Source organism: Sphaerisporangium sp. NPDC005288, assembly GCF_040607475.1.
Lineage (GTDB): Bacteria > Actinomycetota > Actinomycetes > Streptosporangiales > Streptosporangiaceae > Sphaerisporangium > Sphaerisporangium rhizosphaerae.
The window spans coordinates 1-193,693 of sequence record NZ_JBEXGT010000012.1; the positions used below are offsets into that span (position 1 = coordinate 1).

Consider the following 193,693-nt stretch of genomic DNA (forward strand, 5'->3'; position numbering starts at 1 on the left):
CCTGGAGACCCACCTCGGATGGATCGCCGCCCGCGGCTGGGACATCACGGGAGTGCAGGAGGCCTGGGCCGAGCGGCTGCGCGACAAGGGCTTCGAGAGGGTCGAGCCGCGCACCAACATGGCCACCCCCGTCTTCGACGGCGCCCACGAAGAGGAGATCGTCGGGCTGCTCGACAGCACCGTCCCCAACCGTGACGGGGACCGGCTGGTACAGCGCGGAGGGAAGGCCCGGCTGTTCGACGGCCGCAGCGGCGAACCGTTCCCCTATCCCATCGCGGTCGGCTACATCTACATCCTCAAGCTGCTCCACCTGGTCGACGACAAGATCCACGCCCGCTCGACCGGTCCGTACTCCATGATCACCCAGCAGCCGCTGGGCGGTAAGGCCCAGTTCGGCGGCCAGCGCTTCGGCGAGATGGAGGTCTGGGCCCTTGAGGCCTACGGAGCCGGCTACGCGCTGCAGGAGCTGCTGACCATCAAGTCCGACGACGTCCTGGGCCGCGTGAAGGTCTACGAGGCCATCGTCAAGGGCGAGAACATCCCCGAGCCGGGCATCCCTGAGTCCTTCAAGGTCCTCATCAAGGAGATGCAGTCGCTGTGCCTCAACGTCGAGGTGCTCTCCAGCGACGGCATGTCCATCGAGATGCGCGACACCGACGAGGACGTCTTCCGCGCGGCGGAGGAGCTCGGCATCGACCTGTCCCGGCGCGAGCCGAGCAGCGTGGAAGAGGTCTGAGCTTCTCGCCTGCCGCTTCCGCACCACGTCGCCGTCCGGGGCGGCGCCGCCCGGGGCGGCGTCCCCGGGTGGCGTCCCGAGTCGCCGTCCCGAGGTGGCGCCTCCCGGGGCGCCGCCTCCCGCTCCCGCCGTCCCGCCGGTTCGCCACCGGCCGGGACGGCCCGGCGACCCCGCCCGAACTTTCACGGTGATTTTTTCCGTCCCGATGTCAAGAAGCTCTCGCCTGCTCCGACCACCCGGTGAAACGTCGAGAGAACAGAGAGCTTGGACATGCGAACAACCCGGGCGTGGCTGGGAGCGGCCCTCCTCATGCTGCCGACATTGATCGTCGCGATGGACACGACGGCACTGCTCCTCGCGCTCCCACGGCTGAGCGCCGACCTGGGCGCCGGCAGTGTGCAGCAGTTGTGGATCAGCGACGGCTACGGATTCATGGTGGCCGGCATGGTCATCACGATGGGCACGCTCGGCGACCGCATCGGCCGCCGGCGGCTGCTGATCACGGGCGCCGCGGCGTTCGCGGTGCTGTCGGTCGTGGCCGCCTTCGCGGCCGACCCGCTGATGCTGATCGTCGTGCGCGCGCTGCTGGGCATCGCCGGCGCGACCCTGGCGCCGTCCACCCTTGCCCTGCTCACCACCATGTTCCCCGATGCGCGGCGGCGCGGTAAGGCCATCGCGGTCTGGGCGACCTGCCAGTTCACCGGCGGCGCGCTCGGGCCCGTGCTCGCCGGGTCGCTGCTCCAGCACTTCTGGTGGGGATCGGTGTTCCTGGCCGCCGTGCCGGCCATGGTGCTGCTGGTGCTCGCCGGGCCGGTCCTGCTGCCGGAGTTCCGCGCCGACCACGCCGGCCGGTTGGACCCGGCCAGTGTCGGACTGTCGCTCGCGGCGGTGCTGCTGATCGTCTACGGCATCAAGCGACTGACCGTCGAGGGCCTGTCGGTCGTGCCGGCGGTGGTCCCGATCGTCGGCGCGGCCCTCGGGTGGCTGTTCGTCCGCCGCCAACTGCGGCTGGACACGCCGCTGCTGGACCTGCGGCTGTTCCGCAACCGTCCGTTCACGGCAGTGATCATCGCCCTGGTCCTCGCCGGGATCGCCATGGCCGGCACGGGCCTGCAGGTGACGCAGTACCTGCAGAGCGTGCTGGGCTTCTCCCCGTTCGCCTCGGCGGTGCTGTTCGCCCCCATGGGCCTGGGCGTCGCGGTGGGCACCATGGCCGCGCCGGCGCTGGCCCGGCGGATGAAGCAGACGACCGCGATCGCCGGCGGACTGGTGGTGTCGGCGCTGGGCGGCCTGCTGCTCGTCGGCGTCGACGGTGCGAGCACGCTGCCCCTGGCGATGATCGGCATCGCCGTCCTGGCGCTGGGGACCGGCCCGCTGTTCGCGCTGGGCACCGGGCTGGTCGTCGGGTCCGTACCGCCGGAGCGCGCCGGCTCGGCGGCGTCGATGTCGGAGACCGGCAGCTACTTGGGCGGCTCGCTCGGCTTCGCGCTGCTCGGTGTGGCCGCCGCGGTGGTCTACCGCGACCGGATGGGCGGAACCTCGGACTCGCTGGCCGGCGCGATCGCCGCCGGCCGGCACCTTCCCGCAGGTCAGGCCACGGAGCTGCTGCACAGCGCGCGAGAGGCGTTCCTCGCCGGCCTGCACGTCACCGGCGTCGTCGCCGCGGTCATCTTCGCCGGAACGGCCGTACTGATCCACACCATGCGCTCGGCGACCCGCACCACCCCGGCCGCGCTCCCCGACTACGAGGCGGCGCGCTCATGACATGGTCCCCGGTCTCATCGGCCGGGGGCGCCGGAGGCGTGCGGGGGCTCGTCCGTCCGGCGTTCCTTGAGGCGGAGTGCCTCTTTGCGGGCCTCGGCGTAGACGGTGCGCTCGCGCTCCAGCCACTCCGGGTTCTCCGCTTTGAGCGCGTCGATCTCAGCGGTGGTGAGCGGTCCGGTGATCCCGCTTCTGGCCAGGCCGGAGGTGGAGACCCTGAGCTTCGCGGCGATGACCTGCTTGGGGTGCGGGCCGTTGCGGCGCAGCTCGACGAGCCAGGCGGGGGGCGTCGACTGCAACTCGTTCAGCTCGTCCCTGGAGACGACACCCTCCTGGAACTCGGCGGGCGTGGCCGAGAGGAGGACACCCAGCTTCTTGGCCGCGGTCGCGGGCTTCATCGTCTGGGTGGTCTTCGATTTGGGCATGGCGCCAAGAGTAGTCAGTGGGAACGGGTTCCCCTGACATCGCTACGCTGAGGAAGTGACCGAGGAAGAGACCCGCGAGGTGTTCCGGCTGGCGTACGTACCCGGAGTGACCCCCGCGAAATGGGTCAACGTCTGGACCGAGAGGCTGCCCGACGTGCCGATCACCCTGGTCGCGGTCACCGCCGCCGAGGCGGTGAACCTGCTGCGCAGCGGCGGCGCCGACGCCGCGTTCGTCAGACTGCCGGTCGACCGGGACGGGCTCAGCGTGATCCCTCTCTACGTGGAGACCACGGTGGTCGTGGTGCCCAAGGACCACGCGGTGGCCGCCGCCGACGAGGTGGCCACCGCCGAACTCGCCGACGATGAGGTGCTCCATCCTGTGGACGACACCATCGAGTGGACGGTCCGGCCCGGGCAGCCCGCGTTCACCCGACCGGCCACGACGGCGGAGGCGGTGGAACTGGTGGCGGCCGGCGCCGGGATCCTCCTGGTCCCGCAGTCGCTGGCCCGCCTCCACCACCGCAGAGATCTCACCTATCGGCCGGTGCCGGACGCGCCGCAGTCTCAGGTCGCGCTGACCTGGCCCACGGACGCGACCACCGACCTGGTGGAGGACTTCATCGGCATCGTCCGAGGGCGGACGGCGAACAGCTCACGGGGCCGTGCCCCGGCCCCGTCCGCGCAGAAACCGGCGCAGGGAAAGACCCGGAAGCCCGCACAGGGCTCCGGTCGCCGCGCCGTGCCGACCGGCCACAAAGAGACCGGCCGTAAAGAAGCGGGCCGTAAAGAAACGGGCCGTAAAGAGGCCGGCCGCAAAGAGACGGGCCGTAAGGGGAAGGGCAAGCGGCCTCGGTGATCCGCGGCTCCGCCGAGCCGTGACCCCACCCGCTTGGATCCTGGGCGTTCGCCCCTCTTCTTCGTCGCCGCAGACCGCCTTCGGCGGGCGAATGCCGGCGCGGTCCCCGGTCCGCTCGGGCCTATGATCGGCGGCATGGCGCTGCGACTCGTTCAGGTGAACTTCAAGGCTCGAGACGACTCTGCCCTCGGCCGGTTCTGGGCGGAGGCGCTCGGCTGGGGTCTTTCCAGCGAGGGCCCCGGCGTGACCAACCTCGAGCCCGAGGGCGTTGTATGGCCGGACCCCGCCGGCTTCTACATCGACTTCGTCATCGTGCCGGACCCCGAAACGGTGAAGTACCGCGTGCACCTCGAACTCGCCACCACCTCCGCGGCCCATCACACGCAGTTCGTCGCGCGCCTGAAGGAACTCGGCGCGACGCCCGCCGACGCGGGCCAGGGCGAGGTCCCGTGGACGGCTCTGGCCGACCCGGAGGGCAACGTGTTCCGCGTCCTGGAGCCTCGGGAGACCTACCGGGACACCGGGCCGATCGCCGCGGTGGTGGTCGCCTGCGCCGACCCGCGGGCCATGGCCCGGTTCTGGGACCAGGCGCTGGAATGGACGCTGCACGAGGTGACCGACGATCACGCGGTGATGCGTTCGGCCAACGGTGTCGGGCCGTACCTGGAGTTCCGCCGGGCGTCCGGCGGCACGACCGTGTGGAGCCACGTCCATCTCGACCTGCTGCCGTACCCCTTCGACGGCAAGGAGGCGGAGGTGGCCCGGCTGCGCGCCCTCGGCGCCACCGACGTCGATCTCGGCCAGGGCCAGGTGCCATGGACGGTCCTGGCCGACCCGGAGGGCAACGAGTTCTGCGTCCTCGGCCGGGCCGACGGCGCGTGATCAGGTCGCCTGGCCGGTGGGCATGATCGTGACCTGCTGAAGGTTGACGCGTGCCGGCTGGGAGGCGAGGAAGCCGATGGTGTGGGCGATGTCCTCCGCCGTCAGCCACTCCATCGCCTCCTTCGACCCGGCCAGCCACTCCAGCGCCCCGGGGTCGGTGACGTGGTCCTGCAGCTCCGTACCGACGATGCCCGGCTCGATCGCGGAGACTCGTACCTTCTTCGGCCCCAGCTCCGTCCGCAGGTGCCGGGACAGGTGCGTGACGTAGGCCTTGGTCGCCGAGTACACCGCGAAGTTCGGGAAGATGTTCTGCGCGGCGATCGACGACATGTTGATCAGGTCGCCCACGCCACGCTCGGCGGCGGCCTGGACCATCTGCGGAACGAACGCGCCGATGACGTTCATCAGGCCGGTGACGTTCAGGTCGATCTGGCGCTGCCACTGGTCGACGGCCAGCTCCTCGATCGGGGCCGGCAGCATCACGCCCGCGTTGTTGAACAGCAGGTCCGCGCCGCCGAGGTCGTTCTCGACCCGGTCGGCGGCAGCGCGCACGGCCGGCACGTCGGTCACGTCCGCGGCGATCGCCAGTGCGGTGCCGCCGTTCTTCTGGATACGCGAGACCAGCTCGGCGAGCCGGTCCTCGCGCCGGGCCAGCACGGCGACCTTCGCTCCCAGCGCTGCCAGGTGTTCGGCGGTCGCTTCGCCGATACCGCTGGAGGCGCCGGTGACGACGGCGACCCGCCCGGCCAGTGGGGTGGTAGAAGACTGCGAGGTCATTGGAAGGTACCTTCCCTGGGTTTCCTGAGGGCGGTCCGCGCATCGGGCCGCTGATCCATGGCCAGGCCGCCCGTGAAGGACGCCTGCCGCACCCTGCCAGGACTGGTACCGCAAGGGTTCCCCAAACCGGACAAATCACACACAGGCGACAAATCTGCCCGCAGGCATGGCTACCGAACCGCCTTCGCCCCATGGAGCAATCCAGCAACTGGGGTTCCCTTACGGAACCCAGAGTGCTATCTTCTCAGCGTCTCTTGAAGAAACTTGGAAAGGTATCCGATGACATTCATAAGGCGCTTTGACCACGTCGGTATCACCGTCGCCGATCTCGATGCCGTGACGGCGTTCTTCGTCAGCCTCGGACTGGAGGCCGATCCGAAGATGGCCGTCGAAGGCGAGTTCCTGGACACGGTGATCGGCATGACCGGCGCCCGCACCGAGATCGTCATGCTGCGAGCGCCCGGCGGAGGTACGACGCTGGAGCTGTCGAGCTTCACGCGGCCGGACCACCTCCCGGGTTCGCCCGCCGCGCCGGCCAACGAACTGGGCCTGCGCAACGTCGCCTTCGAGGTGCACGACCTCCAAGCCGCGGTCGACCACGCCGCAGCCGACGGGCACGCCCTGGTGGGAGGCATCGGCGAATACGAAGGCATGTGGCGGATGGCCTACGTCCGCGGGCCCGAAGGAATCATCGTCTCGCTGGCCGAGCGCGTCGACAATTAGGGAGACATCATGAGCACGACCGTCACCGACGAACAGATTCGCGCTCTGGCCGCGACCGCGAAGCCCTACAGCCTGGCGCTCCTTCAGTGGGGGCCGGAACGGACCATGGACGGCGCGGACGCGATCGAACTCGAACACCAGCGACGCATGGTATCGCTGCGCGCCGAGGGGGTGATCGCGATCCTGTGCCCGGTCGTCTCCGACACCGTGGCCGGCGTCGCGATCATGACCGTGCCCGCCGAAGAAGCCGCGGAGATCATGGCCGGAGACCCCTGCGTTCGAGCCGGCATGATCCGCTGCGAGGTCCACCCCTGCCACGGCTTCCCCGGAGACACCCTCCCCGCATAAGCGACCCCGGCCAGGGCGATCAACGCCTATCCGATCTCAGCGTACATGTCGCGGCAGTCGACCCTTCGAGTACCAGGACGCCAAGGTGCCGGTCTCTGTACGGAGGCCCGGCGAGCGTCGGCGTCCCTCACTCTGCCGGGAGTGCCCGTCGCAGCGGCTCGTCCGGCAGCGCCGTGCGGTCGGTACCGGTGATGGCGCCGAGGGCCTGAACGTCCGGCCCGGTCGAGCCCCCGTACGTGGCGATCTTGTATTCGACCGCCGTGAGGGAAAGGGTCAGCTCACGGATCCGGCGGCGGATGGTGTCGCGATGTTCGACCAGCACATCGAGCCGCTCCGGCACCGTGCGCCCTCCGGCATCGACGAGCGAGATGTAGTGCTGCAGGTCACGCATCGGCATGCCGGACAGCCGCATCCGGGTGAGGAACACCAGGCGCCGAACCGCTCCGGCGTCGTAGACGCGATGACCATTACCGTCGCGGGCCACCTCGACCAGCCCGGCCCGCTCGTAATAGCGCAGCGTGTGAGGCGAGATGTCCAGGAGGTCGGCAACCTCGGCGATCGTCATCGTCTCGGGCAGGTCGGCCAGGTCGGCGAGGCGGTGGATCGCCTCGACCGACAGCGGACCGTCGTCCCCAAGCGCTTCCAGCGCCCTGGTCATCAGATCGTCGGTGGCCATGACCACGAGCCTAGATGGGCCGTACCGATGCGGAGACACCCTCGAAATCGGCGCTGCGGGCGGTCTCGGCCCACCGCTCGACCTCGTCCAGGCCGCGCCGGTAGGCACGCGAGATACGCTCGACCGCCTCGCGCCCGAGCGGCAGCCGCAGCGGCACCTCGTCGCCGTGCGCGAGGGACACGATGATCTCGGCCGCCCGCTCCGGGTCACCTTCCTGGCGGCCGTCGGTCCCGGCCATGTCCGCACGGACGTTAGCGAGCAAGTCACGGTAGGTCGCGGACGGCTCGGCGAACTCGAGCACATCGCCCCCGTTGAAGCCAGTCCTGAACCGGCTGGGCTCGACGAGCATCACGCGGATCCCGAACGGCGCGACCTCCCCGGCCAGAGCCTCGGACCAGCCTTCGAGGGCGAACTTCGACGCGGAGTACGCCGACACGCCAGGGAACGACGTCCGCCCGCCCTGGCTGCTCATCTGCACGATCGTCCCGGTGCCCCGCTCACGCATCGTGGGCAGCGCCGCCCGGACGAGCGCGGCGGGGCCGAACAGGTGCAGATCCATCAACTCGCGCAACTGCGCGTCGCTGACCTCCTCGACCGCTCCGACCACGGCCCGGCCCGCGTTGTTCACCAGCACATCGAGCTGACCGAAGCGGTCGAGGGTGTCGCGCACGAGGTCCGCGGCCGCGGCGATGTCCCGGGCATCGAACTTCGCGATCAGGCAGTTGTCCGGGTACTTGGCCTCCAGATCGGCCACACTCTCGGGCCGGCGCACCGCCGCCACCACGTGGTCGCCCGCCGCGAGCGCCGACTCCGCCAGTGCGCGCCCGAACCCGCGGGACGCGCCAGTGATGATCCAGGTCTGTGTCGTCATGGCGGGGACGCTATGCCTTCGAGCGCGCTCGAACGCAAGACCGACGTGACGCAGGCCATGCACCAGATCTCCAGGGGACGGCCGGAGGCTTGGTCACTCAGTCGGTCACCCAGAAGATCAAAAGGCCGTTTCCGATCTACGGAAACGGCCTTTGACCTGGGTGAAGCTGAGGGGATTCGAACCCCTGACTCCTTCGATGCGAACCCTGGTGAGGGCTGATCGATCGGAGTAGCAAGTACCAATCAGTGCTGCCACGTTTCTAAGGCGTATCACCCAGGGATCTCCGCGAGCGCTGAGGGTCAACGGTTCTGCTGACTTTTTGCTGACTCGGCTACACCGACTACCCCACCCTCGACGCGGCACAGAAGTGACATGGCACCGGCGCGCGACCCGTCGCGCGCCGGTAGAGGCGCCACCTGAGGGTGAAGGGACAGGGTAAGTCGATCAAAGTGGTTGGGGTGGGAGCGCCAGGTCGGTCTCGCAGAGGTGTGCATCTCCTGGTGAGTGGCGTGGTCTGCCGGCCCGCGACGAGTAGGCTGATCGTTCGTCATCGAACCGGGGAGGTCGGCGTGGACTATGGCGACAAGCTCTTCTGGCTCTCGGTTGTGATTCAACGCAAGTACGCGCAGATCTGCGCCAAGTTCGACCTGACCCCCTCGCAAGCCACGCTGCTCTGCGCAGTCAGGAACGAGCCGCGGCAGATGGCTGACCTCGCCGCGTCGTTGGGTATGACCAAGAACGCATTGAGCCAACTGGTCGATCGCACCGCGCGGCGCGAGTTGGTCGGCCGGGCAAGCTCGGCGCAGGACCGACGGGTCGTCATGCTCAGTGCGACGCCCACGGGGAAGGTGCTCGCCGAGGCCGTTTACGCCGAGGTCGCCAAGCGCCTGCCCGAGATCGCGAGGAACCTCGACGCCGACGACCAGCGCGACTTCGAGCGCGTGGCCACCGCCATCGTGGACACCTCGGACCTCTCTTCGCCCACCTCGAACGAACCCATCACACCGTGAGGTCCCGCTACACCCGCATCTTGACGATGTTCATGCCGTGAACTAGTTTCGTTCATGCCGTGAACTAGTGAAGGGTGGCAGCGATGAGCACACAGACGACCGGCACGATCGCAGTCTTCGGCGCGACGGGGCAACAGGGCGGGGCGGTGGTCGACGCGCTGCTGGACCACAAGGCGCGGGTGCGGGCTTTGGTCCGCAACCCGCAGTCCGACCGGGCTCAAGCGCTGGCCGCCCGCGGCGTCGAGCTGGCGGCCATCCGGGCCGACGACCCGGCGTCGCTGGCCGCCGCACTGGCGACGGTCGAGGGGTTCTACTTCATGACCCCGGAGGCGAACAGCCTCGAAGAGGTCGAGGCGGAGATCCGCATCGGTACCGCGCTCGTCGACGCGGCGGTCGAGGCGGGCGTCCCGCACGTCGTGTTCAACTCGGTCTTCGGAGCGGACCGGGAGTCGGGTGTGCCGCACCACGACTCGAAGCACTGGATCGAGGAGCACCTGAGGAAGTCCGGCCTGAGGGCCGCGATGGTTCGCGCGACCGCCTTCATGGAGAACTTCGCGAGCGTGATGGCACCGAGCCTGGAGCATGGGGAGATCGTGCTGAGGCTGCCGCTGCCGGAGGACGTCGCCCTGAAGATGATCTCGGTCAGGGACATCGGCCGGGTCGCCGCTGCGCTCCTGCTCGACACCGCGGAGGCGCCCGGCGGAGCCGTCGAGCTCGTCGGCGACGAGCTGACGGGCCCCCAGATCGCCGCGGCGTTCGGCGCGCGCGCCGGGCTCCCGGCACGGTACGAGGCCCTCCCGTTGAGCGTGCTTCCCAACGACCTCGACAAGGCGATGTTCCGCCAGTTCGCGGAGGCGGCGGAATACCCTTCGGACCTCGCGGCGGTGCGCTCGATCGAGCCGGCCACCCTGGACCTGGTCGAGTGGATCCGAGCTACCGGCTGGACCGCGCCCACAAACGTGGCTGGTTCCTGAGCCTCCGGCCGCGATGAACGCCCCGCGATCGTGCCCACGGTCTCGGCGCTCTGGGCACGGCAACGCATCCGCCAACGGTTGAAGTGGTCACGAAGCTCCCGGGGCGTGCCCGAGGCCGACACCGGCACACTGGTTGTCGAGAGGCCGCCGGTCGACGGCGAGGTGAAGATCCACGTCCAGGAGGCCCCGGGCCGCCGACCAAAAGACCTCACCGACTACGCCCGCGAGGCCGCCGCGCCGGCGTCTGGACCCGTATAGCGGGGCTTGACCGTGCCGGCCATCCGCAACGGTGCTCGGCGCGTCTCTGACCGCCGCTGAGGCCTTGTTTCCGTCTGACCAGAGGCGGATCAACTCCATTGACATATGGTCGGCTACCTCATGTCTCGAGCGGGCGCGGCCCCCGGACTCCAGCAATGGTGTTCCGGGCAGGTCTTTGGACATGCAGGCCGTGAATGGCATCAAGGGCTGCGCTGTGCCCCACCCTCCTCGACTCCTCCGGGTGTCTCAGGGGCCGACACCTCACCGCCGGCTCGCGCACCCCCGGATCGCGATGCAGATCCTCCGGCACAGCCAGATCGCGGTCACGATGAACATCTACAGCGAAGTGTCCTCTGAAGCCACCAGAACGGCACTCCGGAAGCTGGGCAAGCAACTGGAATAGCCGTTGCTGTACGACGCTGCTTTAGAGAGATCAAAAAGGCCACTTCCGATGATGGAAGTGGCCTTTGACCTGGGTGGAGCTGAGGGGATTCGAACCCCTGACCCCTTCGATGCGAACGAAGTGCGCTACCGGACTGCGCTACAGCCCCAAGGACTGGACCAGATTAGCAAACTTTGGGGACCGCCCGCGCCACCCGGGTGCGCGCGCGAGCCGGAACTCAGTCACCGACGGCGCGGCGGGAGCGGTCGGCGTACTGGTCGAAGGGCTCGGCGGGCTTGCGGAACTCGATGACCTCGGCCTCGGCTTCGGCCTGCTCGGCCGCCAGTTCGAGCGCGCGGCGCCGCTCTTGTGCCCTGCGCCGTTGCTCGGCGTGAGCCTTCGCCTCGGCGGCCCGGCGCTCGGCGTCCACGGCGACGGCCACCCGCAGGACGGCCAGGTAGGCGAGCAGCACGACCGCGGAGGGCGCGACGCTCCACCACGGGGCCACGCCGACGCCCGCCGTCACCGCCGAGGCGATGTGGAGCAGCACGCTGAACAGCAGCCATCGGCGGCGACGGGCCACGACACCGGCCCGGCGACGGCGTTCGGCGAGGATGTCGTCACGCCCGGGGGCGTACTCGCCCGCCGTGTCCTCGTCGGAGGTCTCGTCCGGGCCGGCGGAGGGGGCGGGGGTGGCCGGAGAGTCGGCCGCGCGGGTGACCGGGGCGCCGACCGGGGTCCTGGTGTCCGGGACGGCGGATCCGAAGGCGTGCCCGGCTCCGGAGAGCGTGGAGGAGCCCGTGCCGGAGACTGCCCTGGTGGCCGGGAACGAGGGCGCTTCGGAGGCGTCGTCGCGGCGAGAGGCGTCGCCGTCGCGGGAGGCGTCGTCGCGGCGGGAGGTGTCGTCGCGGCGGGAGGTGTCGTCGCGGCGGGAGGCACGGGGGTCGCCGGGCGCGTTGTCGTGGCGGGAGGCGCCGGGGTGGTGCGAGGCGCCGGGGTGGTGGGACGGGTTGTCGCGGCGGGGGCCGGAGGGGTCAAGTTCCATGGTGATCTCGTCGTCGGCCGGGTCGGCGGCGTGGGCCCTGACGCCGGAGACCCGCGAGACCCGGGAGACGCCGGAGGTGTCCGAGATCCTGGAGACGCGGGACACCGGGTGGTCGGCGAGGGTGTCGCCCTCCGGCTCCTCGCACTCCTCGGAGTCGTCGGACTCCTCGCACTCCGCGGACTCGCGGGAGTCGTCGTCCTCGCCGTCGGCGTACAACTCGGCGATGTCCACGGTGTGGCGGTCGCGGCGCAGCCACATCGGGACCAGGACGCACAGCCACATGACCACGATGCCGAGGTAGAGGAAGGCACTGCTCACGCGCCCACCCCCAGCGCGATGTATGGAAGGGCCACCGCGCGGGCAGCGTGAACACAGCACGGGGTGTGGGCCGTCGCAAATGTGTTCACGTCACGCACCGTAGGACCGCGTGTCACTGATTGACGAGCATTCGGTGCGGTGTGTCGCGAGATCGTCAACCTGTTTATCCCCAGGCCTACGTCAAGGATTTTTGCCGTCGCTCACGACGAACCGTCATGGGCGGTTTTCTGCCTCGTCTGGCGCCACTGCGCGAGAAGCCCGCGCGGGACGTCCTCCAGGGTGAGGGCGTAGCAGATGTGGTCGCGCCAGGCGCCGTCGATGTGGAGCTGCCTGCGGCGCACGCCTTCCTCGCGGAAGCCGAGTTTCTCGACGACGCGGCGGCTGGCGTGGTTCTCGGGCCGGATGTTGGCCTCCAGGCGGTGCAGGCCCACGGTGAAGAAGCAGTGGTCGACGGCCATCGCGAGCGCCGTGGGGATGATGCCGCGTCCGGCGAGGGTGCCGCTGACCCAGTACCCGACCTGCGCCGACCGGGCCGAGCCCCACACGATGGCGCCGACGGTGAGCTGCCCGGCGAACGCCCCCCGGTAGGTCACCACCCAGGGAAGCGCCAGCCCCTGCCGCGCCTCGCGCCGCAGGGTGCCGACCATGGAGATGTAGGGACCGAGGCCGGTGCGGAACAGAGGGGTCTCGGGGTTGCTGGGCTCCCATGGGCGCAGCCAGTCGGCGTTGCGCAACCGCGTCTCACGCCAGGCGTTGACATCACGCAGCCGCAGCGGCCGGAGTCCCACCGGTCCCTCTGTCAGGGTCACCGGCCAGCCGCGAAGTCGATCCACGGCACAATCATCCCCTGTCCGACCCTGAATCCGCCATGGCGGCCGCCCGCCCCTCTCTTGACACCGCATGTCGATCAGGCAATTCGCGCATCCACCGTCCCGGGCTGCGGGCGCAACCGGCCGCCGTCCCGAGTCGCGGGCGAGACCGGCCGCCGCCCCGTGCCTGTTCGCACATGCGCGGTCCCGGGGTTACGACGGGCGGGGGTGGTCGCCGCCTCTGATCTGGTCGACGGCGTGCCGGAGGATGGGGGCGAGGATCGCCATGCCGTCGCGTACGCCGCCGGACGACCCCGGGAGGTTGACGATCAGGGTGTTGCCCGCCTGTCCGGCCAGCCCGCGCGACAGGATCGAGGTGGGCACCTTCTCCCGGTTGACCTGGCGCACCGCCTCGGCGATGCCGGGTACCTCCCGTTCGATGACCCGCCGCGTCATCTCGGGGGTGAGGTCCTGCGGGGTGAGGCCGGTCCCCCCGGTGGTGACGATCACGTCGTACCGTGCGCGGACCCCCTCGCGCAGCGCCGCCTCGACGGGCTCGCCGTCGGGGACGACCCGCGGGCCGTCCACCTGATCGCACCCGGCCTCGGCGAGCAGCTCCGCCAGCAGCCGTCCCGACTTGTCGGGATACACGCCCGCGGCGGCCCGGTTGGAGGCCGTCACGACGAGCGCTCTCACGGCCGGGTCCAGACACCGGTCTTGCCGCCGGTCTTCTCCTCCACCCGCACATCGGTGATCACCGCCGCGGGGTCCACCGCCTTGATCATGTCGATCATCGCCAGGCCGGCCACCGAGACGGCGGTGAGCGCCTCCATCTCGACTCCGGTGCGGTCGGCGGTCTTCACCCTCGCGGTGATCTCGACGCCGGAGTCGACCACCACGATCTCCACCTTGACGCCGTGCAGGGCGATCGGATGGCACAACGGGATCAGGTCCGGGGTGCGCTTGGCGCCCTGGATGCCCGCGATGCGCGCCACGCCGATGGCGTCTCCCTTGGGCACCTCTCCCGATCGCAGGATGCGCACGGCCTCCGGCGACAGCAGCACCCGGCCGGTGGCGCACGCCGTCCGGACACCGACCTCCTTCGCGGACACGTCCACCATGCGCGCCGCGCCCGACTCGTCGATGTGCGTCAGTTCACTCATAGCGCGATCACCTCACTCGCGGCGGTCAGGTCGTTCACAGCGAGATCACCTCGCCCGCGGCGGTCGGCTCGTTCACAGCGAGATCACCTCGCCCGCGGCGGTCAGGTCGTTCACAGCGGGATCACCTCCACATCGGCTCCCTCCGGCAGTTCGGTGACGTTCTCGGGGACGACGATCAGTGCGTTCGCCCCGGCGAGCGCGGCGAGCTGGTGGGAACCCTGACCGTGGACCGGCGTCACCGACGCGGCGCCGTCCCGCCTGGTCAGGACGCCGCGCAGGAACGAGCGCCGGCCGGCCGGTGAGCGCAGCGCCGCGGCGGTCGTCGCGGTGACGGTGACCGGAGGGCCGGCGGGCAGGCCGCGCATCCGGGCCAGCGCCGGCTTCACGAACAGCATGAACGACACGTAGGACGACACCGGATTGCCGGGCAGCGTGAAGATCGGCACCTGCCGGTCCCCCAGCAGCCCGAAGCCCTGCGGCATCCCCGGCTGCATGGCGACCTTCTCGAACCGGACGGTGCCCAGCGGCGACAGCGCCTCCTTGACCGGCTCGTAGGCGCCCATGGAGATGCCGCCGCTGGTGATCACGGCGTCGGCCTCGCCGAGCAGGGCGTCGAGGGTCGCCGAGAACGCCGCGGGATCGTCGCCGACCGCGCCGCGCCGGGACGCCTCGCCGCCCGCCTGCCGGACGGCCGCGACGAGGGTGAAGCTGTTGGACTCCCAGATCTGCCCGTGCCCGAGCGGCGTCCCCGGCTCGACCAGCTCGGCACCGGTGGACAGTACCACCACGCGGGGACGCGGATGGGCGAGCACCGCACGCCGTCCCACTCCGGCGAGGATGCCGAGCTGGGCCGGCCCGATGACCGTGCCCGCGGGCAGCACGACGTCGCCCGCCCGCACGTCCTCCCCGGACCTGCGGATCGCGTTGCCCGGCGGCGGCGTGCGGCGGATCGCGACCTTCACCGTGCCACCGTCGGTCCACTCGACCGGCACCACCGCGTCGGCGCCCTCGGGCACCGGCGCGCCGGTCATGATGCGCGTGACGAACCCGCGCTCGACCGCGCGCCGCGCGGTGTCCCCCGCGGCCACGTCCAGCGTCACGGGCAGCACCACGGGCGCCTCCTCGCCGGCCCCCGCGACGTCCTCGGCCCGGACGGCGTACCCGTCCATGGCCGAGTTGTCGAACGGCGGCAGCGCGACGGGCGAGGCGACGTCCTCGGCCAGGGTGGCGCCGAGCGCCGAGTCCAGATCGACCTGAACGGGGTCGAGCGGGCGCACGGCGCCGAGGATCTCGGCCAGATGGGCGTCAACCGTCTTCATCGCATCCACCCGGAGTGAAGCCTCACTCGGAGGCGTCGGTCAGGGACTCGGGGGCGTCGTTGAGGAACTCGCGCAGCCAGGACATGAACTCGGGCGCGAGGTCGGGGCGATCGGCGGCGAACTGCACGACGGTGCGCAGGTAGTCGAGCTTGTTGCCCGTGTCGTAGCGGCGCCCGCGGAACAGCACGCCGTGGACGGGGCCGCCCTCCTCGGTGGAACGGCCGGCGAGCTCCAGCAGCGCGTCGGTGAGTTGGATCTCCCCGCCGCGTCCCGGCGCGGTGTTCTCCAGCACCTCGAAGACGGCGGGGTCGATCACGTAGCGTCCGATGACGGCCCAGTTGGACGGCGCCTCGTCCGCCGGCGGCTTCTCCACCAGCCCGGTGACGCGGACGACGTCGTCCTCCGAGGTGGGGGCGATCTCGGCGCAGCCGTACAGGGAGACCTGCTCGCGGGGCACCTCCATCAGTGCCACCACGCTGCCGCCGTAGGTGTTGCGCACCTCGATCATGCGCTTGAGCAGGTGGTCACGGTGGTCGATCAGGTCGTCGCCGAGGAGACAGGCGAACGGGTGGCCCCCGACGTGCTGCTTGGCGCACAGCACCGCGTGGCCGAGCCCCTTCGGCTCGCCCTGGCGCACGTAGTGGAACGTCGCGATCTCGACGGGCTCGAGGACCTGGTTCAGGCGCTCGGAGTCGCCCTTGGCGGCGAGCACCTCCTCGAGCTCGTACGCTCGGTCGAAGTGGTCCTCGATGGAGCGCTTGTTCCGGCCTGTCACCATGAGGAGGTCGAGGAGCCCGGCGGACACCGCCTCTTCGACGACATACTGGATGGCCGGCTTGTCGACGATCGGCAGCATCTCTTTCGGGGTCGCCTTGGTCGCCGGGAGGAATCGCGTGCCCAGACCGGCGGCGGGGATGACAACTTTCGTCACTGGATCGAAGTCAGCCATGAATGCACCTTAATGGAGGGCCGTGTGGACAAAGCGGAGCTGCGCCGGAGGATCGTCGCCGCACGTGCAGGGCTGTCCGATCCGCGCGGCCCGGCCACCGCGATCAGGGAAACGCTACTCGACCGACCCTGGGTTCAGATGGCCGGGCTGGTCGCCTGTTATTGGTCCGCGGGCACGGAACCGGCCACGCACGGCCTCATCTTCGCCCTCTGGAAACACGGTACGACGGTCATCCTGCCCGTCCTCCTGCCCGACGATGACCTCGACTGGGCGGTCTATGACGGCCCCGACTCGCTGGCGCCCGGGCCGCGCGGCCTGATGGAACCGGTGGACACCCGGCGCGGCGTGGACGCCATCCGCACGGCCGGTCTGGTGATCGTGCCCGCACTGGCGGTCGACGCCACCACCGGCGTCCGGCTCGGGCGCGGCGGCGGTTCCTACGACCGCGCGCTGGCGCGGGTCGGCCCGAACGTGCCGACGGTCGCGCTGCTGCACGAGGGGGAGCTGATCGACGGCGTGCCGGCCGAGCCGCACGACCTTCCCGTCTCGATGGCCGCCCTCCCGTCCGGCATCGTCACCTTCTGAGCCCTCTGAGCCCTCTGGCCCCTCTGTCTTGGGGGCTCAGGGAAGGATCTGCAGGTCGTTGAGGCCGCCGTTCTCGCCGAAGTACTCCTCTAGGTCGTCGTTCCTGACCGCGTCGAAGAACCGCCGTCCCGCCTTCCTGTCCAGGCGGACGATGCTCGCGCCCTTGACCATGGCGGTGCCGAGCGTCGGCACGGTGGCGGAGTCGACGGTGTCCGGCCGGATGTCCCGCAGTTCCAGCGCCAGGTCGCGCAGCGTGCTGAGCGTCACGGCCGAGTCGACGCTGACCGCGCGCGTGAGCGCCTCCAGGAAGTCGTTCAGCTTGAGCGGGTCGGTCAGCATGTCCCGGCTTATGATCTTGTGTCCGAGGGCTCCGACGAACGCCTGCTGGCGCTTGATCCGGTCGAAGTCGCCGCCCGGCAGGTTGTACCGCTGACGGACGAACAGCAGCGCCTTCTCGCCCTCCAGGTGCACCAGGCCCTGCGGCCAGGTGACCTTGTTCGCCGGGTCGTACACCTTGCGCGCGACGTAGACGTCGACACCGCCGATGACCTGCGTCATCGCGACGAACCCCTTGAAGTCCAGGGCCGCGAAATGGTCGATGCGGACCTTGGTCAGGTCCTCGACGGTCTTGATCAGCAGCTTCGGGCCCCCGAAGGCGTACGCGGCGTTGATCTTGTTGTTTCCCCGGCCGGGGATACGGACATAAGAGTCGCGGGGGATACCGATGAGAGTGAGCCGCTTCCGGTCCGCGGGCACGTGAACGATCATGATCGTGTCGGCCCGCTGGCTGCCCGACTCGCCCGGCCGCTTGTCCGACCCGATGAGCAACCAGTTCTGCGCGTCCCCCACGGCCTTGGCCGGCCGGCCCGCGTCCTCGGGGAACGCTCCAGGGATACGCTGGATGTTGCCGTTGAGCGTGATCTGACGTTCCATCACCAACGCGAACGCCGCCGCGACCACCATGGCCAGAACCAGCCCGGTCGCGATCGTCAGCCGGCGTAACAACCGCCGCTTCCTGCGCGGCTTGACGGTCCCGGGTGGCTGCGGCGGCTCGGACGTTCGGGACGCATCGGATATATCGAGTTCCTTCACGGGGACGAGCTCGTCGCCGTCGACGAAATGGTCCTTCCTCGCGCTCTCCAGGACCGGGGAAGTGTCGTCGGCCAATTTCGTCCCCTGCAAACCCGTTGTTCCTCTTCGTCTGTGTCGCGAGTGACGGTAGCCCATAGCTGTTGCTCGTGGTAGTGGCCTATACGAATACGACACAATGGACGCAAACGCGGGAGGGGGGCCGGTGAATCTTGATCTCTGGCTGCTCCTCGCGTCCATCGTCGTGATCGCCGCCATCGCCTCCGTGCGCGTCGCCCACCGCACCGGGCTGCCCAGCCTTCTGATCTACCTCGCCATCGGACTCCTCCTCGGCGAAGCCGGCCTGGGCCTGCAGTTCGAGAACGCGAAGGTCGCCCAGCAGATCGGCCTGGCGGCGCTGGCGGTGATCCTCGCCGAAGGCGGCCTGACCACAAGCTGGGAGCACGTACGCCGGGCCGTCCCTCCCGCGGTGGTACTCGCCACGGTCGGCGTCGCGGTGAGCATCGTCGCGCTGGCCGCGGCGGTGCACTGGCTGCTCGGGATGGACTGGCGCACCGCCCTGCTCCTTGGAGCGGTCCTCGCCTCGACCGACGCGGCCGCCGTGTTCTCCGTCCTGCGCCGCCTGCCCCTTCCCGAACGCCTCTCGGGCATCCTGGAGGCCGAGTCGGGTTTCAACGACGCGCCGACCGTCATCGTCGTCGTCATGCTCAGCCAGATCAGCACACCGATGCCGAGCGTGGGGCACGTCGTGCTGGACGCGGTGTTCGAGCTGGCCATCGGAAGCGCCGTCGGCCTCGCGGTCGGCCCGCTCGGCGGCTACGCCCTGCGGCGGGTCGCCCTGCCCGCCTCCGGCCTGTACCCCATCGCCGTGCTCGCCCTCGCCTTCGTCGCCTACAGCGGCGCGACGCTGCTGCACGGCAGCGGTTTCCTCGCCGTCTACCTGGCCACACTGGTACTGGGCAACATGCGCCTGCCCCACCGTGTGCCGACCCGGGGCTTCGCCGAAGGAGCCGCGTGGCTCGCCCAGATCGGCCTTTTCGTCATGCTCGGCGTCCTCGCCAGCCCGTTCGAACTCCCCCAGATGGTCGTGCCCGGACTGATCATCGGGCTGGTGCTGCTGCTGTTCGCGCGCCCGCTGTCGGTGGTCGTCTCCGCCCTGGCCGTACGCGTGACCCGCACCGACCGGCTGTCCTGGCGGGAGCAGGCGTTCCTGTCATGGGCCGGACTGCGCGGCGCGGTGCCCATCGTGCTCGCCACCATCCCCTGGGCCGCCGGCATCACCGGGGCCAAGGGAGTGTTCAACGAGGTCTTCGTCATCGTCATCGTGTTCACCATGGTGCAGGGACCGACACTGCCGTTCCTCGCCCGCGTCCTGCAGGTCAGCGCCCCGGCCGAGGCACGCGACCTCGGGGTCGAGGCGGCGCCGCTGGAGGAGCTCAACGCCGACCTGCTGCAGGTCAGCATCCCTCAGGGGTCCGGGCTGCACGGCGTCGAGATCTTCGAGCTCCGCCTGCCGTCGGACGCCGCCGTCACCATGGTCGTACGCGAGGGCCGCTCGTTCGTCCCTGAGGGCACCACGCGGCTGCGAGCCGAGGACCAGTTGCTCGTCGTCACCACGGCCGCCTGCCGCAAGGTCGTCGAACGCCGGCTGCGCGCCGTCAGCCGCCGCGGCAAACTCGCCGGCTGGTACGGCGAACGCGGCGAATGACCCCTTCACCCCCGCGCCAACCCGCGCGACAACCCCGCACTACAGCCCCGAACGACAGCGCCCACGTGTGGGGCGGCCGACTTCGGAGACCGGCCCTCAAGAGAACCCCGCTTCCCCACCCTCGACGCGGTCCGCGACTCATCCGGGTCGGGGGGCTCATCGGTCCTCAGAACGACCGGGGACCCTCGCGACGTCCACCCCACCCGACCCCCGCGGTGAGCCTCACGACAGGGATTAGAACCCGTCCGGGTGGCGTTTAGCCTAATCGGCTGCGTACCATTAGCAGTCGCAGCGGTAGAGTGCCAATCTGCGTTGAGCCACACTGAGCCATATGAGGAGGAGCGCGTGCCCACCTACCAGTACGCCTGTACCGCTTGCGGTGAAGGGCTCGAGGTCGTCCAGCGTTTCACCGATGACCCGCTGACCACCTGCCCGAACTGCCAGGGTCAGCTGCGCAAGGTGTTCTCGGCCGTCGGCATCGTGTTCAAGGGTTCGGGCTTCTACCGGACGGACAACCGCTCCTCCGGTTCCTCGACCACCTCCACGACGTCCGCCGGCTCCAGCTCCGGCGGCTCCTCGAGCTCGGGCGGCTCGTCGGACTCCGGTGGCTCGTCGGACTCCGGCTCCAGCACACCGGCGAAGAAGGAGCCCGCCTCCGCCAGCGCCACCCCGAGCAGCTCCGCCGCCTGACGCCTCCCCGGGTTGTACGGCCGTCCCGCCGTACAACCCGATTCGCATCCTTCCGCTCCGGCGTCGGCCGGGTGTGATGACCAGCGCCGACCTCGTGTGCGTTGACGGTCGTCCACAGGCTGAGCGGCGGCACCGACGGTTGTCCACAGCCTTGCCCTCCGCCCTCACCGCCCCACGTCCGTGCCGCTAATCTCGAGCCCATGGTCATGACAGCTGACATCGGGGTCATCGGCGGTTCCGGGTTCTACTCCCTCCTCGACGACGCCGAGGAGATCGAGATCACCACGCCTTACGGGGCTCCCAGCGACATCATCACGGTCGGCCGCATCGGCGGGCGCACGGTGGCGTTCGTGCCCCGTCACGGCCGAGATCACCGGTTCCCGCCCCACCGCATCCCCTACCAGGCGAACCTCTGGGCGCTGCGTTCTCTCGGCGTGCGCCAGGTCGTCGCCCCGAGCGCGGTCGGCTCCCTGCGCGCCGAGTACGGGCCGGGCACGCTGGTGATCCCCGACCAGCTGGTCGACCGCACCTCCGGCCGGGCGCAGACCTACTATGACGCCGGTGGCGCGGTGCACGTTCCGTTCGCCGATCCTTACTGCCCGGTCGGCAGGGCCCTCGCCTACTCCCGGGCCGAGGCCGAGGGGTGGAACGCCGTGGACGGCGGCACCCTGGTCATCATCGAGGGTCCCCGCTTCTCCACCCGAGCCGAGTCACGCTGGTTCACCTCCAACGGCTGGTCGATCGTCGGCATGACCGGCCACCCCGAGGCTGTCCTCGCCCGCGAGCTGGCCCTCTGCTACACCTCGCTGTCGCTCGTCACCGACCACGACGCCGGCGTGGACACCGGCGAGGGCGTGACGCAGGAGGAGGTCTTCGCCTTCTTCGCCGCCAACAGCGAGCGCATGCGCACCCTCGTCGGCTCGGTCGTCGCCGAACTCCCCCTGGACCGCGCCTGCCCCTGCGGCGACGCCCTGAACGGCATCAAGCTCCCCTTCGAACTCCCCTGACCACCGTCCTCCAGCACTCTCTGCCCTACCGCGCCTCGGCACCGCATAGCCGCCCACCGTGCAGTCGGTCACTGCGCTGCGGGCCAGGCATAAGGCCACCCCAACCCGCGATACTCCCCCACGGGCCGACAGCTTGCGGCCGGGCACTCCCACCCCCTCGACAGGAGCCAGGCATCATGCAGGCCGCCACACCCATGCGCGTCATCCGGATGCTCAGCCGGCGTCGGCGGCTCGTGGCCGTCGCACTGGCCGCGCTGGGCACCGCGTGCGTCGGCCTGGCCGTCCGTCCGGCTCCCTCCGTCGCGATCCTGGCCGCCGCGCACGACCTTGGAGCCGGAGCGCTGTCCGTGTCCGATCTGACCGTCGTTCACCTGCCCGAGGAGACCGTCCCCGACGGCGCCCTCCGCCCGGGAGCCTGGGTGGCCGGACGCGTTCTCACCGCCCCCGCCCGGCGCGGCGAGCCGATCACCGACCTGCGCCTGCTCGGTCCGGCCCTCATCGACGCCTACGGCCCTGGCCTACTCGCCACCCCGGTGCGGGTCACGGACGCCGCCTCTGCCCGGCTGCTCCGGCCCGGTGACGTCATCGACGTCATCGCCTCATCATCCGCATGGGACGACCTCGCCCCGCCTCCGGCGGCCGACCCGGCCACAAGCGCACCGCCGGACCACGGCGACGCGCCGAGTGCCACACCCGTCCGCACCTCTACGGCGGCGCAGGCCGTCACCGTCATCGCCGTACCCAGCGGGCCTCGCTGGAGCGGCGCTTCCGCCGGCGACACGGCCGAGACCGGCGCCCTGGTAGTCCTGGCCACCACGCCGGGCCAGGCCGCGCGCCTGGCCCAGGCCGGCACGGGCTCCCGCCTCTCGATCACCATCCACGGCCACACCCCCTGACGGCCCAGCGCACCCACACCCTCCACGTCCACCGGTCAGTGAGCGCGCCACGCTGAGCCCACGAATCCGGCATCGCGAAACCCCGAGCTGAGCCACAAGCGGTTGACCGAACGCGCACGACTTCGACGAGAGACGACAGAGGGTCCGCACTGCCTCTGAAGGTGGACGTCGAGGCACCCACGGGCGTCGTCCGCCGCCCGTCCAGGGGAAGCCGAGCCACAGTTCAGGCCAGGACGTCCGTCAGACGGAGCCGGTCCTACAACAACGACCCCAGCTTCGGGTCGTACTCCCAGTGCCAAGGCTCGAACGGACTGTGATAGGCCCAGTCGGGATGGATCCAGCCGAACCGCTTGCCGTTCGACTCGAGCCAGTTGAACTGCACCGAACGGAAGGTCTGGACGCCGCCGCACAGGTCCACCGCCAGGCCGAGCCCGTGGTTGCTGCGCCCCGGCACCGCGGCGAACCCCGGCCGCCGATAGAAGATCGACTGCTGTTGCGCCAGGTTGCGGTAGCTGTCGGTCACGCAGATCGGCGTACCGAACTGCTTGCGGTACGCCTCGCTGAGCGCGACGAACGCGATCGCCGCGTCGGCCCGCAACTCACGCCCCCGCTGCTGGAGCGGGCAGAGCACGTCCGCCGGCAACAGCCCGTTCGGATACTGCGCCGCCGAACTCACCCGGGTCGGGTCACAGGCCGCGCCCGAGCGGCCGCCCTGGTTAACGCGCACGCCGAGCTTCACCAGCGTCTGCGACAGCGACTTCACAACGGTCGCGGACCGCTTCCTCAAAGTGTCGATCTCCACGCTGAGCTGGGCCTCCACCAGCAGCTTGGTCGCCCGCAGATCCTGCGCCTCGCCGGCCAGTCTCTGCTGTTGCTGGTACAGCCGCCCGGCGTCCGCGAGTATCTCGTCCCGCCCGGACACCAGGTAGGTCATGTCGCTCAGCGCCCGCAGGCTCGCGTCGTCGCTGCCGTTGAGGAACGGGGCCATGTCACCGCCCGAAGGCTCCTGGTACAGCGACTGCACCAGGTCCGACAACGGCTGTCGCATCTTGCCGAGCTGGAGATTCGCCGTGCGCAACTGCTCCAGCTTGCCCTTGAGCTCTTTGTCGGCCTTCGCCAGCGTCGTCTGGCGCTGCTCCAGCGCCTTAGTGGCGTCCGCGAGCGCTTGGGACGACTTCTCGGCCTCACGCCGCAGCTCTGTCAGGTTGGTCGGATCGGGTTTCCGGTCAGCCGTCTCGTGCGTGGCCGATCGCGCGTGCGCCGTACCGGGCGACGTCATACTGATGATGGAAATCATCGCCATAAGGACCGCGACCAGGCCCGCCGATCGAGGAGATGGCACGTTAAGACCCCTCCATTTGCGAACTTGTGACCTGCGCCCGCACGCACGTTACTACAGCGGACTGAGTGTCCGGGCCGGAGTCGCAAGAGCCGTTATGTACGGATCACGCCTTTTATGCCATCACCGCCTCACCACCCCACACACTGACACCGTCACTTAAGCCCTCCCCTCACCCCCTGCAGCCTCCCGTCACCACATCACCCGTAGTCCCCCGCCCTCGAGGCGTCGACCCGGCCCCTGTCCACGGCGACGTCACCTCCATCACCGACCAGCCAGCACCACTCCCCGACCGCCCCTCACCAGCGAATCCACCGACCTCGCGGATCTCGTCACCCACGTCCTCCCGTCACCTCACCTCCTCCCATCACCCTCGAATCGTCGGGCCCAAGGTCCTCCGATCACCACCAGCGCCCCTGCGGCCTCCGGCCACGCCCGCCCCATCACCACACAGGCTGCGCCATCCCGGCCTCGCCGCCTCACCGCACAGGTCACCACGGCCTCCGGCCCCGCCGTCCTTCCATCACCGCACGGCAGCGCCTGTCAGACCCCGGCCTCCGCCTCCCACTGATCCCCGACCTCATCCGTCCTCCCGAAGACGGTCCTCCCAGAGATCGTCCTCCCGGGGACCATCCGCCGTGGCGCTTCGCAGGGTTCTTCACCCTTCGCATCCGCCTTGACGGCGTCGCCCTCTCCGCTCCCAGCCGCCGAGTGGCGCTCGCCCCTCCATACCTCCGGCGCCCGTGCACTCCTCCCTGCCTGCGCGCCCCTCCCTGCCTCCGGCCCGCGCCCTACCATCCGCGCATCCACGCCCCTTCCACCGCTCCCGCCGCTTTCGCCCCTCCGCACGTCCGAGGCGCGCCCTCCCGTGCGCCCCTCCGAGCGCCGCCAGTCCATCTGGGCATCCGAGGCGCGCCTTCGCCCGCGCCCCGCCGTGCCGCACCCTGTGACCACCCCGTCCGAGGAGCGCACCCCCGCGGGTTGCCTCGGCACCTGCGGGCCATCCAACGCCTGACGCGCCCGCCCTTCTGACAGATGCCGCAGCCGTCCGCCCTCCCACACCCGCGAAGAGCGCCCACCGTCCCCAGGCTGCCGACCACCGGTCGCAGCCCTCACATTCATCTCCGGCCGCGTCCCCAGCAGGACCGCCCGGCCATCCCTCTCTCCTGTACGCCGCGGCTCGCCCCCTCCTGGTTGACGGCCCCCGCGCCCAGCGCTTCCACACCAACCCGCGCGCCCATTCACCACCTGCCACACCACAGGACGCTGCCGGCCACCCCTCGTACACGCAGATTCTCGGCCTTCACTCTTCCCGCGCATGACCGGCGGCGGTACGGCACCCTCGTATACGAACTCGGCGTGCGGTGGCGCCGGCACCGGCGTGACGAAGTACGTGCCGGGAGCCTCCCGCAACCGCTCTACAGCCCTGACCTTCACCGAATGCCGGGTCCCGCCCCGCGCCTGCTGCTCGTACCCCGTCAACTCCGCCACGAGAAGTCCCACCGCGAGCATCGCCGGCGCCAACATGGCGAACACGAGCACCCCAGGCCGGACCCCGTGGCCCCTCTTCAGACTCTTACGTCGTCGCCCAGTCACGTTCCGTGACGGTAGTCACAGACAGCTACGTCCCGTTGGCGGCATGTCAGCCCTTTACCCCCGCACATCGCATACATGAGAGACCACCCGCAAAGCCGAGCCCCGCCACGGCCCACACGGTGCTCGCCTTTCGGTACGCTTACACCAGATCCCGCCTCCGTAGCTCAGGGGATAGAGCACCGCTCTCCTAAAGCGGGTGCCGCAGGTTCGAATCCTGCCGGGGGCACTCATTGACCAGCCGCTTGGCCTCTCACCTGCGGCTCAGTGCATCCTCTCTTAACGATCACATGCAGCCGGATGCCGCCGCGGGCAGCCGTATGTCAGCGGTCACGGGACATACGCGGGACGATCTTGACCGCATATCCACAGTTCGCAGCTATCCCCGAGCAGCAGCGCGACCAGAGACATCGGTGACATGCCGTCGCGAGTGGTAGGAAGGTGCCGATGTTGGCGGCGCCCAGGGGAAGAGACCTAACGTGAGCGAGGAACTTCGCCTGCGGTGGACCAGTCAAGTCCACTACCTGCCCGCGAATCGGTTCCGGTGCCCTCCGAGAGAGGTTCCCACGCGCACCTCGGAGGCGCGGCTCCGCTCTCTGATGCAGATCGAGAAGTGGACTCCGGAGGAGTGCGCGGCAACGCTCGTCCACCTGGCCGCGCACTCGCCGAAAGATGGTGAGCAGGAGCTTGGTCGGGCGCTGATAATCGAAGCGATGCAAACGGGCCAGGCGGAGTGGGGCAATCAGTACGTTGAGGCCGTCGCCTATCTCCTCGCCAGCCTGGTTTACGACATGGCGACACGTGCCGAAGACACCGAAGCTTGGGAAGCGGCCGCTGAACACTTCGCGATGGCTGCTGCCCAGTTCGCCCTGTGCGAACAAGACAAACTAGCCCTCAATTGCCTTCGCTCTGGGTTGAAGCATGTGCAGAAGTACGAAGGCCCAACTGCGAGCCGAGCGGCCTCAGCCTTGATCCAGGGTTCGATAGCTCTGAGGGCAAGCACAGACGAAGCGATCGGCTCGGAGCTTCACAACTTGTATCAGCGGCTTGGGTACACCATGTGCGGTTCAACAGTGGACCTCAACGCGATGATTTTCCTGCACCAGGCAGCCAAGGGCATGGACTTTACTCTCGCCGTGGAGTCTGCCGGCCCACTCGTACCTTCTTCACGGATCCGCCAACGACTGGACGGGACCGAGACTCGTGCGTCCCTCCCTCCTGATCCAGAGTTTCCCTTCGGTGTCGAAAGCGCGATGCTCTACTACGTGGGTTCCGGTGAAGCCGAACCGGAGAGCGATCCCGAGGCACGGCAACGTAATCTACAGCGCGTAACTGATCGCTGGATCAGCAGCAACCTCCATATGACCCGGAATCTACTGCGGAACCGCCTGATTGGGCTTGACGAAGTGCAGGCAGTGTTGCCCGAGGACACCGTCCTGATCTCCTTGTTCCTCGCTGAGATGCGTGACGGTACCGCCGGCACGCCACGGGCAAGCATCCAGGGCCTAGCCGTGACACGCGAGGGATTTGATCATCGCACTATGGCTATGCAAGACGTCCATGGCGGGTTGGTGAAGTTCACTCGCGCAGGGCATACGCTCTTCGCTCACCCCTCGGTCGGCCCCATCACGGCGCTGCGGCAAGCCGTGGTCACCGACCCACTACACCGCCCGGTGAGCCGTGATGCCCAGCAGCAGCTTTCCGAGGCAAGCCACCACTGCCTCGCCGGTCTCGCAGCTTGCCTCCCCCGTTGGCGCGCACAGGGCAAACGCCACCTTTGTATCTGGCCAAACGGACCACTGCACTATGTGCCCTTCCACCTCCTGTCGGTGGCAGGCAAGCCCGTGGCCGATGACTGGACCGTCACGCAAATACCGAGCCTGTCCTTCTTGCGCCCCACCCTGCACTCCTCATCCTCTGAGAAACGAGGCTTCGTGGCGTTCGCGTCGGCTGACGGTGGCGCCAGGCACGGCTTGGATTCCCAGGAAGCCCTGGAACGGCAGGCGTCAATGGTGGCGAACGCTATGGGTGGCACTGCGGTGCTGGGAAGCGCCGCTACGCCCCGCCGCTTCCTTGCGGACCTCGCCAATGCTCGCTATGTACATGTAGCGGCCCACGGAGCCCACAACGAGTGGGCTTCGTGGTACCAGTGCTTGTTCCTGTCACCTGCTACGGATACCGACGGTCGCGTCTTTGCCCACGACATCCTTAGGGCTGATCTGCGCGGCGTCGAACTGGTCACCATGAGTTCGTGCGAGTCGGCGCTAGGCCGGTTCGACCTCAACGACAACCTTCGCGGCCTGCCCGCGGCCTTCATGGCAGCCGGCGCTTCGGCCGTCATCGGATGCCTCTGGCCAGTACACCCGCAGGTAGCTACGGTTTTCTTCACCGCGCTGTACGAGCAACTCGCCAAGAACCCCGACCGAAGGTCCGCTTTCCGAGCCGCGCAGACCCACACGCGCAACCTTTATACGGCCTACCGTGACTGGGGCGCTTTCTGTTTTATCGGTGACTGGCGCGCCACGGAATTGACCTAAGGAGCACTTTGATTCACCATCTGGCCCTAGACATGACTGCGCCTGTTCTCCATGATCTTGAGCTGGTGGCCGAGCCACGACTGAACGCGCCCACGTCACCGCCTCGCCTGAAGGAGAGGGTGTCTCTTGGCGCGGTCGTGCGGGCACTGACGGCCGAGGAGGCCGCAGCGAGCGAAGAGGAATGGAGTAATTTTCTCAAATCGGAGTCATCCCACAGCGATTACTTTATACTGAGCGTGGTATGCGCATTCCGGCCTACCGGGAATGGCGACCCCTTCATCGACGCGGCCGTCGGCATACAACTGGAGTCTCCCGGCAAGGCGGACGATCAGCAACCGATCGCATGGTCGATCTCACCAAAGAAACGTTTGGTGCCGGCAAGACGAGCGACAAAAATTGCGCTGACCGCCAAGCTCGCCATTTTCGAGTCCAGTGTGGAGTTCTCCCCGGAAGGTGAACACGAAGAGCTCTTCGTAGTGGGGATGGGTGAGCGGGACAGCGATCCTGAGTGGAGATTTCGCAAGACCAGTGGTACGCCATTGATCGGTGACGAGACGCTCACCGTCATCGTCAAGACTCCCGCCGAGGCACCCACGCAGGCTCGGATTTCTGTGGCGGCCACCGTCAGGCACCGGCGCCTAGGCATTATCCCCTACCGGGCTGAATTGCCTCCCACACTTCGAATAATCGATCTCCGGTCACAGTGATAGACAACTATCTCAGCCAGAGAAACGCGCCCCGGCGCTCTTTGACGACATGGAACTGTGATGGCATCCTACGGACCAGGTTCACCGTACTGAGGCCCGGGAGCAGTCAGCCTCGGCATGACACCGGGGCTGAGAAAGAAACAATCATTATCCATCAAGCGCGTTGTTAATCTTTCCGTTGATATGGTCCTGCTGGCCATCCATGCATTTGGCATAGACCCTGAGCAGAACGTCCACACTGTGACCGGCGCGCTTGGCCACCTCAGTAGCCGGCACGCCCGCGTTCAGCCAGAGCGACACGGCCGCATGACGCAGGTCGTACGGCCGGGCGGCCAGCGACGACTCCACCAGAGCAGGAGTAAAAGCAAGCTTTCGCGCCTCCTGCCAGACGTAGGAGTACGCCGAACTGGAGTAGGACCCCTCGTTGGCCGTGCGGAACAGCCTCCCATCCTTCGCCATGCCGTAGGTCTCGATGTGCTCGCGAAGGATCGCCACGAGAACCGGTGGAATCGGTATCTCTCGCGTCTCCTTGTGCGCTCGGTGCTTGAGGCTGCGCGACTCGTGGGTCTCTCCCGAATTGGTCCACCGCTTCGTCGCCTGAGGTCGGGCGCGCTCCAGGACGATGTGGCCCCATCCTGAAGCGGGCAAGGTGCAGTCTTTCAATTGCAGATCCGCTGCCTCCTCCGGGCGCAGCGCCGCGTAATAGACGCAGGCAAACAGTGCCTGTAGTCGAGGACCGCGCTTGCGGCCGACCTTGGGCACTGCATCGAGGAGCTTCCTGGCCTGGGCGGGATTGACCACCGTACGGGGATCAACGACCGTCACGGCCTTGGGCGGAGTCCACTTGATCTCATCCATCGGGTTGCTCGTGAACACCTTCTGCTCCACCGCCTGCTCCAGGAGGTGATGAAGAATCGCTCGCTTCCGACGCACCGTGTTGGCCCCAGCTTCCTTACCCTCGGCAGTGACCAAGATGGCGTCGAGGGCCATCCGCAGCACACGTGCCTCTCCCAGAGAGGACAGGGGAAGGGACGACTTCTCCAACCAGCGCAGAGCCGCAGCTTGCGTGCTGTCCAGGTCGCCCCGCCGGCCCGCGGGTAGAAGGGCATGAATACGAAGCACTTCTCGCAAGAACCCGGCATCAGGACGGTTCGACACTTCAACCACCAGTGCAGGGATGAGCGACAACAGCGCATAGGCGTCCGTCTCACGAGTCCTGGCCGCCGAACTGCGCCAGCGACCGAGGACGTAGGACTGCGCGAACTCCAAAAAGGAAGGGCCTAAAGGTTCCGGCGCGAGCATCGACACGGGCAGCCCGGTAACGATGTCGAACGCTTCCCCCTGCCTGGCCCCCTGCCGCAAATCGGCCAGGAAGCTGGAGGCCAGCCCCTTGGTTCGGAAACTCTTGGACTTGGACTTGCGGGCCACCGTCCAGCGCACGATGAAAGCCGCCGTCTTGTCCGGCCGATGCTGGATCTCACTGAACTTCACGTCATAGCTGGTGTTCACGACGCCCTCCGCAGCGAGTCGAGCCAGGCCATGAGGTCGCTCCGCCACACGCGGAGTTCGTCGTTCGGGAGCCGGAGGCAGACCGGGGCGCGGCCCAGCTCACGCCAGCGGTAGAAGGTCCGGCGGGAAACTCCGCCGAGTTCGTCGAGCACCTCGGGCAGCGTCAGCAGCTTGTCTGGGCGCGTCATCGGCCACCGTCCGAGCCGCCGATCTGGGGACTACCGGCCAGCGCGACAGCGAGGAGTTGTTCGCCGGAGGTCAGGCCACGGCCGGCGTAGGCCCAGCGGGCAATGGTGACGGGCTGGTCTTCCGGGAATAGCGGGAGTCGTCCCGTGGTGATCTCGTGCTTTCGCGCGTGATCGGCCCGCACCGCTCGGAGTTTGCCGATGGTGGTGGAGTAGCGGCGGCTTCGGGTGGAAAAGTGGCCGCGGTAGCCGAGCATGTGGGCCCAGTGGGTAAGGCGGAGTTCGGCCAGGTGTTTCAGGGCGCCGAGGCGAAAGCATTCGGCGATCAGTCGCCGGGGGTGGTCGCGCAGGCTGAGGGCGTCGAGGTCTTCCAGTGGACGGATTGGCCGGTCGAGAGTGCCCACGCATTCGGCGGCTTTGGTGGCGTACTTGGCGACGTAGGCGGCGACGCTCTGCTCGGACAGGCCACCATCAGCAGCGATCGGCCGGATGTCGAGCTGTCGGCCCCAGCGCAACACCCGTACCGGCTCATCTGTCGTGGTGGAGATGCGCACGGAGACGGCCGGGGCGGCGCTCTGGACGGCGGCCGTCAGCGCGTCAGTGGTGGCCCAGGCGGGGGGCGGAGAGGTAGGCCCGTCGGGTCCGTCGAGGCGGATGACGGCGTGCAGGTGGACGGCGCCGCGGCGTTGGTATTCGGCGACCTTGGCGAAGGACAGGACCAGGTTCTCTCGTAGTTCGCGCAGGCTGAGCCCGCCGGCCGTGGCGAGTCTGCGGCGCAGAGCGTCGGCGAAGCGTGCCCACAGCAGGGAGGCCACGGCGTTGAACAGCACTGAGCCGGTGTAGTCGTAGCATTCCGGGCACAGCGGTTCGCCGAGGACCTCATCGTCGGCGTGATGCCGTGCCGTGCAGGAGACCGCTCGCCCGTGTGGGCAGGGGGTGGCGTCGCGCCGGGGGTGGCAGGGCAGGACCTTGCCGTTGTTGTCTCGCCGGGTGTGTACCGGTCCGAACGAGGGGGCGGTGAGGGTGACGAACAGGCACGGGTGCCCGCTGACCGAGGCCGGGACGCCCTTGCCGCCGGTCAGGCCCGCGCGGATGAGTTGGTAGGTGTCGCCGCGGTAGGTCTTGGCGCAGGCGGGGCAACGGGTTGCGCGGCGGGTCTTGCAGGGCAGGCGGAGCACGCCGCCGGGTTGGTTGTGGGTGGTGTAGGTGTGCAGGCGCCGGCCGGTGGCGGGGTCGACGTGGATGACGGTGCCGCGCATGTTGATGGGTTGTCGGCATCCGCCGGTCCGGCGGATCTGTGCGGCCCACCGGTCGTAGTCGGGACTGTCGAGGCGGGCGACCATGCCGGCGATCGCGTGCGGATCGATGGTCGATGCGGGCAAGATGGAGTCCTCCTTTCACTCGTTCGGGTGGAGGGATGGCCCCCGACCTGGCAGGCGTCTTGGTGGATGTACGGCCAGGCCGGGGGCAGCCTGGGGCTATGCCCCGAGGTTGTCGATGCCGGTGCCGAAGCAGTCGGCGCAGGTGGCGCCGAGGCTGTCGAGCCCGGTGCCGTTGCAGGTGCAGCAGCGGTAGCGGTAGCGGTAGCGGATGACGATCACCTCGTCTGTCGTGTCGGTCTCACTCATGGGTGTTGTCGGGGATGACGCACCCGGCGTAGCTGATGTCTGCGGAGTAGCGGGCGCGTCCCTTGGTCAGGACGGCCACGGCGCAGTACTCGACGGGGCCGAACCGGATCGAGGTCCGGTAGTGACCCTCCGGCAGCCCGTGCGGGTCGATCTCGCTGCCGAGGTAGGCGGCGATCTTGTCGACCTCCTCGCGCATCTGGTCGTCGGATGCGTGCTTGGGCAGATAGCAGGCGGTGACGTCCTGGTGAGGGGTGGGGATGTCGGGGTTGGTGTCGAGGAAGTCGGCCAGGTCGCAGGCCGCAGATGTAGGCGGTCCGGTCGTTGGTCATTTGAGTTCTCCTCTCGTCGTGTCGTCAGGTGGGTTCGGGCGCGGTTCGCAGGTGGCGGAGTAGATCGGATGCAAGCTGGTTGGACACGCCGAGGCGGGCACGCAGCGCGTCGCGGCTGATCGGTTTGTCGTGCTGGGCGTGGTAGTCGGTGGCGACCTTGCGGGCGTAGTCGAGCAGTTCTGAGGACAGTCCCGAGGTCTCGTCCTGGCCGTCCTTGTCGTCCTTGCGGCCGGGGACGAGCGCCGAGGCCGTCGAGGACGACGGGACGGGAGGGGACGAGGTGACCGTCACCGAGGATGGGTCCGGGGACGGTGCGGGACGAAGAGCGGACGATCGGCGTTCGAGCATCGATACTGCGGTCAGGAAGGCACCCGCCGGAGTAGCGGCGACGATCCAGCCCCAGGCGGTGGGTTGGGCTTGGTGGAGGTTGGCGGCCAGGGACAGCACAACTCCGCCGGCCAGGACGAGGGTCGGCCAGGACGCCCACCCGGTGCGGGCGCGTCCGGTCTTCTTGTCGCGCTGGCGTTCACGGGCGGCCATGACGCAGGTCAGGTCGACACAGACAGCGACGGCCCAGGCCATCCAGCCGTGTTGTCCGTGAGCGATGGCGGTGTCGCGGATGTGGGTGAACGATCCGGCGCCGGCGATGGCCGCCAGGATGATGACCGGTCCGGAGTCGGCCAGCCAAGCGGCGAAGCGTCGCATCGTGTCCCCCTTTCTGATCAGCGGCAGCGGTCACATGTCAGGCGTCCAGCAGGACGGGGATGTCGGTTTCGGTCACCTCCCCGCGGTGCTGGCCGGCGGTGAGGTCGTCCCAGGACGGCGTCAGGTGCGCGTAGACACGAGCGGCGTGTTCGGCGATGTGCTCGGCCACGTAGAAGGACCGCGCCCGGTACCACTGGCCGTCTTGCGAGGCGACGATGGCGACGCCGGGCGTCTCGGCTGGGATGGCGCGGGCGGAGACCAGCGCGGCGAGGTCGAGGTCGCCCAGGGTCATGGTCGCGGTTTCAGGGTCGTTGACCCGATGGCAGATCCGCCCCGAGCACTGGGCCCGGAGAGCGGTGACGCCGGGGCCGAGGTCGGAGCCGATCCGCTGTCCGCACAGGAACAGGTAGATGCCGAACGCTCGTCCGAGTTGGGCGATGCGCAGTAGCGCCGTTGAGGTCTTGGCGATCTCGTCTTTCTCGGACTTGTCGGCCATGAGGTACAGCTCGGCCAGCTCGTCGGCCAGGACCACGACCGGCACCGGCCGAAGCGCCGCCGGGAGCTGCCAGATGTTACGGGCGCCGCCAGCGCGGCACAGGCCCATCCGATCCAGCATCAGGGCGACCAGGTCACCGAGAAGCGCGACCGACTCCGGACGATTGGTGGCCAGCGCCGACAGGCGAGGAGCGTACGGGGCGAACTCGACGCCGCCCTTGAGGTCGAAGCCGACCAGGGCGACCGGTTGCGGAGCCAGGCCGACGATCAGCGCATTAGCGAGGTTCGACTTGCCGGATTGGGTGGCGCCGGCGTTGAGCCAGTGCGGGACGGTGCGGAAGTCGAGCGTCCATGGCCCGCCGGTCTCCAGCTTGCCGACGGTGACCTTCAGCAGCTCACCGGAGGCCGGCAGGGTGTCGAGCCGGACCAATGGGTCACGGATCGTCACGGCCAGCACGACCCGCCCCGGTCGCGGAGAGGAGACCCGGACGGCGTGTGCCCCCCAGGAGTGCGCGAGCCGTTCGGCAGCGTCGCTGTAGTCGCCCGGGGTCTGCCCTTCCAGGAGGCGGACGTTGACGCGCCAGCCGTGCCGCGTGGGTAAGGGCAGCCACATCCACGGCTTGACGTCGACGGCCACTCGCTGGAAGCGCCGGCGTACCTTGACGATGCCGGTCGAGGCGACTGCGCGTGGGACGACGGTGAACCACCAGCGTTGTTGCTTCTTGGTCAGCCCGCAGCCGAGGGCGACCTTGCGCCAGGTGGTGCGCACGTGGATCGCGGTGAGGGTGTAGCCGACCAGCAGCCAGTACGACCGGTAGTGCCAGCGCCGCCAGGTCCACAGGGCGGTGAGCAGGGCAACCAGGTAGGCGAGCGCCCCGAGCAGTACGTGCAGCAGGTCAGGCACGGGCACCCACCCCGGCGGGGGTGAAGGAGGTGGCGCGGTAGGAGATGCCCCACCGCTGGCCCATCTCCCAGACGTAGCCGACCAGGCCGACCGGGATCACCTCGTCTCCCGGGGAGACCAAGGAGTCGCCGGACAGGCCGACCTTCACCAGCTCGATGCGGCCGGTCTCGTCCTCCACCAGCAGGACGACCTCGTGAACGATCTGGCCGTCCTTGTCCTTCTTGATTTCGCCGGTGTCCTGGTTGACTAGTCGGGGCCGGGGCGCCTTCACGCAGGTGAAGCTCAGCCGGTTGGTGTCGACGGGGATCGGGATGTTGCGCATGGGATGGACCTCCTTCTCTCGGTTATCTAGGCCAACATAGTTGACCTAGTCGGCTCGGTTGTCAATGACTTCGTGGTTGGCTTGGTCGCCGCTGGTGTGCTGAACTTGGGGAATGGTCAAGAAGACCGGCCGTCCCGGTTACCTGCAGATCGCCGATGAGCTGCGCGAGCAGATCCGCCGCGGGACGCTGGCGCCGGGCGACCCGCTGCCCTCGACGGCCCGGCTTTCTGAGGACTACGACGCGTCGCTGTCGGTGGTGAAGATGGCGGTCGGCATCCTGCGCAACGAAGGGCTGGTCATCGGCCAGCAGGGCAAAGGCGTGTACGTCCGCGAGATCGACACCGCCCCCGGCGATACCCCTACCGCCACCGCCGACGAGCTGACGGAGATCCGCGCGAGCATCAAAGAGCTGACCGAGCGGCTCGAACGGGTGGAATCGGCGCTGTCGCAGCAGACCGGCAAGCCCCGCCGCTCTTCGCGAAGCTGACCTTCGCCCTGTCCGCGTCGTCGCCGCCGCGTTCCGGCCGGTTGTCGCGGACGTGGACGCCCATGACCCGCCGGGCGAACGTCGAGGAGTGTGACTGCGGCTTGACCGGCAGGTGCATCCGCCGCTCCTCCTGGCGGACGCCGACCAGCACGACCAGGAAGGCGACCACTCCGGCGACGCCCAGCCCGATCACAGCCAGCGGGAACAGCGTGTTCATGACCAGATCACCCCAGCGCTGTGCGAGGCCACGGCCAGGCCGATGAAGGTCACCATCAGCGCGACGGCCGCCGCGGCACCGGGGCCGGTGGTGCCGGGACGGTGGGGGCGACCGGCCGGGCGGGTGCTGCCGCCGCGGCCCTTGCGCCGCTTGGCCTGACGGCGCTGCCACCGGAGAACGGCCGTGCACTTACGGCAGGCGCCAGCCCCCTCAGACATCCGGGCGCCACACGCGCACGGCGGGGTCTCGTCCAGGGGAGGGATTTCGTCGGTCATCTGCGTTTTCTCCTCTCGTCTCACGGGCGGTTTCGTGGTGCGAGATGAGGATGCGACGCAACGTAGGGACGAGATCACTACACGACTGGACGTGTGCAAGACGTCCCGACTAGGGTTTTGGCGTCCCTGGACGTCCCTACGGGCAGGTGAGATGGCCAACGAGCGGTTGCGCGCGGCGCTTTTAGAACGCGGCGTCACGATCGGCGACCTGGCCACGGTGACCGAGGTCGACCCCAAAACCGTCGAACGGTGGGTCACCCAGGCACGTCGTCCCTACCGCAAACACCGCTACGCCATCGCCACGTTTCTCCAGGTAGACGAGTCCTACCTATGGCCCGACGCGCTCACCCCCGAGCAGGTCACCGCAGCCGGCGAGAGCGAGATCGTCCACGTCTACCCGCACCGCTGGGCGGTCCCCCGAGACATCTGGGGACGTCTGTTCACCGAGGCCAAACGAGAGATCGGCATCCTGGTCTACAGCGGCATGTTCCTGGCCGACGACGCAGGCATGATCAAGCTTCTCGGCGACAAGGCCGCCGGTGGCGTACAGGTGCGCATCCTGTTGGGCGATCCCGACTCCCCCGAGGTCGCGAGGCGTGGCGCTGACGAGGGCATCGACGACGCCATGGCGGCCAAGGTGCGCAACGCCCTGGTGCTCTACCGGCCGATCCGCGACATCGAAGGCGTGGAGATCCGACTGCACGGCACGACCCTCTACAACTCGATCTACCGCATTGACGACCAGTTCCTCGTCAACCCGCACGTGTACGGGCAGCCCGCTGCCAACGCCCCTGTTCTTCATCTCAAGAAGGTGATCGGCGGGGATATGGTGACCACCTACGCCGCCAGCTTCGAACGGGTGTGGGAGCAGGCCCGCCCGGTAGAGTCCTGATCATGGCCCGCCGCATCGACTACTACGACGACCCGCAGGCGCCCAAGGCCAACAGCCTGGTCCCCTCGGTCAACGTCGTGGTCACCAACGAGGCCGGCGACATTCTGATGATCCGCCGCTCCGACAACGACAACTGGGCCGTCCCCGGCGGAGCCATCGACCTCGGCGAGTCCATCCCGCAGGCCGCGGTACGCGAGACCCGCGAGGAAACCGGCCTCGAGTGCGAGATCACCGGCATCGTCGGCACCTACAGCGACCCCAAGCACGTGATCCTCTACACCAGCAACGGCGAAGCCCGCCAAGAGTTCTCCATCGTCCTCACCGCCCGCGCCGTCAGCGGCGAGCCGACGCCGAGTGATGAGTCACGCGAGGTGCGCTGGGTAAGCCGGGATCAGATAGAACGGCTTGGCATGGATCGCTCGATGCGGTTGCGCATCGGCCACTATCTCAGCGGTGCCGGCGGACCGTACATCGGCTGACGCCATCCGGGTCTCGATCGCGTGCACGGCCGACATGATGCACGGGGTCGCCTTGGCGATGGTAGCGGTGACCAGGTCTTCCGGACCGTAGCGCTCACGGATCTCGGCCAGCCGGTCAACGGCCTTGACCGGCACGCCGTCCGGGCTGGTGGTCATATCGCAGTAGGTGATCGCCTCGACCAGGTCGGGCCGCTGTTTTGGGAACTCCCCCTGCAGGATGTCCAGCAGGCCACGGTCACCGGCCTCGATCTCCGCACACGTATGGTGCGCGACCAGCTTGCACAGCAGCTCATCGGCGCCGTGAACGTCCCGCAAGTAGCGCGCCCCATCGATGGGATGAAAGCCGACATCCACCAGCTCCGGCGCGTAACCGATGTCATGCAGGTAGGCCGCCATCGCCAGCAGTTCGGCGTCCTTGCCCAGGATCGGGGCGAGCTGTTCAGCCCGCCGGCCGACCCCGAGCGAGTGCTCCCACCGACGCGGGAGCGCGTCTTGCAGCGTCTTTCGTGCCAGCTCACGGGCCCAGGCGATGTTGATGTCCCTCATGTGGCTTACGATCGCAGCCCCTTTCCGCCCCGAGCTAGGGATCTGACTTAGACGTCTTGAGACGTCCTTCCCAGTCGGGACGGACGAAACGGCCTTTGCCGTGAACCGCGACGATCAGGCCGTCGCTCTCCAGTACCCCGAGCGCCTGACGGACCGTGGTACGCGAGGCCGCGTAGTGCCGGCGCAGGTCTCGCTCACTGGGCACCTTGCCCGCCAACGGCAACCGACCAGACTCGATCTGCGCGCGCAGCTCTGCCGCGATCGCCTGATACAGGTACTCCCGATCCAGGTGACGGATCTCCTCGCGCAGCACCAGGTAGCCCTTGGAGCGGATGGCGACCAGGAGGTTCTCCTCCACGAGGACGCCCAGCGCACGCCGGACCGTGTTGCGGGCAACCCTGTACTCCTTGCTCAGTGCCGTTTCCGACGGCAGGTAGGTGCCGACCGGATACGCGCTGGAGGTGATCCGTTCGCGTAGCCGATCGGCGAGCTGCGAGTACACCCGCCATCCGGTCAGCCACCTACCGACCACACCGCCGCCCACCGGTTCGCCGGCCTCTAAGTCGGTCACGACTTGTAGGCGTCGAGGATCTTGTGCAGGTCCGCCTGCTCTCCCTCATGCCACCCGGCCTGCGCGGCAGCCGCGATAACCTCGGCCGCGCCGTCCAGGTCGTGGCAGGACGTCCGCTCGTCGTTGCGTGACCCCCAGAAGAACCAAAGGAAGGCCAGGTGCGCATACACCCGGCGCGGACGAAGGTGGATGTCGAACACCTCCAGACACGGCCGGTCGTCCTGATCGGACAGGTGATGGACCTCCACACCACGCCATACGAGCCGGTCCCGGAGTCCCAGCAGGTGGCGGTCCATGACCGGCCGTTCTTGCTCGTTGAACTTGCCCATCGGCATCCCTTTCCGCTCTCGCGTGCCGCCTTACCGGTCACGCTGCGCGCCAATGAGCCTGCTCTCGACCAGGGAACTTCTACACCGCTCTTAGGGACGTCTAGGGACGTCTTGTGTTAGCTTCGCGGTGCCGGTGCATCCGCCAAGGAGGAGACCCGCATGAACGACAACCTCCGCCACGCCCTCGCACAAGCCCGCATGCGTGCCGTCGACGTGGCCGCGAGCCTCGCCGTGGACCCCAAGACCGTCGACCGATGGCTGAAGGGACGCATCCCCCACCCCCGCCACCGCTGGGCTGTCGCCGATCTGTTCAACATGGACGAGTCCGACCTGTGGCCCGAGGCCGCCAACCCGCACCGCCCCATCGGCCGCGATGTCAAAGCGGTCTACCCCCACCGCTGGGCCGTCCCCCAAGCCCTCTGGCACCAGCTCTTCGCCGACGCCCGCCAGCAGATCGACATCCTCGTCTACAGCGGCCTGTTCCTCGCCGAAAACGCCGGCATCCTCCACCTCATCGCCGAACGAGCCCAAGCCGGCGCCCGCGTCCGCATCATGCTCGGAGACCCCCACAGCCCGCACGTCGCCGTCCGCGGTACAGACGAAGGCATCGGTCCAGACGTCATGACCGCCCGCATCAAGAACGCCGCCAAGCTCTACGGACCGCTACAAGACATCGACCGAGTGGAGATCCGCCTACATCGCACGGTGCTCTACAACTCCATCTACCGTGCAGACGACGACCTACTCGTCAACCTCCACGCCTACGGCACCCCCGCCGCCCAGGCCCCCGTGATGCACATCCGCGCCCAGGACGACACCAGCACGGCAACCGCGTACCTGACCAGCATCGAACGCACGTGGAACGAGGCCACCGCACCCGCCAACCTGCTCACAGCAGTCGGCACTACCAAGATCGTAAAGTAACTTATCTGTACGTCTATTAAAGGCGGCCCGCTGCGCGGCCCGCCGGGCGCGCCGGTCGGCAAGCGTGCCCGGCTGCGGCTCTTCGGCCGGTCCGGGCACGCACCGCCCGCGCACCCCGAAGGCAGCAGACGCCGCCAATAGGACGGTGCTCGTCGCTCCCATCCGTCCTACTTATGCCGCTCGGAGGGCGACCTCTTGCTATCCATCCCAACGAACACCGTCACGGGACTCGTCTGACTACGCCAGGTCCAGAACATCTCCCACTCGGGTGGCTTCTCACTACTTTCCCATCCTCACGACTGAGCTGGGGCGGACGATCACACCAATTCAGCTTCGACCATACTATGGCTGGTCACCGCTATTTCGTGCCAGGATCTTCAAGCCGTTCCTGCGCACTGATGGTCCGATAGCGATATACCAGCATATCGCTACCCGGAATTACCACTCGTTCCATACGGCGGATTTCATCAGGGCGAGGTGGCCAGTCGCGATAAGGCAAGTAAGCGATCCGCCACAGGAGCCGGCACGTCTTGCGATTGCCCAATATCAGGAGGTCCCGTCTTCGATACGCCCCCTTGGGGGCGCAGACGACCAGGAAGAGCGACGGGACGACACACGCAATCAGGACCACCACCGTCATTGGGGTCTTGATCCCTTGGCCAGCACCCGAGACTATGCCCACGATCACCACTAGCGACGGAAGCACGAAGAAGGTAAGCAGTAGCAATCGTGCTCGCTTGCGCCGAACTTCCGGGGTGTAAGGCAAAGGCTCGCCCGGTGCCAGCGCCCTGCTCGGCAGAGAGGAGAGATCGATCACTTGTTGCCCTCCTCACTACGACGGGCACTCAAAATGCGTACCAGGGGGAGATCTGCACGAACTGTGACTTGCTCACGACTTGCCAGTTGAAGTCGCGATCCGTGTAGCTTCCGCCCCACGGGAACAAGTAAAGTCGGTACGTTCGGTACAGCATTGATCTGACGACCACCTTCTTGGTGCGGCTTTCATAATGTTTCGCCTTCACCCGAGGGCTTAGGCACGCCCACCAGTAGGGCTGTCTCACGCCGCCGCACGTGTAATACGTTCTGGTCTGACGGAAAAGCCGCGTCCAAGTGACCAGCTTGCGTTCGTGGTAGACCTCCATGATGACGAAGAAGGCGATAGCGCCGCCCACCATCACTCCTAGCGCCCAATGCGCTCTCGAGACCGCGTAGCCAGTGATAACCGCAATCTCGAACGCGGTCAATCGCTGTTCGATATCGGATGCCTTAATTGTCGGTAGTGCCTTCTCGTTCCATGTTTCGCTGTACTGTTGCCACTCGCTGCTCTCGCCCTGCAAATCGGTTCTATTGATCGGATCCCCGGTGCAATATTCGTACGCGTTCGCACTGCCACCCGGCACGGGGTCAATCTGCAGGAATCGCCCGGTCTGCGGATTGTAGAGGCGGGCTCCCATGAGAATCAGGCCACCCAGCGAGTCACCGGGTCGCTGGGCACCACCTAACCAGCCGTAACGGGACGGACTGGTGACGTTCAGCGTGCGCGGTACACCGTATTCGGTCTGTTCGTTGTATCCATCGATTCCCGTGGCTGAAGGACTGTTCTCAGAGGTTGCGACGATGTCGCCATGGAGATTGGTCAACTGCAAAGAGGAAGTATTATCACTGCGCTGTATCGCAGCCAGGCTGGCGAAGCCAGCTATATTACGCGTCCACGTGCCATCGGTCTCCGATACCCAGATGGGACTGTCATCAGAACCGGCATAGTGGTTGGTAACCGTTCCCTGACCCGTCCCGCCACTCGTGCTGACGCTCATGATGCGTCCGATGGGGTCTAGGGAAAAGGTACTCGTCCGGCTGCCCTGCGATAGAGAGGCGACCATGTCGTCGACGAAATAGCCAGCGGTTAATGCGGCACCTCCGGTTACGTCGCCGCTGGGAATCTGAGTGGTGCGACCGAAGCCGTCATACGTGTATCCGGAGGTCGTCAGACGATCGGCTTGGTCATAGCTCTGGTTCACTACCTGTGGTGTAGTGCTGGTGGTGCACCCACCGGCGTTGTTTCCCGGATAAGTGGACTTGCTGGTCCGATTGGTGTTGAGACTGAAGGTGTACATACGGGTGGTGCACTCTCCCGCGTACGTATCACTTACCGACGTCAACCGTCCGGCTGCGTCATAGCCGTATCTTTGAGTCGAGTTACCAGGCCCTGACTGGCCGACCAACCGATCATTGATGTTGTGATCCGCCTGGAAGCTCAGCCATGCCACGCCACTCCGCGTGTAGCTCAGGCTGGTCGTATGTCCCACGTTGTCGTATCTATTGGCCGCCGTCAGTCCGTTTGGGTAAACCTGCGCGCTGAGCCGCCCGGATGCGTCATACGCCCCCGTGAGGACGCCTACCCCTGATGCGTCGATTCTGGTCCGCACCCCGCGATGCTCGGCTCTCCCGAGGGCGTCGACGCCTCCATAGGTGAAGGAGGTAGTGCCACGACCGTCATTGATCGTCGCGATCTGGCTGTCCAGCGTATAGCTAAACGTCGCGACATTGCCACTGGCGTCGGTGGTCGACACCGTGCGGCCGAAATCATCGTAAGTCGTCTTGATCGTGCGGCCACCGGACGCTGTCTGGGTCGCCAGTCCGGTGGTGGGATCGTAGCTGTACACAGCGTCAGGTATGGCCGTCCCCGCGGAACCCGCTGGCGCGACGTCGATCCTGGACGAGATCAGACGCCCACTCTGGTCATAATTCGTGACCTTGGTACGCGTCGCCGTGCCAGTAGAGTCTGTTTGCGACACCGGCATACCGAAATAGTCGTATGTATAGGTCTTGAGCGGCAAGGGAAGCCCGGACGGCTGGCCCGCCGGATTTTTCTGACACAGGAATCCAGACCATTGGGGCTTGTTCCCACAAGCCGCGACGGCCGGATGGGCTCCGGCGGTGAAGTAGTGAATTCTGGTCGTTCCCGCATCCGAACCGTTTGACGCCGGCAGCCGTGTCTCTATCTCACGCCCCCGCGCGTCGTAACGGGTGCGAGTAGTGATAGGTGTCTCTCCGGCATCCATGACAAGCGTAGAACTCGTCGCCATGAGCAGATCCCAGCCCGAGACGTCCCCGGTCTGCACCGGGTCATATCCGGTTCTCGTTGTGCCGGTGTCAGCGGAGGACGGGATGGCGGTGCCGTCCAGGACCAGTGGACCGGCGGTGGTCGTGGTGACCAGATGGTAGTTCACGTGTGACTGTGGTTTTCCCTCGTCGTAAGCGTGAACCGTCCGTTGCCTAGCCGACACCTTAGTCCCTGCGGCCAGAGTGACCAGATGCGCGGGCGCCTCCGTGACCAGCAGATCCCCGTCGGAGCTGAACGCTCTCGTCGTCGCAAGTAGGTCAGCCCGTTCCGCAGAAGTGGATCGCCCTACGGTGTAAGGATCCGTATCGGGTCCGGGGTCAAGCACCTGTGCACGGTTGCCCGGCGACAGCTCCCAGATTGTATTACCATCGGCGTCCCAACGACTTGCGCTGATTTGCCAATCCCCAGCTCCGAATGAAGCCGAATTCACTGGACGTCCGTTGACGTCCATATAGGTGATGACGCCATATTTCCAATCGTTCACGTCGGGTTGATATGTGCCATCGCCCCCCTGCGCCGGAACCCTGGAAGGGGGAAATACTGCGGATCCAGTGAGCGGAAGATCCACATACTGGCCCCACCTGGCCGTTTCTGTCGGTGACAGATCAACCGGCGCCGCCGGACCGGTCGTCGGAACGTCGTAAACCACGGCCCGGGTGGTCTGTACATTGCTCCCCACATGCTGGACCGCTGCTATGCGCCCCCTGGTGTCGTAGAACATCTTCCAGGGTGCCAGCCCAGGAGGATTTACTTGATTCACCCGTCCTTCGCTGTTGTAGTAATACCGCGTCGCAAGTCCGCTGAGTGGATTGGCGAACTCCCGGAGATGTCCCGTGGAATCGTAGAGATAAGTAGCGATAGTGGTGGTCTTCATCGCCGACGTGACCGGATCGTAGGCGGTGAAGCTCAACCGCTTCACTTGGCTGGCGTAATCACCCCAGTTTGTCGCCACTCCGGTGGCGGTGGTCGCGGTTGCGTATGTCACATCTAGGACCCGACAACCAGGCTGTAGTGTTCCGGCGCAGGAAACGCCGGGCTCGATTTCCGCGACCACCCTGGTGACTCTGCCCGCCGCATCCCTCGTGTAAGTTCCGATGGATTCTTGACTTCCAGGCCTCTGAATCCTCGTGACGTTCCACTGACCGTTGGTGAGGGTGAACACGGTCTTTACGCCGTCCAGACCGATGTGGGTGTACTGGGTCTGCGAATCCCATACCAGACTCATGCCGACGGCGTCACCCGCGCCCTTGTAGGTGCTTCCCTCGTCCGCGACGAACGTGAGAGTCTCCCCAGCGGGGCTTCTCAGCACGATGCTGCCCCCACTCTCTTCCAGTTGATATCCGGCCACCGTGGAGTCCCCGCCGGGGAAGGACGTGGTCCAGCCCGGGCCGAACACCTTCTTTTCGGCACTGCGTTTGTCATCGGGGTCGGGCTGTGTGGTAGGAGGCTGGAGCGTCGTGTGGGTGCGTTCTACATTGATACCGAAAATGCTGGCATCGGTATTGGACAGCGCGTAATCACCGGTGAGCAATGCGACGCGACCGGGACCGAAGTCGGCGGTCGCGTACGACGATCCGAACGCCCCGGGCTCGAAGGTCACAGTGATCAGCTGTGTGCACTCCTCCGCTGAGGATCCGCCGGAGAAGCACGCACGAATTTGTATCGGTCCGGCTCCTCTCCCGGCCTGCCGCAGACTTTTGGCAAGATTCCACGTCAGGGCGGAGAAGTCATGACTCGTGTCACTGCGAACCTGTGGCCACGTCCCGATCGAGGTGTTGTCCGGTCTGGCTACGTCGGAAACCGGAATCGTCTGCCACGCCTGGACGTACTCACCCAGGACGTTCTTGGTCAAGTCCGAGCGATATTCATAACGCACACCGGCCCGGGCGGGTGGGGCCGAGGCCGTTAGCGTGACGGCTCGTTGGGTCCGATCCTTGTCCTTTGGAGACACGATCGCCCCGAGACCGATGCCGAAGCTATAAGTGGCAACCGGAGACGTGTTCCCAGAAATGTCCTTGGCGCGAACATAAAGGGTGTGCCAGCCATCCGCCGGATCTGTCTTAATTTGAATTCCCTTGTAGCTGGGATCCGGCCGCAGGGGGACATCGTCGGAGTTCGGTGTCGAGGGATCATCCAAACCCCACTTGTATCCCGTCACATCCGATGCCATGGACCTGATATTGCAGGGGGTGGGATCGCCCAGGTTCCGGTTTCGTGCGGACCACTGGTCTGCGGCATGCTCGAGACAGTCGATCGTGGGGGAGTCCGGGGCGCCGACATCGATCGTAAGGAACTGCCAAGCGGACCAGGCCGAGTATTCGGTGCCATCGAAGGCACGAGCACGCCATCGAATCTTGTCGCCATCTGTCAGCGTCGCAGGCGAGATTATGATCTTGGCGTCGGAGCCGGCCTGGATATCGTTCACGGCACCCGTCCAGAGCACACCGGTGCCCTGGTCCGCCGCAGGGTCTCGTTCGACCTCGAATTCTGCGCGCAGTAGTCCACCATCCGGATCCTTGACGCCTGCATAGAGCGTCGGTGTGGTGGTCGAGCTGTACACCGTTCCATTCGCGGCGCTTATCGGGGCGACTCGAAGGCCGTTCGTGCTCGGCGTGGAACCATAGGTGATTATCAGCTGCGGTGGATGAGCACCGACCCCTATCATCTCCGAGGAGTGAAAGGATCGAGTATAATTCTTTTCCTGTCGGACGGGCCATTCCTCGCTGAGGCGTAGCATCACGCCATGCTGCGGCGCTCCGGATGCCCAAGCTCGTGCGATTTCCGTTATCGGCCAGATTGAGAAACCTGTTGGGGCCTGTCCCCCTGCGCACGGGCCCGGCTCCTGGGCCTGCTCTTCACCTGTTGCCGTCGTTGCGGTGCCACCCCAGTTCAGGCTCCATGCGCTAGTGATGCGCTGCGCCTTGATTGCCACTCCTGTGACGCATCCAGAGCCGATATCACTCCATAATTGCAGCTTGGCGTCGGTAATCGTTTTACCGGTCAAGGCTCCGATGTCGAAGTCCAGCATCGCGCGCGCGAAGACCCGGCCGGTCGTGGTGCCGCTGGTCTGGTCGTATTGGCCGACCGTCAGATATGGACCATCGGAGTTGAAGCCGCCGCCCGTCGAGGACGGCCCTGGCGAGAAGAGCGTCATGTCTTCCAGGGTCGGCAGCGTGGTGGTCGGGTCGATCGTCACCGGATATTTCGTCGCCGGATTTTGAAGAAAGGAGAAATCCGGTTTTATCCTCAGTTTTCGTTGGCCGTTTTCGGTGATGATCCGTGCTGGTATCTCCCTATCTGCGTGCGGGACCATCTCGGATCGCCGTGATACGTGGGACGGGGCATCATACATGTAGGGCGGCGGCGCCGAGGCCACCGTCTTCCCCTTGGCGTCCGACAGTTTCAGGCCGCCGCCGGAAATCTCGGAAAGTTCGAGGCCTTCGGTTTCTATGGGGAAATCGATTTCAATTTCCTCTGCCGGGCGTTGGCGGAGAACCACGTCGAAGCGGAAACCTCCAGGTAGAGCGGTCACCACGAGATCGGCACCCGGCCCGGCGGCGTCGACATAGGTGGCGTTGTTCCCCGCCACATGCGGCGCGGGTAAAGATATCGGCCAGCGGATGGCGAACGATTGCCCTTTACGGATAAACTTCGCCAAAGCGGCGGTTCTGCCGCCGGCTGAAAGCTCCACATCCGCTTTGGCGGCTTTGGGTCTATAAACTCCGCTCTCTTGAACGAGAGTAGTGTCGATGGCCGTCCATCGATCGCCTTTCAGGACGCGCACTGGACCGCTTGTGCTCTCCAGAGTGAAGGTCGAATCGGGGTTCGCATAGGTCATGCTCGACTCGGTGGTCTCGTCCCCGACGATCACGCGCTTGCCTTGCAGGCGTGCCGTAAGTGAGGCAGAAACTCGATCAGGGCGTTCGGTGACGGAGGCGGTCTGCGCTGCCGGTCTCGCTGCAGGTAGATCCGCGGGAACCCGCCCCGCCGCAGTTTCCGCTGCCGAGGTGGAAGTCAGCAACAATGTGCTAAGGGCACTAATAGCGATGGCGCGGACCCATAGTTGACTCCAGCGGATTCCAGCAAAGTCGGCGAGAGTTGACCGGCGTGAAGTCAATGATTACCTCGTCTCGGTCGCCCTCAGCATGGCCGTTTAGAGCCAGCCGAGATATTTAGCTTTATGGGCACACGGGGTCCACTACACTGGCAGATTCACTGTAAGCGTGCCTCTGCATCCTGTAAACTACGATGTTAGTTAAGTGGTTCGTACGCTCCGTAACGGTGTAGCAGAGGTGGCGTAGATGTCGTCTTTTCAGCCAGCCAGCAGTAGCAAATGAGGGCGACAACGATGGCAGCGAAGAAGCCGAAGTGGTATGCCCGGCGTTCGTAGCGCCGGCGTAAGCGGCCGTAGGCGGCTAGCCAGGAGAAGGTCGGCACCCTCTCGACGACCCAGCGGTGGCGTCCCAGCCGCTGGCTGTACTCGATGCCCCGGTGGACGATGTGGGGATGACGCCTCGCCCGCGGGGAAAGGCACGCAGGTGCAGGTAGCATTTCCCCTGTCACCGTGGAGCTTGCCGCGCCTGCGCCGGCGCGGACTACGGCGGGAGCGGATTGGCGGCATTCCGCGCAACGGTGGCTCCAGCGCTTCGCTGTTGTGGGTGTTCGCCACGCTGATCGCGACAGACGCAGACCGGTCCCCTCCGTGGTGATATGGATCTTCGATCCTTTTCTCGCCGCGGTCGACAGGATTCGGACTCGTCAGGTCCTCTGTGACGGCGCGTACGCAGACCGAGTCGATCGCGCACGTTCAGTCCACCTCTCCGCGCGAGCCCAGCTCGTCCGGCAGGATGCAGTACAGCTTGGCCCATACCGGACAGGCGCCCTGCTCGGCGAAGCGGCGGTGCATCGGCCCCAAACCCCGGCGTGTGGCAGCTGCCGCCAGGTGTGGCCGATGGTGGCGACGAACACGATCACCGTCAAGATCATGTGGTCATCGGACCCGACGTCAGTACCGCTGCGGCCGCGTCGGCAACCGCCGCACCACCGCTAAATCAGTTCCCACGGCTCGTCCAGGGACCAGCCGATCTGTGAACCCTCCAGGCCGACTAGCCATCGAGCGACGTGGGTTCCGCCCCACTAGTCACGGGACAGCCCCGGGATAACCTTGCATGCAGAGCATGGCTTGTAACCCATTCCCGCTGCTCACAGTCCACAAGCCAGTCATATCACCCCCGCTCTCCTAAAGCGGGTGCCGCAGGTTCGAATCCTGCCGGGGGCACTCTTTGACCAGCCTGAACAACCATCCACTTGCGGATTTCGCCCACAGCCTCAATGATCTTGCAGCCGTAGGCAGTCGCATGTCAGCGCTCGCGCAATATACGTTCGATGATCTTGAGGCTGTTTCGCCAGGTCAGCCCAGTCCCCGGAGTGGTACCCGACCACACCCCCTGGGCGAGTATCGGACGTAGGTTGCGGCGTCGGCGCGTTGATCGGACGCGAAGTCCCGAGGCCACGCTCAGGCCAAGTCCGTTCGGGGGTCGGCCAAGATATGACGAAAACCGGCAACCAGTGATCTTGAGTTGAAACTTGCCACAGGTGAGGTGCTGGGGCGGATCGGCGTCGGCTGCCCGACCAGGGACAGCGATGCGCGAACGCAGCCGGAGGCCCGATCTTGAGTCACCGGTCGCAGTGGACTTCTTCGCGTACCGCTCAGATCGGTCAACGGCGCACCCGATAGCGCAGGTGAAGCACCCGGTTGCCCTGAATCGCCACGTCAGGATCCTCCAGCAGGTGCTGCGCGTGGACCGACCCGAAGTAGCGCTTGCCGGACCCGAACACGACGGGTACGACGTCCATGCGCACCTCGTCGATCAGGCCCGCGGCAAGCACCTGGCCACCGACGTCGCCGGCGGCGACCTCGACCATGCGGTCACCCGCAAGCTCCTGCGCCTTGGCCACGGCCGCCTCGACGCCGTCGGCGAAGTGAAACGGCGCCTCGGGGTCCCAGCCCTCGGGCATCGGCCGGTGCGACACGACGACCACGTGGTCGATGCCGCTCGGCGGCTTGCCGCCCCAGCCGTCCGTCAGGTCGAAGACGTGGCGGCCGACGATCGTGACTCCGATCTGGTCCCAGTACGCCCGGGTGTAGTCGTAGGACGTCTGCGACACTTTCAGCTCGCCGCTCTCGTCCAATGGGACGTCACCGCTGGACAACCAGTCGAACAGCGGTCCGGGCTGGTCATTCTCGTCCGCGACGAAGCCGTCCACCGACACCGAGCTGTACATGACCACCTTGCCCACGGGGCTCTCCTCTGCTTCGGGGTGCCCCAAATTAGCGTGTCGTGAGCTGTCGCTCTTGTAAGAAATCAATCGGCCGGCAGCGGCCAGCCGTCCAACGCGTGGCCGGGATGTTCGCGCAGGAACCGCCGCCGGACTTCGACGTACCGGGTCGGCGTGAGCCCGGTGAACGCCCGGAACTCGTGGCCGAAGTGGGCCTGGTCGAAGTAGCCTGCGCCACCGGCGAGGTCGCCCCAATCGATCGGTCCGGCGGGGTTGATCGCGAACACGGTGGCGGTGAAGCGGTAGGTGCGAGCCAGCCGTTTCGGCGTGACGCCGATGAGCTCCTTGAATCGCTGCGCCAGATGAGTGCTGCTGACACCGGCTGCCACGCTCAGGTCACCGATCGCCACGGCCCCGCTGGTCGCCGCGATGACGCTGCTCGTATGGCGGACCAGCCCCAGGCCGGTGGTCTCGCACAGCCGTCGCATCAGCTCCTCCTCGAGCAGCGTCAGCATCTCGTGCGGTCCGCCCGCCGTGGCCAGCCGGTCTCGCAGCTCAGCGATGGCGGGCCGGCCCCAAATCTGCTCTACCGTCACCGGCCGGTCACACAGCTCGGCCGCGGGCATCGGCAGGAACGGCGCCAACCCCCACGGCTTGAAGTGCACGCCGACTGACCGGGTCCGGAGTGGGTAGCCGAACTCGAACGCGCGGGTGGGCATGGTGACCACGCAGCCGTCGGCGTACTCGGCCGTCTCGATGTCCATGCCGGCGCGGATGCGGAACGGCGCCCCGAGGTTGACGATGAGCAACGCCGCCGGCATCGGCGGCAGCGTCAGCCGCGCGTACGGCGGCGCACCCTCCAGGTAGTAAAGGTCGTCGATCAGCCCGTCCAGCGGCGGACGCGGCACTCTGGACACGTACTCCACGCCCACACTATCGCCGACGCCCCGCCGGCATCGAGCGCCGGGATGGCCGCAGCCGGGGTCCGGCTGGAGATGCGGGAGGTCTGGGTCTGTTCGGCCTGCCGTAGCGCCGTCCGATGATTCGCCGGATCCGGATTCGGTCCCGGGCCGGTGGCTTGATGCGCTCTTCCCGCAGATGCGCCACCGCTCGGCGCGAACCCGGTCGACCTGCCGCTCCTTCTCACACACCTCCGCGGCAAGCCACGCCGCGGCCTTGTCGGAATCTGGCCGCGCGTGACGCGCGTGAGGAGTGCCCGAGGAACCTGATGCGGTTCCTGGAAGACGCGCACCGGGTGGGGCTGCTCCGCGTGGTCGGCCCGGCCTACGAGTTCCGCCACGCCGACCTGCAGGACCACCTCGCCGGTCGGTCCAAGGGCTGAAGCTTTCAGGAGGGCAGGCGGGTGACGGAGCCGGTACTGGGTCCTTTGCCGAGCTAGGAGGGCTGATCGCGGCCGGGTGACTGGTCGTGGGGGCTTCGCGGCCGGGTGCGCGGTGTACAGGCGTGCGTGATGGGCGAATCGTGGTGGTCACCCCCCTTCTCTGCCTTGGGGGTTTTCCGTGGCCCGGTTCTGAGGAGGCACAACGTGGTGGTGCGGTGGAGGACGCGGTACCGAGGGACCTTGGCGATGGTCGCGGGAATGGTGGCGTGCGCCGTAGTGGCGGCGGCCATGCCGGCGTTGGCGGCGATGCCGCCGGCCACGTGCCGGGTGACGTATGCGAAGACCTGGGACAGCAGCGGGCGGTTCGGGGCGAGCGTCACCATCGAGAACATGGCTTCGCGGATCACCTCGTGGCGGCTGACGTTCACCTGGCCGGGGGACCAGCGGGTGGACAACGGGTGGTACGCGACGTGGAGCCAGTCGGGCAGGAACGTGACGGCGGTGAATCTGCCGTACAACGGGGCGCTGGACCAGGGGCAGCGGATCACGCTGGGCTTCAACGGGTCGTACACCGGCACGAACCCGCCGCCCGCGCTGTTCCTGCTGAACGGCGTCGGCTGCCTCGGTCCCAACCCGCCGGTGACCCCGACGCCCACCCCGACCCCAACGCCCACACCGAGTCCCACCCCCACCCCGACGCCCACGCCTAGTCCCACCCCCACACCGGATCCCGCGCGGGTCGACAACCCGTACGCCGGGGCCGACGGGTACGTCGACCCCACGTGGTCGGCCGCGGCGGCGGGTGAGCCCGGCGGGGCGGCGGTGGCGCGGACCTCGACCGGTGTGTGGCTGGACCGGGTGTCCCGCATCACGGGCACCTCCTCGGCGCCGGGGCTGCGGGCGCACCTCGACGAGGCGGTGCGGCAGGACGCCGCGAACGGCGCCACGCCGCTCACCATCCAGGTCGTGCTGAACGACCTGCCGGACCGCAACTGCCTGCGGTACGCCAGCACCGGCGACTTCACCATCGCGTCGGACGGCCTCAACGTGTACCGCACCAGGTACGTCGACCCGATCGCCTCGATACTCGCCGACCCGGCCTACCGGCGGTTGCGCATCGTCGCGGTGGTCGAGCCGGACTTCCTGCCGGGCCTGGTGATGCCGACCGGCACCATGTACACCATCTACTGCGAACCGGTCCGCGCCAGCGGCGTCTACCCGCTGGCCGTGCGGTACGCCTTGAACCGCCTGTACGGCATCCCCAACGTGTACACCTACCTCGACGCGTCCAACCACGGGAGGCTCGGCTGGGCGGACAACTTCGGCCCGGCCGCCGAACTGCTGGCGAGCATCGGCAATGCCACCGGCGACGGCCTGCCACTCGTGCACGGCTTCACGGTGAACACCGCCGAGTGGGCCGCGCTCACCGAGCCGTTCTTCACCGCCTCCACGATGATCTACGGGATGCCGGTGAAGTGGACCCGCTGGGTGGACTGGAACGACTACGTGGACGAACTGTCGTTCGCCCAGGCGTTCCGAACCCGGCTGATCGCCGCCGGATTCCCGCCCACCATCGGCATGGTGATCGACACCTCCCGCAACGGCTGGGGCGGCCCGGCCCGCCCGACGGCGCCGAGCACCTCCACCGATGTGAACACGTTCGTCGATCAGTCCCGGATGGACCGTCGCGTCAGCGTCGCCAACTGGTGCAACCAGACCGGCACCGGGCTCGGCGAGCGGCCGCGGGCCGATCCCGCGCCCGGCATCGACGCCTATGCCTGGATCAAGGCGCCCGGTGTCTCCGACGGGGCCAGCGCGGCGGACGTCGTACCCAACCCGGAGAACATCCCGTTCGACCAGCGGTGCAACCCGCTGTTCTCGGAGCCGCGCGGCGCGTACGTGCCGGGCCAGGCGCTGCCGAACGCCCCGGTGGAGGGGCAGTGGTTCCCCGCGCTGTTCCGGCAACTCCTGGCCAACGCCTACCCGCCGCTGTAGCCGTCAGGCCTGCGATCCTCATCGCCCTCTGGTGGGAGAGCAGCCACCAGAGGGCGAGCTGCACCACGGTGAGCGTCTCGTCCGGCGTGGGATACGTGGGGATGCGTGGTCGGGTAGTCAGTCGGCGAGGAAGGCGTCGACCGTCTGGGTGAAGGTGTTCGGGGCGGTTACCCAGGGGTAGTGGGCGCCGGGGAGGACGGTGCTGGTTCCTTGGGGGAAGATCGCGGCTAGTTCGGCCGCGTGTGTGGGGGTTGGTCCTGGGTCGTGCTCGCCGGCGATCACCAGGACCGGCGTGGTGAGCTTCGCCAGGTTCGCTCGGGTCTGCTCGGCGGAGGGCATGTCGGTGTGGAAGCGCTTCGCCGCCTCGGCCGAGCGGTCGGCGAACCGTGTGGCGTGCGCTTCGGCGGCCTCGTTCCAGGGACTGTAGAAGAACGGCTGCGCCCTCAGGCGCCGGCTCTCGTCGCCGGCGTCCCACGCCTTGAGGTCGGGCAGTCTGCTCTCGTACCAGCTCTCGTCGGCTCGGGCCTCGATCTGGGCGGACCACTGCCCATCGGTGATCTCGATCCCCACCGGGTGCACGGTCGGCGTGACCAGCACCAGGTGTCCTATGCGTTCGGGATGCCGGGCCGCGTACAGCAGCGCCAGCCCTCCGGCCGCCGAATGCCCGAGCAGGTCCATCCGCTCGAGCCCCAGACGCACACGCAGCGCCTCGACGTCCGCGACCATGCGGCCCATCGCGTACGTCTCCGGGTCGCGTGGCGCCGCAGATTCGCCGGTTCCCCGGTTGTCCGGCAGGAACAGCCGACGCCGCGCCGACAGGCCGCCGAGGTCTCCCAGGTATCGCGAGGACCGCCCCGGCCCGCCCGGCAGGCAGACCAGCGCCGGTCCTTCTCCCCGTTCATGACAGACGAGCACGGTCCCGTCGTATGACGCGAATCTGATCATCCGGCCATCCTCGCATCGCAGCCTGTTCGTCGCGGTCGGCGAGAAGGTAGGCCGCCCCCGGAGGGCACGGGACGCCTGCCCCGTGCCTCTCGGACGGCCGCTGTCGGGTGATCCCGGGAACGCTGAAGGCCCCGGGCGTTGCCGGGGCCTTCAGGAGGGGACTTCAGGGGGGCCCTCAGAAGGGGGACTTCAGGTCAGCTGCGCAGGGTCCACTTCTGGTTGGTGCCGCTGTTGCAGGCCCACAGGATGAGCTTGGTGCCGTTGGCGGTGGCGCCGCCGTTGGCGTCGAGGCACAGGCCGGACTGGACGCCGGTGATGGTGCCGTTGGAGTTGACGTTCCACTGCTGGTTGGTCTGGTTGTTGCAGTCCCAGATGATCACCTGGGTGCCGTTCGTGGTGCCCTGGTTGTTGGCGTCCAGGCACTTGCTGCCGAACACCTGCAACTGCTTGCCCGAGGTGTAGGTCCACTTCTGGTTGGTGGCGCCGTTGCAGTCGTACAGCTGGGCCTGGGCGCCGTTGGTCGCCGAGGCGCCGGTGACGTCCACGCATCGGCCCGACTGGGTACCCACGATCGAGCCGCTCTGCTGGCCGGTCCCGCCGCCGTTTCCCTGCCTGACGAGCGACTTGGACTCGGCCGATCGGTTCCCCTGGGCGTCCACGACGTAGAGCCGGTACTCACCGTTCGTGGTCGGGACGGCGATGGAGGTCGCGGTCCCGCCCGCGCTGGTCATCGTGGCGCCCGCGGTGAAGGTCGTCGTGCCCGAGGGGGCCAGCCAGACCGTCTTGCTCGCGTCGCCGGCGCTGCGGATCGGGATCGAGGTCACGCCGGCGGCGACGAACGTGCTGGCGGGCAGGACGTAGTCCGACTGGGAGACGCTGCTCTGCGGGATGACGTTCTTGTACGCTTCCTCCGGCCCGGAGTTCACGGCGATGCCGTAGGCCTGCGACGGCCAGACGTAGTCGGAGGACACGAGGATGTCCTGGACGGTGCTGTTCGGCAGGTTCTTGTTGGAGACCTTGTTCACCGGGCCGTACGTCTGCGTGATGCTGAGGTCGTGCTTACGGCCGAAGTCGTCGGAGTTGATGAGCCAGGTGACGTTCTTGTCCACGCTGAGGACGTTGTCGCGGAAGGTGATGTACGCCGAGCCCTCGTCCGGGTGGAGTCCGTACTTGTGACCGGACGGGACGCCCTGCAGGTAGTTGTTGGTGATCGTGGTTCCCGGCTGGCCGCCCAGCGTGTAGATGGGGGCCGTGTCGCCGAGGCGCTGCACCGTGTCGATGATGTGGTTGTAGCTGATGTTGTTGTTCTTCGCCGTGGTGGTCGGCCGGTTCGGCGCGATGGAGCCTGACGAGCCGTCGAAGTTCCACCAGCCCCAGCCGAGCGTTATGCCGGACCACGAGGTCTTCTCGATGCGATTGTGCTGGATGGTCAGGCCGTCGGCGAAGTACGCCGAGATGGGGCTGTGCCCGTTGAACAACACGGCGCTGTCGTAGATGTAGTTGTTCTTGATCGCGATGTTCTTGGGCGCGCCTTCGACCTGGGCGGAGTACTTCTCGTGGTTGGTCGAGGTGTAGTCCCCGATGTAGACATTCTGGGGATGGCCCACGGTGATGGCCGATCCGGCGATGTCGTTGGTGTAGTTGCCGATCAACTGCGTGTTCACCACGTCGTTGACCATGTTGATCCCGTCGACGCCGGTGTGCTGCACCCGGTTGTTCTGCAGGATGAGCCCGTCGGTGTTCTCGACCTGGATGGCGCCGGGCGCCACGTCGACGTTGCGGTAGTAGTAGGCGTGGAAGTTCTGCTTGGCGTACACCTGCGCGCCGAGGTTGCCCTGCTGGGCCTGCTTGAACACCGAGCCGGCCACGTTGAACAGGTTCCAGTCGGAGTGCTGCACCGTGAGGCCGGAGATGGTGATGTTACGGGCGCGACTGCTCGTGGAGGTGCCGGCGACCCTGAGCAGGGTGGACACGTTGTTCGGCGCCCAGACCGACGCGGTCGTCATGTCCTCCGAGCTCGCCTTGTAGTAGTACAAGGTCCGGCTGGTCTTGTCGAAGTAGAACTCGCCCGGCGTGTCCAGGAACTCGTAGGCGTTCATGACCTTGTGGGTGCCGCCGACCTGGGCGTTGCCGTTGAAGGCGCCCTGGGCGATGGCCGCTCCCGGCTGCTGGAACAGGGCTACACGGTTCGAGCCGTCGGTGGTGACCTGCCGGACTCCCACGATGGCCGTGGTCCAGGTCGTCGCGGTCTCTATTTCGATGTCGTCCTGGTTGGCGGCGATAGCGGGAAAGTCGCTCTGGCTGTACTTCGATCCGGCGCACTGCGAACCCGATTCCCACGCCCAGGACGCCTGGCCCGCCGTGATGTTGTAGGTTCCGTAGCACCCGGCCGAGTTGATCGTCTTGGAGGCCATGTACGCCCGCTTGTCGTTGACATAGAGCGCGCGCAGTTTGTTACCGCGGTTCAGCGGGGCTTTCCAGATGTTGCCGCTGTGCTGGCTCCATCCGGTCACCTGGACGCCTCCGGTGAGGACCGGCGTCTCGTTCTGGTACGCGGCGTAGATGACCCGGTAGCCGTTGGTGCCGGAGTCGGCCGGCGTGAAGTCGATCGTGCTGCTGACCGAGTAGGTGCCCCCGCGGACATATACGTAGATGTCGCCCGTCATGTTGGCGTTCACCGTGCGGACGACGTCCCTCGCGTGCTGCAGGGTCCTGAACGGTTGCGTGATCGTTCCAGGGTCGCCGTCGTTGCCGTCCGTGGCGACGTAGTAGGTCGCCTGGGTCGCCGCGGAGGCCGCGGTACTACCTGCGAAGGTCGGCAGCAACACGGCGGCGACGAACACCGCGAGCGCTGCTAACGCCTTCCCCGTGGTGGACAGGGCTGACTTCACGCTCTGTTCCTTTCGCTGGTTCCGAGCAGATGTGTTCGCCGCGCGAGCACCCCGCCGTAGCAGAATTCATCTGGAAGTGCGGTTCTCTCCGGTCGTGCGCACCGGGCGTTCGCCTCAGGCGGCTCATAGGCCCTCACGTACGCGAAGGACGGGCTCGCCGGTGCCGCGGGAGCCCTGGTCGTCCGCCCCGACGCTCCGCTGACGAGGGTCACCGCCGCCCGGGGGCGAAAGGTCTCCTCATAACACGCCCCAAGAATCTGCGACGGACGTGGATTACCATCGTGTGACCCCGTAACGTATAACGTATGCCGAGTGACGTCTGGGGGTAATGTCGCATTAACCCGGGTGTCTGGCAACAGGTGAGGGAGCGGACAAAGCGCACCTTCGTCCACCCGAATGCCACGACGCCGGGTGCTCTTCCGCGCCACGGTGGATTCCCTGTAAGTCGCGGTGGCACCCCGCCCGACACGCCTACGGCGCGACCTGACGGCTCGGGATCCTGATCTGCCAGGTCATGGCCGGTGTCTTCATCGCGGCGCCGGTCGCCGGCGGCCCGGCGCGAGCCTCCACGCGGTGCCCGCGCCGCACCGGATCCCTGCCGGACCGGCCCGCGTTCCGGGCGGGACGAGGGAGAAAATCGCTGACGTCAGCGGTGGTGAACCACGTACGCTGATGTAACTTTCAGCAACGCGAGTGATCACGTTCGACGGGGACATGCGGCAGGTGTGCGCCCGGTGTCATTCGCGGGCGGTCGCCGTGGAGGTCATGTCCGCGTACCGGGCGCCGGCGACCTTGGCCGCCAGGGGTTCGAGTGCGGTGAGCTCGCCGTCGGACAGGGTCAGGGTGGCGGCTTCGACGTTCTGGCGGAGGCGGCCGGGAGAGCGCGTGCCAGGGATGGGGATGACGGTCAGACCGTGGACGCGGGAGCGCTGGTGCACCCAGGCGAGGGCGACCTGTGCGGGGGTGACGTCGCGGCGCGCGGCGATGTCGCGGACGGGTTCGAGGAGCGCGGCGTTCGCGTCGGCGTGCTCGCCGGTGAACCGTGGCATCGTCAGCCGGACGTCGCCCGCGCTCAGCCGCTGAGCCCCGGCGCTCAGCCCTTGAGCACCAGCGCTCAGCCCTTGCGCGCCGGCGCTCAGCCCTTGAGCCCCGGCCCTCATCCCTTGGGCGCCGGTGAACGACCCGGTGAGGAAGCCCCGGCCGAGGGGTGAGTAGGCCACGAGTGCCACGCCGAGCTCCGCCGCCGCCGGAACCACGGAGGTTTCGATGTCGCGGGTGAACAGCGACCATTCGGACTGCAGCGCGGCGATCGGGTGCACGCCGTGTGCCGCGCGCAGTTCGGGCCCGGTCATCTCGGACAGGCCGAGGTACCGCACCTTGCCCTCCTGCACCAGCTCGGCCATGGCGCCGACCGTGTCCTCGATGGGGACGGACGTGTCGCGGCGATGTGCGTAGTAGAGGTCGATCTGGTCGATGCCGAGGCGCTTCAGGCTCGCCTCGGCGCTCTGGCGTACGTACGCGCGGTCGCCGCGGACCCGGCTCCAGGACTTCTCGCCCGCTCGCCGGACGATGCCGAACTTGGTGGCGAGGAAGACCCGGTCGCGGTGGGCGCGGACGAACGGGCCGAGGAAGGTCTCGTTGTCGCCGTCGCCGTAGAGGTCGGCGGTGTCGAACATGGTGACGCCCAGGTCAAGGGCGATCCGCAGGGTTCTCCGCGCCTCGTCGGGCGCCGTCGGTCCGTAGAACTCGCTGAAGCCCATGCAGCCGAGCCCCTGGGCCCCGACCAGCGGGCCGCCGGTGCCGAGAGGAACTGCCGGGAGGATCGAAGCAGACATTGCGGAGGTCTCCTTGAGTGGCTCCCGGCGGATGTCCTACTGCGGGGAGGCGGCGATGGAGGGGTAGAGCAGGCGGCTCATCTCCGCCCAGCGGCGGGGCAGGTCGGCGCGCCGGTTGAGGACGTCGCACAGGTGCTGCAGACCGAAGAACGCCGACACCAGGATGTAGGCGGCGGATTCGGGGTCCATGCCCTCGCGGAGCTGGCCGGCGCCGCTCGCCTTCGCCAGCAGCGTCGAGAGCGTGGAGATCCACTCGACGTAGGGCTCGGGCAGGGTCGTGTCGGACAGCGAGCGCTCGGCCTGGATCCTGGCTCCGGCCTTGACGATGTCGTCCTCGAAGAACTTGTCGGCGGCATTGGCCAGTAACGCCTGAACGGTCTCCATCGGGGGCAGTCCCATGGCATGCGCCTCGTCGATGCGTATGCGCCAACGGTTGTACAGCTCGCGCACGATCTCGGCGGCGATGTCCTGCTTGTCGCGGAAGTGGAAGTACACCGCGCCCTTGGTCATGCCGACCTGTCTGGCGATGTGGTCGATGGAGGTGTGCGGGTATCCACGGTCGGCGAACAACTCGGCCGCCGCGGCGAGGATCTGGGCCCTGGTCTGAGCGGCCCGCGCCTGCTGAGGCGCGTTGCGGGGCGGCGCCTGGTGGGCGATGGTGGCTCTGGTAGTGCCATTCCTACTCACGGGCGTGATCCGTTCTGTGCGACTCCCGTCCAGCATACCGCCTTCCCGGTATGTTCTGCCTCTACCCCTAGTGTACATCGCCAGTTCATGGGCATACTCGCCCAGGCATTACAAAATATACCTTCACGGATGTATATTTCACTTGTTGGCCTTCGACCACTCTCCACCCGCGACTGCGCAAGATCCTGATCAAAGGGGGTAGGAAATGAATGCTCAACTGACGGCGGAACAGGTCCGGCCGCCGACCTCCCAGCAGTCGTCGTCCCCGAACACCCGGGGCCGGGACGACATGCCTGAACCCGACCGCGACGTGCACTTACCCGGCCCGCAGTTACCCGGTCCCCACTTACCCGACGCGCACTTACCCGGCCAGCGCTTCGTCTCACGCGAACTGGTCCACAAGGCCGCGGCCGAGCACGTGCTGCTCACCGACGGCGTCCGGCACGCGCCGGACACTTTCCTCATCACGGCCACGCTACCGCGCGACCACTGCCTCTACGAGCAGGACGACTGCGGCCGGATCGATCCGATGCTGCCGACCGAGGCGTTCCGGCAGGCCGCCTACTACGTCCAGCACCGCTTCTACGAGGTGCCCGAGACGCACAAGTTCATCCTCGGCGGGGTCACCCTCGACATCGGCGAAGCGACGCTGCCCACCGGCACCTCGCGGCTCCCGCTCGGCCTGCGGGTCACCTGCACCCCCACCGCCAAGTCGACCCGCCGCCGGCTGTGCATGCGGCTGGACGTCGAGCTCAGCGTGGCCGGAGAGGTCTGCGGGCGCGGCAGCCTTCTCTCCCAGGCGGTGGATCCGCGCATGTACCAGGCGATCCGCGGCCGCAAGCCGGCGCCGGCGCCGGCGCCGACCACATCCCACCCCTTCATCGGGTACCCGCTCTCCCCCGGCGAGGTCGGCCGCCGCCGCAAGGAGGACGTGCTGCTGGCCGACGACGGCGACCCCGGCGGCCGGCTGCTGCAGCTCGACCAGAGCAACACCGAGATGGTCGACCACGCCGTGGACCACGTGCAGGGCATGGTGGTGCTGGAGGCGTTCCGGCAGGCCGCGCTCGCCGCGACCAGGCCGCTCACCGGTCGCCGGGCGTCGCTCACCGGCCTGCGCGCCGAGTTCGCACGGTTCTGCGAACTCGACGCCCCGGTCCGGATCGCCGCCACGCCGCAGCCCGGCCGTCCCGGTGCGGACCGGATGGCGGTCCGCGTCCTGGCCGAGCAGGACGGCGAGGAGGTCGCCGCCGGCACGATGGAGCTCCGGCTGGGCCCTGACACCACCAGTGGACAGGACCGCCGATGACGCTGACCCCGACTTCTCCGGACCACCGTCTGGACGTGACCGAACTCGTGGACCGCGCGGCCCGGCACGCGGCCGAGGTGGACGGTTCCCGCCGGCTTCGCCGCGAGTCGGTGACCGCGCTGGTGGAAGCGGGATTCCCCCGGCACTTCGTCCCCAGCCGGTGGGGCGGGACGGCCGGAGGCTTCGCGCCGCTGGTGGAGGCGGCGATCACGGTGGGCGAGAGCTGCCCGGCGACCGCGTGGTGCGCGACTCTGTTCGCCGCCCACGGACGAATCGCCGCCTATCTGCCGGAGCAGGCCCGGGAGGAGATATGGGGCCGGGGCCCGGACACCCTGATCGCCGCCTCCGTCATGCCGCCGTCGGGTCAGGCCACGCCCGTGCCGGGCGGCTGGCTGCTGCGGGGCGAGTGGGGGCGGGCCAGCGGGGTGGACTTCGCCGACTGGGTGCTGCTCGCCAGCACGGTGCGGGACGGCGGCGGGGAGACGGTGCGGATCTTCGCCGTCCCGGCCGGGGACTGCCTGGTCAAGGACACCTGGCGGGCCGACGGCCTGCGGGGGACGGGGACCAACACGGTGGTCCTGACCGGCACGTTCGTCCCCGGGCACCGCTCGGTCGCGTTGCCGGAACTGCTCGGTACCGGGCGCGCCGGGCAGGCGCCCTGCCACAACGTTCCCTACACGCTGGTCGCGTCGGTGATGTTCGCCGGCCCGCTGGTCGGAGCCGCCCTGGGTGCGGTGGCGGACTGCGTCTCCACCGCGGGCGCGCGCCTGCCGTCGGATCCGGACGCCCAGCAGGCGCTCGCGCGGTCCTCGCCGGAGGCGTCCGCCGCCCGCCTGCTGCTCCATGAGGCCGCCGGCCGCGCCGACCGGGGCATGGTCGACGCGCGGACCGTCGCGCAGAACCGGTGCGACGCGGCGGTCGCCGCGGAGCTCTGCGTCAGCGCCGTCGACCGGCTGTTCGCCGCGCGCGGCGGCCACGGGCTGTCCGAGGATGATCCGGTGCAGCGCCGGTGGCGGGACGTCCACACCGGCGCCGGTCACGGCGCGCTGCGCCTGGCCCCGGCGGCCGACGCGTACGCGAAGGCCGTCCTCGGCTGACTAGGCCGTATCCGGGCCGCCGCCCCGCGGCCCGGACGCCGCCTCCCACAGGTCGTCGAACCGGCGGGCGGCATCGGCGTCGTTGCGCGGAGCGGGATGAGGGATCTCGAAGAACACCGTCATCAGCAGCCGGGCGACGGCTTCGGGGGGGAACCTGCTCGTCACCCGGTTCTCCGCGTGCGCCCGGGCCACGGCGCGGGTCAGCGACAAGGAGATCCGTTCGACCAGCCCGAGGGCGCGCCGGTCCAGCTGCGGAGCCTCCACCGCGAGCCGCAGGGCGGACCTGGCCAGCGGGTCCCGGCGCAGGTGCCGGGTGAGATCGAGCATCGTCTCCCGCAGTGACAGCAGCGCCACCGTGCCCTCCAGGCGCCGTTCCGCACGCGCGATCAGCTCGTCCCCGGCCTCCTCGATGAGGGCGGCCGCCAGCTCTTCCTTGGAGGAGAAATGACCGTACAGTGCACCTTTGGTCATACTGGTGCGTTCGACCACGTTAAGCAGCGTTGTGCCGTTGTAGCCGTGTGCGGCGAACTCCTCCGCCGCCGCGGCGAGCACAAGCGCCCGGGTCCGGACTGCGCGCTTCTGAGTCACTGCGTCCTCTCTTGGGGCAGATGAGGAGAAAAAACCTTTGCGAAGGTATGTTTTGGGGAGCCAAAAATGAACCGGGTGCGGATTCCTCTTCGGGTGGCCTTCTTCGATGTGGACGAGACGCTGCTGACCGCCAAGAGCATGGTCGAGTTCCTGCGGTACTGGCTGGGCCGTGACGACGCGAGGTTCCGTGCCGTCGTGGCCGAGCTGGGAGCGGTGGCCGAGCGGGAGGGCAGGGCCGCCGCGAATCGCGCATACTACCGGCTTTTCGCCGGCGTATCGAGTGCGGCGTTGACGGAGGCGGGCCGTCGCTGGTACGCGCGGCACCGTCGCGAGCCGGACGCCTTCGTGGGCTCCACCGCGGCGGCGCTCGCCGGACACCGCGCGGCCGGAGACCGGGTGGTGCTGGTCTCCGGCTCGTGCCGGGCGGTGCTCGATCCTCTGCTGACGGACGTGGGCGGCGACGATGTGCTGTGCACGGAGCTCGTCGTCGGCGGCGACGGGCGGCTGACCGGCGAGGTGGCCAGGTCGATGATCGGCCCGGCCAAGTCCGATGCCGCCACGGAGCTGCTCCTGCGTCTTGGAGCGAGCCCCGCCGACTGCTTCGCGTACGGTGACCATGCCAGCGACCTGGACCTGTTGACGGCGGTCGGCAGCCCGAGGGTCGTCGGCGGCGACCCGGTGCTGGCCTCGTGGGCGGAGAAGCACGGCTGGCCCGTGCTGCCCGCCTAGAGCAGGCCCAGGTGCCGTAAGTCCGACACGTACTTCTCGATCAGCGTCCGGGACAGATGTGGAATGTCCCCCACGGCCTCCTGGAATCGTCCGGCGGGGAACGCCGAGCCGGCCCGGGGCGTCACGGGCTCCCGCCAGGCGCGCATCAGGGGGAGGAGTGAATGCCTCCGCTGGTTGTCCGGTAGGTCTCGCAGCGCGGCCTCGAACCGTTCGCACCACTCCTGGTAGTCATCGACGCGGCGGAGGACGACTCCGGAGCCGGCCAGCCAGTCGACGACGGTGTCCAGCGAGATGCCGTCATCGTGCGGATTGACCACGTTGAACGTGCGGTGTCCGGCCGGGCCGGCGCCAAGGGCAGCGACCGAGGCGGCGACGAAATCCCCGGGCAGGCCGTCGTAGTGGGCCCGCCCCGCCTCGCCGCGATAGAACGACCCGGGCGCGATTCCGGTGGCGATCAGGCTCAGCACCAGGCGGGTGAAGGTGTCGGGGACGTTGAGCTGCCCGGTGTAGCGGCGATCCGCCAGGATCATGCCCGAGCGGAACACGGTCACCGGCAGCCCGCACAGCTCGTGCGCCTCCTGGAGCAGCACCTCGCCCGCCCACTTGCTGGTGGCGTAGCCGCCGGCGTGGCCGTCGTCGATCGGGCGCACGGGAGCCGCCTCGCGGATGTCCCGGTCCTCGCGCAGGACGCCGGTCGCGTGCGACGCGACGGCCACCGACGACAGGAAGCTCACCGGCTTGCGCCGGGTGGTGAGGGCCAGCCGGATGACCTCGGCCGTGCCGGCGACGTTGGGGCCGAACAGCTGCCGGTACGGCAGGACGTGGTTCACCAGCGCGGCCGCGTGCACGATGAGGTCCACCGTTCCGGCCAGCCGCCGCCAGGTCCGCTCGGACAGGCCCAGGTTGGGCGCGCCGATGTCCCCGGCCAGCACCTGCAACGCGCCGTGGCCGGTCGACTCGGCGAACCGCCGCTTGAGCTCGACGTCCCCGCTGTCCAGCGACTCCTCCAGCCGCTCGCGAGCGGCCGCGTCGTCGGCTCCGCGCACCAGGCAGATCAGGGTGCCGCCGCTCGGTGCCAGCCGCCGCAGCCACTCCAGGCACAGCAGACGGCCGAGGTAGCCGTTGGCCCCGGTGAGCAGCACCGTGGCGGGGGCGCCGGCCGGCAGGGGAAGCGCCGGGGCCGCGGTCAGCGTCTCCTCGTCGATGAACGCGCCGAGCACGAGTTCGTCGGCACGCACCGCGGTGGCCTCATCGCCGTGCACGCCGGCGAAGGTGGCGCGCCGCGCGGACGGCTCACGCAGCCGCTCGATCTGGCCGGCGATCTGGTCAAGGCCGTTGGCCGGGCCGAGCAGCGTCCCGACCGGGACCTCGGCGTCGAAGATCTCCTTGAGCAGGTTGGACAGCGACAGCGCCGTCAGCGAGTCTCCGCCCATGTCGGTGAAGCGCGTCGCCGGGCCGGCCTCGCCGGCGGAGGCTCCGAGCAGCGCCCGCACGGCGCGGCGGACGGTCTCCACGACCGGGCGGCTCTCGTCGTGCCGCAGACCGCGCAGGCCGTCGATCTGCTCCTCGGCCAGCTCGGCGTACCGCCGCTCGAGCCGTTCGCCGTAGTGCTCCTTCAACCGCGGACGCAGTTGCTTGGTGGAGTCGGACAGCAGTCCGTTCTCCTGGCTGAACGGCACGGTCTCGATGAGCAGATCGCGCGGGATCTCGTACGGCTTGAGGTCGGCGCGCTTGGCGATGTGCTGCAGCGACTCGTGGATCGCCGCCTTCAGCGCCGCCTCGTCGGAGGCCTGCTCCAGCGCCTCGGGAGTGGGCACCACCACGGCGAGCAGGTACGGGCGGGAGCTGTTGCCGTACAGGAAGACCTGCCGCAGCAGCGGACTGGCCACATAGACGGCCTCCAGCTTCGACAGCGCCACGAACTCACCCTGGGAGAGCTTGAGCACGTTCTTGCGCCGGTCGACGTAGTACAGCCGGTCGGGCTCGACCTCGGCCATGATGTCGCCGGTGCGGTAGTAGCCGTCGTCGTCGAAGACCTCGGCGGTGACCTCTGGACGCCGGTAGTAGCCGGGGGTGATCAGCTTGGTCCTCACCAGCAGCTCACCCCGCGGATGCGGCGTGTCGGTGGTGAAGTACCCGAGTTCCGGCACGTCGACGAGCTTGTAGTCGAGCACGAACGCCCGCTGCACGCGGTGGTCCAGCATGACGAGTCCGGTCTCGGTGGTGCCGTAGCTGTCGAAGAACGGAACATCCAGGCAGGACTCCACGAAAGCGGCCAGCTCGGGCGCGAGCGGGGCCGAACCGCAGGGCGTGTGGATGACGCGGCCGCCGAGGACCACGTCACGGAAATGGCGCCGCAGCTCCTCGGCGTTCCCGGCGCCCGGCTGGTCGAGCCGGCTCAGGTAACTCTGGTAGAGCAGTTCGCAGACGCGCGGCACCATGGCGAACTCCGTCGGCCGGATCAGCGCGAGATCCTCCAGCAGCGTGGACAGATTGCTGTCGGCCACGAAGTACGCGGTGCCGCCCAGCGCCAGCGTCTTGACCACCAGCCGCCTGGCGACGAGGTGGCTCTGCGGCAGGAAGTTCGCGCTGATCATCGGGTGGGGCTGCTCGGGCGGCCGCCACATCAGGGACACGGTGGACTCGGGGAAGATGACGCCCTTCGGAGTGCCCGTGCTGCCAGAGGTGTAGATCAGTGCGGACAGCACCTCCCTGGTGTCGTCGACCGGCGGCGGTTGCGGCGCGGGCGGCGAGGCGCTCCCGCGCTCGATGACCTCAGACAGCGGCTCCAGCGAGATCGGCGAGCCGGTCTCGGCCAGCGACCGGCGCGCCTGCGCCACGCTCTCCGTGTGCTCGGCGAGCTCAGGGCAGTGGTCGAACACGATGAGCCGGACGACGGAGGTGTCCCCGGCCAGCGCTTCGAGCACCGTGCCCAGCCGCTCGGCGCTGGTGGCGAAGACGCGCGGAGCGGTCTCTTGGACCAGGTGGCGGATGTGGGCGACCGTGGCGGTGTTGTGCAGCGGCACGGCGACCGCGCCGACCTGGCCACAGGCCAGGTCCACGGTGGTGTAGTCGGTGCCGGCGAAGCCCAGGATCGCGACGAAGTCGCCGGCGCGCAGCGGGTGCTCGGCGTGGTGGTACCAGTCGGCGGCGACGGCGCTCAGCCGGGACCACAGCTCGCCGTAGGAGACGGTGTCGAACCGGGGCGGCCGCCGCAGCTCGGTGCGTCCGGCCACGGAGACGAACTCCTTGGCGCGCTCGGCGAGCGCGGGCCGGTCGGCGTACGCCGTCAAGGTCCGTTTCACGATCTCCGGCAGCCGCAGGCCGGGCTCGGCGGTGCTGTCGAAGACCTCTTTCAGCGGCATCCGGCCCGCGAGCTCCGGATCGGCCGCCAGCATCTCGACGCGCCGGGTGCGATTGGCGTCGAGCCGGGCGCGGGTGGTGTCGGCTCGCGAGTCGTTCCCCATGGTTACCCCCTCAGGCGACCGGGACCTTCTGGATGTGCGCGCGGCCGGCGTGGCAGCGGGCGTCGTGTGCAACCGGGGAGGCTCCTCGCTTGCACAGGCTGAAACATACCGTACCAAAGGTATGATCATGAGCATGTTTCGTCCATTGTCGCAGGTAGATAGCTTTCACGAAAAAATACCTTGTGTAAGGTATGGTTTTAGGTAAGAGTGCTCTCGAAGGGCACGACAGGCTTCGCCGATGACGAGGAGCGCCAACGTGGTGAGCGGGGATGTGATCACAAGCGAACGAGAGACGGGCGTCGGCCCCGAGGTCGGCTGGATCTCGATCACCGAGCTCGTCCTTTCCGACTCACCCCGATCCGCGGGTGAGGACGCCGAGCACGCGCGGGCTCTCGCCGAGGTGGACTCACAGGCGGAGCTGCCGCCGATCGTCGTCCAGCGCGGCACCAACCGGGTCGTCGACGGGATGCACCGGGTGCGCGCCGCGCAGATGCGCGGAGAGCGGGAGATCCAGGCCCGCTTCTTCGACGGCGACGACGCCGGCGCCTTCGTGCTGGCGGTGCGGCTGAACGTTCAGCACGGGCTGCCGCTCTCGCTCGCCGACCGCAAGTCGGCCGCCCGGCGCATCCTGCGCGAGCACCCGGGCTGGTCCAACCGGGCGGTGGCCTCGGTCGCGGGGCTCTCCCCCAAGACCGTCGGCGCGTTGCGCGAGCAGTGCGGAGCGCCGGTGGCCGAGGTCAGGATCGGCCGGGACGGCCGGGTGCGCCCGGTCAGCGCGGCCTCCGGGCGCGAGCGCGCCAGGCAGATCCTGCTGCGCGACCCCACCTCCTCGCTGCGCACGGTGAGCGCCGCCGCCGGAGTGTCCCCCGGCACCGTGCGGGCCGTCCGGATGCAGATGACCGGGCAGGCCACCGCGGTGCTCCCCGAGCAGCGGGCCGCGTCGCCCAGGCACAACCCCGATCCACGGCGCGTCAGGGGCGCGGCTCCGCAGGGCGCCGGGCTGGACCGGACGGGCGCGATGCTGCGCGCGCTCCGCTCCGACCCGTCGCTGCGGTTCACCGAGTCCGGCCGGCTGCTGCTGAGCGTTCTGGCGGTGGCCGCCATGGACGGGCACACGCGGGAACGTCTCGTCGACGACCTGCCGGACCACTGCGTGGAATTCGTCGCCGCGCTCGCCGAGGCGAGCGGCCAGGCCTGGCGGGAACTCGCCGAACGCCTGGCGGAGCGACGGTGCGCGGCCGCCGATTCCGAATAGTTCCCGATCTGGAAATGGGGTGTTGACAGATGGCAGAAGCGTACGGCTGGTCCGGGAAGAATCTGCGTACCCAGCGGATTCTGCACTCGGCGTCCGGGACGACGTTCCTGGTCCCGCTCGATCATTCGCTGGCGGACGGCCCGGTGTCGAGCGCCGCCGATTTCGCCGGGCTGGTGGCGGCGATGGCCGCGAACGACGTGGACGGGATCATCGTCCACAAGGGGCGGGTCCGTTTCCTTCCCACCCGGCGGCTCGGCCGGCTGGCGCTGGTCGTGCACCTCAGCGGCAGCACCAGGCACGCGCCGGACGCCGACGCCAAGACCCTGGTCGGCGCCGTGGCCGAGGCCGTGGCGCTCGGCGCGGACGGGGTCAGCGTGCACATCAACCTCGGGTCGAGCAACGAGGCAGAGCAACTGGCCGACTTCGGCGGGGTCTCCGACCAGTGCGCCCGCTGGGGCGTCCCGCTACTCGCGATGATCTACCCGCGCGGCCCGCGCATCGCCGACCCGGCCGACCCGGCGCTGCTGGCGCACGCGGCGAACATCGCCGCCGACCTCGGCGCCGACATCGTGAAACTCCCGTTCACCGGCTCGCCCGACACGATGCGCGACGTCGTGCGGGCCAGCCCGATCCCGGTGGTGACCGCCGGCGGCGGCGTCATCGGGGACACCGGCAAGTTCCTCGACCAGATCGACTCAACGATGGAGTCCGGCGTGCTCGGAGTCGCGGTCGGGCGCAACATCTTCCGCGCCGCCGACCCCGGCCGGCTGGCCCGGTCGGTCGCCCAGCGCGTCCACGCCCGGCTCGGCTCCCGCAACCCCCTGACCGCCCTGGACCTGGCCCTGGCCGGCACGACCGTTGCCTGACGAAACTCAACTCACGACCGAAGGTGCGAACATGAAATCCGCATGGATCGATCTGCGCGGCCTGACCGCCGAACTCGCCACCGCCGTCATCGAAGAGAGCACCCACCTCGGCATCGGCGCCGTCGTGCTGGACGACCCCGAGCTCGCCGCGAAGGTCCCGCCGACCCTGGAGAAGGCCGCCGTCGTCACCGGCGAGACCCCCACCACCCTGATCGACCAGCTCGTCGACGTGGTCGACATCCTGATCGCCGACCACGGCATCGCCGAGAAGTTCGAGGGCGTCCGGCCCGGCCTGCGCAACGGCGTCCTGGTCAAGGTGCTGGGTGAGGAGACGCTGCAGCTCGCCTGCAAGATAGCGAACGAGTCGGAGCTGACCCTGGTCGAGTTCCGCCAGGACCCGAGCAAGATCCCGCTGGAGATCCTGCTGGCCGCCGCCGACAAGGCCAAGGGCCAGATCGTCACCGTCGTCGAGGACGTCGAGGACGCGATGGTCACCATCGGCGTCCTGGAGCGCGGCTCCGACGCGGTGCTGCTCGCCCCGCGGCGGGTCGGCGACGCCTCCGAGCTGGTGCGCGTGTGCCAGGGCGAGGCCGAGACGCTGCAGCTCGAGCCGCTGGAGATCGTCAAGCTCACGCACCTGGGCCTCGGCGACCGGGTGTGCGTGGACACCTGCTCCCACATGCAGCCCAACGAGGGCATCCTGGTCGGCTCGTACTCGACCGGCCTGATGCTGGTCAGCAGCGAGACCCACCCGCTGCCGTACATGCCGACCCGCCCGTTCCGGGTGAACGCCGCCGCTCTCAGCTCCTACACCCTGACGCCCGGCAACCGCACCCGCTACCTGTCCGAGCTGCGCTGCGGCTCGGAGATCCTGGCCGTCAACACCGACGGCGGCGTGCGCCGGGTGATCGTGTGCCGGATCAAGATGGAGACCCGGCCGATGCTGCAGATCGAGGCACGCACCGCCGGCGGCGACGTGGTGAACATGGTCGGCCAGGACGACTGGCACGTGCGGGCGCTCGGCGCCGGCGGCAGCGTCCACAACTTCACCGAGCTGCGCCCCGGCGACCACATTCTCGGGCACACCATGACCGACCAGCGGCACGTCGGATACGCGATCCGTGAGTTCCTGCACGAGCAGTGAAGGCTCGAGCCGGCTCCGCTCTGAAGGAGAGTGCGCGAGATGGCGCTGATTGTGCAAAAGTACGGCGGAACCTCGGTCGCCACGCCCGAGAAGGTCATCGAGGCGGCGCGGCAGATCCTGGCGGCACGGGCGGACGGACACCAGGTCGTCGCCGTCGTGTCCGCCATGGGCGGAACCACCGACAGGCTGCTCCACCTGGCTTCCTCGGTGTCCGACCAGCCGGATCCCGCCCAGCTCGACGCCCTGCTCAGCACGGGCGAGGCCGTGTCCGCCGCGCTGCTGTCGATGGCGCTGAACCGCCACGGCGCCGCGAGCAGGTCGTTCAGCGGCGCCGAGGCGGGCATCCTCACCGATGACCGCCACGGCCGGGCGACGATCCAGCAGGTGGATCCGCGCCGGCTCATGGAGGACCTCCGCAGGGGGGCGATCCCGGTCGTCGCGGGCTTCCAGGGCGAGGCGGGCGTCGCGGGACCCTGCACGACTCTGGGGCGCGGCGGCTCCGACACCACCGGCGTCGCCCTGGCCGCGGCGCTCGGCGCCGACCACTGCGAGATCGTCACCGATGTCGCGGGGGTCTACACCGCCGACCCGAGGAAGGTCACCGGCGCCCGGCGCCACACCACCCTGCTGTACGAGGAGATGGCCGAGCTCGCGGTGAGCGGGGCCAAGGTGCTCGCCGCGGACTCCGTGGACTACGCGCGGACCCACGGCGTCGACCTGAAGGTGCGCTCCAACCTCACCGCCTGCGGCCCGGAGACCTGGGTCGGATACCGCCGCCGCTGCACGGCGATGGCGGCCTCCGGCGGCGGCTCCTGGAGGCCCGCCGGGCTCGGCGAGGTCCCCGCGATCGCCGGGGTGGCCACCAGGACCGGTCTCGTGCGCTGCGTGCTGCGCCGGATCGCCGCCGATCACGCGGTGCGGATCCTGCGCGGACTCGCCGAACGCGAGCTGGAGGTCGAACTGCGCCGCTACGGCAACCTCGGGACCGAGGACGCCGGCGACCTCGCGATCACGCTGCCCGCGGAGAGCGTGGAGGAGGCGCGCGCGCTGCTGGCCGAGGCCGACCGGGGAGCCCGCCTGGACGAGGTGCACTGGACCTCGAACCTGGCGCGGCTGTCGGTCGTCGGCCTCGGGATAGGCCAGCTTCCCGGCTCGCCGCTGCGACTGCTCGAAGCACTGCGGTCGGTCGGCGCCGCGCGCACCGATCTGCTCGTCACCTCCAACAAGCTCAGCGTGCTGACCGGAGAGAGCGGCCTGGCCGAGGCGACCCAGAGCGTGCACGACACCTTCGTCCACGAACCCGCGGCGCACCGGTTGCCCACCCCTGACCTGTGGGCCACCGATCACGAGGAGCTGGGCGCCAGCGTGCCCGCGCTGGCGGCGGCCGACTGAACCGCGACCCATCACCGTGCCGGCCGGCCCGAGGCCGGTCGGCGCGGTGCCCGCCGGATGAGAAGCCACAAGCGGAGCGACCCCGATGACCAAGCCGACGTTCGATCCCACATCTGACAGCCAACTAGCCGACCCGTACCCGACGTACACGCGCATGCGCGACCAGTGCCCCGTGTTCCACGACGAGAAGACCGGCCTCTTCGTCGTCACGCGGCACGAGGACGTCGTCCACGTGGCCCACGATCCGCGGACCTACTCCTCGGAGAGCGCGGTGAAGGCGACCACGGGACCGGAGGCCGACGAGGTCAAGCAGATCCTGGCCGAAGGCTGGTCGCTCACGCCCAACCTCACCGAGAGCGACGGCGAGGAGCACACCCGGCTGCGCACGGCGGTGAACCGGGTCTTCACGCCGCGGCGGGTGGCCGAGCTCGAACCCTTCATCACGGCGACCGGCGAAGAGCTGATCGACCGGTTCGCCGCCGCCGGTTCGACCGACATCATCGAGAACTACGCCTGGCCGCTGCCGCTGTCGGTCATGGCGCGCATCCTCGGCGTACCGGCCGGCGACGTGCCGCTGCTGCGGCAGTGGAGCCACAGCTGGCTGAAGCTGTCGGTCGGCGGCGGCGAGGTGGCGGAACGGGCCGAATGCGCCCGCGACGTCATCGCCATGCAGAACTACGTGATGGCGATGCTGCTGGACCCGGGGCCGGCCGGCGACGGGCTCATCGCGTCGCTCGCGGCCGACCACGACGAGAACGACCTGGACGACGTCGAGCTCATGCGCATCGTGATGAACCTGATCATCGCGGGGCACGTCACGGTCACCCGGTCCATCGGCAACGGCCTGGTGAGCCTGCTGGAGAATCCGGACCAGCTCGCGGCGCTGCGCGAGGGCGCGGTGCCGCCCGAGGCGATGGTCGAGGAGATCCTGCGGTTCGAGTCCCCGGTCCAGGGGCTGTTCCGCACCGTCACCGCCGAGACCGAGCTCGCCGGCACCCGGCTGCGGCCCGGCGACCGCGTGATGGTGCACTTCGGCGCCGCCAACCGGGACGAGCGCGCGCTCGCCGACCCCGCCGCCTTCGACATCAGGCCGAGGACCGGCCGCAAGATGCTGGCCTTCGGCCGCGGCATCCACACCTGCCTTGGAGCCGGGCTGGCCCGCCTCCAGTTGCGCATCGCCATTCCGCTGCTGTTCGACCGCCTGCCCGGACTGCGTCTGGGTCCCGCGGACGCGCGCGGCCGCGAGCGGCTGCTGATCGCGCGCGGGTTCGACGAGCTCCACCTGCAATGGGACGTTTCACGAGTACAGGAGGCAAGACAGTGACTACGCAGGAACAGCAAGTCGCGCCTGTGGCGGTCGAGAGGAACGCCGCTCTGGTCGGGACCCCGCTTCTGCTGGTGGGCGTCGCCCTGGCGGCGGCGAACCTGCGTCCCGCCATCACCAGCATCGGCCCGCTGCTGGAGGAGGTGCGCCGGTCGCTCGGCGCCTCCCTGCTCTGGGCGAGCGTGCTGACCGCCCTGCCCACCCTCTGCTTCGGCATCGCCGCCGCGGCGGCGCCGCTGGCGGCACGCAAGCTCGGCCTGGCCCGTGCGGTCGGCGCCGGCCTGGTCGTGCTCACCGCCGGGCTGCTGCTGCGGGTCGTGGGCGGCCCGTGGGTGATGCTGGCCGGCACGTTCGTGGCGGCGGCCGGCATCGCCCTCGGCAACGTGCTCATCCCGGTCGTCGTCAAGCAGGCCTTCCCGCAGCGGATTCCGCTGCTGACCACGGTCTACACCGTGGCCCTGATGGTCGGCGGCGGCGCGGGCGCCGCGGCGACCCCGTGGATGCAGGACCAGCTCGGCGGCTGGCGGGTCACCCTGGCCGCCTGGTCGCTGCTGTCCATCGGCGCGCTGCTGGTCTGGGTCGCCGGGACGCGCCGCACCGAGCAGGGCGGCGCGACCGCGGCCCTGCCGCAGGAGCGCAAGCTGCTGCTGCGCAGCCCGCTCGCCTGGCTGATCACCGGGTTCTTCGGACTGCAGGCGGCCGGCTCCTACGTTCTGATGGGGTGGGCCCCGGCCGTGTACACCGGCGCGGGCATCGGCAAGAACGAGTCGGGTCTGCTGCTGGCTCTGCTGGTCGTGGCGGCCCTGCCCGTCACGATGGTGGTCGTGCCCATGGCGATGCGCAGCCGCAGCCAGTCCTGGTGGATCGCCGGCCTCGTGGGCCTGGAGATCGCCGGCACGATCGGCATGCTCGTCGCGCCGACGACGATGCCGTGGCTGTGGTCGCTGCTGTGGGGAGCGGGCATGGGCGTGTTCCCGATCGCGCTCGGCCTGTTCGCGCTGCGCACCCGCACCGCGGCCGACACCGCCGGGATCTCCGCCATGGCGCAGGGCTTCGGCTACCTGATCGCCATCGGCGGCCCGTTCCTGTTCGGCATGCTGCACGGCAGCACGGGCGGCTGGGCCGTGCCGATGGTCATGCTCGCCGTGGTCTTCGCCGTGGACCTGGTGCTGGGGTTCATCGTCGGCCGGCCCCGGTACGTGTAGGACCGCGACGAGGGAGGAGCGATCATGACCTACGACGTCATCGTGATCGGCGGCGGTTCCGCCGGCTGCGTCCTGGCCAACCGGTTGAGCGCGAACCCGCGGCTGTCGGTCCTGCTCCTTGAGGCCGGGCCCGATTTCGCGACCACCGAGGAGCTGCCGGCGGACGTCGCCGACGCGACGTACGCACCGTACTCCTACGACTGGGGTTACCGATCGGTTCCGGACGAGTTCGGCAACCGGGTGCCGGTCCCCCGGGGCCGGATCATCGGCGGCTCCTCCTCCGTCAACGTCTGTGTGGCGATGCGCGCCCGGCCGTCCGACCATGACGCGTGGGCGTCCCTGGCCGGGCCCGCGTGGGGCTACCCGGACATGCTCCCCTTCTACAAGGAGATGGAGCACTACCCCTACGGCGAGGAGAAGTTCCACGGCCTCGACGGGCCGTACCGCATCACCCAGAGCACGGCGGCCGACCTCGGTCCGCACGTCGCGGCGATGAGCGAGGCGTGCGGACGGCTCGGGTACCCGATGGTCGACGACTTCAACGCGCCGGGCGCGCCGGGCTTCGCGCACACCCCGCTCAGCGCGGCCGACGGCGTGCGGCTGAGCACGGCCATCGGCTACCTCAACCCGGTCCGCCACCGGCCGAACCTCACGGTGCGCGGTGACGTGCTGGTCGACCGGGTGCTGTTCCGGGGCGACCGGGCCCGCGGGGTCCGGCTCGCCTCGGGCGAGGAGATCGGCGCCGGGCACGTCGTGCTCAGCGCCGGCGCCTACAACACCCCGGTCATCGCCATGCGTTCCGGCATCGGAGACCGCGCCGAGCTCGCCTCGCACGGGATCGACGTGGTGTCCGAGCTCCCGGGCGTGGGGCGCGGCCTCACCGAACACCCCGCCTTCTGGAACATCCACGTCGCCAGGCCGCCGAAGGAGGGGGCGCGGCAGATGTTCGGCAGCGTGCTCAGCGTCGCCACCGGACCGGGAGAGCCGGACTACGACGTGCAGATCCTGCCCTCCGCGGCGGTGCCGACCGAGAGCCTGCCCGCCATGATCGTTCCGCCGGTCGAGAACCACCCGACCGGCTGGGACATGGTCTTCTTCGTCTCCTGCGTCCAGCCCCGTTCGCGGGGCACCGTGCGGCTCGCCTCACGCGACCCGCAGGACGCGCCGGTCATCGACCTCGGGCTCTACACGGTCGCCGACGACGCCGAACGGGTCGCCGACGCGGTGCGCCTCGCCCGCACGATCGCCCGCACCCGGCCGCTCGCCGACCTGCTGGTGGAGGAGCGGGTGCCGGGACCGGGCGTGAGCGACCAGGAGCTCGCGGAGGCGATACGCCGCGCGCCGGCGCACTACAACCACGGCAGTTCCACGATGCGGATGGGCTCGCACCGTGCTCCCGGCTCCGTCGTCGACTCCAACGGCGCCGTGTACGGCGTCCAGGGACTCACCGTCGCGGACGCCTCGGTGTTCCCGGCGATGCCGCGCGTGGCCACCAACGTACCGACCATCGTGATCGCCGAGCGGATCGCCTCGGTGCTGAAAGAGATGATGACATGACCACGACGTTCGACACAGCTCAGTCCGACACCGCCCAGCTCCTGCGCACGCGCTGGTCCTCGCAGAACGAGGCCGACCGGTTCACCGTGCACGACCCGGCGACCGGCAGGCCGCTCGCTGTCGTCCAGGGCGCCGGCGCCGAGGAGGTGGACCAGGCGGTCCGCGCCGCGTACGAGGCGCACTTCGCGTGGAAGGCCCGCACGCCGCGCGAACGCGGCAAGTGGCTGTGGAAGGTCGCCCAGGCCATCCGCGAGAACGCCGACGAGATCGCGGCGCTGGAGTCCAGCGACAACGGCAAGCCCTTCACCCAGGCGCGCAACTTCGACCTCGAAGGCGCGCCCACCATCTTCGAGATGTTCGCCGGCCTCTGCGAGGCGATCCCGAGCCAGGCGCGCGACTCGGGCAGCATGCTCGACATCACACTGCGCGAGCCCTTCGGCGTCATCGGCGCGATCATCCCGTTCAACTGGCCCCCGCTGCACACCGCCGGCAAGCTCGCCCCCGCGCTGGCGGCCGGCAATGCCGTGGTCATCAAGCCGCCGGAGCAGGCTCCGCTGTCGGTGATGCGGGTCGCCGAGATCGCCCAGTCCATTCTCCCCGACGACGTCGTGCACATCGTGCCCGGCACCGGCGCGGTCGGCGCGCGGCTCGCCGGGCACAAGCTCGTGGGCAAGGTCTCCTTCACCGGCGCGCCCGCCACCGGGCAGGCGGTGATCCGGACGGCCGCGGAGAACCTGACGCCGACCCTGCTGGAGCTCGGCGGCAAGAACGCCCTGGTGATCTTCGAGGACGCCGACCTCGACTCGGCCGTGCCGTGGGCGGTGGAGGGCGGCTACTTTAACCAGGGCGAGGCCTGCACCGCCGCCTCGCGCGTGCTGGTCCACGTCGACCGCTACGAGGAGGTCGTCCGCCGGCTCGCGGCCGCCGTCAAGCGGCTGAAGGTCGGCAACGGCGCGGACGCGGACACCCACGTCGGGCCGCTGGTCACCCCCGAGCAGCGGCAGCGCGTGCAGGACTACCTCGAACTCGGCGTCCGCGAGGGCGCCACGATCGCGGCCCAGGCGGCGACGCCCACCGACCCCGAGCTGGCGGAGGGCTACTTCGTCCCGCCCACGCTGTTCACCGGCGTCACCCCGGACATGCGCATCGCCACGGAGGAGATCTTCGGGCCGGTCGTGTGCGTGATCCCCTTCCGTGACGAGGCCGAGGCGGTCCGCATCGCCAACGGCACCGAGTTCGGCCTGGTCGCCGGGGTGTTCACCCGCGACACCGAGCGCGCCATGCGCTTCAGCCGCGACCTGCGCGTCGGCATCGTCTTCGTCAACCACTACAACCGCTCGTTCACCGGCACCCCCTTTGGCGGCGTGGGCGCCAGCGGATACGGCCGCGAGCACGCCATCGAGACGCTGCAGGAATACAGCTACGCCCGCAGCCTGCGCCTGCCCTCCGGCCGCGGCGAGATCCCGCGCTGGGCGCCGTCGGTCGAGGTCGTCACCGGAGGCTGAACCGAGATGAGCACCACGATGCGCGCGGCGGTCTGTGTCCAGGCCGGCGGCCCGGAGGTACTCCAGATCCGCGAGCTGCCGATGCCTTCGGTCCGCGAGGGCTGGAGCCTGGTGCGGGTGGAGGGCGCGGGCTTGAACCGGTCGGAGCTGCGGACCCGCCAGGGGCATTCGCCGAACGTGAAGTTCCCTCGGGTGCTCGGGATCGAGTGCGTGGGAACGGTGGCGGCCTCGACCGACGCCGCCCTGCCGGTCGGCCAGGCCGTCGCGGCCGTGATGGGCGAGATGGGCCGCGAGTTCGACGGCGGATACGCGGAGTACGCGCTGCTGCCGAACTCGCTGCTCATGCCGGTCACCACCACGTTGCCCTGGGAGGTGCTGGCCGCGCTGCCCGAGACGTACCTGACCGCGCAGGGCTCGCTGGACGCGCTCGGCATCGCGCCGGGCGCGCCCGGGCGCCTGCTGATCCGCGGCGGGACCTCCTCGGTCGGCATGGCGGCGGCGTCGATCGCCTCCGCCCACGGCCTGGAGACCGCGGCCACGACCCGGCGCCCGGAGAAGATGGACGCCCTCACCGCGGCCGGCGTCGACCACGTGCTCCTGGACGACGCGGGCTCGACGGCGGACGCCGTGCGCGAGGTCTGGCCCGAGGGACCCGATCACGTCCTGGACCTGATCGGGACGGCCACGGTGCCGGACTCGCTCAAGCTGGTGCGCCGCGGCGGGACGGTGTGCGTGTCCGGCTCGCTCAGCGGCTGGCTGATCAGGGAGTTCGAGCCGATCGCGATGATCCCGCCCGGCACCAAGCTCACGGCCTTCCACAGCGACAGCCTCAAGGGAGCCGCCGGTGCGCCCGTGCTGCGGCGGGTCATCGGCGAGGTCGAGGCCGGGGTCCACCGGCCCAACATCGACCGGGTCTTCGACCTCGGCGACATCGTCGAGGCGCACCGGCACATGGAGAACGACCAGGCCACCGGGAAGGTCGTCGTGCTGCCCCGGACGAGGAAGGGATGAACGGATGGGAACGCGGTTCGTCGAGACGGTGGTCATAGGCGGCGGTCAGCAGGGATGCTCGGTCGCGGGCGCGCTCGCCCGGCTCGGCTACCGGGCGCTGGTGATCGAGCGCGGCGAGATCGGCCAGGCGTGGGCCAACGAGCGCTGGGACAGCCTGCGCGTCAACACCCCGAACAGGACGGTCGCCTTCCCGGACTGGGCCTACGACGGGGACGACCCGGAAGGGTACATGCCGGCCCGTGAGGTGGCCGAACGGCTGCGGTGCTACGTGGCCGCGATGGGCATCGCGGTCCGCGAGCACACCAGCGTCCAGATGGTCGAGTCCCCGATCCATGACGCGGTCCACGAGGGCGCGCGCTTCCGCGTCCACCTCGACGACGGCGAGGCCGTCGAGGCCCGCAATGTCGTCGCGGCGCTGGGCGGGTACTCCTCGCCGCGCATACCGGAGGTGGCCGCGGGCGTGGACCCTTCGGTCACCCAGATGCACACGCGCTACTACCGCAACCCGGAGTCGCTGCCGAGCGGAGCGGTCCTCATCGTGGGCGCGGGGAACAGCGGCCAGCAGATCGCCGACGACCTCCGCGACGCCGGCCGGGAGGTGTTCCTCGCGGTCGGCGGGCACAAGACCGCGCCCCGGCGCTACCGCGGCGCGCAGATCCTCGACTGGCTGCAGTTGCTGCTGCCGGAGGGCAACCTGGAGACCGCCTCGGGCGGGCGCGGCGACTCCCCCGTGCTGCCGGGCGTGTCGGTGCTCAGCGGGAAGGACGGCGGCCAGGACCTGAGCCTGCCGATCCTGGCCGCCAAGGGTGTCACGCTGGTCGGCTCGGTCCGCGGCGCGTCGGGCGGCGTGCTGAGGCTGGAGGACAACGTCCGCGCCGTGGCGCGGGCTGCCGCACACAAGGAGAGCGAGCTGCTGAAGGCGATCGACGCGGCGATCGAGCAGCGCGGGCTGGTCGTCCCCGAGGCCGACCCCGCCCCCGTGTACGACCCCTCGCTCATCGCGGACTACGGCGCCACGCTGGATCTGGTCGCCAACGACATCACGACGATCATCTGGGCCACGGGCTTCGTGCCCGAATACGGCATCCTGCCCGCCGGGGCGCTCGACCCGGACGGCATGCCGGTGCACCGCAGGGGAATGGGCGCGCTGCCGGGCCTGTACTACGCCGGCCTGCCCGAGGCCGGGTCGGTGATGCCGCTGCTCATCGCCGCCACGCGCAACCAGGCCGAGCGCGTCGCCCGGCACGTCCAGATGGACAACACCCTGCGCCACCGCTCCCCCATGGCGATCGGCGGCCTGTGGACGTGAGCGTACGGCGGTAGGAGAAGCACGCACGAGGCGGCGATCGACCAGATCGCCGCCTCGTTCGCGTTCCCGCCACAGGCTCCCGCCACCGGACGACCCATCTGCCCACCGGCAACTCCCACCACCAGACGACCCGCTGACCACAGCGAAGCCCCGGGCCCGGGAACTCACCGCTACCACGACCCGCCGACCCGGCGCCGGTCACCTCCAGCACATGGCCGGAGGTGAAGAGCCGCGCCCGGTGAACGTGCGTGGTCACCCCACTGCCGCCCCACCCTGACCGGGCCCGGAACTCACCGCACCAGTGAACGCGCACTCCGGCGCCGGAGCGGCCGGTCATGGGTACGGCGAAACCGGCGCCACCCCTACGACGGCCGACCGGCGGACGTTCGTGGACGCCGCACCCCGTGTGCTGTGACCGGAAACGATCACCGGCTTGGCGCCGACGCAGGCGCCGGCATCGCCGCACCACGACCCGCCGACCCGGCGCCGATCACCTCCAGCACATGGCCGGGGTGAAGAGCCGCGCCCGCTGCCGTGCCGGTCCCTTCCGCGTGTCTTCGGGGCGACCTGCGTTCCCCACGGACATGACGAGGCCGCCGGAGGCGCGGTGCGCCTCCGGCGGCCGGAGTTCGTTCCGGTCATGCCGGGTGGGGGATGACCTCCAGGCCCACGGGGCCGTTGATGAGGAAGGAGGTAAGGCGGGCGGGCTGATGTCCGGGGCGGGCGAGGGTGAGATCGGGCAGTTCCGCGAACAGCGTGGTCAGGGCGATCTCCGCCTCCAGGCGGGCGAGGTGCGCACCGAGGCAGAAGTGGGGACCGTGGCCGAAGGCGAGGTGTTCCTTGCTGGCCCGGGTGGGGTCGAAGCTCTCCGGGCACCGCGGGTGCACCTGCGGGTCGCGTCCGGCGGCGGCGAAACCGATGGTGATCGCGTCGCCCTTGCGGATGACGACGCCCTCACCGAGGTCGATGTCCTCCAGGGCGCACCGCATGGGCATGTGCATGACCGGGCCCTCGAAACGCAGCGTCTCCTCGATGACGTCCTGCCAGGCGATGGCGCCCTCGTTGATCCGGGTGAGGTGCTCGGGGTGGGTGAGCAGGGCCTGGACGGCGCTGGTGATGAGGTTGACGGTGGTCTCGTACCCCGCGCCGATCATGAGGAAGAGCGTGCCGAGCAGCTCGGCCTCCGACATCGGCTCGTCACCGGGCTCGGCCGGCAGCAGCAGGTCGCTGGTCAGGTCGGCGGCCGGGTTCTCCCTCTTGTACCGCAGCAGCTCGCCGAGCCGCTCGTACAGCGTGTTGCCGGCGGCCATCGCCTCCTCTGGGCCGAGCGAGGAGTCCAGGACCCGGTCGATCCCGGTCCCGACCTTCCTGCGCAGGTGTTCGGGGACGCCGAACAGGTCGCAGATGACGGTGATGGTCAGCGGCAGCGCCAGGTCCCGGCGCACGTCGGCGACGGCGCCGGGCGGCAGGGCGGCCAGCTCCTTGACCAGGCGGTCCGCGGTCGCCTTGACCTGCGGGCGCATCCGTTCGACCTGCTTCGGCGAGAACGAGGGGGCGACGCGGCGCCGGGACCTGCGGTGCTCCTCGCCGTAGAAGTTGAAGAAGCTGTTCTGCAGGGCGAGGGGAGCGAGCGGCCAGCCCTCGGGCATGTCGGCCAGGCCGGGCCAGTGCCGGCGCGAGTCGCGCGAGACGCGCGGGTCGTTGGTCAGCTTCTGGATGACGCTGTGCCGGGTGACCGCCCAGGCGCGGACGGGCCCGGGCAGCTCCACCAGCACCGCCGGTCCCTCGGCGCGTAACGCGGCGGCCTCGGCGTGGACCGAGGCGCCCGTGGGATCGAGAACGGGACACTTGGGAACGGACAAGGACGTCATGCGGTACTCCCTCACTGGAGATTGCACGGAGACTTCCACCGGTTCGCCTGAGGCTTCGCGCCGGCTAGCTTCCGGCGGTGGTGATGACGGGGGACGTGGCGGTCGCCGGCGGAGCGGCGGCGCGCGGTGCGGCCGTGCCGTCGACGTGCTGTAGGGGCATGCCGCCGGCGTGCTTCGCGGGCGTGCCGTCGTCGGAGCGTTCGCGCAGGAACGCCGAGGCGCCCAGAGCGATCACGCCGGCGGCGGCCATGTAGACGGCGATCGGCGTCCAGCTGTGGAACCTGTCGAGCAGCGACGTGGCGACGATCGGGCCGACGGCGCCGCCGAGCAGGCCGCCCACGTTGTAACTGATGGACATCCCGGAGTACCGCACGGCCGTGGGGAACAGCCGCGGGCAGAACGCCCCCTGCACGCCGTAGTTCGCGGCGAACCCGGCGAACAGCAGCAGGAAACCCAGAGCCATCAGAGGGAACGACCCGGTGCCCAGCAACGAGAACCAGGCGAACGGCGCCACCGTCATGGCGGCGATGCCGCCGACGAAGACCGCCTTGCGGCTGTACCGATCGCCCACCCAGCCGAAGAACGGCATGGCGACGATCAGGAAGACGCAGGATCCGACGAGCAGCAGCAGCATGACGGACCGGCCCACGCCGATGGTCGCACCGTATTTGAGGGAGAACACCGACCCGAGGTAGAACACCAGGAACGTGGGAAGCGCCGACAGCGACGCGCCCAGGGTCGTCAGGCCGTACCGCGACAGAACCTCCAGCGCCGGCCTCTTCCTGACCGCGCCCTCGGCCTTGGACCGCTGGAACTCGGGAGTCTCCCCCAGCCGCAGCAGGACGTGGAGGGCGATGCCCACCAGCACGGCGCTGAAGACGAACGGCAGCCGCCACCCCCACGCCAGAATCTGCCGCTCCGGCAGCGCGGTGACCAGGAGCAGGACGCCGTTGGCCAGCAGCAGTCCCCAGGCGTTGCCGGTGCCGACGACGGCGGTGAGGAAGCCCCGCCTGTTCGGCTTGGCGCTCTCCAGCGCCATCAGGAACCCGCCGCTCGACTCGCCGCCGAGCGAGCATCCCTGGATGAACCGCAGGATCGTCAGCAATATCGGGGCGGCGACGCCGATCGTGCCGTAGGTGGGAAGCAGGCCGATCGTCACCGTCGCGCCGCCCATCACGGCGAGAGTGGTGATCAGCGTCGCCTTGCGGCCGGCCCGGTCGCCGAAGTGCCCGAACAGGAAGGCGCCGAGCGGTCTTCCCGCGAAGGCGACCGCGAACGTCGACAGCGACAACAGGGTGCCGGTGGTGGGGTCGAACGAGGGGAAGAAGAGCTTGTTGAAGTACAGGGAGGAGAACGAACCGTAGATGAGGAACTCGTAGAACTCGATGCTGTTCCCGATGAGGCTGCTCACTACGGCTCGTCTGCGCTGACCCCTGCTCATGGTGACGGCAGTCATTTCGTCTCCGAGGAGTGGTAGGCCCGGGCGGGCGGGCCGCGCGGGGGGATGTCCGCCGGTCGCGCGACCCGCTCATGTCGCCAGGGGGCTAGTTCTGGAAGTCTTCCTCCCACCATTCCTGCGCCGACCGCGAGAGCCGCTGCTCCTCCCGCTTGCGCAGTTCGGTGCGCTGGGTCTTGCCGGAGATGGTCTTGGGCAGTTCGGCGAACTCGACGCGGCGGACGCGCTTGTAGGAGGCCAGGTGCTCGCGGGAGTGCGCGAGGATGAGCTGTGCGGTCTCGGCCTCCGGCAGGTAGCCGGAGGCGAGCGCCACGTAGGCCTTGGGCACGGCCAGCCGCAGCGGCTCGGGCGAGGGCACCACGGCGGCCTCGGCGACGGCCGGGTGTTGCAGCAGCACGCTCTCCAGCTCGAAGGGGGAGATCCGGTAGTCGGAGGCCTTGAAGACGTCGTCGCCCCGCCCCACGTAGCGGAACAGGCCGTCGGCGTCACGGGTGGCGATGTCGCCCGTCCGGTAGTGGCCGCCGCGCATGCAGCGCGCGGTGGCCTCGGAGTCGCCCACGTACCCGCCCATCAGGCCGAGCGGCCGGTCGGCCAGCGGCAGGCAGATCTCGCCCTCCGCGGAGACGTCCCGGACGGGGGCGCCGGTGTGCGGGTCCAGCAGCGCCACCTCGTAGCCGGGCAGCGCCCAGCCCAGTGCCCCCTCGACGCTCGGCATCCCCGGCGGGGTGCCGATCTGGGCGGTGGTCTCGGTCTGCCCGTACCCGTCGCGGACCCTGACCCCCCACGCCTCGCGGACCCGGCGCACCACCTCCGGGTTCAGCGGCTCCCCGGCGGCCAGCGCCTCGCGGAGCACCATCGGCCACCGCGTGAGGTCCTCCTGGATCAGGCTCCGCCAGGCGGTGGGCGGCGCGCAGAAGGTGGTCACCGCGTAGCGCGACATCATCTCCAGCAGCGGACGCGCGGCGAACCTCGGCTGGTTGACGGCCATGACCGTCGCCTGCGCGTTCCAGGGGGCGAACAGGCTGCTCCAGGCGTGCTTTCCCCAGCCGGGCGACGAGATGTTGAGGTGCACGTCGCCGGGGCGCAGGCCGATCCAGTACATGGTCGACAGGTGGCCGACGGGGTAGCTCACGCTCGTGTGCCCGACCATCTTGGGCCGGGAGGTCGTGCCCGAGGTGAAGTAGATCAGCGACAGCTCCTCGGGCCGTGTCCGCACCGCCTCGCGCAGCGGCTCGGCGGCATAGGCCCCCTGGTAGTCCCGCCAGCCGGGAACCGGGCCTCCGACGGCGATGCGCGTCCACCGGCCGCCGAGGCCGTCCAGCCTGGGGGTGAGGCCGGCTTCGGCGATGACGTGCGCCACCTCGCCGCGTTCCAGCCGGTCGGCCAGGTCGGCGGGGGCGAGCTGGACTGCCGCGGGGATCACCGCGCAGCCCAGCCGGAACGCGGCCAGCAGGCACTCCCACAGTTCGACCCGGTTGCCGAGCATCAGCAGGATGCGGTCCCCGCGCCGTACGCCCGCCGACCGCAGCCATCGGGCGACCCGCTGGGAGCGCTCGGCCAGTTCGGCGAAACTCACCGCGGTGTCGGCGAGCAGCGTCCCCTGGCGGTCCAGGTCGAGCACGCGCAGGGCGGTGGCGTGGTTGCCGTCGGCGATGACGTCGAACCAGTCCGCGACCCAGCTGAAACTCTCCCCGACCTCGGGCCTGGGAAAGGCCCGGGCACGCGGCAGGTCACCGTAGGAGGACAGCAGGTGGTCGCGGGCCCGCTGGAACTCGCCGGTCGCTGTGCGCATGGTGACTACCTCCCGCTGAATCGCGCGCGGCCGGGGCCGTCGGTGACGAACCCCCGCATGCCGGTCGAACGGTCCTGGGTGCCGAACAGCCCGGCGAACACCGACCGTTCGATCGCGAGCCCGGCGGCCAGGTCGGTCGCCAGGCCCCCGTCGATCGCGGTCTTCGCGGCGTGCAGGGCCAGCGCCGGGCCCGTCTCGAAGCGCTGCGCCCACTGCACCGCGCTGTCCAGCACCAGGTCGGTCGGCACGACGTAGTCCACCAGGCCCATCTCCAGCGCCTCGGCCGCGCCGACCTGGCGTCCGCTGAAGATCAGCTCCTTGGCCTTGGCCGGGCCGATCAGCCGGGGCAGCCGCTGGGTGCCGCCCGCGCCGGGGATGACGCCGAGCAGGACCTCGGGGAGCCCGAGCCGCGCCTCGGTGCCGCAGATGCGCGCGTCGGCGGTCAGCGCCAGCTCGCAGCCGCCGCCGAGAGCGGGACCGTTGATCGCGGCCACCACCGGCTTGGGGATGGCGGCGACCGCGTCGAAGGCGGCTTGGAGCACGGCCGCGTGCCCGACCATCTCGGCGTGCGACATCGCGGCCATCTCCTTGATGTCGCCCCCCGCCGAGAAGGCCGTGGGCCCGCCGTACACGACCACCGCACGAACCTGCTCGTCGGTCGCGGCCCGCTCGGCGGCCGCGCGCAACGCGCTCTGCGCGGCGCGGTCGAGCACGTTGAGCGGCGGCCGGTCGAGGCGGAGGATGCCCACCGCCCCGTCGATGTCCAGCCATACGGTGGGGTGCCCCACCTCGGGGGCGGTCGTCATGCCCATAACAGACCTCCGTTCACTTCCAGCACGTGGCCGTTGACGTAGCTGGCCTCGGGACCGGCCAGGAAGACCGCGGCGTCGGCGGCCTCGTCGGCGTGGCCGGGCCGGCCGAGCGACAGCCGGGTCTTGTAGCGCGACCAGATCCGGTCGTTGCCGGTGACCTGCTGCCCCATCCCCTCGTCGAGGATTCCGGGGGCCAGGGAGTTGACCAGGATGCCGCGGGGGGCGAGCTCGATCGCGCTGACCTTGGTGAACATCTCCACCGCCGCCTTGGTGGCGCAGTATCCGGCGGCGCCGATCGCGACCCGGGTCGCCATGCTGGAGGAGACGTTGACGATCCGGCCGGCGTCGCTGCGTTCCAGGTAGGGAACCGCGGCCCGGGTGCACAGGAAGACCCCGGTCAGGTTGGTGGTCACCATGTCCTGCCAGTCGGCGACCGGCAGCCGGTCCACCCGCCCGTCCCGGCTCACGCCGGCGTTGGCCACCAGGATGTCGATGCCCCCGAAGCGTCCGGCGGTCTCGGCCATCAGCTCATCGACCGAATCGTCGCTGGTGACGTCGACCGGGACGTAGGCGCAGCGGCCGGGCGCGAGGTCGATGACCTCCTTGATGTCGTACGGGTTGCGGGCGGCGCAGACGACCTGCGCCCCTTCCTGCAGGTAGCGTTCCGCGATCGCCCGGCCGAGGCCCCGGGAGCCTCCGGTGATGACGGCGGTCTTTCCGATGAGTCTCATCACGATCCTCCTCGCACGGGACCGGGGGTCGGGAGCATGGCGGTGCAGCCGGCCGTGCCGATCACGTCGAAGGTCGAGCCGCAGCCGCGGCAGTCGTAGGGGACCTTGCACACCGCCCCGCCGAAGCGGCCGGCGCGCGCGACGTCGTCGCAGCCGCAGTACGGACATCTGGGGGCGGCGCCCGCCACGCGGTATCCGCCCCTGCGCAGCGCGTCCCGGCCGGCGGCGGTGACCGCCGCCGGTTGCCAGGCGCCGCGATCCCACACGATCTCGACCTCGCGTCCCGGGGCCGCGCCGGCGAGCGCGGACCGCACCCGCCGGGCGATCTCCCCGACGGCGGGGCAGCTGAGCCGGGTGGGGGCCAGGCGGACCCGGACGCGGCCGCCGGTCAGCGACACCGAGCGCAGTACGCCGAGGTCGCGCAGGCCGACGTCGATCTCCGGATCGCGCACACCGGCGACCACGTCGGCGAGCCGGCCGGTGAGCTCGTCCGTGTGCCGGGTCGTGAACTCCTCCGTGGGCTGGGCCGTGAGCTCGTCCGTGGGCTGAGCTGTGAACTCGTCCGTGCGCTGGGCCGTGAACTCGTCCGTGGGCTGAGCTGTGAGCCGGCCTGGGGGCCGGTCCTGGAGTCGGTCGGCGTTCACCGGAACACCCCCGGGGCGTAGTCGTCCCTCACCATGCGGCCACGGGACAGGCAGTAGGCCAGTGCGCTCCCGCCCATCCCCGCGGTCCGCGTCAGCGGGCGGCCGGGCAGGCGCGACGCGGGGCCGCCGCTGTCTCCGACCAGCGCGGCGAGACGCTCGTGCAGGGTCGCGGCCGGTACCGGAGCGCTGGGCAGTACGCCCGCCGTGACTCCCTGCGGCCCGGCGCCGAACAGGTCGCCGGCGCGCTCGGTCACCTCGGCGTAGGCGCGCGCGAACTCCTCACTGGTCTCGGGCCATGCGGTCAGCGCCCGCGCCCACCGCCGCCAGTGGTCCAGATGGACCCGCTGCTCGTCGCGGATGGCGATGATCGCGGGCAGCCACGCCCCGCCGGACCCCGCCTCCGCGGCCTGCCCGGTGCGGCCGGGCCCGGTTTCCGCGGTCCGCTCGGCGAGCGCGACGACGGCAGCGGCGATCACCAGACCGCAGGCCACGGTGGACGGCCAGTCGGTGAGCCGTTCGATGGCGCGCGACACCCGCCACCGCGCCTGCGGCCGGTCGAAGAACCACGCGTCGGCGGCGGCCTCGTCGAAACCGCACAGCGACAGGATCGTCCCGGCGTGCGCCAGCGTCTCCTGTCCGATCGAGCCGACCGCCAGCGACTCCTCCAGGTCGATGTAGTCGACGATGCGTTCGCCCAGCCGGTTGCCCAGCACGAACAGGTCGTCGGCGAGCGCGAGCCACAGGTCGCGGAGCTCGGGGTCGGCGGCCCGGGACGCGTCGTCGCGAAGCTCGGAGAGGGCGCCGTCCCTCGGCTCGGCCGAAGAGTCGACGGCCGGCGAATCGGCGAGGGCCGGCGAGCCGGCAACCAGCGGCGAATCGGCGGCGGGCGAAGAGTCCGAGCGGTCGCGGCGGCGGGCGGTGGGGAAGCCGGGCTGGCGGTGCGGCATCCGGGTCTTGGCGGCGAGCAGGTCGCGGTCGTCCCCGGTGGAGACGATCATGTCGGCGCGGCGGACCACCCAGAGGGTGGCCAGGTCGTCGCGGCGCCCGTAGGTCTCCTTGGCCAGGTGCCAGGCGCCGTCCGGGCGCGGCGAGACGATGGAGCCGACATGGCTGAGCGTCTTGCCGACGCCATTCTGCGTGAAGACCTCATAGACGTCGGGGTCGTTCGGGACGTGCGGCATCACGACACCTCCCGCAGCGCGCGCCGGTACCGCGTGTTGCGGTCCAGGGCGTGGCGCACCCAGTCCAGCCGGCGCTGCGACGCCGGCCCGCCGCCCGCGATCACCTTCTTCACCTCGGCCCAGTCGGGCATCGCGAACTCCCACTCCCCCGAGGCCGCCTGACGGACCAGCGCGGGATCCACGTGCACACCGAGCTTCCGGAAGACCGGGATGATCTTGTTGAGCCATGCCTGGCGCAGCGCGTCGTTGCCGTCCGGCTTCAGGCCTATCTGCCACATGCGGTTGGCGTGCAGGGTGTCGGTGTCGGGCGGGCCGAGGTAGGCCAGCACGCGCGGCATCCACAGCTCGAACCCCTCCTGCACCCGCCGGCGCTGCTCGGCGTCACCGTGGGTCAGCACCTCGTGGGTGAGGTCCAGGGCGTGCTGGTAGTGGAAGGACTCCTCGCGCTCGATCTTGCGCAGCGCCCGGGCGTACGGCAGGTACACGCCCTTCATCAGGGACTGGAACTGGACGATCGCCGCCGAGTTCATCAGCAGCAGCCCCGGGCCCAGCTCCTCCCAGGTCCCGAAGGAGTAGTGGAAGATGTTGTGCACCTTCGCGCGGCCCTCGAGGTAGTCGAGCAGGATCCGCTCGCGCGGCATGCCCAGGTCTTCGGCGACGCGCGCGGCCACGTGCCCGTGACCGACCTCGTCCTGGATCTTGGCCATGAGCATCTGCCGCCTGGTGTGGCTGGGCGCGCGGTCCAGCCACTCGGCGAACGGCAGCACGCCCACCAGCTCGTTGAGCGCCTGTACGGTGGCGAACCGCCTGGCGCCCTCCCGTACCTCGTCGGGCATCGGATCCCACAGCTCGTAGCAACGGTGCCCCGCCGCGGTGGCCATCGGCATTTCTGTCTCCTTTTGCAGCGCTTGCCCGGTTTCCAGCGGTCGTCCGGCGTGGTCGGACGTGGTCCGGCGGTGGTCCGGCGTTGTCCGGCGTTGTCCGGCGGGCTCAGTACCAGCGGACGACGACGGCGCCCGCGGTCATGCCGCCGCCCACTCCGGCCAGCACCAGGCGCTCACCCCGCTGGAAGGGCCGGCGTTCGTGCTCCACGCGGAGGGTGAGCGGGATGGAGGCCGCGGCGGTGTTGCCGAAGTGCGGTGCGGTGAGCGGCACCCGGGCGGGGTCGACGCGCAGTTCGCGGACGCACTCCTCGACCATGCGGGTGTTGGCCTGGTGCAGGATGAGGCGGTCCACCTCCTCCAGCCGGAGCCCGGCCGAGGCGAGCGCCTCGTCGATCACCTTGGGGAGGGTGCGCATCGCGTACTCGCGCACGGGGCGGCCCTTCATCCGGAACAGGTGCTCTCCGGCCTCCCACGCCCGGGCGTCCAGCGGCCGGCGGGTGCCGCCGGCGGCCACCTCGACCAGGTCGCGGTATTCGCCGTTGGCCACCAGTCGCCAGCCCAGTACGCCGTACCCCTCGGGCACCGGACCGAGCAGCACCGCCCCGGCCCCGTCGCCGAACAGGCTGACGGTGCGCCGGTCGGTGGGGTCCATCAGCGAGGAGTACACGTCCGCGCCGATCACCAGGGCGTACTCGCCCCCCTGCCCGGACAGCCGCCCCGACATCATCGAGTCGGCGACCGCCAGTGCGTAGAGGAAGCCGGAGCACACGGCGTTGACGTCGAACGCCGGGACACCGGACAGCCCGAGCTTGTCCTGCAGAATGGCTCCGGTGGAGGGCTGCGGCTGGTCGGGCGTCGAGGTGCCCACGATGATCAGCCCGAGCCGGTCGGCCGCCTCGGGCCGCACGGCCAGCGCCTCACGGGCGGCGTGCAGCGCGAGGTCGGAGGTGGCGGTGCCGGGCTCGCGGTACCTGCGTTCCAGGATGCCGGTCCGCTCGACGATCCAGCTCTCCTCCACGCCGGCCCACTCGGCGATCCGCGCGTTGTCGATGACCACCGGCGGCACGTGGCCGCCCAGGCCGAGGAATCCCACGTTCATCAGTCGCTCCTCTCCGCCGCCTGCTCCCGCGGCACCTGGACGACGGCGCAGGTCCAGGTCCAGGCCGCCCCGCCGCCGATCACCAGGGCGACGTCGCCCGGCTCCAGCGGCGCGCGATCGCGCAGGTCGGCCAGGTTCGCCAGGAAGTCCCCGCACCCCAGGTGGCCGGTGTCCGCGCCGAATTGCAGCGCCTCGGCCTTCAGCACGTCGTTCATCACCGGCACGTAGTTGGCGTCCAGCAGGTACGCTCCGAGCCGCGGCAGCGCGATGTACTTGATCCGGGGATCGTCGAGCCGCAGCCCCGCGTCGCGCACGGCGTCCACGATCACCTTGCGGATCGACCGGCTGGCGATGGAGGTGAACTTGTCCTTGCCGTACGCCTCCACGTAGGACTTCTTGGGACGGCGCAGGTCGATGGAGCTGCTGTGCGACATGGGCGCCGCGCTGAAGTCGTTGCCGTGCCGCATCATCAGTTCGAGCTCGGCCTCGGTCTCGCTGGCCAGGGACAGCAGCGCCCAGTCGTCGGGCCCCGAGTCGCCGTGGTGCAGCAGCGCCGCGGTTCCCGCGTCGCCGAATCCCAGGCCGTAGTCGGAGGTCCAGCGGTCCATGCCGGGCGGGGCGAAGCGGTCGCCCGTGGTGACGAGCGCGGCGCCGAGCCCCGGTTCGGCGTCCAGATGCAGCGCCGCGAGCTGGAGGGCCAGCGCGGCCGCGTTGCAGCCCTGCTGCACGCCGTACACCAGGGCGTGGGGAGCGCCGACCTCGTTCGCCACGAAGTGCGGCGGCGACCACATGTCATGGCCCTGGTGGTAGATCCAGGTGTGCATGACCAGGCCCACATTGGAGGGGCTCCAGCCCGCCCGGCTGATCGCGTCACGACCGGCCGCCGCCGCCATCTCGGGAGCGGACCACCGCGTCGAGACCGGAAGACCGGTGAGGCCGAGCCGGTCCACGTCCTGGGCGTCCAGCTTGCCCGCCGCGACGGCGTCCTCGACGTTCTCGCGATCCGGCGGAAACCATGTGGTCACGGTCTTGATCCGCAGGTCGTTTCCGAATTTCATCGGGCTCCTCTCAGATTCCTTGGAAGCTCGGGATCCGTGGGGTGATCGGGAGTGCGATATTCCGGCAGGCGGACGTCGGGCCGGCGGTGCGTCTGGCCGGGGATATGGGGGCTCCGTACCTGGCGGAGCGCGGTGCGCGGTCGTCCACCACCTGGGAGCCGACGTTGGTACACGGCGTCCTCGGTGGCTTCGCCCACTATCGCATACCTTCATGAAGGTATGTAACTTTGTGTAAGGCACCCGGGGAGCGGCAGGCGGCCCCCGCCGATGCCGACCGGGCACCTCCGGCCTCCAGCACCACGACACGACCGCCGGTCGGCCTTCTTCGCGGCGCACGCGGACGATGCGCCTGCCAGGCATGACGCTCCGCTTCCGTTCACCTCACGGCGGCGGCACCGGATGTCCCCGCCAGGAAGTGACAGAGCGGCGCGGCCAGTGTGCGACCGGGTGAATCCTCACTTGCACAGCGGGAGGTCATGTCCTGTCGGAATAAAATACCTCTCCGATGGTATGTTTTTCTGTCGCCCGGGGTGGGAGGGACATCCTGTCCGCCGCAAGGACCTGGCCGTACTGATCGTCGTGGCGCTGTCGGCGGTCTGGCTCGCCGTCTCCTCCTTCACCGGGCCCTAGAAATGCCTCGCCCCCTGCCCGGACCACCGAAAAGGAGGTGGCCGGACAGGGGGCGGCGTTCATGGGCCGCGGGGATCGGCGTCCCGCGCGGCCTGATCAGTGGGCGAGCACGGGCACCGAGGGCGCGTCCTCGTGGCCGTCGTGGCCGGACGAGGCGCCGGGGCGCCGTCCCTGGTGGCCGCTGTCGACGAGGACGAGCACGATGGCCGCGGCCAGCACCAGGATGCCCACCGCCCACCAGATCGCGGTCGCGTAGCCGTGCACCGCCGCCTCGTTGGCGAAGGCGGCCTTGCCGAGGGTCCGCGCCTGGGCGGCGTGCGAGGTGACCCAGCCGGTGACGGCGCCGGCGGCGATGGTGTTGAGCAGGGCGGTGCCGATGGCGCCGCCGACCTGCTGGGAGGTGTTGACCATCGCGGAGGCCACACCCGCGTCGCGCGGCTGGACCCCGAAGGTGGCCAGGCTCATCGCCGGCATGAAGGCCGTGCCCATGCCGAGACCGAGCAGGATCTGCGCGGGCAGCACCAGGCCGGCGTAGGAGCTGTCGACCTTCATCTGGGTGAGGATGAGCATGCCGACCGCGGCGAGCAGGAAGCCGGGCACCATCAGCAGCCGCGGCGGGACGCGGGTCATCAGACGGGCGCCGATCTGCGTCGAGCCGGTGACCATGCCCGCGACCATCGGCAGGAAGGCGAAGCCGGTGCGCACCGGCGAGTAGCCCTTGACGACCTGCAGGTAGTAGGTCAGGAAGAGGAACAGGCCGAACATCGCGATGATCGCCAGTCCCAGTGACAGGTACACGCCGCCGCGGTTGCGGTCGGTGACCACGCGCAGCGGCAGCAACGGCGATCGGACCTTGCTCTCGACCAGCACGAAGGCGACGAGCAGCACGGCCGCCGCGACGAACAGGCCGATGGTCACGTTCGCCGACCAGCCGTCGGACTCGGCGCGGGTGAAGGCGTAGACCAGGGAGACCAGGCCGAGGGTGGCCAGCACGACGCCGGGAATGTCCAGGCCGCTGCCGTTGTGGGTCCCGGCGGGCTCACGGATGACCAGGAAGGCGCCGATGACGGCGAGAACGGCGAAGGGGATGTTGACGTAGAACGTCCAGCGCCAATCGAGGTACTCGGTGAGGAAGCCGCCGAGGATCAGGCCGACGGCGCTGCCGCCGCCCGCGATGGCGCCGTAGATGCCGAACGCCTTCGCCCGCTCGTGGGCCTCGGTGAACATCACCGCCAGCAGTGACAGGGCGGCGGGCGCCAGCAGCGCGCCGAACACGCCCTGGAGCGCGCGGGCTCCGAGGAGCATCGCCTCGTTGCCGGCGGCGCCACCGATCGCGGAGGCCAGGGCGAAGCCGATCAGGCCGGCGATGAAGGCGCGCCTGCGGCCCCACAGGTCGGCGATGCGGCCGCCGAACAGGAGCAGTCCCCCGAACGCCAGGGCGTACGCCGTGATGACCCACTGACGGTCGCCGTCGGAGATATGGAGGTCAACCTGCGCGGAAGGCAGGGCGATGTTCACGATCGTCGCGTCGAGCACGACCATCAACTGGGCGATGGCGATGAATCCGAGGGCTTTCCAGCGCCGGGGGTCCGGCTGGACCTGGGCTGTTTCAGGCATGCGTTAACTCACTTACGGTACAGAGATGCCGAATCGGCAGGTGAAAGGTAATAGCGATCCGTCGCCGGAGCGGGGAGCTCAGGCGGTCGGCGTCGTCGTGGTCGGTGGTCGCCGCTTGAGGTCGTCGAAGGTGGCTCCGGCTCCGGGCAGGGGGGATCGCGCCGGGGTGCGGAGCCCGTCCAGGAAGAGCTCCAGATGACGACCGACGAACCTGTCGAGGTTCAGGCGCCTGGAACCCGGCAGGGGCCGGGTGAGCTGGGAGAGTGCGATCAGGATGTCGGCGGGGGTCACATCCGGGCGCAGGAGGCCCGCGTCGCGCCCCCGCTCCACGATGGCCTCCACCGCCCGTTCGAGGCGGGCGCGCTCCACGGTGAGCGCCGAGGCGATCCTCTCACAATCGGCGGAGAGAATCGGACACAGGGCCCCAATTCGCTCCTCTGTCGCGCCGTGCACGAAGCGCCGCAGCGCCGCGAACGCGTCCGGCTCCTCGGCGAGCGCCGTCTCGGCCAGCTTCACGATTCGGTTCATGACCTCCAGGGTCACCTGGCGGATGAGTTCGGGACGGTCGGCGAAGTGCCGGTAGATCGTGGCGTTGCCCACGCCGGCCCGCCGCGCGATCTGGTCGAGAGTCACCTCGGCCCCGTACTCCACGAACGCCTCACGCGCGGCGGCCACGATGCGTTCCCGGTTGCGTGACGCGTCCGCCCGCAGCCGCTGAACGTGGCTCCGCCCGGCGGTCGTGCTCACGGTTCCCACAGCGGTGCTCCCTTCCGTCCTCCGGCACGCAACCGGGGACGGTCTCCCCGGTTGCGACCTCCGTGCAAACGGGGAGACCATCCCCGGATATTTCGGACATCCTTGTGAACTGCATCACATGGCCGAAAACACCGCACCGCCGCGAACATGCTGATGGCCCCGCTCCCGGCCGAAGCCGGGAGCAGGGCCGGTCCGCTCCCCCGCGCGAGGGGTCAGTCGATTCGCTGGCAGATCGTCACCGGCAGGCGGGGCGACCACCTCTTGGTGACCTCGTCGTACCCGCGGGCGTACCCGTTGGTCCCAGGGGCGCAGGGGGCGGCGATCGTCGTGTCCACGTAGACGGCGCCGCCGGGGGTGATGGGGTGCGTGCGGGCGGTCTGCCACCGGGAGAAGGCCACCCGGCCGTTGTTGAACTTGACGGCGACGTAGACCCGGCCTCCGACGGTGAAGTTGCCGCCGGCGACCTTGAGGTGGCCGTCGAAGGTGTAGGTGAACAGGAACGGCTGCGCCAGCTGGAGAGAGCGGGCGGAGCTCGTGGTGACCGTGCCGGCGGCGGCCGAGGCGTTCGCGGCGGCGCCGAGCGCGGGAACGCCCAGGGCGACGACGCCGGCGGCGACGGTGACGCCGAGCAGGGCGCGGATGGTGTAGGTCATTTCGATCTCCTCCGAGACGGTGCCGACCCTGTGGTCCGGGACGCTACGTCGGCCGGGCTGCTCCACCATTGACGGGCATGCCGCCTGCAACCCGCTGTCAACGGCCTGACGCCGGCTTGCATCCGCCGTCGGAGTTCAGATCGCACGCGATGGCGTCGTCGGAGGCGACGGGAGGCGGAGGCGAACGCGAGGCGGCCCGCCGAAAACCGTCGAAGGCCGAGATCGTGCGACACGCCGCCGCACAAGCCGCTACGGCCGACGCCTACTGCTTAACCTGGTGAAACGGAAGAACGCCCAGGTCAGACCGTAGGGCACCGGCGTGCGCGTCTCCCTGCGGCCCGGTACGCGGTTCGGCGAGCGGGACACATCCAGCCGTGAACCGCGCGGTCGCGGTGACGAAGGGAAAACCATGACCGGTACCTCGCCTCACATCACGTCCCTGGCGACCGCGCCGCCCGCGTTCGAGAGCGAACTCGGATCGGTCACGCTGGTCGACGCCACCGTCCTGCCGATACTCAACGGGCTCTCCATCAAGCACGTCGTCCTCGAACCCGGCGCGATCCGCGAGCCGCAGTGGAACGTCAACGCCAACCAACTCGGTTACTGCCTTTCCGGAACCGCCCTTGTGTCGATACTCGGAAACGCCGACGTCTTCTCCTCGTTCGTCGTCGGCGCCGGGCAGATGTACCACGTCGAATCCGGCTCGATCTACCACATCGAGAACATCGGCGACGGGCGTGCCGAATTCCTGCTCGCCCTGCGCAGCGAACGGCCTCAGCATTTCTCGATGCGCGACAGCTTCAGCGCCATGACCGACGCGGTGCTCGGCAACACCTACGACCTTCCCGGGTCGGCGTTCGCCGCCTTCGACCGGTCTCCGGCGCAGCAGATCGTCCGCCGCGCCGGCGCCGCCGATGTCCCCTCCACCGCCGGACTGCCCAACGCCCATCTGTTCGACGTCGAAGGACAGCACCCGCCACTGTCGTACGCCTACGGTGAGGCCCGCCTGGCCCGCAAGCAGTATTGGGCCGCGCTGGAGGACATCTCGATGTACTCGCTGCGCATCAAGGAGAGCGGGATGCGCGAACCGCACTGGCACCCGGTCACCGGCGAGATGGGATACGTCGAGAAGGGCCATGCCCGCATGCGCGTGCTGGACCCCGACAACACCCTGGACGAATATCTGCTCAGCCCCGGCGACGTGTACTTCGTGCCCCGGGCCTTCCCTCACCACATCGAGGTCCTCGGCGACGGGGACATGCACTTCCTCATCTTCTTCGACCAGCCCATGCCCGCCGACATCGGTTACCGGGCCACCGCGTCCGCGTTCTCCCGCGAGGTCCTGGCCGCGAGTTTCGGCATTCCCGAGCGGGAGCTTCCGCGGTTCCCCTACACGCCGGTCGACCCGCTCATCGTCGGCCGGCTCAACCCGCTCGACCCGGTCGGCTCCTGAGGCCGAGCCGGCGGGAGCGTCACCACAGCAGCAGGATCGGCAGGGAGCAGCCGAGGAGGGCGACCACCACCGCGGCGGCGCCGGCGATCCAGGTCGTGTACGGGGCGTTGACGAGCGGCCCCATCAGCGACTTGTCGCGGCAGAAGTGGACGAGCAGGAACAGCGCCACGGGCACTCCCAGCGAGATGACCACCTGACTGAGGACCAGCAGGCCGGTCAGGGACACCCCGGAGAACAACGCGAGGACGGCCGGCGTCATCGTCAGGACGCGGCGCACGTGCACGGGAACCCGTCGGCCCAGGAAACCCCGCATCACGACGTCGCCCGCGAGCGTGCCGATGCCGGATGAGGAGATGCCCGAGGCCATCAGCGCGACGGCGAAGGCGAGGGCGGCGGCTCCGCCGACGCGGGCCGCCAGTTCCGCGTGGGCGGCCGGCAGGTCGCCGGTCCAGGCGCCGCCGGTCGCCGCGCCGAGGCCGGCGCCGAGGGCGATCATCGACACGTTGATGACCGTGGCGACGCCCAGGGCGAGTGAACAGTCCACCCGCAGGATCCGGCGGACGAGATCGGGCTGCCGGCGAGCCGCCGCGGTCGTCATGCCGCGCCCCTGTACCAGGGCCGAGTGCAGGTAGACCGCGTGGGGCATGACCGTGGCGCCGACTATTCCCATGGCCAGCAGCGGCGCCCCCTCGGCTCCGAGGCCCGGGACCAGCCCGGCGGCGAGCGCGCTCGCGGACTGGTGTCCCGTGACGATGATGTCGTAGCCGATGCCCGCGCCGACGAGCAGCAGAGCGGCGGCGCTCATGAGCTCGAACGGGCGCGTGCGACCCTTGCGTCGCAGTTCCAGCAGCGCGAGCGACACCACCGCCGTCGCGACCGCCGAGGCCGCCACCGGCATCCGGAACAGCAGGTGCATGCCGATCGCCGCGCCCACGAACTCCGCGAGGTCGGTGGCGAGCACGACCACCTCGGCCTGCGACCACAGCATGAGGCTCGCGAGCCGGGTGAACCGCCCGCGGCACAGCCGGGGCAGGCTCTCACCGGTCGCCATGCCGAGTTTCGCCGCCTGGAACTGCACGAGGATCGCCACCAGACTGGCCGCCACGACGACCCAGACCAGTGTGCAGCCGAGGGTGGCGCCCGCGGTGAGGTTGGTGGCCACGTTCCCGGGATCGACGTAGGCGATCGCCGCCACGAAGGCCGGGCCGAGCATCCGGGCGACCCGGGCGCCCCTCTTCCGCGCGGGCGCGGGGCCCGTGGTGGCGTCGCGGAGGTCCAGGGCCCCATCGGGGCCGTGCCATGGCGAGGTGCGGTCATCCGGCCGCCCGCTCGAATCCGCCGATTTACCGCGAACGATCACCGAAATCCCTTAGTGGCCATGTAGTGACATTCTTCTGCGTAGCCGGAATGGGCGTACGGGAGCGGGAATACCCGCGCGAGAAGAGGCGCGAAACCTGGTCACCACACGAGAACAATGGGCTTCACTGGGACGTGATTCGCGATATCCACGCACGTGATTCGGAATATCCGGGCACGCCGCGCCGGCTGCGCCGCCGGCGGTCAGGAATGCGACGGGAGGCGGACGACGAAGCGCGCGCCCCGGTCGCTGTCCTGGATGGTCAGCGCGCCGCCGTGGCTCTCGGCGATCTGCCGGGCGATGGGGAGGCCGAGGCCGATCCCTCCGGCGTCCCTGCTGCGCGCGGTGTCCAGCCGGGTGAACCGCTGGAACACCGTCTCCCGCTGGTCGGCGGCGATTCCGGCGCCGTCGTCGAGGACCTCGAGTTCCACGACGCCCCCGGGGACTTCAGGGTCGCGCTCCACGCGTCGAAGGGTGACCGTGACGGTGGAGCAGGCGTATCGCTGAGCGTTCTGGACCAGATTGCAGATCAGCTGGCGCAGCCGTGACCTGTCGCCTCTCACCATCACCCCCGGCGCCAGACGGTGGACCACCATGCCGTTCAGGTGATGACTCTTCAGCTCCATGGTGATGAGTTCGGTGAGATCGACCGGCTTGCGCACGCCCGGTACGCCCGCGTCGAGCTGGGTGAGCGTCAGCAGGTCGGAGGTGATCGACTGCAGACGCTCCACGCTCGGGAGCACGTCGTCGCACAGCCGGTGCAGGCCCGCGTCTTCGGACGCCAGGAGGGCGTCCTCTATCTGGGCGCGGATGGCGGTGATCGGGGTGCGCAACTCGTGGGAGGCGTCCGAGCAGAACCGCCGCTGCTGTTCGAGCGTGTGCTCCAGCGCGTCCAGGGTGTCGTTGACGCTCCGCGCCAAGCGGTGGATCTCGTCCTTGGCCGCGGGGACCGGGACCCGGTGGCTCAGGTTGTTGCTGCGGATGTGGTCGAGCTGGGCCCGGATGGCGTCCACGGGCCTGAGCGACCTGGTGACGGTGTGCCGCGCCCCGTACGCGATCGCGGCGGTGAAGACGACGGTCCCCACGACCAGGATGGAGGCGACACCCGGATAGACGAAGAACGGCAGCGTCGGCGCGGCGCTGTAGATGGTCCAGTCGCCGTCGCGGTACACCTGCTGGGCGACCACGATGTGGCAGCCGCCGGTCGGGAAGACGGAGTCGCACACGACCGCGGTGGCCACCCGCCCGGGGCTCTTCGGCGTGAAACGCGCCATGGGGGGCCGCTTCTGCAGGTCTTTGGTCGCGGCGACGACCCGTCCGTCCGGGGCGACGACCTGGACGGGGCGGATGAGGTCCTGCGGAATGGGCGGGAGCGGATTGACCATTTCGCCGCGGTCGACGTAGTAGGCGGTCAGTTCGCCCACCGCGGTCACCTCTTTGGTGAGGTTCTGGGTCGCCACCTTGTTGATGGCGAACAGCAGGACGATGGAGAACACCATGCACAGCGCGCCCACCGCCGCGCTGGTGAACAGCGCCAGGCGGGCGCGGATCGAGTTCTCCGGCCTCATGACGACCTCCTTTCACCGGACCGGGCTCCGGGCAGGCGCAGGACGAAACGCGCGCCTTGGTAAGCGCTTTCCTCGACGCCGAGAGAACCCCGGTGCGCCTGGGCGATCTCGCGGGCGATGGCCAGGCCGAGTCCGGTGCCGTTGCCGTCGAGCCGGCGGGCGTCCTCCAGCCGGGTGAAACGGTGGAAGACCCGCTCCCGGTCGGCCTTCGCGATCCCCGGCCCGTCGTCGCCGACCGCGAGCTCGACCGCGGTCTCGGTGGCGTGCACCTCGACGGTCACCAGGTGCCTGGCGTGCCTCTGGGCGTTGTCCAGCAGGTTGGCCAGCAGCCGGCCGATCTGGGACGGCACGACGTCCACGATGGCCCCGCGCGCGAGCTGGAGCCGGACGGGGACGCGATCGGTCCGCTGGGCCATCTCCATCCGGACCAGGGCGGCGAGATCGAGGCGCTGCGGTTCGGCGGGCGGGCAGCCGCGCACGCGAGCGAGGCGCAGCACGTCATCGGTGATCATCTGGAGCCGTTCGACCTGGTCGAGGGTCGTGCCCAGCAGTTCGGGCAGCCGGGCCCGGCCGGGATCCTGTTGCGCCTCTTCCAGCCGCACCCGCAGTCCCGCGATGGGGGTGCGCAGTTCGTGGGAGACGTCCGAGGCGAACTGCCGTTGGCGGTAGGCGATCTCCTCGCGTTCCTCCTTGGCCCGGTTCAGGCGCCCCAGGAACCTGTTGATCGCCCGGGCCAGGCAGGTGATCTCCTGCGCTCTTCTCGGTTCCGAGACGCCGACGGTCAGGTCGTCGAAGTCGATCAGGGAGAGTTCGGCGCCGACCGTCTCCACCGGGCGCAGCAGCCGGCCGGTCACCTTCCAGGCCGCCCACGCGTTCAGGGCGATCAACTCCGCGGCCTCCAACGCCACGACCAACCGGACCGAGCCGAGCCAGGCGACGTCCGGGAGCGGGCCCTGAGACGCGGAGGCCCCCGTACGGCGGACCGGCGCCACGACCGTGACCTGCACGACGTGGACGGGCGGGCGCGACCGGCCGTGCGGCGGCCTCAGCCGGGTCCCGGCGCCCGTGAGGGAGGACCCGGGCAGATCACCTCGCCATCGGACGACCCCGGTCGCGGCCAGGAAGTACATCCCTGCTCCGGTGGTGAGAAGGGTGAGGACGGTCATCGTGACGGCGAGCAGGGTGACCTGCCCCCGGACCGAGCGCGGCCGGTACCGCTCTCGCATCGGTGGTCTCCCGACGGCCCTCCGCCACCGCCGGCCCGGACCCGGCACGGGATGCCGGTGGCCGTTCTCCCGCCCCCTGGAGCCCGCCGGCGACGCTTCGTACCGCGCCGGCGCGGCTCGGGCCTGGTCGTCGCGGCCGGCCGTCAGAGGAAGGCCGGGCAGCAGGCGCGCGAGGCCTTTGGCGACGACCATCCAGGTGAGCAGGGTGCACACAGGCCACAGGAGGATCGGCCATTCGCTGGACAGGTCCACATCGCCCTCCGTTTCGAATGAGTTCGAGGGATGTCAGGCTTCGAGTGGGCCGGGAGGCGCCGCAGACGGTGCACCGCTGACGTTTCTCAGTCGCGCTCGGCCAAAAGGAGTCCCAAGGGAGCCCTTTCGTGTCGCCTCACCCGCGGGGATGAGTCAACGGATACGAGCTTGGACCGCAAAGAAGGACCCCGTATCGCGCGTTTGTGTAACGTTGCGGCTCCGGGCTCGGCACGGGCGATCTGCGGGCCGACCTGGCAGGGTGGTGTTGCGGGGCCGATGCGCCTGCTGTCTCATGGACCTATGGGGGAGGTGTCCCACGATGTCCTGACGGCAGGTGGGCCCGGCTCCGATGCGTCGTCGTGGCCCGGCTGGCGTGGCCGGGGGCGAGAGTGGGAGCTCATCGCCAGGCTGCTCCGGGCGGCCCGGGCGAGCAGGGGCGGGGTCCTGCTCGTCGAGGGCCCACCGGGGGTCGGGAAGAGCCGCATGCTCGACGTGGCCGCCCGCACCGCGCTGCGGCGGGGGTTCCGGACGGCCCGCGGCTTCGCGGACGTGCTGACCCAGATGATGCCGCTGGCGCCGCTTCTGTCGGCGCTCGGAGAACCCGGCCGCTCGCCTCCCACGGGCATGGACACGGGTCTGCCCGGTGCGACCGATCAACGGTTGTCGTTGCTGGCGGACCTGCACGAGCCGCTGGAGACGATGGTGGCGCACGGGCCCGTGCTCGTGACCCTGGACGACCTGCACTGGGCCGACCCGATGACCCTGCTGGCCCTGCGGTCGCTGACGCGGGATTTCTCCTCCTCCCCGCTCGTCTGGATGCTGGCGCGTACGAGCGGCGGCGGCGACGTCGCCCGCGTCGACCGCCTGTTCCAGGTGCTCGAGGGTGACGGCGCGACGCGGGTCGTCCTGACGGCCCTGGACGAGCGAGCGGTGACCGAGGTGGTCACCGACGTCCTCGGGGCGGTGCCCGAGCCGGACGTGCTGGCCCTGGCCGAGATAACGGACGCCACCCCCTTCCCGCTCGTCGACCTCCTCACGAAGATCAAGAGCGAGGGCGGGTTCCGGATCTCCGATGGTCGCGCGCGGATGGTCTCGACGCTGCCGCCGGCTCAGGAGGTGACGCGAAGGCGCCTGGAGGAGCTGTCCGCCCCGACCAGGCGTCTGCTCCAGGTCGCCGCGGTCCTGGGCCGTTCGCTGCCGGTGAAGGACCTGGCCGAGATGCTCGGCGAGTCGACGGGCGAGCTGCTGCCCATGCTGGAGGAGGCGACGGCGGCGGGCATCATCGACTGCACGGGGCGCGAGCTGGCGTTCCGGCACGACCTGCTGTGGGAGGCCGTGACGGCGACTCTGCCGCCCGCCGTACGGCGCGCCCTGCACCAGGAGGCAGGGGAGATGCTGCTCGGACGAGGCGGGTCGGCCGTTCCCGCCGCCGCCCACCTCATTCGCAGTGCCGGTCGCGGTGACGCGCGCGCACTGCTCGGGCTGGACCGGGCGGCGCGGGAGGTGCTGCGGTCCTCGCCGCACACCGCCGCCGATCTCGCCAGGCGGGCGCTCGACCTGACCGAGCCCACCGACCCCGACTGGTTCGGTCGTGCGGCCACGGCGGTCGACGCCCTGACGACCACGGGGCGGCTGTCCGAGGCGGCCGGGCTCACCCGCTCCGCGCTGGCAAGGGCGCCCTCGGCACAGGAACCCCGGCTGCGCTGCGCCCTGGCGTACATCATGCTGCTCAGCGGGCGGCCGGCGGACGCGCTGGCGGAGGCCGAGAACGTGCTGGCGCAGGAGGACATACCCGACGACCTCGGCGGCATCGCCGAGTGGACGGTGTTCTGGGGGCTCATCTCGCTCAACGACCTGCGCAAGGGACGGCCGCGAGCGGAGGCCGTCCTCGCCGACCGCGACCGGCACTCCGATGCCGCCGTCGTCGGGGCTCTGCTGCTGCGCGCCCGGTGCGCCATGGTCGACGGCCGGGTCGCGGACTCCTTCGAGCACCTGCACGAGGCGCTGCGCATCGCGGGCGGCGGCGCCGTCGAAGCCATCCAGCGCCCGTACGCCCGCCTGTTGCTGAGCCTCAACCACAGGTGCGTGTACCAGTTCGAGGCGGCCGACATGGCCATCCAGACGGCCCAGGAGGAGATCGAGACCCTCGGGGTGACCGTGCTGGCCGCGCAACCCGCGTTGTTCCGCGCGCGGGTGCGGCTGGCCACCGGCCGCTTCGACGACGCCGAGGCCGAGGCCCAGGCCGCGATGGCGATCGCGGACGACATGGGCACCCAGGGGTTCATCCGCCTCGGGCTGTCGATACTGGCCTACGTCGCCGTGCGGCGTGGCGACATCGACGCCGCGACCCAGCACATCAGGAGATACCGGTGCCAACCCGGCACGTCGGGAATGCTGTTCGGATCGGCGTGGGAAGGGTGGGTCGAAGCCGTGGTCGCCGAGGCCCAGGGTGACCTGGGACGGGCGGTGGAGATCCTCGAACCCACCTACACCGACGCGGAAGGACAACGCTGGACGCTGCTCACCGTTCCCCTCTCGGCGGCCTGTATGACCAGGCTGGCGCTGGCCACGGGGAACCGCCCGTATGCGCAGAGCATCGTCGACACGGCGGACCACCTTGAACGGACCAACCCCTCCTACCCCGTCCTGGCCACCGTGGCCGCGCACGCCCGGGGGCTGCTCCACCGAGACCCCGCGGACCTGGCCTTCGCCGCCGTGAACCATCCCCAGACGTGGGCGCGCGCCTCGGCCGCCGAGGACCTCGGGGCCCTGCTGACCACCACGCCCGACGCCCCCCGCGCCCGTGAGAGGGCCATCGAAGGTCTCGACCAGGCGCTCGACGGCTACCTGCGCATCGGCGCGCTGCGGGACGCGGCGCGGGTGCGGGCGAGGCTGCGCGCGATGGGCGTGCGGCGCCGGCACTGGGCCCAGCCGCAGCGGCAGGCCTTCGGGTGGGACAGCCTCTCGGAGACCGAACGGGCGGTGGCGGAACTGATCGCCCAAGGACTGACCAACCGCCAGGCCGCCGCGCGGATGTTCCTGTCCCCGCACACCGTCTCCACCCACCTTCGCCGGATCTTCGCCAAGCTCGACATCGCATCGCGCGCCGAACTGGCCCGCATCTGCGCCGAGAAGAAGCAGTGGCGCCCCGGCGGAGACGCCGAAGGCCCCGGAACCTGAGGAACAGGTCCGAGGCCTTGGGTCGCCGGTTCTGCCGGCGGCGGTCAGATCTTGCCGGTGCCCGCGTTCGCGAGGACGGTCGTCTTCACGCCGCTGGGCGTGTCGACGGTGTAGGAGTAGGGGATGGAGTTGACGCTGCCGGCGGTCTGCGGGGCGCCCGAGTTCACCAGGTAGTTGTTGCGCGCGACGATCGAGCCGCCCGGCGAGGAGCCCTCACTGGTGTGGGTGGGCTCGGCGACGTTCTCGAAGTAGTTGCCCTCGACCAGGACGCCGGCGCCACAGGTGGAGGCGACGCCGTAGCTGTAGTCGGTGTAGGAGGAGCTCTTGTAGTAGTAGTTGTTGAACACGTGGACCGGGTTGCCGAAGCGGACGCGCGGGTTGCGCTGGGCGCAGGTCTGGAACGCGTTGTGGTGGTAGGTCACCCGCAGGTGCCCGGTGTCCTCCGACGCGTTGCTGTCACTGTGGCCCACCAGCGAGCACTTGACGTGGTCGTGCAGCTTGTTCCACGAGACGGTGACGTAGTCGGCGCCGTGGGTGATGTCCAGCAGCCCGTCGTAGTAGTCGGTGCCGTGGCTGGTGTCGCTGGACAGGTCGTTGTGGTCGAACCACAGCCGGGTGGAGTGGTCGACGTGGATCGCGTCGCCGTTGCCGTTGTCGGCCAGGACCTTTGAAATCTTCATGTTGCGGACGATGACGTTACTGACGTCCCTGATGTTGAGGCCGCAGCCGGTCAGTCCGGAGTTCGAGCCGACACCGAGGACGGTGGTGTTGGAGCCCACCCGCACGTCGGCGGAGCAGCTGAAGTTGCCGTTGACCTGGACGGTCTTGGCGCCGTTGCCCGAGACCGCGCTCGTGAGCGCGCTCAGGGAGGTGACGGTGGTCGTGGCGCCGCCGGCGCCGCCGGTGGTGCCCCCGCCCTGTGTCGCCCAGCCGACCAGTCCGGTGGGGGGCGGCGCCGTCGGGGTGGGCGTGGGGGTCGGCGTGGGGGTCGGCGAGGGCGGCGGGGTGGGAGTGGGGGTCGGCGTGGGGAAGCGCGTCGGGGTCGAGCTCGGCGTGGGGGTGCCGCCGACGCCTCCCGTGCAGGTGACGCCATTGAGGGTGAACGACCCGGGCACGGGGTTGGAGGAGGTCCAGGTGCCCTGGAAGCCGATCGCGACGGCGCCGCCGGTGGCCAGCGAGCCGTTGTAGGAGACGTTCGTCGCGGTGACCTGGCTCCCGCTCTGGGAGAAGGTGGCGCTCCAGCCGGTGGTGACCTGCTGGCCGGCGCCGAAGGACCAGCCCAGGGACCAGCTCGTCAGCGGATCGCCGAGGTTGGTCACCTCGACGTTGGCGGTGAATCCGCCGGGCCATTGCGAGGCGACGGCGTAGGTGACCTTGCAGCCGGTCGCGGCGTCGGCCTGGGAGGTCAAGGTCGCGAGTCCGGCCGCGGCGACGACCATCGCCGTGACCGCGTTGAAGATGGCGAGGCGACGCCGTCGCATGGGGGGCCGAGAGAGCAAGGACCGCTCCTTTGCGTGATGAGAGACGATGGGACCTGCGCACCGCCCGGCGCGTGGATGCCGGCGGCGGGACAGCCCGTGACCGGGCTACGTCCCGGGCCGCTGTTGTTAGCGCTCACATTCGAGCGCGCACCTCCGTGGCCGAGGCGGCGCGGGACCGGCCTCGATCCCGTTACGCGGGTGCCGTTCACACCTCTGTACGGCATTCACGAAAGAGAACATGGGCGTAGTTACGGCCGCCCGGAGTCGCCGGTCAACCTCCGCGCCGTCCGCTGCGGGAGCGGGCACTGATCCGTGCTGGTGAGAACCCGGGGACGGAGCCCCCGGCCGGTGAAACATTCAGGACGCGGCGGCCGCGTCCCTCGGGCGGTCGGCGGTCACCCCGGGCAGTGGGCGCCGGCGATGGACCTGCCGGCGTCCGCGTTGCCGAGAGAGGCCGCCGTCCTCCAGTCGGCGCAGGCGGCGCCGGTGTCGCCGAGGCCGGCTTCGGCGAGCCCCCGGAGGTGGTAGTCCTCCACCAGGCCGGGGTCGTAGCCGATGGCGGTGGACAGGTCCGTCCGCGCGCCCGCGTAATCCTTCAGCGCGAGTCTGGTCCTGCCGCGCTCGCTGTAGCCGGGGGCGAAGGTCGGCAGCCGTGACACCACGTAGTCGAGCTTGGACAGCGCCGCCGCGTAGTCGCCGTTCTGGTACCTGATCAGGCCCAGGTAGTAGTAGGCGAGCATGAAATCGCGGTCGAGGGCGATGGTGGCCTCGAAATCCGGTGCCGCGCCGGTGTAGTCGCCGGCGGTGTACCTGGCGATGCCCCGGCTGTTGTGCGCGAACGCCACTCCGGGCTCTTTGGCGATGGCGTCGCTCATGATGGTCTCGGTGTCCTTCCAGGCCATGTTCCTGGTGATCGTCAGCGTGGCGAACAGCACGGCGAACACCGCCATCGCCCCGGTCACCGCGATGCGCGGAACGCGGTCGCGGTGCTGGAACGCCTTCTCCGCGAAGTGAGCCGCGATGAGGAACAGGCCCAGGTAGGGCAGATAGGCGTACCTGTTGGCGTGGTAGTTGTCGATGAGCAGCACGGCCTGCGTGAGCGCGATGCCGACCGCGAAGAACGCCAGCCCGAACACCACGACCTTGCGCGACGACCTGGGCACGAGCAGGGCCGCCACCACCGCCGCCAGCACGAGCGGGGAGAGCAGGACGTACCACGGCAGGGGTTTTCCGGGGTATTCGTAGGCGAGCGACAGGTGGAAGGGGCCGACGAGCTGCACCAGGTAGTCGACCACCGCCGAACAGGCGAGGAAGAAACGGTCGACGACGGTGTAGTCGCGGGGCGGCACCACATCCTGCCGCGCGGTGAGCGCGACCAGCCCCATGGCGGCGGCGATGACCAGGAACGGGACCTTCTCCAGAAACGAACGCCGGCTCGGCCTGCGGCCCTTGAGGAAATCGACGAGGAACAGCACCAGGGGAAGCACGACGGCGGTCGACTTCGACAACGTGGCCAGCCCGAAAAGCGCCGCCGACCACGCCAGCGGTCCCCAGCGCCGCGAGTCGAGGTGACGCAGGTAGGCCAGCAGCGCGGCCAGGGAGAACAGCGTCGCCAGCAGATTGCTGCGGGCGGAGATCCAGGCGACGGTGTCCACGTTCACGGGATGGACCGCGAAGGCCGCCGCCACGAAAGCGGCCGGGAACACCCGCTCGGTCAGCCCGCGGACCAGCAGGAACACCAGCACCACGTTGGCAAGGTGCAGCAGCACGTTGGTGAAGTGGTAGACGCCCATCGCGCCCTGGCCGACCAGATGGTCGATCGCGTACGACGCGTACACCAGTGGTGTGTACATGGACTGCAGCGGGGTGGTGAACCAGTGGCCGATGGCGGCCCCGTCGACTTCGCGGATGGACACGTTGTCCACCACGCTCTCGGGATCGTCGAAATAGATGAAGCCGTTGCCAATGCCGTTGGCGTGCACGACGAAGGCGGCCACGACGATCGCGGACAGAATCCAGTGCCACGGGAGGCGATCGCGCCGCGCGACGGCGGACGCACGGCCGCCGGCGCCGCGAGCGTCACGACCACCGCGAGCGTTCGGGGCATCGCGACCATTGCGAGCGTTCCGAGTGTTGCGACCATTGCGGCGGACGGCCGGGCGAGCGGGCGTCATCACATCTCCTGTGAGCGTCGTCGCTGTCGCGCGTCACAGTACGGTATTCCGCGTCGCGCCGGAACACGCGCGGAGTCGATTCCGCCGAACCGCCATTCCGTCGATATCTGAGGAAGCAATTTCCTCGCCCCGGAATGGCGGGAGCGAAAGGCCCCGGACATCGCCGGGGCCTCGCGGCGGCGACGCCTTCGCGCCGTTCGGGTCAGCTCACCGCCGGGCCGTACTGCTCCAACAGGGCGCGCTTGTCCGGTTTTCCGCTGGCCGCGACCGGCACGGTGGACACCGTCGTGATCGTCCGCGGGACGCTGTCCGCGCCGAGGTCGGCCCGCACCAGCTCGGTCAGCGCGCCGGGGTCGGGGGTGCGGCCGGCGGCCGGCACGACGAACGCGTGGACTACCTCCCCGGTGCGCTCGTCCGGCGCGCCGGTCACGTACGCCTCGGCCACGTCGGGGTGGGCGGCCAGGACGCGTTCGATGGGCCCGGCGTACACCACCATCGCGTTGACCATGATGACGTCCCTGATCCGGCCGACCAGGTGCAGCAGGCCGTTCTCGTCCAGGTGGCCGAGGTCGCGGGTGCGCAGCAGGCCGTCCCGCAGCACCTCGGCGGTCTCCTCCGGACGTCCCCAGTAGCCCGCCATCAGGTACGGGGTGCGGACGTGGATCTCGCCGGTCCGCCCCGTGGGGACCGGACGGCCCTCCTCGTCGCGCACGCTGATCTCGACACCGGGGTGCGGCGGGCCCACCGAGGCCGGCGCGCGGTCCGGGAAGCGGGCGAGGTCGTCGGGGGTCAGGATGGAGATCAGGCCGGACTCGGTCATCCCGTACCCGTGGTAGACCACCGGGCCCAGCCGCTCCACCGCCTCGGTCAGCCGGTGGGCGCTGATCGACGACCCGCCGACCATCACCGCGCGCAGGCTGCCGACGTCGACCCGCTCATCGCGGAGCACGTCGAGCATGGCGCACAGCCGGGGCGCGGCCATGACCGAGCCGGTGATGCGATGACGCTCGATCGCGTACGGGAACAGCGGCCCGCCGTCCTCCTCGGGGATCACCGCGGTGCCGCCGCCGAGCAGGCACAGCATCACGTAGTCCAGGATGACCGTGGCGGACAGTGTGCCGAACAGCAGGAAGCGCTGGAAGGACCCGGCCAGCGCGGTCGCGATCGGCGACCAGTTCCGCGGGTGCCATGACCAGTGCGCGCCGAGCGCGCGGTAGGTCACCCCGCAGCCCTTGGGCTCGCCCGTGCTCCCGCTGGTGAAGATCAGCAGCGCCACGTCCTCCGGCCGGGCCGTGATCTGGAGCGGGCCGTCGTCGCCGGGGTGTTCGAGCAGGTCGGCCGCGCCCGCGACGGGTCCGAGCGAGAGCATCGTGGCCGGTCCGGCGGCCTGGAACAGCTCCGGCGTCGCCGTCGAGGCGTCGAGGATCACCGCGTCGATGTCCATGCCGAACACGTGGGCGAGCAGGCGGGGGGTGTAGCCGGGACGTACGCACAGGACGCGGCAGCCCAGCGCGTGCGCGGCCATGTGCGCGGCGAACGCCTCCGGCGAGACGCCCGCGCGGATGGCGACCCCCCGGCCGGGACCGAGGCCCGCGTCGCGCAGCGCGGCGGCCAGCCGCCCGATGAGATCCAGCAGCTCCCCCCGCGAGACGCGCCTGTCCCCCTGTTCGAAGGCCGTGCCGCCGGGCGAGGTCCGCAGCGCCTCCAGCAGCGGGTACGGGAACGGCGGCTCGGCCGACTCGGCGGAATCGTGCATGCCCGGCTCCTCTTGTCCCAGACCGTCGAAACGGCGGTAACGACCCGATCGGCGGAGGTATCGGTATATGACCGGCTTATCGTTCAGCAATGGTAGGCGTCAGAGATCGAAAAGGGGCCGGAACGCTCACGTCACCGCGACGGAGTCCGCGGGTGTTATATCGGTGTTAGGTCCCGCAGACCATCCTGGTGCTCTCGACGTGCCCGCGGACGAACCAGTGCGCACACCGCGACGCCGGGAGGCACGGGACCGGGCGACGAGATCGCGTGGCGTTGCCGGTCACCGGCGCGGGCGGATCGGCGCCGCGAGGGCCGGCGAGGATGCCATGCGGGGACGAGCGGGACCGGATGGTGAGGATGCTATGCCGCGAGAGGCGGGGCCGGTGGTGAGGTCGGAGCGCCGTGAGGAGCCGGGACGGCGCGAGAGGTCCGGACGATCAGAGGGGTCGCCGCACCATGAGGGGTCCCGGCGGCGCGAGCGATCGGGGAACTCCGAGAGATCGCCGCGGCGTGAGGGGCCGGGGCGGCGCGAGGGGCCGGGGCGGACGGTGCGGTTGCGCATCACGATCTTGTATGCCGGCCTGTTCCTGATGTCGGGGATCGGCCTGCTGCTCCTGACGTTCCTGCTGTCCAGCGGCAGCGCGACCTCCCACGCGCCCGACATGGACGCCCCGGGGTCCGGTCTCGCCGTCGCCCAGGAGAGGATCCACCGGCTGGAGTCGGAGCTGGCCGGCGTCCACGCGCTCCAATCGCGCCAGCTCCTGGTGGGCTCGCTGATCGCGCTGGTGGTGATGGCGGCGGTGTCGGTCGTGCTGGGCAACGCCGTCGCCGGCCGGGTGCTGCGCCCGGTGCGCACGATCACGGCGGCCACGCGGCGGATCTCCGCCGAGAACCTGCACGAGCGGCTGGCGGTGCCCGGCCCGGCCGATGAGGTCAAGGAGCTCGCCGACACCATCGACGGGCTGCTGGAACGCCTGGAGGCGTCCTTCGCCGCCCAGCGCCGCTTCGTCGCCAACGCCTCCCACGAGCTGCGGACGCCGCTGACGACGATGCGGGCCGCGCTGGACGTGGCCATGGCCAAGCCCCGTCCGGCGCCCCCGCAGACGGTCGCGCTCGCCGACCGGCTGCGCGCCGAACTCGACCTGGTGGACCGCCTTCTGGAGGGCTTCCTCGTCCTGGCCCGCGCGGAACACGGAGCGCTCCCCGACCGGGCGGTGGTGTCGCTCGGCGACCTGGTCTCCGGCGCACTGGCCGCCCACGCCGCCGGCATCGCCGAGAAGAACCTGACCGTGGACGACGACGGCCTGCGGGACACCCCGCCGATCCAGGGCAGCCCGACGCTGCTGACGCGCATGGCGGACAACCTGATCGACAACGCCGTCGTCCACAACCAGGACGGCGGCTGGATCCGGGTCGCCACCCGTACCGAGGACGGCTCGGCGCGGCTGGCCGTGGAGACCGGCGGCCCGGTTCTGGACCCGCGGCACATCGCCCGGCTCGGCGAGCCGTTCCGGCGGCTCACCGCCGACCGGACCGGTTCCCAGACCGGCTCGGGCCTCGGCCTGTCGATCGTCGCCGCCGTCGCCGCCGCGCACGGCGGCCGCCTCGAACTGCACGCCCGCCCCGAGGGCGGCCTGCGCGTCACCGTCTCGCTGCCACTGCCGGCCGCCGCGCCGCGGGGCGCCGCCGCGTGAGGCTGCTGGTGGTCGAAGACGCGCTGTCGCTGGCCGAGGTCCTGGCCGAGGGGCTGCGCGACCAGGGCATGGCCGTCGACCTCGCGCACGACGGCCTGTCCGCCGCCACCAAGCTCGATCTCAACGCCTACGACGTCGTCGTCCTGGACCGCGACCTGCCCGGGATCCACGGCGACACGCTCTGCCAGATGATCACCGACCACGACGACCGGCCGATGGTCCTGATGCTCACCGCCGCCGGCTCCCCCGCCGACCGGGTCAGCGGCCTCACACAGGGAGCCGACGACTACCTCGCCAAGCCCTTCCACTTCCCCGAACTGGTGCTGCGCGTCCGCGCCCTGGCCCGACGGCGCCCCGCAGCCCGGCCGCGGACGCTGCGCGCGGCCGGCATCGAACTCGATCCGCTGCGCCGCACGGCCACCCGCGACGGCCGGCGGCTCGACCTGTCGGTCAAGGAGTTCGCGGTCCTCGAGGCCCTCCTGCGGGCCGGCCCCGCGTTCCTGAGCGCGGAGGCCCTGTTGCAGCAGGTCTGGGACGAACACGCCGACCCGTTCACCAACACCGTCGCCGTCACCATCGGCCGGCTGCGCCGCAAACTCGGCGGCCCGCCGATCATCACCACGACCCCCGGCGTCGGCTACCGCGTCACCGATCCGGACGACGCGCCGTAGACGACTCGATGACGATCACCTGACTCATGTCCTCGGACCTCCTGTGCTCGGTTGCCGGCCACAGGACGAGCCGGAACGGCAGAAGGGGACAGGCGACCGATGTGATCCCGGTCACACCGGCCGCGAGTCGCCATAGGGGGCCAAGGCGCCGTTCAAGCCCGGGCGGGTGGTTCCCGGCCCGGGCTCGGGGTGCGGTGCGCGCGGGCCGCCGCAGGCGACGTCCGCGCGCGTCGAGGATCAGCAGAGGAAGGCGCCGCACACGGCCGGGAGCACCGCGGTGACCGAGAGGGTGCCGGAGCCGGGCACCCCCACCGACGTGACGAACTCGCGGTCACGGGCGGCGGCGCGCACGGACAGGTCGCAGAACGGGGTGGTGGAGTTGCAGCCGCCGACGACCTTGGTGCCCGAGGGCACGTGCCAGTCGTAGCCGCTCGCCGGACCACCCTGTACCGCGTTGTCGATCACGTAACTGGACGCGGCCCGGAACGTGCCGCAGACGTTCGTGCTCGACCCGCTGGTGGACGGGATGACCTGGCACGACAGCGAGGCGGAGGCGGCGGACGCGGGGGTCGCCAGGACCGCCGCCGCGAACAGGGCTACGAGTCCGAACAGCGACAGGGAGATGGTTCTTGGCACGGGAGGTCTCTCCTTAGAGGGGGAACTGGTCTCACCCTCGAGGCGTTCCATGCCGTTCCATCGCCCCCTGGCGGCGCGGCCGCTCGCAGCCCTTCCTCTTGCCATGCATCGATTTTCGGGTACTCTAACTTTAGTTAGAGGTTATAACTACGACCGAGGAGACGGGCCATGGAGACGACCGAGATCGTGCTCGCCGGGGTCGGGGAGCCGGAGGCGATGCTGGTGCGCAGCAGGGAGCTGCCCGCGCCGGGGGCCGGGCAGGCGGTGGTGCGGGTGGAGGCGAGCGGGGTGTCGTTCGCCGAGCAGCAGATGCGCCGGGGCAAGTACTACGACCAGCCGGCCTTCCCCTTCGTCCCCGGGTACGACCTGGTCGGCGTCGTGGAGGCCCTCGGCGGCCGGGCAGCCCCGGGCGCGGGCGGCTCGCCCGTGGAGGTGGGGCAGCGGGTCGCGGCGCTGACCAAGATCGGCGGGTGGGCCGATCGGGTCGTGCTCGACGTGGCCGACCTGGTCCCGGTGCCGGACGGGGTGAGCGCGGCCGAGGCCGAGACCGTCGTGGTCAACGGCGTCACCGCCTGGCGCATGCTGCACCGCACGGCCCGGGTGCGGGCCGGTCAGACGATCGTCGTGCTCGGCGCGAACGGCGGGGTGGGCTCGACGCTGGTCCAGCTCGCCCGGCACGCCGGCGTCCGGGTCATCGGCACGGCCTCGCCGCGCGGTCACGACCGGCTGCGGGAGCTCGGCGCGATCCCCGTCGACTACCACGACGACGTGCCCGCCCGCGTGCGCGAGCTGGCGCCCGAGGGCGTGGCGGCGGTGTTCGACCACGTCGGCGGCCCGGGCATCGCCGGCTCCTGGCGGATGCTGGCGCGCGGCGGCACGCTGGTGTCCTACGGCAGCGCGTCCACCCGCGACAAGCCGGGCAGCGGCACGCTGGCCGTGCTCAAGCTGGTGGCCCGGCTCGCGGCCTGGAACCACCTGCCGAACGGACGCGGCGCGCACTTCTTCAATCTGTGGGCCGGCAAGGCCCGCCACCTGGACCGCTACCGCGCCGAGCTGCGCGCCGACCTCGGCCGGCTGTTCGCCATGCTGGCCGCCGGGAGCATCACGGCGCAGGTGGCCCGCACCTTCCTGCTGACCGAGGCGGCGGCGGCGCTGCGCTTCGCCGAGGCCGGCGGGTTCACCGGCAAGGTCGTCCTGGTGCCGTCGGAGTGAGATCCGGCGAGGGGCGGCGGCGGCCCGGCCGAGGACGTAACGAGAAGTTCACAACCGGCGGGACGGGGTGCGGTGACCCGTGGGAGCCTGGACGCCTCGGAGTGCCGTATCCCCTGCCGGCCTGTGCTTCTCGCGGACCGTACCCGTGCGGGCGACCATCCGTTCTGGGGTACAAAGCGGGGAAAGTTGCTTTTCAGGGGATTCCGTAGATCTTGACCGGTTTAAGGGGGGTTTGTACGATCCGACCTGGATCGCACGTGGCGTCCACATGCTTCGCTCCCCCACGAACCGGCCCGGTTCCGGCCGGGAGCGTCCAGAGAGGAATCCGATGAGGTCTCGTGGTCTGCGGGGAGCCGCCGTCGTGGCGGGGCTGTCCGTCCTGGTCTGCGCCCCACCCGCCTTCGCCGCCCCCGGCGACCCCGGCGGGCCGCGGTACTCGGCGGGCGCGCCGAGCGTCGGTGACCCGTACTTCCCCTCCGAGGGCAACGGCGGCTACGACGTGCGGCACTACGACGTCGTCTTCTCCTACGACCCGGCCACCAAGCGCATGGACGCCACCACGACGATCACCGCGGTGGCGACCCAGGACCTCGACCGGTTCGACCTGGACTTCCGCGGCCCCGAGATCAGCTCCCTCACCGTCGGCAAGCACCCGGCGTCGTTCAGGCGGGAGGGACAGGAGCTCGTCGTCACCCCGCGGCCCAAGCTGAAGAACGGCGAGCAGTTCACCGTCCGGGTGAAGTACGCGGGCACGCCGCCGGTCATCACCGACCCCGACGACTCCATCGAGGGCTGGGTGCCCACCGACGACGGCGCGTTCGTCCCGGGCGAGCCGCAGGGGTCGCCGGCCTGGCTGCCCGGCAACGACCACCCGACGGACAAGGCGACGTTCACCTTCCACGCGACCGTGCCCGAGGGCCTAACCGTCGTCGGCAACGGGCAGTTGCTGTCGCAGACGACCACCGGCGGCAGGACGACCTTCGTGTGGGACTCCACCGAGCCGATGGCGACCTACCTGGCCACGGTGACGCTCGGCAGATTCCAGGTCGCCAGGTCGGTCACGCCGAGCGGCGTCCCGGTCTACACCGCCGTGGACCCGCAGCTCGCGAGCCAGTCGGCGGCCACCGTCGCCCGCATCCCCGACATCGTCGAGTACTTCTCCTCGGTGTTCGGCCCTTACCCCTTCGCCTCGACCGGCGCGATCATCGACAAGGCGCCGGACGTCGGCTACGCCCTGGAGAGCCAGACCAAGCCGATCTTCTCCAGCGCGCCGAGCCTCGGCACCATGGCCCACGAGCTCGCCCACCAGTGGTTCGGCGACAGCGTGTCGCTGAAGCGCTGGTCCGACATCTGGCTCAACGAGGGCTTCGCGACCTACGCCCAGTGGCTGTGGACCGAGCACAACGGCGGCGCCACCGCGCAGCAGACCTTCGACAGCGCGAGCAACTACGGGCGCGCGGCCACCTCGTCGTTCTGGCAGACCGTCCTGACCGACCCCGGGCCGGTCGACATGTTCGGCAACGTGCCCTACAACCGGGGCGCGATGACGCTGCACGCGCTGCGCGGCAAGATCGGCGACGCGGCGTTCTTCACGCTGCTCAAGGACTGGGCCACCACGCACAAGTACGGCAACGCCACCACCGCCGACTTCGTCGCCGCGGCGCAGAGCGCGTCCGGCAAGGACCTCAAGGGCTTCTTCGACGTGTGGCTGTACCAGAAGGGCAAGCCGGCCACCTGGTGACCGCCGGCCTCCCCGCGACGGCGTCCCGCACGAGCGGGGCGCCTTTCGCCTTCCACGGTCAGGCGCCGCCCACCCCTCGCGGGCGTGGGCGGCGCCGCGGCGTCCGGGACGGTCAGCAGGAGTTGAGCATGGAGGTGAGCGCGGACTTCTCGGCGCTCTGCAGGGTGAGGCTGTAGTACCACTTCACCTGGATCCAGGCGCGGGCGTAGGTGCACCAGAACGCGGTGCGCGAAGGCTTCCACGTGGTCGGGTCCTGGTCGCCCTTGGCCTGGTTGACGTTGTCGGTGACCGCCCACAGCTCGGGCCCGCCGAGGTCGTTGGCGTAGGTCTGCCGCTGGGCCGTGGTCCAGGCCCACGCCCCGGACCGCCACGCCTCGGCGAGGGGCACCATGTGGTCGATGTCGACGTCCGCGGCCGAGCTCCAGGTGGCCCCGTCGTAGGGGCTGTACCAGCTGCCCGAGACGGCGGCGCAGCTCGAGTCGGTGCCCACGTTCGTGCCGTCGCGCTTGAGCACGGTCTCCCGGGTGTTGCAGGCGCCCGAGATGGTGATCCAGTGCGGGAACAGGTCCCGGTTGTAGGTGGACTGGTGGGACTCGGCCGCGACGGTCAGCGCGGCCAGTCGCGAGGCGGCGGTGGCGGCGGAGGGGATGTTGGGCGGGGTGGCCCCGGCGGGGCCGGTGGTGAGGGTCAGGGTGAGGACGACGGTGGCGAGGGCGGCGAGGGCGCCGGTGAAGACCCGTCTCACGAGCCTCTCCTTCTGCCTGCTCTCCGGCCAGGTGGGGGGTCCTGGTCGTGAACGGAGAAGTCAGACAGCTCGGAGAGTCGCTAAATCTGACAGACGTTGAAATGTCAGCTTTTTATTGCGCAAGCACTCCACATTCATTACATATCGCCCTTAACCGTCAGACCACCACAACTGGCCTCGTCATTCGCATGATGCGGCCCCGCCGCGCGCCGCCGGGAGCGGCCAACGGCATGTGAAAGTTGGGTGAACCGGCGGTCACCGGCCGCCCCGAGCGCCGCCCGGCCCAGAATCAGCGCGAGCGCGCCGGGACGCGGGCCCACGCCGGCGCCGCCGGTACGCGGGCCCACGCGAGCACCGCCCGGACGCCGGGCGACGTCCGGCCGGCGTCCGGGCGGTGCGACGGGTGCGTGGCGCCTCGCGCCGGTCAGCCGTCGCCGCTCAGGTCGACCAGGCGGTCCTCCAGGATGAGGAAGTCCAGGCCGATCGCCCGGGCGGAGCGCACGGCGCCCTCGGCGTCGTCGACGATCGGCTCTTGCCGGGTGTTGAAGGAGGTGTTGATCGCCACGGCCGGTGCGCCGCTCGCGCGCAACCGGTCGAGCACGTCCCACACCACCCCGTCCTCACGGCCGATCATCTGCGGGCGCGCGGTGCCGTCGACGTGCACGCCGGCCGGGGCCTCCTTGGCGCCGAGGTCGGTCATCAGGCTGGCGCCCACCATGTAGCGGTGCAGCGGGCTGGCCTCCCAGTGCCGTCCCTCGCTCTCGGCCAGGCCCACCGGGCCGAGCGGCCGCCACAACTCGCGGCCCTTGGCGCGGTTGAGCCGGTCGCGCATCCGGTCGTCGGTGGCCGCCGCGATGATCGAACGGTGGCACAGCGCGCGGGGGCCGATCTCGGCCCGCCCGGTGACGACGCCGCCCATCCGGCCGGCCAGCAGCCAGCGGGCGACGGTCTCGGGCAGCACCTCCCGGGCCGCGAGCCCGTGCCGCGCGAGCGCCTCGTCGATCTCCCGGGGCCGCACCCGCCGGCCCAGGTACGGGCTGAGCGGGGCGCGGGGACGGGCGGGCGGCGCGACCGCCCAGGCCGAGCCGAGCGACACGCCCGCGTCGTGCGGCACCGGCGGCACGTACACCGGCGGCGGCAGCAGGCCGTTGGAGGAGCAGTTCAGCGCGACGCCGCCGGACAGGCACAGGACGTCGTGCCCGGTCACCTGCCTGGCCCGGCGCGCGAGCATCGCCATGACCTCCTGCAGGCTCGCCTGGGCGCTCCAGGCGAGCCGGACGGCGTCCTCGTCGCCGTCCAGCGTGGCCGGGTCGCCGTCGTGCCGCCGGAAGCCGATGCGGGCGAAGTGGTCCCACCAGGCGCGCATCACGTCGCGGTGCGGAGCGCCGGGCGGCAGGTCGAAGGGAGGCGTGAAGGCGCCGGCGCACACCTCGAAGATCGGCCAGCGGTCGGCGCCGCGGGCCTTGCCGTACGCGGCGAGCCCCATGGTCTTGCCGGCCTCGAGGAACGACAGCCCGATGGTCCTGGAGACCGCGTCGTACATCAGCCCCAGCGAGTGCGGGATGGGCCAGCGCTCGCGGCGCACCAGCATCCGGCCGTAGCGGGCGTCGTAGATCGAGACGCTCTCGTCGTCGCCGTTGCCGTCGACCACCAGGACGGCCGCCTCGGCGTGCCCGGAGGCGTAGAAGGACGCGCAGGCGTGGGCGAGGTGGTGCGGGACGAAGACGACCTCGGGGTGGCGGGCCGCGTCGACCCGCCATCCGAGCGCGGTGGCGAGCCAGTCGCGGCTGTCGCCGAACCGCCACGGCCGGCCGAGCACCGGCGGGTCGAGGCCGAGGTCGTCGCGCGCCGAGTGCCGGGGCATGTCCCAGCCGACGGTGACGACGTCCACGTCGGCCGCGGTGATGCCGGCCATGTCCAGGCACGCCTGGGCCGCGCGGGCGGGGTACTCGCGCAGGCCGTGCTTGACGCGACTGACCCGCTCTTGTTCCACCAGCGCGTGGACCACCCCGTCGCCGTCCACCAGGCAGGCGGCCACGTCGTGCCAGCCGACCGCGGGTGCGTTGAGCCCGAGGACCCACATGTCACTGGTGCGCGCGGACGTGGCCGCGGGAGGGGAGGTGGAGCGCCGCCGTGAAAGGCTCTCCGCTTTCCGGCGTCGCCAATTCGGGCCGGTCGATTTCATGCACGAGTCGAAGCACCCCTGTGTCGGGAGAATCGGAGGGCGGGCACGAAGAAAGCGCCGGCCGTCGCACTGTCAAGGCGGAGGCGGGCACCCTGTCGGAGGGCGATCATCCCGAGGCTACTCCGCATCGAGGGATCATAACGACGGCGTCACGCTCCGAGCAATATGGATATGACACTGGAAAAGCCATATGTGTTGCATTCATGGTCAAAGGGGTGATGGACGGCGCCGTCCGATGAAAACTACATGCGGCCGGACACCGTGCGGGTTCGCCGGGACACGGAAAGCGCGCCGCCCCCCGGACGGAGGCACGCGGCCGAGGAGGCGCCCAGGGCCGGTCCGGCGCCGGATGCCGGGGACCATCGTGAAGGTCACCCAGAACGCGCTCATCGGGGTCGTCGTCGTGGCGCTGACCGCCTGGTCCGCCTTCCGCGTCGTCTCCTCGCTCAAGGAGGCCGGCTGGCGCCCGGTGGGCGTGTTCGCCGCCGCCACGGTGGTCAATATCGTGGTGGCCCTGTGCCTGGCCCTGCTGCTGTTCCGCAACCACACCGTCGGCCAGGGCGACGGGGGACCGGACAGGGCCCGGTCCCCCTCCCAGGGTCAGTAGACGTAGGGCCAGCCGGCGGAGTCGTAGGCGAGAAGGTTGATGCCGAGCCGCGAGGCGCCGTTGTCGGCGTAGTAGTGGTAGACCAGCACGTCGGCGTCGACGTCGGTGAAGACGGCCTGGTGGCCGGGGCCGTGGATGCTCCCGTGCCCGGCGAGGATCTCGGTGCCGCCCCCGGAGGTCATCGCGACCCCGTTACGGTCGACGTAGGGTCCGGTGACGCTGGTCGAGCGGCCGACCATGACGCGGTAGGTGCTGGACGCGCCCCGGCAGCACAGGTCGAACGACACGTACAGGTAGTAGTACGAGCCGCGCCTGAAGATGTACGGCGCCTCGATCGCGCCGCCGTTGCGCCCGGCGATGGACCGGATGGTGGAGTCGGCCCGCTTGCCGGTGGCCGGGTCGATCCGGACGAGCTTGACGCCCGACCAGAACGAGCCGAACGACAGCCACCAGGCGCCCTGGCCGTCGACGACCAGGTTGGGGTCGATGGCGTTGAAGTTGTCGGAGGTCCGGGACTCGATGACCAGGCCCTGGTTGGTCCAGCTTCCCGAGGCGCCGGTCGTGCTGGTCGCCAGGAAGATCGCCGAGTGGTTGGAGCCGAAGGTGGAGGCCGAGTAGTACAGGTAGTACCGGCCGTTGCGGTAGGAGATGTCCGGCGCCCACAGGTTGCGGCTGCCGCCGGTGTAGGCCGTCGTCCAGGACGCGCCGCCCGGGAACACCGTGCCGGCGTCGCGGAAGGCCGTCCGGTCGGTGGAGGTCTTGATGGCGATGTTGTCGCCGGTGTGCACGAGGATGTAGCCGCCGGCGGGCGTCTTCACCATGGACGGGTCGTGCACCGAGATCGATCCGGTGACGTACCCGGGGTTGGGGTAGGCGGCGCGGGCCGCGAAGGGGGCGCCCCCGGCCGTGGTCCGCCGAGCGGCCTGTCCGAGGGTCGCACCGGCCGCCGACGCGGCGGTCGTACCTGCCGCACCCGTCGCGGACGCGGGCCGCGCAGCGGTCGCCTTCCCGGGCAGGGCAGCGGTCGCCTTCGCGGCCAGCGCGGCGGTCGCCTTCGCGGGCAGGGCAGCGGTCGCCTTCGCGGGCAGGGCGGGCGCGGACGTCGCGGCGTGCGCCGGGGCGGAGCCGCACAGGGCGGCGACCGCGACGGCCGCCGCCGCGAGCGTTCGGCGGAGGCGGCGGCGCGGGCCGGTTCTGGGCATGGAAGTCGCGGAGTTCATCGCTGGTCCTCATCCGTGGTTCGAGCGGCGCCGCCCGCGCCACGGCACAGGGCGAAGCGGGGCGGCAGGGACTCACCGGGGCAGGACGGCGGTCCGGCGCACAGGCGTGCCCGCGCGGGCACGCCGGGTCGGCGCCGGAGAAGGCGCGCCGCAGATGGCGGGGCGTCGTGCCGGTGCCCGGCTTCCCGCGCCAGGCCGTCGCCCGCGGCCGTCGGTGCGGCCGGAGGGGCGCCGTGAAGGGCCCGCCCCTGTCGGTGGAGGGGTGAGGCGGTGGCGACTGTACGTCCGCGATCACCGGCGCGCAACGGCCGGCGTGCCCCCGTCCCGCCATGCCCGCGTCGTCGCCCAGGCATGAGCCCAGATGCCGCCGGGGCGGCGCGCAGGCGGTGAGCGGCGGGTTCTCCGGCCGCCGGCGGCGCGTTCCACGTGCGCCCGCAGGCGGCGCCACGGCCGGGCACGGCCCGGCCGGCGGCTGTAAATTTCAGCCGCGGCGGACGGCGGTTGACAGGCGCGCCGAGCCCGGGTTACGAAAAGGGCCCGCGCCAGGAAAAAACGACGCACCTCGAGACCCTCGAATGTTAGCGCTAACAAAGCCGGTGTGACCCACCGGTCAGCGCCTACGCCCGCCGGGACCCGTCCATCACGGCGTCCCCGGCGGGCGTCCCCCGGCTCCCGGCCGAGACCGCCGCGACGGCGGCGCCGCTCGCCGTAGCCGCGTTCCCGACAGTGCCCCGTGAGGACACCCGCCTATGGCACCAGGTCCTGTGAGGAGAGCACGGGGCAGTTGAACAGGCCGGTGAGGGTCTCGACCTGGTGCGCCGTCAGCGGGTTGAGAAAGATGACCGCGTCGGCACGGGTCTTCTCCCGCACCAGCGCGATCTCCTCCACCTTGCCGGCGCTGACCAGCGTGCGGGACGAATAGGGCGCGTCCATCGTCCGCGCCCCGCCGTCCGAGACGCCCCGGCGCTGGACGAAGCGTCCCACCACCTGCGCGCCCAGGGCCGCCACCGCGCTCGCGAACTCGTCCATGATCACCAGGTAATGCCGCTCCTTGGCGGAGAAGTAGCCGACGAGCACGACGTCCATGCCCGTCAGCTCCCCCGGCGGCGGCACCTTCGCCGGCCGGGCGCCGCGCTCGGCGCGGCCACCGCGCCGCATGCGTCGATGTGGCTTCACGACCGACACGGTAGCGACCGGACGACCGGCCTCCTACCCTCCTCGCCCAGCTCCCTGCCGCCATCGTCGGCCCATCCTCGTCCGGGCGGACGCGCCACCCCCGTCCGGTCGACGCCGCGACCTCGTCTCGCCATCGCGTCTCGCCATCGCGTCTCGCCACCCGGCCGCCCCTGTCGCTGCCGTCGTCACCCGTCATCGCCCGTCATCGCCGTTCCCCGACCTGGGGCGCGACGCCCATGGCCGACCTCCCCCCCGCGGCGCGACGCCCCCCGGAAAAAGGCATTCGATAACCGCTATCGCCGCCCCCTACTTCGGCGGTGGTGAAACAGAAGCGGAGCGATAAGGCATGGATAGCGACCCCCCATACCTTCGTAAATGTCACCAGGGAAACGGTGAGGGAAACAAGCCGAAGGCCACAAAAAAGGGGTCAGCAAAATGATGAAGAACATGAAGTCCGCCGCCGCCCGCATCGCCATCATCGCCATCTTCGCCACCGCCGGAAGCGCCGCCGTCGCGGGCATGTCCATGGCCGACGCGACGACCCCGGGCGACACGCAGACCCAGAGCTCGACCCCGACCCCCACGCCCACCCCCACCAGTGACAACAGCACTCCCTGGATCTGACCGACCGCTCGTGGCAGACGGCTGAGGTGCGGCCGGAGACAACGTCTCCGGCCGCATCAGTCATTTTCCGGGAATTATTGGATGAACAGCCGCGCCATCCCGAGAAACAGCGCATCGCACTGTTATCGCCGACCACCCCTACCGCGCTATCGGGCCCCCTATTCGCCCGTCGCCCAGCGTTTTCCCACCTTCGGTTCCCGGCGCCCTGAGGTGAGGGTTCTCCATCCTCCCGGTGACAGCCCGGCACACCTATCTCGTGTAACGCCGCACCGCCAGGTAGAGGATGGCGGAGACGATCATCCAGGCCACGGTCGCCAGCGCCATCGCCGGCGCCGCCGGGACGCGGCCGGCCAGCGCCCAGACGCACACCGCGAAGACGATCATCCCGACCGCGCCCAGCACCGCGCCCCGGGCGTCCTGCGCGACCGGGACCCGGCTGTGCTCCTCGTCCTGGATCAGCGTGAGCGTGGCGGCCATGACGGCGGGAAAGGCCAGGAACACCCCGCCCGCGGTGACCCCCCAGCGCTGCCCCACCAGGCCGGCGATCACCGAGACCACCATGCCGAAGGCGAAGCGCAGCCCCATCCCGGGCAGCGAGATCTCGCGGATCTTCTCGGGGTGCACGCGGATCCTGCCGGGATCGTCGTTCACGTGATCAGCTCCCAGCCGAGGGTCGCGACGGCCGCCCAGATCACCATCGCCACCGCGCTGCCGGCGGTGGCGCCGAGCCGCCGCGTCAGCGGGACCGCCGAAGCGCAGTAGGCGACCAGCGCCACCGCCCCGACGACCATGCCGTGCCCCGCCTCGGCCACCTGGCGCTCCCCCAGCACCAGCAGCGTCACGGCCATCCCCGCGAGCGCGACCGCGGGGCCGGCGGCGAAGATGCCGGCGAACCGCTTCGGGCTCACGATCTCGCCGACGAGGGCGAAGGCCATGACCAGCAGCCCCCCGCACAGCCCGCGGACGACGATCGTCCACACCTCGCCCATCCGCCCACCTCCCCCGGCCGGGAGCCGCCCCTCCCGGCTCGATCCCGGGTACATTCCCCTCCCGGTGCCACGGATCCGCCCGGCGGAGCCCATCGATGCCCCGGAACCGATGGACGGGAGCACGGAACCGCTGGACGAGCGTCGGGGAACAGCCGGCGAAAGGCTCAGGGCCGCGGAACCGGTCGGACTCCTCGGGCGCCGCGGAACCGGTCGGACTCTCAGGCGCCGCGGATCCGGTCGGACTCGTCAGGCGCCGCGGATCCGGTCGGCGTAGTCGCGGGCGAAGTCGCCGAACGACCGGGCGGGCCGCCCCATGACGTCGGGGAAGTCCGATGTGGTGAAGTCTCCCCAGCCACGCGCGTAGGCGGTGCCGTACTCGGCGTTGACCGCGGCGATCCAGTCGGGCAGCCCGGCACCGAGCATGGCCTCGTAGGCCTCCCTCTCGCTCAGCGCGTGGTAGTCGACCGGCGTGCCATAGATGAGCTGGAGCCGCTCGGCGGCCTCCTTGAGCGAGATGCCGGCCGGCCCGGTCAGGGTGTAGACCTTCCCCTCGTGGGACTGCGGCTCGGTGAGGACGCGGGCGGCGAAGTCGCCGATGTCCCGCACGTCGATCATGCCGACCCGCCCGTCGCCGAGGCCCCCGTACAGGGTGCCGCCGTTCACCGAGCCGAACAGGTTCTGCATGAAGAAGTGCGGCCGGATGATGGTCCATCGCAGGCCGGAGGCCATCAGCTCGGCGTCGGACAACGCGTGCAGCCGGCCGTTGCGGGTGGGGGCGTCATGGCCGGCTCCGACGGCGGACATGCGCACGATGTGGCGCACCCCCGCCTGACGGGCGGCCCAGACGGCGTTCATGGAGGCGTGCGGGGCCTGCGGGCCCATCGCGGTGAGCAGCCACACGGTGTCGGCCCCGTCGAACGCCGGGCCGAGGGTGCGGGGCTGCTCCAGGTCGCCGACGACGACCTCGGCTCCGGGGAGGTCGGGCGCCTGGGCGGGGTCGCGCACGAGCAGGCGGACGCCGTCCGTGGTGGGCAGGGAGCGCAGGAGCGCGCCGGAGACGGCCCCGGTGGCGCCGGTGATCAGGGTGGTCATGGCTGGTCCTCGTCTTCAATGGCGGTGCCCGCCTCGGCGGACACCACGTGGTCGATGGCCTCGAAGAAGGCTCTGATGCCGGGCAGGTTCGCGCCCTTGGCCCGCGAATCGGCGAAGTCCTCGGGGGTCCGCCAGTGCACGATGTCCAGCCAGTCGTCGCCGGGCAGGCGCACCAGCCGGGCGCCGAGGAAGCCGGCGCGGTCGGCGCGAAAGTCGGCGAGCATCGCCGGACGGGCCGCGAGCAGGCGGCGCACCTCACCGGGCGCCACATGGAATCTGGTCAGTTCTACGGTTGTCATCGCTGTCTCCTGATGTGAGCAGGCGACTTCGACGATATAGTAAGAATCAGTGACTATCAAATTCAGTGACTAGTTGATGGACGGATGGCCCCCATGCGGCGCAGCGAACGCAAGAAGACCGACCCCGACCTCGGCATCATGGCCGGCCAGATGCTGTTCGCCGTCCAGCGGGAGATGTTCGAGACCCTCGCCCGGCACGGCCACCCCCACCTGCGGCCCCGGCACGGCGCCGTCCTGGCGTACCTCGACGAGGAGGGCAGCCGCGCCACCGACCTGTCACAGCAGTCCGGCCAGCACAAGCAGGTGATCGGCACACTGGTGGACGAACTGGTCGAGCTCGGCTACGTGCGCCGCGAGCCCGACCCGCAGGACCGGCGGGCCAAGCTCATCGTCCCCACCCCGCTGGGCCTGGACGAGATGCGACGGTCGGACGCCATCGTCGCCGACATCGAGCGCCGGCACGCCGAGGCCGTCGGCGAGGACGTCTACACCGTCTTCAAACAGGCCTTCCGCCAGATAGTCCACCTCCAGCGCACCCGCCCACCCGCCCCCGCCGACTAGCGCACGGTCTCCCAGAGTCAAGCCAAGCGAACCGACGTCGGCGGGCGACACACACCCATCGACATCCCCGCGAGCGGGCCCGCCAGGGGCCGATCTGAATCCGGTGCGGTGACCACACGTTCACCAGGCGCAGAGCTCCACCCCCATGTGTGCTGAAGGTGATCGCGCCGGGTCGGCGGGTCGAGGTACGGCGATGCCGGCGCCGACTACGGCGCCCGACACGATGCACGTTCACGGACAGCCCACTGGCGGCGCGGCGACCCGGCGAGGAGGGCGCGGCCGGGCATCGTCAGGTGACCGGGATGATGTCGGCGGTCAGGAGGCGGCCGTCTTCGATGTGGAGGACGCCGATGGTGCCGTGGGGCTGGCGGCGGCGGTCGGTGGGGGAACCGGGGTTGAAGATGCGCAGCCCTTCCTCGGCGTGGTCCAGCGGGATGTGCGAGTGGCCGAACACCACCAGATCGGCGGACGGGAAGCGCCTGCGCATGCGGGCCCAGCGCCCCTTGGCCGCGCCGCTGTCGTGGATCATGGCCACCCGCAGTCCGTCCAGGTCGAGTTCCAGCGTCTCGGGGGCGTCCACGTCCGGGCCGTCGTTGTTGCCCTTCACCGCGTGGACCGGCGCGTACGCGGCCAACTCATCCAGGACGCCGGCCGTGCACACGTCCCCGGCGTGCAGGATGACGTCGGCCCCCCGCAGGTGATCGGCCACCCGAGACGGACACGACTTCCAGAAGCGCGGAGCATGCGTGTCGGACAGAACGACGACCCTCATGAGATCCCCCTTGCCCCACGCACCCACCCCCCACTCCCGACCGCCCCGGCACGATGACCGTCATCAGCCCACTGAGCCCATTCCGTGCGATTATTCGTGACTTTCCGTAGCCGTTGAGTTTGATCGTCCAGCAGAGCCTTGATGTGGATACCGCTCACCCAGGACCGGGGCGTCGATGTCGCTCTGCGTCAGATATTGACTATGGGGCAGCCATAGTCAATTCTGTCGTCTGTGGAACCAGTACCACCAGGCGAGCAGGCACCGGCGCGTTCCTATCGTTCGAGCCGCCGGGAGGAGCAGGCACGCCGCACCGAGCGCCGGGTGATCGAGGCCGCGACCTCGGTGTTCGTGGCGAAGGGATATGCCGGCACCACGATGCGCGCCGTGGCGGCGGCGGCCGGTGTCTCAGTGCCGACCGTCGAGTTGCTGTTCGGCACCAAGGCTCGCCTGCTCAAGGCCGCCATCGACGTCGCGATCGCCGGTGATGATGAGGCGGTCCCGGTGCTGGAACGCGGCTGGACGGTGGCGGCGCTGAACGCCGCCGGCGCGGAGGAGTTTCTCGATGTCGTCGCCGGCGTGCTCGGCCCGGCCCAGGCGCGTTCCGCCGGCCTGGTTCTGGCGGTGTTCGAGGGATCCGCGGCCGACCCCGGGCTGGCCGACGTCGCCGAGCAGATGATCGCGCAGCGGGAGATCACCGCCGACTGGGTCGTCGACGGGCTGACCGCCAAGGCAGCCCTGCGCACCGGCCTGGGCAGGCAGGACGCCATCGACACCGTGTGGATCCTGATGGACCCCGCACTGTTCGACCGACTGGTCCGTCGCCGTGGCTGGACGGTCGAGCGCTATCAGGACTGGTTCGCCCGCTCCGCCGGCCGGCTGCTCATCGACGACACCCCCGGATCCGTCCACCACCGAAGGAGAACGACGTGACCCGACCCACCCCCGCCATGGGCCAGTACCCGCCCGAGGGCGGCATCGCCTACCTGCAACTGCCCGCCACCGACGTGGCCCGCTCCGCGGCCTTCTACCAGGCGGCCTTCGGCTGGTCTGCCGACAGCGAGCACGGCGGCTTCGAAGCACCCGGGATGATCGGCCAGTGGACCACCGATCTGACGCCGGCCCGCGATGCCGGGCCGGTCGTCTGGGTCTGGGTCGACCAGTTGTATCCCGCGCTGCAACGGGTGGAGTCCGCCGGTGGCCGGGTTCGTGGCCGCCCCCAGCCGGACGGCGGCGAACGCTGGCTGGCTGAGATCGACGACCCCGCGGGCAACCGGATCGGCGTCGTCGCGCCGGCCCGCACCGCCCAGGCCCAGACGATGCTCGCCGTCAGCGACGTCGAGGCATCCAGCCGCTGGTACCAGCAGCTCCTCGGCCTGCGCAGCGACCACGGCGGGCCGGAGTACGAACGCCTGCTCGCCGACGGCGTCCTCGTGCTCCAGCTCCACCAGCGGCGCGTCGAGCACCACCACGGCCTGTTCACCGACGTCGGCGGCGACGTCGGCAACGGCGTCCTGGTGTGGTTCGGGGAAGTCAGCGACTTCGACGGCGTACTCCAACGCGCAGCCGACCTCGGAGCCACGGTGGTCCGACCGCCGCACCGCAACCCCCCGCAGGGCCAAGGCAACGGGCCGGGCCACCGCGAAATCTGGCTCAAGGACCCCGACGGCTATACGGTCGTGGTCGCCAGCACCGATGGCGAGGCGTACGAGGTGTGATCACAGTCGTCGATCACGAAGCGCTGCACATCGTTGCGCGGAAAGGCTCACTGGGACGAGAGCCGGACTGCCAGAACGGCGGACGAGAGCCCTCGTCGTTGAGAGCTCTCGTCCTGGGGACGGACGCTCCGGAGGGATCAGCCGTCGAAACGGTCGGCCTTCACGCCGGCCAGGAAAGCGGACCACTCGCCGGGGGCGCAGGCGAGGACGCCACCGCCGGGATTCTTGCTGTCGCGCACCCCGACCAGACCGGGAACGTCCGAGGCCACCTCGACACATTCTCCCGAGTCACCGCTGAAGCTACTTTTACGCCACCGCGCGTTCCGAAGATCAAGCTCCAATTCGATCCACCGCTTCCTCTATCAGCCGGAGGGACTGCTTGAACGGTACGGCCTCCGCCCGGATCGCGTCATATCTCCGGATCAATTCGGATATAAGTCGACGGTCATCGAAGGTGCGACCGACTGGCTGAGCCTCCGCGTACGCGGCATAGGGATGTCCGTTGCGTTCGGCGATGATGAACCCGCCCATCGCGCCGCAATGCGGCCTGGCCGCATACGGGACGACCTGGAGCGTCACCTGGGGATGACGGGCTATCTCCAGCAGGTGCGTGAGCTGCTCGCGCATGATCTTAGTGTCGCCGATCACGTGGCTGATCACGTCCTCGTCGATGACGACGGTGAAATCCGGCGGCATCTCACCGTTGAACATCGTCTGGCGCTCCATGCGCCCCGCCAGGCGTTCCTCCAGTTCCTCGGCGCCGATGCCCGGCCAGGTCGCCAGGATCTCCCGGGCGTACGCCTTGGTCTGGAGCAGGCCGGGGACCAGGGTGGGCTGCCAGGTGCGCAGGCCGGTGGCGTCCTGTTCCTCCTCCAGCCAGGGCCGGAGGTAGTCAGGCGCGGTCCTCCAGGTGGTGGCGGCGTACAGCCTGGCCATGGTGCCGTCCAGCCCGAGGGCCCGGTCGCACAGCTCCGCGAACTGCCGCGATGGTGCCCGCTTGCACGACTCGACCATGGCGACCAGCGAGTCGGAGTAGCCGATGCGCTCGCCGAGTTGCCGCTGCGTCAGTTCCGCCGCCTGCCGGTGACGGCGCAGCTCGAAGGCGAACAGAGCGCGAGGGGACTCGTAAGGGTCCATTTCCCGATCGGAGGGCATACTTCACCTGCTTCACCGAATGATGAAACCTACGGCGATACACCCAGCCACGCTCACGACCATGGCACCACGCGCCGATTCCCGAAAATGGTAAACCCGGCACCATCATTTCGGCGAGCGGTTAGCCGACTGCACAATCAGCGCAAGTCGCATATAAGCCGACTATGTGTCAGACAAATTTCGACGGACAGCGGAGCGGGCCGCACATCGTGGTGGCGGCCCTGCTTCTTGGTGCTTCCGTAAGCGGTGTTCCGATTACGGCTTGGGCCAGATGGCGGGGAGCTCGGCTCAGGTGTGGGCGGTGACGAGTTGGTGTTCGGCGTCGGTGAGGTAGTCGCTGAGGGCGCGTTCGGCGCCCTCGGTGTCGCCGGTCTCGATGAGCTGGAGGATGTCGCGGTTGCGCCACAGATACGGCTCGTGGAAGGCGCGGGGGTTGGCCATCTCCAGAAAGCTCAGCCGTAGCTCGGCGAGCAGGCGGCGCATGGTCTCGTCCAGGCGGGGACTGCCGGTGAGGTGCACGATCGCCTGGTGGAAGCGGATGTTGGCGGTGCCGACGTCCTCCCAGCGCTGCTCGGACGCCGCGCGCCCGGCGGCGGCGACGGCCTCGCGCAGGTCGGCGAGCGCCTCGGCGGAGGGGCGGCCGGACTGGCGGATCGCCGAGCATTCGATCAGGCGCCGGACGCGGTAGAGGTCGACGACGTCCTCGGCGGTGAGCCGGCGGACGAACACGCCCCGGTTGAGTTCGTGGACGAGCAGCCGTTCATGGGACAGCAGACGGAATGCCTCGCGCAGCGTGTTGCGTGACACCCCGAGCGCCGCGCCGATCGACTCCTCCGACAGGCGGGTGCCGGGCGAGAACATGCCCTCGGTGATGCGTTCGCGGAGGATGGCGGCGACGCGCTCGGCCGTGCTGGTGCGCCCGAGCAGGGCGCGGTCCTCGGCGAGGCGCTCGGTGACCCCCGCGGCACCATCGGTCACGACGGTTCAGCCCCTTCAATCCCATCGGTGTGAGGTGAAATCCTAGCACGAGGCTATTGCCAGATCGTTGAACGATCCTTATGTTGAATCCATTGGCTCACAGAGCCATGAGGCGCTCGGGGACACCGCTCCGGCCCGCCGGAGCCGGTGGCGCCTCCCGTCTGGCAGAGTGGCAGCGAGGTGCGCCATGACGACGTCCAAGCCGGAACCAGCCGCATACCTCCCCCACGACGAGCAGCCCCACAAGGGCGCGTTCGCCTGGTACTCCACGCTCAGCGACAAGGGCCGCAAGGCGTTCGCCGGGGCCTTCCTCGGCTACAGCCTCGACTCCTACGACTTCTGGGTGCTCCCGCTCGGCCTGGTGGCCATCGCGGGCACTTTCGGCCTCGGTACGGCCCAGACCGGGCTGCTCGCCACGGCCACGCTGGTCTGCTCCGCGCTCGGCGGCGTCATCGCGGGCGTGCTCGCCGACCGGGTCGGCCGCGCCCGCACGCTCATGATCACCGTTTCGGTCTACGCGCTGTTCACCGCGCTGTGCGGCATCGCGCCCAACTACGAGACCCTGCTCGGGTTCCGCGCTCTGCAGGGCCTCGGCTTCGGCGGCGAGTGGGCGGCCGGGGCCATCCTGGTCGCCGAGTACGCCCAGGCGCGCCACCGGGGGCGGGCCGTCGCGGTCATCCAGAGCTCGTGGGCCATCGGCTGGGGCCTCGCCGTCCTGGTGTACACGCTGGTGTTCCAGTTCCTGGACGAAGACCTGGCCTGGCGGGTGCTGTTCTGGACCGGCGCGCTCCCGGCGCTGGCGGTGATCTACGTACGGCGCAACGTCACCGACGCGCCGATCTTCACCGAGCAGCGCGCCACCGGCGACCGGGTGTCACCGCTCGCCGTCTTCGGCGACGGCCTGCTGCGCACCACGGTCTTCGCGACGATGCTCGCCACCGGCGTGCAGGGCGGCTACTACACCCTGGCCACCTGGGTGCCCACCTACCTCAAGACCGAGCGCGGCCTGTCGGTCATCGGCACGGGCGGCTACCTGGTCTTCCTCATCACCGGCGCGTTCTGCGGCTACCTGACCGGCGGCTACTTCACCGACAAGATCGGACGCAAGCGGACCTTCGCCATCTTCTCGGTGCTCAGCGGCGCGCTCATCCTGCTCTACACACAGCTTCCGAGCTCGGCCGGCGAGTACGTGATGTTCCTCGGCTTCCCGCTCGGGTTCTGCTCCTCGGCCATCTTCTCCGGCTTCGGGGCCTACCTGGCCGAGCTGTACCCGAGCGCCATCCGCGGCACCGGGCAGGGCTTCACCTACAACGTCGGCCGCGGCCTCGGCGCCTTCTTCCCCACGATCATCGGATACCTCGCGACCGCCTACAGCGTCGGCGGCGCCATGGCGTTCGGCGCGCTGGCGTACGGGCTCGCGGTCGTGGCCCTGCTGGGACTGCCCGAGACCCGGGCCCGGCGCCTTTCCTGACCCACCCGCACGAGTCAATTGGGAGCCCATCGTGTCAGGCCCGATCGCGACGGCCGGCCGCCCAGGCCCGGTCACGACCGTCGACCTCAACTCCGACCTCGGTGAGGGGTTCGGCCGCTGGAGCCTCGGCGACGACGAAGCGCTGCTGTCGGTCGTCACCAGCGCCAACGTGGCCTGCGGCTTCCACGCGGGCGACCCGACGATCATGCGGCGCACGTGCGCGACCGCGTCCGCGCTCGGCGTCGCGATCGGCGCCCAGGTGAGCTACCGCGACCTGGCCGGCTTCGGGCGGCGCTTCATCGACGTGCCGCCCGAGACGCTGACCGACGAGATCGTGTACCAGATCGGGGCCCTGGACGCGTTCGCCCGGCTGGCCGGGACGCGGGTGAGCTACGTCAAGCCGCACGGCGCCCTGTACAACGCGATCGTCCACCATGAGGAGCAGGCGGCCGCGGTCGTCGCGGCCGTCCGCGCCTACGATCCCGGGCTGCCGGTGCTCGGCCTGCCCGGCTCGCAGTGGCTGCGCCTGGCCGTGGAGGCGGGCCTGACCGTCGTCCCCGAGTGCTTCGCCGACCGGGCCTACACCCCCCAGGGCACCCTGGTCCCGCGCGGCGAACCGGGCGCGGTGCTGCACGACCCCGGCGAGGTGGCCGAACGCTGTCTGCGCATGGCGCGCGGCGAGCCGATCACCGCGATCGACGGCACGCCGCTGACGGTCACGGCCGCGTCGATCTGCGTGCACGGCGACACCCCCGGCGCGGTCGCCATGGCCCGGCGGGTACGGGCCGCGCTGGCCGCGGGCGGCGTCGAGGTGGCGCCCTTCATCGGGAACCGGGCGCCATGAGCCCGCGCCTGCGCAGGTGCGGGGACAGCGCCGTCCTGGTCGAGCTGGACGGGGTCGAGGAGGTCCTGGCCCTGTACGAGGCACTCGCCGCCGACCCGCCGCCCGGGGTGACCGACCTGCTCCCGGCGGCCGGGACGCTGCTGGTCCGCTTCGACGGGCCCCGGCGCCGCGAACCGGTCGAGTCGGCGATCCTGCGTGCCCGTCCGGCCGCCGGCCGGCGCGCGACGAGCGGGGAGGTGACCGTCCCGGTCGTCTACGACGGCGCCGACCTCGCCGACGTGGCGGCCCTGACCGGGCTCTCGGAACGCGAGGTGGTCCAGGCGCACACCGGGACGCCGTGGACGGTGGCCTTCTCCGGCTTCACCCCCGGCTTCGGGTACCTGGTCGGCGGCGACCCGCGGCTGCGGGTGCCGCGCCGCACCGAGTCGCGGGTGCGGGTCCCCGCCGGGGCGGTGGCGCTGGCGGCCGGGTACAGCGCGGTCTACCCGCGCGAGTCGCCCGGCGGCTGGCGGCTCATCGGCCGCACGCCGCTCTCCGTGTGGGACCTCGCCGCCGACCCGCCCGCCCTCCTGCGCCCCGGCATGCGCGTGCGCTTCACCGAGACCACGCCCGGGACCGCGACCGGGACCATGCCCGGGACCGCGACCGGGACCATGCCCGAGACCGCGACCGGGACCATGCCCGAGACCGCGACCGAGATACAGACCGAGGTCGCCCCCGGCCGCGGGGAGGTCCGTCATGGGTGAGGCGGAGCGGCCGGGCTGGCTGGAGGTGCTGGCCACCGGGCCGCTCACGACCGTGCAGGATCTCGGGCGTCCGGGCCGCGGCGACCTCGGCGTGGGACGGTCCGGCGCGGCCGACCGGGCGGCGCTGCGCCTGGCGAACCGTCTGCTGGCCAACCCCGAGGGCGCCGCCGCGCTGGAGGTCACCCTGGGCGGGCTCCAGGTGCGCGCCCACGGCGACCTGACGATCGCGTTGAGCGGGGCGCCGTGCCCGGCGACCGTCACCGACGCCGCCGGCCGGGCGCGGGGAGCCGGCCACCAGGCCGTCGAACGGCTGCCCGACGGAGCCACGCTACGGCTCGGCGTGCCCCGGCGCGGCCTGCGCACGTACCTGGCGGTGCGGGGCGGGCTGGACGTGCCGGAGGTACTCGGGTCCCGGGCGACCGACATCATGGCCGGGGTCGGCCCCGACCGGCCGGCGCGCGGCTCGGCGCTGCCGGTGGGGCCCCCGCCGGAGAGGTTCCCGATCGTGGACCTCGCCCCGGTGACCCCCCTGTACGCCGGGGAGCCCGTCCTTTCCGTCCTGCCCGGACCCCGGGACGACTGGTTCGCCCCCGGAGCGCTCCAGGCGCTGTGCGCCGAGCCGTACGAGGTGACCGTCGACAGCAACCGGGTCGGCATGCGGCTGCGCGGACCGTGCCTGGAGCGGGTGCGGGAGGGCGAGCTTCCGCCCGAGGGCATGGTGCCGGGCGCGCTGCAGGTGCCGCCTTCGGGGCAGCCGACGCTGTTCCTGGCCGACCACCCCGTCACGGGCGGGTACCCGGTGATCGCGGTGGTCCGCACGTCCGACGTGGACCGCGCGGCGCAGGTCCGCCCCGGCCAGCGCGTCCGGTTCCGCCTGGCGCGCGCGTGACGCACGAGGCCCGCCCATGAGGCACGAGAGCCGCTCATGAAGCGCGAAGCACGCCCATGAAGCGCGAGAGCCGCCCATGAGGCACGAAGCCCACCCGTGACAAACGAGAGCCGTCCATGAAGCACGAGGCTCGCCCATGAGGCGCGAGGAAGGAGACGAAGGCATGCTGGATCCCGCTCTGTTGACGCCCCGCGAGGCCCGGTCGCTGTTCCGCGAAGGGCTGGTGACGCCCACGTCCGGCTGGTCGGCCGGCTGGACGCAGGCCAACCTGCTGGCGCTCCCCCGGGACCGCGCGTACGACTTTCTGCTGTTCGCCCAGCGCAACCCGCGCCCGTGCCCCGTGCTGGACGTCACCGAGCCGGGCGAGGTCGCCGCTTCCGTCTTCGACGGCGACCTGCGCACCGACCTGCCCGCCTACCGGGTGTACGAGAACGGCGAGCAGGTCGCCGAGGTGCCGGACGTGACCGCGTACTGGCGCGACGACCTGGTCTGCTTCCTCATCGGCTGCAGCTTCACCTTCGAGGCCGCGCTGCTGGAGGCGGGGGTGCCCGTGCGGCACCTGGAGAGCAGGACGAACGTGCCGATGTACCGCACGAACCGCGACTGCCGGCCCGCGGGCGGGCTGTCCGGGCCCATGGTCGTGTCCATGCGCCCGGTGCCCGCGCACCTGGTCGCGACGGCGGTGCGGGTCACGTCCCGCTACCCGGCCGTGCACGGTGCTCCCGTCCACGTCGGCGACCCCGGCGCGCTGGGCGTGCGCGACCTCGACCGGCCCGACTTCGGCGAGCCGGTCGAGGTGCGGGCGGGAGAGATCCCGGTGTTCTGGGCCTGCGGGGTGACCCCGCAGGCGGCGGTCATGCGCTCGCGCCCGCCGTTCGCCATCGGGCACGCGCCTGGCCACATGGCCATCACCGACGTCAGGGACACCGCCTACCTGGTCCCCTGACCCATGCCGAGCCCGGGCCCCCTGATCGGGTCCGAAGGATTCAACGGCGCGCTAATGCGCTGTCCACGTACCTTCACCGGCTCTGGCGCCGTAGCAGGCGCCGGCATCGCCGTACCACGACCCGCCGACCCGGCGCCGATCACTGCAGCACATGGCCGGGGTGGAGAGCCGCGCCGGTCAACGTCACCGCGCTAGCGGTCATCGAGGGAATCCGGGGAAGCCAGCCCGAAGGACACCGCACAGGAGACCTCCCCGAGCACCTTTGTGGTCACCGCGCTAACGGTCATCGAGAGAGTCCGGGGAGGCCAAGCCGAAGGACACCGCATAGGAGACCTCCCCGAGCACCTTTGTGGTCACCGCGCTAACGGTCATCGAGGGAATCCGGGGAGGCCAGGCCGAAGGAGGCCGCGTAGGTGACCTCGGCGAGCACCTTCTGGCCGTTGGTGTTGGGGTGGAAATAGTCCCACGTGCTGAGGTCCGCGAGCGCGAACGGGTACCCGAAGACGGCCCCACCGTCGTACCGGCAGGCGGGCCGCTCGGCGCACACCGTCGACAGCACCGTGTTGTAGTCGGCGACGCGCTGGCGCACCCGGTCGCGCCGGGCGGCGTCGGCCGCGTCGGTCGAGCGGGGACGGGCGAGCATCGACTGGCAGATGTCCAGTGCGGCCCACGCGGTGCGCGCGGCGAGGTTGCCCTTGCCGACCTCCCACAGCCGCTTAAGGTCCGGCACGCTCGCGACGAAGATCGACGCCTCGGGCAGCCCGGTGGAGAGGGTGTCGATGGTGGCGCGGAACCTCGTCTCGAAGTCGGCCACCGTGGCGCCGGACTTGGCGTCGTTGTGGGCGACCAGGGACGGGTTGGCGGCTCTGAGGCGCAGGTAGTGGCTGTTGACCGAGCTGCTGGACCCGGTGGACCACGACCGGGAGGTGCAGTCCAGGTAGAAGCCGCAGGCGTTGAAGCCGCGCGTGATGGAGTCGCCCATCGAGGCCATCGAACCGGGGACCGGCGGGGCCGCGGCGAGGGCCGGGGACGGGAGCGCCACGGCGAGGGCGGGGAGGAAGACGAACGCTACTGCGGACAGGAGGACGAGGGTGCGGCGGCGGATGTCCAAGCTGGCTCCTGGGGTGATCCCCCGATCGGCTGTTGCTCAGACTGTCGGCCCGTCCCGGCCGGTTGACAACCTCACACCACAAGTTACTGACTTGTTGGTAACATCCGGCCGGCCCGGCCACCGGCCCGCGCCGCTTACCGGACGGGTACGTTCGGACTGGGCCTGATGCGAGGATTGACCGGGTCAGGCGTACCGAAGCGGACCGGGGGTGAGGGGTGTGCGGGCGGATCCAGGTCTCGTCGCCGAGACCCTCGCCGAACTCTCGGCCATCGGTCCGTACTACGCCATCTCCCCCGGCCCTGACTCCGGCTGTGACCGCGACCCCGGCTCTAACCGCGAGCCCGGCTCTGACCGCGAGCCCGGCTCTAACCGCAACCCCGGCTCGGACCGCGGCTCGGGCTCGGGCTCCGGGTCAGGCGTCCGCTTCGACCTCGGCTCCGGCTCCGGCTCCGGCTTCGGGGAGGACGGGGGCTGGCGTCCGCTGAGTGAGCTCGTGACGGACACCGGAGCGCTGCGCGCGAAGATCGAGGATTACCAGCGGCGGCTCGGCGCCGAGGAGATCCGCGTCGCCGCCTCCATCCTGTTCCAGGGGCTCGCGGCACGGCTGTGGTCGCCGATCGTCGGCGCAGTCGCCGCACGCGGCCTGATCCCGGCCGAGGCTCCGTCGGACATCCACTGGCGCCCGGCTCCCACCGGCCCCCTGCCGCTACGCGCCGCCGTCACATCCCACTGGGTCGTCCTGCCGGACGAGGGGGGCTCCTTCAGGGAGGCCCTGCCGGTCGGCGGGGACTCGTCGACGCGAGATGTGCCGGCCGGCGGGACCTTCTCCTGCGGCACCCTCCCCGAAGGCGGGGCCGAGTCGCAGGGCGGCGTCGGGTCGCAGGGCGCTGGCGGACCGGAGGGCGCTGACGGACCGGAGGGCGCTGGCGGACCGGAGGGCGGGGGCAGGTCGCAGGGCGCAGGAGGGGCGGCCGAGGTGGCTTATCGGGTGGTCGTGACCGAGTTGCTGGAACCCCTGCTGGGCGCCGTCCGCGAGATCGCCGGGGTCTCCGTGCCGCTCCTGTGGGGGAACGCCGCCTCTTCGCTCGCCGGGACGTTGCGCACCCTCCCCGTCGCGCGACCGGACCTCGGCCCGCGCGCCGCGCGGTTCGTGCGCGAGGTGCTCGGGCTCGGCGTGCTGGCCGACACCGGGCGCCTCGCCGAGCCCGCGCCCGGCTGGTACTCCTTCGTGCGGGTGAGCTGCTGCCTGTACTACCGCGTCCCCGGCGGCGGGATGTGCGACGACTGCGCCCTGCTCGACCCGGCGGTCCGCGAGGCGCAGTGGGCGCACGCCGCGCGACGGGCGGGAGAAGGGGCCGGGACATGAGACTCCTCCACGACGATCTCGGCCTCGCCGTGCCGGTCCCGGGTCGGGTGCGCCGGGTGGTGTCCCTGGTCCCCTCGCTGACCGAATCGGTCGCGGCGACGGCTCCAGGGCTGCTCGCCGGCGCGACCGACTGGTGCTCGCACCCCGCCGATCTCCAGGTGACCCGGGTGCGCGGCACCAAGAACCCCGACGTGGACGCCATCGTGGCGCTGCGTCCGGACCTGGTCGTGGCGAACGAGGAGGAGAACCGCGTCCCCGACCTGGACGCGCTGCGCGCGGCGGGCGTGCCCGTCTGGGTCACGGTCGTCCGCACGCTCGACGACGCGTTCGCCTCTCTGCGCCGGCTGCTGGTCACCGCCCTTGGGCTGCCCGAGCCCGCCTGGCTCTCCGCCGCCGAACGAGCCTGGAACACCGGCACCGGCACCCGTCCCGGGCCGGATGGTGGCACGGGCGTCGCGGGCTCGACGGGCGCCGCCGGAGAGGTGCGGCGGGCGGTGATCCCGGTGTGGCGGAAACCGTGGATGGTGGTGGGGCGGGACACCTTCGCCGGGGACCTGCTGATGCGCCTGGGCGTGCGCAACATCTACGCCGGTCACGCCGAGCGCTACCCGCGCATCCCCCTTCCCGAGTTGCTGGACGCCCGTCCCGACCTGGTGGTCCTGCCGGACGAGCCGTACCGGTTCACCCCCGGCGACGGGCCGGGCTTCTTCCCCGGCGTCCCCGCCGCGCTGGTCAGCGGCCGGCACCTCACCTGGTACGGCCCGTCGCTGGCCGAGGCCCCCCGCGTGGTCGCCGACGCGCTCGCCGCCGCCCGCGCGGCTCCCCCTCCGGACGAACAACCGCGCTGACCTGCGCAGACGTGCGGCGTGCTCTCGTGGTGGGAGGGCGGGACTGTTCTAATCTGGTCGAATGGTGGCGGCATATCTCGGCGGCCTTCCCGGGCAGGGCTGGACACAGGTCGGGGAGCTCGCCCTGGCGTTCGTCCTGTCGGCGGCCATCGGGGTCGAGCGCGAGATCCGCCAGAAGAGCGCGGGCCTGCGCACGCACATCCTCGTCGGGTTCGCCGCCGCCCTGATCATGCTGGTGTCCAAGTACGGCTTCCAGGACGTCCTCGGGCACAACGTGAATCTGGACCCGTCCCGCGTGGCCGCGCAGATCGTGTCGGGCATCGGCTTCATCGGCGCGGGGCTGATCTTCATCAGGCGGGACGCCGTGCGCGGCCTCACCACGGCCGCGACGATCTGGCTGACCGCCGCCGTCGGCATGGCGTCCGGGGCGGGGCTGTGGCTGCTGGCGATCATCGTCACCATCGGCCATTTCATCGCGGTCTTCGTGCTGGCCCCGGTCTCGGACATGCTGCCCCGTTCCAAGTACGCGCCGTCGCGCGTCCACCTTTCGTACCTGCCGGGCCGCGGGGTGCTGCGGCGGGTGCTGGAGGTGTGCAGCGGTCAGGGGTTCACCATGAGCGAGGTGTCGGTCGACCAGCGCGCCGAGAAGGACCCTCCCGCGGTGACGCTGTGGCTCAGCGTGCACGGACCGGGGCCGGTCGCGGAGCTGACGGCCACGCTGACCGAGATCGACGGCGTCCTCGCCGTCTCCGGCCACGACGCCGACTCGGCCATCCCTTGACCGAGAACGACGGGGTGCTCACCCTCTCCGGCCGCGACGCCGGCTCGCGGCCGTTCCCCGGCCGCGCGGGCCGCCCGTTTTCGGGACCGGCCGTGAGGGCAGGTAGCGGCAATGATCCGTGACCTCGTCAAAGGCGCCGTCAGCGGCACGATCGCGACCGCCGCCCACACTGTCGTCATGATGACCGGGAGCCGGGCCGGGCGGTCGTGGAAGCCGCCGCCCAAGCACATCGTCCGAGCGGTGCTGCCCGGCTCGAAACACCGGCCCAAGCCGGGCGAGAACGTGCTGGCGACGGTCGCGCACGTCGGCTTCGGCGCCACCGCCGGCGGGCTGTTCGCGATCCCGTTCCGGCGGCGCCGTCCCCGCGTGGCGGAGGGCATGGCGTACGGGCTGGCGATCTGGCTGGTCAGCTACCAGGGGTGGGTGCCGGGCCTCGGCGCCATGCCGCCCGCCCACCGCGACCGGCCGGACCGGCAGGCCGTCCTGGCCGCCGCGCACGTGACGTACGGGGCGGCGCTGGTGCTCGCCCTCAACGCGCTCCGCCGTGACGAGGGGAGACCCGCCGAGACGGGCCCCGTCTCCCGCGAACGCCCGCTCACCCCCACCGGCCACTGACCCCTCGGCTCCCGAGGTACGGCCGCATCCGTTTCATGCGGATGTATGGGTTTTGGAGCTTTCTTATATGAGTCCTCCGGACGCTGTACGGCACGGCGCTTCGCACCAGGAGCGCCCGTGTTGAGGAGGACCCATGATGGCTTTCCGCGTCCGCCGCTCACATCGCCTGGCGGTGGCGCTGGCCGGTCTGCTCGCGGCTCCCGTCTGCCTGTTCGGCGCACCGGCGAACGCCGCCCCGGCCGCACCGGCCGACCCCTTGGGCGGCGCGTTCAGCGGCGCGGCGGCGAGGTACGAGGTGCCGCGCGATCTGCTCGTCGCGCTGGCCTACGCAGAGACCCACCTCGACGGGCACGACGGCGCGCCCAGCGCGAGCGGCGGGTACGGCGTGATGCACCTGGTCACCAATCCGACGCGCCACACTTTGGAGCAGGCCGCCGCGCTCACCGGCAGGCCGGTCGCGGCGGTGCGGTCCGACAGCGCGGCCAACATCGCCGGCGGCGCCGCGGTGCTGCGCGCCGAGGCGGACGGGCTGGGCCTGCGCGCCGCCGACCGCCGGGACATCGGCAGGTGGTACTCGGCCGTGGCCAGGTACGGCGGGGCCGCGAACCCCTCCTCCGCCCGGCTCTACGCCGACACCGTGTACGACCTGCTCGGCGCCGGCATCCACACCGTCACGCCCCGCGGCGAGACGGTGGACGTGCAGGCCAGGACCGTGGACCCCGACCGGGGCGCGTACGCCGACGCGCCCGACCTGAACGCTCCGCGTCTCGCGGCCGCCGCGGACTACCCGAGCGCCCACTGGGCGGCGGCCAGTACCAGTAACTACCGGGTCGGCAGCCGGGGCGCGAGCACGATCGACCGCATCGTCATCCACGTGATGCAGGGCTCGTACGCCGGGACGATCTCCTGGTTCCAGAACCCGAGCGCCAAGGTCTCGGCGCACTACCTGGTGCGGTCGTCGGACGGCGACATCACGCAGATGGTCCGCGAGAAGGACGTCGCCTACCACGCGACCGTCTACAACGACCGTTCCGTCGGGATCGAGCACGAGGGGTACGTCAACGACGCGAGCTGGTTCACCGACGCGATGTACCGCTCGTCGGCGGCGCTGACCCGCTACGTCGCCGACAAGTACGGCATCCCGAAGGACCGCACGCACATCATCGGCCACGCCCAGGTCCCCGGGACCGACCACACCGACCCGGGGCCCAACTGGAACTGGACCAAGTACATGCAGTACGTCACCGGGGGCTCAGGCGGCAATCCGTACACCCCGGAGCAGGTGTGCGGCACCGGCTACAGCGTGATCGACTCGGCGGCGCTCGGCACGTCGGGGACGGTGTACCTGCTGTACGACACCTCCAGCGGCCGCAACTGCGTGGCCACGATCAAGAGCACCTCGCTCGGCACGGCCACGGCCACCTCGGCGTACCTGGAGGTGCAGGGATCGACGAGGATCACCGACTCGGGCGACTTCGCCTACTACGCGGGCCCGGTGCGCGCTTCGGCGGCCGACAAGTGCGTGAAGTGGGGCGGCAAAGCCGGTTCGTCCACCTACGACAGCCCCTTCGAACACTGCGGCTGACCGCGCCTGGAACACCGCGGCCGACCGCGCCTGGAACACTGCGGCCGACCGCGCCCGGGCCACGGCCGTCCGAGGCCGCCTTCCTCCGGGAGGGCGGCCTCACCGCTCTCAGGGCTGCTCGCCCAGGCGGCGGCGCAGGTCCTCGCGGCGGGCCTCCAGCGTGTTCATGAGCTGTTCCTGCTCGTCGGCCATGGCGATCAGCATGGAGACCTCGGCCGCGTCGGTCGGGGCCTCGGCACTGCTTCCGACGGTCCCGCGCAGCTCGGCCACGGTCTCGCGGAGCTTCACCAGGTCTTCCTCGACCATGTCGAGCTCTTCCCGTAGCCGGGCCTGGTCACGCTCGGCGGCCATCAGCGCTCCCTTCTTCTCACCAACTCTCACCAACCCCACATACCCATCTGCGGCACGGCAATCCCGGACGGACGTCCGTGCCCGCCCTGGTACGGCGCGCGGACGCGGCACGGCGCCGCAGGTGACGTAAGTGAATGAAATCCCGAAATGGTGGCAGTTGGCGCACTAAGGTGCTGGACGACCTAACTCGCGAGGAGTGGCTATGAGCGATTACGCGGTGACCTTCGACCTGGTAGACGTCGACAAGGACGGGCTCATCTCGGCCGGGGAACTGCTGCGGCTGATGGACGTGCTCGGCCAGCCCGTGTCCCAGGAGGCCGCCGACGCGGCGGTCCAGAAGCTCGACCTGGACGGCGACGGGCGCATCTCGCTGGAGGAGTTCTCCCGCTACCTCGCCGCCACGACCGGCTGACCCGTCCGAACGGTCATCGAAAGCCCGTCAGGTCGCCGCTCTCACCGGAGGGCCTGGCGGGCGCGCAGGTAGATCTCCACGCTCACGCCCCGTAAGAGCCGAAGGGGTGTCGCCGTACGGAGAACGGCGAAAAAGTGGGACCTGAGGATGCTCGTGCCGCCAAGTAGAGGGTGGAAGCACCGAGAATCCGAAAGAGGACCGCACGTGATAGGTGCCCAGGCACTGCTCGAGGGCTCCACTGCCGACGACTCGACCGTGATCGCGCGTTCGCTGGAGCAGCCCGAGATGTTCGCGGTGGTGTTCGACCGGCACGCCGACGAGATGTTCCGGTACGCCGCACGGCGTCTCGGGGCCGAACTGGCGGAGGACGTCGTGGCCGAGACGTTCCTGGTCGCGTTCCGCCAGAGGGCACGATACGACCTCGCGCGTCCCGACGCCCGTCCGTGGCTGTACGGGATCACGACCAACGTGGCCTCGCAGCACCGGCGGGCCGAACGCCGGCGCACGCGCGCCGCCGCGCGGGTCGCCGCGGACCGTCCGGGCACCTTCGACGAGCGCAGCGACGAACGGGTGGCCGCACAGCAGCTCCAGCCGCGGCTGGCGCGGGCGCTGGGCGCGCTGTCGGCCCGCGAGCGCGACCTGCTTCTGCTCGTCGCCTGGGCGGACCTGAGCTACGAGGACGTCGCCGAGGCCCTCGGCATTCCCGCCGGGACCGTGCGCTCCCGGCTGCATCGCGTCCGCGTCAAACTCCGCCGGGCGCTCGGTGGCAGCGACCCCCTCACCTTGGAGCACCAGCATGGCTGACGAGATCCAGTCGTTCAGGGACGGCCGTCCGGACGCCCCGCCGTACCGGCCCGGCGCCCGGGAGGGCGCGCGGCGCCGCCTGCTCGCCCAGGCCGCGAACGGTTCGCGCGCCCGTCCCCGCCTCTTCCGGACGGGCGTTCCCCGGACCGGCTGGCAGGCCGCCGCGGCCTTCGGGGTGACCCTCGCCCTGGTGGGCGGCGTCGGGGTCGCCCTCTCCTCGCGTCCCGCACCCGTCCCGAGGCCGGCCGCCGTCGCCACCGCCGCCTCACCCGAGCCCGCGACCGACGCGGTGTCGCTCGCCCCGTCCGTGGACGGCACGGAGCTGCACCCCCGGCCGGGCCAGTTCGTCCTGGTGGAGTCGGAGACGATGTACACGATGTCCACAGTGTCCACGGTGTCCACGGCCTCCTCCGCCGGGCCGCAGGGCGGGACGCACTACCTGTACCGGACCAAGCGCAAGATCTGGCAGTCGGCCGACGGGACGGCGCGCGGTCTGCTCTCGATCGAGGGGCTGCCGTCCAAGCCGTGGCCCGGCGAGTCGCTCCCCGCGGACGCGAAGGGATGGCCCGGCGAGCAGTGGCACGACATCGCCGGGCACTGTCCGGGCACGCCCGACGACTCCCGCACCGACTACGCCTACGTGAGCACCCTGCCCGCGGACGAGGCCGGCATGCGCGAGCACCTCTACGCGCGTCCCGGAGGGAAGGTGGGCGCCGACGACGAGGCGTTCACGGCGGTGGGCGACCTGGTGCGCGAGAGCTACCTGCCGCGCGCCCAGCGGGAGGCGCTGGTGGCCGCGGCCAAGACGATCGGCGGCGTCGAGGTGGCCGAGGGCGTCGAGGACGCCGCCGGGCGCCGGGGCACCGCGGTCGGCAGGGCGCGCGACGGCGTCCTCACCCAGCTCATCTTCGACCCGGCGACGTCCATGTACCTCGGGGAGCGCGGCACGGTCGTCGACGCCAAGGCCGCGGGCGCGCCGGTGGGCAGCGTCCTGGCCCTGACCGCGCGGCTCAAGACGTCGGTGGTGGACGAGCTGCCGCAGGTCGGCGGCACGGAGCGGGACTCCAGCTGCGAGCAGGGCCCGGGCACCCCGAGCGGGGGCGCGACGCCGGTTCAGACGAGCCCGACCACGAACCCCTCGTCCCGCACGCCGAGGTAGAGGTTCGGCCGGTGGGCCCGCATCCCCCGGTCGATGGGGTCGATGTGCTTGGGCGCGGACCCCAGCGGGAGACGGTAGCCATTCTGCACCCGGTGGAACTCCCAGAGGGGCTCCATCTCGGGGTGCCTGACCCGGAAGCCCGGGTCGGCCGGGAACAGGTCGACCCGGACCATCACCTTGCGCGGCAGCAGGTAGTCGTCCAGCTTGAACCGGCGCTGGACGGTGCGCGAGACGGCGACCCCGGACAGCTCATGCCAGGGGACCGCCCATGACGTGCCGCGCGGGTCGTCCCACCGGATGCCGACCTGCTCGATGACCAGCTTGCGCGGCCGGGTGATCTTGCGCCAGGCGAGCAGCGGGAGCAGCCCGAGGGCGATGAACACCACGCCGAGGACTCCGGCGACGACGGTCGTGGCGGGTCCGCCGTCGACCTGCCCGGTCAGCGCGGACGCCACCGTGACCACGCCGAGCGTCCCGGCGACGACGGCGGCCGCGACGGCCTTGGCCTTGGAACCGGCCCCCACGTCGACCACCACCGGCTCGGCCGCCGCCTGCGGCCGAGCGCCTCCCTGCGGGGACCGCCCCAGCGGCGAGGCGGCCTGCACGAACTGGCCAGGGGGGATCCGCTCCCCCGGTCCCGGATATGCCACAGGGGGATGGTAGAGCGAAACATTAGCGAAATACCGGAATTCGCACTGACACGCCGCAGAAATCCGGAGTTATCGCGCTATGTCATAGTCGGACCCCGCCAGGGAACCGGCGGTCACTCGGTGACGTACACCTGGCTGAAGACCTCGGAGAGCTTCTTGAGGTCCTGAGTGATGCCGACCTCGGGGGCCGCCGGGCTGTACATGGTGGACAGGCGGCGCTGGAGCGGCTGGAGCTTGGTGAGCTGCTCCCAGGCGGGCGTGGAGGCCAGGCCGGATCCCATGACGCGGTAGGTCGCCCCCGAGGTGTCCTGCCAGCGGGTCCACAGGTTGACGGTGGCGGCGCCGTCCTTGAGCGGGGCGGCGATGCGGTCCTGTGCCACGGCGGCGGCCTGCTCGGTGGTCAGCGGCGAGGCGTTCTTGCCGGCGAGCCCGGCGTCCTCGGCGGCGATCTGCGCGAGCGTGTCCCAGGCCAGGGACTTGACCTTGCTCCACTGGTTGCGCTGCGCCTGCTGCGGCGTGATCTTCCAGGTGGCGTACGCCGACGACAGCAGGCCGGAGTCGAGCGCGAGCTGGTCCACCGAGCCGGAGGTCAGCAGCGGCTCGATGTGCTCGGGGGTGAGCAGCGGGTACTTCTTGGTCATCTCGGTGCCGCAGGAGTCGTCGGCGCCGCACCCGAACGCGGGGACCACGGTGTGCACGCCGAGCTTCTTGCCCGGGGCGATCTGGTGCAGGGCCTTGGCGGCGGCGGTGACGAACCCGCTCATCTCCTCGGGCGTCTTGACCGCGCCGTTGTAGCCGAGCTGGGAGGTGAAGCGGATGCCGACGACGCCCGGCTGCGCGGCGAGCGCGCCGACCTTGCGCACCGCCGCGGCGAAGGTCGCGGCGCCGGCCTTGTAGTCGTCCAGCAGCTCGGTGTCGACCCAGACCCGCATGTTGCTCGCCGCGGCGGCGGCGATGGCCTGCCCGGCGGGGGTCTGCGCGGCGGCGGCGATCTCCTGGGGGGTCACCGAGCAGTTCTCGCCGGCGGTCTGACAGGCCGGCGGGGTGCTGTCGTCCTGGTAGTCCTGGGGAGCCGGGTCGCCGTCACCGTGCGCCTGGCCGTCGCCCTCGCCCTCGGCGGAGCACTGCTCGACCGTGCAGTCGATCCAGCCGACCGGGTACTCGGTGGCCTCCTTCAGCTTCGCGCCGTCGTCCTTGGCCCAGAACCGGACGATGTCCAGCGCCTCGCCCGGGTCGGCCATCCAGAAGCACTGAGGGTCGGACTGCGAGCCGCCGTTGGTGACGTTCTTGCAGTCCTCGGCGCCGTCCTCGGAGAACGCCGTGGCGGCCGGGATGCCCACCGCGAGAACGGTGAGGGCGGCGCTGAGGGCGAGGGCTCTCCTGATTCGCATCAAGCGTCTCCTTGGGCGGGGGCGATACGGCCGAGCATCGTGCAAAACGATCGAAACGACTGTATCGGGCACATCTCTACACGACCAGAGGAACCATACGATTGCTCCAGCACCAAGAATCCCGCTGACGCGGCCCACCGTGCCCTCAGCTCGCATGATCCTCCCGCACGACACGCTGGTCCGAACCCGGATTTCACGCACCCGTCCGACCCGCGTCACTCCCCGTTCCGCCACCCCCGCCCGTCCGACACGTCTACGGAGGCGGAAGCCGCCTCACGGCCTCACGCGTTCGGAGAACCCGGTCCAGCGCAGCTCGGACGGAAGGTGGCTCATGTCGTTGAACATCACGATCGCGGGCGGCAGGCCGTCGCGGTAGTCGATGACCGTCAGTGCGGTGTTGGCGCTGTTCAGGCCGAGCCACCGGGACGGCGGCGCGTCCAGCGCGTGCCGCACCAGCCAGGCGATCTGGAAGGCGTGCGTCACCAGGACCTCGTGCATGTCGGCCCCGGCTCCCTCCGAGGCGGGGGCCCGCGCGAACCGGGCGACCAGCGCGTCGGCGAGCCTGCGGCCCGCGGCCACCTCGGCGTCGTCGTAGCCGTCGAAGAAACCGGCCCGGGACGGGGGCATCTCAGCCGCGTCGGGGACATAGGGCACGTGGTCGACGAGTTCGGCGGCCTCGGCCACGGGCACGTCCGGCAGATGCCGGGCGAGTTCGCGCGCGCTCGCCACCGCGCGCGGCAGCGGGGAGTGCCACACGGCGTCGACCGGCACGCCGGCGAGCCGCTCGCCCAGCAGGCCCGCCTGCCGGCGCCCGACGTCGGTCAGCTGCCCGGCCGCGTCGGCCGCGCCGTGGCGTACCAGATAGAGGTGTCGCGTCGTCATGAGCGGTGAGGATACGGGGCGCCCTGTACGGGCCCGTCTCCCTCTCCTTCCGATCGTGGGTGCGCGGCCGGCGATGGTACGGGCGCGGCGACGCGCCACCCTCGGCCCGCCGGCGGCGCACCGCCCGTCAGCCGGTGGCGGTGACGGTGCCGGCGGTGCCGTCGACGGTGAGGACGGTGTCGTCGCGCAGCCTGCTCATCGCGTCCGGGACGCCCAGGACGGCGGGAATGGCCTGCTCGCGAGCGACGATCGCGGCGTGGGAGAGCACGCCTCCGGTCTCGGTGACGACGCCCGCGACGACGCGCAGCAACGGCGTCCACGCGGGGTCGGTGAACGGGCAGACGAGGATGTCGCCCCGGCGCACGCGCCCGAAGTCGCCGGGACCGCGCACGACCCTCGCGGCGCCGGTCACGGTCCCACGGCTGCCCGGAGTTCCCCTGAGCACGGTGTCCCCGGTATCCCCAGCGACCCTCGTGTCCCCGGCGATCCCCGTGTCCCCGGTGTCCGCGGTGTCCGCGGTGTCCGCGGTGTCCGCGGTGCGCGCGCCGTCGTTGGCGTCCTCGGTGTTCCGGGTACCGTCCATGTCCTCGGCTTTCGCGGCGTTCGCGGTGTCCGGGGCGACGGGGGGCACGGCCGGTGGCGGGGCAGGCGGCGGGGGCGCGGCGGTGACCGGCCGTGCCTGCAGGACCCAGAGGCGGCCGTCGGCGATCGCCCACTCGATGTCCTGCGGCCCGCCGAGCACGGCGGCGATCCGCCGTCCCAGCCCGGCCAGCCGCTCGGCGGTCGCGTCGTCGATCGCCTGCTGCTCACGGGCACGGATGGGCACCTCGGAGACCACGAGCCGCGCGCCGTGCCGATCAAGGCGGGTCCGTTTGTCCCCGACGGTGCGCGTGACCGAACCATTGCCGGCGACGCGGTAGGCGTCCGGGGCGACCTGTCCCCCGACGACACTCGGGCCGAGGCCGAAGGACGCCTCGATCAGGGTCGGGTCGTCCGCGTCCGCGGGCGTGAACATGACCCCGGACACCTCGGCGTCCAGGTGGCGTTGGACGATGACCGCCATCGCGAGATCGCCGGCCGGCCGGCCGGAGGCGTCGCGGTAATCGATGGCACGCGGAGAGAACAGCGAGGCCCAGCAGGCACGTACGGCATGGGTGACGCCGGCGGTGCCGCGCACGGCGAGAAAGCTCTCGTGCTGCCCGGCCGCCGACGCCTGGCCGGTGTCCTCGCCCGCCGCCGATGACCTCACCGCCACGGGCCGATCGCCGAGCTCGCGGAGTCCTCGCCCCACCGCCTCGATGACGGCGGCGTGGACCGGACGGGCCTCGATCGCCCGCCGCGTCGCGTCGAGCTCGTCCGGCCGGCCGATGACCCGCACGGTGGCCAAATTGTCCGTCTCGGCCGTGAGCCGCGAGGTGGCGCGATCCGGGTCGCGGGCGGACCGCCCGATGTCCAGGTCGCGGACCGCGGCGCGATAGGCCGCGTACGGGAGGACGAAGCCGTCCGGCACCGGCAGGCCCGCGCGGAGCAGCGTGCCGAGCGCGCCGGCCTTGCCTCCGCAGGTGTCCGCGACGGCCTCCCCGAGGGGTACGATCACCCGTCCACCCTTCAACGTTCTGTTGACAACTTTTCGTTGATTCTGCATCCTGATCCGCATGTCACGCAAGCAGGACATCGCTCACACCGAGCGCGCCGACCACGCCCAGGCCCAGCGCGAGCGCGACGCGCGTGGGCGTCTCCTGACGCTGGGCGCCGATGCGCTCGAGGCCCGCCCGTGGCGCCCCTCACCCGTCCCGCCGTCCGCGGTGGACCTGGTGAACTTCGCCGTCTGGCGCTGGGCGGACCTGACCCCGGAGGACATCCTGGGCGCGCTCGCCCTCATGCCCGCCGCACGCGCCGAGGTCGAAGCGCTCGAAGCCGGCCTGCTGTTCACGGCCCGCGGCGCAGGGCTGACCTGGGCGCAGATGGCACAGGCGATGGGGTTCAACTCCCCGCAGGCATGCCAGCAGCGCTACACCCGGCTGACGACGCGGCGGGAGGCCGGCTCATGACGCGGGACTCCGCGCCCGACCTGCTGGTCCTGCACTCCGTGCGCGTCACCGGGTTCGCCGACACCCCGGTGATCGCTCGTCGGTACGGGCTCGACCCGGCCGAGACCGAAGAGACGCTGCGCGACGCCGAGGCGTACGGATGGGTCCAGCACACCGCATTCGGCGGCACCGCGGGGTGGTCGCTGACCGAGCGGGGCAAGGCCGAGAACGAGCGCCGGCTCGCGGCCGAGCTGGCACATGCCGGCGGCGCCGAGGAGGTCCGTGAGGTCTACCGCGCGTTCCTCCCGCTGAACGCCCTCCTGCTCCAGGCCTGCACCGACTGGCAGCTCCGGCCCACCGCCGGCGACCGGCTCGCCGCCAACGACCACTCCGACCACGCCTGGGACGCCCGGGTCCTGCGGGAGCTCGGCGACATCGGCCGCGCGCTCACGCCGCTGACGGACCGGCTCTCACGCGTCCTGGTCCGCTTCCAGGGCTACGACGAACGGTTCGCAACGGCTCTGGAGCGGGCGCGAGCCGGGGACGCCGCCTGGGTCGACCACACCGACGTCGACTCCTGCCACCGCGTCTGGTTCGAGCTCCACGAGGACCTCATCGCCACCCTCGGCCTCGACCGCCACACCGCCCCCTGAACCTTGCTCAGGTGACTCAGGTGAGGGCTTCGCTCAGCTCGACGGCCGCGGCGACGACGCGCGGGCCGAGGGTGGCGGTGTCCAGGGCGCCGAAGGTCACGATGCCCACCGACGCCTCCAGCCACGGCAACCTCGGCAACGGAGCGGCGACCCCCCGGGCGCCCTCCTGGAGCTGCCCTTCGGTCACCCTGTAGTCGGTACGGCCCTCGCGCAGAGCCACGATCGCCAGCCCGGCGGCGCCGCGCGACAGAGGATGGCGGGCGCCCTCGCGGTAGGCCACGTGCATGTCGGTCCACGTGGGCTCGACCACGGCGATGGCCAGCCCCTCGTCGCCCTCGGCCACGGTGAGGTGGGCGGTGGCCCCGGCGTCCTCGGCGAGCCGGCGCAGCGCCGGGAGGGCCGCCGCTCTGAGCAGGGGCTGGACGGCGCGGGCCAGCGCGAGGACGCCGAATCCGAGATGGGCGCGCCCTTCGGCGTCCCTGCGGGCGAAGCCCTCGTTCTGGAGCGTGGTGAGCAGCCGGTAGACGATCGGACGGCTCAGCCCGAGCTCCTGGGCGAGCTCGGTGGGAGTACGGGCGCGATGGCCGTCGGCGAGCAGCCGCAACAGCCGCAGCCCCCGCTCCAGCGTCTGCGCCGACTCCGGACTCCCCTTGTGATCCACCTTCCCGATTATCCGGTCCTCGCCCCCACCACCGCCCTCCCACCCCGCGCGCCTCGTACCCGCGGGACCCACCCGGTGACCGCTGCCGGCGGTGGAGGCGCCAGGAGACCTCGCGGATATCGCGAAGCCACAGCCGATGTGTCGATGACGGCCCGACCGAAATGAATTCGATGATGCTCTATTCACCAGGTTTCATTCACCAGAAATGCACGCATTGACAGACTCCTGACAGCGGTGCACCATCAAGCTGGAGTCCCAACCCTGAGTGATCACCTTATCCATTATGTGAAAGGACCACGCTCAGTGGATCGCAACGAATTCTCCGGCGCCGAGCCCCCCGCGAAGATGTCCCGTCGTGACATGGTGAATTCCCTAGGCGGTGGAGTTCTGGCCGCGTTCGGGGCCGCACCCTCCCACGTTTCCGCCAACGGCGTGTCGAGTGCCACCGCCGCGGCCGCGGGAGGTCCGGGTGGCCCATCCGAATGCCCCGGACCGCCGTTGCAGATTTCTCCGAGCGAGGTCAGTTCCCGGCTGAGGTCGCTGTACACCACCATGCTCGGGGACAGCCAGCTACAGGCGCGGTTCATTCAGAATCCGTCCAGCGTCCTGGTCCAATACGGCATGGCCTCGTCGCTGACCTACGAGGCGGCCAGCGCCGCGAACCGGCTGTTGTTCTCCATCCTGAGCAACCCCGCCTTCCGGGAGTGGCTGCGCTCCTATGCGGCGCAGCACATCGGCACGAGGGTGGATCCCCGGCAGGCCGCTCAAGATCTCACGGTGGCCATCCGGGACTTCGGAGATCCGAACCTGATCAGCGCGATGGTCGAGTCCGCGACCGTGGGACAGCCCATCCCGGGTGCCGGTTTCGGACCGCTCGCGAACCAGTTGTTCCACAACAATGCGGCCGGAACCACTTTCGTCACCCCGGTGTCGAGCCCGTCGGCCAGTGACCAGAGACTCAATAGCACCTCCAACTTCGACGGCACAGGAGAGAGCCTCGGCGCCCCATCGGTGATCGATCCCGTCCTTCTGCGGACGCTCGCCGAGCAGTTGACGACCCGGGCGCAGCAACTGTCGAGTGCCGGAGCCCTGTCCGATCTCCGCACCCGAATCTTCTGACAGGAGCGCCGGCACTCCCCGCGGCGCGGCTGAGCCGAACCCGATCTGAGTGATCATCCGCTTGCGTGTGGAAGAGGAAATCCAGTGGCTCGCGACGAATCCGACAGCACCCGACTCCCCGAACACGTCTCTCGCCGCAAGGCGATCGCCATGGGCGGTGGGGCCCTGGCCGCCATCGGCGGCGTTTCGGCCGCGTCCGCGCCGGCCGCGGCGGGTGCGGCGGCCGTGACCGACTGCCCCGGCTCGCCGTTGCAGATCTCCGCGAGCGAGGTGTACTCCAACCTCAGGTCGTTGTACTCGACCATGATGACGAACAACTCGATGCAAGCGCAGTTCATCCAGGATCCGTCCGGCGTTCTGGCCCAGTACGGCATGCGGTACACGATGCCGGCCGATGCGACCACGGCCGCGAACCGGCTGCTGTTCTCCATCCTGAGCAACTCCGGCTTCCGGGAGTGGCTGCGGTCCTATGCGGCGCAGCACATGGGCACGAGGGTGCCTCCGTATCAGGCCGCCAACGACATATCGGCGGCCATCCGGCGTTTCGCGGACCCGAACCTGATCACCGCGATGGTCGAGTCCGCGACCGTGGGTCAGCCCATCCCAGGTGGTGGTTTCGGACCGCTCGCCAACCAGTTGATAGTCAACAATGCGGCCGGAAGCGTATTCGTCACCCCGGTGTCGAGCGCCAATGAGGCCAAGAGCTCCCAGAACTTCAGCGGCACAGGGGAGAGCCTCGGCCCCCCGTCCGTGATCAGTTCGGCCCTCCTGCGGCAGCTCGCCGAGCGGTTGACGACGCGGGCACAACAACTGTCGCAGGCCGGAGTGCTGTCCGACCTCCGCCAAGAGATCTGGTGACCTCATGGAGCAGACAGCCGACACCGGCGACGTGACGAACTCCGACGATAACCCGCTCCAACCCGACGAGCAGTCGCTCGTCCGCGGAGTCAAGATCCTGTCGATCATGCCGACCTTCCGCTGCACGGCGGCCTGCACCAGTTGCGGCACCTACAGCAGCCCGGCGGAGCGCACGGTCCTCAACCCGCAGGCCATCCGCGCGGCCATAGCGGAGGCCCACCGGCTGGGCTTCGGGATCGTGGTCTTCACCGGCGGTGAGGCCACGCTCCAGCGACGCGACCTGCTCGACGCCATCGCCTACGCGACGAGCCTCGACCTGCCGACCCGGTTGGTCACCAACGCATACTGGGCACGGAGCCCGCAGAAGGCCGCGCGGGTCCTCGATGAGCTCATGAGCGCCGGCCTCACCGAGATCAACTACAGCACCGGCGACGAGCACATCCGCTTCGTACCGATCGACCGCGTCGCGATCGCGGTCGTCGAGGCGGTGAAGCGCCGGCTGCCCGTGCACGTCATGGTCGAACTGAGAGCAGAGCGTGCGGTGACGCGGGACACCGTCCTCGGCCGCCCCGAACTGCGCGCGCTGTCGGATGCGCAGCGGGACATGGTCAAGGTGGTGGAGAGTCCGTGGATGCCGCTCGATCCGCATCAGGTGGAGCGCTATCCCGATGGCCTCACGACCGATTCGGCCAACATAGCGGAGCGGCCCGGCTGTGACAGCCTGTTGCGCACCTACACCCTGCAGTCCGACGGCAGGGTCGCGGCGTGCTGCGGGCTTGGCATGCGCGCCATCAACGAGCTCAACGTCACCACCATCGACGAGCCCGACTTCCTCGCACGCGCCGTGCAGACCGCGGAGTCCGACGTGCTCAAGCTGTGGATCCACTCTCTCGGCCCCGACCGCGTCCTGCAGTGGGCCGCCGAGAAGGACCCCTCGATCCAGTGGCAGGGCATGTACGCGCATCATTGCCAGTCGTGTCATCGGCTCTACCAGGATCCGAAGGTCCGCGCCGTCATCCAGGAGCACGGCCACGAGATGATCGGGACGGTCGCGCAGACCCTCTGGCTGGACGAGTACCTGGCGCCGGCGGTCATCGACCAGGCGATGCCCCCGAAGGCCGGCCTCGACATGACCAGGTGACCTCACCCTGCCGTCCACCGGCGAACGAGACCGGATTCCGGGGCGCCAGAGGAGGAGCGCGGGCGTGCCCCGGCCTCTGAGCTCCGGTGGCGTGATGCCCTTGCGGTCGCGCCCAGGGGGCGTGCGCTCACCCTGCCGCGTCCGCGGCGATGTCCTCGGCGGCGCGGGCCGGGTCGGCCGCCGCGCACGCCCGCACAGGCAGGCCGTCGGGCCGTTTGACGAGGTACCAGGCTCCGCCGCCGGGTACGTCGACCACGGCGACGGTGGCCGCCAGCCGGCCGCACCCGTACACGTCCATCTCGGGCGGCAGCGGGAAGCCCTTGTCGAACCCCCAGCGCATGGGGAGATGGACGCGCTCGACGTGGCGGCAGCGCAGGCCATGGGACTCCAGGTACTTGGCCAGCTCACGCAGCGCCCGGCGATGCTCCTCGGCCCGCCCCTCCGGCATGCCGTACATCAGCGTGCCCGTCACCCCCGGCTCCCGGCGCGGGGACCGAGCATCCCGCAACGCGGCGTCCACAGCTCGGGCGTCCCCAGCTGCGGCGTCCGGGGGCGAGGGACGGGGCGCCTGCTCTCGGAGTCGCGCATGAGGGCGCAGAGCTCGCCGGGAGTGGCGGCCTCGACCAGCGGCTCCGCGACCTCGGCCGTGCGGGCGATGGCGTAGAAGCGCCGCGAGTAGACCCCGTACATCACCAGCCACCCGGGTTCCAGCAGCCCGAGTTGCCCGGCCCTGGCCTGCTGCTTCTCGTCCCACGCCTTCCGCCCGCCGTCCGGGGCAAGAGGTTCGGGCATGGTCGCGGGCCGCCGGAGGCGGTGCCGGCCGGTGGGGGGACGTCGCGAGAACGGGAGGCGGCCGCGGCCGGGACGGCGGCGCGCATCGAGGAGGGCCATGTCGTACTCCTGATCGACCTGTGGACAACTCGGCGAACTGGCGTTCTGTAATCGACTCGTCATTTAGAGTCATCAGTACGTTCGTACGCGTGCGGAGCCCGGACAAGAGCTGATCGACAGTGCTGATCCACTGACGATCGACCGGCCCTTTGGAAAGGAGAAACGGCATGCCCGCCCCCCGAAAGAGCAGTGACCGTTATCGGTCAATGGCCCACTATTTCGGCGCACTGATTCGCGATCTGCGCGATTCGCACGAGTCACGGGTCGGCGAGCCGCTCACCATGTCCCACCTGGCCGCCCGCACGGGCTACTCGGCGTCGATGATCGGCCAGATCGAACGCGGCGAGACCCTCCCCGAGTCGGGCACGCGCGTGCGCACGCTGGACAACGCGCTACGGGCGGAAGGGCAGCTGATATTGCTGTGGCCAGTGGTACAACGCCTCGGAAACCACCCCATCAACGACCTCGCCGCCGCGACAAATCGCATTACTCGGGGTTACCGTGAAAACGGACCTTGCGCCCTCACCGGAGGAGACGACATGGAACGCCGCTATTTGCTGCAATTGGCGGGCTTGGGAATGCTCGCCCAATCCCCGATCTTCAGCACCGGCGAGCACATCAGGCAGTTGCTCGAACGTTCCCTCGGCGGGCCCGACGGCGGCACCGAAGACCAGTGGGAGGCCATCTGCGCCGACCACATGCATGCCTTGGTCAATCGACCGCCCACCGAGGCGCTCGACGACCTGATGGTCGACCTGAGACTGCTCTACCAGCAGATGTCGGTCGCTCCCCCGGAGCAGAGCGCCCGCCTGCAACGCATCGCCGCCTGGATGGCCACCATGCACGCCAACCTGCTTACCCGGCTCGGTGTGTACGGCGAGGCCCGCCGCTGGTGGCGCACCGCCCGCCAAGCCGCCGACGCCTCTCAGGACGTGGACATGCAGGTTTGGGTTCGTGGCACTGAGGCGGTGTTCGGTCTCTACTCACCCCGCTCCCTCGAGACGGTGCTCACCCTTGCCCGTGACGCCCAGACTCTCGCGGCCGGGCGCGTCGCGGCGGGCGCGTTCCAAGCCGTTAGCGCGGAGGCCCAAGCCTTGGCCGTGATGGGCAGACACCAGGAGGCCCGCGAATCCGTCCAGCGGCTGCATGGCCTCGTCGAGCGTTCGACTCCCGATCGCCAATTCAACTGGACAAGCGATCAAGCCTTCTTCGTCTCCTCCTGGGTCCACTCGTTCGAGGGGGCCACCGAGGCGGCGCGGGAAGCGCGCGACAACACGCTCGCGCAGTCACCCTGCTACCAGAACGCCACGAACGTCCGACTGCATGAGGCGATCAGCGTCGCGAGCAGCGGCGGACACAACGAAGCACTTCAGCTCGTCACAAAGGTGCTCTCCGAACTGGACCCCGCCTACCGCACCCGCATGATGGCCCATACCGCCCGCAGAGTGCTCGACACCGTCCCTCCGGACAAGCGGGCAGCCCTCCCCGCCCTCCCCGACTACCGCGCCGCCCTCAACGCCCCCACCTCCACGTGAGCGTCAGACGGCAGGTCATCACCAATAAGGGGTGGCGTTGCCCGCACCTTCCGGGACCACCGCCAGATGCATCACGACCTGCGCCGATGTGATGTGGACGAACGTGGCAACAGCGGTCGGCGTGGCGCGCGGTCCGAAGCGCCGGTCGGCGGCTCATGTCTCATCGACCATGCACAGGCATGGGCATCGGCTCCAACCTGTCGACTGATTCCATTTGGTGGCTGTCCCGGGTGCGATGTATCTCCTCGGGAGATCCGGTCCGGTCCACCGCGATCATGCCGACGCCGTATGTGGCGATCGTCATCGCGATCCAACAAACTCGTGCTGTCGCCGAGGTGAAGTCCAGATCGCCGATCATCGGTAGGGCCGCCAGGAACATGATTCCCAGGAGCAGCCAGCCGGCCGCTTCGGCGTGGCGATCTCGCGCGAAGTGGAGAACCGCGACAGCCGTGGTGAGCCAGGTCAACCCGGCCAGGATGAGGGGAATCAGCCAGCCCTGCGTCAGGGTGAACACCCGGCGCCAGACGATGGAGTGCTGTGCGGACGTCTCATCGACGAGGCCGGCGATGACCAGCACGATCAACAACCAGGCATTGACGGCGAGCAGGACCAGCACCGTCTTGAAGGAAAAGGGGCCGACCAGATCGGCCGACCGCTGCAGCATCGTGGGAGGTGGTGTCAGGCGTGGCTGAGGTGAGGGCGGCAAGCACTGCCGCGCAGCCCAATGCCAGATCTCCCCTACTGGACACGTCGCAGGCTGAGGCGGACGCGGGATCGCGAAACTCGGTCGCGGAGTGACTGTGACCCACGGACTCGGTAACGGCGACATCACCGTGCCTCCCGCCTGGAGCGCTATGACACCAGGCTATGCAACCCGCTCCGGTTCTGTGCGGCCAACGATGGGCGAGCGGCCGTCGTTCAGTTGCTGTAGATGCGGGCCGGGGCGAGCAGGACGACGGTGCGGCGTTGTTCGGCCATGACGCGGTCGTACTCGTCCCAGTCCTCGTGGGTGCCGCCCGCGGCGGTGAACACCTCGCGCCGCAGCAGTCGCAGCCTCTCGTCGTCGACGCCCTCGACCAGGTCGTCCGGCCCGATGAGCTCGGCCGTGCCCTCGATGGTGGCCCAGGTCCAGCCTGACCGCGCCGTCACGGTCACCTGGGGGCGCGCCCGCAGGTTGGCCAGTTTGACCTTCCCGTAGGTGACGAACCCGAGCACCGGAGCGCCGGTGAGCGGGTGGGGCAGCGCGCCCGCGTTGACCAGCGACGCCTGAATCGTGTCGTCCGCCCGCAGCGTCGAGACGACGACCAGGCCCTGCTCCTTCGCCGCCAGCGCGGCGAACTCGTCCAAGGTTGTCATACCCACCATCCTGACCCCCGCCGGCCACAGTGCGGGGCCATGGCGGCGCCGACACCCCGACGGCCTCGCCCGGCCGAGCGCGCGTGATCTACCGGTGTCCGGGTCGCCACGGCAGGAGGCACAGCCAGACATTGGATGTCTGCGGCTTGGCATGCGGCGTATCGGTGGAGTTTTAGCGTTAATTAGTACAACTGTTGACCCATACATCGAATGTTTGTAGCTTGGTGATCACTCCCCAGAACAGTGCTTCGTGATGCCGCCGGTTCCGCTGAGCTCGCCTTCCTCACCGAGGTCGAGCTCGTCTCCGCATGCGTGCGGCGCCGGCCGCTCGCAAGGCCGCAGGCGCTTGGAGAAGCGAGATGGCAGATCTGACGCGTAGGCAACTGATGAAGTTCGGAGCGGCCGGAGCAGGAGCTCTGCTGTTGCCGATGCAATGGACGGCGGCGGCCCGGGCCGCCTCGGTGGCGCCACCCGAGGTGCGCGCCGCTGACGACCTGGCGCTGTGGTACGACGAGGCCGCCGGCACGGACTGGCTGCGCGCGCTTCCGATCGGCAACGGACGTCTCGGCGCCATGGTGTTCGGCAACGTGGACCAGGAGCGCCTGCAGCTCAACGAGGACACCGTGTGGGCCGGCGGGCCGTACGACCAGAGCAACCCGAAGGGCGCGGCGGCGCTGCCGGAGATCCGGCGGCTGGTCTTCGAGAACCAGTGGGCGCAGGCCCAGAACCTGATCAACCAGACCATGCTCGGCAGCCCCGCGGGCCAGCTGGCCTACCAGCCCGTCGGCAACCTCAGGCTGAGCTTCCCCGGCGGCACCGGCGGGGTCTCGGAGTACAACCGCCAGCTCAACCTCACCTCCGCCACCGCGTCCACGACCTACGTCCAGAACGGGGTGCGGTACCGGCGCGAAGTGCTCGCGAGCGCGCCCGACCAGGTCATCGCCATCCGGCTGACCGCCGACAAGCCCGGCTCCATCACCTTCTCCGCGACCTTCGACAGCCCGCAGCGGACGACGCGCTCGAGCCCGGACGGCACGACGGTCGGCCTTGACGGCATCTCGGGCGACTTCGAGGGCAAGAGCGGCTCGGTCCGGTTCCTGGCGCTGGCCAAGGCCGTCGCCGAGGGCGGCAGCGTGACCAGCTCCGGCGGCACGCTGCAGGTGTCCGCGGCCGACAGCGTGACGGTGCTGATCTCCATCGGCACCAGCTACGTCAACTACAAGGACGTCAGCGGGGACTACCAGGGCATCGCGCGCGAGCACCTCGACGCGGCCCAGGGCAAGGACTACGACGCGCTGCGCGCCCGGCACGTGGCCGACTACCGCAAGCTGTTCGGCCGGACGGAGCTCGACCTCGGCCGCACCGCCGCGGCCGACCAGCCGACCGACGTGCGCATCGCGCAGTACGCCTCCGCCGACGACCCGCAGTTCTCCGCGCTGCTGTTCCAGTTCGGCCGGTACCTGCTGATCAGCTCCTCGCGCCCGGGCACCCAGCCGGCCAACCTGCAGGGCATCTGGAACGACCAGATGGCCCCGCCGTGGGACTCGAAGTACACCATCAACGCCAACCTGCCGATGAACTACTGGCCCGCCGACACCACCAACCTGTCGGAGTGCTACGAGCCGGTGTTCGGCATGGTCAAGGACCTCGCGGTGACCGGCGCCCGCACCGCGCAGGCCCAGTACGGCGCCGGCGGCTGGGTCACCCACCACAACACCGACGGGTGGCGGGCCACGTCGGTCGTCGACGGCGCGTTCTGGGGCATGTGGCAGAGCGGCGGCGCGTGGCTGTCCAGCCTGATCTGGGACCACTACCTGTTCACCGGCGACCTCGGCTTCCTGCGGGAGAACTATCCCGCGATGAAGGGCGCCGCCCAGTTCTTCCTCGACACCCTGGTGGAGGAGCCGACCCTCGGGTGGCTGGTGACCAACCCGTCGAACTCCCCCGAGCTCGGCCACCACCCGGACGCCAGCGTGTGCGCCGGCCCCACCATGGACATGCAGATCCTGCGTGACCTGTTCGACGGCTGCGCCAAGGCGAGCGAGGTCCTCGGCGTCGACGCCGACTTCCGGGCCCAGCTCACGGCCACCCGCAAGCGGCTGGCCCCGATGCAGATCGGCTCGCGCGGCAACATCCAGGAGTGGCTGTACGACTGGGTGGAGACCGAGCGCAACCACCGGCACATCTCCCACCTGTACGGCCTGCACCCCAGCAACCAGATCACCAAGCGGGGCACGCCCGAGCTGTTCACGGCCGCGCGGCGGACGCTGGAGCTGCGCGGCGACGACGGCACCGGCTGGTCGCTCGCCTGGAAGATCAATTACTGGGCGCGGATGGAAGAGGGCACGCGGGCCCACGACCTGGTCCGCTTCCTGGTGACTCCGGCCCGGCTCGCGCCGAACATGTTCGACCTGCACCCTCCCTTCCAGATCGACGGCAACTTCGGCGCCACGTCGGGCATCGCCGAGATGCTGCTGCAGAGCCACACCGGCGAGCTGCACGTGCTGCCGGCGTTGCCGGAGGCCTGGCAGAGCGGGCGGGTCAAGGGGCTGCGCGGCCGCGGCGGCCACACCGTGGGCGCCGCGTGGAGCGACGGGCAGGCCGACGAGTTCACCATCACGCCCGATCGCGACGGCGTCGTCAAGCTGCGCGGCGAGATGTTCGCCGGCCGCTACAAGGTGAGCGACACCCCGCACGGCCCTGCCCACGTCAAGAAGACCGGGGCCGACCTGATCGAGCTCACCGGGAAGGCCGGGCACACCTACCGCGCGTACACCCTGCAGAAGATCAAGCTCGCCGCGCCCGCCGAGGTGAGCTCGGGCCAGGAGGCGAAGGTCGCCGTCACCGTCCGGGCGGTCGAGATGCCGATGGCGCCCAAGGCCACCGTGACCATGGAGGCGCCGGACGGATGGACCGTCACCCCCGCGCAGATCGTGCTTCGGCCGCTGAAGCCGAACTCGGAGACCACCGTCGAGTTCACCCTCACCCCTGCCGCGAACGAGCCGGCGGGCGCGGTGGTGCTGGTCGCCACGGTGAGCGGCCATGACTGGGCCGCGTCCGCGAAGGCCACCGTCCGGGTGTGGGACGGCCGGGAGGCGCCGCTGTCGGAAAGCTTCAGCAACGTCGCCGTCACCGACGACACCAACACCGACCCCGGGAACTTCGACGGCGGCGGCGCCAGCATCTCCGCCCAGGCGCTGGCCCAGGCCGGGGTCACCCCGGGCGGCACGGTCAGCAAGGGCGGGGTGACCTTCACCTGGCCCGACGTCCCGGTGGGCAGCCCGGACAACGCCATCGCCTCGGGGCAGTCCATCAAGGTCACCGGCACCGGCAAGACGCTCGGTTTCCTGCTGACCGGAACCTACGGCGCGGTGTCCGGGCCGGCCACCATCGTCTACAAGGACGGCACCAGGCAGACCTTCACCCTCAGCTCCCCTGACTGGTACGGCGCGCCGAGGCCGGAGGGCGTCGCCGCCGCCGTGGCCGCCTACCAGAACCGGCCGGGAAACCAGCGGGCCAACACCGCCGCGACCATCTACTTCGCGGGCGTGGCGCTGCAGGACAAGGAGGTCTCCCGCGTCGACCTGCCCAACATCAGCTCGCAGGCGGCCTCGGGCGTCGCGACCATGCACATCTTCGCCATGGCGATAGGCGGCTGACGCCGCCGCACCGCCCGGCGCCCTGACCCGGGGCCGCGACACGGCCACAAGCCCGCGTCGCGGTTCCCCGGCAGAGCGCTCAACCGCCGCAGCCCTCAGGGCTGCGGCGGTTCGTGCTTTGAGGCGGCGGTAGGGCGCCCAGCGGGCTCGGGTTCGGCAAGACGGCCCTCGTGAAGCATTTCGGCCTGGCGCGGTAAGTACGAGTGACCGCATACGCCAAGAAAGGCCGGTATGCATGACAATCCCCCGCGAAGCTGTCGAGGTCCATGATGCGACCATCATCGAGAGATCGCTCGATGATCCTGAGATCTTCTCCGTTCTTTTCGACCGGCACGCACCGCTCCTGTACAGGTACGCGGCCAGACGCCTGGGCCCCGGCGAGGCAGAGGACGTCGTGGCCGACACCTTTCTGGCCGCCTTCCAACGCCGGGCCGGCTATGACCGAAGCCGCTGCGACGCCCGGCCGTGGCTGTACGGGATCGCCTCCAATGTGATCGGCAAACGGCGGCGCACGGAGATGGGTCTCTACCGCGCCTACCTCCGCAGCGGCGTGCATCCGGCGGAGTTGTCGGGCCTTCAGGTGGAGGACGGCGTCAACACCCTGGCCGTGAACCAGCCGCTGGCCAGGGCGTTGCTGGGGCTCGCCCAGGCCGATCGCGACGTACTGCTGCTCGTCGCGTGGGCGGACCTGAGCTACCAGGAGGTCGCCGCCGCGCTCGCCATTCCGCCCGGAACCGTCGCCTCGCGCCTCAACCGGGCCCGTCTGCAGATCCGACGCACCTTGAACCCGCAAGGAGAATGACCATGGATGAGCTCAAGGCCATGTGGAGCACCATTCCGCCGGCCACCCCCAAGGACCTCGCCGGAGCGCGGCAGCGGCTGCTCGACGGGATGCGCCCGCGGCAGCGCCTCGTCACCGGTCCCCGGCTGCTGGTCGCGGCCGGTGTCGCGGCGGCGCTCCTCATCACGCCGCTGGTCGGCGGAACGGGGAACCCCGCCTACGCGGTGGCCGAGAACCCGGACGGCACGGTCGCCGTGACCGTCAACGAACTGCGCGACCCCGCCGGGCTGCAGGCCAAGCTGGGCGCGGCCGGCATCACGGCCGATGTGACGTTCCTGGCCGCGGGCACGCACTGCGCGGCTCCTCGTTTCGCCGGCGTGGATGGGACCTACGGCGGGCCGCCCGCCGCGGGAGCGGATGAGTTGCGTTCGATGGTGGAAGGGTCGCGTTCGTACTACGCCGTCCGGGTGACCTCTGTACGAACGATCCGGATCTCTCCCCGCTACATCAGGCCGGGCGAGACCCTCGTGGTGGAGTTCCGCGAGAACCACAGCGCACAAGTGCCCTGGCGGCTCGGCGCCTGGCTGGCTCAGGCGGGCTCCTCCGTCAAGCCGTGCACGCCGGTCGAAGACCCTCATTAGGGCGGCGGTCGCAGGGCCGGGGCGATCCCGGGATCGCCCCCGCCCACTGGTGTCTCCGGGGTCTGGGTGCCGCGGGTGGCCATGTTCTGCCGCCACTGGTCGATGACCTGGCGGAATGCCTCGCTCACGAGGGCGAGGAGTTCGGTGGAGGACTGGAAACGGGCGCCCGCGGGGGTCGCCGCTCCGAGGATCTCGGTCCCGCGGCGCGACGCGGTCGCCAGGGCGTCGTTCATCTCCAGAGACGCGATGAGGGACCGGAGCCAGATCTCGTCGTCGATGACATAGCGTTCGCGCCGCGCGCCGGGAGCCCGCTCCCTCCTGAGCATTCCCTGCTGCTCGAGGAAGGCTATGGCGTGCGAGATCGACGCCGGGCTGACGCGGAGCCGCTGGACCAGGTCGGCGGCGGTGAGAGCTCCGGCGTCGGTGATGTACAGGCAGGCCAGCACCCTGGCCTCCATGCGGGGCAGGCCCTGTTCGACGAGGAGAGCGGTGAAGGACTCCGCGAAGTCCCGCACCGCCTCAGGATCACGCCCATGGCCGCCGTCGGAGATCGGCGGGGCCGCGGGCCGCGCCTGCTTGTGCCGCCGCGCACGGTGCCGGGTGGCCTCGTGCGCCCGGTCCGCCCCGTAGTCGTCGGGTCCGCCGTTGCGGGTGACCTCTCGCATGATGGTCGACGCGGGCCGTCCCAGCCGCCGGCCGATCTCCGCGTATCCGAGCCCCTCGGCCAGGCCCGCGGCGATGTGCCGGCGGTCCTCGGGGGTGAGTCTGCCTCCGGGCATCGGTGCCGGTCTCCCATCTGTCGACGTGCGCGGGCGCTCCGCACGCACACCCGCCGCACAGTATGCGTTCACTCGCCGCCCATTGCAATGCCAGTGCCGGTCGGTCCATTGCGTTCAGCGTCATACTCATTGCAAAGAAGGCATCCACACCCCGGGTTTACAGGCAGAATAAGCCTTCGCCAATCGTTGACGAATATGTGAACGCAATGTAGTGTCGCAGACGTTCAGCGATTGCCGAACGATGGTGAACACCGGCGGATCGAACGCCGCACATGAGGAGATTCACGATGGGAAACGGCAACGGCGGCTTCTCCACCACGGGGCTGCGCAGGCTGCGCGAGGTGCTGGAGCGGCATGTCGACTCCGGGAAGATCCCCGGGCTCGTCGCTCTGGTCGGCCGGGGCGACGAGACGCACGTCGAAGCGATCGGGACGATGCGCCATGACGGCGGCGCGCCGATGCGCCGGGACACGATCTTCCGCATGGCCTCGACGTCCAAGCCGGTCACGGTCGCGGCGACGATGGTGCTGCTCGACGAGTGCAGGCTGCGGCTGGACGACGTGGTGGATCCGTGGCTGCCGGAGCTCGCCGACCGGCGGGTGCTGAAGCAATTGGACGGCCCGCTGGACGACACCGTGCCGGCGCGGCGGCCGATCACCGTCCGCGACCTGCTGACCTCCACGTTCGGCCTCGGCATGGACATGACGTCACTGGGCACTCCCATCATGGGCGCGATCTTCGAGAAAGGGCTCACGCCCGACCTGCCGACGCCGATGCCCGAGCCGGACGAGTGGATGCGCCGCCTCGGCGAGCTGCCGCTGATGCACCAGCCCGGGGAGCGCTGGCAGTACCACATCAGCAATGATCTGCTCGGCGTGCTCGTCGCCAGGGTCACGGGCCGGTCGTTCGAGACGTTCCTGCGCGAACGTGTCTTCGGCCCCCTGGGCATGAAGGACACTGGTTTCCGCGTACCCGACGACCAGATCGACCGGATGCCGACCCTCTACGCCCCCGACCCGCGGAGCGGAGAGTTCACCGTGTGGGACGAGGCCAAGGGAGGACGCTGGAGCCTGCCTCCGGCCTTCCAGGGCGGCGGCGGCGGACTGGTCTCCACCGCCGACGACTACCACGCTTACTTCCGGATGCTGCTCGATCACGGGATGCACGGCGGCGAGCGCATCTTGTCCCGGCCCGCGGTCGAGCTGATGACCACCAACCGCCTCACGCCCGAGCAGCAGGCCGTCCGAAGCGCCATGGCCACCGAGAACGTCCACCTGTCGTTCGGCCAGGGCCAGCACGGCGGCTGGGGCTTCGGGATGGCGGTGCGCACCTACCGCGGCGACTACGCGCCCATCGGCCAGTTCGGCTGGGACGGCGGAAGCGGCACCTCGACCTACGCCGACCCGCGGAACCGGCTCACCGGAATCCTGCTCACCCAGGTCGGAATGTCGGTCCCCGATTCCGCGCGGCTCATCCACGACTTCTGGACCACGGTGTACCAGGCGATCGACGCCTGACCCGGCCCCTGGCCGAACGCGCGATCGCCTGACGATCCCACCGCCGCCTGCGCCCCAGATCACGGCAATGTCCCAGGTGTGGCGGCGTGGGCAGGTTGACATCGTTCCGGGGATGGCGGATCGTCGTACGTATAGAGGACATCGCTGTCCGATATGCGTACGCCAGGAGGGGACGATGCCGTACTACCGCACCGTCGGCGAGGTGCCGCGCAAACGCCACATCCAGTTCCGCAAGCCCGACGGTGGCCTGTACGCCGAAGAGCTGATGGGCGAGGAGGGCTTCTCCTCCGACTCCTCGCTGCTCTACCACCGGCACCTGCCGACCGCGATCGTCAAGGTGGAGGCCGTGCCGGACATGGTGCGCACCGCGCTGTCCCCGAACCTCCCCCTGTCGCCGCGCCACTTCCGCACCCAGGCCCTGCCCACCGGCGGCGACCTGGTCACCTCGCGGCAGCCGCTGGCCGGCAACGCCGACGTCCGCATGTCGTACGCGGCCGCCGACCGGCCCAGCGAGCTGTTCCGCGACTCCAAGGGCGACGAGTGCGTCTACATCGCCGGCGGCCGGGTGCGGTTCGAGTCCACCTACGGGGCGATCGAGGCCGGCGAGGGAGACTACGTCGTGATCCCCACCGGCACCATCCACCGGTGGGTGCCCCTGGACGGCACGACGGTGCGGGCGCTGACCATCGAGGCGTCCGGGCACGTCCGGCCCCCCAAGCGCTACCTGTCGCAGTACGGCCAGTTCCTGGAGCACGCTCCCTACTGCGAGCGCGACCTGCGCGCGCCGTCCGAGCCGCTGACCGTCGAGGACGCCGAGACGCCCGTCCTGGTCAGGACCCGGGGCGGGCTGACCCGGCTGACCTACGCCCACCACCCGTTCGACGTGGTCGGCTGGGACGGTTGCCTGTACCCCTACGCCTTCAACATCGCCGACTTCGAGCCGGTCGTGAAGCGCACCCACGCGCCGCCGCCGGTGCACCAGACCTTCGAGGGCCCCGGTTTCGTCGTGTGCTCGTTCTGCCCGCGCCCGCTGGACTTCCACCCCGAGGCCGTGCCGATCCCCTACAACCACCACAACGTCGACTCCGACGAGTTCATGTTCTACGTCGGCGGCGACTACACCGCCCGCAAGGGGTCGGGCATCGACATCGGCTCCATCTCGCTGCACCCGGCCGGCTTCACCCACGGCCCGCAGCCGGGCGCCGTGGAGGCGGTCGTCGAGGCGGTGCGGCAGGGCCACACCATGACCAGCGAGCTGGCCGTCATGGTCGACACCTTCCGGCCTCTGGACCTCGGCGACGCCGCGCTCGCGTGCGAGGACCCCGGTTACGCCTGGACGTGGGCCCGATGACGGACACGGCGGCGGCGCTCTTCCGCCTCCTGGTCGACGACGCCGGCCTGTACCCGCCCACGTCGCTGCCCATGTCGCGGGCGCTGGCCCGGCACTACGCCGACCAGGACGCGGGCGACCCGATGCTCACCCACCGCCTGCTGTGCCCGGCGAGCCGGCTGGACGAACTGCGCGCGGAACTGACCCGTCCCATACGGCTCGGCATCATCGTGGACACGCCCGAGCCGCCGGACCTGGCCGCCCTGGCGACCGCGGCCCCCGCCCTCACCGTCGACTGGTTCGAGGCGCCGCTGCCCCCGGGCTCCACCCTCGCCGCCGTGGCCTGGCGCCTGCTCACGCAGGCCCCGGGCGGGCCGCGCGATGCGGCGACAGAAGTGGACCCGGCGGTGCGGCTGTTCGTCGAGGTGCCTCCCACCGACCTGCACCAGGCGCCCCCCGGGGTCGGCCTGAAGGTCCGCTGCGGAGGCGCCGCGCCCGAGAACTACCCTTCCACCCACGAGCTGGGGGCCTTCGTCCGCGCCTGCGTCGAGCAGGGCACCCCGTTCAAGGCCACCGCCGGGCTGCACCACGCCGTCCGGCACCCCGACCCGAGCCTCGGGGTTTACCGGCACGGGTTCCTGAACCTCGTGCTCGCCGTGTGCGCGGCCGTCCAGGGACGCGACCCGGTGCCCGTCCTGGAGATCATGGACAAGGCCGAGTTGGTCGAGCTCGTCCGCGCCACCCCCGTGGAGGTGGCGCGGCGCGCCAGGGAGCTGCTGGTCTCCTACGGGTCGTGCAACACCGCCACACCGGCCGAAGACCTGCGCGCGCTCGGGCTCGCCGTCGACCGCGGCCCGGCCGTGACCGCCAGAGAGGACAACGTGACCGCCACCTGGGTGCCCGGCGCCGACGCGACGCCCTACACCGTCGCCAACCTGCCCTACGGGGTGTTCTCCCGTCCCGGCGAGCCGGCCAGGGCCGGCGTGCGCATCGGCGACCACGTCCTCGACCTCGCGCCCGTGCTGCACGACGAGGTGTTCGCCACCGGGAGCCTGAACGCCTTCATGGCCAGGGGACGCACGGCGTGGCAGGACACCCGGCGGCTGCTGCAGCGGCTGCTGTCGGCGGACGCCAAGGAGGCCCCGGCCAACCGGGCGGCGCTCGAACCGCACCTGATCCCGCTGCGCCAGGTGCGGCTCCATCTGCCGGTGGAGATCGGCGACTACGTCGACTTCTACTGCTCGCTGGAGCACGCGACCAACGTCGGCCACATCTTCCGGCCCGGCGGCCAGGCGCTCATGCCCAACTGGCGGCACCTGCCGGTCGGCTACCACGGCCGGTCCGGCACCGTCGTGGTGTCGGGCACGCCGGTCACCCGCCCGCGCGGCCAGCGCGTCGCCACGCCGGACGGCGAGCCCGTCCTCGCGCCCACCGCCAAGCTGGACATCGAGGCCGAGCTGGGATTCGTCGTCGGGACGCCGACGCGGCCGGGCGAGAGCGCGGGCGACTTCGCCGACCACGTGTTCGGCGTGACGCTGCTCAACGACTGGAGCGCCCGCGACATCCAGGCGTGGGAGTACGTCCCGCTCGGGCCGTTCCTCGGCAAGTCGTTCGCCACGTCGGTCTCGGCCTGGGTGACCCCGCTGGAAGCGCTGGAGGCCGCCCGAATCCCCGGCCGCGCGCAGGACCCCGAGCCGCTTCCGTACCTGCGGCGGAGCGAGCCGTGGGGCCTGGACATCAGCATGGAGATCACGCTGAACGGCGAACCGGTGTCGAGCCCGCCGTACCGCGAGATGTACTGGACGCCCGACCAGATGCTCGCCCACCTGACCGTGAACGGCGCGTCCCTGCGCACCGGCGACCTGTACGCGAGCGGCACCGTCTCGGGGGACGAGCCGGCGCGGCGCGGGTCCCTGCTGGAGATCACCTGGAACGGCGCCGAGCCGATCAAGCTGTCCGACGGGCAGTCGCGGTCCTTCCTGGAGGACGGCGACACCGTGACGATCACCGCGACCGCTCCCGGCGCGGGCGGGACGCGCATCGCCCTCGGAGAGGTGACGGGCACGATCCTGCCCGGCCCCGCGTGAGATGACGAGCATGATCCTGTCCGGTCCCGCGTGAGATGACGGGCATGATTCCGCCCGGCCCGCCTGATGGGGAGCACCCGCCCCGGAGGAGGTCATCGCGAGCCCTGCCGTGATCCGGGCGCCGTGACTCATTCGTCATGCCGCGCCCGGAAAAACGGAGCTACTGTGGGTTTCAGGAACCACCGGAGCCCGGAACGCGTTCTCATTCATAGGAGGGCCGGGGCTATGGAGTCATGGATCTTCTGGTTGATACTCGCGGCGGCACTGGGGGCGGCCGAGCTGTTCACCCTCACCGCCGCACTCGGCCTGCTGGGCGCCGCGGCCCTGCTGACCGCCGCCGTCGCCGCGATCGGCCTGCCGACCGGCATCCAGCTAGCCGTGTTCATTCTCGGCTCCATATCGGGCCTGGTCGTCCTGCGTCCCATCGCCCAGCGCCACATAAAGCAGCCGCCGGTCCAGCGCTTCGGCGTGTCCGCCCTGGTGGGCAAGGCCGCCTACGTCACCCGCGAGGTCACCGGGATGAACGGGCGGGTGCGCATCGGCGGGGAGGAATGGTCGGCCCGCGCCTATGACGAGACGCTGGTGATCCCGGCGGGCGCGACGGTGGACGTGATCGAAATCGAGGGCGCTACCGCGCTCGTGTATCCCCGGGAGTGAGCATGGACGCCGCATTGATCGCCGGAATTCTGATCGTCCTTCTCGCGGTGTTCACCGTCCTGCGGTCGGTCCGCATCGTCCCGCAGGCCAGGGCGGGGAACGTCGAACGCCTCGGCCGCTACTCGCGCACCCTCGGGCCCGGCCTGAACTTCGTGATCCCCTACATCGACCGGGTCCGGCCGCTCATCGACCTGCGCGAGCAGGTGGTCTCCTTCAAGCCGCAGCCCGTCATCACCGAGGACAACCTCGTGGTCGACATCGACACGGTGCTGTACTTCCAGGTCACCGACCCGCGCGCCGCCGCGTACGAGATCGCCAACTTCATCCAGGGCGTCGAGCAGCTCACCGTCACCACGCTGCGTAACGTCGTCGGCGGCATGGACCTGGAGAAGACCCTCACCTCGCGCGACACCATCAACAGCCAGCTGCGCGGGGTGCTGGACGAGGCCACCGGCAAGTGGGGCATCCGGGTGAACCGGGTGGAGATCAAGGCCATCGACCCGCCCAAGACGATCAAGGAGGCGATGGAGAAGCAGATGCGCGCCGAGCGGGACAAGCGCGCCGCCATCCTGACCGCCGAGGGTCTTCGCCAGTCGCAGATCCTCACCGCCGAGGGCGAGAAGCAGAGCGCGATCCTGCGCGCCGAGGGCGACCGCACCGCGGCGATCCTCAAGGCCGAGGGCCAGTCGCAGGCCATCGACGAGGTGTTCCAGGCCGTCCACCGCAACGACCCCGACCCGCAGCTGCTCGCCTACCAGTACCTTCAGGTGCTCCCACAGCTCGCGCAGGGCCAGGGCAACACCTTCTGGGTGATCCCGAGCGAGGTCACCTCGGCGCTGCAGGGCGTGTCGAAGGCGTTCACCGAGTCGCTGCCGAGGTCCGCGGCGACCCGCGAGGTGACCGAGGGCAAGACCGCCGCCCAGGCCGAGGCCGCGCAGGCGCAGAGGGCCGCCGAGGAGGCCATCGCCGACGCCGAGGAGTCCGGCCCCCGCGGCATCACCGCCGGCGCCTCCTTCCCCGACCCCCTCGCCGCTCCCGCCCCCGCCCACCAGACCGTCCGCCCCAGCCCGAACAGCACTCCCGAATCCTGAGGTCACACCGGGTCAGCCCCTGGGCGGTCCATCTGCGGGGAGCCTGAGACGGCTCCCCTGACCGTCCAGCACCGAACGTCGGCCATCGCACTGACCAGAGACCTCCACCGGACGCGACTTCCCACTCCGGCCACATGCCGAAGATGATCGGCGCCAGGTCGGCCCCCGGGCGGTCCGTCTAAGGAGTGAGCCCGAGACGACTCCCCCGGCCGTCCAGCACCGAACGTCGGCCATTGCACTGACCAGAGACCTCCACCGGACGCGACTTCCCACTCCGGCCATGTGCCGGAGAGGATCGCCGCCGGGTCGGCCCCCGGGCGGTCCGTCTAAGGAGTGAGCCCGAGACGACTCCCCCGGCCGTCCAGCACCGGACGTCGGCCATTGCGGCGACCAGAGACCCCCACCAGGCACGACTTCCCACTCCGACCATGTGCCGAAGATGATCGGCGCCGAGTCGGCCCCTGGAGGGTCCGTCTGGTGGGGTGAGCCTGAGACGGCTCCTCCGACCGTCCAGCACCGAACGTCGGCTATCGCGCTGACCAGAGACCTTCACCGGGCGCGGCTTTCCACTCCGGCCATGTGCTGGAGATGATCGGCGCCGAGTCGGCCCCTGGAGGGTCCGTCTGGTGGGGTGAGCCTGAGACGGCTCCTCCGACCGTCCAGCACCGAACGTCGGCTATCGCGCTGACCAGAGACCTTCACCGGGCGCGGCTTTCCACTCCGGCCATGTGCCGAAGATGATCGGCGCCGGGTCGGCGGGTCGTGGTAGGGCGATATCGGCGCCTGCTACGGCGCCCGGCCCGGTGAACGTCCGCGGACAGCCCACTAGCCGCGGGCGGTGGTGAGGAGTTCGGCGAAGCGGCGGGCGCGGTGGAGTTCGTCCCGTACCGGGTCGAGCACCAGCTCGCGGCCGACCTGGTCGACGCCGCCCCACAGCGCCCGCCGGGCCTTGCGCGCCCGGCGGGCGCCGCCCACGGCCGCCGCCGCGCGCGACAGCAGGGCGATCAGCAACCCGGCGAGCACGCCGCCGACGAGCAGGACGGTCGGCCAGGGGACGGTGTCCAGCGTCGGGGTGGGTACCTCGGGGAACCGCAGGTAGTCCATGACGAACAGCGCGAACAGCCACAGGGCCCCGGCGAGCATGGCGGTGAACACCAGCCACTGCAGCACGCCCACGGCCCGCCACCACCGGGGCCGCCGTCCGGCGCCCATCGAAGTGGTCGCCACCGCGCGGTCCAGGGTCTCGGCCAGGTCGTCCGCCCGTGACCGGGCCGCTCCGCGGACGACCACCGCCCACGGCTCGGGCAGGTCCGCGGAGGCGGCCGAGCCCACGTCCCTGATCGCGGTCTCCATGCGGGACCGCTGCACGCCCGAGGCCGCCGGGATGGACGTGCGCCCGCCGGCGGCGGCCGAGGCCCCGCCCAGGTGCAGGCGGCGCAGGGGGTCGGGCCGCAGCCGGCGCAGCCAGCGGGTGACCGGCCAGCCGGTGGCCGCGACCGACCGGTGCCGGTGGGCCTTGCGGACGGCCTCCACGACGGTGGGAACGCCGGCGGCCTCCGCGAGCGCGGCGGTCAGCGGCCGGGACAGCTCGTCCGGCAGTGCCTTCTCCGCGGCCTCGGCCCGCCGTTCCAGCGCCCGCGACGCCTCGGCCCACGTCTCCGGCTCCCCCGGCGGCGAGGCCGCCTCCGCCGGGACGCCGGCCGTCAGGACGCCGGAGGAGGCGCCGGCGGTCAGGACACCGGAGGAGGAGGCGCCGTCCGTCGGGATGCCGGAGGAGGAGGCGCCGTCCGTCAGGACACCGGAGGAGGAGGCGCCGTCCGTCGGCACGCCGGCGGTCAGGACGCCGGAGGAGGCGGCGGCGAGGACGTCGGCGGCCTGCCGCACGTCGGCCTCCAGGCGCGCGGTCCAGGCGTGCCGGTCGGCCACCCGCCTGGCCAGCGCCGACCGCAGCTCGGCGACGCCCCGGCCCTCCCGGACCGAGGTCGCGACCACCGGGACCCCGGACAGCCCGTCCTCCTCCAGCAGCCGCCGCAGGTCGCGCACGCAGCGCTCGGCCGCGGGCGGGGACAGCCGGTCCACCTGGTTCAGCACGATCAGCATGACGTCGCGGTGCCGCCGCAGCGGGCGCAGGTAGCGCTCGTGGACGGCCGCGTCGGCGTACTTCTGCGGGTCCAGCACCCACACGAGCAGGTCGACCACCGAGACCAGGCGGTCGACCTCCAACCGGTGGGCCGCCTCGATCGAGTCGTGGTCGGGCAGGTCGAGCAGGACGAGCCCGGACAGCGTGCCGTCCATCCCGCCGTCCTCGCCGACCGTGTGGCGGCGCGGGACCTCCAGCCAGTCGAGGAGCGGTCCGGCGCCCTCGGGGTCCCACATCGCGGCCTGCGCGGTGGAGGTGGTCGGCCGGGTCACCCCGACCGTGGCGAGCGAGGTGCCGGAAAGGGCGTTGAAGAGCGAGGACTTGCCGCTTCCCGTGGCTCCGGCGAGGGCGACGACCGTGTGCTCGACCGACAGGCTCCGGCGCGTCCCGGCCCGGGCGACCACGCCGGCGGCCCGCGCGACCGCCGCCGCCTGCAGCCGTCCCTCGGCCAGCTCGGCCGCCTCGGCGAGCGCGGCGAGCCGGTCGTCCAGCGGCACGCTCTTGGGCCGCCTCAGGACCTTCACGACCGGTCCCCCGAGCGCGGCCGGACGGCGGCGCCGGGCGGCGCGTCCCGGACGGGCGGCGCGTCCCGGACGGGCGGGCCCTCGGAACGAGCCGCGTCCTGCCGCACCGAGCCCTCGGAGCCGGCCGCGTCCTGCGCCGAGCCGTCGGAGCGGGTGGCGTCCTGGGGCGTCCCTGGGGCGGGAACGGCCTCCTCGGGCGTCCCGGGAGTACTGGAAGTCCCGGGCGTCCCGGGCGTGCCAGTGAGGGCCGCGTCCTCCGGGGAGCCGGTGGGTCGGGTGGTGACCTCGTCGCGGTGGTCGCGGACGGCCTGGGCGGCGCGGCGCAGGTCGGCCGAGACCTGCTCGGGCAGCTCGACGCCCTCCAGCAGCGAGGTGAACCGCGCGGCGTCCTCCTCCAGCAGCGCGCTCACCCGTTCGCGAAGGTCGTCGCGCGCGGCCTGGGTGAGGGCGCGCACGGCCTGGTCGCCGAACACCGCCTCCAGCAGCTTCTGGCTGAGCACGCTCGTGCCTCCCGCGATGCCGACCTCGATGCCGGTCAGCCCGCCGGTCGAGGCGAAGACCATGAGCATGAGCAGCAGCCCGAGGCCGTTCAGGCTGAACGAGGCGAGCCGCGCGGTGGTGCGCTTCTCGGCCCCCTCCTTGGCGACCAGGTCGAGCACGTACGCCTGCCAGGCCCGTACGGCCGAGGCGGCGCGGTCGGGCAGCGTCGAGGACGCGCGGCCGAGCCGCCCGGCCGTGACCGCGCCGGCGCGCTCGATGACGTCACGGCCCGAGGGCATGCCCGACCACGCCTCCAGCGTGCGTTCGGCGGCGGCGTCGGCGGCGGACCTGATCAGCGACTCGACCCCGGTCTCCAGGGCGACCCGCAGCCGGGTGTCGGGCGGCGGGGTGCCCATGAACGCGGCCACGATGCGCTCGCGCAGCCAGCCGATGCGCGACTCCAGCGAGCGCATCAGGTCGCCGGTGCCGATGAAGTCCTGCCAGCGGGTCAGCACCTCGCCGCGCAGCAGCGAGCCGTCGCGGATGCCGTCGTCGAAGGTGGCCATCGCCGCCCCGTACGCCGACTCCACCGACAGCCGCAGGTCGGCGAGCCCGGCCCGCTGCCGGTCGGCCTGGTCGGCCAGGGCGGGCACCCGGGCGGCGACGCTGTCCAGCGCCCCGGACAGCGTCCTGCGCACGACCTCGGCCCGTGCCTGGGCGTCGGCCGCGATCGCGGCCAGCCAGCCGCGCACCTCCCGGACGGCCTGCTCGGGCAGGCGGGCGTTCTCCTCGGGCAGCGCCACCTCCGGGACGGTGAACAGCGGAGTCCCGCCCAGGCCGTTGGCGTCCAGCAGGCGGGTGAGGTGGGCGGTCACCGGCTCCAGCGCCTCCTGGGGGACGCGGTCCAGGACCACCGCCAGGGCCGTGCTGCGTTCGCGCGCGCTGCGCAGGAAGCCCCACGGGACCTCGTCGGCGTACCGGGCGGCGGTGGTGACGAACAGCCACAGGTCGGCGGCGGCCAGGAGCTGGGCGGCGATCTCGCGGTTGGCGGTGACCACCGAGTCGATGTCGGGGGCGTCGAGCAGCGCCAGCCCGGCCGGCAGGGTGCCGGCGGTGACGATGCGCAGCGTGCCCGGCTCGCCGCGTCCCCGCCCGGTCGTTCTGGCCAGGCCGGGCAGCACGTTCTGCGTGGTGAACCACGCCTCGTCGGCGGGACTGGCGACGAGGGTGGGCGCGAGCGTGGTCGGGCGCAGCACGCCCGGCTCGGTGACGTCGGCGGAGGCGAGGGAGTTGACCAGGGTCGACTTGCCCGCCCCGGTGGAGCCGCCCACCACGGCCAGCAGCGGGGCGTCCATGGCGGCGACGCGCGGGAGCAGGTAGTCGTCGAGCTGGCCTCTCAGCTCCTTGAGGGCACGACGATGCGACGCGACGTCCCCGATCGCGAGGGGGAACAGATCGCGATCGAGCTGACGTCGCAGGGCCGTAAGGGCCGTGAGCAACCCGTTGTTCCCTGCCATACGACCGGTCATGCCCCAGCGGGGACAAGGTATCCCCACCGGCCGCCAACGAGTGAGCACGGCGCGGTGGCCCGCCGCCGGACGTCCGGCCGTCGGTAACAGTCTCACATCCGGCCGGTGTTTCACGTGATGCCGCAGTATTGTGAGAAGAGATTCCCGGTTTGAGGGCGAGCCGAGGCCCCGATACCGGGCAGCCGGAATACCGGGTCGAGCGGCATCCATAGCGTCGGCTCATACCCATTGGTAGCGGCGAGCGCCCACCAAAAGCATGGATTGTCATAATCTGAGATCAAAGCAGGTAATCTGTCCGTCTCAGCTGTTGAGAACATTCTGTTCCGCAGCGGGGGCGCTGCGTTAGCGTCTTCGCGGAAGCAAGACGGTGAGCCCGTTCGCCCCCGGCGACAATTCTTTTCACTTTCTTCCTGGGCGACGAAGACGACGCCCTCCGCGAGGCATTCGGGCGGCCGGGCCGCTGCCTGTGTGCTCCTCAAAACCCATTTGTTTCGGTGAGGTTTCAGGTCGTGGAGCATTTGTCGGTCATTCGCGCGCCGTTGACATTCGGCCAGCTTTCCTTATGGCGATCGATCCAAAGGCTTCCTCCGGAGGCCTGTAATCTGCCGCAGATCTGGACGCTTCCGGACGGCGCGAGCCTGGCTTCGGTCGAGCAGGCGCTGGAGGCGCTGGAGCGACGCCATGAGTCGCTGCGCACCCGCTACGAACCCGCAGGTGAGGGCGACCTGGTCCAGGCCGTCTGGCCGCCCGCGCCGATCCACCTGGACACCATCGACGGAGACGACGACCCCGTCCGCGTGGCGGAGGAGGCGGCCGAACGGGCCGGGGCCGATCCTTTCGACCTTGCGGTGGACCGTTCCTGGCGCGCCCGCGCGGTGACCGTGGAGAAGGTTCCCGTCCGTCTGGTCATCTGCTTCCACCACATCGCCGTGGACGCGTGGGCCATCAACCAGCTCCACCAGGAGTTCCTCGCGCTGCTGGACGGGCTGAGCATCCCCGAGCCGGCGCCCAGCGGCCGGGAGCTCGCCGCCGACCAGTGGTCGCCGGAACGGGAGCGCCGCCGCAGAGCGGCGCGCAAGTTCTGGACGGGCGTCTTCGAGGCGGCCCCGGCGATGGAGCGGGAGCCCGGGACCGACGGGCCCGAGGGCAGGGCGGCGCTGTCCACCCGCTGGGCGCGGCTCGGCTCCAAGGAGGCGGCCGACGCCGCCGGCCGCATCGCCGACCGGCTGACGGTCTCGCTGCCCTCGGTGGTGCTCGCCGCCTTCTGCCTGGCCGTCCACCGCCGCACCGGCCGCGACCGGCTGCTGGTGGCGGTCTACGCCCACAACCGCAGCGACCCCCGCTGGGAGACGCTCGTCGCCGCCCAGAACCAGATCGTCCCCCTGCTGGTCGAACCGAAGGCCGGGGAGGACTTCGACGAGCTGGTGCGCCGGGTCCACTGGGACTCCCTGCGCTCCTACCGGCACAGCGTGTACAACGTGGACGACGTGCTGGAGCTCGGACGCGCCCACGGCTACACCGGCTCGGTGAACGGCACCTTCGAGGGGTCGGTCAGCGGCTTCTTCCGCTACTTCTTCAACTACCTCGGCCGGTACCAGCAGGAGCACACCTCCGTGGACGAGGAGATCCGCACCGGCACCGCCGGCCGCAACATCGGGGCTCCCCTCTACCTCCAGGTGCAGGACGGGGAGGCGCTCACCTGCACCCTGCGCGAGAACTCGGCCGGCACCGGTTTCGACGAGGTCGCCGGACTGCTGCTGCTCCTGCGGGACATCCTGGTCGCCGCCGCCGATCCCGAGTAGGCGGCGCCCCTCCCGCCCACGCAAGGCCGTCCCGCACGTCCGCAGACCGATCGTCGTCCGTCAACCATAGGGAGGGTCGGTGCCCGACCAGATCATCGTCATCCATCGATGGAGCGACCGTTACGCGGACTACGCCTCCTACGCCGACCACGACGCCCTCCACGTCAGTTATGTGACGACCGGCCGTGCCGCCGGGTCACTGCCGGAGGGGGCCGCGGCGGTGCGCATCGTCCGCAGCACGGAGGACGGCAAGGAGGTGCGGGCCGCCGTCGCATCCCTGGTCGAGGAGTTCGGCCGGCCGGCACGGATCATCGCGCTGCACGAGGTCGATCTGGACATCGTGGCCGAACTGCGCGGGGAACTCGGCGTCCCCGGAGAGACCCCGGGCGAGCTCGCCCCCTTCCGCGACAAACTGGTCATGGCGCGGCGTCTGGCCGAGGCCGGCGTCCCCGTGCCGGCCACCGCGCCAGCGCCGGACCGGGCGGCGGTCGCCGCCTTCGCCGCCCTCCACGGCTGGCCGCTGCTGGTCAAGCCGGTACGCGGCACCGCGAGCGCCGGAGTGACCCGCCTCGCCTCCCCCGCGGAACTGGACGCGTACGCCTTCCCGCGCGACATGCCGATGCTGGTGCAGCCCTACCTGCCCCACGACATCCTGCACGTGGACGGCGTGTCCACCGGAACGGGCCTCGGCGCCTGGCGGGCGTCGCGTTACGTCAACACCTGCCTGGAGTTCACCGAAGGGCTGGCCCTCGGCTCGGTGGAGCTGGACGATCCGCCGCTGATCGAGGCGGTGGGCGCGTTCACCGGCCGCGTGGTGCGCGCCCTGTCACCAGACCCGTGGGTGTTCCACCTGGAGCTGTTCCTGTCGGGGACGCCCGAGCGGCCCGAGCTTCAGGTGCTGGAGGTCGGCGCGCGACCCGGCGGCGCGGAGGTGCCGTTCGTCTGGAAAGAGGTGCATGGCGTCGACCTGATGGCGGCCGCCTTCGCCCTCCAGATGGGCGAGCCCCTGCCCGGCGCCTGCCACTCCCTGGGCGGGACGGAACGCGGCGGCTGGCTGCTGGTGCCCACTCCGGTCGCCCGGCCGTGCCGGGTCGTCGCCGCCGGGCCGCGACCGTCCGGCGGTGAGCGGGCCGGCCGGACGGCGGACGGCGAGCACGCGGGCCCCTACGCCGAGCGCGTGCCCGTGGTCGGCCGGACACTGGCCGGCCACGCCGGATACGAGCACTCCGGCGCCCGGTTCCGCTACCGGGGCGCCACCACCGCCGAGGTCGAGGCGGCGATCCGCCGGACGATCAGGGACTTCGACTTCCGCTGCGTCCCGGTCGAGCCGGACGCGCCCGAACGTGTCGTGCTCGTCGGCAGCGGCGGCCGGGCCTACCGGGAGTACGCGTTCGCCGACGCCGCCGCCCGCTGCGAGGTGACGCTGGTCGCCGCCGCCGAACCCACCTGGCAGTCGGGTTACCTCGCCGGTCACCGCACCGTGGCCGACTCCGGAGCGGACGCGCTGACCCGGGCGGTGGGCGAGTGCGTCGCCGGCGCCCCGGGCCCGGCCGGCGTGTTCACCTGGGACGAGGTGCTGCTGGAGGTGACCGCCGCCGCCGCGGCGCGGCTCGGCCTGCCGCACATGTCCCCCTCCGCGGCGCGCAACTGTCGTGACAAGCTCGCCACCCGCCGGCTGCTGCGCGAGGCCGGGCTTCCCGGCGTCCGCTTCGCCCACGTACGGAGCCGGGAGGAGGCGCTGAGGGAGGCGGACGCCATCGGATACCCGGTGGTGGTCAAGCCGCGATCGCTCGCGGGCAGCGTCGGCGTGGTGGTCGCGCACGACGCCGGCGAGCTGACCGAGGTGTACCACCACGCGACCGAGGCGGCCTACCCGGGCCTTGACCCCTTGGACGGCCTGCTGCTGGAGGAGTTCCTGTCCGGGCCGGAGATCAGCGTCGACTCCGTCGTCCACGACGGGGACGCGCGGCCGGTGAACGTGGCCCGCAAGCGGCTCGGCTTCGACCCCTTCTTCGAGGAGGTCGGCCACCTGGTCTCGCCCTGGCGGGCCGAGCCGTGGGCGGACGACCTCATCGACCTGCTGGCCGAGGCGCACCGGGCGCTGGGCGTGCAGACCGGCCTCACGCACGCGGAGGTGCGGCTCACCGCGGCCGGGCCGCGTCTGGTCGAGCTCAACGGGCGCCTCGGCGGCGACTTCATCCCCTACCTCGGCAAGCTGGCGACCGGCGTCGACCTGACCGCCGCGGCGATCGACCTCGCCCTCGGCCTGCGGCCCGAGGCGGGACAGTCCCGCGACATCTGCGCGGAGGTGCGCTTCCTCTACCCGCCCCAGGACGGCGTGGTCGGCTCCCTGGATGTGTCCGGCGCCACGGCCGTTCCGGGCGTGGTGGAGGTGGTCCGGCTCGCGGAGCCGGGCGCGCGACTGCTGCTGCCGCCGCGCGGCGTGGTGCCGCGCCTGGCCGCCGTGATCGTCACCGGGGACACCCCCGAAAACTGCGGGCGGGCGCTGGACCGGGCGTCGGAGCTGGTGCGGGCGGAGATGGAACCGATCGGGGGCGCCTGGTGAGCGGCTTTTCGAACGCGCTGCGGCGCCTGCTCGGCAGCTACATCCTGCCGAGCAGGGACGGCCGCCTCATCGTGGCCGCCGTCGTCGTCTACGCCACCGGCAGCGGCCTCTACCTGGCCGGCGGCACCGTCTTCCTGGTCAAGGCCGTGGGGCTGAGCACCGCGCAGGTCGGCACCGGCCTCACCGTCGCCGGCCTGGCCGGGTTCCTCACCACGGTGCCGGTGAGCATGCTGGCCAGGCGCTTCGGGCCGCTGCAACTGCTGCGCATGGTGCAGGTGTGGCGGGCGGCCTGGCTGGCCGCCCTGGCCTTCGCCGACAACGTCTGGACCTTCACCCTCTTCGCCTCCCTGTTCATGATCTCGCAGGGGCCGGTGCTCCCCATGGTCCAGCTCGTGGTGGGCGCCGTCGCCGGCGAGCGCGACCAGACCAAGTCGCTCGGGGTCATCGGCTCGGTCTCGAACGTCGGCATGTGCCTGGGCGCCCTGGCCGCCGCGCCGTTCCTCAGCCTCGGCGGCGTCTGGATGCTCCGGTCGATCCTGCTGATCGGCGCCCTGTGCTGCGTCGCCTCCGCCGGGCTCTTCGGCCTGCTCCACGTCCGGGTGGCGGCGCCCGCGGACCGGCCCGCCCGCTGGCACAGCGGCCTGCTGCCCGTCCTGCGCGACCGCCGCTACCTCGCGCTGACCACCGTGAACGGCGTGCTGTTCCTGCACACCGTGCTGTTCGGCATCGGCCTGCCGCTCTGGCTGGTGCAGTCGACCGACGCCCCGCCCGGCCTGCTCAGCGGCCTGATCACGGTGAACACGGTGCTGGCGATCACCCTCCAGGTCCACTTCGCCAAGCGGGTCGGCGACTCGCGCGGCGGCACCCGGGCGCTGCGCGGCGCCGGCGTCACGCTGGCGGCCTCCAGCCTGGTCCTGGTCGCCTCGTCGTACGCCCACGCCTGGCTGACGATCACCTTGCTGGTCGTCGCCACCATCTTGCTGACCTGCGGCGAGATGCTCCAGGCGGTCGGCGGCTGGGAGCTGTCCTACCGGCACGCGCCCCCGGACCTGCGCACGGAGTACCTCTCGGTGTTCAGCCTCGGCGGGGCGGCCGTGGGCATCGTCGGCCCGGTGCTCCTGGCCGTCGTGCTCGAACTGCGGACCTCGGGGATGGTCGCCCTGGCCGCGCTGTTCCTGCTCACCGCGGCCGCCGCCACCGTGGTGGGCGCGCGGCTCAGGCACGCGGAGCGCCACGACGCGCTCGAACAGGAACCGGAACCCGATGAGCCCGCCGTGGCGTGACCGCGGCCCCGCCACGGGGCGGGCAGGAAGTCCGCTCGTCCAGCCCGAACGAAAGGCACCGTCATGCACGACCGACTGCTCGAGTTGATCACCGGCGTCGTCGAGGAGCTCAACGAGCGCAGGGGCGAGAAGATCCCGACCGAGAACCTGCCCGGCGTGGTGCTCTACGGCGACGCGGGGGTGTTCGACTCCATGCACCTGGTCAACTTCCTCGCCCGGGTGGAGGAGGAACTGGAGGACGAGTACGACGTGGAGATCTCGCTGACCTCGGAGAAGGCCGTCTCCCGCCGGATGAGCCCGTTCAGCAGCGTCCGGCGGCTGATCGACTTCATCGAGGAGGAGATGCGGCTCGCCGGGGGCGACGCCGGCGAGGCGCCCGGTGCGGACGCCGAGCCGGTGCGGCTGGGCGGCTGAGCCGGTGACCACGACGGACCGGACGGACGGGGCGGGCCGCACCGCATCATGATCATAATGATCACCGGCACCCGGACCGGCATCGGCAAGGCCCTGGCCGAGCACTTCCTCGCCCGCGGCCACCACGTGGTGGGGTGCAGCCGCAGGCCCTCCACCATCGAGCATCCCGGCTACCGCCACCACGAAGTGGACCTCACCGACAGCAGAGGGATCAAGGCGATGTGCCGGGCCGTCCGGGCCGAGCACGGGTACCTCGACGCCGTCGTCAACAACGCCGGGGTCGCCACCATGAACCACTTCATGATGACGCCCGAGGACGTCGCCCGGCGGATCTTCGACGTCAACTTCTTCGCGGTGCTGAACTGCTCCCGCGAGAGCGTCAAGCTGCTCCAGAAGAGCAGCGGCTCCCCGGCCCTCCTCAACGTCTCCACCGTCGCCGTCCCCTGGGCGCTGGCCGGGCAACTGGTCTACTCGGCCAGCAAGAGCGCGGTCGAGCAGCTCACGCGGGTGATGAGCAAAGAGGTCGCCGATCTCGGCATCCGGGTGAACGGCATCGGCCTGCCGCCGGTGCACACCGTCCTCACCCGCACCGTGCCCAGAGAGAAGATCGACGCCCTGATCGGGCGGCAGACGCTGAAACGCATGTGCACGATGGCCGACATCACCGGGCCGGTCGAGTTCCTGATCTCTCCGGAGTCCTCGTTCGTCACGGGCGAGACGCTCTTCCTTGGGGGTGTTCACTGAAATGCGGGACGCGATCCTCGCCCGGTTCGACGAACTCGGCGACCGCACCGCGGTCGTCGACGCCGACGCGGCCTACGGCTACCGCGATCTGGCCGACGAGATCCGGCGGCTGGGAACGTTCCTGGCGGAGCACCGGGTGCCGCCCCACGACGTCGTGGTGCTCAACGGCGACTTCTCCTTCCGCTCGATCGCGGCGCTTCTGGCGCTCTACCTCAACCGGAACGTCCTGGTGCCCGTGGTGAGCCTCACCGACCCGGTGCTCGCCACCGTCACCAGGTCCTGCTCGCCGCGGCACCTGATGCGGGTGGGCGCGGAGGTGGAGATCGAGGCGATCGCCGGGGCGCCCGCCACCGGCGCCTACGACTCTCTGATCGCCGCCGGGGCCTCCGGCCTGGTCCTGCTGAGCAGCGGCAGCACCGGCGAGCCCAAGGCGATCCTGCACGACCTGGACGCGATCATCGCCGAGAAGCTCGGCACCCGGGCGCGGACGGCGGGCCGCCCCGCCAACATCCTGATGTTCCTGCTCTTCGACCACATCGGCGGCCTCAACTCGCTGCTCGGCGCCCTGCGCATGGGCGGGGCCGCCATCGTGCCCCGGCGCCGCACGCCGGAGGAGATCTGCGCGCTCATCGAGAAGCACAAGATCAGGCTGCTGCCCACCAGCCCGACGTTCCTGAATCTGATCCTGATCGGCGGCTACCACCGCGAGTACGACCTCAGCAGCCTGCGCCTGATCACCTACGGCACCGAGCCGATGCCGCAGGAACTGCTCGCGCGGGTCAACGCCGCCTTCCCCGGGGTCAGGCTGCTGCAGACGTTCGGCACCAGCGAGACCGGGATCTCGACGACCACCAGCGAGTCCTCGCGGAGCACCTACTTCCGGATCGACGACGCGAACGTCCAGCACCGCGTCGTCGACGGCGAGCTGCAGCTCAAGAGCCGCACCCAGTTCCTCGGCTACCTCAACTACCCCAGCGACGCGCTCACCGAGGACGGCTGGTTCCGCACCGGCGACCTGGTCGAGCAGAACGCCGACGGCTACATGACCGTCAAGGGCCGCGCCACGGAGGTCATCAACGTCGGCGGCGAGAAGGTGCTGCCGCTGGAGCTGGAGTCGATCCTGCTCGGCAGCCCGCTCATCGACGACTGCGTGGTCTACGGCAGGCCCAACGCCATCACCGGGCAGTCGGTGTGCGCGGACGTCAGGCCGCGCGGCGAGATGACCCGCGCGGAGCTGCGCAGGCACGTCGCCGACTTCCTCACCGGCAAGGTCGACGCCTTCAAGATGCCCACCAAGGTCAACCTGATCGACTCGGTCACCGTGTCCGAGCGGTTCAAGAAGAAGAGGTCGACGCCATGACCGACGCCGCTCTCGTCGTGATCGGGGCGGGGACGTTCGCGGTCGAGGTCACCCGCTACCTCGACGACCTGGTCGCCGCCGGGCACCACGACCACCGCGTGGCACGCTACCTGGCCGTTCCCGGAGAGCCCGTGCACGCGCCCCTGGAACGCTGCGTCCCGTTCGCGGACTTCGAGCCCCACCCCGGCGTCCGCGTCGTGCTCGCCCTCACCGACCCGGCCGAGCGGCGGCGGCTGATCGACGGCCTGGTCGACGACCACGACCTCGACGTGGTCAACGTCGTGCACCCGGCGGCCCGGGTCGACCCCGCGCAACTCCTCGGCCCCGGAAACATCATCGGGCCTGACTGTTACATCGGCGCGGGCGCCGTTCTCGGCGGGTTCAACATCGTCCACTACCACTGCTCCATCGGGCACCACTCGCGCATCGGCTCGAACAACTTCCTCGCGCCCAACTTCCACTGCGGGAGCGGCGTCGAGATCGGTGACGACAACTTCTTCGGCCTGAGCTGCACCGTCGCCCCCGGGGTGGACGCGGGCAGCGGCAGCAGGTTCCAGGCCGGCATCACCCTGTTCGAGGACGCGCCGAGCGGCCACTCCCACCTGGTTCCCAACCGCATCAAGTCGATCAAGACGTCCTGAGGAAGGCAATGATGAAGCGAGCGAAGGTCACCGTGATCGGCGCGGGTCCCGCCGGGTGCGTGGCCGCCCTGACCCTGAACAAGCTCGGCCACGAGGTCGAGGTCTACGAGAAGGGCCACTTCCCCCGATATCGGATCGGCGAGTCGTTCCTGCCCGGAACGCTGTCGATCCTCAACCGGCTGGGCCTGCAGGAGAAGATCGACGCGGCCGGCTTCGTGAAGAAGCCCTCGGCGACCTTCCTGTGGGGCCAGGACCAGGCGCCCTGGACCTTCTCCTTCGCCACCCCCAAGACGGCCCCGTGGGTCTTCGACCACGCCATCCAGGTCAAGCGCGAGGAGTTCGACGCCCTGCTGCTCGACGAGGTCCGCGAGCGCGGCATCTCCGTCTTCGAGGGCGCCGCCGTGAGCGACGTGGACATCTCCGACCCCGGCCGCGTCTCGCTGACGGTACGGCAGGGCGAGGACTCTCGCGTGGTCGAGAGCGACTTCGTCATCGACGCCGGCGGCGCGGGCAGCCCGCTGGCGCGGCAGCTCAAGGTCCGCCGCTACGACGAGTTCTACAAGAACTTCGCGGTGTGGTCCTACTTCAGGTGCAAGCAGCCGTTCGAGGGCGACCTCAAGGGCACCACCTTCTCCATCACCTTCCAGGACGGCTGGGTGTGGATGATCCCCCTCAAGGGCGACCTCTACAGCGTCGGCCTGGTGGTAGACCGCTCCAAGGCGAGCGAGGTCAAGGAGCTGGGCCCCGACCGCTTCTACCGCGAGACCCTGGCCCAGGCCGTCCGGGCCACCGCCATCCTCGGGGACGCCGAGATGGTCGACGAGGTGCGCATCGTCCACGACTGGTCCTACGACTCCGAATGGTTCTCCGGCGGCGCCTACTTCCTGTGCGGCGACGCGGCGTGCTTCACCGACCCGCTGTTCTCCCAGGGCGTCCACCTGGCCACGCAGTCGGCGGTCAGCGCGGCGTCCGCGATCGACCGGATCACGCGGCACGAGGAGGAGCGCGAGGAGGTCCACGCCTGGTACAACCGCAGCTACCGCGAGACCTACGAGCAGTACCACGAGTTCCTCGCCTCGTTCTACACCTTCGCCTCCTTCACCGAGCCGGAGTCGGAGTTCTGGCGCAAGCGCCGGATCAGCGAGTCCGACGACGCCCGGCTGTCCCGCCTGCGCTGGTTCGACCGGCTGGTCCAGGACGACCTCGAGAACCCGACGACGTCGGTGGCCGACTTCCGGGACCGGGCGTCCACGATGATCGCCATCGGCCGGCATCAGCGGAAGGAGCTGAGCGACGAGTTCTCCGAGAACGAGCTCGGCTTCGCCCGGATGCGCTGGATCAGCGGTCTCACCAAGCAGTTGAACCGCATCACGCGGCTGCGGTGGGCCGGCGACGAGGTGCGGCTCAAGCCGTACTACAAGGTCGAGCCGACGAGCTTCCGGCTGGAGCGCAAGCAGGTGCTGGCCAACGAGGACGGCACCGACATGATCAAGTTCCCGGTGGAGGAGGAGCAGCGCGAGATCTTCCAGGGCGTCGTCAAGGAGACGGTGAGCTACAAGACCCTGATCAAGCAGCTCAGCGACTCCGGGGTGCGGGAGGTGAGCTCGCAGATCGTCATCCGGCTGATGGAGGCCGGCCTGCTGTCCGGCTACGACAAGAACGACGAACGCGTCGCCATCCAGGACCGCCTGCGCTTCGACGGCGTCGGCGTCGAGTACGAGGTCTGAGCATGGACGCCACGCGCGGTCCCGCCCTGGTGTACCTGGCCGGAATCGGCAACTCCGGCCCGGGCCACTGGCAGGCCATCTGGCACGCCCGGGTGCCGGGCGGCCTTTGGGTGGAACACTCCTCCTGGGACGCCCCGGTCCGCGACGTGTGGGTGCGCGAGTTCGACCAGGCCCTGCGCGCGGTCGAGGGTCCCGTGATCCTCGTCGCGCACAGCCTCGGCTGCACGCTGGTGACCGAGTGGGCCGCGCAGCACAAGAACGACGACGTGGCCGGCGCCTTCCTGGTCGCCGTGCCCGACGTGCACGGGCCGGACTTCCCCGCGCAGGCGGTGGGCTTCGACGCGCCGAAGCACCGGCGGCTGCCGTTCAGGACGGTCGTGGTCGCCAGCGACGACGACCCGTACGGCTCCCCGGGGCACGCCGCCGAGGTCGCCGCCGCCATCGGCGCGGAGCTGGTGCCCATCGGACGCAAGGGTCATATCAACGCCGACTCCGGCCTCGGCGACTGGCCGGAGGGCTGGGCCCTGCTCACCGGGAGCTTCCCCGGCTTCACCGGGGCGTTCCCCGGCTGACCACGTCCCGAGTACGCCGGGCCGCGGCCGACCACGGCCGGGGCTCGGCGCGCGGTGGGCTTCCCGTCTCTCGCGGGGCTCTCTGCACGGGACGCTGAAGGCGGCCATCGGCGCGGATTCGGCGGCTGGGACCACGCCTACGGCGGAGATCAGACGCCGAAGCGGACGGACCGCCGGACAATCGTGGACGAACGGCTTCAACCTGCCGTCGGGGTGGCGGCCGGGGTGGGCAGGAGGGGGCGGCACTTCTCCAGGGCCTTGGCGACGGCCGGGTCCTTGGTGTCGAATCGGCGCACTCCGCCGCCGGCCGGCAGGTCGGCGCCGTTGTCCTTCATGCAGGACCGGAAGGCCGCGAGCGCCGAGGGGTCGAAGCCGCCGCGCCGGCCGCCCTGACCCGCGCGGCCCTGCGGCATCAGCGAGCGGCACGCCTCGAACGCCTTGCGGATCTGCGGTGACATGGTGCCGAAGCCCCTCGGTCCGCCGCTCGGCCGAGCTGACGGGGAACCGCCCGGCTGAGCCGTGGGTGCGCCGCCAGGGCGGCCTGTGGGCATGTTCACGCCGTTCTTACGCATGCACTCGACGAACGCGGCGGGAGCGCCACCGGTCCGGCCCGGTGCAGGCTGGGCGCCGGTCGTGGCGGAGTCGGAACCACAGCCGGACGCCAGCAGGACGGTGGCCACCGCGGCGACGCCGAGGACATGAGGCAACGCATTCACGAAGTGAACTCCATCGGGGGACCGAGGGACTCTGGCGGTATCCATGGAAGGCCACCAAACTCAGCGCCAGGTACGACAAAGCTGAATTTCCGCTGTCAACCACCGGGCCCCGGCGCGGTCAGGACGGGGTCGCGTCGGTGGGCAGGGCGACGCGGAAGGTGGCGCCGCGGCCGGGGTCGCTGTCGAGGGTGATCACGCCTCCGTGGGCCTGGACCAGGGCGGCCGCGATGGACAGGCCGAGCCCCGTCCCGCCCACCCCATTGCGCGTGCGCGAAGGGTCGGCGCGGTAGAAGCGCTCGAACACCCGCTCGGCGTCCTGGACCGGCAGCCCCGGCCCCTCGTCGGCCACCTCGATGACGACGTGCCCGTCCAGGTTGCCCACGCCGACGCGGAACGCGGTGCCGGCGGGGGTGTGCCGCAGGACGTTGCCGACCAGGTTGGCGACCACCTGGCGCAGCCGCGCCTCGTCGCCGGTCACGGTGACCGTCCCGTCGGAGCCGTCCAGGCGCACCAGGTCGATCTCGCGGTCCGGCGCGAGCGTCTGGGCGTCCAGGACGGCCCCGGCGGCCACGCTGAGCACGTCGACCGGCTGCCGGTCGAGCGGGCGCTGCTGGTCGAGGCGGGCGAGCAGCAGCAGGTCGTCCACGAGGAGGCCCATGCGGGTGGCCTCGTCCTCGATGCGGCGCAGCAGCCTGGCCGCCTCCTCAAGGCTCGGGGCCTCGTGCCGGTAGAGCTCGGCGAAGCCTCTGATGGAGGTCAGCGGGGTTCGCAGCTCGTGGGAGGCGTCGGCGACGAACCTGCGCATGCGGTCCTCCGACCGGCGGGCCTCGAAGGCCGACTTGCGCGCGGCGATCTCGGAGGCCTCGCGGTCGTCGAAGGCGGCCTCGATCTGGGCGAGCATGCCGTTGATGGCCCTGCCGAGCCGTCCCATCTCCGTCCGGCGGTGCCGCGGGGGCAGGCGGCGGGACAGGTCGCCGCCGGCGATGGCGCCGGCGGTCCGCTCGATCTCCCCCAGGGGACGCAGGCTGCGCCGGACCAGCCAGTTGCAGGCCAGGCCCAGGGCCAGCAGCGCGCCGCCGCCGACGCTGGCGACGATGACGGCGAGCCGGGTGACGGTGGCGTCGATGTCGTCCATCCGGACGGCGATCACGCGGATCCGCCGGTCGTCGGCGACCACGATCGCCCGCCAGCGCGTCCCCTCGCCGGACTCCACGGTGAACGGGCGGGGCCGCGCGGAGGCCGCCCCGCCGGCCTGGGCCGGAGACAGCACCGGCGGTGAGGAGCCGGGCGGCTCCTGCAGGGTGCGCTCGACGCCGCCGTCCGGCCGGAGCACGGCCATGTAGAACAGGCCGAACTGCTTGAGCGGGCGGGTCACGTCGCGTACCTGCTGCTGCACCGCCGGGTCGCGCCGCAGCTCCGCGGCCACCCGCAGTTGCTGGTCGACCCGGTCGACGAGGTAGCCGCGCAGGAGCTGGACGGCGGCGCCACCCGTCAGCGCGATGGCGAGGGTGACCAGCGCCAGCGTCCCCGCGACCAGGCGCAGCCACAACGGCGACCGGGCCGCCCACCGTCTCATCGCACGAACCGGGCTGATCGCACGGACCGGGATCATCCTGCGGACCGGGCTGATCGCCCAGACCGGGATCATCCTGCGGAGCGCGCTCGTCGCACGGATCGGGCTCATCCTGCGGGCCGGGCTCATCGTGCGCTCATCCGAGGTGCGGCAGGACGGTCACCGGCGTGGGGCGCGCAGGACGTAGCCCACTCCCCGGAGCGTGTGGATCAGCCGCGGCTCGACGGTGTCGACCTTGCGCCGCAGGTAGGAGACGTAGGACTCCACCACGTTCCGGTCCCCGCCGAAGTCGTAGTTCCAGACGTGGTCGAGGATCTGCGCCTTGGACAGCACCCGCCCGGCGTTGACCATGAAGTAGTGCAGCAGCTTGTACTCGGTCGGCGACAGCTTCACCCGGACGCCCCCGCGCCACACCTGGTGGCCCTCCTCGTCCAGCTCGAGATCGGCCACCTGGAGCCGCGTGGGCAGGTCAAGGTCGCCTCGCGTGCGGCGCAGCACGGCCCGGATCCTGGCCAGCACCTCCTCCAGGCTGAACGGCTTGGTCACGTAGTCGTCGCCGAGCCCGAGCCCGGTCAGCTTGTGCTCGGTCTCGTCCCGCGCGGTGAGGAAGAGAACCGGGGTGCGCCTGCCGCCGGCACGCAGCCGGTTCGCCACGGCGAAGCCGTCCATGTCCGGCAGCATCACGTCCAGAACCACCAGGTCGGGCCGGACGCGGTCGACGAGCTGCACGGCCTCGCGCCCGTCCGCGGCGGTCACGACGTCGAACCCCGCGTAGCGCAGCGTCGCCGACAGCAGCTCGCGGATGTTCGGCTCGTCGTCGACGATGAGCAGCTTGGCCTCACCGGACATGCGGACCTCCCTGCACCGGGAAGGCATCGCGCGCCCAGGAGCCGGGGCGTGCTGGAAAGGCACCCCGTGCGGTGGAGGCGGGGCTCGCCGGGGGGCCGGGGCGTGCTGGGGCGTCCATCAGCCGCGTCCGCGGGGGCCGGCGAAGCCGCCGGCGCCGCCCTGGTTCACCGAGGTGGCGGTGACCGAGCCGTCGCTGCCGCGCTCGCCCTGCACGACGATGGTGCTGCCCGGCTTGAGGTCCTTGACCTTGCCTTCCTTGCTGACCTGCACCTTGGTGCCGTCAGAGGTCCTGACCGTGACGATGCCGCCTCCGGTGGTCTCCAGGTAGATCTTGCCGCCGTCGACGAGCTTGACCGTGCCGACCGTGAGATTGCCGAACGCGCCGCCCGCGCCCCCGGCGCCCGCCTGTCCCTGCCCTCCGTTCCTGCCCTGGCCCTGGCCCGCGCCGGGGAAGCCGAACCTGCCGCCCCCGCCGGCCCGCTGCCCGGCGCCCGCGCCGCCGCCCCCGCCGGCCAGCAGGCCCTGGATCGCGGCCTGCCGGGAGCTCGCCGCGCCCCAGAGCTTCTGGAGCTGGATGCCCACGACCATGCCCGCCACCAGCAGCACGGCCGCGGCGAGGGCCATGGTCAGCGTGGACATCCGGCGCCGCTCGGGGCGGGCCGCGAGTTCGTCGTCCAGGTCGTCCTCGAAGGGCGAGGTCGAAAGCAGCTCGTGCGCCGTCACCGGTTCCTCCGTCGTGTACGGCTTGCGCCTGCTCGTACTCATGATCACTCCTTGTGCGACGGCCCTACGTCACTCGTGCCGCAGCGCTTCGATGGGACGCAGCTTCGCCGCCCGGTTCGCCGGATAGCTGCCGAAGAACAGGCCGATCGCGACCGAGACGCCGAGAGCCAGCACGATCGACGTCGGCACCACGACCGGCCGCACGCCGGCGATGGTGAACCTGGTGCCGATCAGCGCGATGGCCACGCCGAGCAGCCCGCCGATCAGGCTCAGCATCGTGGCCTCGGCGAGGAACTGGCCGAGGATCGCGCCGCGCGGCGCGCCGATGGCCTTGCGGATGCCGATCTCGCGGGTCCGCTCGGTCACGGTCACGAGCATGATGTTGGTGATGCCGATGCCGCCCACCAGCAGGCTGATCGCGGCGACGGCCCCCAGCAGCACGGTGAAGGTGCCGGTCGCGGCGCTGACCGTCTCCTGCAGCGTCGCCTGGTTGAGGATCCGGTAGTCGGCGGTTGCGGTGCCGGTGATGCCGTGCCGCTGGTCGAGGGTCTGGGTGATCTCCGACTGGGCCGCGTCGACCGCCGTCGCGCTCTTGGCCTGGACGATGATCTGGCCGAGCGGCCCGAACCCGGTGAGGCTCTGCTGCACGGCCGGAAGGGGCGCGACCGCGACGTCGTCGGCGTCCTGGAAGCCGGCCGACCCGGCGGTCTTGAGCACGCCCACGACCGTGAACGGCACCCCGCTGATCGTGATCTGCCGGCCGACGGGATCCACGGAGCCGAACAGGTCGTCGGCCACCGTCCGCCCGATGACGATGATCTTGCGGGCGGCCAGCACGTCCTCGTTGAAGAAGTACGACCCCTTGTCCACCGGCTTGTTCGAGGCCTCGAAGTAGCTGGGGTAGGTGCCGACGAGCTGCGCGATCGCGTGGCTCGCCCCCTGGTAGGTCGCCGTCTGCGCCGAGGCCGTGACGACGGGGGACACGCTTTTGACCGACGGGGTGTTCGCCGGGTCGGCCAGCGCCCTGGCATCGTCCAGGGTCAGCTCCTTGGCCTGGGTGCGCGGGCCGGTGGCGGCCTGCTGCTGGTTCCTGCCGCCCCCGCCGCCCAGGCCGAAGAACCCTCCGCCACCCCCGCCGCCACCCCCGCCACGCGCTCCGCCGCCGGTGAACGACTGCATAACGGTGAGGGTGTTGGAGCCCAGTCGCTGGATGTTCTGCTGGATCGCCTGCGAGGAGCCCTCGCCGACGGCGACCAGCATGATGACCGCCGCGACGCCGATCAGGATGCCCAGCGTGGTCAGCGCGCTGCGCATCTTGTTGGCCGTGAGGCCGCGCACGGCGAAGCGCAGGATTTCCAGGGCGTTCATCGGTCCCTCACCACCTGGGAGGACAGCCGGGGCGGCGGTCCGTCGACGGGAGCCTGCCGCCGGTCCTCGACGACCTGGCCGTCCACCAGGCGGACGACCCGCTTGGCGTGCGTGGCCACGTCGTCCTCGTGCGTGATCAGGACGATCGTGCGGCCGGCGTCGCTCAGCCGGTCGAGGATGGCCAGCACGTCGGCCGTGGATTTGGTGTCCAGGTTGCCGGTCGGCTCGTCGGCCAGCAGCAGCGACGGCGCGGTCACCAGGGCGCGGGCGACCGCGACCCGCTGCTGCTGGCCGCCGGACAGCTCGTTCGGCTCGTGCTGGACGCGGTCGGACAGCCCCACCTGGTCCAGCGCCGCGAGGGCCCGCCGCCGGCGCGCGCCCGCGCCGACCCCTCCGTACGCGAGAGGCAGCTCCACGTTGGCCAGCGCGGTCATGCGGGGGATGAGGTTGAACGACTGGAAGACGAAGCCGATCTTCCGGTTGCGCAGGATCGCCAGCTGCCGGTCGTCGAGCGCCCCGACGTCGGTGCCGTCGATGAGGTACGCGCCGGCGCTGGGCACGTCCAGGCAGCCGAGGATGTTCATCAGCGTCGACTTGCCGGAGCCGGAGGCGCCCATGATGGCGACGAAGTCGCCCCGCTCGACCGCGAGCGTGACGCCGCGCAGCGCCTGGACGCCGGTGTCCCCCTCGCCGTAGACCTTCGTGACCCGCCGCACGTCGAGGACGGGCGGGATGCGGCCGCCCGCGTGCTGCACCGGCACGCCGGACCCGTGGCGCGGCACGCCGCCGTCCGGACCACCGGCGCGCGGCGCGGCGCCGTCCCGGCCGCCGCCGGCGCTCTCCCAGGGGGTCACTGGCCTGCTCCGCCGCGGCCGATGCGGACGGCGCCGCCGCCGGGGAAGCCACCGCCGGGGAAGCCGCCCTGCAGGCCGCCCGTGCCGGCCGTCGTGCTCCGCACCACCGCGTCGCCCTCCGACAGGCCGGACCTGATCTCGGTCAGCGTGTCCCCCTTCACCCCGACCTCGACGGTCTTGGCGACCTGCCTGCCGTTGGACAGGACGGTGACGGTGGCCTGGCCGCCCGCCGTCCTGACCGCCGAGGTGGGGACGGTCAGCACGTCGTCCGCCTTGGCGACGATCACCTGGACGCTCGTCGTCTGACCCAGGCGCACGGTCTTCGGCACGTCGGTGAGGGAGATCGTGGCGGCGTACTGGACCACGTTGTTGCTGGTCTGCGCCACCGGGTCGATCACCGTCACCTTGCCGGAGGCCGTGACGCCGGGCAGGGCGTCGAAGGTGACGGTCGCGGTCTGACCGGACTTCAGCTTGGTCACATCCGACTCGGTGAAGTCGCCGACGACCTGGAGCCTCCTGGTGTCGGCGATGTCGATGAAGCCACCGGAGGACCCCGATGACCCGGAGGAGCCGGAGGCGCCCGAACCCGCCGAGGAGCCGCCGGACGATCCGCTCGCTCGCGCGCCCGACCCGGCCGAGGAGCCCGTACCGCCCGAGGAACCCGTGGAGGAGCCGCCCGACCCCGCGGACGAGCCGCCGACGGCGCCGTTGACGGCGGTGATGGTGCCGCCGAACGGCGCCTTGAGCACCGTGCCGTCCAGCGTCCGCTTGGCGTCCCGGTAGGCGTTCCTCGCCTGGATGTACTGCGAGTAGCCCGACGCGGTGGTGGTGTCGCCGTCCTCGGCCGCACTGAGGGAGGCCGCCGCGGCGTCCAGGTCCTCCTCGGCCGCCGTGTCGTCGACCCGGGCGAGGATCTGGCCCTTGGTGACCTTGTCGCCGCTCTCGACGTAGATCTTCTCGACCGTGCCGCTCGTGCCGAAGCTCAGCGACCGGGTGTTCGCGCTCTCCACCGCGCCGGAGGCCGAGACCGAGGACAGAACGGTGCCCCGGGTGACCGGCGTGGTGGAAGGCGCCGCCTCTGCGGAGGAGCCCCCGTTCAGGGAGGCGTACGCGACGCCCGCGCCTCCCAGCAACAGCACCCCGAGGGCGCCGTTCACGATCAGCGCTCTGCGCTTCGTCGACAGCTTCACGACCACTGAGCCTGGACCACGCCGCTGGGGCCAACCTCCGCCGTCCCTGAAGGTTTGCTGAAAGGCCGGGCGTCTCGCGGGCGCCTGAACACCGCCGGGCCACGTCTTGCCTGTCCCTGCGCATCGAAACCGCAGCTCAGGAGGGTCGCATGCGAGGGCGATACACAGGAAACTCTCAGGCCGGGCTGAGCTTGGAGTCACGTCCGGTGACCAGGATTGGCCGCATGAGATCGAGCAATCCGCCAACCGTCGCGCGCGTCGGGGGACTCGCGCTCGCCGGGGTCGTCCTGGCGGCCGCCGGGCTGGTCTACCTGGGCGGCGGCGACGCCCCCACGGCCGCCCGCGTGGAGCTGGCGTCGGCCAGGCGGGGCACGATCGTCAGCGGCGCCTCCGCGGCGGGCAGCACCGTGGACGCCCACATCCGCGACCTGGCCTTCGGCGCGGACGGCACGGTGGAGAAGGTGTACGTCTCGGTCGGGCAGAAGGTGCGCGAGGGGCAGGTGCTCGCGCGCATCGACGACACGATCGCCCAGGAGGACCACACGGCCGCCAAGGCGGCCCTCGCCGCCGCGGAGGAGACCCGCGACAAACTGGAGGAAGCCCAGAACACCCCCACCGGCGCCCGCGACCGAGCCGGCCCCGCCACCCCACCCCCCACCGGCCGCACCCCCACCAGCCGGCCCTCCGGCACCCCCTCAGGACACCCCTCCGGCGCCCCCTCAGGACGGCCCTCCGGCGTCCCCTCAGGACGGCCTTCCCAGCAGCCCTCGGGGAGACCGACCGGACGTCCTTCGGGCACTCCCACCGGACGACCTTCGGGCGCCCCTTCCGCACGACCCTCCGGCACTCCTACCGGGCGGCCCTCCGGAGGACCGACCGGGCGCCCCTCCACGACACCGACCGGACAGCCCTCCGGAGGGCCGTCGGTCTCGCCTACGGGAACGCCGGCGTGTCCGCAGACCAGTGCGAATCCGCGGCCTTCGGGATCAGCGGCCCCCGCCACCCCCTCGCCGAGCGCCGTTCCCAGCGTGGGGTTCACCATCACGCCGAACGCGGTGCGCCTGGCCGCGGCGACCGACGTCGTCCCGCTCTCCTACTCGGACGGCCACGGGTCCACAGGCGGTCCGGGGGCCGGTGCGGCCGGCGGCGAAGGCCCTGTGACCGGCGGCGATCACGCCGACGCCGGGGAGCCGTCCCGTGAACACGATGCCGCCCCCCACCCTGAGCCCACCCCCACCCCCACTCCCACTCCCACACCTAGCCCGACGCCCACCCCGACCTTGACTCCGACTACAACTCCGACTCCGCGACCGTCCAGGACGAGATCGCCACGATCGTCCAAGCCGGCCACCCCTCGACGGTCCCTCTCCACACCACGGCCGACGGCCTCCGCCGCACGGCCGTCCGCCTCGGACGATGTGAGGGACAGAGGCACCGGTGGCCACAAGGCCGCAGGACGGCACGGTCCGAAGCCGGCCGGAACCCACATCCCCAGACCGACCGGGACCCCCACCCCTGGACCGGCCCGGCCCCACACCTTCGAGCCGGCCAAATCCCCCACCCCCGGACCGGGCGAAGCCCACACCTCCGGACCGGGCGAAGCCCACACCTCCGGACCGGGCGAAGCCCACACCTTCGGACCGGGCGCAGCCCACACCTCCGGACCGGGCGCAGCCCACGGCCCTACGCCGTCCGCGCCTCCCAGGCCCTCCGCGACTCCCACCCCCGTCGCCTCGCCGTCCGGTGTTCCTACGCCCCGGCCCTCGGCCACGGCCACGCCCGACCACACGAGGTCGCACACCCCGAGGCCCGTTCCCACCGTCGTCCCCGTCGACCCGTCGCCGACCGGTTCGGCGCCCGGCCCGCAGGACAGCGGCACGCCGGCCCCGCGTCCCACCCCCACCTGCGGTACGCCGACCGGCCAGGACGGCCGTCCCGACGGGAACCCGCAGGGTCATGACGGGCAGAACGGCCGCGACGGCAACGGCCAGAGCGGACGGAGCGGACGGAGCGGACGGTCCGGCCAGGCCGGTCGGACCGGGCGCGCCGGCCTGGCCGGTCAGAGTGGCCGGGGTGTCCAGGGTGGTGAGAACCGGCAGGGCGGTCAGGCGGTGACCACGGTGACCGAGGCGGAGGCGAACATCGCCAAGGCCGAGACGACCCTGCGGCGGACCGAGGAGGCGCTGGCCGGAGTGACGATCAAGGCGCCCGCCAAGGGCACGATCTTGACGGTCTCCGGCGCGGCCGGCGCGGCGGCCACGGCCGGGTCGCCGTTCATCACGCTCGGCGATCTCGACGAGCTGCAGGTGCAGGCCATGTTCTCCCAGACCGACGTGGTGCGTCTGAAGGTCGGCCAGCCCGCGACCGTGTCCCTGGCCACCCGGCCCGGCGTCGCCTACCGCGGCAAGGTCGCCCACATCGACGTGACCGCGACCGCGACGAACCGGCTCGTCCAGTACGGGGTGGACATCGCCTTCGTCCGCCGGCCCAAGGGACTACTGCTCGGGCAGTCGGCCACCGTCCAGGTGACGCTGGACCAGGCGCGGGACGCGGTGTACGTGCCCGCGCAGGCCGTGCGCACCCGGGCGGACGGCGTCGCGACGGTCCTGGTCCGCGACGGCGGGCGAACCGTCGAGCGCGCGGTCGAGCTCGGCGTGCGGGGCGACCAGTACGTCGAGGTCACCTCCGGCCTGGCGGCAGGCGACCAGGTCGAGCTGCCGGGCACCGTGGGCGGCTTCCCCGCCGACGGATTCCCCGGCTTCCCCTCCCCGATACCGTCCCCCTCACGAACCTCCTGAGGCACCCACCGCCGGGCTCTGCCATGACAAGGCCGGTGGGCCGGGACCCGCAGCGCCGGTCCTACTCCCCTGTCCCATCACCCCTAATGCGGTGAACTCACGTTCACCGGCCGCGGCTCTCCACCCCGGTGCGTGCCGGAAGTAACCGGCACCCGTTCACCAGCCACGGCACTCCACCCCGGTGCATGCCGGAAGTAACCGACGCCCGTTCACCAGCCACGGCACTCCACCCCGGTGCATGCCGGAAGTAACCGGCACCCGTTCACCAGCCACGGCACTCCACCCCGGTGCATGCCGGAAGTAACCGGCACCCGTCCACCGGGCACGGCACTCCACCCCGGTGCATGCCGGAAGTAACCGGCACCCGTCCACCGGGCACGGCACTCCACCCCGGTGCATGCCGGAAGTAACCGGCACC

General features: G+C 70.5%; 168 protein-coding genes, 3 tRNA genes and 1 pseudogene. 84 read left to right on the forward strand and 88 right to left on the reverse strand.

The genetic code is table 11. The annotated features are described in order from the left end of the window. Together ABZU32_RS13555 and ABZU32_RS13560 are read left to right on the forward strand one after the other, a co-directional pair. Nucleotides 1-736: pseudogene (locus ABZU32_RS13555) on the forward strand (DNA-directed RNA polymerase subunit beta); the annotation flags it as partial. A 309-nt stretch (nt 737-1,045) separates the two neighbouring features. After that, nucleotides 1,046-2,500 carry an MFS transporter gene (locus tag ABZU32_RS13560; RefSeq protein WP_354921431.1) on the forward strand — a complete coding sequence of 485 codons (1,455 nt, stop codon included), beginning with the start codon at nt 1,046-1,048 and terminating at the stop codon, nt 2,498-2,500. A 14-nt stretch (nt 2,501-2,514) separates the two neighbouring features. Here ABZU32_RS13560 and ABZU32_RS13565 read toward each other — a convergent pair whose 3' ends face one another. After that, a complete protein-coding gene (locus ABZU32_RS13565; RefSeq protein WP_354921434.1) occupies nt 2,515-2,922 on the reverse strand; it encodes a DUF5997 family protein in 408 nt (135 codons plus the stop codon). Nucleotides 2,923-2,977: 55 nt separating this feature from the next. Here ABZU32_RS13565 and ABZU32_RS13570 point away from each other — a divergent pair, with 55 nt between their 5' ends. Together ABZU32_RS13570 and ABZU32_RS13575 are read left to right on the forward strand one after the other, a co-directional pair. Next, entirely contained in the window at nt 2,978-3,778 is an 801-nt protein-coding gene (locus ABZU32_RS13570; protein ID WP_354921436.1) for a LysR family substrate-binding domain-containing protein, read from the forward strand. Between the two features lie 135 nt (nt 3,779-3,913). Further along, complete coding sequence (locus ABZU32_RS13575) at nt 3,914-4,660, forward strand: VOC family protein (RefSeq protein WP_354921439.1); 747 nt, start codon at nt 3,914-3,916, stop codon at nt 4,658-4,660. On the opposite strand, the gene ABZU32_RS13580 is transcribed toward ABZU32_RS13575, so the two are convergent. Then, nucleotides 4,661-5,437 carry an SDR family oxidoreductase gene (locus tag ABZU32_RS13580; RefSeq protein ID WP_354921442.1) on the reverse strand — a complete coding sequence of 259 codons (777 nt, stop codon included), beginning with the start codon at nt 5,435-5,437 and terminating at the stop codon, nt 4,661-4,663. It abuts the gene before it with no gap. Nucleotides 5,438-5,716: 279 nt separating this feature from the next. On the opposite strand from ABZU32_RS13580, the gene ABZU32_RS13585 reads away from it, so the two are divergent. After that, entirely contained in the window at nt 5,717-6,160 is a 444-nt protein-coding gene (locus ABZU32_RS13585; protein ID WP_354921445.1) for a VOC family protein, read from the forward strand. Between the two features lie 9 nt (nt 6,161-6,169). After that, nucleotides 6,170-6,508 (forward strand): hypothetical protein, encoded by a 339-nt coding sequence (locus tag ABZU32_RS13590; protein WP_354921448.1) that lies wholly within the window; start codon nt 6,170-6,172, stop codon nt 6,506-6,508. Between the two features lie 127 nt (nt 6,509-6,635). Here ABZU32_RS13590 and ABZU32_RS13595 read toward each other — a convergent pair whose 3' ends face one another. Both ABZU32_RS13595 and ABZU32_RS13600 read right to left on the reverse strand, forming a co-directional pair. After that, nucleotides 6,636-7,184, reverse strand: coding sequence for a MerR family transcriptional regulator (locus ABZU32_RS13595; RefSeq protein ID WP_354921451.1), 549 nt, complete (start codon nt 7,182-7,184; stop codon nt 6,636-6,638). A 10-nt stretch (nt 7,185-7,194) separates the two neighbouring features. Further along, nucleotides 7,195-8,118 (reverse strand): SDR family NAD(P)-dependent oxidoreductase, encoded by a 924-nt coding sequence (locus tag ABZU32_RS13600; protein WP_354921454.1) that lies wholly within the window; start codon nt 8,116-8,118, stop codon nt 7,195-7,197. 506 nt (nt 8,119-8,624) lie between these two features. Between ABZU32_RS13600 and ABZU32_RS13605 the strand changes: the two genes are divergently transcribed. Then, nucleotides 8,625-9,065: a MarR family transcriptional regulator gene (locus tag ABZU32_RS13605; RefSeq protein WP_354921457.1), complete on the forward strand. Its 441-nt coding sequence runs from the start codon at nt 8,625-8,627 to the stop codon at nt 9,063-9,065. A gap of 83 nt (nt 9,066-9,148) precedes the next feature. Further along, entirely contained in the window at nt 9,149-10,039 is an 891-nt protein-coding gene (locus ABZU32_RS13610) for an NmrA family NAD(P)-binding protein (RefSeq protein ID WP_354921460.1), read from the forward strand. A 735-nt stretch (nt 10,040-10,774) separates the two neighbouring features. Here the strand turns inward: ABZU32_RS13610 and ABZU32_RS13615 are convergent. From ABZU32_RS13615 to galU, 7 genes are all read right to left on the reverse strand, one after another. Then, nucleotides 10,775-10,848 (reverse strand) — tRNA-Ala (locus ABZU32_RS13615). 69 nt (nt 10,849-10,917) lie between these two features. Next, nucleotides 10,918-12,042: a hypothetical protein gene (locus ABZU32_RS13620; RefSeq protein ID WP_354921463.1), complete on the reverse strand. Its 1,125-nt coding sequence runs from the start codon at nt 12,040-12,042 to the stop codon at nt 10,918-10,920. A 200-nt stretch (nt 12,043-12,242) separates the two neighbouring features. Continuing rightward, a complete protein-coding gene (locus ABZU32_RS13625; protein ID WP_354845876.1) occupies nt 12,243-12,875 on the reverse strand; it encodes a GNAT family protein in 633 nt (210 codons plus the stop codon). 189 nt (nt 12,876-13,064) lie between these two features. Further along, complete coding sequence (locus tag ABZU32_RS13630; RefSeq protein WP_354921465.1) at nt 13,065-13,547, reverse strand: MogA/MoaB family molybdenum cofactor biosynthesis protein; 483 nt, start codon at nt 13,545-13,547, stop codon at nt 13,065-13,067. After that, a complete protein-coding gene (gene moaC / locus ABZU32_RS13635; protein ID WP_354845870.1) occupies nt 13,544-14,014 on the reverse strand; it encodes a cyclic pyranopterin monophosphate synthase MoaC in 471 nt (156 codons plus the stop codon). Before moaC ends, ABZU32_RS13630 begins: the two co-directional genes overlap by 4 nt. Nucleotides 14,015-14,124: 110 nt before the next feature. Further along, nucleotides 14,125-15,333, reverse strand: coding sequence for a gephyrin-like molybdotransferase Glp (glp, locus tag ABZU32_RS13640; protein ID WP_354921468.1), 1,209 nt, complete (start codon nt 15,331-15,333; stop codon nt 14,125-14,127). Between the two features lie 22 nt (nt 15,334-15,355). Further along, on the reverse strand, nt 15,356-16,282 hold the full coding sequence (gene galU / locus ABZU32_RS13645) for a UTP--glucose-1-phosphate uridylyltransferase GalU (protein ID WP_354921471.1): 927 nt from the start codon (nt 16,280-16,282) through the stop codon (nt 15,356-15,358). Between the two features lie 24 nt (nt 16,283-16,306). On the opposite strand from galU, the gene ABZU32_RS13650 reads away from it, so the two are divergent. Further along, complete coding sequence (locus ABZU32_RS13650; protein ID WP_354845862.1) at nt 16,307-16,867, forward strand: 5-formyltetrahydrofolate cyclo-ligase; 561 nt, start codon at nt 16,307-16,309, stop codon at nt 16,865-16,867. A 36-nt stretch (nt 16,868-16,903) separates the two neighbouring features. Here the strand turns inward: ABZU32_RS13650 and ABZU32_RS13655 are convergent, their stop codons facing one another. Beyond that, complete coding sequence (locus tag ABZU32_RS13655; protein WP_354921474.1) at nt 16,904-18,034, reverse strand: LCP family protein; 1,131 nt, start codon at nt 18,032-18,034, stop codon at nt 16,904-16,906. A gap of 127 nt (nt 18,035-18,161) precedes the next feature. Here ABZU32_RS13655 and ABZU32_RS13660 point away from each other — a divergent pair, with 127 nt between their 5' ends. The 4 genes from ABZU32_RS13660 (at nt 18,162) to ABZU32_RS13675 (ending at nt 22,257) form a co-directional block, all read left to right on the forward strand. Further along, nucleotides 18,162-19,664, forward strand: coding sequence for a potassium/proton antiporter (locus ABZU32_RS13660; RefSeq protein ID WP_354921477.1), 1,503 nt, complete (start codon nt 18,162-18,164; stop codon nt 19,662-19,664). A gap of 345 nt (nt 19,665-20,009) precedes the next feature. Next, nucleotides 20,010-20,354 carry an FmdB family zinc ribbon protein gene (locus ABZU32_RS13665; protein ID WP_354921480.1) on the forward strand — a complete coding sequence of 115 codons (345 nt, stop codon included), beginning with the start codon at nt 20,010-20,012 and terminating at the stop codon, nt 20,352-20,354. A gap of 200 nt (nt 20,355-20,554) precedes the next feature. Then, nucleotides 20,555-21,361: an S-methyl-5'-thioadenosine phosphorylase gene (locus ABZU32_RS13670; protein ID WP_354921483.1), complete on the forward strand. Its 807-nt coding sequence runs from the start codon at nt 20,555-20,557 to the stop codon at nt 21,359-21,361. A 176-nt stretch (nt 21,362-21,537) separates the two neighbouring features. After that, nucleotides 21,538-22,257 carry an RcpC/CpaB family pilus assembly protein gene (locus ABZU32_RS13675; RefSeq protein ID WP_354921486.1) on the forward strand — a complete coding sequence of 240 codons (720 nt, stop codon included), beginning with the start codon at nt 21,538-21,540 and terminating at the stop codon, nt 22,255-22,257. A 256-nt stretch (nt 22,258-22,513) separates the two neighbouring features. Here the strand turns inward: ABZU32_RS13675 and ABZU32_RS13680 are convergent, their stop codons facing one another. Continuing rightward, nucleotides 22,514-23,554 carry a D-alanyl-D-alanine carboxypeptidase family protein gene (locus tag ABZU32_RS13680; RefSeq protein WP_354921489.1) on the reverse strand — a complete coding sequence of 347 codons (1,041 nt, stop codon included), beginning with the start codon at nt 23,552-23,554 and terminating at the stop codon, nt 22,514-22,516. Between the two features lie 1,791 nt (nt 23,555-25,345). Here ABZU32_RS13680 and ABZU32_RS13685 point away from each other — a divergent pair. The 3 genes from ABZU32_RS13685 to ABZU32_RS13695 all read left to right on the forward strand — a co-directional run bounded on the left by ABZU32_RS13685 (nt 25,346) and on the right by ABZU32_RS13695 (nt 28,433). Then, nucleotides 25,346-25,418: transfer RNA gene (locus tag ABZU32_RS13685), tRNA-Arg, on the forward strand. A gap of 370 nt (nt 25,419-25,788) precedes the next feature. Then, entirely contained in the window at nt 25,789-27,726 is a 1,938-nt protein-coding gene (locus tag ABZU32_RS13690; protein WP_354921492.1) for a CHAT domain-containing protein, read from the forward strand. Between the two features lie 8 nt (nt 27,727-27,734). Next, complete coding sequence (locus ABZU32_RS13695) at nt 27,735-28,433, forward strand: hypothetical protein (protein WP_354921495.1); 699 nt, start codon at nt 27,735-27,737, stop codon at nt 28,431-28,433. Between the two features lie 147 nt (nt 28,434-28,580). Here the strand turns inward: ABZU32_RS13695 and ABZU32_RS13700 are convergent, their stop codons facing one another. The 8 genes from ABZU32_RS13700 to ABZU32_RS13735 all read right to left on the reverse strand — a co-directional run bounded on the left by ABZU32_RS13700 (nt 28,581) and on the right by ABZU32_RS13735 (nt 34,510). Then, nucleotides 28,581-29,942 (reverse strand): tyrosine-type recombinase/integrase, encoded by a 1,362-nt coding sequence (locus ABZU32_RS13700; RefSeq protein ID WP_354921498.1) that lies wholly within the window; start codon nt 29,940-29,942, stop codon nt 28,581-28,583. Then, on the reverse strand, nt 29,939-30,130 hold the full coding sequence (locus ABZU32_RS13705) for a helix-turn-helix domain-containing protein (protein WP_354921501.1): 192 nt from the start codon (nt 30,128-30,130) through the stop codon (nt 29,939-29,941). Before ABZU32_RS13705 ends, ABZU32_RS13700 begins: the two co-directional genes overlap by 4 nt. Further along, nucleotides 30,127-31,509 carry a replication initiator gene (locus ABZU32_RS13710; RefSeq protein WP_354921504.1) on the reverse strand — a complete coding sequence of 461 codons (1,383 nt, stop codon included), beginning with the start codon at nt 31,507-31,509 and terminating at the stop codon, nt 30,127-30,129. Before ABZU32_RS13710 ends, ABZU32_RS13705 begins: the two co-directional genes overlap by 4 nt. Nucleotides 31,510-31,605: 96 nt before the next feature. Continuing rightward, the gene (locus ABZU32_RS13715; protein WP_354921507.1) at nt 31,606-31,755 is read right to left on the reverse strand and encodes a hypothetical protein; all 150 of its coding nucleotides are present in this window, start codon (nt 31,753-31,755) and stop codon (nt 31,606-31,608) included. Beyond that, entirely contained in the window at nt 31,748-31,951 is a 204-nt protein-coding gene (locus ABZU32_RS13720) for a hypothetical protein (protein WP_354921510.1), read from the reverse strand. Before ABZU32_RS13720 ends, ABZU32_RS13715 begins: the two co-directional genes overlap by 8 nt. A gap of 157 nt (nt 31,952-32,108) precedes the next feature. Continuing rightward, complete coding sequence (locus ABZU32_RS13725) at nt 32,109-32,789, reverse strand: DUF2637 domain-containing protein (protein ID WP_354921513.1); 681 nt, start codon at nt 32,787-32,789, stop codon at nt 32,109-32,111. A gap of 37 nt (nt 32,790-32,826) precedes the next feature. Next, nucleotides 32,827-34,188, reverse strand: a complete 1,362-nt coding sequence (locus ABZU32_RS13730) for an FtsK/SpoIIIE domain-containing protein (protein ID WP_354921516.1) — start codon at nt 34,186-34,188, stop codon at nt 32,827-32,829. After that, nucleotides 34,181-34,510, reverse strand: a complete 330-nt coding sequence (locus tag ABZU32_RS13735) for a hypothetical protein (RefSeq protein WP_354921519.1) — start codon at nt 34,508-34,510, stop codon at nt 34,181-34,183. Before ABZU32_RS13735 ends, ABZU32_RS13730 begins: the two co-directional genes overlap by 8 nt. Before the next feature lie 112 nt (nt 34,511-34,622). Here ABZU32_RS13735 and ABZU32_RS13740 point away from each other — a divergent pair, with 112 nt between their 5' ends. The 4 genes from ABZU32_RS13740 to ABZU32_RS13755 all read left to right on the forward strand — a co-directional run bounded on the left by ABZU32_RS13740 (nt 34,623) and on the right by ABZU32_RS13755 (nt 36,860). Next, complete coding sequence (locus tag ABZU32_RS13740; RefSeq protein ID WP_354921521.1) at nt 34,623-34,997, forward strand: winged helix-turn-helix domain-containing protein; 375 nt, start codon at nt 34,623-34,625, stop codon at nt 34,995-34,997. 112 nt (nt 34,998-35,109) lie between these two features. After that, entirely contained in the window at nt 35,110-35,373 is a 264-nt protein-coding gene (locus ABZU32_RS13745; RefSeq protein WP_354921524.1) for a hypothetical protein, read from the forward strand. A 267-nt stretch (nt 35,374-35,640) separates the two neighbouring features. After that, on the forward strand, nt 35,641-36,381 hold the full coding sequence (locus ABZU32_RS13750; RefSeq protein WP_354921527.1) for a helix-turn-helix domain-containing protein: 741 nt from the start codon (nt 35,641-35,643) through the stop codon (nt 36,379-36,381). A gap of 2 nt (nt 36,382-36,383) precedes the next feature. Beyond that, nucleotides 36,384-36,860 (forward strand): NUDIX domain-containing protein, encoded by a 477-nt coding sequence (locus ABZU32_RS13755; protein ID WP_354921530.1) that lies wholly within the window; start codon nt 36,384-36,386, stop codon nt 36,858-36,860. Here the strand turns inward: ABZU32_RS13755 and ABZU32_RS13760 are convergent. Genes ABZU32_RS13760 through ABZU32_RS13770 form a run of 3 tightly spaced genes read right to left on the reverse strand, consistent with a single transcriptional unit; the run spans nt 36,744 to nt 38,306 of the window. Continuing rightward, nucleotides 36,744-37,406, reverse strand: coding sequence for an HD domain-containing protein (locus tag ABZU32_RS13760; RefSeq protein ID WP_354921533.1), 663 nt, complete (start codon nt 37,404-37,406; stop codon nt 36,744-36,746). The genes ABZU32_RS13755 and ABZU32_RS13760 overlap by 117 nt on opposite strands. A 34-nt stretch (nt 37,407-37,440) precedes the next feature. Beyond that, on the reverse strand, nt 37,441-37,977 hold the full coding sequence (locus ABZU32_RS13765) for a GntR family transcriptional regulator (protein WP_354921536.1): 537 nt from the start codon (nt 37,975-37,977) through the stop codon (nt 37,441-37,443). Next, nucleotides 37,974-38,306, reverse strand: a complete 333-nt coding sequence (locus ABZU32_RS13770) for a hypothetical protein (protein ID WP_354921539.1) — start codon at nt 38,304-38,306, stop codon at nt 37,974-37,976. Before ABZU32_RS13770 ends, ABZU32_RS13765 begins: the two co-directional genes overlap by 4 nt. A 159-nt stretch (nt 38,307-38,465) precedes the next feature. Here ABZU32_RS13770 and ABZU32_RS13775 point away from each other — a divergent pair, with 159 nt between their 5' ends. Further along, nucleotides 38,466-39,230 carry an XRE family transcriptional regulator gene (locus ABZU32_RS13775; RefSeq protein WP_354921542.1) on the forward strand — a complete coding sequence of 255 codons (765 nt, stop codon included), beginning with the start codon at nt 38,466-38,468 and terminating at the stop codon, nt 39,228-39,230. Between the two features lie 358 nt (nt 39,231-39,588). On the opposite strand, the gene ABZU32_RS13780 is transcribed toward ABZU32_RS13775, so the two are convergent. Both ABZU32_RS13780 and ABZU32_RS13785 read right to left on the reverse strand, forming a co-directional pair. Further along, complete coding sequence (locus ABZU32_RS13780) at nt 39,589-40,047, reverse strand: hypothetical protein (RefSeq protein ID WP_354921545.1); 459 nt, start codon at nt 40,045-40,047, stop codon at nt 39,589-39,591. A 28-nt stretch (nt 40,048-40,075) separates the two neighbouring features. Further along, nucleotides 40,076-46,225 carry an RHS repeat-associated core domain-containing protein gene (locus ABZU32_RS13785; protein ID WP_354921548.1) on the reverse strand — a complete coding sequence of 2,050 codons (6,150 nt, stop codon included), beginning with the start codon at nt 46,223-46,225 and terminating at the stop codon, nt 40,076-40,078. A 1,344-nt stretch (nt 46,226-47,569) separates the two neighbouring features. On the opposite strand from ABZU32_RS13785, the gene ABZU32_RS13790 reads away from it, so the two are divergent. After that, nucleotides 47,570-47,632 (forward strand) — tRNA-Arg (locus tag ABZU32_RS13790). A 440-nt stretch (nt 47,633-48,072) separates the two neighbouring features. On the opposite strand, the gene ABZU32_RS13795 is transcribed toward ABZU32_RS13790, so the two are convergent. From ABZU32_RS13795 to ABZU32_RS13805, 3 genes are all read right to left on the reverse strand, one after another. Then, nucleotides 48,073-48,654: a dihydrofolate reductase family protein gene (locus tag ABZU32_RS13795; RefSeq protein ID WP_354921551.1), complete on the reverse strand. Its 582-nt coding sequence runs from the start codon at nt 48,652-48,654 to the stop codon at nt 48,073-48,075. A gap of 65 nt (nt 48,655-48,719) precedes the next feature. Then, a complete protein-coding gene (locus ABZU32_RS13800) occupies nt 48,720-49,559 on the reverse strand; it encodes a helix-turn-helix domain-containing protein (protein WP_354921554.1) in 840 nt (279 codons plus the stop codon). A gap of 469 nt (nt 49,560-50,028) precedes the next feature. Beyond that, nucleotides 50,029-50,367, reverse strand: a complete 339-nt coding sequence (locus ABZU32_RS13805; protein WP_354921879.1) for a hypothetical protein — start codon at nt 50,365-50,367, stop codon at nt 50,029-50,031. On the opposite strand from ABZU32_RS13805, the gene ABZU32_RS13810 reads away from it, so the two are divergent. After that, on the forward strand, nt 50,264-51,970 hold the full coding sequence (locus ABZU32_RS13810) for a glycoside hydrolase family 6 protein (protein WP_354921867.1): 1,707 nt from the start codon (nt 50,264-50,266) through the stop codon (nt 51,968-51,970). The two genes, ABZU32_RS13805 and ABZU32_RS13810, sit on opposite strands and share 104 nt — an antisense overlap. A gap of 117 nt (nt 51,971-52,087) precedes the next feature. Here ABZU32_RS13810 and ABZU32_RS13815 read toward each other — a convergent pair whose 3' ends face one another. The 4 genes from ABZU32_RS13815 to ABZU32_RS13830 form a co-directional block, all read right to left on the reverse strand. After that, entirely contained in the window at nt 52,088-52,915 is an 828-nt protein-coding gene (locus ABZU32_RS13815) for an alpha/beta hydrolase (RefSeq protein ID WP_354921557.1), read from the reverse strand. Nucleotides 52,916-53,109: 194 nt separating this feature from the next. Then, a complete protein-coding gene (locus ABZU32_RS13820; RefSeq protein WP_354845809.1) occupies nt 53,110-55,806 on the reverse strand; it encodes an RICIN domain-containing protein in 2,697 nt (898 codons plus the stop codon). A gap of 737 nt (nt 55,807-56,543) precedes the next feature. Beyond that, on the reverse strand, nt 56,544-57,641 hold the full coding sequence (locus ABZU32_RS13825; protein WP_354921560.1) for an aldo/keto reductase: 1,098 nt from the start codon (nt 57,639-57,641) through the stop codon (nt 56,544-56,546). 36 nt (nt 57,642-57,677) lie between these two features. After that, nucleotides 57,678-58,328 (reverse strand): ScbR family autoregulator-binding transcription factor, encoded by a 651-nt coding sequence (locus ABZU32_RS13830; protein WP_354921563.1) that lies wholly within the window; start codon nt 58,326-58,328, stop codon nt 57,678-57,680. 205 nt (nt 58,329-58,533) lie between these two features. Between ABZU32_RS13830 and ABZU32_RS13835 the strand changes: the two genes are divergently transcribed. Both ABZU32_RS13835 and ABZU32_RS13840 read left to right on the forward strand, forming a co-directional pair. Then, the gene (locus tag ABZU32_RS13835) at nt 58,534-59,634 is read left to right on the forward strand and encodes a ScbA/BarX family gamma-butyrolactone biosynthesis protein (RefSeq protein ID WP_354921566.1); all 1,101 of its coding nucleotides are present in this window, start codon (nt 58,534-58,536) and stop codon (nt 59,632-59,634) included. Beyond that, on the forward strand, nt 59,631-60,731 hold the full coding sequence (locus ABZU32_RS13840; protein ID WP_354921569.1) for an acyl-CoA dehydrogenase family protein: 1,101 nt from the start codon (nt 59,631-59,633) through the stop codon (nt 60,729-60,731). Before ABZU32_RS13835 ends, ABZU32_RS13840 begins: the two co-directional genes overlap by 4 nt. Here ABZU32_RS13840 and ABZU32_RS13845 read toward each other — a convergent pair whose 3' ends face one another. Beyond that, a complete protein-coding gene (locus ABZU32_RS13845; protein ID WP_354921572.1) occupies nt 60,732-61,319 on the reverse strand; it encodes a TetR/AcrR family transcriptional regulator in 588 nt (195 codons plus the stop codon). A 75-nt stretch (nt 61,320-61,394) separates the two neighbouring features. On the opposite strand from ABZU32_RS13845, the gene ABZU32_RS13850 reads away from it, so the two are divergent. Then, a complete protein-coding gene (locus ABZU32_RS13850; RefSeq protein WP_354921575.1) occupies nt 61,395-62,048 on the forward strand; it encodes an HAD-IB family hydrolase in 654 nt (217 codons plus the stop codon). On the opposite strand, the gene car is transcribed toward ABZU32_RS13850, so the two are convergent. After that, entirely contained in the window at nt 62,045-65,515 is a 3,471-nt protein-coding gene (gene car, locus ABZU32_RS13855) for a carboxylic acid reductase (protein WP_354921578.1), read from the reverse strand. The genes ABZU32_RS13850 and car overlap by 4 nt on opposite strands. A 238-nt stretch (nt 65,516-65,753) precedes the next feature. Here car and ABZU32_RS13860 point away from each other — a divergent pair, with 238 nt between their 5' ends. From ABZU32_RS13860 to ABZU32_RS13905, 10 genes are all read left to right on the forward strand, one after another. Then, a complete protein-coding gene (locus ABZU32_RS13860; RefSeq protein ID WP_354845785.1) occupies nt 65,754-66,770 on the forward strand; it encodes a ParB N-terminal domain-containing protein in 1,017 nt (338 codons plus the stop codon). 29 nt (nt 66,771-66,799) lie between these two features. After that, nucleotides 66,800-67,636, forward strand: coding sequence for a 2-amino-3,7-dideoxy-D-threo-hept-6-ulosonate synthase (locus tag ABZU32_RS13865; RefSeq protein WP_354845782.1), 837 nt, complete (start codon nt 66,800-66,802; stop codon nt 67,634-67,636). A gap of 31 nt (nt 67,637-67,667) precedes the next feature. Continuing rightward, nucleotides 67,668-68,780, forward strand: a complete 1,113-nt coding sequence (locus ABZU32_RS13870) for a 3-dehydroquinate synthase II family protein (RefSeq protein WP_354921580.1) — start codon at nt 67,668-67,670, stop codon at nt 68,778-68,780. A 39-nt stretch (nt 68,781-68,819) separates the two neighbouring features. Further along, a complete protein-coding gene (locus ABZU32_RS13875; RefSeq protein WP_354921583.1) occupies nt 68,820-70,172 on the forward strand; it encodes an aspartate kinase in 1,353 nt (450 codons plus the stop codon). Nucleotides 70,173-70,257: 85 nt separating this feature from the next. Beyond that, nucleotides 70,258-71,496: a cytochrome P450 gene (locus ABZU32_RS13880; protein ID WP_354921586.1), complete on the forward strand. Its 1,239-nt coding sequence runs from the start codon at nt 70,258-70,260 to the stop codon at nt 71,494-71,496. Next, the gene (locus ABZU32_RS13885) at nt 71,493-72,701 is read left to right on the forward strand and encodes an MFS transporter (protein ID WP_354921589.1); all 1,209 of its coding nucleotides are present in this window, start codon (nt 71,493-71,495) and stop codon (nt 72,699-72,701) included. Before ABZU32_RS13880 ends, ABZU32_RS13885 begins: the two co-directional genes overlap by 4 nt. Nucleotides 72,702-72,725: 24 nt before the next feature. Beyond that, nucleotides 72,726-74,258, forward strand: a complete 1,533-nt coding sequence (locus ABZU32_RS13890) for a GMC family oxidoreductase N-terminal domain-containing protein (protein WP_354921592.1) — start codon at nt 72,726-72,728, stop codon at nt 74,256-74,258. Then, nucleotides 74,255-75,763 (forward strand): aldehyde dehydrogenase family protein, encoded by a 1,509-nt coding sequence (locus ABZU32_RS13895; protein ID WP_354921594.1) that lies wholly within the window; start codon nt 74,255-74,257, stop codon nt 75,761-75,763. The genes ABZU32_RS13890 and ABZU32_RS13895 overlap by 4 nt, the downstream gene beginning before the upstream one ends. 6 nt (nt 75,764-75,769) lie before the next feature. Next, on the forward strand, nt 75,770-76,774 hold the full coding sequence (locus ABZU32_RS13900; RefSeq protein ID WP_354921597.1) for a zinc-binding dehydrogenase: 1,005 nt from the start codon (nt 75,770-75,772) through the stop codon (nt 76,772-76,774). A 4-nt stretch (nt 76,775-76,778) separates the two neighbouring features. Further along, nucleotides 76,779-78,083: an NAD(P)/FAD-dependent oxidoreductase gene (locus ABZU32_RS13905; protein WP_354921600.1), complete on the forward strand. Its 1,305-nt coding sequence runs from the start codon at nt 76,779-76,781 to the stop codon at nt 78,081-78,083. Nucleotides 78,084-78,721: 638 nt separating this feature from the next. Here the strand turns inward: ABZU32_RS13905 and ABZU32_RS13910 are convergent. From ABZU32_RS13910 to ABZU32_RS13970, 13 genes are all read right to left on the reverse strand, one after another. Next, the gene (locus ABZU32_RS13910) at nt 78,722-79,954 is read right to left on the reverse strand and encodes a cytochrome P450 (protein ID WP_354921603.1); all 1,233 of its coding nucleotides are present in this window, start codon (nt 79,952-79,954) and stop codon (nt 78,722-78,724) included. Between the two features lie 64 nt (nt 79,955-80,018). Beyond that, nucleotides 80,019-81,365: an MFS transporter gene (locus tag ABZU32_RS13915; protein ID WP_354921606.1), complete on the reverse strand. Its 1,347-nt coding sequence runs from the start codon at nt 81,363-81,365 to the stop codon at nt 80,019-80,021. A 133-nt stretch (nt 81,366-81,498) separates the two neighbouring features. Then, nucleotides 81,499-83,202 (reverse strand): AMP-binding protein, encoded by a 1,704-nt coding sequence (locus ABZU32_RS13920; RefSeq protein WP_354921609.1) that lies wholly within the window; start codon nt 83,200-83,202, stop codon nt 81,499-81,501. Between the two features lie 5 nt (nt 83,203-83,207). Continuing rightward, complete coding sequence (locus ABZU32_RS13925) at nt 83,208-84,008, reverse strand: enoyl-CoA hydratase-related protein (protein ID WP_354921870.1); 801 nt, start codon at nt 84,006-84,008, stop codon at nt 83,208-83,210. After that, nucleotides 84,005-84,745, reverse strand: coding sequence for an SDR family NAD(P)-dependent oxidoreductase (locus ABZU32_RS13930; protein WP_354845746.1), 741 nt, complete (start codon nt 84,743-84,745; stop codon nt 84,005-84,007). Before ABZU32_RS13930 ends, ABZU32_RS13925 begins: the two co-directional genes overlap by 4 nt. Beyond that, complete coding sequence (locus tag ABZU32_RS13935; protein WP_354921612.1) at nt 84,745-85,389, reverse strand: iron-sulfur cluster assembly protein; 645 nt, start codon at nt 85,387-85,389, stop codon at nt 84,745-84,747. The genes ABZU32_RS13930 and ABZU32_RS13935 overlap by 1 nt, the downstream gene beginning before the upstream one ends. Further along, nucleotides 85,386-86,570 carry a Phenylacetic acid catabolic protein gene (locus ABZU32_RS13940; protein WP_354921615.1) on the reverse strand — a complete coding sequence of 395 codons (1,185 nt, stop codon included), beginning with the start codon at nt 86,568-86,570 and terminating at the stop codon, nt 85,386-85,388. Before ABZU32_RS13940 ends, ABZU32_RS13935 begins: the two co-directional genes overlap by 4 nt. Beyond that, on the reverse strand, nt 86,570-87,457 hold the full coding sequence (locus tag ABZU32_RS13945) for a Phenylacetic acid catabolic protein (RefSeq protein ID WP_354921618.1): 888 nt from the start codon (nt 87,455-87,457) through the stop codon (nt 86,570-86,572). The genes ABZU32_RS13940 and ABZU32_RS13945 overlap by 1 nt, the downstream gene beginning before the upstream one ends. A gap of 103 nt (nt 87,458-87,560) precedes the next feature. Next, the gene (locus ABZU32_RS13950) at nt 87,561-88,553 is read right to left on the reverse strand and encodes a beta-ketoacyl-ACP synthase 3 (RefSeq protein WP_354921621.1); all 993 of its coding nucleotides are present in this window, start codon (nt 88,551-88,553) and stop codon (nt 87,561-87,563) included. Further along, a complete protein-coding gene (locus ABZU32_RS13955) occupies nt 88,553-89,611 on the reverse strand; it encodes a 3-oxoacyl-ACP synthase (protein ID WP_354921624.1) in 1,059 nt (352 codons plus the stop codon). Before ABZU32_RS13955 ends, ABZU32_RS13950 begins: the two co-directional genes overlap by 1 nt. 726 nt (nt 89,612-90,337) lie before the next feature. Continuing rightward, nucleotides 90,338-91,858 (reverse strand): MFS transporter, encoded by a 1,521-nt coding sequence (locus tag ABZU32_RS13960; RefSeq protein WP_354921627.1) that lies wholly within the window; start codon nt 91,856-91,858, stop codon nt 90,338-90,340. 78 nt (nt 91,859-91,936) lie between these two features. Continuing rightward, the gene (locus ABZU32_RS13965; RefSeq protein WP_354845728.1) at nt 91,937-92,614 is read right to left on the reverse strand and encodes a TetR/AcrR family transcriptional regulator; all 678 of its coding nucleotides are present in this window, start codon (nt 92,612-92,614) and stop codon (nt 91,937-91,939) included. Nucleotides 92,615-92,826: 212 nt separating this feature from the next. Continuing rightward, nucleotides 92,827-93,267, reverse strand: a complete 441-nt coding sequence (locus tag ABZU32_RS13970; protein WP_354921629.1) for a hypothetical protein — start codon at nt 93,265-93,267, stop codon at nt 92,827-92,829. Between the two features lie 409 nt (nt 93,268-93,676). On the opposite strand from ABZU32_RS13970, the gene ABZU32_RS13975 reads away from it, so the two are divergent. Beyond that, a complete protein-coding gene (locus ABZU32_RS13975; protein WP_354921632.1) occupies nt 93,677-94,720 on the forward strand; it encodes a cupin domain-containing protein in 1,044 nt (347 codons plus the stop codon). A 19-nt stretch (nt 94,721-94,739) separates the two neighbouring features. On the opposite strand, the gene ABZU32_RS13980 is transcribed toward ABZU32_RS13975, so the two are convergent. The 3 genes from ABZU32_RS13980 to ABZU32_RS13990 form a co-directional block, all read right to left on the reverse strand. After that, nucleotides 94,740-95,933 (reverse strand): Nramp family divalent metal transporter, encoded by a 1,194-nt coding sequence (locus ABZU32_RS13980; protein ID WP_354921635.1) that lies wholly within the window; start codon nt 95,931-95,933, stop codon nt 94,740-94,742. A 347-nt stretch (nt 95,934-96,280) separates the two neighbouring features. Then, nucleotides 96,281-97,645, reverse strand: a complete 1,365-nt coding sequence (locus ABZU32_RS13985; RefSeq protein ID WP_354921638.1) for a HAMP domain-containing sensor histidine kinase — start codon at nt 97,643-97,645, stop codon at nt 96,281-96,283. Beyond that, entirely contained in the window at nt 97,642-98,871 is a 1,230-nt protein-coding gene (locus ABZU32_RS13990; RefSeq protein ID WP_354921641.1) for a HAMP domain-containing sensor histidine kinase, read from the reverse strand. Before ABZU32_RS13990 ends, ABZU32_RS13985 begins: the two co-directional genes overlap by 4 nt. Nucleotides 98,872-99,423: 552 nt before the next feature. Here ABZU32_RS13990 and ABZU32_RS13995 point away from each other — a divergent pair. Next, a complete protein-coding gene (locus ABZU32_RS13995; RefSeq protein ID WP_354921643.1) occupies nt 99,424-102,303 on the forward strand; it encodes an AAA family ATPase in 2,880 nt (959 codons plus the stop codon). A gap of 44 nt (nt 102,304-102,347) precedes the next feature. Here the strand turns inward: ABZU32_RS13995 and ABZU32_RS14000 are convergent, their stop codons facing one another. The 3 genes from ABZU32_RS14000 to ABZU32_RS14010 form a co-directional block, all read right to left on the reverse strand. Continuing rightward, nucleotides 102,348-103,784 carry a cellulose binding domain-containing protein gene (locus tag ABZU32_RS14000; protein ID WP_354921646.1) on the reverse strand — a complete coding sequence of 479 codons (1,437 nt, stop codon included), beginning with the start codon at nt 103,782-103,784 and terminating at the stop codon, nt 102,348-102,350. Between the two features lie 395 nt (nt 103,785-104,179). Then, nucleotides 104,180-105,781 (reverse strand): glycosyltransferase family 39 protein, encoded by a 1,602-nt coding sequence (locus tag ABZU32_RS14005; RefSeq protein ID WP_354921649.1) that lies wholly within the window; start codon nt 105,779-105,781, stop codon nt 104,180-104,182. A 379-nt stretch (nt 105,782-106,160) separates the two neighbouring features. Next, entirely contained in the window at nt 106,161-107,714 is a 1,554-nt protein-coding gene (locus ABZU32_RS14010) for an AMP-binding protein (protein ID WP_354921652.1), read from the reverse strand. Nucleotides 107,715-108,261: 547 nt separating this feature from the next. On the opposite strand from ABZU32_RS14010, the gene ABZU32_RS14015 reads away from it, so the two are divergent. Both ABZU32_RS14015 and ABZU32_RS14020 read left to right on the forward strand, forming a co-directional pair. Then, complete coding sequence (locus ABZU32_RS14015) at nt 108,262-109,407, forward strand: HAMP domain-containing sensor histidine kinase (protein ID WP_354921655.1); 1,146 nt, start codon at nt 108,262-108,264, stop codon at nt 109,405-109,407. Continuing rightward, nucleotides 109,404-110,078, forward strand: a complete 675-nt coding sequence (locus tag ABZU32_RS14020; protein ID WP_354921658.1) for a response regulator transcription factor — start codon at nt 109,404-109,406, stop codon at nt 110,076-110,078. The genes ABZU32_RS14015 and ABZU32_RS14020 overlap by 4 nt, the downstream gene beginning before the upstream one ends. A gap of 237 nt (nt 110,079-110,315) precedes the next feature. On the opposite strand, the gene ABZU32_RS14025 is transcribed toward ABZU32_RS14020, so the two are convergent. Next, nucleotides 110,316-110,714 carry a hypothetical protein gene (locus ABZU32_RS14025; protein ID WP_354845709.1) on the reverse strand — a complete coding sequence of 133 codons (399 nt, stop codon included), beginning with the start codon at nt 110,712-110,714 and terminating at the stop codon, nt 110,316-110,318. A 168-nt stretch (nt 110,715-110,882) separates the two neighbouring features. On the opposite strand from ABZU32_RS14025, the gene ABZU32_RS14030 reads away from it, so the two are divergent. Both ABZU32_RS14030 and ABZU32_RS14035 read left to right on the forward strand, forming a co-directional pair. Beyond that, nucleotides 110,883-111,926, forward strand: a complete 1,044-nt coding sequence (locus ABZU32_RS14030; protein ID WP_354921659.1) for a medium chain dehydrogenase/reductase family protein — start codon at nt 110,883-110,885, stop codon at nt 111,924-111,926. 328 nt (nt 111,927-112,254) lie between these two features. Next, complete coding sequence (locus tag ABZU32_RS14035) at nt 112,255-113,667, forward strand: M1 family metallopeptidase (protein ID WP_354921662.1); 1,413 nt, start codon at nt 112,255-112,257, stop codon at nt 113,665-113,667. 112 nt (nt 113,668-113,779) lie between these two features. Here the strand turns inward: ABZU32_RS14035 and ABZU32_RS14040 are convergent, their stop codons facing one another. Next, nucleotides 113,780-114,412 (reverse strand): HNH endonuclease family protein, encoded by a 633-nt coding sequence (locus ABZU32_RS14040; protein WP_354845701.1) that lies wholly within the window; start codon nt 114,410-114,412, stop codon nt 113,780-113,782. A gap of 424 nt (nt 114,413-114,836) precedes the next feature. Next, the gene (locus ABZU32_RS14045) at nt 114,837-116,495 is read right to left on the reverse strand and encodes a carbamoyltransferase C-terminal domain-containing protein (RefSeq protein ID WP_354921665.1); all 1,659 of its coding nucleotides are present in this window, start codon (nt 116,493-116,495) and stop codon (nt 114,837-114,839) included. 466 nt (nt 116,496-116,961) lie between these two features. Between ABZU32_RS14045 and ABZU32_RS14050 the strand changes: the two genes are divergently transcribed. Continuing rightward, nucleotides 116,962-117,204, forward strand: a complete 243-nt coding sequence (locus tag ABZU32_RS14050; RefSeq protein WP_354921668.1) for a hypothetical protein — start codon at nt 116,962-116,964, stop codon at nt 117,202-117,204. Here the strand turns inward: ABZU32_RS14050 and ABZU32_RS14055 are convergent. Both ABZU32_RS14055 and ABZU32_RS14060 read right to left on the reverse strand, forming a co-directional pair. After that, complete coding sequence (locus ABZU32_RS14055) at nt 117,198-118,424, reverse strand: arabinan endo-1,5-alpha-L-arabinosidase (protein WP_354921671.1); 1,227 nt, start codon at nt 118,422-118,424, stop codon at nt 117,198-117,200. The genes ABZU32_RS14050 and ABZU32_RS14055 overlap by 7 nt on opposite strands. A gap of 747 nt (nt 118,425-119,171) precedes the next feature. Further along, nucleotides 119,172-119,600, reverse strand: coding sequence for a hypothetical protein (locus tag ABZU32_RS14060; protein ID WP_354921674.1), 429 nt, complete (start codon nt 119,598-119,600; stop codon nt 119,172-119,174). Between the two features lie 435 nt (nt 119,601-120,035). Between ABZU32_RS14060 and ABZU32_RS14065 the strand changes: the two genes are divergently transcribed. After that, nucleotides 120,036-120,224, forward strand: coding sequence for a hypothetical protein (locus ABZU32_RS14065; RefSeq protein ID WP_354921677.1), 189 nt, complete (start codon nt 120,036-120,038; stop codon nt 120,222-120,224). A gap of 249 nt (nt 120,225-120,473) precedes the next feature. Here ABZU32_RS14065 and ABZU32_RS14070 read toward each other — a convergent pair whose 3' ends face one another. The 4 genes from ABZU32_RS14070 to ABZU32_RS14085 form a co-directional block, all read right to left on the reverse strand. After that, complete coding sequence (locus ABZU32_RS14070; RefSeq protein ID WP_354921680.1) at nt 120,474-120,875, reverse strand: DUF3147 family protein; 402 nt, start codon at nt 120,873-120,875, stop codon at nt 120,474-120,476. Next, nucleotides 120,872-121,213 (reverse strand): DUF3147 family protein, encoded by a 342-nt coding sequence (locus ABZU32_RS14075; protein WP_354921683.1) that lies wholly within the window; start codon nt 121,211-121,213, stop codon nt 120,872-120,874. The genes ABZU32_RS14070 and ABZU32_RS14075 overlap by 4 nt, the downstream gene beginning before the upstream one ends. A gap of 246 nt (nt 121,214-121,459) precedes the next feature. Next, complete coding sequence (locus ABZU32_RS14080; RefSeq protein ID WP_354921687.1) at nt 121,460-122,305, reverse strand: SDR family oxidoreductase; 846 nt, start codon at nt 122,303-122,305, stop codon at nt 121,460-121,462. Further along, nucleotides 122,302-122,604, reverse strand: coding sequence for a hypothetical protein (locus ABZU32_RS14085; protein WP_354921690.1), 303 nt, complete (start codon nt 122,602-122,604; stop codon nt 122,302-122,304). The genes ABZU32_RS14080 and ABZU32_RS14085 overlap by 4 nt, the downstream gene beginning before the upstream one ends. A 93-nt stretch (nt 122,605-122,697) precedes the next feature. Between ABZU32_RS14085 and ABZU32_RS14090 the strand changes: the two genes are divergently transcribed. Beyond that, nucleotides 122,698-123,165, forward strand: coding sequence for a MarR family transcriptional regulator (locus ABZU32_RS14090; protein ID WP_354921693.1), 468 nt, complete (start codon nt 122,698-122,700; stop codon nt 123,163-123,165). Between the two features lie 289 nt (nt 123,166-123,454). Here ABZU32_RS14090 and ABZU32_RS14095 read toward each other — a convergent pair whose 3' ends face one another. Further along, entirely contained in the window at nt 123,455-123,937 is a 483-nt protein-coding gene (locus ABZU32_RS14095; RefSeq protein ID WP_354921695.1) for a metallophosphoesterase family protein, read from the reverse strand. 231 nt (nt 123,938-124,168) lie between these two features. On the opposite strand from ABZU32_RS14095, the gene ABZU32_RS14100 reads away from it, so the two are divergent. Both ABZU32_RS14100 and ABZU32_RS14105 read left to right on the forward strand, forming a co-directional pair. Beyond that, a complete protein-coding gene (locus tag ABZU32_RS14100) occupies nt 124,169-124,867 on the forward strand; it encodes a TetR family transcriptional regulator (protein WP_354921698.1) in 699 nt (232 codons plus the stop codon). Beyond that, nucleotides 124,864-125,652 (forward strand): VOC family protein, encoded by a 789-nt coding sequence (locus ABZU32_RS14105; RefSeq protein ID WP_354921701.1) that lies wholly within the window; start codon nt 124,864-124,866, stop codon nt 125,650-125,652. Before ABZU32_RS14100 ends, ABZU32_RS14105 begins: the two co-directional genes overlap by 4 nt. Nucleotides 125,653-125,789: 137 nt before the next feature. Here the strand turns inward: ABZU32_RS14105 and ABZU32_RS14110 are convergent, their stop codons facing one another. From ABZU32_RS14110 to ABZU32_RS14120, 3 genes are all read right to left on the reverse strand, one after another. After that, on the reverse strand, nt 125,790-125,993 hold the full coding sequence (locus ABZU32_RS14110; RefSeq protein WP_354921704.1) for a DUF397 domain-containing protein: 204 nt from the start codon (nt 125,991-125,993) through the stop codon (nt 125,790-125,792). After that, a complete protein-coding gene (locus tag ABZU32_RS14115; protein ID WP_354921707.1) occupies nt 125,983-126,789 on the reverse strand; it encodes a helix-turn-helix transcriptional regulator in 807 nt (268 codons plus the stop codon). The genes ABZU32_RS14110 and ABZU32_RS14115 overlap by 11 nt, the downstream gene beginning before the upstream one ends. Nucleotides 126,790-127,095: 306 nt before the next feature. After that, nucleotides 127,096-127,785, reverse strand: coding sequence for a GntR family transcriptional regulator (locus tag ABZU32_RS14120; RefSeq protein ID WP_354921710.1), 690 nt, complete (start codon nt 127,783-127,785; stop codon nt 127,096-127,098). Between the two features lie 187 nt (nt 127,786-127,972). On the opposite strand from ABZU32_RS14120, the gene ABZU32_RS14125 reads away from it, so the two are divergent. The 5 genes from ABZU32_RS14125 to ABZU32_RS14145 all read left to right on the forward strand — a co-directional run bounded on the left by ABZU32_RS14125 (nt 127,973) and on the right by ABZU32_RS14145 (nt 132,681). Next, on the forward strand, nt 127,973-129,256 hold the full coding sequence (locus ABZU32_RS14125; RefSeq protein ID WP_354921713.1) for an MFS transporter: 1,284 nt from the start codon (nt 127,973-127,975) through the stop codon (nt 129,254-129,256). Nucleotides 129,257-129,287: 31 nt separating this feature from the next. Next, nucleotides 129,288-130,100 carry a 5-oxoprolinase subunit PxpA gene (locus tag ABZU32_RS14130; RefSeq protein WP_354921716.1) on the forward strand — a complete coding sequence of 271 codons (813 nt, stop codon included), beginning with the start codon at nt 129,288-129,290 and terminating at the stop codon, nt 130,098-130,100. Next, entirely contained in the window at nt 130,097-130,846 is a 750-nt protein-coding gene (locus ABZU32_RS14135; RefSeq protein WP_354921719.1) for an allophanate hydrolase subunit 1, read from the forward strand. Before ABZU32_RS14130 ends, ABZU32_RS14135 begins: the two co-directional genes overlap by 4 nt. Continuing rightward, nucleotides 130,839-131,735 carry a biotin-dependent carboxyltransferase family protein gene (locus ABZU32_RS14140; protein WP_354921722.1) on the forward strand — a complete coding sequence of 299 codons (897 nt, stop codon included), beginning with the start codon at nt 130,839-130,841 and terminating at the stop codon, nt 131,733-131,735. The genes ABZU32_RS14135 and ABZU32_RS14140 overlap by 8 nt, the downstream gene beginning before the upstream one ends. Before the next feature lie 163 nt (nt 131,736-131,898). Then, complete coding sequence (locus tag ABZU32_RS14145) at nt 131,899-132,681, forward strand: putative hydro-lyase (RefSeq protein WP_354921725.1); 783 nt, start codon at nt 131,899-131,901, stop codon at nt 132,679-132,681. Nucleotides 132,682-133,042: 361 nt separating this feature from the next. Here ABZU32_RS14145 and ABZU32_RS14150 read toward each other — a convergent pair whose 3' ends face one another. After that, complete coding sequence (locus ABZU32_RS14150) at nt 133,043-133,792, reverse strand: SGNH/GDSL hydrolase family protein (RefSeq protein WP_354921729.1); 750 nt, start codon at nt 133,790-133,792, stop codon at nt 133,043-133,045. Nucleotides 133,793-134,009: 217 nt separating this feature from the next. On the opposite strand from ABZU32_RS14150, the gene ABZU32_RS14155 reads away from it, so the two are divergent. From ABZU32_RS14155 to ABZU32_RS14175, 5 genes are all read left to right on the forward strand, one after another. Continuing rightward, entirely contained in the window at nt 134,010-135,158 is a 1,149-nt protein-coding gene (locus ABZU32_RS14155; protein ID WP_354921732.1) for a (2Fe-2S)-binding protein, read from the forward strand. Further along, a complete protein-coding gene (locus ABZU32_RS14160; protein ID WP_354921735.1) occupies nt 135,155-136,006 on the forward strand; it encodes a helical backbone metal receptor in 852 nt (283 codons plus the stop codon). The genes ABZU32_RS14155 and ABZU32_RS14160 overlap by 4 nt, the downstream gene beginning before the upstream one ends. 61 nt (nt 136,007-136,067) lie before the next feature. Further along, nucleotides 136,068-136,787 carry an MgtC/SapB family protein gene (locus ABZU32_RS14165; protein WP_354921738.1) on the forward strand — a complete coding sequence of 240 codons (720 nt, stop codon included), beginning with the start codon at nt 136,068-136,070 and terminating at the stop codon, nt 136,785-136,787. A 111-nt stretch (nt 136,788-136,898) separates the two neighbouring features. Beyond that, complete coding sequence (locus ABZU32_RS14170; RefSeq protein WP_354921741.1) at nt 136,899-137,402, forward strand: DUF6789 family protein; 504 nt, start codon at nt 136,899-136,901, stop codon at nt 137,400-137,402. 133 nt (nt 137,403-137,535) lie between these two features. After that, complete coding sequence (locus ABZU32_RS14175; RefSeq protein WP_354921744.1) at nt 137,536-138,987, forward strand: peptidoglycan recognition family protein; 1,452 nt, start codon at nt 137,536-137,538, stop codon at nt 138,985-138,987. 108 nt (nt 138,988-139,095) lie between these two features. On the opposite strand, the gene ABZU32_RS14180 is transcribed toward ABZU32_RS14175, so the two are convergent. Then, nucleotides 139,096-139,338, reverse strand: coding sequence for a hypothetical protein (locus ABZU32_RS14180; RefSeq protein ID WP_354921747.1), 243 nt, complete (start codon nt 139,336-139,338; stop codon nt 139,096-139,098). 202 nt (nt 139,339-139,540) lie between these two features. Here ABZU32_RS14180 and ABZU32_RS14185 point away from each other — a divergent pair, with 202 nt between their 5' ends. From ABZU32_RS14185 to ABZU32_RS14195, 3 genes are all read left to right on the forward strand, one after another. After that, on the forward strand, nt 139,541-139,750 hold the full coding sequence (locus tag ABZU32_RS14185; RefSeq protein WP_354845625.1) for an EF-hand domain-containing protein: 210 nt from the start codon (nt 139,541-139,543) through the stop codon (nt 139,748-139,750). 204 nt (nt 139,751-139,954) lie between these two features. After that, nucleotides 139,955-140,554, forward strand: coding sequence for an RNA polymerase sigma factor (locus ABZU32_RS14190; RefSeq protein ID WP_354921750.1), 600 nt, complete (start codon nt 139,955-139,957; stop codon nt 140,552-140,554). Further along, complete coding sequence (locus tag ABZU32_RS14195) at nt 140,547-141,713, forward strand: CU044_5270 family protein (RefSeq protein WP_354921753.1); 1,167 nt, start codon at nt 140,547-140,549, stop codon at nt 141,711-141,713. The genes ABZU32_RS14190 and ABZU32_RS14195 overlap by 8 nt, the downstream gene beginning before the upstream one ends. Here ABZU32_RS14195 and ABZU32_RS14200 read toward each other — a convergent pair. From ABZU32_RS14200 to ABZU32_RS14215, 4 genes are all read right to left on the reverse strand, one after another. After that, entirely contained in the window at nt 141,668-142,363 is a 696-nt protein-coding gene (locus ABZU32_RS14200) for a hypothetical protein (protein WP_354921756.1), read from the reverse strand. The two genes, ABZU32_RS14195 and ABZU32_RS14200, sit on opposite strands and share 46 nt — an antisense overlap. Before the next feature lie 113 nt (nt 142,364-142,476). Then, nucleotides 142,477-143,754, reverse strand: coding sequence for a hypothetical protein (locus ABZU32_RS14205; RefSeq protein ID WP_354921759.1), 1,278 nt, complete (start codon nt 143,752-143,754; stop codon nt 142,477-142,479). 273 nt (nt 143,755-144,027) lie between these two features. Continuing rightward, the gene (locus ABZU32_RS14210; protein WP_354921762.1) at nt 144,028-144,636 is read right to left on the reverse strand and encodes a histidine phosphatase family protein; all 609 of its coding nucleotides are present in this window, start codon (nt 144,634-144,636) and stop codon (nt 144,028-144,030) included. Nucleotides 144,637-144,763: 127 nt separating this feature from the next. After that, nucleotides 144,764-146,233: a PEP/pyruvate-binding domain-containing protein gene (locus tag ABZU32_RS14215; RefSeq protein WP_354921765.1), complete on the reverse strand. Its 1,470-nt coding sequence runs from the start codon at nt 146,231-146,233 to the stop codon at nt 144,764-144,766. Between the two features lie 58 nt (nt 146,234-146,291). On the opposite strand from ABZU32_RS14215, the gene ABZU32_RS14220 reads away from it, so the two are divergent. Both ABZU32_RS14220 and ABZU32_RS14225 read left to right on the forward strand, forming a co-directional pair. Further along, the gene (locus ABZU32_RS14220; protein WP_354921767.1) at nt 146,292-146,687 is read left to right on the forward strand and encodes a DNA-binding protein; all 396 of its coding nucleotides are present in this window, start codon (nt 146,292-146,294) and stop codon (nt 146,685-146,687) included. Then, nucleotides 146,684-147,319 (forward strand): transcriptional regulator, encoded by a 636-nt coding sequence (locus tag ABZU32_RS14225; RefSeq protein ID WP_354921770.1) that lies wholly within the window; start codon nt 146,684-146,686, stop codon nt 147,317-147,319. The genes ABZU32_RS14220 and ABZU32_RS14225 overlap by 4 nt, the downstream gene beginning before the upstream one ends. A gap of 16 nt (nt 147,320-147,335) precedes the next feature. On the opposite strand, the gene ABZU32_RS14230 is transcribed toward ABZU32_RS14225, so the two are convergent. After that, a complete protein-coding gene (locus ABZU32_RS14230) occupies nt 147,336-147,980 on the reverse strand; it encodes a helix-turn-helix domain-containing protein (protein WP_354845594.1) in 645 nt (214 codons plus the stop codon). 303 nt (nt 147,981-148,283) lie between these two features. Between ABZU32_RS14230 and ABZU32_RS14235 the strand changes: the two genes are divergently transcribed. The 3 genes from ABZU32_RS14235 to ABZU32_RS14245 all read left to right on the forward strand — a co-directional run bounded on the left by ABZU32_RS14235 (nt 148,284) and on the right by ABZU32_RS14245 (nt 151,098). Further along, nucleotides 148,284-149,099: a hypothetical protein gene (locus ABZU32_RS14235; protein ID WP_354921773.1), complete on the forward strand. Its 816-nt coding sequence runs from the start codon at nt 148,284-148,286 to the stop codon at nt 149,097-149,099. Between the two features lie 84 nt (nt 149,100-149,183). Further along, nucleotides 149,184-149,957 (forward strand): hypothetical protein, encoded by a 774-nt coding sequence (locus ABZU32_RS14240; protein ID WP_354921776.1) that lies wholly within the window; start codon nt 149,184-149,186, stop codon nt 149,955-149,957. Between the two features lie 4 nt (nt 149,958-149,961). Next, the gene (locus ABZU32_RS14245) at nt 149,962-151,098 is read left to right on the forward strand and encodes a radical SAM protein (RefSeq protein ID WP_354921779.1); all 1,137 of its coding nucleotides are present in this window, start codon (nt 149,962-149,964) and stop codon (nt 151,096-151,098) included. A gap of 127 nt (nt 151,099-151,225) precedes the next feature. Here the strand turns inward: ABZU32_RS14245 and ABZU32_RS14250 are convergent, their stop codons facing one another. Together ABZU32_RS14250 and ABZU32_RS14255 are read right to left on the reverse strand one after the other, a co-directional pair. Further along, a complete protein-coding gene (locus ABZU32_RS14250) occupies nt 151,226-151,570 on the reverse strand; it encodes a hypothetical protein (RefSeq protein ID WP_354921782.1) in 345 nt (114 codons plus the stop codon). Beyond that, entirely contained in the window at nt 151,567-151,989 is a 423-nt protein-coding gene (locus ABZU32_RS14255; RefSeq protein WP_354921785.1) for a hypothetical protein, read from the reverse strand. The genes ABZU32_RS14250 and ABZU32_RS14255 overlap by 4 nt, the downstream gene beginning before the upstream one ends. A 167-nt stretch (nt 151,990-152,156) precedes the next feature. Here ABZU32_RS14255 and ABZU32_RS14260 point away from each other — a divergent pair, with 167 nt between their 5' ends. Continuing rightward, nucleotides 152,157-153,524 carry a helix-turn-helix transcriptional regulator gene (locus ABZU32_RS14260; protein ID WP_354921788.1) on the forward strand — a complete coding sequence of 456 codons (1,368 nt, stop codon included), beginning with the start codon at nt 152,157-152,159 and terminating at the stop codon, nt 153,522-153,524. Nucleotides 153,525-153,684: 160 nt separating this feature from the next. Here the strand turns inward: ABZU32_RS14260 and ABZU32_RS14265 are convergent, their stop codons facing one another. After that, nucleotides 153,685-154,188, reverse strand: coding sequence for a hypothetical protein (locus ABZU32_RS14265; protein ID WP_354921791.1), 504 nt, complete (start codon nt 154,186-154,188; stop codon nt 153,685-153,687). A 254-nt stretch (nt 154,189-154,442) separates the two neighbouring features. Beyond that, nucleotides 154,443-154,880 (reverse strand): TIGR03618 family F420-dependent PPOX class oxidoreductase, encoded by a 438-nt coding sequence (locus ABZU32_RS14270; protein ID WP_354921794.1) that lies wholly within the window; start codon nt 154,878-154,880, stop codon nt 154,443-154,445. A 359-nt stretch (nt 154,881-155,239) separates the two neighbouring features. Here ABZU32_RS14270 and ABZU32_RS14275 point away from each other — a divergent pair, with 359 nt between their 5' ends. The 3 genes from ABZU32_RS14275 to ABZU32_RS14285 all read left to right on the forward strand — a co-directional run bounded on the left by ABZU32_RS14275 (nt 155,240) and on the right by ABZU32_RS14285 (nt 159,961). Continuing rightward, a complete protein-coding gene (locus tag ABZU32_RS14275) occupies nt 155,240-158,539 on the forward strand; it encodes a glycoside hydrolase N-terminal domain-containing protein (protein ID WP_354921797.1) in 3,300 nt (1,099 codons plus the stop codon). 235 nt (nt 158,540-158,774) lie between these two features. Beyond that, a complete protein-coding gene (locus tag ABZU32_RS14280; protein WP_354921800.1) occupies nt 158,775-159,341 on the forward strand; it encodes an RNA polymerase sigma factor in 567 nt (188 codons plus the stop codon). A gap of 2 nt (nt 159,342-159,343) precedes the next feature. Then, entirely contained in the window at nt 159,344-159,961 is a 618-nt protein-coding gene (locus ABZU32_RS14285; RefSeq protein WP_354921803.1) for a hypothetical protein, read from the forward strand. Here ABZU32_RS14285 and ABZU32_RS14290 read toward each other — a convergent pair. After that, a complete protein-coding gene (locus ABZU32_RS14290) occupies nt 159,958-160,740 on the reverse strand; it encodes a helix-turn-helix domain-containing protein (protein WP_354845555.1) in 783 nt (260 codons plus the stop codon). The genes ABZU32_RS14285 and ABZU32_RS14290 overlap by 4 nt on opposite strands. Nucleotides 160,741-161,027: 287 nt before the next feature. Here ABZU32_RS14290 and ABZU32_RS14295 point away from each other — a divergent pair, with 287 nt between their 5' ends. The 5 genes from ABZU32_RS14295 to ABZU32_RS14315 all read left to right on the forward strand — a co-directional run bounded on the left by ABZU32_RS14295 (nt 161,028) and on the right by ABZU32_RS14315 (nt 167,422). Further along, nucleotides 161,028-162,257, forward strand: coding sequence for a serine hydrolase domain-containing protein (locus tag ABZU32_RS14295; RefSeq protein WP_354921806.1), 1,230 nt, complete (start codon nt 161,028-161,030; stop codon nt 162,255-162,257). A 175-nt stretch (nt 162,258-162,432) separates the two neighbouring features. Then, the gene (locus tag ABZU32_RS14300) at nt 162,433-163,608 is read left to right on the forward strand and encodes a homogentisate 1,2-dioxygenase domain-containing protein (protein WP_354921809.1); all 1,176 of its coding nucleotides are present in this window, start codon (nt 162,433-162,435) and stop codon (nt 163,606-163,608) included. A gap of 860 nt (nt 163,609-164,468) precedes the next feature. Further along, on the forward strand, nt 164,469-165,674 hold the full coding sequence (gene fahA, locus ABZU32_RS14305) for a fumarylacetoacetase (protein WP_354921873.1): 1,206 nt from the start codon (nt 164,469-164,471) through the stop codon (nt 165,672-165,674). A gap of 225 nt (nt 165,675-165,899) precedes the next feature. After that, nucleotides 165,900-166,331, forward strand: a complete 432-nt coding sequence (locus ABZU32_RS14310) for an NfeD family protein (RefSeq protein WP_354845546.1) — start codon at nt 165,900-165,902, stop codon at nt 166,329-166,331. Between the two features lie 2 nt (nt 166,332-166,333). Further along, nucleotides 166,334-167,422 carry an SPFH domain-containing protein gene (locus ABZU32_RS14315; protein WP_354921813.1) on the forward strand — a complete coding sequence of 363 codons (1,089 nt, stop codon included), beginning with the start codon at nt 166,334-166,336 and terminating at the stop codon, nt 167,420-167,422. Nucleotides 167,423-168,247: 825 nt separating this feature from the next. On the opposite strand, the gene ABZU32_RS14320 is transcribed toward ABZU32_RS14315, so the two are convergent. Together ABZU32_RS14320 and ABZU32_RS14325 are read right to left on the reverse strand one after the other, a co-directional pair. Next, nucleotides 168,248-170,086, reverse strand: coding sequence for a YfjP family GTPase (locus tag ABZU32_RS14320; protein ID WP_354921816.1), 1,839 nt, complete (start codon nt 170,084-170,086; stop codon nt 168,248-168,250). Further along, entirely contained in the window at nt 170,083-172,095 is a 2,013-nt protein-coding gene (locus ABZU32_RS14325; RefSeq protein ID WP_354921819.1) for an ABC transporter, read from the reverse strand. The genes ABZU32_RS14320 and ABZU32_RS14325 overlap by 4 nt, the downstream gene beginning before the upstream one ends. A gap of 509 nt (nt 172,096-172,604) precedes the next feature. On the opposite strand from ABZU32_RS14325, the gene ABZU32_RS14330 reads away from it, so the two are divergent. The 9 genes from ABZU32_RS14330 (at nt 172,605) to ABZU32_RS14370 (ending at nt 183,204) form a co-directional block, all read left to right on the forward strand. Beyond that, nucleotides 172,605-173,897, forward strand: a complete 1,293-nt coding sequence (locus ABZU32_RS14330; protein ID WP_354921822.1) for a condensation domain-containing protein — start codon at nt 172,605-172,607, stop codon at nt 173,895-173,897. A gap of 79 nt (nt 173,898-173,976) precedes the next feature. Next, nucleotides 173,977-176,463 (forward strand): ATP-grasp domain-containing protein, encoded by a 2,487-nt coding sequence (locus ABZU32_RS14335; protein WP_354921824.1) that lies wholly within the window; start codon nt 173,977-173,979, stop codon nt 176,461-176,463. Next, nucleotides 176,460-177,746, forward strand: a complete 1,287-nt coding sequence (locus tag ABZU32_RS14340; RefSeq protein WP_354921827.1) for an MFS transporter — start codon at nt 176,460-176,462, stop codon at nt 177,744-177,746. The genes ABZU32_RS14335 and ABZU32_RS14340 overlap by 4 nt, the downstream gene beginning before the upstream one ends. A gap of 63 nt (nt 177,747-177,809) precedes the next feature. Then, nucleotides 177,810-178,160, forward strand: coding sequence for a hypothetical protein (locus ABZU32_RS14345; protein WP_354921830.1), 351 nt, complete (start codon nt 177,810-177,812; stop codon nt 178,158-178,160). 57 nt (nt 178,161-178,217) lie between these two features. After that, nucleotides 178,218-178,904, forward strand: a complete 687-nt coding sequence (locus ABZU32_RS14350) for an SDR family oxidoreductase (RefSeq protein ID WP_354921833.1) — start codon at nt 178,218-178,220, stop codon at nt 178,902-178,904. 1 nt (nt 178,905) lies between these two features. Next, the gene (locus ABZU32_RS14355) at nt 178,906-180,264 is read left to right on the forward strand and encodes an AMP-binding protein (protein WP_354921835.1); all 1,359 of its coding nucleotides are present in this window, start codon (nt 178,906-178,908) and stop codon (nt 180,262-180,264) included. Beyond that, the gene (locus ABZU32_RS14360) at nt 180,261-180,905 is read left to right on the forward strand and encodes a hypothetical protein (RefSeq protein ID WP_354921838.1); all 645 of its coding nucleotides are present in this window, start codon (nt 180,261-180,263) and stop codon (nt 180,903-180,905) included. Before ABZU32_RS14355 ends, ABZU32_RS14360 begins: the two co-directional genes overlap by 4 nt. Nucleotides 180,906-180,913: 8 nt before the next feature. Further along, nucleotides 180,914-182,632: a chloramphenicol-biosynthetic FADH2-dependent halogenase CmlS gene (gene cmlS / locus ABZU32_RS14365; RefSeq protein WP_354921841.1), complete on the forward strand. Its 1,719-nt coding sequence runs from the start codon at nt 180,914-180,916 to the stop codon at nt 182,630-182,632. A gap of 2 nt (nt 182,633-182,634) precedes the next feature. Further along, nucleotides 182,635-183,204 carry an alpha/beta fold hydrolase gene (locus tag ABZU32_RS14370; protein ID WP_354921844.1) on the forward strand — a complete coding sequence of 190 codons (570 nt, stop codon included), beginning with the start codon at nt 182,635-182,637 and terminating at the stop codon, nt 183,202-183,204. A 197-nt stretch (nt 183,205-183,401) separates the two neighbouring features. On the opposite strand, the gene ABZU32_RS14375 is transcribed toward ABZU32_RS14370, so the two are convergent. The 7 genes from ABZU32_RS14375 to ABZU32_RS14405 form a co-directional block, all read right to left on the reverse strand. After that, the gene (locus ABZU32_RS14375; RefSeq protein WP_354921847.1) at nt 183,402-183,920 is read right to left on the reverse strand and encodes a hypothetical protein; all 519 of its coding nucleotides are present in this window, start codon (nt 183,918-183,920) and stop codon (nt 183,402-183,404) included. 118 nt (nt 183,921-184,038) lie between these two features. Next, nucleotides 184,039-185,604 (reverse strand): HAMP domain-containing sensor histidine kinase, encoded by a 1,566-nt coding sequence (locus ABZU32_RS14380; protein ID WP_354921850.1) that lies wholly within the window; start codon nt 185,602-185,604, stop codon nt 184,039-184,041. Nucleotides 185,605-185,652: 48 nt separating this feature from the next. Further along, nucleotides 185,653-186,342, reverse strand: a complete 690-nt coding sequence (locus ABZU32_RS14385; protein ID WP_354921853.1) for a response regulator transcription factor — start codon at nt 186,340-186,342, stop codon at nt 185,653-185,655. A 117-nt stretch (nt 186,343-186,459) separates the two neighbouring features. After that, on the reverse strand, nt 186,460-187,107 hold the full coding sequence (locus tag ABZU32_RS14390; protein ID WP_354921855.1) for a hypothetical protein: 648 nt from the start codon (nt 187,105-187,107) through the stop codon (nt 186,460-186,462). 27 nt (nt 187,108-187,134) lie between these two features. After that, nucleotides 187,135-188,433, reverse strand: coding sequence for an ABC transporter permease (locus ABZU32_RS14395; RefSeq protein WP_354921858.1), 1,299 nt, complete (start codon nt 188,431-188,433; stop codon nt 187,135-187,137). After that, the gene (locus ABZU32_RS14400; RefSeq protein ID WP_354921876.1) at nt 188,430-189,167 is read right to left on the reverse strand and encodes an ABC transporter ATP-binding protein; all 738 of its coding nucleotides are present in this window, start codon (nt 189,165-189,167) and stop codon (nt 188,430-188,432) included. The genes ABZU32_RS14395 and ABZU32_RS14400 overlap by 4 nt, the downstream gene beginning before the upstream one ends. 116 nt (nt 189,168-189,283) lie before the next feature. Next, nucleotides 189,284-190,477 carry an efflux RND transporter periplasmic adaptor subunit gene (locus tag ABZU32_RS14405; protein WP_354921861.1) on the reverse strand — a complete coding sequence of 398 codons (1,194 nt, stop codon included), beginning with the start codon at nt 190,475-190,477 and terminating at the stop codon, nt 189,284-189,286. 224 nt (nt 190,478-190,701) lie between these two features. Here ABZU32_RS14405 and ABZU32_RS14410 point away from each other — a divergent pair, with 224 nt between their 5' ends. Continuing rightward, the gene (locus ABZU32_RS14410) at nt 190,702-193,275 is read left to right on the forward strand and encodes an efflux RND transporter periplasmic adaptor subunit (RefSeq protein WP_354921864.1); all 2,574 of its coding nucleotides are present in this window, start codon (nt 190,702-190,704) and stop codon (nt 193,273-193,275) included. Nucleotides 193,276-193,693: the final 418 nt, after the last annotated feature.

Coding starts and splice junctions, on each gene's coding strand:
- ABZU32_RS14055 (WP_354921671.1), bottom strand. CDS start 118,424: ATGAACTCCGCGACTTCCATGCCCAGAACCGGCCCGCGCCGCCGCCTC.
- ABZU32_RS13740 (WP_354921521.1), top strand. CDS start 34,623: ATGGTCAAGAAGACCGGCCGTCCCGGTTACCTGCAGATCGCCGATGAG.
- ABZU32_RS14325 (WP_354921819.1), bottom strand. CDS start 172,095: ATGACCGGTCGTATGGCAGGGAACAACGGGTTGCTCACGGCCCTTACG.
- ABZU32_RS14395 (WP_354921858.1), bottom strand. CDS start 188,433: ATGAACGCCCTGGAAATCCTGCGCTTCGCCGTGCGCGGCCTCACGGCC.
- ABZU32_RS13890 (WP_354921592.1), top strand. CDS start 72,726: ATGACCTACGACGTCATCGTGATCGGCGGCGGTTCCGCCGGCTGCGTC.
- ABZU32_RS13675 (WP_354921486.1), top strand. CDS start 21,538: ATGCAGGCCGCCACACCCATGCGCGTCATCCGGATGCTCAGCCGGCGT.
- ABZU32_RS13930 (WP_354845746.1), bottom strand. CDS start 84,745: ATGAGACTCATCGGAAAGACCGCCGTCATCACCGGAGGCTCCCGGGGC.
- ABZU32_RS13900 (WP_354921597.1), top strand. CDS start 75,770: ATGAGCACCACGATGCGCGCGGCGGTCTGTGTCCAGGCCGGCGGCCCG.
- car (WP_354921578.1), bottom strand. CDS start 65,515: ATGGGGAACGACTCGCGAGCCGACACCACCCGCGCCCGGCTCGACGCC.
- ABZU32_RS14115 (WP_354921707.1), bottom strand. CDS start 126,789: ATGGACCCTTACGAGTCCCCTCGCGCTCTGTTCGCCTTCGAGCTGCGC.
- ABZU32_RS13880 (WP_354921586.1), top strand. CDS start 70,258: ATGACCAAGCCGACGTTCGATCCCACATCTGACAGCCAACTAGCCGAC.
- ABZU32_RS13725 (WP_354921513.1), bottom strand. CDS start 32,789: ATGCGACGCTTCGCCGCTTGGCTGGCCGACTCCGGACCGGTCATCATC.
- ABZU32_RS14170 (WP_354921741.1), top strand. CDS start 136,899: ATGATCCGTGACCTCGTCAAAGGCGCCGTCAGCGGCACGATCGCGACC.
- ABZU32_RS13945 (WP_354921618.1), bottom strand. CDS start 87,457: ATGCCGATGGCCACCGCGGCGGGGCACCGTTGCTACGAGCTGTGGGAT.
- ABZU32_RS13870 (WP_354921580.1), top strand. CDS start 67,668: ATGAAATCCGCATGGATCGATCTGCGCGGCCTGACCGCCGAACTCGCC.
- ABZU32_RS13720 (WP_354921510.1), bottom strand. CDS start 31,951: ATGCGCGAGGAGGTCGACAAGATCGCCGCCTACCTCGGCAGCGAGATC.
- ABZU32_RS14085 (WP_354921690.1), bottom strand. CDS start 122,604: ATGACAACCGTAGAACTGACCAGATTCCATGTGGCGCCCGGTGAGGTG.
- ABZU32_RS13560 (WP_354921431.1), top strand. CDS start 1,046: ATGCTGCCGACATTGATCGTCGCGATGGACACGACGGCACTGCTCCTC.
- ABZU32_RS13760 (WP_354921533.1), bottom strand. CDS start 37,406: ATGAGGGACATCAACATCGCCTGGGCCCGTGAGCTGGCACGAAAGACG.
- moaC (WP_354845870.1), bottom strand. CDS start 14,014: ATGAGTGAACTGACGCACATCGACGAGTCGGGCGCGGCGCGCATGGTG.
- ABZU32_RS13610 (WP_354921460.1), top strand. CDS start 9,149: ATGAGCACACAGACGACCGGCACGATCGCAGTCTTCGGCGCGACGGGG.
- ABZU32_RS14035 (WP_354921662.1), top strand. CDS start 112,255: ATGAGGTCTCGTGGTCTGCGGGGAGCCGCCGTCGTGGCGGGGCTGTCC.
- ABZU32_RS14090 (WP_354921693.1), top strand. CDS start 122,698: ATGCGGCGCAGCGAACGCAAGAAGACCGACCCCGACCTCGGCATCATG.
- ABZU32_RS14345 (WP_354921830.1), top strand. CDS start 177,810: ATGCACGACCGACTGCTCGAGTTGATCACCGGCGTCGTCGAGGAGCTC.
- ABZU32_RS14175 (WP_354921744.1), top strand. CDS start 137,536: ATGATGGCTTTCCGCGTCCGCCGCTCACATCGCCTGGCGGTGGCGCTG.
- ABZU32_RS14255 (WP_354921785.1), bottom strand. CDS start 151,989: ATGGCCCTCCTCGATGCGCGCCGCCGTCCCGGCCGCGGCCGCCTCCCG.
- ABZU32_RS14030 (WP_354921659.1), top strand. CDS start 110,883: ATGGAGACGACCGAGATCGTGCTCGCCGGGGTCGGGGAGCCGGAGGCG.
- ABZU32_RS14350 (WP_354921833.1), top strand. CDS start 178,218: ATGATCACCGGCACCCGGACCGGCATCGGCAAGGCCCTGGCCGAGCAC.
- ABZU32_RS14045 (WP_354921665.1), bottom strand. CDS start 116,495: ATGTGGGTCCTCGGGCTCAACGCACCCGCGGTCGGCTGGCACGACGTG.
- cmlS (WP_354921841.1), top strand. CDS start 180,914: ATGATGAAGCGAGCGAAGGTCACCGTGATCGGCGCGGGTCCCGCCGGG.
- ABZU32_RS13575 (WP_354921439.1), top strand. CDS start 3,914: ATGGCGCTGCGACTCGTTCAGGTGAACTTCAAGGCTCGAGACGACTCT.
- ABZU32_RS13690 (WP_354921492.1), top strand. CDS start 25,789: ATGCAGATCGAGAAGTGGACTCCGGAGGAGTGCGCGGCAACGCTCGTC.
- ABZU32_RS14185 (WP_354845625.1), top strand. CDS start 139,541: ATGAGCGATTACGCGGTGACCTTCGACCTGGTAGACGTCGACAAGGAC.
- ABZU32_RS14300 (WP_354921809.1), top strand. CDS start 162,433: ATGCCGTACTACCGCACCGTCGGCGAGGTGCCGCGCAAACGCCACATC.
- ABZU32_RS13995 (WP_354921643.1), top strand. CDS start 99,424: ATGGGGGAGGTGTCCCACGATGTCCTGACGGCAGGTGGGCCCGGCTCC.
- ABZU32_RS13680 (WP_354921489.1), bottom strand. CDS start 23,554: ATGATTTCCATCATCAGTATGACGTCGCCCGGTACGGCGCACGCGCGA.
- ABZU32_RS14125 (WP_354921713.1), top strand. CDS start 127,973: ATGACGACGTCCAAGCCGGAACCAGCCGCATACCTCCCCCACGACGAG.
- ABZU32_RS14265 (WP_354921791.1), bottom strand. CDS start 154,188: ATGCTGCAGCGGTCGGCCGATCTGGTCGGCCCCTTTTCCTTCAAGACG.
- ABZU32_RS14010 (WP_354921652.1), bottom strand. CDS start 107,714: ATGCACGATTCCGCCGAGTCGGCCGAGCCGCCGTTCCCGTACCCGCTG.
- ABZU32_RS13985 (WP_354921638.1), bottom strand. CDS start 97,645: ATGAGGCCGGAGAACTCGATCCGCGCCCGCCTGGCGCTGTTCACCAGC.
- ABZU32_RS14135 (WP_354921719.1), top strand. CDS start 130,097: ATGAGCCCGCGCCTGCGCAGGTGCGGGGACAGCGCCGTCCTGGTCGAG.
- ABZU32_RS13860 (WP_354845785.1), top strand. CDS start 65,754: ATGACGAGGAGCGCCAACGTGGTGAGCGGGGATGTGATCACAAGCGAA.
- ABZU32_RS13805 (WP_354921879.1), bottom strand. CDS start 50,367: ATGTTCTCGATGGTGACGCTCGCCCCGAACCGCCCGCTGCTGTCCCAG.
- ABZU32_RS14370 (WP_354921844.1), top strand. CDS start 182,635: ATGGACGCCACGCGCGGTCCCGCCCTGGTGTACCTGGCCGGAATCGGC.
- ABZU32_RS13775 (WP_354921542.1), top strand. CDS start 38,466: ATGAACGACAACCTCCGCCACGCCCTCGCACAAGCCCGCATGCGTGCC.
- galU (WP_354921471.1), bottom strand. CDS start 16,282: ATGGCTGACTTCGATCCAGTGACGAAAGTTGTCATCCCCGCCGCCGGT.
- ABZU32_RS14245 (WP_354921779.1), top strand. CDS start 149,962: ATGGAGCAGACAGCCGACACCGGCGACGTGACGAACTCCGACGATAAC.
- ABZU32_RS14075 (WP_354921683.1), bottom strand. CDS start 121,213: ATGGGCGAGGTGTGGACGATCGTCGTCCGCGGGCTGTGCGGGGGGCTG.
- ABZU32_RS13980 (WP_354921635.1), bottom strand. CDS start 95,933: ATGCTCGGCCCGGCCTTCGTGGCGGCGATCGCCTACGTCGATCCCGGG.
- ABZU32_RS14410 (WP_354921864.1), top strand. CDS start 190,702: ATGAGATCGAGCAATCCGCCAACCGTCGCGCGCGTCGGGGGACTCGCG.
- ABZU32_RS13925 (WP_354921870.1), bottom strand. CDS start 84,008: ATGACGACCGCCCCCGAGGTGGGGCACCCCACCGTATGGCTGGACATC.
- ABZU32_RS14180 (WP_354921747.1), bottom strand. CDS start 139,338: ATGGCCGCCGAGCGTGACCAGGCCCGGCTACGGGAAGAGCTCGACATG.
- ABZU32_RS14310 (WP_354845546.1), top strand. CDS start 165,900: ATGGAGTCATGGATCTTCTGGTTGATACTCGCGGCGGCACTGGGGGCG.
- ABZU32_RS14065 (WP_354921677.1), top strand. CDS start 120,036: ATGATGAAGAACATGAAGTCCGCCGCCGCCCGCATCGCCATCATCGCC.
- ABZU32_RS13920 (WP_354921609.1), bottom strand. CDS start 83,202: ATGCGCACAGCGACCGGCGAGTTCCAGCGGGCCCGCGACCACCTGCTG.
- ABZU32_RS13735 (WP_354921519.1), bottom strand. CDS start 34,510: ATGCGCAACATCCCGATCCCCGTCGACACCAACCGGCTGAGCTTCACC.
- ABZU32_RS13595 (WP_354921451.1), bottom strand. CDS start 7,184: ATGGCCACCGACGATCTGATGACCAGGGCGCTGGAAGCGCTTGGGGAC.
- ABZU32_RS13815 (WP_354921557.1), bottom strand. CDS start 52,915: ATGATCAGATTCGCGTCATACGACGGGACCGTGCTCGTCTGTCATGAA.
- ABZU32_RS13565 (WP_354921434.1), bottom strand. CDS start 2,922: ATGCCCAAATCGAAGACCACCCAGACGATGAAGCCCGCGACCGCGGCC.
- ABZU32_RS14385 (WP_354921853.1), bottom strand. CDS start 186,342: ATGTCCGGTGAGGCCAAGCTGCTCATCGTCGACGACGAGCCGAACATC.
- ABZU32_RS14095 (WP_354921695.1), bottom strand. CDS start 123,937: ATGAGGGTCGTCGTTCTGTCCGACACGCATGCTCCGCGCTTCTGGAAG.
- ABZU32_RS13975 (WP_354921632.1), top strand. CDS start 93,677: ATGACCGGTACCTCGCCTCACATCACGTCCCTGGCGACCGCGCCGCCC.
- ABZU32_RS13770 (WP_354921539.1), bottom strand. CDS start 38,306: ATGGGCAAGTTCAACGAGCAAGAACGGCCGGTCATGGACCGCCACCTG.
- ABZU32_RS13715 (WP_354921507.1), bottom strand. CDS start 31,755: ATGAGTGAGACCGACACGACAGACGAGGTGATCGTCATCCGCTACCGC.
- ABZU32_RS13580 (WP_354921442.1), bottom strand. CDS start 5,437: ATGACCTCGCAGTCTTCTACCACCCCACTGGCCGGGCGGGTCGCCGTC.
- ABZU32_RS13895 (WP_354921594.1), top strand. CDS start 74,255: ATGACCACGACGTTCGACACAGCTCAGTCCGACACCGCCCAGCTCCTG.
- ABZU32_RS14285 (WP_354921803.1), top strand. CDS start 159,344: ATGGATGAGCTCAAGGCCATGTGGAGCACCATTCCGCCGGCCACCCCC.
- ABZU32_RS14260 (WP_354921788.1), top strand. CDS start 152,157: ATGCCCGCCCCCCGAAAGAGCAGTGACCGTTATCGGTCAATGGCCCAC.
- ABZU32_RS13875 (WP_354921583.1), top strand. CDS start 68,820: ATGGCGCTGATTGTGCAAAAGTACGGCGGAACCTCGGTCGCCACGCCC.
- ABZU32_RS13825 (WP_354921560.1), bottom strand. CDS start 57,641: ATGTCTGCTTCGATCCTCCCGGCAGTTCCTCTCGGCACCGGCGGCCCG.
- ABZU32_RS14145 (WP_354921725.1), top strand. CDS start 131,899: ATGCTGGATCCCGCTCTGTTGACGCCCCGCGAGGCCCGGTCGCTGTTC.
- ABZU32_RS13990 (WP_354921641.1), bottom strand. CDS start 98,871: ATGCGAGAGCGGTACCGGCCGCGCTCGGTCCGGGGGCAGGTCACCCTG.
- ABZU32_RS13705 (WP_354921501.1), bottom strand. CDS start 30,130: ATGACGCGCCCAGACAAGCTGCTGACGCTGCCCGAGGTGCTCGACGAA.
- ABZU32_RS13670 (WP_354921483.1), top strand. CDS start 20,555: ATGGTCATGACAGCTGACATCGGGGTCATCGGCGGTTCCGGGTTCTAC.
- ABZU32_RS14280 (WP_354921800.1), top strand. CDS start 158,775: ATGACAATCCCCCGCGAAGCTGTCGAGGTCCATGATGCGACCATCATC.
- ABZU32_RS13835 (WP_354921566.1), top strand. CDS start 58,534: ATGAATGCTCAACTGACGGCGGAACAGGTCCGGCCGCCGACCTCCCAG.
- ABZU32_RS14160 (WP_354921735.1), top strand. CDS start 135,155: ATGAGACTCCTCCACGACGATCTCGGCCTCGCCGTGCCGGTCCCGGGT.
- ABZU32_RS13940 (WP_354921615.1), bottom strand. CDS start 86,570: ATGCCGCACGTCCCGAACGACCCCGACGTCTATGAGGTCTTCACGCAG.
- ABZU32_RS14220 (WP_354921767.1), top strand. CDS start 146,292: ATGTCACGCAAGCAGGACATCGCTCACACCGAGCGCGCCGACCACGCC.
- ABZU32_RS14390 (WP_354921855.1), bottom strand. CDS start 187,107: ATGAGTACGAGCAGGCGCAAGCCGTACACGACGGAGGAACCGGTGACG.
- glp (WP_354921468.1), bottom strand. CDS start 15,333: ATGAAGACGGTTGACGCCCATCTGGCCGAGATCCTCGGCGCCGTGCGC.
- ABZU32_RS14295 (WP_354921806.1), top strand. CDS start 161,028: ATGGGAAACGGCAACGGCGGCTTCTCCACCACGGGGCTGCGCAGGCTG.
- ABZU32_RS14290 (WP_354845555.1), bottom strand. CDS start 160,740: ATGCCCGGAGGCAGACTCACCCCCGAGGACCGCCGGCACATCGCCGCG.
- ABZU32_RS14140 (WP_354921722.1), top strand. CDS start 130,839: ATGGGTGAGGCGGAGCGGCCGGGCTGGCTGGAGGTGCTGGCCACCGGG.
- ABZU32_RS13810 (WP_354921867.1), top strand. CDS start 50,264: ATGCCGGCGTTGGCGGCGATGCCGCCGGCCACGTGCCGGGTGACGTAT.
- ABZU32_RS13750 (WP_354921527.1), top strand. CDS start 35,641: ATGGCCAACGAGCGGTTGCGCGCGGCGCTTTTAGAACGCGGCGTCACG.
- ABZU32_RS13865 (WP_354845782.1), top strand. CDS start 66,800: ATGGCAGAAGCGTACGGCTGGTCCGGGAAGAATCTGCGTACCCAGCGG.
- ABZU32_RS13840 (WP_354921569.1), top strand. CDS start 59,631: ATGACGCTGACCCCGACTTCTCCGGACCACCGTCTGGACGTGACCGAA.
- ABZU32_RS14275 (WP_354921797.1), top strand. CDS start 155,240: ATGGCAGATCTGACGCGTAGGCAACTGATGAAGTTCGGAGCGGCCGGA.
- ABZU32_RS14000 (WP_354921646.1), bottom strand. CDS start 103,784: ATGCGACGGCGTCGCCTCGCCATCTTCAACGCGGTCACGGCGATGGTC.
- ABZU32_RS13755 (WP_354921530.1), top strand. CDS start 36,384: ATGGCCCGCCGCATCGACTACTACGACGACCCGCAGGCGCCCAAGGCC.
- ABZU32_RS13950 (WP_354921621.1), bottom strand. CDS start 88,553: ATGAACGTGGGATTCCTCGGCCTGGGCGGCCACGTGCCGCCGGTGGTC.
- ABZU32_RS14210 (WP_354921762.1), bottom strand. CDS start 144,636: ATGACGACGCGACACCTCTATCTGGTACGCCACGGCGCGGCCGACGCG.
- ABZU32_RS13960 (WP_354921627.1), bottom strand. CDS start 91,858: ATGCCTGAAACAGCCCAGGTCCAGCCGGACCCCCGGCGCTGGAAAGCC.
- ABZU32_RS14380 (WP_354921850.1), bottom strand. CDS start 185,604: ATGAGCCCGATCCGTGCGACGAGCGCGCTCCGCAGGATGATCCCGGTC.
- ABZU32_RS14270 (WP_354921794.1), bottom strand. CDS start 154,880: ATGACAACCTTGGACGAGTTCGCCGCGCTGGCGGCGAAGGAGCAGGGC.
- ABZU32_RS13905 (WP_354921600.1), top strand. CDS start 76,779: ATGGGAACGCGGTTCGTCGAGACGGTGGTCATAGGCGGCGGTCAGCAG.
- ABZU32_RS14360 (WP_354921838.1), top strand. CDS start 180,261: ATGACCGACGCCGCTCTCGTCGTGATCGGGGCGGGGACGTTCGCGGTC.
- ABZU32_RS14080 (WP_354921687.1), bottom strand. CDS start 122,305: ATGACCACCCTGATCACCGGCGCCACCGGGGCCGTCTCCGGCGCGCTC.
- ABZU32_RS13910 (WP_354921603.1), bottom strand. CDS start 79,954: ATGACGTCCTTGTCCGTTCCCAAGTGTCCCGTTCTCGATCCCACGGGC.
- ABZU32_RS14205 (WP_354921759.1), bottom strand. CDS start 143,754: ATGCGAATCAGGAGAGCCCTCGCCCTCAGCGCCGCCCTCACCGTTCTC.
- ABZU32_RS14165 (WP_354921738.1), top strand. CDS start 136,068: ATGGTGGCGGCATATCTCGGCGGCCTTCCCGGGCAGGGCTGGACACAG.
- ABZU32_RS14315 (WP_354921813.1), top strand. CDS start 166,334: ATGGACGCCGCATTGATCGCCGGAATTCTGATCGTCCTTCTCGCGGTG.
- ABZU32_RS13590 (WP_354921448.1), top strand. CDS start 6,170: ATGAGCACGACCGTCACCGACGAACAGATTCGCGCTCTGGCCGCGACC.
- ABZU32_RS13970 (WP_354921629.1), bottom strand. CDS start 93,267: ATGACCTACACCATCCGCGCCCTGCTCGGCGTCACCGTCGCCGCCGGC.
- ABZU32_RS13585 (WP_354921445.1), top strand. CDS start 5,717: ATGACATTCATAAGGCGCTTTGACCACGTCGGTATCACCGTCGCCGAT.
- ABZU32_RS14225 (WP_354921770.1), top strand. CDS start 146,684: ATGACGCGGGACTCCGCGCCCGACCTGCTGGTCCTGCACTCCGTGCGC.
- ABZU32_RS14195 (WP_354921753.1), top strand. CDS start 140,547: ATGGCTGACGAGATCCAGTCGTTCAGGGACGGCCGTCCGGACGCCCCG.
- ABZU32_RS13955 (WP_354921624.1), bottom strand. CDS start 89,611: ATGAAATTCGGAAACGACCTGCGGATCAAGACCGTGACCACATGGTTT.
- ABZU32_RS14355 (WP_354921835.1), top strand. CDS start 178,906: ATGCGGGACGCGATCCTCGCCCGGTTCGACGAACTCGGCGACCGCACC.